Genomic DNA, 172,889 nt, shown 5'->3' with positions numbered 1-172,889 from the left:
TTGCGGACTAAAGTCCTCACTACAAACCTTAATCTGAGGTTCGTAGTCAGGACTTCAGTCCTTCTTCTTGCGGACTAAAGTCCTCACTACAAACCTTAATCTGAGGTTCGTAGTCAGGACTTCAGTCCTTCTTTTTGCGGACTAAAGTCCTCACTACAAACCTCACTTCCTGGTTTGTAGTCAGGACTTCAGTCCTTCTTTTTGCGGACTAAAGTCCTCACTACAAACCTTAATCTGAGGTTCGTAGTCAGGACTTCAGTCCTTCTTTTTGTGGACTAAAGTCCTCACTACAAACCTTAATCTGAGGTTCGTAGTCAGGACTTCAGTCCTTCTTTTTGCGGACTAAAGTCCTCACTACAAACCTTAATCTGAGGTTCGTAGTCAGGACTTCAGTCCTTCTTTTTGCGGACTAAAGTCCTCACTACAAACCTCACTGTTGATAGCTTATTTCTTCGTCCCCAAATTGTCAGCCGCCGCCACTAAATAATGAGCAACCTGCATCAAACCGTCGGAACTTTCTTGCAATCCACTGCACACTTTCGCCATCGAAGTATCTGCTTCTTCAAAAAACTTGTGCTGCGATGAAGTAGTTATTTCCAAATATCCAACTAATTGATTGTTGCCCAACTCCAGCGCGCGATCGAACTGATTAGTCATGTTTTGATAGGCACTCTCAACCCGCCGCACTTGTTCTTGTTCCGCTTCCAAAGCTGCATTTAATTGATTCACCAAATTTGTATAGGTAGTTTGCAATCTTTCTCCTTCTGTATTGAACTGATTTGCCATTTTTTCATAAACGCTTTCTACCCGCAGCACTTCTTGTCCGGTTATCTTTGCTAATTCCTGCAACTGTGCCAAACGCTGGCTGGAATTCAAGCCTACAGAATTAGCAAACTGACTTACTTCTGCGGCTGTTGTCAAAATTTGGCTCATGCTTTGGTCAACTTGCTGCGACATCAATTTGCGTTTCTCTGATTCTTCTTGAAAAACTTTCTGCAAGCCGAGTACAACCTGTGCTAAACCTTTTTGCTGTTTGCCTAATGTTCCTTCTAATAAATTGTTTTGTTGGGTAAAAAATTGCTGGAGTGAGGCTTGATACGTTACCCGGAAGTTGTCTAATTCTTCCTGGACTGTGACGCGGGTGTTTTGCAGCATTGAGTCAACATTCTGCAAGCTACCTACCAGATTTTCTCGGGCTTTATCCATCAATCCAGAAGCTTCATCGCCTACTACTTTGAGAGTGTCAGACTGAGTTTGAAAGGCGGAGTGGGTGGCATTTAAAATATTTGTCATCCGGGTTTCGACACCTTGCAGCATTTCTCTTTCTTGTTCGGCTTGAGTGTGGAGAGATGCTTGCAAGTTATCTTGGATTCCTCTAAAGGTGTTGGCGGCTTCTTGGGCGCTTTCTTGAAAGGCTGTTCTTTGCGCTTTCATCCCTTCAATGCTTTCTCCAACTCCCGATCGTATTTCGGTGGCCATTTCTTGCAAAACGCTGTGGGTGTCGGTTTGAAACTGTCCTAAAATTTGCTGCAAGTTGTTGGCAAATTCTTGCAACTGTACTAATGTATCTTGCTGGAAAGTTTGAATTGTCAGGATTGATTGTGCTAAACTAGAAGATATTCCACCTAATTCGTTCTTCAGTTCTCTGACAGCTTCGGATGCTTCTTGAGTTGACTTGGCACTTTCATCCAACCGCCCGACTACGGGTTCAATTACTTCGGTGCGGAGGCCTGAAAGTAGGTTGTTTAATATCTGTTCGCCTTGGTCTGCTTTAATCTGTTGGAGTACGGATAATTCTTGACGAATATCTTGGAAAACTGGGGTCATTGCTAAACCGATTTGCTGTCCGATCGCCTGGGAGTTCACATTGCTTTGCGCCTCGACGATTTGAGCAAATCCGGTTTTCATTGTCTCGATCGCAAGGGCGATCGCACTTTCAGCATCGCCACCGCTGGAATTGGCACGGGAAAACAGTTGTTCGGGGGTTTGTAATTTCGCGATTTTATCTAATTTGGCGCGCAAATTGGATTGATTCGCAACGCGCGCGCGATCGCCCCAAGCTAACACGATCGTAAATACGCTAGATGAACCCAAACCCATCAGAGAAGTGGAAAACGCTGTTTTCATCCCCTCCAGCAAGGTGCTAATCGAGGGTAGCAATTGTTTGGTATCTTCCAGCGAACCCAAGTTAACATCTTGCAATCCGGTTTGAATGCCGTAAAATGTACCTAAAACCCCCAGGGCTACTAAGACGCTGGGCACAAACCGCCACTGACTCCGAGGTGCCGATCGCACTAAAATGGCCGGATACTGAAATAATAGAAAGCGGCCGGATTTTACCTGAGCCCTGTAAGCCTCACCATCGGCGGTTATTTCCCCCGTCAAGTGTTCGCTAAACCAGTCTAGGAGAAGTTTCCAAGAGTCTGTTGCTGTTTCCGGTTGCTGTAGATCGATCGCCCCTGAGGTACCCTTTTCTAACTTCGAGCTCAAATAATTGACAGCCTCAAAAGTCGATCGGCTTTTGGCGCCCACATAACGCTGGTACTGCTTCACAGAAGTGTACTCGCCCCAAACAGCCGCGCACAGCAAAATTAGCGCCGCCCAGTGAAAAATGCTATTCTGCCAAATCACCCCAAAAACAGCAGTCAAATAATTAATCAATTGCATATTGACAACCCGTTCTGTTTGTGTATTTTACTCTAATCTTAATTCGCCGAAAAAACCAACCTTAACGTTTTAATATAACAGCTATCGCCCTCAAAAGTTGACAGTTGACAGTTGACAGTTGACAGTTTGATAGCGACCTCTACCTAGAAGGAACAGAATTAGATTAATGAATAGTCTGCTTTTAATTTCTCCCTCAAAGCAAGAGGCTTTCAACCAATTATTTCTGGCAAAAAAAACCTCGTTTAACCTTCTGATAATCGAGTTCATATGGCGCTTATAAAATGAGCTTAGTCAAGCGCGACCAATTCCCGATTACCAGACAGACCTCATCTAAATTAGTGAAGCTATATAGCGGTTCTCAAAAAAGTGAGGTATCCCCAATGCCCAATGCCCAATGCCCAATGCCCAATGCCCAATTCCCAATGCCCAATGCCCAATTCCCAATTCCCATGAGTACCTCATCTTTCTGAGAAAGGTTATATCTCGCTTTATTTTATCAATTATGTCATCATAAATAAAGAATCAAGAGGTACGCAATGTCAGCAGAATCGCCAACCCGAAAAATAGTCGTAGTCGGCGCCGGATGGGCCGGTTTAGGCGCCACCTATCACCTAGCCCAACAAGGCTATGACGTAACTTTGTTAGAAGCAGGGCCTCAGCCAGGAGGCTTAGTTGCGGGGTGGAAAACCGCAGGCGGGCGTTCCGTAGAAGCAGGCATTCACGGCTTCTGGTATCCTTACAAAAATATCTTTTCATTAGTCAAGGAATTAGGACTCGATCCCTTCACGCCTTGGACTCGTTCTTGTCAGTATTCCCCCGCCGGATTGGAAGTTGAATCTCCCATTTTCCAGGACGAACCCAGACTTCCCACACCGTTAGGAACATTCCTGTACACGCGATTTAAAAGACTGCCATTAGTCGATCGGCTTTCAGCCTTACCATTACTCTACGCCGTCCTAGATTTCGACAACTCCGACGAAGCTTGGCAGCGGTACGATCGCGTTACAGCCCGCGAATTGTTCAAACAGTTTGGCGTATCTGCAAGGCTGTACCGCGATGCTTTTGAGCCGATGTTATTAGTAGGTTTATTTGCGCCCGGAGAACAATGTTCTGCTGCCGCAGCTTTGGGAATGTTGTATTATTTCATTTTAGCACACCAAGCAGATTTTGACGTAGTTTGGTGTCGCGGCACTGTCGGAGAAAAAATCTTTCGTCCGTGGGTAGAACGCCTAGAAAAAATCGGCGCCAAAGTATTGACAAAACGGCGAGTTACTGATGTCATAGTTGACAGCAACAATCAAGCCAAGGCAGTTGTATGCGGCGACGAAACCTTCGATGCAGATGCAGTTATTTTTGCAGTTGGCGTCACGGGAATGCAAAAAATTATCAGCAGTAGCCCCGCTTTGCAAAGCCGCCAAGAGTTTCGGGACGTGATGAATTTGGGCGCTGTTGACGTGTTAGCTGTCCGCCTGTGGTTTGACAGAAAAATTGATATTCCGCTGCCTTCAAATGCCTGTTTTGGATTTAGTTCGACTACGGGATGGACGTTTTTTGATTTGAATGCTTTGCACGACGAATTCCGCTCCGAACCGGGAACAGTTGTGGAAGCTGATTTTTATCATGCCAATCAATTAATTCCCCTGAAAGATGAGGAAATTGTTGCTCTTGTTCGGCGGGATTTGGCGACTTGTATTCCGGCTTTTCGGGAGGCTAAAGTAATCGACAGCAGCGCGATTCGTTTATCGCGGGCGGTGACGCATTTTGCACCGGGAAGTTATCAGTATTTGTTGCCTGCCGTCACAAGTTATGATAATGTATTTATGAGCGGCGATTGGGTTGTGACCCGTCACGGTTCTTGGTCGCAGGAAAAGGCTTATGTTACTGGTTTGGAGGCTGCAAATTTGGTAGTTTCGCGTTTCGGAATCGGCAAGAAAGCGACAATTATTCCGGTGGAGGCTGACGAACCACACATTCAAATCGGCAGACAGATTAATCAGTTTGCTCGCAGTTTGACTAAAGCTGTTATTCCCGATTTTTGGCTGCCATAATTAGAAGGAAGTTCGGCAACGGATGCAAGTAACGGATGTAACGGATGTAACGGATGTAACGGATGTAACGGATGGAAGTCACATCGAAGTCGGAAGAGGGAAGAAGGAAGAAGAAGGGAGAATCTCAGTTTTGCATTTACAGTAACTAATCGTCGGGTGCGTCAGGGCAAAAATTATTAATTTATACTCAAGACATTCAACCCTGACGCACCCTACAATCACAAATGTACAACTCAACCCAAAAAATACGCATCCTACAATAACCAATGCCCAATGCCCAATGCCCAATGACAACTGTCAACTGTCAACTGACTATCGCCAATAAGGCCGGCCCTTCCAAAAAACTCCCACGGTAATGCCTATTAGCGCAGCTTCCGATAAACTTGCTAAAAAAGCAGGTATGGGCAGGAATGACTTTAATACCAAACCCAAGATTACGCACAAAACTAAAACCCACAAATTAGTCCGGTTGAGCAAAAATTGCTGCTGCCAATACTCCAAAAAGTACACTGCTAAAGCTCCCATTCCCACGGCTGTAACAAAAGGTATCAATATTCCGAGGGAGGAGCCGTAGAGAAGTGTCAGGATGTTGCGGATTACCCGCGATTGCGTGAAACCCCAGGCTAAAAATAGTTCCAGTCCAATCACGATGGAGTTGACGAGGGCGGCAATTTGCAGCATTTCTCGCCAGGGGAAAAGTTTTAAGCGGCGCAGAAAATTGCTCATAATCGGCAAATTTGGTAGGTTGCTTTGATTTTATAACAGTTTTGCGCTGGCGATCGACATTTGAGGCGAGTTTGTCAAGTAAAATGAACATAGAAGGCAGTCTCTTGACAAATTCACCCAGAGCGTCTGCCTGCTAGTTGTTGGAACCCTGAAAGGAAAAGAGTTATGGTGGAGAACACTGTCGATTGTGCTGTAGCTTGCGTCAACGGCTGCGTTTTGGGCGACAAGTGTCCGAAGCGGGAATACGCAGAAGCAACTTCAAGCTTTATTGAAAATACTTCTCTCGACAAAATGCTAGAAATGGCAGAGGAAGCGGTGAGAAGGAAACGGACGGAACCTCCCAAATGGGTAATCCCTGATTTTCCTGAATAGAATTACTGCTCCTTACAAAAAACATCGCCCTTTAAAAAGGGCGATGTTTTTCGTATTCCTAATGAAAGAGCAGATCGAAATTAATATATTTCCTGGGATAGAAGCTCAAAGCTTAAATAGGAGTTATTATGCCACTTAATTACAGCCATTGGCAATCGATAACCAGAATCGAAGTAAAGCCAATAGTTAAATTACGAAGTATTTAATTGAATTGAGTGAAAAAGACTCAGGAGCAAGTATCGTGGCACAACCAAAGCAACCATCTAAGAAAACAAGAGAAGAACGCAATAATTCGGGCGATTTGCCTCAAGAAATTACCGAATCTTACGGCACCGGCGTTATCACTGAGCCGGGATTGAGCGAAGACGGAATCACAACTCTGGACGATAGCAGTTCTGAATATACTTCAACCAATTCTCAGATTCGTGGTGGGGATGGTGATATTGCTGCTGCGGAACAAGAAAGCGCCACTGGTGAGAAATTGGTAGGCGGAAGCGCTCCAACTCCCGACCAAGATATGGTTGATGAACTCGGCGCCGCTGCGGGAATAGAAATGCCCGATGGAGCTATTTTGCACACCGCAGATATGCTCGACAACCGAGATGAAAGTCGCTGGGAATTAGACCCGAATTCTGCGGAAGATTATGAGGAACGACCGGATTTATAGGTTTATTTCTTAGTCTCTTAGAGAGGGACTTTGCTTGTGTAGTAGCGGTTTCAACCGCCGCCTCCTGTTTTGGAACCTGAGAGCGCCATTTCTCGCACTTTTTGTCTGATTGGAAGCTCGATCGCAAATTCGGTTCCTTGGCCTGGTGTCGAACAACACCGCAAACTGCCACCGTGCTTTTCTGTGACAATGTGCCAGCTAATTGACAGGCCAATTCCCGTACCTTTTCCCACAGGCTTTGTTGTAAAAAACGGGTCAAAAATACGATCGCACAAATCCTCGCTGATTCCCGGCCCGCTGTCAGCAATTTTAATAATTGCCGTGTTCGGGTTGTGGACTTTCGTACAAATCCGAATCTGGTAGGGATTTATTTTAATTTCTTCCATTGTTTTTTCAGCGCATGATTCTTCTATCGCATCGATGGCATTAGCTAAAATATTCATAAATACCTGATTGATCTCCCCGCCGCAGCACTCTACATTTTTTAAATTGGGATCGTACTCCTTAATCACCTGAATCGCGGGACGGTTCGCCTTAAATTTCAGCCGATTTTGCAAAATCATCAGCGTGCTGTCAATACCTTGATGAATATCAATCAGCTCCATTTCTCGCCCTTCTTGCCGCGAAAAATACCGCAGAGATAGAATTATATCCCGAATGCGATCGCCACCTAGCCGCATCGAGTCTAGCATTTTCAGCAAATCATCCTTGATGAATTCAATCTCTACCGCTTCTGCTGTTGATGTTATTTCCGCTGCGGGCTCGGGATAGTGCTGCTGGTAAAGATTGAGTACCTTGAGCAAATCTTCAGTATAATCGCGAACGTAATTGAGATTGCCGCAGATAAAATTTACCGGATTGTTAATTTCGTGAGCAATTCCCGCCACCATTTGCCCCAAAGCCGACATTTTTTCGCTCTGAATTAACAACGACTGGGCGTGCTGGAGCTTGTGCAGGGACTGCTGTAAATTCTCCTGTGTTTGCTGTCTCTGGTTCACCTCTTCCTGTAGCCGCTCGTTGGCTACAGAAAGTTCCACAGTGCGCGACTCTACCCGTTTTTCCAACTCGGCAGCCAGTTGTTCCAGGTTAATTTGAGCTTGTTTGCGATCGACAATTTCACGCTGCATCTGGGCATTTTGCTCCTGAAGTTTTTGAGTCAGCTTGCGGATGCTCAAATGCGCTTTAGCCCGAGCTAAAACTTCTTGATTTTGAATCGGCTTAGTAACGTAATCAACAGCCCCCAAACTAAATCCTTTTACCTTATCTTCCGTCTCATCCAGCGCTGTCATGAAAATCACCGGAATCTCCTTTGTCAAATCGCCAGCCTTCAAAAGCCGGCAAGTTTCAAACCCATCAATTCCCGGCATTAATACGTCCAGCAATATCAAATCTGGCAGCGAGTATTCAGCTTTTTTGATGGCGCTCTCTCCCGTCCTTGCCACCAACACTTTAAACCCCGATTCCGTCAAAAAATCAAACAGCACTGCCAAATTATTTTGGTTATCATCGACGATCAAGATAACGCTCTCTTCCCAAGGTAAGATGCTCATGCTTTCAATGCTTCCTATATTGTTCTACGAATTCTAAAATCTTTGCTTCTTCAAAATTTTTAGCTAATTGATTCAGATGGCTGGCAAAAGAGACATATCTTGCATCCGTTTTGGCCAATTTTTCTGCTTGTTTTTGAATTCCTCCTAAGTCACCCATCATTGCTAATTCAAAAAGTACAGCTATTTCCTCTGCCGGAGGAGGGATAATTTTTTCATCTGGAATTTTAGATTGGTTGTCGGAATCTTCAGATTCATAATTTTCGTCTTCCAAATTCTCATAAATCCATTCTAACCCTAAATGAACTTGCAAACAATTTAAAAGTTCGTCAGCCCGGATCGGCTTGGGGAGAAAAGCATTGCATCCTGCTGCTAAACTTCCCTGCTTTTCCACTTCCATAATGCTAGCAGAAGTGCCGATCGCAACCACATTTTTAAAGAGCGGCAACTTGCGAATTTGCCGCATCGCTTCAAATCCGTCCATCACCGGCATTACCAAATCAATCAAGATACAATCCGGTTGAAATTCCAGGGCTTTATTCAAACAATCTTGACCGTCTGTAGCCTCAATTATTTCAAAACCCAACGGTTCTAGCAGGTGAATTAAAACCGAGCGATTTTCCCACTGATCGTCAACCACCAGAAGTTTTTTGTTAGTACCATTGAAACCTTTGATAAGTTTTTGGGAATACTTTTTATTGATTTCTGGGCTATCAACTGCTAGCAAATCTAACTCAAACCAGAAAATGCTACCTCTGCCTAAAGTGCTTTCTACTTGTAATTCGCTGCCCATAATCTCGACTAATTCCCGGCTGATTGCTAATCCCAATCCGGTTCCTTCGGTATGGCGGCGGGTATTGCCTACCTGTTCAAAAGGTGTAAATATCTTTGGCAATTCATCAGCAGCAATCCCAATTCCCGTATCTTCAACCTGAAACCGAATCCTCACCTTCGTAGTGAGGACTTCAGTCCTATTTTCATCGGTTGCACAATTCACTACTGAAACCTTAAATGTTACCCCACCCCTTTCAGTAAACTTAACAGCATTACCAATTAAATTAATCAATATTTGGCGCAACTTCTTTTCATCTGCCGAGATTGCACTGGGGAGATACGAAAGATATTCGCAATTAAAAGCTATGTTTTTTTGACTTGCCCGAATGCTACAAATAGCGTTAATGCCTTGAATGAAATCGGGAAAATCAAACTCTGTTGGCACGAGTTCCATTCTCCTTGCCTCGATTTTAGAAAGGTCTAAAATATCCTCTATCAAAGCGAGCAAGTGTTCGCCACAGCGGTGAATAACGCCAATTCCATTCTGTTGTTGCGAGGTCAAATGTTTGTCGCGCTTAAAGATTTGGGTGTAACCTAAAATGCCGTTGAGGGGTGTTCGCAATTCGTGGCTCATGTTAGCTAAAAATTCGCTTTTGGCGTGGCTGGCATCTCGGGCGACGGCTTCGGCTTTTTGGCGTTCTTTAATTTCTTGGGAAAGTAGCGAGTTTTTTTGGTGTAATTCTTGGGTGCGTTCTTTTACTTTTGCTTCTAGGGTAAAGTTGTATTCTGCGAGTTGTTTGTTGGCAGTTTCTAAGTTTGTGTAAAGGCGGGCATTTTCGAGGGCGATCGCAGCTTGGGAAGAAAGCAGCTTCAATACTTCCAAGCGATCGCCTGTAAAAGCCCCGGTTGTCAAGTTATTTTCCAAATACAGGATAGCGGTTAATTTGCCTTGATAGACGATCGCCGCGCATAACACCGATTTTGGCTGGCGATCGACGATGTAGGGGTCATTGTGGAAAATAGCGTCGCTGGTGGCGTCATTTAAGACGATATCTTGCTGGGTGCGATCGACAAAATTGATTAGCGATCGAGGATACGCACAATCCAAGCCGGCGCCTGAGAGTACCTGCACATCGCCGCCAACCTCTCCCGCAGCTTCAACGACAAATTCACCATTTTTGGGTGCAATCAGACACCCAGTTTGGGCCCCCGCATTTTCCAACAAAATCCGCATCAATTTGTCCAGCAAAGCATCGAGGACAATTTCGCCGGAGATAGCCAGAGATGCTTTCATCACAGTAGCGAAATCCAAAGCTTTGTGAGTCTCAGTAACCGTTGCAGAAGTTGCAGTCACAGTCGGGCGATCGCTAATTGTGAGACTATCACTTTCCGGCATCCGTACAATCAACTGCGGATAGCGTTCCTCCAAATCTGCAACTTTCGCATTCGCGCCCCAACGGATGTAACCGTAGTAAGCATCCGTCATGTAAACCTTAGCCACCTTCTGGCGCCCCGCAAACAGGTAAAACTCAGCAGCTAATTCATTCGCCAAAGCCTCTTCCTGAATGTATCCCTGTTCGCGGGAATGTTGGATTGCGCGATCGTAAAATGCGATCGCCCGGTCTTTTTCTCCCAACACCCGCGCTTTCTCAGCCTCAACCAACTCATATTTGTGCAGGTAATTCATCGGTGCGTGGAAAGCCCAATGCTGCATTTTTTTCTGATTTGCTTCCACCTGTTCCAAATATTCTGCTTGTTGTTCAGTATCCGCAGTTGGATATACAGCTAATAAAGCCAGCGAATAGTAAAAATTGTGAGCAGCAATAGGCATCCACCCGCCCACCGATTGCAGGTATTTTGCACCCAAAGCAGCGCTATTAATAGCACTATTAAAGTCTTTAAATAAATATAAAATCATCGATTTAGCCAAATAGACATTAAACACCAACCAACCATTTTTAACCACCAGCCACTGCGGGAGCATCATCTCTTCATCAAAGCTTGCCCCAACCAAGCGATACTTATCTGCCGATAAACCCCGTAAATTTAAATTCATCTGTCTCCATATACTGAAATTGGAGGTAATATATTCGCTTTTAAATTGAGTGAATAAATTAATATAGTGCCCTTGTTTCTGTTCTAAACCATCGAGTTCTTCTCCTATAAAAATCAAAGAAGTGCAATAATTCAAAGCGCAATATCCAGCATAAATCAAATCTCCAACTTCCAGGCCACTTTGAAACCCTTCCTGCAAACTAGCCAGAGTTTCTCTCAGATGCTTTTTCCAAGGCTTAACAAAAGCATTAAACATATTAAAAACTTGGCATTTAATTGAATTGACACCATACTTTTTGAAGAGTTCTACAGACAGTTCCCCAGCATGATATCCTTTTTTGATCTCTGCCATGCCCCCACACAAAACCATACCGTACCAAGTATATGAAGAAGCAGAAAGTGGTGAATAACCTTGTGTCATGCAGAGATTGATTTGAGTCAAGATAATCGGCAATAAAATTTCTGGCTTATTAATCAATGCCGCAGAAGTAATAGACACTAGAAATCGCATAGCAGCCAGTTGTTCCGGGTCTGTCATTTGTGGCAAAGTATCTACTTCTTCCAGTTGTGGCAGTTGTACTTCCAGACGCCCACATTCCAAAATATGCGAGCGAGAAATTCCCATCATTTCCAAAGCTTGCAACCCAGCGTCTATAGCTTTTAGTCCTTGGGTTTTAGCTATATACATCTGGATTTTTAAATCGTATGCTTTTACTCTATCTAGTATATTTATAGCTTGTTCCAAGATGGCATCAATCAGGGTTTCTGCACCCTCAAAATTAGTATTGAGATACTCTGCTTCTGCCGCCTCTGTATGCAGATTGAGTGTCAGTTGGTACTGGCTCTGCCAGCTATTTTCTCCCAGCAGCCCCAAACCGATATTCAAATACTTTACTGCCGACTCATAAGCCATTGCAGCTTTAGCTTTTTGACCGGCAATCAGATTGAGTTCCGCTAACTCGCATCTTTCCGGTTCCGAAGTCAGTAAATCGATTCCGAAATTCAGTTGATTTACCAGTGCAAAAATATTGTCTTTCCGTGCTTCTGGAACGGTATTTTGTAGCAGCAATTGACCTATTTTTAAGTGAGTCTCTTGTTTCTCGTTATCGGGAATCAAAGAATAAGCTGCTTGCTGCACTCTGTCGTGCAAAAACTTATAATCAACCTTCACATCTTGCAGCCCAGCCAGCCCTGTTTCTAATCCTTCAAAAACCAGCGGAATTTTGTAATCGTTGCTCAGCGGCAAAATCAAACCTGCCTGAAGCGCATCCCAGATGTTTAATGCTGTTTCCTTCTGAGATTTTTCGCTGACAATTGCCAGCACTTCTAAATTAAACTGGTTGCCAATACAAGCAGCTAATTTTAATGCTGACTGCGCCGAGACAGGCAACTTCCGAATATTGCGAGCGATTAACTCTACGACATTGCAGTCAGTAATCCCAATGGCTTGGATGTGTCCGAGATCCCACTGCCACGTACTGGATGGAAAATCGTAAGCTAACAGATTTTCTTGATAAAGAGTTCTGAGTAACTGAGTTAGAAAGAAGGGATTGCCTTGGGTTTTGTTGAAAAGTAGCTCGGCGAAAAGTTGAATGTTTTCCGAAATTCCGCTTTTCAAAGTTTCGGATATTAAGAGTTGAACATGACTAAACTCTAAACGAGCGAGAACAATATTGCTAACTCTTTCGGGTATTCCTGCCCCTGCTTTTTGGATATTTTCGATGGTTTGAATCAACGGATGAGTAGGGCTGACTTCGTTATCTCTATAGGCTCCAATTAGCAACAAATATTTGCTGTCTGAATCTGTCACCAGCAGTTCAATTAATTTCAGCGATGCCGAATCAGCCCACTGCAAATCGTCGAGAAAAACTACTAGCGGGTGTTCTTTTGCAGTAAACACGCTAATGAATTGTTTAAACACTCGATTAAATCGGTTTTGTGATTCTGTCGGCCCCAATTCCGGGACTTCCGGCTGTTTCCCGATAATTAGTTCGACTTCGGGAATCACGTCTGCAACAACTTGCCCGTTAACTCCCATAGCGGCTAGCAGTTTTTGTTTCCAAGTCTGGATAGATGCGTCACTTTCTGTTAGCAACTGCCGAATCAATGATTGGAATGCTTGAATCACGGAAGCGTAGGGAATGTTGCGCTTAAACTGGTCAAATTTGCCGCCAATAAAATAGCCGCGCTGCCGAACTATGGGTTTTTGAACTTCGTTTACTAAGCAGGATTTGCCGATACCTGAGTAACCAGAAACCAGGATTAATTCGACCCCCCCGGCCCCCCTTGCTAAGGGGGGTGAAGAAAGCCCAGAAAGCTCCGAAAGCCCCCCCTTACCAAGGGGGGGTTGGGGGGGTTCTCCGGTGCTTTGGGAAAGTTCCAAAAGCCCTCCATTACCAAGGGGAATTCTCTCCGAAAGCCCCCCCTTACCAAGGGGAATTCGCTCCGAAAGCCCCCCCTTGGTAAGGGGGGGTTGGGGGGGTTCTACACCGCTAACTCGCTCAAAAGCGGCTAGCAAAGCGGCGACTTCGGCTTCTCTACCGTATAGTTTTTGGGGGATGAGGAGTTGACCTGCCCGATCGGCATTTCCGGCAGTAAAATCAGATATATTGCCGCTAGCTTGGAGTTGTGCGAGACAAGTTTCGAGGTCAAACCTCAGCCCGTCGGCACTTTGATACCTGTCTTCCGCCGTCTTCTCCAACAACTTCATCACAATTCCAGAAATTGCCTCGGGAATTTCCGGCTTCAAACTGCGGGGCGTGGGGGCGATTCTAGCGATGTGACAGTGAACTAATTCCAAAGGGTCGATCGCACTAAACGGCAATTCACCAGTCAGCATCTCGTAAAAAGTGACACCTAACGAGTAAAAATCGCTGCGATAGTCGATCGCCCGATTCATTCTACCAGTTTGTTCCGGCGAAATATAAGCTAACGTACCTTCGAGCAAATTGGGATAGCTGGGACTTGCGTTTTCTCTAACCAAGCGCGAGGAGATGCTGAAGTCAGTAATTTTGACCTGATAGGTTTCGGGATGGATAATGATATTGTGCGGTTTAATATCTTTGTGAATTATTTGATTTTGATGAATTTCACCCAAACTTTGAGCTAGCTGCACGGCTATTTCGAGAAAATGTTTTAATTTAATTTTTTGAGTAGTTAGAAGTTTTGACAAAGCCAAGCCACCAAAGTCTTCTAATGTGAGTGCTACACTATTTTGATTCGTTTCTAGGCGGTATGAATTAACAATAGTTTCTATATTTCTTAGATTTTTTCGGATTTTATATTCGTGTCTCAAGCGAGTAATCTCTTCGAGAGTTGGATACTCGCTTTTCAGGGTTTTGACTATGACTGGTAGGTTTTCTTGTTCCCAGATTCCCCGATAGATCGCAGTATTGATACCAGAATAAATTTGTTCCGTGATTTGATAGCCTGTTAGTAAAATCATAGTTTAATCAATTTGAATTTAAAGGGTTGACTGCAAATTTGCACGAGTTGTGCTGTGGGCGGAAGTCGATCGCCCGTGTTAGAGGGGTGATGGCACAGGTTGCGTGAAACAGTTGACAGTTGACAGTTGACAGTTGACAGCGAAGTGATAAGAACCGAGATTTAAACTCCGTTCTTATCACAATCTGCCTGAAGGCAGGGGCTTCAAACCGCTGCTATTCGGTGAAACAAATTCCGAGGCATAATCAACGTTAGTGCAGAGGTCACAGCTTTGGCATTGGCTATTTGGCTTAATCTTTAAGGCGATCGCACTTACGTATTCTTACTGATTAATACGTATTGTTACTGATTAAATTGTGTTTTATATAACATTTTCCGCGCCAAGGGTTTTAACAGCCTTCTTAACGCTCTTTCGTCACTCTCGTCATATAAAAACCTGGAACTTTTACACCGAGAGACTTTCCCCTTTTGAGCTTGAGGTATGGGTTCCTATCAGTTTGCGATCGCCAGATTGCCCATTGAGTATAAGTTTCATCAGTTGGCTGCAATTTTTATTTTTCTGGAGTGACAAAAGAGCGTTAATCTCCTTCTCTCTTTTTTCTGTCAAATGTCAAAGAAGAGGGCGGGCACGCACCATCCACCGCCCCTACAAATGTCAACTGTCAAATGTCAACTGTCAACTGTCAACTGTCAACGTCAACTAATCATTGCGAGTCAAACCCTGAAGGCTAACTTGCAAAACCGACAAACCCAAAATCAGCAAAAACAAAACTAGGGCGATGGTACAAGCATAACCAATTTCCAAATCCTTAAAAGCCCGTTCGTAAAGATAATAAACAACAGTCTTAGAACTATTGCGAGGGCCGCCCTGAGTCATAATATAAACTTCTTCAAAAACCTTAGTAGCAGAAATCGCCGAAATCACCGCCACCAAAACCAAATAAGGCTTCATCAGCGGCACAGTAATATCCCAGTGTTTCCGCAAACCTTCCGAACCATCAATTGCCGCCGCTTCATAAAGTTCTCCCGGGATTGATTGCAGTCCAGCCAAATAAATTACCATGTAATAACCTAAGCCTTTCCAGACAGTAACTGCCATCACGCTAAAAATTGCCACCTTCGGATTTGCCAGCCAAGAAACCGGAGGCAAACCCAATACTTCCCCCAACTGATTTAGCAATCCCGTCTCAGCAAACAGCCACTTCCAAGCAATCCCCGCCACAACCATCGAAATCACCGCCGGCGTGTAATATGCGGCGCGGAACCAGTTCATCCCCCGCAGCTTTTGATTGCACAAAATCGCCATTCCCAACGGTAGAACAACCAATACAGGCACAACACAGATGAGATACAGCAGCGTATTGGTCAAAGTTTGCCAAAAAGTGCGATCGCCCCACAACCGCTCAAAATTCTTCAAACCCACCCACTGCGGCATTTGAGTTAAATCGTATTCGTAACTCGTAAAACTCAAATAAAAAGCTTGTAAAGCAGGCCACAAAACAGTCAAAGTCAAAACAAACAAAGCCGGAAACAAAAACAAATAAGGCGTTGAATAGCGGCGGAAAAAATTCAAAGGCATAAATTAGTTATTGGTTATTAGTTATTAGTTATTATTTTACTCATCATCCCAAATCCAGTGGCAGCGGAACGATTAAACCGCGAAGACGCGAAGAGCGCGAAGCAAGAACTGCATCTTCTTCCTCTTCCTTCGTGTACTTTGCGTCTTCGCGGTTCGTTTAATCTTATTCCATAAGAGTTATTTAACCCCAGAAAACAAAGCCTGCCACTCTCCGGGAGAACTGCCATTTTCCCCCTCTTTCACCTCAAAAGTAACCTTACAAGCCTGCGGTTGTTCCAAAGCTTGCACGCACAATTCCGCAATATCTTCCCGGCTAACTTTGCCCCGAATATTATCTCCTTGCTCGAAGATCAAAGCTTTGCCCCCAGGTTCTTCAGTCAAAGCGCAAGGTCTAACAACAGTATAAGGTATGCCGCTCGATCGCACGCAATCCTCCCCTTTCAACTTCCAAGTCAAAATTCCCCCCAGCATATCATTCATTCTGACAGCCGGCGGTTCATCTTCCAAAATAAGTCCCGGGCGGCCCGGGCGAGTAACTCCCGCCGAACTCACCATCACAAATCGCGGCAAAGTCTGGCCGCCATCAGCTTTAATAGATTCTAATTCCAGTTGAAAAACACCCGGTGTAAATTTCGGATTCAGCGCACCGTCGTATTCAAACTTGCTCAGCATTAACTGAAAAGAATAAATACTGGTTGGGTCGAATTTCGCGCCCTCCTTAACCGTCTTGGCGCGGAATACTGGAATCAACTTATCGAAGGGAACTACGATCGTAATCCAGGTATTGTACACAGTATCGAACGAATAGCAATAGCCGATACCATCCCATTTAGCCTCGCTACGCACGATCAACTTGTAGCGCTTACCATCCCCTTTGACCCGGAGCAGGAGACCGCTAAACCCTGCGAGATTGACCGGAGGATCGAAGTTGCGGGTGCGGACAGAAGCAAAGCCGCCCGAGTTGGCAGTGGAAACATTGCCCGTGAATATAGCTGTACTGTCTGTAAGTACGATCGAACTTTCGCTAGTCCCGCCCATCACAACATCGTCGAGGGCGCCCCAAGTTTCCTTTAAATCTTGGGTAGGTTTTGTGAAATCAAAAATGACTTTTTCGCCTGATTTAATTAGCTGGCTGCGAACAGCTTGCACTAAATTATTCAGGCCTTTGTATTCGACTATTTCGGGAACATCCACAACTTCCGGCATATAAAACTTGATGCCTTGATAGTATTTTTCCCTAGTTGGCGTGTCTCCTTCTACAGGTTGAACTTTGGTGCCCGTGCAGCAGATGACTGCTTCTACGCCCTCAGTGACGCGCGGTGTCAGCGTCTCGGCGATAGTGATATCTCCCTCGACTAATTCGACATTTTTGCCAAGAATTTCGGTTGCTCTTTTGGTATCTCTCACGAGACAGCGGACTTGATATCCTCGCTGTTGCAGCCGCTTGACAACTCGCTTCCCGACGCCGCCTGTGGCACCGGCTACCAGTACGAGTTTGGGCTTGTCTTTTTTACTGTTGCTGCTGCTTCCGAACAATTGTTGCAGCCAGCTAATGCTGCCAATGAAGGGAATCACCCCGAAATAAGCCAAGGTTTTGACAAATCTCCCAGCATCCCATTGGGCGGTATTTTTTTCAGTCACAGTCGCTTCCTCAGAGTTGGCTCAAATCTACTTATAGCAGTTGACAGTTGACAGTTGACAGTTGACAGTTATGGTATCCGAATCTAACCGTTTATAAAGCAAGGATTTTAGACTCTATTGATGAGTTCTTGAATATCCTAACCGATGTGGCGGTTGCTATAGCTGCTTTTGTATTTTAATCGAATTTTAGATTTGTGCATTTTGTCGATAAGCGCACTTTTTTTCACTTCACCGAATAGCAGGGGTTTGAAGTCCCAGCAGGTCGGCAGATTATGATAAGAACGGAGTTTAAATCTCCGTTCTTATCACTTCGCTGTCAACTGTCAACTGTCAACTGTCAACTGTTTAAAATCGGTTTGGGATGAGTTTGGCTCAAGGGAATCTCAATAATCAACTCGGTTCCCTCTCCGGGGGCTGAAATACAGCTCAATTTGCCGCCGTGTTGTTCCACCACAATTTCGCGGCCAATCGCCAAACCTATCCCCGCACCTTTCCCTACCGGTTTTGTGGTAAAAAACGGCTCAAATATTTTCTGTCTAACTGTTTCTTCCATACCCCAAGCATTGTCCTTAATCCGAACTGCTACGGCTGTTTCTCCCGGACAAACTTCAGTCACGATCCGAATTTGTCCGCTCTTGGCTGTCTCTGCTTCGTGCCAAGAGTGCGGCGATAAATTTTTGTTAACAAAGGCATCTTCTAAAGCATCAAGCGCATTTGTCAGCACATTCATAAATACTTGGTTGATTTGAACTGGGTAACACTCAACCAACGGTAGAGAGCCATATTCTTTGTTGAGATGAATTGCAGGGCGATGGTACTGCGTACCTGCTACGCTAACGGGCTTCGGTTTGAATCGGTTGCTCAAAATCAGCAAAGCACTGTCCAATCCGTCGTGAATGTCAACTTCTTTAATCTCTGCTTCGTCAATTCTAGAGAAATTTCGCAGCGACTGAACAATCTCGCGGATGCGGTTAGCTCCTACTTTCATTGAACCCAGCAACCTCGGCAAGTCTTCAACTATAAACTCTAATTCTGCTCCTTCTATTTCTGCTTGAATTTCTGGCGAAGGCGACGGATAGTGCTGCTCGTAAAGCTGCAATAAATCGATCATTTTTTGACTGTATTCGTCGGCATAGTTAAGATTTCCGTATATGAAGTTAATCGGGTTAGTCACTTCATAGGCTACCGCCGCCACCAACTGTCCCAAACTTGACATTTTTTCGCTTTGCACCAATTGAGTTTGCGTCCGCTGAAGCTCGTACATCGCTGCTTTTAAATGCTCGCTTTTTTCGCGTTCTCTGGCGATTGAGGCTTCTAGTGCTCTATTTAATTTTTCGAGTTTTTTGGTTTGGCGCAGCACTATATTGATTATTGCTTTTTTTAGTTCCAATGCAGCGTCTATTTCGCATTGCTTCCACGGCAAAGATTTGCACCTCACATTTTCTTTCCACAGCTCGAAGGATTTCCTAGGAGACAGTCTGTGGCTGCCATCTTCATCTATTAGAACTGCTTTGTTGGGGTTTCCGGCCCAATTTACGGTCTTAATTACTTCCGGGCGAAACCACAAGACGTATATTTTCTGACTCGGCGATATTGCTATTGCCAAACACCCGCTAGCCGTGTTTTTAAATTCCTCAGCTTCTGGATAGCATTTAGTCAGCGAGTCTGTATAAAAAATTTCTTTTCTTAGGCTGTTTTGCACCCACTGAGTTAAGGATTTAAGCGCTTCTCCGTGAGGTGTTTCCCCGACTCGATAGCAATTTTCTCCAAATACTATTGATGCTCCCTGGGCGTTGACTGCTTCCAGCAAATTATGCTGGCATTTAACTAACACTTCTGACAAGTTTTCGGAGGTAGATATGTCTTCAAAAATCTGGGTTTGAATAGATTTTAAGTGTAGTTTGTAGTCGTAGTCTTCGTTGGCTTCTTTTGACTGCAATTCTAAGGACATTACTTGCCCGATAAACTCGCAAGCGGCTCGCACTTCATGGTTGAGGTATTTTGGTGTATAGTTATGGCCAACAATCAATCCCCACAGTTGTCTATCTTTGATTAAAGAGATTGATAAAGTAGCGGCAACGCCCATATTTTGCAGGTATTCTATGTGAATGGGAGACACGCTTCTCAACACGCTGAGACTGAGGTCTAGGGACTGCTTCGTAACAGAATTTTTTTCGGGAATGATGCGAACTGGTTGATAATTAATATCTGGTATTAACCTCAACCAATTTAACAAATACAGTTTTTTGGCTTGTTTGGGAATATCTGACTTGGGGTAGTTTAAGCCCAGGAATGAACTCAGGTTTTCTAGTTTGTCTTCAGCCACTATAGCACCGTTACCTTCTGCGTCAAATTGATAGGTCATAACTCTATCAAATCCCGAAATTTTCCGGATTTCTCCCACAGTCTGCTGACATAATTCTTTGAGATTTTTGGCGCTTTGAATTTGGCTGACAATGGATCTGACTGAATGATAAAAGCTAAAAACGGAAAGATTTTCTGTGGTGATTGCTAATTCTAGCTCAATTATCAAAATTCCTTGTTGTCGGTGGAGGATGCAGTCAAATTCTAAAAACTTGTCTGCTTTGTTGACAGAGATTTTAATGGGATTGACGGTTTTTAAGTTTTCGTTCTGCAAACAGGCATTGAGTTTTTCTAACTGAACTTTATCGAAGAATAAGCTCAAATCTTGACCGATCGCACTTTTGGCATCGACTCCCAATAAATATTGCGTATTTTCACTGACTTGCAGTATTTCTAGTTGAGGTTCTCGTACAACCACGAGAATCCCGTGAGGCTGAATGTGCCCCGATATGTGAATGGGTTCTGTGTCGCAGTTTGTCAAGTCAACTTCTGCGAGTGCTGGGATTGTGCTTTGTCGATCCATTGTCTCTATTTTCCGCTGTAAAATTTCGAGAGGGTTCTATCGATTTTAGATTTGATCTCAAATTTGCTTTTCAATAATCTCATATTGTTCGATCGCATAATGGCCCGATCCCTTGACCGACACTAACAAGGCATTATCCGAAAATCAGCGAATCGAAAATGATGGAGTCGAAAATTAGCCTACCGTTGTGTTGCTGCTAGACTGGCGCGAGCATTCTGGTTTTTTTTTACGAACTGAGCTATTCTATTCGAGCGATCCCCGATATTAATTATCGCAGCAATTGTTCCCTTTCTTCAAGTCGTTTTAATGTTTTTCCACAATTTTAATATTTGTGGTAATATTTTACCATCATAAAAAAGGGGAGATAAATGTGTCTTCAGACCGGCCGACTGACGAAAAGATTAAGTTAAGGTAAGGGTGACAAGATTTGAAAGTCAAGTCGCGTTAAGCTCTTTAAGTATATCCAACAGGCCCGACAATTATACTGATGCTCGACTTCAATACAGTTACTGAGTTTTCTCATACCCACTGCATAGCTATCTGTGCCTTTTTAGTTCCGGCAAACTTGCTGACTACTTTGCAGACAGGGATTTTGACAGGACTAAACCGACCTCGAATGCAAGTTTGGGCGTCTGCGGCTGTGGCCAGCCTTTGGGCTACAGCAATGATATTTCACGTTTTTACCTGGTTCGCGATCGGGGTAGTAATGCCTCCGACATATATCTTGTTAGCTATGGCGATCGCTTGTCTGGCTATCAATATCTGGGCCGTGGGACATCCGGCGAGCATGATGCAATTAATTAGAGTTGCGGTATCAGCTTTTAGGGAAGTTTTAGAAGCAGGAAAAAGGAAGAATTCAAGCGTGAAGTCGGAAGTTCGGCAACGGATTTTGTAACGGGTGTAACGAATAAAATTTTAGCGATCTAGGAAATAAGGAAGCAGAAAGAAATTGGCATCTGGCAGTCTGAAAGATGTCTGGGAGAATATTAGTTTTTACTAATCTGTTCCCTCGTTCCACCTATTAGTTCTGAGTCGTGATTTTATAACCCTTATTCCGGTTCGCGATCGCGACAATCTTCATCTTCCGGGCCGCTGGGATGGATCGTGCAGTTGAGCAGGTGGCCGCCGTCACTTCTGCCGTAATAGTAGCGACATCCCGTGCAAATTGCCGGAGGTTCGATCGCGCTTTGGTAAACCGGATAATCCATAGCCAGCAGTGAGAAGTCGCGCTGCGTCTGAACAGTCCCGATAATAGCGCCTGAAAGTTCGACAGCTTGGCGGATGTTTTCGAGCCTGGTGTAAGGTGGCAGGTAAATGTCAATATAAAGGCGTATGCCGTCGTCTTCGTACTCGTGGCGGGTAATATTGCCTCCGAGCAAACCGACGCGCGACGTAATGGCGGAGGAAAATTCCCCAGCCAAGGTGCAGTAACCGCAGAAAAGGTGAATGTGTTCGTCGGTTACTGCTCTCACAGTCAGGCGAGTAGGAATCAGCACTCTCAGGCAAGCGTCGAGTTCGTCAAAAATCGGTTCGGCGAGGGACAGCATCTGGTTTGCGTCTTCGTTGTTGAGCCCAAAACCCTTAGAAACCTTGCAGACGAGGGCTACTAAAATATCAAAAACTTTAGCTAGCAGCGATTGCAGCCTGCTATCAATGGCGATCGGACATTCTCTGAGCAGTTTTAAATAATCTTCCAAACGATGGGCTACGCGCTGAATGCTGCTAAATCCCAGCATAGCTGCTCCCCCTTTAATCGAGTGCGAGGCTCGGATAAGCTGGTGGATCCTTTGGGGAGCTTGCACGGTGTTTTGCAGGCCCTGCAAGCCTTGTTCCATGATTTGAAGGTGTTCTGCGGCTTCTTCTAGAAAGTAGCCGATAATCCGCTGTAGTTGTTCTGGTAGCATAGTTTTATTCTCCGAAAAGCACCCTAATTGCAGAAAGCAGAAAGCAGAAAGTAAAAATGCTGATATTTTTTAATCTTGAGTCAATATTTAACTGACGGGTGATATAAAACCGGCGTTGCACAGGACACAACACCGCAGTGCGAGCGAAAAGCGCTAGACTCGGAAAGTTAGGATGCCGATGCAAGTGGAAACCAGATTATTTGTCCTTGATATCTATCCTGCCTCACGATCGCGGCGGTGGCAAATATCTAACCAAAGAGGCTTCTGATTGCCCACATTTTTTAACGTGCTAATTTTCTCAACAAGCAAATTCCGCAACCCCTATTCTATCGTTGTTGATGGTTGCTGTCAATAATCTTTACTAATGACAATAGGTTGACGATTTAATACGAATGGCACTGAAATGGTAATGGCAAGCCACAGAGGAATGGGAAGGAAGGCTTGAAGCTGATGCTTGGAGTCTTTAAAATCAGTAGAATCAACAGGAGTCACACAGGAACGCTATATAGCAATCCTTGCAGGAGTCGTAAAATTTTAACCTCACCCCAGCCCTCCCCAAGACATCGAGAAGGGAGTAAGAAATTCACAAATGATTTAGGATTGCTATATATCATTTAACTGGGTAAAGGTGATTCTTTGAGAAGTTTAACTTTTAATTTAATAGACATCTTCAATAACTATTATTGTAGGGTAGGGATGGAGTCTGCCCGAGAGTTTCTTTTTTGGATAAGTCTATGACAATCGCTTGCGAGTTTGAACAAGCGATCGCCCTTTTTGGTACGATATATATATATATATAGTTTGACTGCGTAAGTCCCGATCGCATTAGGAGCGCGAATTAAATAATTTACACAAGGAAAGTGGGATGGGTTCTGGGCCCATCCCACAAGAAGGATAAAAATTGTAAGTTATTTAATTCTCATTCCTTAGTATGCTGAGAGCGCAAGCGATATGGCAACAACGGCTATATCGCTCGTCGGATTTTCCTATTTAGCGACTGTTGCACCGACTTTGGCTGCGATCGCGCCTAAAGCGTTGCGGTTGGCTTGTAGGAGCGTGTTATTTTTCTGCACCATGCTGCCACTCAATTCTGGGGGAGCGGGCAGTTTCACACCTAATTTTTCAGCGATCGCGCGGACAATTTGTCTGTTACCCAACAATAATTTGTGGTTTTCTGCCGCTAAGTCACCGCTCCCTGGGCCTGCAACGCTGGGTACAGTTGCGCCTACTTTGGTAGCGATACTGGTAAAAATAGCTCTGTTTTGCAAGATTAGCTGTTGGTTAACTTGCAAAGGATTGCTACCCGACGGTGCTGCCTCGTTGCTAGCTGCTGCGCCTACTTTAGCAGCAATATTCTTAGCTGTTTGACCATTTTTTAATAGCAAATCGCGATTTTGCTGTATGAGTGTTTGTTCGTTGGCTTGGGCAATAATTGCATTATTAGTAGTAGGTGGTTGAACTAATTGACCAGAGCTTCCCAATAATCCAGATGCCAATAAACTAGCAGTGAAACCAACAATTAATTTAGACATTTTTTCTTTCCTCGATATGTTTTTTTGACAAGCAGTTTTTTTACTGCGTCATCTACCAAAAGAAACATATCAAGACTTTTTTGAGCAGTTTGTCACGAATGTTACATTTCGTAACAAACTTATGCAAAAAGTGCAACTTCTAATTGCAATTTTTACAATTACAGACAGAAAGTAGGTTTTTATAGCAGTTGACAGTTGACAGTTGACGGTTGACGGTTGACAGTTGATAAGCGAAGATATTTGCTATCTTTTTTGCTTTTAACTTATTTACTAAGATTTTTGGGTTCCGAAAGTGGCGGCGGCTACACCGAAGAGGAGTACCGCAGCACCTGCGAGTACGGCCGGTGCGGGCATTTCCCCAAACAGCAAATAACCCAAACTACTCGCCCCAACGGGTTCAAACAAGATGGCAAGAGTTACCAGAGTTGGGGAAATTTGCGCTACAGCCCAGTTTAAAATGGTGTGACCTACTAATTGAGGGAAGGCGGCGGTTAACAAAATGTACAGATATACAATGTTTGGATAACCGGTATAACTGGTACCGAAGGCGAGGGGTAGAGGTAGCAGGACGATCGCAGCAACAGTATAGGCGATCGCGATATAACCGCCAATTTCCAATCCCCGCCGTTGAGCTTCCCGGCCGAGCAACAGATACAAGCTGACAGCCCAGGAACCAGTCAGAGCAAGGAAATCGCCGAATAATTGAGTGTTGCCGGTATTGGCTGCGCCGCCGCTTCCGAGGGCGATCGCCATGGAGCCAGCAAGCGCTATACTAATGCCTGCGATCGACATTTTGCTGAGTTTTTCACCAAACCAGAAGCGGGATAACAGCGCTACCCAGACGGGATTTGTGGTGACAAGGGCTGTGGAAGCTGCGATCGAAGTATAAGACAGTGAGGTGATCCAGAGAGCAAAGTGCAGGGCGAGACACAAACCCGCCGCCGCAGCATATCGCCGAGCTCCGGGCTGTAGGGCTTTCCACTGAATTTTCGGCCAAGCCGGAAGCAGAATTAAGGCGGATAAAGTCAAGCGAGAAGCGGCGAGCACCAGACTGAAACCGAGGCCGCCCGCGCCTGCTTTCTGGTTGGCTAGCCGGATCAAGATTGAGGCGGTTGAGACTGCTAACACGCCAATAGTTAAGACGAGGGCGATCGACCAATTCGACGGTTTTTGCGGAATATTCATTTTTTAGGCATTAGCCAAGCAAGTCATTGATAATTGGCCAAACAAATCATTGATAATTGGTCAAATTTTCGCACAAATTCTCAACACTTTTTATTTTCGTCCTTTCTCATCTCTTCCTTCGCGTCTTCGCGGTTCGTTAAAAAAGTCCGATCGCCATGCTTAAAAAATTGGCCTACTCCAAAAATATTAATCTAGAGCGCGCCTAAAATTAGATTACCTCTGTTATAGTTTCAATTACCGCAGCAAACCATTTTCCTACTGACAATTTATAACAATCTATGGCTCCTACAGTTTTGATTACAGGCGCTTCTCAGGGAAGTGGCAAGGCAACGGCACTGTTATTTGCCCGTCAAGGTTACGATGTGGTGATGGTGGCTCGGGAGCCGGAGAGATTGGCAGCAGCAGCGGCTCAGGTGCAGCGTGAAGGCACTTCGGCTGTGGCGATTGCGGGGGATGTTGGTGACATTCAACAAGTGCGGGCGATCGTCCAAAAAGCCCTGGATACCTGCGGAAACATTGATGTTTTGGTGAATAATGCTGGAATTTGTCTCGCAGGGGCGATCGAGCAAACCACCTCCGAAGATTGGCAGCAATTAATGAATACCAATTTTTGGGGCTGCGTTAACACAATTCAAGAACTTTTGCCACATTTTCTCGATCGCAAAACGGGTACAATCGTCAATGTTGGTTCCATTGGTGGCAAAATGCCCTTACCTCAAATGACTGCCTATTGCGCCAGTAAGTATGCAGTAACGGGTTTGACAGAAACTTTGCGATTGGAATTGGCGCCCCAAGGAATTCATGTTTGCGCGGTACACCCGGGTTTGATTAACAGCGATTTCTTGGAAAGAGCTCAATTTCGCGATCGAGACGAGCCCGCAGTCGAATTGCGCCGCCAACAAATGAGTGAAATGCTAAAATCTGACTGGGCAAATCAGCCGGAAGATATTGCTAAAGCTATCTGGGATGCTGTGAAAAATCAGCGTGCAGAAGTCACAGTCGGCCCTGCCTTCTTGGCATCGGAAGCCTATCGCTTATTCCCCGGTTTGATGCAGTGGGCAATGGAAAAGGGCAAGTTATAATTAGTCAGCAGTCATTATTAGTATGGCAGGGTAAATTTATTGTCGTCAGACAAATTAGGTACGTTGTTGCGCTTCAGCGCTCTTTGCTTATCTTATAAAGAGCGAAAAATTAGGTATGTAGTTGCGCTTCAGCGCTCTTTGCTTATCTTATAAAGAGCGAAAAATTAGGTATGTAGTTGCGCTTCAGCGCTCTTTGCTTATATATATAAAGAGCGCTGAAGCGCAACTACGTACCTTGGCCCAATCTTTGTCGAGCAAACAAACTCAACCTCAAATATTGTACCAAGAATTTTTCTGAAATTGGGATTATTAGTAGACGAGCAATTGCATTCATTCCCAGCAATCTGAAAATCATCTGCGTTAATCTGTGTTTATCTGCCTTACATCTGCGGTTTCTGTATCAAAGTCAGATTTATTTAAGTCTAGTCTAATAAGGTGCGTAGTTCGCACCCTACACCTACAAATTAAAGCAGAGAACTAGCATTAATCAAACGACCGGTTAAATCTGCCGGAGTCACATTCAACACAGTCCCTAACAAAGCATTAGTAAAACCGAATCTAATATTAGTAGCTTCCACACGCCCATTACGATCTGGATCGAGACTTTGCTGCGAGATGCCGCCCTTGGCTAACAAACTCGTTCCCCCCGATAAAGTTCCTGGATCGAGTAACAGTAGTCTCGGATCGTTTAAACTATAACTCACTTGTTCAAAAGTGATATTGCTGCTGGTGAATGCCGTACTAATTCCGATGGAATCGCTAGACTTATCAAAATCGACAATTACGGCGTCAGGAACTTCATTCCCAACTAATCTAAGTCCAGCTTGATCGACTCTCAAAACAAAGACATCGTTGCCCGCACCTCCTTTGTAAACATCCACATCTCTGTCGCCAATTAAAGTATCGTTGCCGTCACCACCGACTAACAAATCAACACCTTGCCCCCCGCGCAGCAAATCATTTCCCGCACCGCCATCAACGAAATCACTATTTTTATCTCCCGTCAAGAAATCGTTTCCAGCTTCTCCCAAAACATCGTCATCAGCTTTGCCGCCGTAAATAGAATCATCGCCGGCACCGCCAAACAGACTGTCTTTACCATCGTTGCCGAAAATCCTTTCTGCATCTGACGCGCCCCTCACAGTATCATTGCCGCCCAGCATCCAAAGTCCCCCAGGAAAACTGGCAAGTTGTCCCGGTGCAAGTGTAATATTTTCAGCAGTATTGTCTCCTACCAAGCGAGGGATGCCTGAATTATCTGGCGTGAGTACCATAGTTGTAAATTTTGTGCTATGTGATAATGGATATCTTGTAATATTCTACAGCTTGGCACAACCCGATCGCGCGATCGCACATTAAAATAAAAGTTAAAACTACAGCCAATGCCAATTATCTTAGTTAAAGACTTAAGCAAAGTTTATCCCGTAGCCATTAAGGAACCGGGACTGAAAGGAACCATGCAGCACTTTTTCAAGCGCACTTACCGCAATATCAAAGCAGTTGAGGGTGTTTCTTTCAGTATTGAACCTGGTGAAGTGGTGGGGTTTCTGGGGGCTAACGGTGCGGGCAAAACTACGACGCTGAAAATGCTGACTGGCTTGATTTACCCGTCTGGTGGTACTGTCACTGTGTGCGATCGTACTCCTTTCCGCCGCGAAGCAGCTTTTCTGCAAAGAATCACCTTAGTCATGGGGCAGAAACAGCAGTTAATTTGGGATTTACCCGTACTCGACTCTCTGCGAATCAATGCCGCAGTCTACGGCATTCCCGATAAAGAATACCGGCAGCGAATTGGAGAATTGACAGAAATGCTGTCACTAGAAGGCAAATTAAATCAGGCGGTACGCAAGCTGTCTTTAGGCGAACGAATGAAAGCGGAATTGATGGCCGCACTGCTGCACCAACCGGAGGTATTATTTTTAGATGAACCGACTTTAGGTTTGGATATCAACGCACAGTTTAGTGTCAGGCAATTTCTGCGAGAATATAACGAGCGCTATCAAGCAACAGTGCTGTTGACAAGTCACTATATGGCTGACATTACGGCTTTATGCAAGCGTGTTTTGTTAATCCATGAAGGGCAATTAGTTTATGATGGCAGTTTGGACGGATTGCTCGACAGGTTTGCACCTTACCGAGAAGTCCAGGTAAAATTAGCCGAACCGCTAGCAAAAGATAGTGCTTTTGCTTACGGCGAGGTAGAATCTATTGAAGGTAATTCAGTCCGGTTTTTGGTCAAAAGGGAGGAGCTGACGGCGAGCGTGTCGAAGATTTTGGCCCAGTTGGAAGTGATAGATTTGACTGTCACAGATCCGCCAATTGAAGAGGTAATCGGTCGAGTTTTTCGCACCGGAAAAGTGTAGAGTTCCCCCCAGATTCCCTAAAAAACAAGGTGTTTTACTCTCAAGAAAAAGATAGGTACGTTGTTGGGCTTCAGCCCTCTTTCGGCGTATATAGAAAGAGGGCTGAAGCCCAACAACGTACCTTTACCTATAATTTTTTTAGTGAGATTGATATGAAAAAAATAATCAGAATTGCTAAAACCTTGCTCCTGACTTACTACGCTTATATGCTCGAATACCGGGCAGAATTATTTTTGTGGGCCCTGTCGGGAGCTTTGCCGTTTATCTTGATGGGCGTGTGGATGCAAGCATCAGAAAGCGGTCAGTTTGGACTAAAGGCGATCGACTTTGCCCGTTACTTTTTGGCAGCTTTCATTGTCCGACAAACTAATGTAGTTTGGGTGATTTGGGAGTTTGAAAAAGAAGTAGTGCAAGGCAAGTTATCTAATAGATTGTTGCAGCCTCTAGATCCAGTATGGCATCACTTCGCATCCCATGTTTCCGAAAGGTTTGCGAGGCTACCGTTTGTATTCGGATTAGTGCTGCTATTTTTTGCACTTTACCCACAGTCTTTTTGGCTACCGAGTTTGGGCAGGTTTTTGCTGTTTTCCTTGGTTGTCGTCTTGGCTTTTTGCTTGCGGTTCCTGATCCAGTATACCTTTGCGCTGTTTGCTTTTTGGATAGAGCGCGCAAGTGCGATCGAGCAATTCTGGTTTTTGATTTACCTATTTTTATCGGGACTTGTCGCACCGCTAGAAGTATTTCCTCCAGCAGTGCGCGAAGTGGTTTTGTGGACTCCGTTTCCTTATTTAATTCATTTTCCTGCTTCAATTTTGATCGGATTACCTGTTGATGTTGGCCGCGGTTTGTTGGTGATGCTGGGTTGGGGTGTGGTGTTTTTTGTGTGGAATCGCTGGCTGTGGCGGCAGGGTTTAAAACAATATTCCAGCATGGGAGCGTAACAGTTGACAGTTGACAGTTGACAGTTGATAGTTGGGAATTCTCTCAATCTTGCAATCTCCCAATCTCCCGATCGTACAATCTAAAATCTAAAATCTCCTGACTGATGACTACTGTCTGCTGTTAAATTCTAAGGCCACCATCGCGCGACATCTTGAATGGCGGTAACAATTTCCATAATTGCATCTTTGCCACCTAATTTATAAATTACTGATGTTAGAACAGCTATAGTATTCTGAAAATCTTTGCGCTTGAGTTTAGATAAAGTGGTTGTCCTTATTTCTAACCACATTTTGTATACCTCATTTTTGGGTTTGGATGATGATTGTTTTTTAAATAAAAGACTTAGAGGATCAGCGCGATACTTTTCATCCTGAATTTGAAGTGCTGTTTCTAATGCCTCGGAGTACAAATTTTTGGGTAGCTTTTCTGCTAAAGATGAGATGATTTGAGCGCGATACTTTTCATCTTGAATTTGACGTGATATTTCTAATGCTTCGGAGTACAAATTTTCGGATAACTTTTCCACTAAAAAAGATGATAGAACTTGAGCGCGATACTCTTCAGACTGAATTTGACGTGCTGTTTCTAATGCTTCGGAGTACAAATTTTGCGACTTTAATTTTTCTGCTAAAGATGATATAACTTGAGCGCGATACTTTTTATCCTGAATTTGACGTGCTATTTCTAATGCTTCGGAATACAAATTTTCTGGCAACTTTTTTATCAAAGATAATAAAAGGTTAGCGCGACTAGATTCGTCCTGAATTTGACGTGCTATTTCTAATGCTTCGGAGTACAAATTTTCTGGTAACTTTTCTATCAAAGATAATAGAAGGTTAGCGCGAGTAGATTTGTCCTGAATTTGACGTGCTATTTCTAATGCTTCGGAGTACAAAGTTTCCGACTGTAACTTTTCCGCTAAAGATGATAGAACTTGAGCGCGAGAATACTCGTTCTGAATTTGATGTGCTATTTCTAATGCTTCGGAATACAAAGTTTCCGACTGTAACTTTTCCGCTAAAGATGATAGAACTTGAGCGCGATACTTTTTATCCTGAATTTGACGTGCTATTTCTAATGCTTCAGAATACAAAGTTTCCGACTGTAACTTTTCCGCTAAAGATGAGAGAACTTGAGTGCGAGCAGATTCGTCCTGAATTTGACGTGCTATTTCTAATGTTTCGGAATACAAAGTTTCCGACTGTAACTTTTCCGCTAAAGATGATAGAACTTGAGCGCGAGAATACTCGTTCTGAATTTGACGTGCTATTTCTAATGCTTCGGAGTACAAATTTTCCGACTGTAATTTTTCCGCTAAAGATGATAGAACTTGAGCGCGATACTTTTTATCCTGAATTTGACGTGCTATTTCTAATGCTTCGGAATACAAATTTTCCGACTGTAACTTTTCCACTAAAGATGATAGAACTTGAGCGCGAGAATACTCGTTCTGAATTTGACGTGCTATTTCTAATGCTTCGGAGTACAAAGTTTCCGACTGTAACTGTTTTGATAAAGATGAGAGAACGTTAGTGCGAGAATACTCGTCCTGAATTAGACGTGCTGTTTCCAATGCTTCGGAGTACAAATTTTCGGGTAACTTTTTTGCTAAAGATGAGAGACTTTGAGCGCGATACTCTTCCTGCTGAATTTGACGTACTATTTCTAATGCTTTGGAGTACAAATTTTCCGGTAACTTTTTCGGTAAAGAGGAGATAATTGCAGCGCACTCATAGCCCAACTTAATTTGACGTGCTGTTTCTAATGCTTCGGAGTACAAATTTTCCGACTGTAGCTTTCCTGCTAAAGATGATAGAACTTGAGCGCGGTTAGGGGCATTCTGAATTTGACGTGCTGTTTCTAATGCTTCGGAATACAAAGTTTCCGACTGTAACTTTTCGGCTAAAGATGATAGAACTTGAGTGCGAGCAAATTCGTCCTGAATTTGACGTGCTATTTCTAATGTTTCGGAATACAAATTTTCCGACTGTAACTTTTCCGCTAAAGATGATAGAACTTGAGCGCGAGAATACTCGTTCTGAATTTGACGTGCTGTTTCTAATGCTTCGGAATACAAATTTTCCGACTGTAACTTTTCCGCTAAAGATAATAGAACTTGAGCACGATACTTTTTATCCTGAATTTGACGTGCTATTTCTAATGCTTCGGAATACAAATTTTCCGACTGTAACTTTTCCGCTAAAGATAATAGAACTTGAGTGCGAGCAGATTCGTCCTGAACTTGACGTGCTATTTCTAATGTTTCGGAATACAAATTTTCCGATTGTAACTTTTCCGCTAAAGATGAGATAACTTGAGCGCGGTTAGGGGCATTCTGAATTTGACGTGCTGTTTTTAATGCTTCGGAGTACAAATTTTCCGACTGTAATTTTTCCGCTAAAGATGAGAGAACTTGAGCGCGAGAATACTCGTTCTGAATTTGACGTGCTGTTTCTAATGCTTCGGAGTACAAATTTTCCGACTGTAATTTTTCCGCTAAAGATGAGAGAACTTGAGCGCGAGAATATTCATTCTGAATTTGACGTGCTGTTTCTAATGCTTCGGAGTACAAATTTTGTGACTGTAATTTTTCCGCTAAAGATGAGAGAACTTGAGCGCGAGCAGATGCGTCATAAATTTGACGTGCTGTTTCTAATGCTGTTGATAATGCTTGCTTTTTTAATTTTTTTTGTAAATAATGTGATATTACAATTAATGAATTTACTCGATCTTGAAAATCTTGTTTTTGCAAAGCATAAGCCAACCCTTTTTCGGGTTTCCAAAATTTATTTTTTATCATCACTAGCAACAACTCTTTTGGTATATTTGCTGACAAGCTATTCAAAGAAGACACGATTAAGCCATAGCGGCACTGTAAACCGATCGACTGCGGTGGATTTTTGTCAAAATCAGTTTCTGTTAATTCCCCAGCACGCGAAACATCCTTTAAAAAACCTGCTACTTGACCTAATTTTTCGCGCACTTCATACCAGCCATTATGACCACTCGCTGACTCTTCCCGCAATAACTGGTGAATTTCTGCTATTTTACCCGCTTTTTCTAAATGCCAAACTAAATATTGATGAATATAACCGTCATCTGGTAAAGTATGCCAATAATTATCTGCGGTTTGCTGTTGATATTTATCTAGTAGTTGAACGTGAGCATCTTTCCAGTTTATCCCCAACCCTAGCAAATCACCTTGACGTTTCGGTTTTGGGGATGCAGTTAACAAATTCCGCGCTAAATCGTGGAATAAATCGTGCAATCTATAAGTTATTGTCCCATCAGCCAGAGTCACGCCAGGTAGTAACAACGCTTGACTGCGGAAATACTGCAAAATATCGCTTGCATCTCGTTCGTCTATATCCCAAAGTGTCGCTGTCATTTGGCGAGTAATGTTTGCATCTTCCGGCAACACCCCGAACCAAGCAAAACACTCTCTATCATATTCTTCTAATCGCTTAATGCTCAGATTTAATGATGCTTGCAAACTGAGTTTTTTAAACTTCTCATCATCACCAATATTCCTAATTCCGGGGTCTTGCAACGATTTTAACCGAGCAATTTCTTGCTGGATATCTGCAATCAAAACTTGCCAAATTGTACCATTAGCAACTTGTACGGCAGCTAATTCTAATGCTAATGGTAAATAACCAACAGCTTTAGCTAAAGCTTTTGCTGACTTAATTTCACCTGTTTCTAGTTGCTTCCCTAATGTTTTGAGTTTCAGCGTCAATAACTCTAATGCTTGCGTTTTCGTCATCACATCTAGGGAATAAGTGATAGCACCAAGCTCATTCCCGATCGAAGTATCGCGAGTTGTGACTAGCATACAACAGCGAGAACCGCCAACATTAAATGCTTTTACATATTCCCACCCGTTATTTTTATCTATCCAAGCATCATCAACTACCAACAGCATTGCTTTATCCATCAGTAGAGTACGCAAATGCAGTGACGTACTCTGCATATCCGTAACGGGATAATTATAATCCCCCAAACCATGCACCCAATCAGTTAATCTTTGGAGAATGTTAGGTTCTTGACCTAAAGTTGCCCAAAGTATACCGTCGCTAAAATGATTTTGGATATCTCCGTCATGGGCTAAAGCTGCGGCTGAAGTTGATTTACCAACCGAACCCAAACCGTGAATCGCGCTGACAACTAAAGTTTGATTATTAGCTAGCAAGCGCTGTTTTAAATCCTTGCTAATTTCTGGGCGGTCTACATAGTAATCTGGTAAAGGTGGTGCTTGAAATATTTTTAGCCTCTCTAACTTAACACCATCAGTTAAAGAGGCTGATAAGGGTCTTTGCTTTTCTCCGCAATAATTTGCGGTTGTACAACTGAAGTATCGCCAGGAGGAAGAGATTTCTGGCGCGGTAAACTATCCTCAATAAAATTCTTTACACCCAAATAGACTTTTTTATCTCCCGGTTGCGGTTTAGCAATGGTATCGTGATTTGCTTCTACCGCTATAGGCTTTACATCTTTAATACCGGGATTGGCGCTGCTCGCATTAACAATCAAGATACCGCTAGTCGGTCGGGTTTCATAATAAACTTTTGTGGTAATCTCAAACTCATCAACGTGTTGGCGATACCATTCATCAAGTTCGCGTAACTGCGGTGCGTGAGCTTTTAGTTCTTCAACATTAACCGTAGTTAAAAAGCCTGTTAAAGATTTTACCCATTGAGCAACGTCGGAACCAAGATGGGGAGTAGATAAAAATACAATGCCCTTGCTAGATTCAATTACCGCTTTTTTGCGTTTGTCTCGCGAAAAATTTTCTGCGGTACTCAACATTTTTTTTACCAGCAACCCGCCCATACTGTGAGTCACAAAAATTATCGGGCGATCGCCAATGTTAAAATTTTCTAAATCGTCTAAAAAGTTACTAGCCTGGTCGAACAGTGGCATAGCAGAACCGCTAGCCCTTAATCGTGCTGCATCATAACCAAAACTCCAAATCCCGACATCTTTTAAATCATTTCCCAGCCACTTCAACCAAAAATTATCTTTTTCGTAATCTCGATTGCTAGGATTTTGCCAGTGCCAAGTATTCCAAGCATGACCGGCCAAACCGTGGACAAAAACTACATCCCCTCGCCGGTTGGTGTTGTCGCAACCCGATATTTTAATCAAACCCGTCATGTTGCTGTCTTCATTTGGCTGCGAATCTGTAGTTCTTTTACCAAACATTCTAGATTTCCTTTCCCGCAACAACCTCTGACAAAATTATAACTGATGAAGGTATTATTGACAAGCATATATAGCGGTTATCAAAAAGATGAGGTATCACTGACAGCTTATATAACCACTTAAACGTATAGGGCTGAAGCCCAACAACGTACCTGATCTTTCTGAGAAAGGCTATATCTATAGTCTTGGCTTTTTGCTTGCGGTTCCTGATTCAGTATACCTTTGCGCTGTTTGCTTTTTGGATAGAGCGCGCAAGTGCGATCGAGCAATTTTGGTTTTTGATTTATCTGTTTTTATCGGGACTTGTCGCGCCGCTAGAAGTGTTTCCTCCAGCAGTGCGCGCAGTGGTTTTGTGGACTCGGTTTCCTTATTTGATTCATTTTCCAGCTTCAATTTTGATCGGATTGCCCGTTGATGTTGGCCGCGGTTTGTTGGTGATGCTTGGTTGGGGTGTGGTGTTTTTTGTGTGGAATCGCTGGCTGTGGCGGCAGGGTTTGAAACAGTATTCAGGGATGGGAGCTTAAAGAATTATTAAAATCCCGAAAACTGTGGGCTATATCACAGTATGATGTGGCTTGTTTTGTTAAACAAAGTTGCGTAACGCACTCTACTTAAATCGATCGCGCGCAGGAGACAAAATTGCCTGCATTCACTTTCATATCTGGCAATTATCTGCGTTAATTTGTGTCTGCCTGCCTTGGATCTGCGATCGTTCTGTCAATCAAAGATTTATGCAACAAGTCTATGATGCAAAAATGCAATCGCCACCATCCGACAATTGCATAAAAAATATTTTTTTGTATCCCAAAATACAAAAATTTACAAAAAAGTCTTATATTAATAAAGCCAACGACGGATAAACGAGATAAAAGAGATTCTAATGACAGCCAAAAAAAACCTGATTGTAATCGGCAATGGCATGGTAGGTCACAAGTTCCTAGAGTTAATGGTGAGTTCAGATGCTGCCAAACGCTGGAATTTAATTACTTTCTGTGAAGAGCAGCGGGTTGCTTACGATCGCGTAAACCTCAGCGGATTTTTCTCTGGGAAAACGGCGGGAGATTTATCTCTAGTTGCACCGGGATTTTATCAAGAAAATGGTATTCAAATTCACATCGGCGACAAAGTATTCGCCATCAATCGCGAACAAAAAACGGTCTCTTCAGCCAACGGTTTAGAAGTTCACTACGACAAAATTGTTCTCGCCACCGGTTCCTATCCATTCGTACCGCCAATCAAAGGCAAAGACGCGGCAGGCACTTTTGTTTACCGGACAATTGACGACTTGGAGGCGATGTCAGATTATGCTAAAAATTGCAAAATAGGTGTAGTAATTGGCGGCGGTTTGTTGGGCTTGGAATGCGCCAATGCTCTCCAAAATATGGGTTTGAAAACTCATGTGGTTGAGTTTGCATCGCGGCTGATGCCCGTGCAAGTTGACGAGGTTGGTGGTGCGATTCTCCGCAACAAAATTGAGGAGTTGGGGGTTTCGGTTCACACTAGCAAATCTACTACCGAAATTGTCAGCGAAGATGGCAAAGTTACTAAAATGCTGTTTGCTGATGGTTCGGAATTGGCAACGGATATGATTGTGTTTTCTGCTGGTATTCGCCCCCGGGATGAAATTGCCCGAGGTTGCGGGATTGAAGTGGGAGAAAGGGGCGGTATTACGATTAACGATCGCTGCCAAACTTCGGATTCTGATATTTATGCGATCGGCGAATGCGCGCTTTATCAAAATCGCATCTACGGCTTAGTTGCTCCTGGGTATACAATGGCGGGGGTAGCAGCGGATATTTTGAGCAGCGCTGCGGATGACAGCACTAGCACTTTCACCGGTGCGGATATGTCCACAAAACTCAAACTTTTGGGAGTGGATGTGGCGAGTTTTGGTGATGCTTTTGCACATTCTGCCGGTGCTAAAGAGATTGTTGTTGCTGACAATTTCCAAGGCACTTACAAGAAATTAGTTTTAAATCAAGATGGTAGCCGAATTTTAGGCGGGATTCTCGTCGGAGATGCTTCTGCTTACGGCACTTTGCTGCAATTCATGCAAAATGATATTGCTTTGCCGCCGCATCCTGAAGATTTGTTGATGCCACCGCGCGAAGGCGGAGCACCTGCTGGTTTTGGTGTGGAGAGTCTGCCGGATTCTGCTCAAATTTGTTCTTGCAATAATGTTAGTAAAGGGCAGATTTGTGAGGCGATTCGCGATCGCAATTTAACTGATGTCGGCAGTGTCAAGAAATGCACTCAAGCTGGTACTGGCTGCGGCGGCTGTGTGCCTTTGGTGACGGACATCTTTAAGTCGGAGATGAAGAAAGCCGGGTTTGCAGTCAAAAATAACCTCTGCGAACATTTTGAGTATTCCCGTCAAGAATTGTACCATTTGGTGCGTTCTCAAGAGCTGAAAAGCTTTGACGAGACGATCGCCAAACACGGCAAAGGGCGCGGCTGCGAAATTTGCAAGCCTGCTGTGGCTTCGATGCTAGCTTCTACTTGGAACGACCACATTCTAGAGAAGTCTCACGTTGGTTTGCAAGATACCAACGATTACTATTTGGCAAACATTCAGCGCGACGGAACTTATTCGGTGATACCGCGCATCCCGGGTGGAGAAATTACGCCGGAGAAGTTGATTGCTTTGGGAGAAGTTGCCAGGGATTTTGGACTTTATACTAAGATTACTGGGGGACAGCGGATCGATTTGCTCGGTGCTCGGGTGGATCAGTTGCCGCATATTTGGCACCGCTTGATTGATGCGGGATTTGAGTCTGGCCACGCTTACGGTAAGGCTTTGCGGACTGTCAAATCTTGTGTTGGTAGCACTTGGTGCCGCTTTGGGGTGCAGGATTCGACGAGTTTGGCGATCGAGGTTGAGTTGCGCTATCGCGGTTTGCGAGCTCCTCACAAATTTAAGTCTGCTGTGTCGGGCTGCACTCGCGAATGCGCGGAAGCTCAAAGCAAGGATTTTGGGATAATTGCTACTGAGAATGGTTGGAATTTGTACGTGTGCGGTAACGGCGGGATGAAGCCGCAGCACGCGGTTTTGCTGGCGGCGGATATCGATAAGGAAACTTTGATTAAGTATATCGATCGCTTTTTGGTCTTGTACATTCGCACGGCGGATCGTTTGGAACGTACTGCTACTTGGTTGAACAAACTTGAGGGCGGAATTGAATACTTGAAGCAGGTGATTATTGAGGATTCTCTGGGCATTTGTGCTGAGTTGGAGGCGCAGATGGAGCATTTGGTGAATACTTATCAATGCGAGTGGAAAACGACGATTGAAGACCCGCAAAAGGTGCAGCGATTCCAGCATTTTGTGAATTCCGATTTGCCAGATCCGAGTATTGTTCGTGTCGAGGAACGGGGACAAACTCGCCCTGCTTACGAGCATGAAAAGGCCATAGCTGGAGTTTCGGATAAATAACAGCGATCGGGTTTGTAGTGAGGACTTTAGTCCGCAGGAGTTTTAAGAGGACTGAAGTCCTCACTACAAACCAATTTAGCGTGATAACGTTTGTAGTGTGGACTTTAGTCCGCAGGAGTTTTAAGAGGACTGAAGTCCTCACTACAAACCAATTTAGCGCGATCGGGTTTGAGGACTTTAGTCCGCAGGAGTTTTAAGAGGACTGAAGTCCTCACTACAAACCAATTTAGCGCGATCGGGTTTGAGGACTTTAGTCCGCAGGAGTGTTAGGAGGACTGAAGTCCTCACTACAAACCAATTTAGCGCGATCGGGTTTGTAGTGAGGACTTTAGTCCGCAGAAGTGTTAGGAGGACTGAAGTCATCACTACAAACCAATTCACCGTGATAACGTTTGTAATGAGGACTTTAGTCCGCAGGAGCTTTAAGAGGACTGAAGTCCTCACTACAAACCAATTTAGCGGTTTTTAACCGGAAATTGGGAAGGAAATTGTATTAAATTAACAGGAAAAAAATGGTTCAATCATTACAGGTTTCCGATACAGTAACAACTTGGGTAGATGTGTGCTCCCTGGATGCGATCGCCCCAAATACAGGAGTTTGTGCTTTGGTGGCTGGGGAACAAGTGGCTGTTTTCCGAGTGGGAAACGGGGATGAACTGTATGCTTTGAGCAATTACGACCCGTTTAGCAAGGCTTTTGTGTTGTCCCGAGGACTTGTGGGCGATCGCAGCGGCACTCTCAAAGTTGCTTCTCCGATTTACAAGCAGAATTTTAGCTTGGCTACTGGCCAGTGTTTGGACGATGAAACGGTAACAATTCCGACTTTTCGGGTTCGGGTTGCAGGCGATCGCGTCCAAGTAGCAGCTAGCTAGATTCAACCCCCCAATTGTTCGAGATTTATCCGCCAACACCCAACATTCCGATTGGGTGATGGCGGATTTTGCATTGGGGCGCGATCGACCCAGTAGTTTTGATATAAAATAGAGTCGATCCGCTGCATACTACAATCTGGATCGGACAGCGGTAGAAATCGCATCTACAGTCAAACTTTCGTCCGCCTGCACGGTGTAAAGAAGATAGAGTAATTTCAACCACTCGGTTTTCTATCCGCTATACAAGCGGGTTTTGTATCTCTAGAAGCCTTTTCAACCGCGAGCGTCTTATTTCAGATTTTCAATGCAAACAAACTTTAGGGGGTAGGATATCAGTATGTTGTTAAAAAAACTTGTTGCCGAAAATCATCCCCAGACAGTGGCAGAGTTAATTGACGTACAACTCAAAACAGGTCAACTGACTGGGGCCCAAGTCCAAACACAGGTTTTCGGTCAGCACTGGCGAGACGAATCTTTGCACGAATTTCTCCAAGAAATTGCAGCCAAGCTCGACAAAGAAACAGCGAGCGAAGTTATAGAATATTTGATAACTCAAAATGGTCAACAAGAAAAATTTATTAATTTATTGTTAGCAGCAGAATGCCTATCAAGAGTTAAAAATGGCATCAATGAAACAACCGAAAAAAAACTGTTAAACGCTTTAAAAAAGTTATCGCAATACGGTACGGTTTTTCTGATTCTTTATCAAAGCGCTGAAGAATTGCAGGAAACTTATCAAATTCGCTATCGATCGATCGCCGCGATCGCCCAAACTTGGAAAAACGACCCGCAAACCCTGCCTTGGCTCAAAATACTAGCACACTCCAGCGACAGCGGCGAAGTCCGCGCCACAGCAGTCAAAGCCATAGCCTGCGGTTGGCCTGACGATCCAGAAATTTATCTGATGCTCAAAAACCTCGCTAAATCCGATCGAAGCTGGGCAGTGCGATCGGCTGCAATCAAAGAAATGGCTTCTGGTTGGCCCTCTAACAGCGATACCTTGCCGCTGCTAGCGGTTCTGGCTCAGTCCGATCGCAGTCCCGCCGTCCGCACCTGCGCCCTGGAACAGTTGGCCTCTCATTGGCCCGATCGCACAGATACCTTGCTGCTGCTGAGAACTGCCGCCGAATCCGACGAAAATTTGGGAGTGCGAGTCGTAGCGTGGCAAGAAATAGCCAGAGGTTGGCACAGCGTTTTAGGCACGGTATCCCAGCTCAAAAACCTTGCCCAGACAGGAAGTTCTACCCTGCGAACAGTAGCGGTGCGGGAATTGGCAGCGGGTTGGCCCGCCGATGACGAGGTTTGCTTGCTGCTGAAAACCCTAGCCACCTCCGACAGCAACGAAGAAGTGCGAACAGCGGCGATCGAAGAATTGGCCTCGCGCTGGCCGGGCGAACCAGATATTTACCCGTTGCTCAAAAGTCTCGCCCAGTCCGACGCGAGTTCCACCGTCCGGCAGGCAGCAGTCCAAGGAATTGCCTCTGGCTGGGCATCTAAGCCCGAAACTCTGGCTTTTTTGCAAAATATAGCTACGAGCGATCTCGACGCCGAACTGCGCGAAATAGCCTTGCAACAAATTGCTTCCAGTTGGCCCGACAGCCCAGAGACACTGCCCCTGCTGCAAAAAATTGCGAACTCAGATGATTATTGGACTGTGCGGCAAGTGGTAGTTGCAGCCGCAGCCACCTTGCCGTCAGCCAGTCTCGAAGTCTTTGAATGGTTGAAAATTCTGGCCCAATCAGACAGACACATCAACGTCCGAGAAACTGCGGTGGAACAGATAGCAAGAGGCTGGGGACACCGGGGCGAGACGCTGCCTTTTCTCAAACAACTAGCGGAGTCGGAGCCCAATTCTCACTTGCTGAGCGTGCTGGTGCGAGAAATAGCGCGGGGATGGCCACAAGATCCGGAAACCTTGTCTTGGTTGAAAATACAGCTTGAGGCTGGGGATGAGGAGGTGCGTGAGGTGGCGGTGCAGGAACTCGCTCGCAATTGGCCCGATGGTGCTGAGACTTTGCGGATGTTGGAGGCTAAAGCAGAGGGCGATGAGAGTTCGGCTGTCAGGAAAATTGCTTTGCAAAAGTTAGCCCGGGGGCGGACAAATGAGTCTCAAACTTTTGAGTGGCTGAAAATTAGGGCCGAGCAGGATGATGATTCGCAAGTGCGGGCGATCGCTCTGGTAGAGTTAATTCGGGGATGGAAGGACGAATCGGGAATGTTTGAGTTTTTGCGCCACAGAGCTCTTACCGATGCCTACGATAGAACAGGTTCTTTTGCTTACAATCCCCGGTTTACAGCACTCGAAGCAATTATCGAACATTATCCCGAAAATGAGGAAACTTTGCGATTGGTGCGATCGCTCGCAGTTTCCGATGCAGACGAGCAAGTGCGGGCTTTAGCGGGCCGCCGGTTGGCGAGTCAAGATTGGTAATTAGTCATGGGGCATCGGGCATCGGGCATCGGGCATCGGGCATCGGGCTATTTATAACGGTGCTCAGAAAGATGAGGTATGTTGTTGGGAAGAGAGCCCTTCTTAGTTTAGTGGTTATATAAGCTGTCAGTCATACCTCATCTTTTTAAGAAAGGCTATATATATTGATTTTGCCGCACGATTGATGTTGATTCTTGCACCGAATTGATGTTGATTTTTCCACGCGAGCGATGGGTATTTTTCCACGCGAGCGATGGGTATTTTTCCACGCGAGCGTCCCCGCTCGCACTGTGGGATTTCCGACAATCTTTGTTGATTTTTGCCCGCGAGTGGGCTATTCTTTCCCGCGAGCGGGGACGCTCGCACTGTGGGATTTCCGGCAACTTTTGCCAATTTTGACCCGCGAGCGATGGGTATTTTTCCACGCGAGCGGGGACGCTCGCACTGTGGAATTTCCGGCGATTTTTGCCAATTTTGATCCGCGAGCGATGGGTATTTTTCCACGCGAGCGATGGGTATTTTTCCACGCGAGCGATGGGTATTTTTCCACGCGAGCGGGGACGCTCGCACTGTAGGATTTCCGGCGATTTTTGCCAATTTTGATCCGCGAGCGGGGGCTATTCTTTCCCGCGAGCGGGGACGCTCGCACTGTGGGATTTCCGGCAATTTTTGCCAATTTTGACCTGCGAGCGGGGGTTATTTTCCACGCGAGCGGGGACGCTCGCACTGTGGGATTTCCGGCGATTTTTGCCAATTTTTCCACGCCGTCCCTCGCACTCAATCCAATTTGCAATTAAATGAGGTAAATCAATGTCATTCAAACAAGATTTTATTCAATTACCACTTCCCAAAAACATCCATTTCATAACCTTCGTTACCTGGGAAAGACTAGAACTAACTCCACCAGCTCGACAAGTTGTTCTAGATTCTACCTTGCACTTTCACAACCAAAGATATCAACTATTCGCTGCCGTTATTATGCCAGACCACGTACATCTTTTGCTTCAGCCTTTACCGAAGTCTGATTCTCAATACTGGTCAATTGGAAGCCTGCTGCACAGTCTTAAAGGCTTTAGTTCTACAGAAATCCCTAAAGTAATGAAGCATATCGGTAAACTTTGGCAAGATGGGCGACACGCCGAAATTATTAACAGCCACCAACAGTTTATCAATACCTGGGAATATATCAAACAAAATCCTGTCAAAGCTAACTTGTCAGATACACCTGAAAAATATCCTTTTTTCTGGGAAAACAGCTAATCTGACGACAAAAAGTGGGAGCATCTCACTTTTGTAAAAAAGCAATTTCTTTACAGTGCGAGCGTCCCCGCTCGCGATCAATTCATTCCCACAACACCTATATTCATTCCCACAAAAGGGCGATCGCAAATCGCACCGCTTCCCCCATCATCGAACAGCGAATACTCGCCGACGCCGTTTTCTCCCACCTCAACAACTGTTCCCGAAAACCCGCGTCTTGCTTGGCCCGCTCCACGATCGCCTGACTGATGACTTTCTTCTGAATCTGCTCTGTCGGAACACCTTCCTGCTTCAAATAATCCAACAACCGCTGTACGCTTTCAGAGAATTTATCCGGCGTCTGAGACATCAAAATAAACGAAATTTGGCGCACCATTCGCTCGTAGATTTCCTGTCTTCTGAGCAACACCTCTTTTGGGAGCGGCCTCGGTGGCTGCGGTGTTGCTGACTCCTGCTGCGAACCGTTATCCGCAACAGCCAATCCCAGCAAAATCAAAATTTCAGCGCCCTTAGCTAAAACCTTTTCCAACATATCTGGATAAAGCGCCAATATGCGATCGCCCAAAATCTTACCATTCACCAAACGGTTCGCGCTCAGCCGCAGTAAATTTTGCTCTCGGGCAGACTCAAAAAATTGAATGTTCAACTGAAGTTCGCAACTCTCTAACTCCACCCGACGCACCGTAAACACCAAAGCCTCCCAATTAGGAAACTCACCAAAACACACCTCCACAATCGAACTTTCTTCGTGATACTGCTGTCCCAATTCCCCAGACTCAAAATCGCGATCGACCGGAAAGCGATTTGCCACAACTTTTGCAGTATAATCAAAGTCAGTAAAAACATAACGACAGTTAACTTTCGACAGATCGACCTCTTGAACCTGCCAATTTTGAATGCAGCACCCCGTAAGCTGCGCCCCCTCCAAATCCGTCCGAATTAAATGGCACTCAATCAAACAAGCTTCTCTTAAATCCGCTTCAGCCAACATCGAATCCACCAAATAAGCGCCGCTTAAATCAGCTTTCCGCAAATCAGCACTGCGTAAATTAGCCTCGCTCAAATCCGCCCGCAGCAAATACACTTCTTGCAAGTTAGCTCGCAGCAAAAGCGCCTGCTTAAAACTCGCTTTCAATAAATAAGCACCCGCCAGATTCGCTCGACTCAAATCAGCCCGATCCAGCACCGCCTCAGTCAAATCCGCCCCCGCCAGCACAGCTCGGTGCAAGTCAGCGCCCGTCAGATTTGCCGATCGCAAAATCGCACCATTCAAATCAGCTTCAATCAAATTTGCACCGCTCAAAATTGCCGATCGCAAATTCGCTTCCACCAAATGTGCTTCCCGCAAATTAGCACCCGTCAAATTAGCACCAACCAGACTCGCACGGTTGAGATTCGCCTCCATCAATTCCGCCGCCATCAACTGCGCGCCGTCGAGTTTAGCTTTTTCCAAATTAATTTGGTCAGATTTAACATTTTGAAGATTAGCACCACCCAAATCCGCCTCAGGAAGGGCTGCCCAATTCAGATCTGCACCTTCCAAACAACCGAGCCGCAAGTCTGCTTTCGCCAGATTAGCCCCAGTCAAATTTGCCCCACTCAAATTTACCCCAGCCATCCCCGCACTGCGGAGATCCGCGCGGCGCAAACAAGCCCCAATTAACTTAGCATTGCTCAAAAAAGACCAGCTCAAATTAGCACCCGTCAAGTTAGCACCAGTTAAGTCTATTTCTCGAAGGTTGACACCGCTTAAACTAGCACCGCTGAGGTCAATATGAGCAAAGTTGCGCTCTCCCTCTTGGTAGCGCTGTAAAAATTCCTGTATTTGCATTCGCAGGGGAAGGGGAAGGGGAAGGAAAAAAACTATTTCTAGTCTGGTAAAATAACCATTCTCTCGTTTGTAGTGAGGACTTTAGTCCTCGGATTTTATGCGGACTGAAGTCCTCACTACAAACCAATTTAATACGTTTGTAGTGAGGACTTTAGTCCTCGGATTTTATGCGGACTGAAGTCCTCACTACAAACCAATTTAATACGTTTGTAGTGAGGACTTTAGTCCTCGGATTTTATGCGGACTAAAGTCCTCACTACAAACCAATTTAATACGAAAAATCATCTGATTCAGCAATTGCCCTGATTGAATAATCTTAGAGAAAGCGCTGCAATTCCTGCTGCAAATACTTTGCCCATTTAGTCGCTAGAGGAATTTCTGTAAAAGGAACCTGCACCGCAGCAGCATCTTTCAACAAAAATTCTAGGGCAATCGCCTTTCCAGAATTCGGCGGCGATTCTAAATCTACCACGGCACCGTTAACTAAGAGCCGCAGCGACTGCACATTTTTCAAAGAAAAACTTTGCAAATTCACAGGGCCGCTGCGAGTAGGTTTCCCCCAAGTCAAACAGTCTTCTTGCTGACCGAGTACAGCATAAATATCGTACTTTGCCTTGGCGAATTGTTCCGCCCAGACCCGATACGCTTCTAACTTTTGATACTCGTTCCATCCAGCCCAAGCCAGAGCAATAAAAAGTGCCAGCAGCGGCAGCCACATTAAACCTCTTTCCATGCAATATCCTTGTTGAAAATACTCCCGGTTTTGTTTGCCATCTACTTTAATGATACAATTGATTGAACCCCTAAAACTTGCTCGGAAATTTAAACTAGAAACTCCAGCAATTTTCCCTCGATCGACAGCCACGGCCGACAAATACCAAACGCCTGTGCGCGAGTCATCCAGCAGCCGCCACCCGTAAAACTGGCGATCGCGCTGAAAATTGGGTTATTGTTGTGAACAAGCCTTCCCTAAACGGACGATCGGCCATGAAAAAGTTTTTCCTTTTGTGCTTATTTTTAATCGGGCTCGGCTGGGCGATTTCAAATTTCCCAGGACTGGCTACTCAAGGCACTTACGACTCGATTGTGCTGGATTTCCGCGAAGATATCGGTAATCCTAATGTTGCAAAACGAGTAGAAGAACTCGCCCAACAGTACCAAATCGCACCGCAACTCAACAGCGAATTCTCAGCATCAGATAATGTGTATGTTGTCAAGGGCGATCGCACTTTGCTAAACGCCCTGAGAAAATCAAATTTGGCTAAAGATACCGAATACATTGAACCGAACTACGTATACAGCGCTTTCGAGATTCCCAACGACCCCATGTATACCAAGCAGTGGAATCTTCGCAGCATCAACGTAGAATCTGCCTGGAACGAAACCAAAGGCAGCGGTACGACAGTAGCGATAATTGACACGGGCATTACCCCCGTTGCCGACTTAAAAGAAACCAAGTTTGTACCGGGCTACGACTTTGTAAACGATCGCCCCGAAGCCTACGATGACAACGGCCACGGCACTCACGTCGCAGGTACCGTCGCCCAATCAACTAACAACAACTACGGCGTCGCAGGCATCGCCTACGAAGCATCTTTAATGCCTCTGAAAGTATTAAGCGGCAGCGGTGGCGGTACAGTTTCCGACATTGCCGAAGCAATTAAATTTGCAGCAGACAATGGCGCAGATGTCATCAACATGAGTTTAGGCGGCGGCGGCGAAAGTCAGTTAATGGCAGAGGCGATCGACTACGCCCACTCTAAAGGCGTTGTCATCATCGCAGCCGCAGGCAACTCCGGCGAAAGTTCCGCCTCCTATCCCGCCCGCTATCCCCACGTCATCGGCGTTTCCGCCCTCGGCCCCAACGAAGAAAAAGCCGATTATTCCAATTTCGGCGCCGGGGTTGACATTTCTGCCCCCGGTGGTTCTGAACTGGGCAAAATTCTGCAAAGTACGATCGACCCAGAAACAGGAAACGAAGTCTTTGAAGCCTACCAAGGCACCAGCATGGCTTCTCCCCACGTCGCCGGCGTAGCAGCCCTAATCAAAGCCTCGGGCATCACAGAACCAGACCAAATTCGCAGCATACTCTTGCAATCCTCGCGAAATGTCACAGAAGACCCCTTAAACCATTTTGGTTCGGGACATCTAGACGCAGGCGCAGCAGTTCAGCTAGCCCAGCGCGGACAAATCAACTTCCGCGACTTCTTCCGCTGGCTGCGCGACAACGGCTATCTCAGCCCCCGCTTCTGGATTGACGGCGGTGCAGTCGCCCTGTTGCCAAAAATTGCCATGGTGCTCGGTTCTTACCTGCTGGCTTTCATTTTGCGGAATTATTTCCCCTTCGCCTGGACTTGGGGCTTTTCCGGCGGCTTGATTGCTGGAAGTTCTGGCTTCTGTTTCCTCCGCAACTTGTTTGTATTTGACTTGCCGCAGTGGCCGATGAGAATCATGGGTAGTTCTATCCCCGAACTCGGCGGTGCAATTAACGGCAGCAGTATGCTCAATCCCTTATTTGCTAGCGTTTTAATTCCCGGGATTTTGATTGTTTTGCTGTTGGGACACAGAGAGTGGAAGTGGATCGCGATCGCAACTTCGATCGGCTTTGCTAGCTGTTTAGCAGTGAATGCTGTTCTCTCTCCCGCAGTTTGGGGATTGGGAACTGGTTTAGTAGCACAAACATTCTTGATTGTCAATGCTTTGTTGTGTTTTGGATTGGCACGTTTGGCGATTAAAACAGAGGCGCAGTCAGCATGAGTATTACAGTCAAAGGCGAAATTGAACGCAAAGGATTAGGCCCGGGCACTTGGGCTTTAGTCGGCGAAGATGGGGAAACTTACGAACTTAAGGATGCTCCTTCTGAGTTGAAAAAAGCTGGTCTTAAAGTCAGTGTCACAGGTGAAATCCGCAAGGATGTAATGACTTTTGCGATGATCGGCCCGGTGCTTGAGGTGCAGTCTTTCGATCTGTTGTAGGTCGATCGACTCCCTCCAACTTTCGCTCAAAAAAAACCCCGGCCAAAATTGGCTGGGGTTTATTAATCAGGGTGCATCTACATAATTTAAACTCCGCTCCGACAGCACCACATTCAGGAAAATTTAGAAAATTTATTTGAACAACTTAGTTTCTTTCAACATTTCTGCTAACCCAAGAGCAAAACTCCTAGAAACCGGGTTGCTGAGCTTATACTTCAGCCCTCAAACTATCGCTACCTCTCGTTATATCTAATTTTTGCCAAAAAAAACCCGGCCAAAATTGGTCGGGAGTTAATTAATCAGGGTGCATCTACCAATTAAGCTTCCTCAGAATTCCAGCGCAATCCGGAAAATCACCTCAATTTTTTTTCAGCATCAGCCTTAACACAAAAAAAACCCGGCCAAAATTGGTCGGGAGTTAATTAATCAGGGTGCATCTACTAATTTAGTCTCCGGCGCAACAGTACCTCGTTCCGGACAGTTTGGGAAATTTGCGACAATTGATGGCTTGAGGTGCGATCGCTCAAAAAAAACCCAGGGTGGTTTTATTGTCAGGATAGGAAATCTCAAACTACCAAAATTATCGCTCAAAGGTCGGCTCGCGTCTGGGACACAACTGTCATAATTAATAAAGGTACGTAGTTGGGCTTCAGCCCTCTTTATCTATATGTCTAAAGAGGGCTGAAGCCCAACTACGTACCTATTTCTATGATGACTATAAAACCACTGCGATCGCTCAAAAAAAAACTCCCGGGCCAAAATTGGTTGGGAGTTAATTAATCAGGGTGCATCTACTAATCTAATCTCCGGTAGCACCGCACCTCTTTCGGGATAGTTTCGGAAATTGTCAAAATTGATGGCTTGATATCGTTTCTGGTTGGATCGGAATTATTTAACCGCAGAGAGCGCAGAGGGCACAGAGAGAGAAGATGGACATGAATACAGGGCTATGCAATCGGATTTGCTCTGAGGTGCGATCGCTCAAAAAAAAACTCCCAGGCCAAAATTGGTTGGGAGTTAATTAATCAGGGTGCATCTACTAATCTAATCTCCGGTAGCACCGCACCTCTTTCGGGATAGTTTCGGAAATTGTCAAAATTGATGGCTTGATATCGTTTCTGGTTGGATCGGAATTATTTAACCGCAGAGAGCGCAGAGGGCACAGAGAGAGAAGATGGACATGAATACAGGGCTATGCAATCGGATTTGCTCTGAGGTGCGATCGCTCAAAAAAAAACTCCCAGGCCAAAATTGGTTGGGAGTTAATTAATCAGGGTGCATCTACTAATTTAGTCTCCGGTAGCACCGTACCTCTTTCGGGATAGTTTCGGAAATTAGTCAAAATTGATGGCTTGATATCGTTTCCGGTTGGATCGGAATTATTTAACCGCAGAGAGCGCAGAGGGCACAGAGAGAGAAGATGGACATGAATACAGGGCTATGCAATCGGATTTGCTCTGAGGTGCGATCGCTCAAAAAAAACTCCCAGGCCAAAATTGGTTGGGAGTTAATTATCAGGGTGCATCTACTAATCTAGTCTCCGGTAACACTACACCTTTTTCCGGAGAATTTGGAAAATTAGCGAGAATTTATGGCTGTACGTGCGATCGACAAAAAAACCCGGCCAAAATTGGTCGGGAGTTAATTAATCAGGGTGCATCTACTAATCCTGTTTCCTGGGAATTCATTAGCAATCCGGAGAGTTGCATCAAATTTTTCAACAGGGCGATCGCTTCAGGATACGCAAAATCTGAATTTCGCCGTCGGGAGGGGCAATCGTATTTCGGATGGAGCGATCGAGGCAACGTCAGCGCCACAATAGAGTTTGGGGCTGGGTATTACCAAGAAGAATAGGTTTAAAGCCTCCTCCTTCGAGGGGGAAATAAAACAAAATTATTCACTGTTTCAATCCTCGGACTTAAAAGTAGAGGTCGCTCTCAAACTGTCAACTGTCAACTGTCAACTGTCAACTGTTTAACGCCGTTTGTTTTGATTTGTCGGCGGTTTGACAGGCTCTTGTCTGTTTAAGTAGTATAAAAGTGCGATCGATCCCCCTATCAAAATACCTACTACTACCAAACCAACAGCTATAACTTTGGCTCCTCCAGAAAAAAACACGTAAATAAACCCCAGATAAGGAACCCCTAACAAAATAGCAGTAGCTATCGTTTTTAAAGAAGTTAATTTAATCTCTATGTCCAGATGCTTGTAAGGTTTTCCTTGAAATTTGTAGTGGGTTCTAGATGAACCTAAACGCTGTGGACGAGTTATCAATGGTTTTGGACTGGGCATATTATACTATTGGGGATATGTTCGTTGATAGATATTTGTTCAGAAGTTTCCTATTTAATCCGGATTGAATCAGGGAAGGATGTAGATTAGAAGTTTGTGGTATATAATACAAGACTAATTGCACTGCCACATCTCGCATAACGCATCTATTCTCTTCCCAGAACCACATCTATTTTCCTGAAATCCTTACCAAAATTATGTATTAATTAATTATCTGTAGTTGCAATACATTTGATTTTGATTGGAAGAGAATTATGAGTGAGTTCGATATTACAAGTTTCGATTTTGCAGACTTTGGCTGTTCTAACGGTAGCTCAATTCAATTTGGAATCAACATACTCAAAGGGCGTAAGGGATTTGGCATCGATCTCGATCCCAAGAAGGTAGCATCAGCCAAAGCTGCTGGATATGATGCCATCAAAGGAGATTTTTGCAATCTCGATCTCCCTGATGGTTGCGTAGATTTTACAATTCTCAACCATACTTTGGAGCATTTACCTAAATTAGATTATGCCAAAGAAGCCATAAAAAATGCTATCCGAATTTCGAGAAAATTCGTTTTTATTAAAGGGCCTTTTTTTGATGCAGATGACTACTTAAAATCTTTAGGACTAAAATTTTATTGGTCTGACTGGACAGGTCATACTTTACATCTGAAAGCCCAACAGGTAAAGAATATTCTTGAAGAACTCAATGTTCCCAACTATGAAATTTATGGGAGAGTCTTGGTTAACTCTTCTCAAGATACAACTATTCACCCGTTATCGTCACTCAAAAACCAACAGCATTGGGAACAAGAGAAACATGAACCAAAACCAATAGTGGAATTCAATCAACCAGTTTATCGAGAAGTTGTTGGCATTATTTGGTTGTCTAATAATGTCAGTGTGTCCGATGTTCGCAATCTTCCATACAAACATTTGATTTATCAAAAAGGTCTCACTTTTTCTTGAGCGACTGAGTAAAGGTACGTTGTTGCGCTTCAGCGCTCTTAGCTAATATCAGGAAAGAGCGCTGAAGCGCAACTACGTACCTAATTTGTCAAATGCTGTAAACTATCAACAGTCAACAGTCAACAGTCAACTGTCAACTGTCAACTGTCAACAGATATAATTCAGACTTTTGACAAGATCCACATTCCATGACAATTTCCATCAGCGCCAGGGATACTGTTACGAATATCTGTTTTAGCTAGCTGAGTTAAATGTGGCAATAAAGCCCGGATTTCTTCATCAGACAAAAGTTCAAGTTTTTGGCGCAGTTTAATACCAGCATCGTTCCAGTAACACCCACGTAAAATTGTAATATCTGGGAAAATTTCCTTGATACTATCAGCATTGTAGCCGACGCGATAATGCTGGTGATTTTTCCAGACACTTTCTCTCATTTTTTGATTGAGGTTAGTTTCATGACTGGCAAATGGAACAAGTGCAAATACATACTTCCGTGATGCTGCACGCATATTAATCGCTGCTGTTTTGTCAGCCTCGATATGTTCTAGGACTTCAATCGAGGCTACTAGATCGTAGGATTCTGATGAGGGAGTCAAAGTATCATAAGTGTCAAATTTGACATTTTCAATAACCCATTCGGTGGCCATCCGAACCCCTAATCGCTTTTGAATATTGGCTTTAGTATCAATATCCGTGAGGTAAAACTCAATTGCAGGAAATTCTAGAGCGAGAGCTACCTCCGTTAATCCAGCCCCACAGCCAACGCTGAGAAAGGATTTAATTTCTCCTGCCGTTTTTAAGGCTTCGATTAATCCTTCGCGCATCTGAAGATAGCGTAGGTAAGCCCATCGTTTTCGGGTCATTAGTTGGAGCTGAACTTTATTGAGATATCGCCTTTGAAGAACAGGGTCTAACATAATACTTACTTAAAACTCCTAAAAACATCTATGAAGCAATTTGAAGTAGTTCATTGCAGAAAAGATTGTAAATGCTAAAAGCAGCACGTTTTGGTGAATATCTTGCCGCTGTTTCAATAGCATTTAACTTGAGTTGCAATAAGACATTGCGATCGGCTTGAATGAGCTTACCAATACCCTTGACACAATCCTCAATCGATGTGGTGTCAACGACTACGGAGTTAAAATCAGGGATTGCAAATTCATCTGTTCCTCCTTTATCGGGGACAACTGGAATGCAGCCAGAAGCCATTGCTTCTATAGCTGTACGGCCAAAAGCCTGGAAATCAGAAAGATCTAGAAATATATCTGAGTTTCGCAGCAGGGCCGCTACTTCGGAGCGACTCAGATGAGGGAAAATCGTAGTGTTTTCTGGAATCGGTATTCCAGCAGATTCAATCAGACTCCGGTCAGAGCCAAAGATAGTAAAATGTACTTGATTTGGAAACAACTCTGATAAAATTTTAGCCACAGCTAATGTACGACGGGGAGCTCGTCTGGCCGTGGTGAATCTTACCATCATAGAAATCTCTATACGAGAGTTTTCACTTTTGAGATCGGGGGAGTAAACTTGATGGTCGATGCTGGCTTCTACTTTGTGGACTTTAACAGCATGATTGCGATTGACAATCTCGCACAACCATTGAGTTTTAGCAAATTGGACGGCATGGGGAATCAGTCCATAGGATTGTCGCGCTTCTTCCCACTCGGGAGTATCTATGTAAGAAAATAATGGTTCGTAATCTTGTATGTAGTAAGCTGGCAATATCTGGGGATTTTCTTTAACTAAGGCTTCCAGGATTTTTACTGAACTGTAGGTAGTAGCACAGACTACTGAGAAATTTTGAGCTAATTTTTTGAACTCAGTTAAAGTTTGATAAGAAGCTGCAATTTCACCAATTTCAGGAATTTCTTTGTAACCTTTTAAAAAGTCAGTAAAGTTAGACTGATTGACGGCTATTTTGATAGGGATACCAGAGCGATAAAGTGCTAAGGATTCTTGCACTACTGAATGAGCGCCTCCTCCACCGCCTTTGACGGGGAGAATAAACAAAATTTTGGGAAATTCACGATCGAAATTTAACTTGATAGCACCTCGCTGGTAGGAAACTGTTTTGGCTTGTGGATCGGGCTGACCGTTTTGGGCTAAGGCTTGCTTTAATTTGTAATAGGCTGGCGAAAAGTTTGGGTCAAGCTCGAATGCTTGACTGTAACAGCTAATTGCCTCTTCCCACTGCTGTTTTTGGCCCAGAAGTTCTCCTAAATTGTAGTAAAATTTAGCAGAAGAATCGGGTTTTAGTTCAATAGCTTTACGGTAGCTGGCGATCGCCTCATCGATCTGTCCCAGTTGTTGCAAAGCTTCGCCCAAACGATAGCAAGCAGTGGGGAGGTTGGGTTTGAGTTCGATCGCCTGACGGTAAGAGGCGATCGCTTCTGACCATTGCTTCATTTGACCCAGAGCATTTCCTAGGTTGTGGTAAGCTTTAGAAAACTTCGGTTGCAGCTTTATAGCTTGACGGTAACAAGGGATAGCCTCGGAATGTCTCCCTTGTTGCTGCAAAAGCTCTCCTAGGCTGAATTGCAACTCAGGAATATTTGGGTTAAGTTCGATCGCCTGACGGTAAGAGGCGATCGCTTCAGTCCACTGCTTGAGTTGACCCAGAGCATTTCCTAAGTTGTGATAAGCTTTAAAAAACTTTGGTTGCAGCTCTATAGCTTGACGGTAACAGGCGATCGCTTCCTGATATTTCCCTTGTTGCCGCCAAAATTCCCCTAAACTGTGGTGAAAGTCAGGGTTATTTGGGTTGAGTTCAATCGCTTGACGGTAAGCGACAATCGCTTCTTCCATTTCTCCAAGTTGTTGCAAAGCTTCCCCTAAACGGTAGTAAGCTGTGGGGAGGTTGGGTTTGAGTTCGATCGCCTGACGGTAAGAGGCGATCGCCGACTCCCATTGCTTCTGTTGGCTTAGGGCATTTCCTAGGTTGTGGTAAGCTTTAGAAAACTTCGGTTGCAACTCAATTGCTTGACGGTAACTGGCGATCGCTTCTGAATGTCGCCCCAATCGTTGCAAAACCTCTCCTAAACTGCGGTGAAACTCAGAGTTATTTGGGTTGGCTTGAATCGCTTGAGCGTAAATAGCGATCGCTGCTTCTAATTTCCCTTCCCGTTCAAGTTTTTGACCAGTTTGGAAATGATTTTCTGCATTTTCTAGCTCGACTTTTTCTGACATATAAAACCCTGTTGACAGTTGACAGTTGACAGTTGACAGTTGACAATTTTCTAGTAACCTGTAGCGAAAATCATTTGCTTTGAGTCGGATTTGATATGATACTAAATCCTGGTTAGCTACCTCCTTTGCGATCTCATATCAAATTCTCTCTTCATCTCAATCATTCATCTCTCTATTCTCTTCCTCTGTGCTCTCTGTGTTCTCTGCGGTTAAATAATTCCGATACAGCCGGAAACAATATCAAAGACCTAGGATGCGTCGCTACCAATAATTCTCGCCATCAACCAGGCTGTCGGTGAGCGACGCACCCTACAATTTATAACGGGGATGAACCCGGATTTAATATGATATGTTCGCGGAGCTTGAGGCGCAAACGATCGAGAGTTTGATTGTTTTTGATTTCCTCAGTCAAAGCTTTGACATTAATATCGGGATGCTTCTGTTTAAACGCTGTAGAACCTTGTTTAGAAAGCTCTTGACGGCGTTCGTGTCCAAAACTCTTAGACTTAGAGTGATAGACATAGGCATGGTCAGCGATCGCTAGTTTAAACCCAGCTTTCCTAGCTCGAATTGAAAAATCATTTTCTTCCCCATAACCGTAGGGAAAACTCTCTTCATCCAGCCACCCAATTGCCTCAAGCACTGCTCTCTTAATCATGTAGCAAAAGCCATTAACAAAATTCACACTTGGAAATGCCTTTTCCGAAACATTCTCTACCAATTGACTAAAAGTTTCCAGTGAAAATCCATCAGGAACGCTGTTAATCATCCAGCCCCCCTTATTGTCAAATATTTCGGGAATCGATTGCCAAGATGCACAATTTGACAGAGGCCCGACTATGCCAATATCTTTTCGTGAATTAGCACAGTCAACTAATTTTTCTATCCAGCCAGGTGTGACAATTGTGTCGCTATTCAACAAAATTATATAGTCACCCGTACTGGCTCGCATACCGATATTAGCTGCTTTGGTATAACCGCGGGCTGTCTCATTTCTCAAAACAATTGCTGGCGAAACATCTTTAACCCACGCCTGAATAAAATCTCTAGTTTCTGGTTGAGAACCATCATCTACGATGAGCAAGCGATAGTCAACCTTGGTGTGTCGGACAATAGAGGTTAAACACTCTTTCACATCCTCTAAAGCATTATGAACGCAGACAACAATATCAACTTGATATCGTGTAGATTTTGCGATCGGCGAGAATTGAACTGGTAACAGCATTTTTGAGGAGTTGACATAATTTGCCCTCTGCTTGCTATAAAAATCGATCGTCTCGGCTTGCGACTCTATTGCCAGATCCTCAAATCCATCCTTGATATTTATCAAGGCTTTCGATAACTGCAAAGAAAGTTCAAAGTCACCAGGCTTGAACTGTAACCCCATCTGATAAAATACGATCGCTCCATCTCTATTGTTCTGTTTTGCGAGAGCATTACCCAAACCTAAATAGAGTTGCGGATCTTTTGGATTAACTTCCAAAGCCTTGTGATAGACTTTGATATTATCTGGATTTTCCTCAATAGCTTGACTGTAACAACTAATAGCTTCTTTGACTGACAGCGGACTGTGATTTTTCAGCGCATCGGCTAACTTTTCTTGCACGCAAGGCAAATCCGATTTTAACTCAATGGCACTACGATAAGTCGCGATCGCCTCCTCCCACCTCTCCAACTGCACTAAAGCATCCGCTAAGTTATAGTGAGACCAATGGAAGCCTGGATTTAGGGCGATCGCACTTTTATACCCCTCAACCGCCTCCTCCCATTTCTCCTGCTTAATCAGCACATCCCCTAAATTATTGTGCGACCAAGAAAAATCGGGGTTAAAGGCGATCGCCCGACGATACGCAGCAACAGCCTCATTCAATCTTCCTTGTCCTTGCAAAACATCCCCCAAATTGTGGTGGACTTCCCACAGAGAAGGCTGAATTTCGATCGCTTTTTGATAAATTATGACAGCTTCATCTAACTCGCTCTTTTTAACAAGAGCGTCTCCCAAACTCTGGTAAATTTCCGCTGAATCAGATGTCAAATCTAAGGCTTGACGGTAGGACGAAATAGCCTTATCCCACTCTCCTTTTTTGGCAAAAACTTTTCCTAAACTGTAGTGAGGTTTAGCATGGCTAAAGCTAGCATTGACTATGCTATAGGAATCGCGCACTTTCTTCCTATCTTGTTCGTCACCTTCTAAGTAGATTCTTTTTAAAGCCAAAGATTGCGGATTCAACAAATTGTCAATTGGTTGGCGCGCGAGGAATGACTCGGAATTGTTATTAAGAGGGAATTCTATGATATTATTGGTTTCGCTGTTCATATCCTATACCTGCTAAAAATTGATACAGTCAAATCCTTGTGATTTATTATTCTATTTCCTGAATCAGTATCCGGAAAATATAGAACTAATTATTTGCCAGTTCTATGGCGCGGTTGTAAGCGTGGATCGCTCCATCAATTTCGCCTTTTTCTTGCAAAGCATCACCTAACTTTTGGTGAAGTTCCCAGATATCAGGTTTCAATTCAATGGTTTTTTCATAACACCCGATCGCCTCATCCAACTGACCGCGACTATCTAAAACTTCCCCCAAACTTTGATATGCTTGAGCAAAGTGGGGATTTAATTGGATCGCCGTCCGATAACAGGCGATCGCGTCTTCCCGCCGATCGAGACTAGCCCAAACTTTCCCCAAACTGTAATGAGACCCCTCATAATATGGGTTCAGTTCGATCGCTTGCTGGTAAACTGCGATCGCATCTTCCCACTCACCCCGAACGCTCAAGATTTCTCCTAAATTGTGATAAGCATCCGCATAACTCGGCTGCAACTGAATTGCCCGTCGGTAACAGGAAATTGCCTTCTCCAACTGACCGAACTGTAGCAAAGTATTGCCCAGAGTAAAGTGTTCCTCAGCAGTTGCCCAATTGATATCTAAAGTGAGAGCTTCATACCAGTATTCTGCCCCTACTTGTGGAAATCCAGACTGCACAAAAACTTGAGCTAAATTCCGGTAAGCCACTACGAGATCTGGTTTAATTTCAATTGCTTTTTTATAACAAACAATTGACTTTTGCCACAGTTTTTGACGAGCGTAGATGCTGCCTAAATTTGCATGAATTTCAGCAAAGTTGGGTTCAATCTCCAAGGCTTCAGTGTACCAATACCTAGCAGCATCAACTTTTCCCATTGCTTGAGTAGCATTCCCCGCAATCTTGTAAGCAATTGCCGCCTCGGGTGTGATTTCAATGGCTCGCTTGCACTCATTTATCGCCTCATCAAATTTACCCTGGGCGTAATAAGATTCTGCCTGTTTGATGTATGCTTCTGTACTGAGAGAATTGGCAACTGTCACAGGTTTGCCAGAGTCGATCGCCTTTGCAGACAATTTGAGAGTTTCCCCAGACTTTGCAGGATTATTTATTTCTACCGAAGAAACAATTGTATCCCCAGTTTCCGCCGCAGTTTGGCGACTGTTTTGATGGGCGCTTACCCCTGTCGTGGCGGGAACAGAATCTACTGCTTTACTAGATACTGAATAGTTGCCGTTAAGTGCCACCGCTTTTTGCAAGCAGACAGCAGCTTCATCCAACTTGCCTTCTTTTGTCAGCGCTTTCGCCAGATTTTGGTAAACACCATCCAAGTTCGGGTTTAACTCGATCGCGCGCTGGTAACAGGCGATCGCCTGAGTAATTTTACCTTGCCGAAACAAAATATTTCCCAGTTTAAAGTGGTGATTGGGCGATACCTTTTCCGGTTCCAACGAAAACGCTTCGTACCAGCACTCATTCGCCTCTTCTAGCTTGCCATCCTGCGTCCACACCCGAGCCAAATTCCGGTAAGCTGCTGCTAAATTCGGCTGGAGGGCGATCGCCTTTTGGTAGCAAGCGATCGCCTGCTGTCGCTGTTGTTTCATGGCATACAAACTGCCGAGATTTACGTGCGCTTGCACGTCATTAGAGTTAATTTTGATAGTTGTTTGATAGCACTCGATCGCCTCTTCTAAATTCCCCAGCCCTTGCAAAAGACTGCCCCACAGTTTGTAAGCAGCCACCGCATCGGGTTGAATCTCAATGGCTCGCTTGCACTCAGCAATAGCCAGATCGAATTGTTTTTGAGCGCAATAGGATTCTGCCCGCTGAATGCAGTTATCAGCGGTATCCTGCCTCCGAAAATCTGTCGCAAAACCGCTGTCAACAACAGTCACCTGGGGCGAAACATCAGCCGAGTGGGGAACAGCGGGTGCAGAATTTGCCGGATTGGCGATCGTATTTAACAGTTGCGGTACAGCAGGAATTGTTTGCTGTTGCTGCAACTGTACGCGAGGTTGTTCAGCAGAAGTTGTCGAATCTAGTTGCAAAAAATTAGCTGGAATATTTGCCTGCAAAGTAGATGTTTGGGGATTCTGAGGTAACTCAGCTTTTGGATTGGCACCCACCACTACTGTATTCAACAAATCCCCAGAAAGATTAGCCTCATTGTCACTATTTTTTCGATAGTTGGCAACTTCTTCCTGCAACTTTCTTTGAGCTTTGAGAGCATTGCCTAACTGTTGGTAAGCCTGGTTAAAATTCGGGTTTAGCTCGATCGCGTGGCAGTAACAGCGTATCGCCTGCGTTACCTGATTCTGCCTCAAAAAGTTATCGCCCAATTGGATGTGTTCTTCAGGCGTGGCTTTGGCAGGTTCCAGAGAATACGCTTTAAACCAGCACCCGTCAGCCTCCGATAGCTGCCCCATTTGCGCCCACACCCGAGCTAAATTTCGGTAAGTTGATGCTAAATTCGGCTGAAGGGCGATCGCCTTTTGGTAAAATGCGATCGCCGATTGCCACTGCTGTTCCTGAGCATAAATCGTCCCCAAATTAGTATAAGCTTCAGCAAAATCAGGATCGAGTTCAATAGCCTTAGCGTAGCAGTTTTTCGCTTCCTCTACCTTACCTTGAGCTTGCCTAGCATTACCCCAAATTTTATAAACCCTCGCATCAGGTTTAACTTGGATAACTCGCTGGCAAGCTGTCGCAGCCTGCTCAAATTTCCTGAGAGCATAAAACGATTCTGCACCTTGAATGTAGACTTCAATATCGTCAGGATTGAAACCTAAAATGCCTGGGATATCATTCTGATTTACTGGCGTATTTTTCATCGGTATCGAGGTTGACTTTTGGTGACAATTTAAAGCCATTTCCCAATTTTTTTCTGCGGCATACAGAGCGGCAAGGTCAGAATAAACTTCCGCAAAATCGGGCTGAAATTCCAGAGCTTTTGTGTACCAATGCTTTGCCTTAGCTGAATTTCCTTGTGCTTCACTAATTTTGCCCAAAGTCTTGTAAGCTGGCGCAAAATTAGGTTGGTGTTTCAGGGCTTGCTCGCAAGCAGCTAGAGCATCAGCTAACTTGCCTTGTGTTAAATAAAACTCTGCCCGCTTTTGGAAATAATCGCCTGATTCTTGGTTCATGATTTTGATGGTTCTTTTAGGGTTTTCTCGCGATATTAAATTTAGTGGTTTTTTTGAGGGAATGACATTAACATTGCCCAGCATTATTTTGAGATCCTTCAAATTCACCAAAATATCTTCAGTTAATGGATTTTGATACATTAACTGTCGGATTGGATAGCACTCAAAGTTCTCTCCTGTTACGTAATAATGTTCGAGATTTAGCTGCTGACCGATCGCCCAATAGTAATGCCTGATATAATTCGGAGAGGTCAGCTCAATTACTTTTGTTCCGGGAGAACAGAAGATAATATTTGTTAAACCGCTGCCGTGCGGCGCGATAATTACTTTGGCACCAGCAAATAAAGCTATCTGCTCGTTCAAAGTCATAGATTCTAGTAGCACTGGAACAAAGCCAAATCCGCTTAAAAAATCGATGACTTGTTCTTCATTGATAACTCGTCGGTAGCTACATTTGTTGCGGCTGATATAAATGCGTTCTGGGTGAGTATTTTTGCTCTCCCAAGCAGAACTTTCTGGGAGTTTAGAAGATTGTTCTCTTGAAAAAACTCGCCTCAAAAACTCCAGCCCCTGGGTTGACAGCCAGCCCAAATATCCTGAAAAAGAGGGAACAATTAAATGTTGGGCTTGAATGTAAGGATGGCGATCGCTCTCAATAATCTTATATTCAGGAATTCCCAATGCTTTCAGGGTTTCTCGCTGAAAAGGCTGCTGGCAGCTATTCACCAAAAACCAATCTATCTCCTCCAGATTTACACCCCAACGATGCAGAATTTCGATGCGGGGCAAGATATCTACCATCCAGTGAAAATAGACATTTCCCGAAAGTCCGGCCAATACCACCACCGTACCGTCTATCTTTTCTAAAGGCGGCAATTCTTCGGGTTTTAACTTCAAAAACCTGTGCTGAGTAGAATGTTGATTTTCGCATCCGGGTAACTCGCCCGGATATTCGCGGGAAAGTTCGGGTAACAGCCGATCGCCTGAATCGACAATTGCAATAGCATTGCAAATCATCCAAGAATTTTTCTGCGGTACAATCCAAGCCCGCCCGTTGGGGAGCGAAGTTACAAAGGTTTCCGGAGACTCAAAAGCTGTTTTTGTCTGGCCGTCGCAAGAATATACGCCATCACCTAAATGCACGGGTTCAAACTGTTTGAAAATCCGCCTGAGACACCGCTGACAATCTAAACCATGACATTCGGATTTCTGTTCATTCTCATTGACGGTGGAGGGATATTTTATGATTTCAAAGTTAGAGTTATACCTATTATCTAAAATTGTGCAACACTCTTTGACCCCCCCTAGCCCCCCCTTGCTAAGGGGGGGGACAAGAATACTGTTATTTCGTGAAACATTGGTATTAGAGTTAAGCTCAGATTCAGGTTCAGATTCAGATTCCGACAGGGGTTGAAACCCCTGTCTCATAGCTGAAGTCCTCGGTCGAGGACTAAAACATGACTCTTTAGTCCACTTTAGTGGACTTTCGCTATTAGCCTGGGGTTTGAACCCCAGGCGGGCTGAGGGAGAATGAATTAAGTTTTGCTGTTGTTTCAATACAGCCTGCAACGCCTCGCAAATATCCGATCGATCGCCCGCAATTGCCAGCACTAGACGGTAAATTACAATCGCAGCCGAAAATCGTTGCTGACGGCTCAAGCAATCAGCCAGCCGCAAGTAAATATCAGCATTTTTAGGTTGAATTTGTAAAGCTTTTTGGTAATATTGTTCTGCTTGTTCGTGCCCGCCGTACTCAGCCAAGGCATTTCCCAGATGAAAGTAAGTATCTGCTAAATTGAGGAGCAATGATGAAAAATTCAGCGGATTTTGAGCAAGACTAGAAATTGCAGAGTTAGAGCCGTTTTTTTCTTGAAGTTGCCTGAGAAATCGGACACAGGCTATTTGAGATCGATCGAGTTCATTGAGCTCTGCGACAGAAGTCAACCGCATTTCTACGTGGTGACAAAAACCCTCAACAAACTCGCTTTGGAGGGCGATCGCATTTTGAAAACATACCATTGCCTCAGCTAATTTGCCTTGTGCGATCAGGGAAATCGCCCGATCGCCCCAAGCCGCCACTCGATCGGGATTTTGGCTGATTACTCGATCGAAACATTCTCCGGCAAAAGTATGCAACCCCAACTGTTGGAAAGCTTTCCCCAAATTGTAACGGGCGATAGCTAACTCTGGCTGCAACTCGATCGCGCGGCGGTAACGGGCGATCGCTTCCTGAGGCTTCCGCATTTCCAACAGCACAATACCTAAATTATGGTACAGAGCAGCATCATCGGGCGCAACAGCTATTCCCGCTTGAAAAACTGCCATTGCTTCATCAAATTTGCCTTCCTGCGCCAGAATGCAGCCCCAATTGCTGTAGGCTTTGACGGCCCATGGCAAAACTGCTCGATCGCAGTTTTGTTTCCAGCAGGATATCGCTTGCCGGTAACTATCAATCGCTGCTTCTATTTTTCCTTGCTGTTGGAAAGCAGTGCCAGTCTTGTAGAGAGTTTTGACATCTAAATTGGCATTTTCTGCGATCGCTTCGGTGGCGATCGCAGTTAAATTACTTATTTTATCTAAATTTTGGTCGCTAGTCATAACTGACATCACACTGATTAGGACTTACGCACGGCTCGTCTTACTATTTTCGATTTTGAATTTTCGATTGGGGAGCGTTAATTGATATGGGTTTGGATACTCCCTAACCTAGGGTTGGATGATTTTGAGACAATGGTATTTGAAACCAGGTATTTTCACTCAACTACTTCGTTGCCTACCTCGAATCAGTAAAGTATTCAGTTTTTTGGGCAGCAGTACGTAAGTTCTGACGGATCTGAGTAACAGTAGCAAGGCTTGTTGTTAATCAGAATTTACGCTCTGTTTTTCAGGCAATACACCGCACCTTCTCTATATATAATCCACATAAAAAGGATTGGCAAGAGTTAGTGCTATATATAATGAATTTTCTTATTTGTTATCAACTCAAAAACATTTCATAGCAAAAAATAAATACTTGCTTTCCCACAGGAGCGTCAGAGTTGAATCAAAAAAATAGACTCTTGTTCTCCCACTAGATTTATATCTTCAAGTATTTTAAAATTCAATAAAATTCAAAGTTATTGTAGGGTGCGTCAGGGCGATTATTTTTGAGAACAGACGAAGAATATTCTACCTGACGCACCCTACGGCTACGGCTCAAGTCTAATAAAATCTAAACTCTCAAATCTATAGTTATTGTAGGGTGCGTCAGGGCGATTATTTTTGAGAACAGACGAAGAATATTCTACCTGACGCACCCTACGGCTACGGCTCAAGTCTAATAAAATCTAAACTCTCAAATCTAATTAATTATCAGAAAGAAGTATTGACCAATCAATCCCTCAATCTCAAATCTCAAATCTATAGTCGTTCTCAAAAAAGTGAGGTATGCCCAATGCCCAATTCCCAATGCCCAATTCCCTATGCCCTATCCGCATGAGTATCTAATCTTTGTGATAAAAGCTATATGTGAATGGTAGATATACCCTACATGGGGTTGAAACTTAGATAATTTCAAAGTTGTTTGACCCAAGATTCAGGTTAGAACCGACTTGGGCAACAATCGAAACTTGTCCGTTTTGATTGCGGTAGTACAGCAAACCGTCAGCCGGGTTGTAGATGACATTAGCCGCGCCCGGTGTCCCAGGAGTGTTGGGATTGAAATTGGGGTCTGTAATAAATTGGTTGCCAACTAGATTGCCCGGTATCAAAGCATTAAATACAGATCGATCGAGTTGAATTTTATCTTCTGTAGGATTAAAATCTGTCAGCGTATCCATATTATCGGCACCGACAAACTCGAAGCGGAATGTATCTGCTCCTGCACCACCTGTGAGGGTGTCATTTCCTGCGTTCCCAGAAATAATATCGTTTCCTTGGCCGCCTTCTACAATATCATTGCCTTTACCACCGAACACAATATCGTTTCCTTTGCCACCTGTTACGGTGTCATTTCCTAAGTTGCCGTTGATCCAGTCATCTCCACGGCCGCCCTGGACTATATCGTCGCCTTTACCGCCGAACAAAATATCGTTTCCTTCGCCGCCAAAGACAATATCGTTGCCCTCACCGCCGTTCACTGTGTCGTTGCCCTCACCGCCGACAAGGTAGTCATTGCCGTCACCGCCGAAAAGGTTGTCGTTGCCGAGGTCACCAAACAGGAAGTCATCGCCACCGCCACCGTCTATGAAATCATCACCTTTACCTCCAAAAACAGTATCATTGCCTTCTCCGCTGCGGATGGTATCGGCTCCTTGATTGCCAAAAAGAACGTCTTCGCCAGCACCGCCCTCGATTAAATCATCGCCTTTGCCGGCGAAGACAGTATCATTGCCGTCGCCACCTCTCAAAGTGTCATTGCCATCAAGAGCAAATATGATGTCATTGCCACCTAGACCTGCTACTTCATCGTTACCAGAACCTACAATGATTTGATCCGAACCGCTACTGCCGTTAATCCTGTTTGGTATATCGGGCGAGCCTTGAATAATTAAACCGCCAATAGCGTTCGGTTGAACGCTTAGGGGTTGAGTTGGATTTGTTATTTGGGACATAGCCAGTGATCTCGCATAGGGGGGGATATCTATCGGGAGTCTTCATATCTCTTGTGAATTTTACTGGCTAAAATCCTAATTTCCGGAATAGTTTTATCTGCAATTAATCAAAAAAAAATCATTGATTTTTTTGATTTTTTTGTAGGTAGAACTACTGATAAATAACCTGGAACCATTTAACTCTTCATACGTCTTATAGCGGTTCTCAGAAAGATTCGCGGACGTTGTTGGGCTTGGGCCCTCTTAGTTTAACGGTTATACAAGCTGTCAGTCATACCTCATCTTTTTGAGAAAGGCTATATTATATATTTAATTATATTAAAAAGTCTCAATATTTTGGGGATTTCTATCTATGTGAAAATACTGATGGATGCGGAAAATATTTAACTATTCATACGTCTTTTATTCAGACATCAAAACTATTTTCTGTGAACGAGAGTTGCACTAGCTTGGTCTGTCGGAACTAGCAAGACTTCGCTAATATTGACGTGGGGCGATCGCGTCGCGCAGAAATATACGACATCCGCTACATCCTCAGCAGTCAAGGGTGTCAGTCCTTGATAGACATTTTTTGCCTTGTCTGAATCGCCGTGAAAGCGGACATTGCTAAATTCTGTTTCCACCAAACCAGGCTCTACTTCCGTCACCCGCACTGGTGTTCCCAAAAGGTCTTGTTTCAATCCTTCAGAAATCGCTCTCACCGCTGCTTTGGAAGCGCAATAAACATTACCTTTGGGGTAAGCTTGACGGCCTGCTATTGAGCCGATGTTGACTACGTGGCCGCGGCCTCGGCTAACCATTCCCGGCACGATGTAGCGAGTCACGTACAGCAAGCCTTTCACATTGGTATCAATCATTTCTTCCCAATCTTGAAAGTTGCCTTCGTGCAGTTTGTCTAAACCGCGGCTCAATCCCGCATTGTTAATCAGAATATCGATGTTTTTCCAGCCGTCGGGGAGTGCTGCGATCGCCGATTCGACTTGCGGGCGATCGCGCACGTCCAATTCTAGCAAGTGAATCTCGTTCGCTGAGGCGACTAATTTTGTGTCTGCAAGTTCGTTGGCAAGGCGATCGAGCTTTTCCCGGCGGCGGGCTGCTAAAATTAGTTTGGCTCCACCTGTAGCGAATATCTTGGCACAGGCTGCTCCGATACCGCTACTGGCACCGGTAATGAAAACAATTTGATTTTGGATAGAAATCATTTTTTTATCAGTTGACAGTTGACTGTTAGCAGTTGACAGTTGTCAGTTGTCAGTTGACAACTATCAGTTGACAGTTGTTATATCATGTCCGCTCAATTACCATAACAATGAAGGTTCGTAGTGCGGACTTTAGTCCGCATTATGCGGACTGAAGTCCGCACTACGAACCCATTTTATTGCGGTCAATCGGCCGGACATAATATTATTGGTTATTTGCGATCGATAAGCTTCGAGGTTCTGATTCCAATGCCCGATGCCCGATGCCCGATGCCCGATGCCCGATGCCCGATGCCCGATGCCCAATTCCCAATTCCCCATAACACCTAATTTTATTATTTAACAACCCGCAATCGCACGCTAACCATGGCAATTCCGCCTTGTCGCATCAAAACTGCTGAAATCCAGCGATTTTCAGGAGTAGCCGGAGCTTTACCTACTTTAAAAATCCCGCCAGAATTCAGCAAATCCAGATCGACTTCTGCGGATTTGAAAAAAGTTTTTTCGTTAACGGGTTCCTCCAAAATAGTTCCGATTAAAATGTCATTGCCGATCGGCTCTAGAACAATGGCATCAAAATTGTACTCTTCGCCCACCTTGACTTGCTCCGGCACATTCACTTGAATTTTGGGAGGATTTTTACCAGAACTTATCTGATTTTGTTCTGCTAAAATTTCTTGCTTAACTATTTTTTCACCCTCAAAGCGCTGCTGAGAACGGATGGTAGCTTTGAGGTTTAATTCTCTGCCATCCTGTTTCTGGGTGCCGGCAATTGTAGTTACGGTATCAGCGATAATTGCGTTACCTTCGGTTTTCCAAGACTTGAGTTCGGTGCGATAATTTAAATTCGGATATCGCTGCCAGAGTTGGGTGAGGGCTTTTTCCATGCTTTGGCTGTTTAAGCCGTCAGAATGAGTGAAATTCTGGCTGTAAAATGCCATGACTGCTTTGATATCGCGCCGGTTGGCGGCTGCGTCTATTTCTGTTAGCAGTTTGGTGAGTGGGGCTGGGGCATTGGCAGGGGTTTGGGCGATCGCCCCGGGAGTCGCCGCCATCGTCGTCGCTCTTGCGACAATCGGATGCAGCACGCCACCACTGACAACTGCTAAACATAATAAAAGCCGAGCGATCGACTGGCCGCCGTTAAAGCCAAACACGATCGCGCGTTGGCGCAGCCCTCGAAGAGGATCGGCTGTTTCGTCCCGACGGCTGGCAAAATACTGAGATACACTTGGCACTAAATTCAAAAAATTACGCATTAGATGATACTTTGGTTATTTGTCAGGGGTCGCGGCGCGGGCAACTGTTCGCCTGCAACGAAAAACTGACAACGGAAGGAGGGATACGGCACAATCTCATTTTAGATTGCTGATTGAAAATTAGCTGAAACTGCCGGAATAATAAGCATAATAATCTAAAACCTCTAATCTAAAATCGATCGACCTGTGGAACTTGTAAAAGAAACAAATACCTTAACAAAACCCCCCCTGCGGTTGTTGGTTGCAGCTAGCGGCACGGGAGGACATCTATTTCCGGCGATCGCCACCGCCGCGGAATTGCACGACTGTCAGATCGAATGGCTGGGAGTGCCAGACCGCATGGAGACGCAATTAGTTCCCTCCCTTTACCCCCTCCATACGATCGCAGTTGAAGGCTTTCAGCAGCGATTTGGACTCGGTACAATGCGAATTTTGGGCGGACTCCTCGGCTCGATCCTTCAGGTACGGAAGTTGCTCAAAGCGGGAAATTTTCAGGGAGTATTTACTACTGGCGGTTACATCGCAGCACCGGCTATTTTGGCGGCTCGCTCTTTGGGTTTGCCGGTGATTCTCCACGAATCCAATGCAATTCCTGGGAAGGTGACGCGGTGGTTTAGTCCTTTTTGCACTGCTGTGGCGATCGGATTTGAAGCAGCGGCAAAGCATTTACCCCGTGCGAAAACGGTGGTTGCGGGTACGCCAGTGCGATCGCAATTCTTGACTCGCGAACCTCTAAAGTTACCAATTCCTGACAGCGTACCTGTAATTTTAGTAATGGGTGGCTCCCAAGGTGCTGTCGCCGTCAATAAATTAGTGCGCGAATGTGCTCCGGCTTGGTTTGAGGCGGGTGCGTGGGTAGTGCACCTTACCGGAAATAATGACCCGGATGCTGAAAGCTTGAAGCACGAACAGTATCTGTCAATGCCATTTTCTGATAATGTAGCGGGTTTGTTGCAGCGAGCAAATATAGCAATTAGTCGATCGGGCGCCAGCGCTCTAACAGAATTAGCAGTAACAGGAATACCTTCTATTTTAATTCCTTTCCCCCACGCCGCCGACGACCACCAAAGATTTAATGCCGAAGTATTTGCCGCAGCCGGCGCCGCCTTCGTATTCCGTCAAAGCGAACTGACAGCAGAGGTATTGCAAAGCAAAGTCTTATATTTGTTAAAAGATTCCGAATATTTGGCAAAAATGTCTCAAGCTGCTCTTCAATTAGCGGTGAGTGACAGTACAGAACGTTTGGCAAATTTGGTACGGGAATTGTTGGTGCGGTAGGGAGTGTTAGCGATCGGTTATTATATATATAATAATGCAAAATTTTGTAGGGGCGGGTTCACCAGTATTCTCGACCTCAAAGCCAACAAATTCATAAACCCGCCCCCGCCCATACCAGCACGAATTGACCGGACACGATATAAATAGCCGATCGAGAATTTGTAACCAGGAGAAAGTCAAATGTCATACAGTGACTTTAATTTAGACAAAGTATTGAAAACCTTTGACTTAGCTTATACTGAAATAGTTGAAATCTTCACTCCTGCACCGGAATTAGAGTACAGCAGATTACTCACAGAAACTTTGCAAGAAAATCTGCCAGTAGCTCTCGGTAGCAATACAGAAAAATCGCGTTCGGAATTGATTATTGCGCCGATTTTAATGGAAGTGAGAAAACTTTTGCACCATCGCGTGAGCTTATTTTCTGGCATTGATTTTACTGTAGATGCTGAAAGAGGGCTGAATGGGAATTGTGATTTTCTGATAAGTCGATCGCCAGAATTGTTAATTGTCAAAGCTCCAGTCATTGCTATTGTAGAGGCTAAAAAGGAAAACATTAATTCTGGATTGGGACAGTGCATAGCTGAAATGCTAGCAGCTAAAATCTTCAACGAGCGCGAAGGTAATGAGATTACAACAATTTATGGGGCTGTCACTACAGGAGATAGGTGGAAATTCTTAAAACTCGAAGGACAAGCGGTTTTTGTTGAGACAACCGAAACTTGGCTTACCAATTTGGGTAAAATTTTGGGGATTTTAGCATTGGGAATGGACGGCACTTAATCCCTAATTCTCACCAATATTCAGCTTCACAAAATCAACCACCGACGCTAAGCCATCCTGAGTTTTCAAATTAGTAAACACAAAAGGTTTGTCCCCGCGCATCTTTTTAGCATCCCGTTCCATCACGCCCAAATCTGCTCCCACAAAAGGCGCGAGATCTGTTTTATTAATTACCAATAAATCCGACTTAGTAATTCCCGGGCCGCCCTTGCGCGGAATTTTGTCCCCCGCAGCCACATCAATCACGTAAATTGTCAAATCCACCAACTCCGGGCTAAAAGTTGCCGCCAAATTGTCGCCACCGCTTTCGACAAACACTAAATCTAAATTAGTAAATTTGTATTCTAACTCTTCTATAGCTACCAAATTGATCGAAGCATCTTCGCGGATAGCAGTGTGGGGACAGCCTCCAGTTTCTACTCCCAAAATGCGATCGCTCTCCAAAGCTTGACTCCGAACCAAAAACTGTGCATCCTCCTGCGTATAGATATCATTAGTCACCACAGCAATCTGGTACTGTTGGCGCAGCGCTTTGCACAAAGCATCAAGCAAAGCAGTTTTTCCCGAACCAACCGGGCCAGCAATTCCTACACGAAAAGCACTCATAGCAATTTTAGATTTTAGATTTTAGCAATTTTGAACGGCTTTTTAGGTACGTTGTTGCGCTTGAGCGCTCTTTCATCGTATATAAGAGAAGAGCGCTCAAGCGCAACTACATACCTTGTTGCGATGAAAGCACTCTTTCATATATAAAAGAGAAGAGCGCTGAAGCGCAACTACGTACCTTGTTGGCATGAAATTGCTCTTTCATCATATATAAGAGAAGAGCGCTCAAGCGCAACTACGTACCTTGTTGCCATGAAATTGCTCTTTCATCGTATATAAGAGAAGAGCGCTCAAGCGCAACTACGTACCTTGTTGCCATGAAATTGCTCTTTCATCGTATATAAGAGAAGAGCGCTCAAGCGCAACTACGTACCTTGTTGCCATGAAATTGCTCTTTCATCGTATATAAGAGAAGAGCGCTCAAGCGCAACTACGTACCTTGTTGCCATGAAATTGCTCTTTCATCGTATATAAGAGAAGAGCGCTCAAGCGCAACTACGTACCTTTCAAAGAAATTTCAACTGCGAAACAAGCGAGTGTATTGAGTTTCGTGCGCCATACTAGCCAGTCCCAATCCCCAACTGCAACTACCAAGGTCATCATCTTCTAATTGTAAAACTTCTCGTGCCGTCAAACTAATTTGAGACTGTAAATCTAACAGTAACTGTTGGCCGGCTGTTTGACCGAGAGGAATCAGTTTCACGCCCGCACTCGCCAAATTTGCAGCCCAACTGTACAAATATCCTACCACGGCTGCTTCCTCTTCAATCTGCCAGCAAGCCGCCGCTATCCCAAAGCCGATCGCAAAATTGCACTGATTGCCGCCAACTTCCACCAAATCTTTTACAATTGTTGTCAATCCAGAAGGTACGGGCGATCGCAAATCCAGCAACAACCGCGTCAAAGTCCGCCCCATCTGCCAACTTTGCAAGCGCAACTCTTCAGTTTCCTTAGCAGCAGTCGCCCAAGCATTCCAATAACTCAAAGCTCTCGAATCCCCAATCTTCGCCGCCCTCAAAGCCCGTACCGCCACAGCAGCTTCTACTCGCACCGCCCCAAATTGCAGCGAATTTTCCAACCAATTCCTCAAACTCATCTCGCTGTCGATCGCACCAGCTTCTACCAAACTCTCGATTCCCTCAGAATAACTATAAGCTCCCACAGGTGCAAAAGCTAACTGCAATAAACATAATAGAGAATTACTGCGATCGTCCATCCGTTAAATCCCGTACACTGCTAATTGCCGAACTTCCGACTTCCCTCTTCCTTCTTCCTTCTTCCCTCTTCCTTCTTCCTTCTTCGTCAGTGACTGTGCGCGTAAGCGCCGATTTCCGGCTGAAACGGCACAATTTCCTCTATTACTTCCAAACCCATTTTTTCCAGCATTCCCTGCAAAACAGAATCAGGAGAAAGCCTTAAATAATTATCAGCAACTTCTAAAGCTACGTGGCGGTTTCCCAAATGATAAGCCGCCCGCATCAGCAGCAGCCCAGTCGAGGCCCGCACTGTCAGTACCGGTTCGGGTTTTGCACTTACCAGTACCAAACAGCTACCGTCTTCCGACTGCAATAAATCTCGATCGCGCAACACCGTACCTCTAGGCAAAGCCAAGTGTAGCACTTCTCCAGCCTCCGTCTCGAATCGGTGGCGGCTGCGAGTGCGATCGTCCGCTGTCATCGGCAAACTAAAGCTGACAACAGCATCGGGATTTGCAGGCAAATGTTTTGTGAAAGTTAGCATTTCTCTATTCTATTCCTCAAAGGAATTGACTTCACATCTAGTTTTTGAGGAATATTGTTTTTCTTTTTAATTGCGATCGCAAGTAGTCGCACGAAATCTCTCTTTCTAAACCGCTCCCGTTCTTGCATACCAAATATTGGTTATTTTGTCAAGCACTTCTTTACAGGCGATCGCCATTTTCTCAAAAATGATTGCATACCGTGCAGTAACTCCAACTATAGAACGGGAGAGGAAGAAAGACTAAAACCATCTATTTTATTGATTTCCCGCTTGTTGCAACCGCAGCAATTCAGCTTGAATTCGTTGTTTGACTGCCGGATCGCGTTGCTGGAGCAAAGTGAGCTGATTGAAGCGACTAACTGTCAAACCATTGCTTTCGACAACTTTTTTAGCTTGTTGGCAGTAATTTACCGCAATGCCACGAACATTTCCCGACAGCCTGTTCACTTCTTGAGTTTCGTTGCAGACTATTCTGGGAACCGAGCCACCAGCCATTCCTTTAATTTCCTTCATAGCTTCCTCCCGTCTGGGTTCGATTCCCAAGACAGAGCGAGCGTAGCTAGTAATTTCGGCGTTGCTAATTTCTTGAGCTTGGGCGGCCGCTCCGAAAACAAGGCTTGGAGATTGTGCGTACAAGTCAGGGGCCCATCCGCTAGCCAAAGCTGCTGCGGAAATGATGCCTGCGAACAGCGATTGCCGCAGCATCCGGTTTAGGCGAAATTTAGAGGTGTTGAGTGAGGTGTTCATGGTCGTCGGTGATTGCTTGCGTGTAGATAAAAATGACACAGCGCACATAGGCTCATTCTTTGAGAATAATGTAGTGGCTAAAAAGTTCCTGCCCTTGAGTGACAATTTTTAATTCCAGCACTCTTGATTTGCTAGTTGCTAGGGCGATTGATGCTCGGGATAGCTACGCTTCACGACTTTTTAGCAATTTCCATCCTTTGACCCATTGTAACATCTTTAATAAGTTAACCGAACACAAAATTTAGACGGTAATTTTAATTACAGAGCGTTCTTAATTGCCTGTACCAAATAATGCTCGCCACTCAAATCTTAAATAATTCTAAAAGTCCTTGACAAACTCCTCACATTAATTACTCAAATTCAGGTGCGATCGCCTGCAAGTCATACAATTTTAGATTTTCCATTTTTCGATTTGAGATTGGGGAATTGGGAATGACATGTCAAATAAGGGTTTTGGTTGAAACTGGTATCAAATTTAGGAGCAATCGCACTCATCAATTTCCTCAAACATGGGACTAACGCCAAGAAACTAAAGAAACCGGGTTTTTTCGCTATCTTAAGGATTTGAACCAAATATTTGGGTTGAAAACGCGGTTTCTGGCCAAGCGAGTGCGATCGCCAACTCAATCAATTATGTAATGTTAGGCAGAGGCGAATTTGTCGATCGAGAAAATCCCCTCCTGGTTTGACGCAGTCAGTGAACCCGAACCCGAACCAACGTCGATTTTACTACCCCAAGACAGAGGCAGCATTCGGGAACTAGACATTAAAATCGTTCTATCAAAACACCCGCTATCTGTTTTCGGCAATCACCCGGAGACCTTCGATTAGATCCCCGCTTCCTCCAGTTTCGGCCGGGGAAAACTTGTCTCGGACTTACCAGAAAGAATTGGTTGAAAGCCTCTGGGTTTGGCGTAGAAATTAAAATCAGACGATTCATTACTCCCATCCTCCGACTTCATGGTAGAGGTCGCCCTCTTCCGGTCAACTGTCAACTGAACGAGAAACCTGGTTGTTATCCAAAATCTCCTTACAGCCGCCGGCCAGACTAGAAAAACCCCGAAGTCCTAAACTTTTATCCATCTGTTTTCTTGTAATCTCGATCGCCTATCGCGGATTTTTGCAAGGGTTTTCGCAGCAAGTTAACAATTATTAATTACCAATTGCCCATGAAAGCTCAAAAAGAACTTTGGCGAGTCATCCTCGCAGTAGCTATCAGTATTGTAGGCGTTCTGCACTTTGCAGTACCCGCACCCTTTATCAGAATCGTGCCGCCCCAGCTTCCTTACCCGGAAGCATTGGTTTATATGAGCGGTTTTTTCGAGATTTTGGGCGGGATTGGGCTGTTAGTTCCCACCGTCAGCAGAGCGGCGGCGTGGGGATTAATTGCCTTATTTATTGCCGTGTTTCCGGCTAATATCAATCAAGCCGTCAACAATATTCCGATAGAAGGTATTCCACACAACCAATTAATCTATTGGTTCAGGTTGCCTTTTCAAGCTGTCCTGATTGCTTGGGCCTGGGTTTATACCCAACCAGACGAAGGTAAACCGCAGGCTTCTATCGTTCCAGATAGAACAGAAAACGCTCAATGAAGCAGTTCGACTACTCTTTGGATTTTAAGAACCTTGACTTTCGACAGCACCCGGAACTTTATCGGGTGGGGAAAGGAGAACAGGGAGTGCTGTTGGTGGAACCCTACAAATCAGAAATTCTGCCTTTCTGGAGATTTAAGACTCCTGAAATTGCCCGGGAGTCTAGCAGCAAAATTTACTCGTTGTTTTTAGAGTATCTCGATGCCGGTGATTTTGTGGGAGCGGACATGGCGCGCAAGTTCTTGCAGATGGGGTATACTCGATCGCGCCGCTACGCCAATCATAAAAGCGGCCGCAAATACAAGCAGAACCCTCAGAAGCTGGAGTCTGTTGCAGAGCAAACCGCAGCTCGAAAAGATATTTTACCACTAGCAGCCGATCCGGTGAAAGCAGAATCGGCAGCCATTTTTCAAGAGAAATGGATGCTGGCCAAAACCAACGAGAAATATCTCCAGCTTTTGGCGAGACACCGGCAGATGTACGAATCTTCTGGAAGCAAGTCCGAGGATTGACATAGGCTTACAAAAACTCTGAACTCGCAATTTAGAGCGTGTCCGGTGATTACCATCACAAAAACCGATTGCGCGTGCAGTTAATCAATCGGACACGGTTCTCACCCAAGCATATTGACCATATCCAGTCAATCATCCCCAATCTAAAATCTCAAATTTAAAATTTAAAATGGTATTAGCCCCCAGAGCAGCAGTGGAGTTGTGCTTGCCTATCTGGGGGCCATACCGATGTGCGCGGTGCTACTATTTACTCTTCATCTTCTTCTGTTTGCCACTGCCGCAAAAGTTCAAAAGCATTAAAGCCCCTGTATTGCAGGTAGTTCAAGACTTTGCCCTTGGTTTTCGGATCTACTTTACTCCAAGCATCGATCTTGTATTTCCGCATGACTTTGGCTTTTAATTCGGCGAGTTTTGCGGCTTCCGAGTCCAGATTTTCGGCAATTTCTTCTTCCCAGACTTGCTCGAACAAATCGCTAGTAATTCCTTTTTGCAGGCACTTGCGCTTGACGGCTGATTTTCCGTATTTGCCCGCAGCAGAGGCGATCGAGTTTGCCACCAAGCGAGTGTCAGACTGATAGCCCCGGTCTTGAATTTGCGCGATCGCCTCCAATATTTCCTCATTGCCAAAACCTTTCTCTTGCCCCTTTTTGCGAAGTTCAGAGGCACTGTAGTCTTTGCGGGACAAGAGAAAATAGAAATAGTCAAGACAGCTCATCAGTTAAATCGAAGGTTGGCGCGCAAATACTTCTGTAGCGAATATCAAATCCAGTCGCCTTGCTATCGGCAGACTGCATCGCGATCGCCTCTATTCTTCTGTATCCTCCTCTTCTTCCACTTCCACATCCGCTCTGTCCACATCGATCTGAATCAAGCGAATGTGCTTGTATCCGAGTTTAATTTCAAACTCGTCACCTGGCTTTAATCCCATTTCTTGGGTATAATTTGCCCCGATCACGATCGAGCCATTCTTGTGAACGCTAGCGCGATAACTCGCTTCTCGTCCGCGTCCGTCTGCTTTCGACTTCTCTAGCTCAATTCCCTTAGCAGCTAATACTGCATCGTAAAACTCAGCCAAGTTAATCCGGGTTTCTCCACTTTTGCTGACGGTGAAGTAGCCGCAAAGCTTTGCAAGTTCTCTGCGCGGCAAATCGCTGCCTTTGATTTTTTGAAGCAGACCTTTTCCTGTTAAGGGTGCTGTAGCTGTTTCTGCCATTGACCGTACCTCGCTTATTGGACTTTACTTATATCAATTACAACACATTAGATTAACTTTGTTTCACTGTCAATACTAAGAATTCGGAATATAAGATTCTGGATAAATTTTTGCGGCCTCAAAACCGGGGGTGCAAGTAAGGATGCTCGAAGGCCGATCTATTTGCCTTCGAGCAGGTGATGCTTGCCTAAACCTCAAGGGCGCGATCGCGGGAGGAATTATTGTCGCAAATTAAATGCTTTACTTTTTTACAGTAAAGTCTGTTCCCAACATTCACCAATCCCCGATCCAGTCTGCGGTTAAGGTAAAAAGCAAAGCAGCGATGAATGAAAATACCTAGGCGCGACACAGGCAAATCTGCCGCCAGCAATTACCGGCGCAGGGTTAAATTTTACCTCAACAAGGCGAGGCAGCACTTGTTCTCGATGCCACTGCCACCTACTTGTAAACCCTGTTTTTCGGGCGGTCAATCGCCTCAAAACCCCAAATACCGAAGAGCAATCTTCTATTAAGGTGTTCGGCATATATAGCGCCTCCACCCTGACGGTTAGGACGCTCTTAATGGCCCTTTACCCATGGAGTCGATTGCTTCTGACTTCTGAGTTCTGACTTCTTTTTACCCGAAGAGCGCAGCCTTTATAGCCTTCTTCCTTCTTCCTTCTTCCTTCTTCCTTCTTTCTTCTTCCTTCTTCCTTCTTCCTTCTTCCTTCCTTCAACATCTGCTATAACTTGCACAGAACGCAGTCCGGGGAAGGCAATCCGGTAAAAAAATCAAGGAAATTTCACCTGTTCGTTGAAAGGGTTTTCGCTAAAACCCGACTTAATGGGCGTGGTGGCATAAACATCGTGGAGCCAGCACCAGAGGAATTAGCTGCTGCACCAAAAACATTAGATCTCTTGCAAAAATACAAAGCACCACACCCCAGCCCTCCCCGCGAGTTCGGGGAGGGGGTAAGATTATTCTTGTTTCCCCCCGAAGTTCGAGGGGACTTGCGGGGGGTAAATTTGACTTTTGCAAGAGTTCTATTGTCTGTGATGTTTGAGGGGGAGAAGCGGATGGGGGGGACAAGAACAAGGAATAGGGAATTAAAATATACAATTTATAATGTTGTAGAGGGATTTGTTTCATCGCGCGATCGGGCTGCGCCACTCTTCAACCTTCGCTACTTTCTCAGTAGACTCCGAGGGGGCGATCGGGAAAATCGCCCTCAAAGGGCCCCAAGCCAGAGAATTTGACGTTATTTCCACAGGGGAATTGAAAAAGACCGACTTAAATGCAGTACAGCTCAAATATTTGCTCCAACACAAATTAGCAGGCGTTGTCGGCTTTGAGTTTCGGTGGAAATGTGCTGATTTCCATTTGTTGCCGGACAACTGCCCGACTGGGAAAATTTATGCGCCATCTTGACTGGGTACGCCAACTGACAGCCAGTTCCACAATTACTTATTTTGAAATATAGCAAGCGCCCATTAGGGTAAGTCCCAGATGCGATCGAGCAGCAGCCGATCGCGAATTGCCAAGGACAACCGCAGTTAATTTCGCTCCCGAGCAAGCTAGCCCAAACTCAGGATCGCGATCGGTTGTTGCTTCTGAGTAAATTCACTTAAATGAAACGTAAAATACAGCTTGCACTCAAGCTGGCTGTGTTGCTCTTCATCCTTCCTTTTAGACTAAGCGAACTCTTTGATGCCTTCTTCCTTCTTCATTTTGCTTGGTGGCCTTCTTGCAAGTAATTTTGCGACAGGGGAGTCCGTACCGCCGGCAGTAACTCTTCTGGTTTCGTGCCTCGTTGCTGTGAGTGCCGCCACCCAAACAAGCTAGCACTCACAGCAACGGGCAACAAGCAAAGCATCACTACCAGACATTTTTGCAATCCCGATTGTTTTAACGATTTCGGAGTCGGTGTAGTTACCCGAGTTGCTTGGATCGCCGCCGGCTCAGAATTAGGAATAGAGTTCGGTGAATTAGCAGCAGAAGATCGATCGCTCTGGTGAACCCAATCCCTGCGATCTTTTAATTGGTCGGGAAAATATTCCCAGACTTCGCCGTCATCTGTGTCTGACTCCTGCGGTTGATTGGCTGCGATTGGCGGGTATGGGGCGATCGTCGAGAGTGCAGGTGGCGCCTTCCATTCTGTACCCCCTGCCACCGGCGGCGTCGGGGGTAGGATTAAATTTGGCACCGGAGAACCGGATGGCCCGCCTTGGCCTGGGGCGCCCGTCAGATAGCCGTCAAAGTCCGGGTGCTGGTAGAGAATCGGCAAAGCCCAGTATAACTGGTGAGAACCGTAGGTAGAAATTAGTCCCGCCCTGGCCCGACTCAGGCTGAGATCGACTGGATGGCCTTGATTTAGGTTGCGGTAAAACAGGCGCGTCAGAGTTAGAGCTACATCGTCGGGAATGCTTTCTGCCATTGCTAGCACTGCCGGAATGCCCCGCTTGATTAAGGCTGCGGTTAAATTGCGTTCCGAACTGTCCTCGCCGATGTCTGAGGGGTCGCCGTAGGCCCCGCGGCAGGAATTGAACACGGCCATCTGAATGCCGTTGTTAACCAGCAATCCGGCTAAGTCGTCGCCGCTCAAGGTTTCGGTTAACCCGGTGCGGCTGCTGACTAGGTAGAGTTCGCCACCTCTGGAACCTAAGTTGCTGTGGCCTGCGTAGTGCAAGACTTGGTAGTGTCCTTGTTCTAGGGCTTGAGTAAGCTGTTCTCGATCGGGCTGTTCGAGCACAGTCAGTTGAATTTCCGAGTGTGGGCCGTTTTTGAGGGGATTAGCGCTCCGGTTTTGCAGTTCTTGTTGCAAGTGGAGCACTTCTCGCTTGAGCTGCAAGCTGTCTCGATCGCTCGGAGAAGCGATCGCCACTAAAATTTTTAGCGGGCCGCTGCTGGGTACCATCCGGGTTTGTTTGAACAAACTTGTACCTGGTTGATAGCGGGAAAACACGACATCGGTGCCGGTTGCGATCGGGCGATCGCCCGCGTGCAGAACTTCCCACGGGAGCCGCGGCAAGTGCCTGCCTTTGAGTCCCAGGCGCAGTTGCAGCACTTCTCGGCGGTGCTGGGCGATGCCTTGAGCGCAAGTCCAGCTATCGCGCAAGTTTCCTTGAAACAGTCCGCTGTATAATTGTTGCCCCAGGGCTACTAAATTCGGCGCTGAGTTTTTTGTCGATCGCCCTGTGCGACCGGCAGCACCGGTTCCTTGGAACACGCCCACCATCGGGTCATTCATCAGTTGAGCAGACAGTGCCAGCCATTGGTCGATCGGCCAGCGGACTTGTTGCTCTGCTAAGGGTACACCGGGTGCAACCTTTTCTGTCCGCACTAGATATTCGTCGTCCCCAACTGGGGTGACTGAGAGTTTAAATTCTTGGCTCACCGATTTAGCGCCCCCCCGCCTCAAGTCTGAATATGCCTGCGTTTTTGCAGCTAGCAATCGCGATCGGCAAACTAATTTTTACTCTTTCAATCAAAGTTTTTGATTGCGCTTCCCCCGATCGGGCGATCGCTGGGATCAAATATATTTGTTCAAACACTTTGAAGCTATAAAACTTGTACTTTAATAACAGTTTATTAGTTTTGATTGCCCTATGCCTGGATGAAAGCCCTATTTTCTCCAATCTTGCTATTTTGAACATTTTGCACCTCTACCGCAGACCCCTTTACATTCGTCGGAAACTTGAGTTTGTCATTGCTCAGTAAAGTTAAATAGGAGGCACTTTACCAGGCGGATCTCTAGTTCTTATTAAGATTACTTCAGCTATCGCCCACCTGTTTCAGGGCAATATCGGAAGCAATTTTGAGTAAATTTTTTGCGGTAGCGATCGATCGCTGTGTCCTCAGGCCTGAAAATTGGATCTGAAGCCTCCCCCTAAACGGGGGAAATCAAACAAAATGATTCATTGCTTCAACCCTCTTCGATCGACGGAAGAGATAGCTGTCAACTGTCAACTGTCAACTGTCAACTGTCAACTGTCAACTGATGAACGCTTATCCTTTACCATCAACCCCCCATCTCAAATCTTGATTTTGTGTCAATTAATGAATTGGTCAGCCGGCGAGTCCTCATCCGTAAGCCCTGAACCCTCATCCATAAGCCATGAGCGGCGATCGCTAATCGATAGAGCGACCCTCGAAAATTCCTCATCGATTATTGCTAATTTACCGCTTCTATGTTAATGTTATTTTTTTGTTTAACTGTCTTAATCTAGCTAAAGTGAAGCAGGAAAAATAAAGTCAAGTGTCCGAGAAGTTTTCAGAATACAACTGCTATCCAATATTCCAGCCCTTTCCAGCAACCAGGATTTTTCTCATCTAGAGGACTGAGCCTCATCCAGCCTCTTTTTCGGTGAAATATGGGGGAAAGGCAACCATAAACTTACAAATAAACCGGGTTTATCGTGTCCGCCACGGGTCATTTGCGCTCAAAATGCCGATCGAGCTTGCAATTTTAACCAAAAACAATGCCACTTTTCAGTTAACAGTTGACAGTTGACCGCTTGAGGGCTACCTCTCCATAAAAGGAAGAGGATTTAAACAGTGAATAATTTTGTTTTATTTTCCCCCTATAACGAGGAGGTTTTAAACCCATTATTCTTGGCAAAAATTAATGCAATTGTAGGCAAGCTTCAAGACAATACAAAATCTGTCATTACTAATCTCAAATTTAAAATATCAAACCTAAAATCGTATAAATTATGTGTTTATTGCTATGTGTTGGAGGATTTTACAAGAAAGAATTGGTCGAAAGCCCGCCCGCCGGAGCGGGAGAAATTAAAATCAGGCTATTCATTACTCGAATACTCGGACTTTTCGGTAGGTGTCGCTCTCAAACTGTCAACTGTCAAGCGGTCAACTGTCAACTGTTGAAAATCTGTCTTGAGAGAGATATTATTGGCAGAGTAGCTAGGATTTTTTCTAAAATACAATATTTTGTCAGTTCGCGAGGCTCGCTCGAATCGAGATAAACTTATACGACAGAAAATTAAAACAAATATTTGCCGGGGCGATCCATCTATTTTTTTTATTAATCATCGGGAACCAAAATTAGGAGCGTACAGTCACTGGCAAAAGAGATGCAAATCCTAAGTCAGGGAAGGATTTGTCAGAGCTGGGAGTGTTACAAAAAGTTAAAGCAACCAGGCTCGATCGCAGGAAAAGCAAGGTAAATTTGGGGAATAAAGGTTTTGGGTAGTTATGTGGGAGTTGTGAGTTGCGAGTTTACATTCTGCTAATTCACTGTAGAAATTACGTAGAAAATCTACAATTCGGCGCATTTAGGTGCAGCTTACTGTAGAAATTACGGATAACATCAAAAGCGAGTTGCGCTGCGGCGCAGCACTGGCGGTGTATGCGGCGTCTCAATTATTTGGGGCGCGCAATTGCAGAAGATACAACTCGCAACCGATGGAAATAACCCCTTGCAGTTTAAATAGCATCTATAAACAGAAAGGTAGGATATCAGCCGCTCTAGCAGGCGAAAGTATGAATTTGTAAAATTATGCTTTCGCTAGATCCTCCTTGCTGATAAACTGACTCGAAGAAACTCAGCCCTTTTTTGGAAATATCAAAGATGGAAGAAGAAATGTTGTTAGAAAATGTATCGGGAACACTTTTTCCCGATCGAGATGAAACAGAAATTTCTGACCTGAAAAAAACCAGTTTGTTTTCACCGATCGCCCTGGACGAGCAGCAGCCAAAACTCGTGTTTTCCGCCAGCGAACTCGATCGACTCGCCGATTTTCGGGATGCTAGTGCTATCAATTCCGATAGCGGGTTAGGCAAGTTAGTTGACAATGCGATCGCACAAAACAGCGGCATCACTAACGGCAAAGTTCCGAATCCTCCTAAAGACGCATCCCCCAAAGTTGCTGATGATAGCAGCAAAATGGCTGAATTGAGCGGCGTACCCGAAGAAGGTACAGGCAACAAAAATGACAAAAAAGATAACAGCGGCAGCGATCCCCAGACGATCGAAGGTACTGATGGCGATGACATAATTGTTGCCACGGGCGCTAACCAGTCGCTCTACGGCAAAAGAGGCAAAGACAAACTCAAAGGAAAGAGTGGCAAAAATAAACTCTATGGAGGCAAAGACGGCGACGATTGCGAGGGCGGCGATGGCGATGACGAAATAAGAGGCGATCGCGGCGACGACAAGTGCGACGGCGGCGAAGGCAACGATACCGTCTACGGTGGCAAAGACAACGACACTCTTTCTGGTGGCACCGGCAACGATACCTGCAAAGGCGATGACGGCGATGACTGGGTGCACGGCAACGACGGCAAGGATGACGTTGACGGCGGCAGCGGCAATGATACCGTCTACGGCGGCAAAGGCGACGACACCTGCAATGGTGGCGAAGGCAACGATACTGTCAGGGGCGATCGGGGTAACGACAACGTTAACGGCGGCGAAGGCAATGACACCGTTAACGGTGGCAAAGATAACGATACCGTCACCGGCGGTGCTGGCAATGACGGTTGCAGCGGCGACGACGGCGACGACACCGTAATGGGCGGCAGCGGCGACGACACCACAACAGGCGGTGCCGGCAACGACAACGTTAGCGGCGACGAAGGCGACGACAGCGTTGTCGGCGGCGACGGCAAAGATACCTTGATCGGTGGCGAAGGCAACGACGCTTGCAGTGGCGACGAAGGCGACGACAGCGTTGTCGGTGGCGCTGGTGACGACACCGTGATGGGCGGTACTGGCAACGATACCCTCGTTACTGGCGACGGCAATGACATGGCAGAGGGCGGTGATGGCGACGACAGCGTTGCCGGCGGCGGATCTGGCAACGATACGCTGATGGGTAATGCTGGCAACGATACGATCGTTGGCGGTACTGGCAACCATACCTGTAGCGGCGGTGCTGGAAATGACGTTTTTGTCATGGATATGGGTAACAATACCACTCCCGGAAGTTCCGTCATCACTGACTACGAAGATGGCTTAGACAAGTTTCTGCTGTCTGGCAGCTTGAACTTTAGCAGCTTGTTGTTTGTACAAGTCGGCCTCAATACCGAAATTCGACTCAGCAGCAATCAGTTGGTGCTGGCACTATTGTTGAATGTTAGCGCTACTATTCTCAATGCTGGCGACTTTTTGGGAGTTAATGGTAGCTCTCCAAGCCCAAGCCCAACTCCAACTCCAACTCCAACCCCAAGTCGAATAGTTAGTACCCCTCCGCGATCGCAAGCCAACAAAACACTCACTGTCGGTTCCGACGGCTTGCCACAAACTATTACTGGTGACTTGTTGAAGTTTGTCGATAACGAGCAAAGTGCTAGCGAAACAGTCTTTAAGTTAACGGAGCTCCCTGATGCTAAAACCGGGAAACTATTCTTTAAGGGAGTAGAGGTAACACAAGTCGGTTTGAGCTTCACTCAAGTAGACATTAGCCTCAATTTATTAACTTTCCAAGCTGTAAAAGGTTTTGTCGGTGCGGCTAGTTTTGGTTTTGAAGTAAGCGACGGCAGAAATATTGTCACCAGCCAACGTTTTAGCTTCAATGTCGAGCAAAATATCTTTAATTTTGCTGGCAATACCAATCCTCAAGTGATTGTCGGTTCGCTCACGCTAGATAATGACATCGAAGGCGGCGAGGGCGACGATGACATTAAAGGCGGTAACAAGACTAACAAAATTAAAGGCAACAAAGGCAAGGACAAAATTAAAGGCGGCGATGGCGGCGATAACGATATCGACGGCGGCGATGGCGATGACGAGATCGAAGGTGGTAAAGGCAAAAACAAAATTAAAGGAGGTAAAGGCAAAAACAAAATTAAAGGCGGTGATGGTGAGAATGATATCGAAGGTGGCGATGACGATGACGAGATCGAAGGTGGTAAAGGCAAAAACAAAATCAAAGGAGGTAAAGGCAAAAACAAAATCAAAGGCGGTGATGGTGAGAATGATATCGAAGGTGGCGATGACGATGACGATATCATCGGTGGTAAAGGCAAAAACAAAATCAAAGGAGGTAAAGGCAAAAACAAAATCAAAGGCGGTGATGGCGATAATGATATCGAAGGTGGCGATGACGATGACGATATCGAAGGTGGTAAAGGCAAAAACAAACTCATCGGCGGTATTGGCAATGACAAAATTAAAGGCGGCGATGGCGAGAATGAGATCGACGGTGGCGAAGGAACCAATACTCTAATTGGAGGCGCTGGTAAGAATCGCTTTATTTACAAAGTTTCTCGCGAAAAGATTAAAACAGTTCTAGATGCTGACTTAATTACTGACTTTAAGGCTGATGAAGATCTCTTAGAGTTGTCGGCCGCAGCTTTTGGCAATCTCAGCCTTACCAGCTTGACTCGACTGGCGATTACGGCTACTTCTACTGTTGGATCGATCGGCAGTTCTAACTTACTCGACTTCAGCGCCGATATCAGCGTTACCAGCATCGCCACTTTGCAAGCGCGGTTTGCAGCTTTGGGAGGCAACAGTGACGCACCTACTTTCTGTCAGTTTACAGATGCCGAGACTAACCGTTCCGTGCTGGTATTTGCTGTTGGGGCGCGCTTTGAAATTGTCACCAGTTTCTCGCTGAAATTTAGCCTGCAAATCAGGAACTTTGTCTTCAGCGGCCCGCCACTAAATGTTCCTGTCGGTACTTCCGGCCCTGACAATTTAAACTTCGGCACTAATCCGGCCGCAGTTAATTTCAAGGCTTTGGCTGGCGATGACAACATTGTCGGCAGCAACTTTAACGATACCATCGACGGCGGTGACGGCAACGATACCATCACCGGCGGCCTCGGTGCCGATGTCCTCAGCGGTGGTAGTGGTGCAGATCTCTTTGTTTACAGGACAACTAAAGAAGGTGGCGATCGAATTTCTGACTTCAAATCTGGAACAGATAAATTCCAGTTTGTATCGAGCGAATTCGGCAATGTGACTACTACTAACTTTGACGGTGTTAGCGGTTCAACTCCTGACATTACCGGCAAAGAGTTAGTCATTTTCACTGGCGGAACCTATGCCAGTCTCGAAGCGGCTCAAGCTAAGGCTTTGGGCAGTTCAACAACTCCTGGTTTCTTCGCATATAACAATGCTGCGAACGAAACGGTGTTGGTGTTTGACTCTAACGGTACAGCACCAGGCGGTTCGACAATTGTTGCGAATCTGGGTACTGCGGCGGGAACTTTGGGCACAGCAGACTTTGTGTTTACTGGTGCAAGTGCAACTTCTCCGACTGGTACTTCTACAAATTCCGGCAGCATTGTTGATTTAAATGCTGCTGGGAATACCTATCCGAGTGCGAGCAATAATTTCGGTTCAGGTGCTGGCGGTTACAACTTCAGCACTCCCGTCTTATTTACCGGAGATGCGAAGGCTAACAATGTCACTGGTACTCAATTTGCTGACATCTTCAGCGGTGGTAGCGGTGCAGATATTCTGACTGGTGGCAGTGGTGCAGATATCTTTGTTTACAATTCTCCCGGTGAAGGCGGTGATACGATTACTGACTTTGCCTTTGGGGTTGACAAATTCAAGTTTGCCAGTGGTGCTTTCGGGAATTTGACTACTACTAACTTTGACGGTGTGACGGGTTCAACTCCTGACATTACTGGCAAAGAGTTAGTGATTTTTACCGGCGGGAATTATTCGACTGTGGAAGCGGCGCAAGCTAAGGCTTTGGGCAGTTCTACAACTCCTGGTTTCTTCGTATATACGAATACGAATAGCGAGACGGTGTTGGTGTTTGACTCGAACGGTACAGCGGCAGGCGGTTTCACAACTGTTGCTAATTTGGGTACGGCTGCGGGCACTTTGGGCACAGCAGACTTCTTGTTTACTGGTGCGACTGGTTCTGCTCCGACTGGTACTTCTACAAATTCCAGCAGCATTGTTGATTTAGTTGCTAATCCGGGTACTTTCCCGACAACTGGAGTTTACAATTTCGGTTCTGGTGCGGGCGGTTACAACTTTACCACTCCTGTCTTGTTTACCGGCAATTCAACTGTGGCGAATAACGTCACTGGTACTGAGTTTGCTGACATCTTCAACGGTGGTGGCGGTGCAGATATCCTCAACGGTGGCGGCGGTGCAGATACTATCACCGGTGGTGCCGGTGTAGATATTCTGACTGGCGGTTCTGGTGCAGATATCTTTGCTTACAAGGCTCCTGGCGACGGCCCGGATACGATTACTGACTTTACTTTCGGAACTGACAAATTGCAGTTTGTTGCGAACGCTTTCGGCAATTTGACTTCTACGAATTTTGTCAGTGTGAGCGGTTCAAATCCTGACATTACTGGCAAACAATTGGTGATTTTCACCGGTGCCAATTATTCGACTGTGGAGGCGGCTCAAGCTAAGGCTGTGGGTGGTTCTACAACTCCTGGTTTCTTCGTATATACGAATACGAACAGCGAGACGGTGTTGGTGTTTGACTCGAATGGTACAGCGGCAGGTGGTTTCACAACTGTTGCTAATTTGGGTACGGCTGCGGGGACTTTGGGCACAGCAGACTTCTTGTTTACAGGGACAATCGTTGCTTCTCCAACTACCCCTGCTCCGACTTCTGGTAGCATTGTCAATTTAGTGACTAATCCGGGTACTTTCCCGACAACTGGAGTTTACAACTTTGGTTCTGGTGCGGGCGGTTACAACTTTACCACTCCTGTCTTGTTTACTGGCAATTCAACTGTGGCGAATAATGTCACTGGTACTGAGTTCTCCGATATTTTGAACGGCGGTTCCGGTGCTGATATTTTCAACGGTGGGGCTGGTAATGACAGCATCTCCGGTGGCGCTGGTAATGACAGCATCTCCGGTGGTGCTGGTAATGACACTTTAATCGGCGGTTTGGGAACAAATGCTCTCAGCGGTGGATTGGGTTCTGATGTGTTTGTGTTCACGGGAACTACTGCTGGTGGCGGGGATATCATTACGGATTACAGCATTGTTGATGATGTAATGAACATTGACAAGATTGCTTTTGCCGGGTTGGGATCGGGGCCTTTGGGTTCGAGTTTCTACCGGTACAGCAGCACTGTTGCTACTGTAAGCGCGATCGAGTCATCCTTGACTTCGCCGTCGATTATTGCTCTCTTCGATGGTGCAGCTACTAAGTTGTATTACGATAGCAACGGTTCGACGGTTGGTGGCAACAGTTTGTTTGCTACTGTCAATGTCAATTTGGGAGTTTCGGGTAATTCTGAATTGTTCTTGTTCTAAACGGCAAGAATTCTAATCTGAATATCAAGGGTATGCACGGGGATACAGCATTGCTGTATCCCAACAAGATAAGGACACGGCAATGCTGTGTCCTTATTTTGTTGTTGATTTTCAAACAATTTAGCGGCTTTGTTTTGGCTAGGGAAATGGCACTACCCTGTCTTTTTTTGCGGTGTTGTTGATGGTGGATACGATCGCGCGATCGCCTTTTTGGGGATTTGTGCGATCGACTATTAGAAAATTAACTCTTCAACCCACGGAGGTGGGTTTCGTCTGTGTAGACGCGGTTTCAACCGCCGTTTCCGTTACAATATATTTTTGGGGTTTCTTGACAAGAATTCTGGAACGGTGTCGGTGCGTCGCTATGAGATTGTCTGTGTGGATTCAGAGTTTTTTGAGGGCGACACACCCTACGGAAGACTTCAACTGCCGTCTCCATTACCTCGTTTCCAACCGCTGCCGCCATTTGCTGCTAATTACATCGATCGCAGTCACGACAACTAACAGCACTAACATCATGGTAGTGGCTTTGTTGTATTCAAAAGCTCGAATATAATTGACTAATTCAAAACCAATTCCGCCGGCGCCCACAACACCCAACACCGAAGCCGCCCGGATGTTGTATTCAAACATCCACAGCGTGTAGCCCAGGGCTAGCGGCAACACTTGCGGGAAAATGCCGTATTGGGCAACTTGCAGCCAAGATGCGCCTCCTACTTGCAACGATTCGATCGATCGCGCTTCCACAGACTCGATCGCCTCCTGATAAAATTTAGCAAGATAACCTATTGTATAAATTCCCAAAGCCAAAGTACCAGCCGGCGCGCCCAAACCAGTCGCGGATACAAACAGCAATCCCAGGACAATTGAAGGAACGGATCGCACCGCATTTTGCAATAAATTAGCTAGCCACTGCAACCACTTTGGTGCTATATTGTGGGCGCTACAAATCGCAATCGGTACGGAAAGAATCGCGCCGATTGTGGTTCCCCACAGCGACATTTGAACTGTTTCGATTAAGGCGTTAATTGCTACGTCGATAATTTCGAGATTTGGCGGCCACAAGCGGGACATAAAATCTGTCATGTATGGCCAACTGCTAGCCAATGTTGTGGCATCTATTTCTAATCCCTGCAAGGCCCAACCGTAAATTACAATTAAGATTGTTGTAATACCTGGGGTTTTAATCAAGCTATAATTTTTTGAGAAGTTAGTTGATTTTTTTTCGATCATTTCAGTTGGTTTTGAGATTTATGTACGGCTATTTTTTTGTTTGATGAAGGGGCTTTTTTGTGAACCGCAGAGGGCGCAGAGAACACAGAGGAAGAGGGGAGAAGAGGGGAGTTCACACTGCTAGTTTGGGATGTGTTGATTTGCTAAATTTTTCTGACAGGTTTTGACATTTGCCATCATAGACTATCTGACCGGCATCTAGGACGATCGCTCTTTCTGGATATCTGCTTGCCATTCCTAAGTCGTGCAATACTACAACTACGGTCATGCCTTGTTCTCGGTGCAGCTTCGCCAGAATTTCCATTACTTGTTGGGCTGCGATTACGTCTAATCCGGTGGTGGGCTCGTCTGCGAGTAAAATCTGCGGTGATTGGATTAAGGCGCGGGCGATGGCGACTTTTTGCTGTTGTCCGCCGCTTAGCAGTCCGGTTTTTTGGTATGCTAGGTCTATGAGTCCGAAGTCTGCGAGTAGGTCAAAAGCTCGATCGCGCTTTTGCTTTGGAAAACCCCACAGAGTCTCCCAAGTATTCAATCCTCCCAAGCAACCACACAGCACATTGTCGATCGCAGGTAGCTGTTTAATCAATCCGCCACCTTGAAAAATCAAGCCAATATCGCGCCGAATTCGCCTCAAGGTGTGCGAAGTGATCGCATTATCGTTAATCCGAATTTCTCCGCTTTTGACGGGAACTAATCCGACAAAAGAACGTAAAAGAGTAGATTTTCCGGCACCGTTTAAACCAAGAAGTGCTACAAATTCGCCCTGCTTAATTTTGCAATCAATTCCGTTCAAAATCGGGCGTTTGAGCGAGGTTGAATAAGCTGTTTCTAACTTGCTACATTCGATAGTCATAGGAATTATTTGTTAACAAATTTGGCTCAAACAATGTCATAGCGACCACCTACAATAAAATAGGTTCGTAGTGAGGACTTTAGTCCTGCTTTTTTCTGCGGACGAACTTCCTGACTACCAACAATAAAATAGGTTTGTAGTGAGGACTTTAGTCCTTCTTTTTTCTGCGGACTAAAGTCCTCACTACGAACCTTTGTTTTACGATGTGAGGATTTTTGTCCTTCTTTTTTCTGCGGACTAAAGTCCTCACTACGAACCTTTGTTTTACGATGTGAGGATTTTTGTCCTTCTTTTTTCTGCGGACTGAAGTCCTCACTACGAACCTTTGTTTTACGGTGTGAGGATTTTTGTCCGGCTTTTCTGCGGACTAAAGTCCTCACTACGAACCTTTGTTTTACGATGTGAGGATTTTTGTCCTTCTTTTTTCTGCGGACTAAAGTCCTCACTACGAACCTTTGTTTTACGGTGTGAGGATTTTTGTCCGGCTTTTCTGCGGACTAAAGTCCTCACTACGAACCTTTGTTTTACGATGTGAGGATTTTTGTCCTTCTTTTTTCTGCGGACTAAAGTCCTCACTACGAACCTTTGTTTTACGATGTGAGGATTTTTGTCCGGCTTTTCTGCGGACTAAAGTCCTCACTACGAACCTTGATTTTACGTGATAAATTTAGTCGTCTGATATTTATGCGGACTGAAGTCCTCACTACGAACCTTGATTTTACGGTTCGAGTTTAGCACGCACCAAAGCTTGGCGCAAGCTTGCTAAATGGCTAGCATGATCGACTTTTACCAATTTTTGGGAATTGTACAAGCTGCGGAACAATTGATTGTTTGCAGGTTCGTTCATTTTCATGAAAGCATTGATGAGTTTTTCTCGCATTGGTGCCGGAATGCTATCGTCAATTACAATTCCGTGGGCTGGAACTCCTGGTATCTGCTGCAAAACTCGCAATTTCTTGCCTTCTTCTGCTGTAATCCAAGGCGGTAGTAAAGCGTATTCCGAGACGGCTGCGACTTCTGCTTGACCTCTTAAAACTGATTGCAAAGCGCTCCCGTAACCGTCGCCGTAGGTAACATTTCCAAAGAAATTTTCCAGTCTATCCGGGCCTGAGACTAATCCTTGACCTACTAATTCTGAGACTGGGAAAATAAATCCTGAACCGGAAGTTCGAGATGTGAAAGCCATTTTTTTACCCTTCAATTGTTCGAGGGTTTGCTTTGCTGAACCTTTCGGGCGCAGCGGACTATCTTGCCGCACTACAAACACAGAATCGTAGGTATTTCCGCCGGAATAATCACTGCGAACTTCTGCTAAATACATCCGCGCTTTGGCTAATTGTTCTGCTTTTAATGCCGCGCGCCCTGCTACAAATGCGACATCTGCCCTATTCGCCCTCAATGCTTCTACAGCGGCGGTTTCGTCGCCGATGACTGCTTCCACGGGCATTCCGATTTCTTTTGAGAGTATTGCAGCTACTTGATTGGCTTTGTTTTGCAAGTCTGTAGCATCTCTGCGGTTGGCAAATACGATCCTAATGCGACTTATAGCTGCTTGTGCTGTTAAATCTAGATCGCCCTTTGGGGTTGTTTGCGCGATCGCCTTCTGCCCAATTCCCATTGCATTCGCTGTCAAACCCGCTAGCAGCAACAATCCTGCGCTAGCGCTTGCTAGCACTTTAAACTTTGCATTCATTAATTCCTCTCCTGCACAACCGCAACTTTTTGATAATCTATTGCAATAACCTTGATGTTATCCTACAACGCTTTTGGTAATTAGTTGCAATAGTCAATAGATAATAATTTCCGATATGTCATATCATCAAAATTGATTAAGCTTTGACGCTATATATGATATAATCCCGCCCAAGCACCCCAGGCAGAAACAATATGACAGCCAACTTTACCGATAAAAATGCTTTGCAAGTCTGTTTTGCTGATGTGGAGGCGGCGGCAAAGCGCTTGCAGGGCAAAGCTTTCAAGACACCGGTGCTGACTTCGACAACTTTCAACAAACGGACAAATTCTCAGGTATTTTTCAAGTGCGAGAACTTTCAGCGGACGGGCTCGTTTAAATTTCGGGGTGCTTGCAATGCTTTGATGCAGCTATCGGAAGCCCAAAAACACAACGGAGTAGTGACTTTTTCTTCGGGAAATCACGCGCAGGCGATCGCCCTTGCCGCACAGTTGCTGTCAATTCGCGCTACTGTGGTAATGCCGGCAGATGCGCCCAAAGTCAAGCAGGAAGCGACTCGCGGCTATGGTGCCGAAATTGTTTTGTACGATCGCACTCAAGTTTCCCGCGAAGAGCTCACCGCCCAAATTGCCAGGGAACGACACTTGACAATTATTCCTCCTTATGATGACGCGCGAGTGATCGCGGGACAAGGTACGGCGGCGCTGGAATTGATCGCAGAAGTTGGGGAGTTGGATTTGCTGCTGGTTTGCTGCGGCGGTGGAGGTTTATTGTCGGGATGTGCGATCGCAGCTAAAACTTTGTCTCCGAAGTGTACAGTCATAGGGGTGGAACCCGAGCAAGCAGATGATGCCGTGCGATCGTTCCGCACCAAAACGCTGCAAACTGTTAGCAACCCGGATACTATTGCTGACGGTGCGCGCACCCCGTCTTTGGGGAAATTGACTTTTCCTTTGGTACTGCATTATGTGGACGATATGGCAACAGTTTCGGAAGCGCAAATTCGCAATACAATGTTTTTTATGTGGGAGCGGATGAAGATTGTTGTTGAACCGACGGGAGTGTTAGCTGCGGCGGCTTTGCTGTCAGGAGTTGTGAAAGCTGAAAATAAGAGAGTTGGCGTGATTGTCAGCGGTGGAAATGTGGATATTAGAGAGGTCGATCGCTTTTTTGCTTAGATGGGGATAGTTCTCTGGTAAGATGCTCCCACAACAAACTTTGATATCACAGCACAATGTCTTCAGAAACAAACTCAGCCGCTCAATCTACAACTGGTGCAGATGCGATCGATGTGGCGATCGCCTCAGGAATCGATTTTGACGGCACTGCGATTCCGAAAGCAAAATTAGACCTGTACGAGAAAGTAATGGGATTAGAAGCCGGGAGACAGCGCAGCGGCGTGTCGAACACCATGCGATCGCGCATTGTCCGCATTGGAGTCAAACACTTGTCTCAAGCAGAACTCGATCCAATGTTAATTGCTGCTGACTTCGCACCGCTAAAAGACAAAGAAGTTGCCTTTTATTACGGCGGTAAGTAACAATTAGGTAACGCAGAAACGCGAAATATAAGATACCAAAGAAACCGGGTTGTTCCATGATATTGTGTCCGATAGATTAACCGCAATAAGATTAGTTCGTATTAGTTCGTAGTGCGGACTTCAGTCCGCAAAAAGCTGCGGACTGAAGTCCGCACTACAAACCATTTTTGTTATGGTAATCGACCGGATATGATATGATTAAGTGTTTTGATGCAATATTTATCGCAAAAACCCGGTTTCCCCCTCAATGAAAAATTGACAAAGGGGATGTATTTCAACTAAGACGCAAGTATAACTGAAACTATGGCTAGCACAAGAGCAATAATTTGCGGGATTGTAATTGGTTCTTTCAGAAAGAAATATGATAGAAATACAGTAATTAGTGGGTAAAGGGATGTAATGCTGATGACGCTGATAACTGGCCCGCTTTCAATGGATCTCAGAAAAATCACAGATGCCACAGTTCCGCAAACACCGATTAATAAAGCAGATAGGATTCCTGCAATATTTCCCTCAAGGCTCAAGTTTTTACTGTTGGCAAGAATGAATACTGTAGTTAAAATAGCGCCGATTGTTTCATAAACAAAAACTGTTTTGTAGTCAATATATTTAGTCGCTAACTTCCCAAAAAATCCCCAAATACCGTATAATAGCGAACAAATGAGTGCATAGATTAACCAATTGGGTATTTTAACCATTGTTTCAAGAAGGCAAGTGCATTATTTGGTGCTAGTTGTACTAGACTCTAGATTGCGATCGCATTTGATAAATTTTCGCTAATCGCCACCTGTACGGTTCTTAATTCTCCGGTTTCAAAGCACGTTCCATCAGTGATAAAACAGCTTGTTCGGGAGTAATTTCACCATTTAGCAAACGGTAAACTTGACTGGATACAGGGACTTCAATCTCGCGCCTATCCGCCAAATCAATCAATACATTAGTAGTATTAACTCCCTCAGCAGTGCTCTGCAATTCCTGCACAACTTCCTCCAAAGACTTGCCTTTCGCCAATCCGAAACCAACCCGATAATTGCGCGACAAAGAACTATTGCAAGTAGCGAGTAAATCTCCCAAACCAGACAAACCGTAAAACGTTTCGGCGCGAGCTCCCAACCGAACTCCCACCCGAATCATTTCCGGCAAAGCGCGAGTTAACAAAGCAGATTTAGCATTAGTTCCTAATTGTAAACCATCGCAAACACCAGCGGCGATCGCAAAAACATTCTTCAAAGTGCCGCCCAACTCAGTCCCCAGGGGATCTTGATTGACATAAACCCGAAAAATATCCGAACTATAAATAGTCTGCACTTGTTTGGCCGCCGCTAAATCTAAACTCGCCGCTACCGTCGCAGCGGGTAATCCTTGCTGAATTTCTTCGGAAAGATTGGGGCCCGAAAGTACGACAATTGGATTGTCAGGAAAGGCATTTTGCCAAATTTGAGACGGAGTGCGCGTCGTGGCGGGGTCTAAACCTTTGGTGACAGTAACTATAATTGTACTGGGATTTGGATTTAAGGCAAGCAGGCGATCGACTGTTTCGCCAACTCCTTTCATCGCAACCGCCGAAACCACAACATCGGCGCCAGTTATAACTGATTCTAGACTAAAAGAACTGCGGCGCGACCACAAATTTACCCGATCGCCCTTTTTACCTCCCAGATTTGCCAGGGCACAACCCCATGCACCTCCGCCTAATATTGTCAGAATTTTCATTGGTAATGGGTAATTGGTAATTGCTTGAACCGAAAACCATTTGGCATTCTTTATGTCATCTCCGGCCGATTAACCGGGAAATAAGTAAGGTTCGTAGTGCGGACTTCAGTCCGCTTTCTGCTGCGGACTGAAGTCCGCACTACAAACCTTTTTTGTAACAAGTAACAACTGTCAACTGTCAACTGTCAAACGCGGCCGCAATCCATAATGACGGTAACGCCAATAATCGCGTAAAATACTCCTGTGATCGAAACACAACTCACTAGGAATCTGCCAAGATTCAAAAATTTGTAAATTTTTAGCATCATCCGCAGCTTGAGGTTCGCCCGTTGCCGCAGCCAAGAATACAATACTGATTGTATGTTGCCGCGCGTCGCGATTGGGATCGGAATAAACGTAAAATTGCTCGATTAATTCTACATTCAAACTTGTTTCTTCTAAAGCTTCGCGCTTAGCCGCCGTTTCTACCGATTCCCCGTAATCGACAAAGCCCCCAGGAATCGCCCAGCCGTAGGGAATATGCAGGCGTTCTATGAGGACGATCGGTCGCTGCGGGCGATCGACCAATTCAATGATAATATCAACTGTAGGTGCAGGATTCCTATAATTCACGGATTTGATAATTGGTAATTGGGCATCGGGCATTGGGCATTGGGCAAACAGGGCATCGGGCATCGGGCATCGGGCATTGGGCATCGGGCATTGGGCATTGGGCATTGGGCATTGGGCATCGGGCAAACAGGGCATCGGGCATCGGGCATTAATGATTTTATATGTAACAAGTAACAAGTAACAAGTAACAAGTAACAAGTAACAAATAACAAATAACAAATAACAAGTAACAAATAACAAATAACAAATAACAAATAACAAATAACAAGTAACATTATGCCTAAGTGGCTGGGAAAAGTTTTAGGTATTGGTGCGGGTACAATCCTCCTGCTAGGTGCGACGGGATACTGGTACGTGTTTATTGCCGGAGCACCTCAATTAGACCCTCCGAAAATCATAGCCGATGCCGACTTAAAATTTGAACTCAAAACATATAAAAGTGCAGCTATGAATTCAGAGCGCACCTACGGCTTAATTCTACCTCCCGGGTATGCAAAAAATCCTAAACAGCGCTATCCAGTGATTTTTTTGCTACACGGCGGGCACGGAGATGCGCGCGCCTATCAAGACAAAGCTGCTGTTACTTCCGTGCTCCACGATTTATATAAAAGCAAAAGATTGCCACCGTCAATTATCATTACCCCTGACGGAAATGACAAGCGCGGGACGAGTCCTTTGTGGGACCCGCAGTATTTTGACGGGCCTAACGGTAAGGTAGGAACTGCGATCGGCTCCGAGTTGGTTCAAATTGTAAAATCGCGCTACAGAACGCTGGAAGACCCCAAATTCTGGGCAATGGGAGGACAATCTTCGGGGGGGTGGGGAGCTTTTAATATCGGTTTGCGATATTTAAATAATTTTAATATTCTGTTCAGCCACAGCGGTTATTTTACCGATCAAAGTGGCAAAGCTAACAGTCCTAAATATTTAGTGCCGAAACTTTCTACCAAAGACAGACAGAGACTGCGGGCTTATTTAGATGCGGGGGAAGGAGACGAAAAATTTCTGACTTCTACGCAACAATTTCACGAACAATTAAATAGTTTGGGCATCTCTAACGAGTTTAACAAATTTCCTGGCGGGCACGGAATTGTCGGCCCGGATGTGGGTTGGAATTATTGGCACAAGCATTTAGCGGATTCTTTGAGTTATGTTGGAGGTCAGTTTAAGATAGCGGGTGATGTCCGATAGCCTGATTCTTTTATCTGGGTTCGTATAATTCTTAGATGTTATTGTTTGGTGTGCGTCGAAATCGAAATAACCCTCTGCGATTACTTTCATAAAAGATTCCTATCACAAATTGCTAAAATTTACAAAGGTGAACTGTGTTATCCCAAAAAACTAGGATTGGACTCTGGACTGCATCATTTTTAACTGGATTGGTTGGAGTTATTAACCTGCTGTCTGCTGTAACTCCCAGTTTACCCGATCGCCGAAATTGGCTGGAACCATTTTTTCCTTTTCCCGTGCGGGCGGGCGGGCATTTTTTTGCAGCCGTTATCGGATTTATGCTGCTAACTCTGGCAACTAATTTGTTGCGTCGCAAGCGGGTTGCTTGGTTGCTGACGGTGGGATTGTTAATTGCTTCTATTTTAACTCATCTAGTCAAGGGATTGGATGTTGAAGAAAGTTTGCTTTCTGGGGTGCTGCTGTTTCAGTTGTTGGTGATGCGGAAGACGTTTACTGCTAAATCCGATCGCCCTTCAATTGCTCAAGGAATCCGAGTTTTGCTGGGCGCTTTGCTGTTTACGCTAGCTTACGGTACGGCTGGTTTTTACATTTTAGACGGGCGTTTTGAAGTTAACGAAAAAGCAATTAATTTCGATTGGGACGATGCTATATTCCAAACTTTCGCCATGTTTTTTACGGCGGATAATGCGGGTTTGGTTCCGAAAACTAGGTTTGCTAGCTTTTTTGCGGATTCGATTTATGCTGTAGGTGCGGTAACGATTGGTTATGCACTTTTGATGCTGCTGCGCCCGGTGCTGCTGCGAAATTCGGCGAGTTTTTCGGAACGGAATGAAGCTAGAGAAATTGTAGAAAAATACGGGCGGACAACACTGGCAAAATTGGCGTTGCTTGAGGATAAATCTTATTATTTTAGTCCTTCGGGTAAAAGTACGATCGCCTATGTGCCCAAAGGTAGAGGTGCGATCGCCCTTGGAGACCCCATCGGCCTCCCAGAAGACCGCAAAGAGGCTATTCTGGGGTTTCAAGAGTTTTGCGATCGCAATGACTGGTATCCTGCATTCTATCAAACTTTGCCCGACGATCTAGAAATGTATTCTAATCTCGGTTTTCGAGTGGTGCAAATTGGTGAAGAAGCAATTGTTGATCTCAAAACTTTTACTCTCAAAGGCAAGGCAAATCAAAACTTGAGAACTGCAATCAACCGACTCACAAAAGCCGGCCATCAAGTCAAATTTCACGAGCCTCCTTTAAGTTTGGAGTTGATGCGAAAGATGAAATTCGTCAGTGACGAGTGGCTGCAAATGGTTCAGGGTGCCGAAAAACAGTTTTCTGTCGGTTGGTTTGATGAGGCATATTTGCAGAAAACTCGGGTCGCAGCCATCCACACTCCCGACGGTAAAATTAGTGCTTTTGCTAATATGATATCGGTGGGCGATAGAGTGGTTGGAGTTGATTTAATGCGGCGCCGTACTGAGGTAGAAAACGGCACGATGGAGTGTTTGTTTGCTTCGATGTTGCAGCACTGTCAAGAGTTGGGCTATGTAGAATTCGATTTGGGTTTGTCGGCGTTGGCGGGAGTCGGAGAACCTGGGAAATCCGGGCGTTTGGAAAAGGTTTTAATTTATCTTTCGGATCACTTGAGCAAGTTTTATAATTTTAAGGGACTGCACAGTTTTAAAGATAAGTTTGGGCCGCGCTGGGAACCGCGTTATTTTGTTTATCCGAGTTGGGGAAGTTTGCCGGATGTTGTGGTTGCTTTGATTCGGGCCGATTCGGGCGATAGACTTTTTGACTATTTGCGCCCGGGAAGTTAGAGAAAATTGGTTTGTAGTGCGGACTTTAGTCCGCAGCCAAAGAGCGGACTAAAGTCCGCACTACGAACCATACGACACTCATTCCTTCTTCCTTCTTCCAAAGAGCGGACTAAAGTCCGCACTACGAACCATACGGCAATCTTTCCTTCTTCCTTCTTCCTTCTTCCTTCTCTATGCCAAGCCCCGCAGCGGCACCCGCTGCTTCTGCAAAACCTCTGAATACAGCTTTTCCAACTCAGTAATATTCTGACTGAGAGTGTAACGCTCGATCGCCCGTTGGCGTGCTTTTTGACCCAGCAGCATTCCGAACTCAGGATGATCGCAAAACAGCGGCAGCAAAGTTAGTAACTGACTCCGCACCCGCTGAGTGTTCAAAACTATCCCCGCGCCTTCCTCCAAGGCTTCTCCGTCAGCACCGGCATCCGTTGCCAAACAAGCTAAACCGCAGGCCATCGCTTCCAGCAGCGACAGCGACAGTCCCTCCACCAAAGAAGGCAAAATAAATACATCTGCACCGCGCAGAATTTCGATCCGGCGTTCCTCCTCGGCGACAAATCCGAGCCATACAATGCCGTCCTCTTCGCCGTAGGACAGTTGCAGGGAGGCGGCGAGGGGCCCGTCGCCTACGATCGCCAATACGTTACCAGGCCCAAAATTACATTGTTTCCAGGCCTTCAGCAAAGCCTCAACATTTTTCTCGGGGGCAATGCGGCCTTGATATACAAAAAGTCGATCGGCTTTTAATTCCGACTTCAAGTTTGAAGGCCCGGGCGAATACTTCGCCGCGTCTACGCCGTTGGGAATCACAGCTACCCGTTCTTCCGGCACTCCCAACTTCACCAAAATATCCCGCTGAATGTAAGAAAAGACGATCGTCGAGTCGTAGTTAGCCAAAAACGGAGCGTACAGTTGATACATCAGGTGTTGGGTTCCCGATGTCAAATTCCGCAATTTGCGATCGAACGGCGGGTGAAAAGTCGCCACCAAAGGCAAATTCAATTCTTGACAAATTTCCGGTAGCAGAAAGTCTAGGGGCGAAAGCGTCAGGGAAGCGTGAACAACATCCGGTTTCAGCCGCCGCAAAGACTTCATCAACACTGTGCGGGATTTGAGAGTTGGAATCGTATAAATTTGCGATTTGTAGTGACAGGGTAAAGAAACTTCGTTGCAACTCGCGGGCGAAAGCGAATTGGTATATGAAGTTGGAGTAATTCCACTTCCCCATTTTCCATTTGCTACGCTCCACGCGGCATTATTCCTGTCAATTTGGCCCGCTTCTTGGGCAAAGTGCAGGAAACTGACCTGGTATTCGCGGTCTAATAGTGCGTTAGTGACTTCCCTGGAGTAAGTTACATTACCGCAAAAAGGTGATTTTTTTCCTAGCCAAGCGATGTGCATTCGAGTAAATCAGAGTTTGTTATTTTTTAAATTCGATCGACTTTGCTATTAGTGCTACGGGAAATATACCAGGTTAAGACGCCACCTGCGATCGCCAATCCTGCTAAAGCCAAAAATACCGTCGGCAAACCCAGAAATGTTTCGGCTACTCCCGCTAAAGCTAATGGTAAACTCAAAGCGATATTAGTCGCATTGTTTTGCAGCCCAAAGACTTTTCCCCGCATTTCTTCTGGGGTTTCTGCTTGAATTGTCGTCTGCATCGGCACTCCCACCAACGAGGCAAACAAACCCAACAGGGTAATGAACAGCACCGAGATCCACAAATGGTGCGTAAATGCAGAAATACCGATCAGAGCAACTGCCATACCCACAGATCCGATTAAACTCAGTTGGGAGTGAGAAAATTTGTGGCCGAGATAGCCGACTGTCGTCGCCCCAGCAGCCATCCCGACGCCCACCGCAGCCAGCAAAAAGCCAAATTGCGACGCTTTCATACCGGGCAGGATTTCTGCCAGCCGCACCGCTAGAACTGCTAAGGCTGCAAAAATGGAAAATAGAATAATTAGTTGAATTAAAGCATTGCGGACTTTCGGTTGATCGTTGATGTAACGCAGCCCGTCTTTTAAATCTGCTAGGGGATGCGGCGGTTCGTGTTCGACTTCGTTTTTTTCGCCTGTTTTCATCGACAGCAACAGCACTCCGGCGAAGGCGTAACTTCCCCCGACTACTAATTCTTTGCCGATTCCGAGTCCGCCACCGAGATTGGTAAATAGGGTGTCGGCTAAGGCTAGTAAGGGTTCTCCGACTGCAAAGCCGATAATCACCGAACCCATCATGGTTGTGGTGTAGAGCGAGTTTGCCGATAGCAGGTGGCGGCGTTCCACAATTAAGGGAATTACTGACTGTTCTGCTGGGGCGAAAAATTGAGTTAGGGTCGAAACTAGGAATGTTACTAGCAGCAGCAGGCAGAATCCGAGCGGTAGTTGACCGAGTTCCCACCCGTCAGACAGCCACAGCAGCAGGGGTAATGTTAAGACGAAGCCTCCCCGCAGCAGGTTTGTGGCTACGAGCACAGCTTTTTTCGACCAACGATCGACATATACGCCCGCAGCAGCCCCAAATAATACCGCCGGTATGGTAAAGGCGATCATGATTGCCGATACCCACCTGCTGATGGTTTGATCTGGCGCTTGAAATCTGCTGGCTACCAGGGCGATCGTCAGTACGAGATAAACTTTATCTGCTAGTTGCGAGAAAACTTGACCGCTCCACAAGGCTAGAAAATTTCGGTTTTTCAACACCGGCAGAAATCCGGTTTGTTGCTCGGGAGTTTCGCCTGCTGCTTCCGCGAGCTCTGCTGCGGTTGCTGCGGTTGACAGCGGGGGGATGGCTTCTGGTTCCTGGCTGTTGTTCCAGTCTATTTCTGGATTTGTGGGATATTTGTCCATTTCTGGGTCTTGGGCGTTACTCCATTGTCGATCGGCAAAGACGGGCGATGAGTCAAAATCTGGAAAATTTTCTCGTTCTTCCATCTTGTGGTGGGTCACAGCTAAAATAGATCTTCTCAAATCAGTATCGGACAGTCGCATCATAGGATTTGGGGTGGATCGCCTGGGATGGTTGAGCTTGGGGGGATGGGAATTCAAATTGAGGCGTTAACCTCTAAATTTAATAACTCGTAACTTTTCTTATTATCTAGTTTTGCAAGAATTTTGAGCATTTACCTGAAATTGCTTACAGGTTCGGATATCCCGCAAGCTGAGTTAAACAGTTGACAGTTGACAGTTGACAGTTGACAGCGAAGTGATGAGAATGGAGATTTAAACTTCGTTCTTATCACAATCTGCCTTCATGCTGGGGCTTCAAACCCCTGCTATTCCGTGAGATTTTTACTCCACGAGATTCAAAATTTAAAACTCAAAACTCTCCAAGTAGGTGTCGATCGAGCTTCCCGATCGAATCGTGCAACCTAAATGATACTGGGCATATTGCCGCAAAATATTTTCTACTGATATCCAAGTCGCGCGATCGGCAATCCCCTCTCCTAGTTCTGCACTACCCAACTGTTGCAGTGCAGCTAATTCTTTAGCATTAATATGGAAATTTATCAAGTGTTTGCTGTCGCTCGTTTGCCGGGAACGGGAGCTGGATCTGTACAGGCTGCCGGTTTGTGAGGAAAGTTCTGCCTCTAGGTTAGCTAGCTCCAGCAAGCTGAAGGTTCCCCCAGAGGGTATACTAAACCCGGTTTCCCAGTTCGGATCTGTGAAATTTGGGATGAGTGGCTCTCTGGTAGCACAGCAGACTTGGACTTGGGGCGCGAGGCCTGCTAGGGCTAGCAAGTGAAAAATACCCTGGGCTAGATGGGCGACTAGCAGGGCGGCGGATTCAATTTCTGTGCGATCGGACAAACGCTCCAAACGGCTCAAGTGTTCCCCCAGCAAAAAGAACAGTGATTCTTGCGGCTCGTCGGATAGGGCGCTGGCGATCGCCAATTCGGCCAGATATTGTGCGGCTGATAGTTTTCCGAGGTTGCGGCTCAAACCCGGATAGGATTCGACGGTGGAGGCTTGGGTAATCTTGTCGAGCGATCGGCCTTTGGCGATCAGCAATTCGTTGACAACAAATAACTCGCTTCTCCCGCCAATGCTCGATCGCTGTTTGCGAACACCGGGCGCTACAGCTTTAATTAAGCCGAATTCCCGTGTCAAAACTGTCAGCAGGCGATCGGATTCGCCGATCGGCGCACTCTTAAGATTGATTCCAATTGCTTTGTAAGTTCGAGTCACTAGATTTTAGATTTTAGATTTACAACGGCATTCTTATAGGAATTAATTTTGAGGTACGTAGTTGCGCTTGAGCGCTCTTTCATAGATTAAAGAGCGCCCAAGCGCAACAACGTACCTTCCAATGACTAATGAGTCTGATTTAAATTATCTCGCTGGCGGATTAATTCCGGGCCGCGAGAAGTCCCCAAACGAGTCGCACCAGCCACGATCAAATCGATAGCTTGTTCGTGAGTGCGAATTCCTCCGGCCGCTTTAATACCAACCCTTCCCTTAGTAAATTCCTTCAACAACCGTACATCTTCAACTGTCGCCCCACCAAAAAAGCCCGTGTTAGTTTTGATATAAACGGCGCCCGCCTCCATGCAAAGCTCAGCCGCTAATTGTTTTTCCTCATCAGAAAGCATCGAGCATTCGATAATTGCCTTGATAGTTAGTCCGGTTTCTTCGCAAATTTCGGCCAATTCCCGGTGAAATTCGTCGCTTTTTCCGGCTTTCAACAATCCTAAATTGACCGAGACATCTAACTCAACGGCTCCGCTGTCTGCCGCTTCTAGAGCTTCGTAGAGTTTGACTGCTGATGTGGTTGCTCCCGTGGGAAAACCTATGACTGTCGAAACTTTTGGCTTTGTGCCGTGCAGAAGACTTACCGCTTGTCGCACGTAGGCGGGATACACGCAAACTGTGGCAAACCCAAATCTTTCTGCTTGTTGGCAGCAGTGTTCTACTTGCTCGGGAGTGGCGCCCGGATCGATGAGGGCGTGGTCGATATAGGGGGCAATATCGATATCTGGCCCTTGTGCAGCCATTGCTGTTTTTTCTCCGAAGCAACTACATCTTTATTATGTATCGAATTTACCAATTCTTAACTTGCCTCAGGCTCTGAGTTGCTGCTCAGACCAACTATTGTGGGAATTGGTTCATCCATTTATGACAAAAAAAATAAATTTTAGTATCTGCCTTTAGATACATTTTTAATCTTTCTTTAGGTATACTTTGTTAAAAGGAGTTGTGGTAGAGCCTGCGTCAGCTAGTCTAGAGCAGAGCCTGGTAGCAGTCACTGTTTTTACTCCGATTAGTGCTTTAAAAACATAACAGCCCGTGCCAAGCATGAATCATTTAGAACTCGAACAAGAAATTGGAAAGATGGCTAGAGCGATGATGACTCGCAATAGCTTAATTGGTAAAGATTTGATTGCAGATCTCAGAGGGCGGCTGTCAACAGACAGCGTAGCTGCTTTGATGATTGTCAGTATTGAGCGCTTGATTTGGTCTGACTGTGAGTCGGTGATCTGGAGTTTGAGTTATTTGATTCCTGCTGACGTGATGGAAGAAATTCGTCGCATTACGGCGCTGGTTGTTTGCAAGCGCTTGATGGGCAAGGGTTTTGTGCTGGGGAAGGATTTTAGTATTGATGCTTCAGGCAGGTTGTTGCTGAGCGAGACTGCTCAAACAGTGGTTGTGGTTGCTTGAATTTGCTAAGCAGAAGTTGGAGCTATTGGAACTACGAGATTTGCACTCTTAGTGTAATTGCAAACCTAATTTTGGATGCGTTTAACAGTTGACAGTTGACAGTTGACAGTTGACAGTTTGATAGCGACCTCTACTTAGAAGTGCGAGGATTGGGGTAATAAATAGTCCGATCGTAATTTCTCCCTCAAAGGGTTACGACTTTCAACCAATTCTTTCTGGTAATAGTTGCGTGACTCGCGCCAGCCTGAGATTTGCAGCACCTCCAACCAGCGATGAGTGTGGTTAGCTGAAAAAGCATTTAATCGGAGGAAATTACTCTGTTTCAGCCGCCAATTGTTGAGGTTGTCGCTAGCAGTTTGTACGGGCGATCGCCCTGTATCAAAATTTTCTAATTTTTAGTGAAATTACAGATGAAGCTCGGGCATTTTTTGTGTAGAATCATCCCTAAGATAGATGCAAAAATATTATGAACTTAATTCAAAACTTGGAAGCAGCTTGGTATTATCATCTGGGTTCGCGCCACCTCGAAGCTAACGATCATGATAGTGCTCTGGCGAATTTTGACAGAGCTGTGAACTTGCAATCGGATCATTATAAGGCTTGGTTCGGGCGAGGTATGGCTTTGGGCAACTTAGAACGACATTTAGAGGCGCTTTCGAGTTTTGATGAAGCCTTGGCGGTGCAGCCGGATGCGAGCTTTGGCTGGCACAACCGGGCTATTGCTTTAGGAAAGTTGGGCCGCCCTTTGGAGGCTCTTAACAGTTTTGACAGGGCTCTGGAGTTCAACCCATATGCGGCGAGTATTTGGCACAACCGGGGACTGACGCTGATCGATATGCGGCTTTACCATAAGGCGGTTCTGAGTTTCGATCGCTCTTTGAGTTTGCACCCAGAGGCGCCTTGGGCGTGGTACAACCGAGGAAATGCTCTGTTGGAACTAAAGCTTTACTATCAGGCGCTCAACAGTTTCGATCGCGCGATCGAGTTTAACCCAGATGATGCGAAGGCTTGGTACAATCGCGGTCTAGCTGCCAACTCCATGGGACTTTACAAGCAAGCAGTGGCTAGTTTTAGTCGATCGATCGCTCTGAAACCGGGCAGAGCCGAAGCTGTAGGCGAGCGACGAATTGCTTTGCAAAAATTAGTCGGTTTAAATCAAAAAAATGCCAAGTTCACTCCCACATCAGAATGTATCTTTGAAGATTATTTGATTTGGTACAATCGAGGTGTGGAATTGGCGCAGCAAGGTAGCTATTCGGAGGCGATCGCTTGCTATGAAACTACCTTAGAAATCAATCCTGATTTTGCTAACGCTTTTTACAATCAAGCTTGCTGTTATGCACTGCTGGGCTTTGCTGATTTGGCCCTTGACAATTTGCAGCGGGCTGTGGAGTTTATGCCTAATTTATACCGAGAATTAGCTGTAGCTGACTCCGATTTAAGCTGCATTTGGAAACAAGAACGTTTTGCAGCGCTGATTCAAGGTTGAGAATTCAGTTGACAGTTGTCATAGGTACGTTGTTGCGCTTAAGCGCTCTTTATAATATTAGGAAAGAGTGCAAAGATCGCAACTACGTACATAGGTCAAACTGCCAGCCCACCTTTGAGCGATACTTTTGGTAGTTTGATATTTCCTATAGTGACAATAAAACCGCCCTAGGTTGCCCCGATAGATAGGCAGGGTGGTGTTATAGTCATCAGACAAATTAGGTACGTAGTTGCGCTTAAGCGCTCTTTATAATATTAGGAAAGAGCGCTTAAGCGCAACAACGTACCTTGGCCCAACTGCCAGGGTAAGCGCATCTAATTTGGTAGTTTAATATTTCCTATCCTGACAATAAAACCACCATAGGTTGCCTCGATAGATAGGGGGGTAGGCACGCACCATCCACTACCCGTACAAATCTTGATGAATCATATGATGTCCGGTTGATTACCATCACAAAAACTGTTTGTAGTGCGTCGGGAGTGTCCGCAGCATAAAGCGGACTGAAGTCCGCACTACAAACGGACATGATATCATTCTTTAGCGGTTGATTTTAGGCAAAAAAAAGATCGCGTTTCGGGCGAGCTTTTGTGGTTGGGCGAGGGAAATTTCGATCGCCCTCAAGAATGTTTTTTCTATCTATCTCGATCTATCGCACCGCAACTCTGATCGAGGATTTAACTGGCCTGTTGGCAACTATCAGCACCTTGTAGGTGCCAGACTCGGGGAGTTGAGCAAAAGTTTGACCTTCGCCTTGATCTAGGAGTTGTCCCGATGGAGATTCGATCGCCACATCGAGATTTTTGTTGCTAGCATTCACCGTGATTGTCTGTCCCTGTTTTCCGGGAACTGTCAGGGGCTGGATTTGGTAGCCGGACATTTTGAGCCTAACTGTGGCTTCTGTTTCCCCGTATGCTATGGGAAGTGCGCGATCGGGCCTATAAGTCCACTTGGCGTTAAAGTCGCGTTCGAGTACGAAGGCGCTAGTCTCACCTTTGGGAGTAACTCGCACGCGGTAAATGCCGGACTCTGGCAACTGACCTATCCACTGATTGTCACTTTTGTCAACAACTCCCAGATTTTGACCGTTGGGGCTGTACAGTTGGGCTGTCAGTTTTCCCGCCCACAGCGAGAGTGTGAGTTCTCGCCCTTTGACGCCTTCAAAAATATAGGTGGTTGGTTGGCTGATGGTGGCTCGAATTTCCGAGGTTGACATTCGCTCGATCGGCTCTAGCTTAGCAACCGGGGCTGGGGTAACTGACGTTGGCTCGATCGGTTCTTGCTTAGCAACTAGGGTCGAAGTAACGGGTGTATTAACAGTTTGTGTAATTTCCGCAGCGGCCATCCGCTCGCTCGGTTCAAATTTGGGGGCTACAGGGCTGGCAAATACGGATTTTGCCGTCATCATGAGTAGCATTCCAGTCAGTAAAATTAGTTTTTTCATGTCGCACTTGGCAGGGGTAAGGAGTTGTATATGGTTACTTGTGTTTGCCTGTTTGCACCGGATTAAGTAAGCGCGATCGCACACTTGGCTACAGCAGCATCTAGGATACAGGTAAATATCCCGTACTTGCACAAAACTGTTGGTAGCAGATTGGTAGTGCGGGAGCTAAGTAGTAGCCTCAATTTGTCGGGACATTTCTCGGGACATTTTAATGATACTGCCTACGCATAGTATCGTTGAGAATTTCAGCAATTGGGTTAAGGAAAATTAAAGTTTTTTCCAAGGATATGGGTAAAAAAATGCCTGCACCCAAAAAACTCGGTGTCTGGGCTTCCGGATTGGTATTGCTACCACCAAAATGCCCTTGACACCCCTGACTGCGGTCTCTACTGTTACCTTGTGCGAGGGCGATCGGCTTTTAGGGTGCAGGGCGATCGCACATTCCCGCTATTAATTTGCCCAGAATCGCGCAGTCCACAACGACAAGCTCGTATGCTTTGTACATACCAGGGGCAGGTTTAGTCATGATTTTTGTGCAAAACTAGCCCTGCCACGCCAGGTTTATTTGTACTACGAACCTGAGAGAATTTTTAGGTAAGCTTTTACCGTATTGGACAAGCCCATTTCTAGCGCTTCCGCAATTAAAGCGTGACCGATCGAGACTTCTAGTATATTAGGAATAGAGCAAAACTTAGCTAAATTTTCCAAATTTAGATCGTGTCCGGCATTCACTCCCAAACCTACAGATTGAGCCGCTTTAGCTGCTAAAACATACTCTTGAAAAACAGATTCTACATTCCCTTCACGAAAAGCAGTTGCATAGGGTTCCGTGTACAGCTCTACTCGGTCTGCTCCAACTTCTTTGGCTAGGGGCATGAGAGCAGCATCTGCGTCCATAAACAAGCTGACTCTGATGCCGTTGTCTTTTAATTTTTCAATAATTGGTAACAGGCGATCGCGATTTTCCGGAATATTCCAACCGCTATCCGAGGTGAGCACATCGGGAGCATCCGGCACTAAGGTACACTGAGCAGGTTTGACATCGCAAACTATATCCATAAAAGGAGGTTGAAACGGATTTCCTTCGATGTTGAACTCGACGGTTAGCATTTTAGCTAAGTCGTAAACATCGGCAGCTTTGATGTGTCTTTCGTCGGGGCGGGGATGGACTGTGACGCCGTGAGCTCCGGCGGCGATTACTGTTTTTGCAGCTTCGGTAACGCTGGGAATGCCGATATTTCTAGAGTTTCTGAGCAGGGCGATTCTGTTGATGTTGACGCTGAGTTTTGTCATGGGATGTTAATATTTAAGGTTGCTACTGCTATATTAATCGCTTTAGGGACGAAATCTTTAGCACTTTAGGTTATAGCGGTTCTCAAAAAGATGAGGTACGTTGTTGGGCTTCAGCCCTCTAGGTTTAATAGGATATTCTTGCACAAGATTGACAGTATATTGCTACAATCCTAAATTTGATGCCAATTGTTAAAACTTCCATATTACCTAGATAAACTGGTCTTGCCCTGTTCGCGATCTGCGTGGCAAATTGCAGAGCTTTATTGGCTATCACTGGGCAGGACACGGTAGTGCTGTTTACCTACTTTTTAGAATTGGCATTAGAATATAATAAACTTATTATTGCAAAAATCGGAAAACACCCTAAAATTATCTGCGTTTATCTGTGTTTATCTGTCTGACATCTGCGGTTGAAGGATCGAAGATATTGTAGGGTGCGTCAGCGATTAGCCTAATTTTCAGATGGGAGCCAGAAGTGGCTGACGCACCCTACTACTAATTTTGAGAATTGGTATTAGAGTATAATTTAGCTTCTACCTGCGGTAATGTATCTGCAAATAAAGCCTCGGCTGTTTGCTGTTTTGCTCTCAAATCTTCCAGATTGGCAATGCAGAAAAGCGGTGCAACGCGATCGACTATGGCGGGGGGAAAATCTCGGGTGAAATATTTGAGTTTAAAGTCGTATCTGTGGGGACGGTAGATCGTGCCCAAGAGTTCGACCAAGGGTAAAAGCGTCTAGTTGTGATAATTGCCGATCGCATCTACTAAATGACCGCGATATATCTCTTTTTTGACCAGAGGTTGCAGCAAATCAAAAAGAATTGTGATTTCGTTGAATCTGGCTTGCATTTGGGCAAGATGCTTGTTTGTATCCAAATGAGGCGGTACAATTAGATTGGCTTTGTCAAAGGCGATGGGGACTTGTCCGTGTCTCTCGATTTCTAGAAAATCGTTGCGGCTGCTGCGCCGGAAAACGGCAAAATCAATTAGCAAGAACGGCGGAGTTTCTTTGAGCCGCCAAAAGCACTGGGATTGACCGTGCCAAGCAGGTTCTTGAACTCGATATTTGAGTTCGATTTCACCAATTTCGGCGATAGTTTTTTCCACAATCTCAAACGTTTGTTCGACGCAGTTATCTGCAACCAGCACTGCAATATCGAGGTATGATCATTCGTCTGTGTAGCCGTGGGCTGCTGAACCTCCTTGCCACAAAGCGAGAACAAAATCTAAAGGTTGTAGGGTAGAAACAATCTTTTCGAGAATGATTTGTCTCATCGCATCAAGCTATAGTTTGAGTTTTCCTTGGCTTAGACAAGTTTAACAAACATCGCGGGTTGAGATTGCTGGGGAACTGTTATGCTCAGAATTGCTAATGTGTCCGGTTGGGTGCTGCTGCGGAAATTTGGATGGGAAGCGGCGAGGGATAGCGGTATTTTTGGGGAAAGTGCGATCGCCCGCCAAGTAGGCAGAGGCATAATTTAGTTAGGTAAGCGCGATCGCCCGCAATTGAAAATCAGTCTTAAATTCTTACTCATCAGAAACTTGCCCGATGTCAGGTAACATGAGAAAGGATTAATTTTTAACAGCGCGGCATGGCTACTATTTGGGAACTCGACTTTTACAGCCGTCCAATCCTAGACGAGCGAGACAAAAAAAAATGGGAAGTGTTGATTTGCGAAAGCCCGCTGAATGTAGGCGACAAGGCAGAATCTCTGTTTCGCTATTCGCAATTCTGCCCCAGTACAACCGTGAATTCCCTGTGGCTGGCTGGTGCAATTAAAGATGCGATCGCCTCTGCACCGAAACCACCCGAAAAAATCCGCTTTTTTCGCCGCCAAATGGCGAACATGATTACCAAAGCCTGCGAGGAATTGGATATTCCCTCAGCCTCCAGCCGCCGCACCCTCGCCCTCAGCCTGTGGCTGGAAGAACGGATGCAAGACGTTTATCCCGCCGAACCGGGTTATCAGCCGGTTGTGAACCCCACCGTTCAATTTGTACCCGAAACGCCCATAGCGCTGCCGGATGCCTTAATCGGCGAAAAATGGACGTTTGTGAGTTTGCCGATCGCAGCTTTTGACGAGATGTCCGAGTGGGATATTGGATTTGGCGAAGCTTTCGGACTCCCGATGACACGCCTCGCCCCGGAAACACAAATTCCAGGATTAATTATCTACTCATCGAGAGCAACGGCTTTAGCAGGTTGGATGTCGGGTTTGGAATTAGCTTTTCTCAGATATGATAGCGCCCCTATCCCTAGGCTGGTATTAGATACGGGAGCTAACGATCGCTGGATTATAGCTAATCTCAGAGACTCAGCAACTGAGAAAGAAGCGGCATCATTTGAAGCGGCGAAAAAGCAAGCAAAACAAGTACATTTTTTAGCAATTCAGTCGAATTCACAATCGGAATCTTTTGCAGGATTTTGGCTGCTGCACGAACTAACTAACTAACTAACTAACTAACTAACTAACTAACTAACTAATTAGTCGATTGCTTGGCAATAACCGATCTGGCATCGGTGGCAAAAATTTGGTAATCGCTAATTGGTAATTGGTAATTGGTAATCGGTAATCGCTAATTGGTAATTGGTAATTGGCAATCGGTAATTGCTTCCAATGACAAATGACAACAGTCAACTGCCAACTGCCAACTGCCAACTGTCAACTGTCAACTGTCAACTGTCAACTGTCAACTACAACAATGACCAATCACCAATCAGCAGAACAACTGCTAGAATTAGCCACCAAAGCAGGTGCCGAAGCTGCTGAGGTATTGGAATCGCAATCGCTCTCGCGGCCGGTATTTTTTGAAGCAAACCGCCTCAAACAGCTAGAAACTGCCCAAGCAGAAGGCATTGCGCTGCGGCTGTGGCGGGACGGGCGGCCGGGTTTGGCGGTAGCCTACGGGCCCGTGGAAGCCCAGATTTTGGTCGATCGCGCGATCGCACTTTCGCAACTCAACGAACCGGAAACCATCGAACTCGGCACCGGTGACAAAGTTGTGTATCCCGATCGCGGAGTGTCAGTCCCAGCCGAACAGTTGGTAAACTGGGGAAAAGAGGCGATCGCGATCGTCCGCGAAGCCTATCCAGAAAGCCTCTGCACCGCCGAGCTCGACTGCGAAATTGAAAGTACCCGCTTGCTGAACACCAGAGGCTTGGATTCTAGCCACACCGACACCACCCTCAGCGGTTATTTGTCAGCAGAATTAGTCCGCGGCGAAGATTTCCTCAACATTTGGGATGGCGAAACCGAACGCGGCAAGCTCGACTTAACCACCAGCGCCAAGCGGGTTTTGCAGCGTTTGGAATGGGCGAAAGAAAATGTAGCCCCCGCCACGGGCCGCGTGCCGGTACTGTTTACAGCCAAAGCTGCCGATTTGCTGTGGGGGACTGTCTGTGCGGCGTTGAATGGCAAACAGGTACTCGAAGGCGCTTCTCCTTGGAACGATCGATTGGGCCAACAAGTAACATCGCCCCTTGTCACTCTCTCGCAGCAGCCGGATATCGGGCCCTATAGCTGTCCTTTTGATGACGAAGGTACTCCCACTCGGGCGATCGTCTTTATCAACAGCGGAGTATTGCAGCTATTTTATACCGATCGCACCACCGGTCGAGCCTTGGGAAGCGGCACCACCGGCAACGGATTTCGCCCGGGTTTGGGCAGCTATCCAACGCCGAGTTTGTTTAATGTTTTAATTAAGCCAGGAGAGCGATCGTTAATTGACTTAATCGCTCAATTAGACGACGGCATTGTCATCGATCAAATGCTTGGCGGCAGTGCCGGAATTTCCGGCGATTTTTCAATAAACGTCGATCTCGGCTACAGAGTCAAAAAAGGTCAAATAATCGGCAGAATCAAAGACACCATGGTAGCCGGCAACGTCTACAGTGTCCTCAAACAATTGGTAGAATTAGGAGGAGACTCCGAGTGGAACGGTTCTTGCCACACACCATCTGTAATTGTAGAGGGATTGTCCGTTACGGGCAAAAACTAAATTCATGGGGATTGGGCATAGGGCATAGGGCATAGGGCATAGGGCATAGGGGATTGGGCATAGGGCATAGGGCATAGGGCATTGGTAATCGATAATTGGTAATCGGTCATAGTTAATAGTTAGTGGTTAGTGGTTAAGCTGAAGTGCATTTAAATTGTGCAGTCAAGTTTGATAAAATGCTTGTGGGGTGGCTCCCAGAGCCAGCCCCAAAAATACAATTAAGATGCCCAACAGCTTAGTAGTTAGTGGTTAGTGGTTAGTGATTAGTCGTTAGTTGTGAGGAGTTTTTCTAATAAAAAATAAAAAATAACTAATTCCCAATTCCCAATTCCCAATTCCCAATTCCCAATTCCCAATTCCCAATTCCCAATTCCCAATTCCCATTCCCCATTCCCCATTCCCCATTCCCCATTCCCGGACATAATATGCGTATTTGTTTTATCGGCGACTCTTTTGTCAATGGTACGGGCGACCCCAAATATCTTGGTTGGACAGGACGTGTTTGCGCGGCAGCCAGCGGGCAAAGACAGGATATTACCTACTACAATTTAGGAGTGCGGGGAGAAACCAGTACGGATATAGAAACTCGGTGGTTCAGCGAAGTTTCTTGTCGCTTGCCTCACTACTGCGACGGCAGAATAGTATTTTCCTTTGGCGTCAACGACACTTATTTTGAAAACGGAAAAACTCGCGTCGAACTTGAAAAGTCAATTGAAAATCTCCGCTATATTCTCAACTCTGCGAAAGAAAGAGTGCCAGTCTTAATGATAGGGCCGCCGCCAGTTATTGATGTCGAGCGCACAATCAGAATAGCCAGTTTATCCGAGCAGTTTTCCCAAGTTTGTAGCGAGTTAAATGTGCCTTATTTAGATATTTGTACCCCGCTGGAAAAATCAGAGATTTGGATCGAAGAACTTACCAACAATGACGGTTCCCATCCTAGGGCTGCTGGTTACAAGGAAGTGGCTAAAATAATTCACAATTGGGAGGCTTGGAAAGATTGGTTTAAAAATATAAACATATCAGATAAAGAGACGGTAACTCTGTTTAGAGCAGTCGGAAAAAAAGAAATGGAATTAATTAAAGAAAGCGATTTTCTGGAATTTCCGCCGCGACTGTCTTTCCAGCCTATTTTTTATCCCGTACTTCACAAAGCATATGCCATACAAATTGCACGAGATTGGAATACCAAAGATGCAGCATCGGGATATTTTGGTTATGCAACCAGGTTTCGAGTTGTGGCTGAATTCTTGAAAAAGTATCCCGTCCAAACTGTCGGGAGTTCGATTCATCAAGAGTATTGGATTCCAGCGGAAGAGTTGGCAGACTTTAATCGCAATATTGTCGGCAAAATTGAAATTTTTGCTGAATACCAACCGTAAAATAGAATCAACAGGACTTACGGATTGCTGCTCAGAAACCGGGTTTTTTCCTAAAAAACTGGTCGATCGCCTTTAATCCTTGTAATAAATCGGTTTCTATAGGTTGGACTGGCTCAGTCTCGATAAAATAGGAGGAATGACAGATGTTAGATTTTAATCAATTTGAAGTTGTGAGTTTTGACTGCTACGGCACTCTCATAGATTGGGAAAGTGGGATATTACCAGTCTTGAAACAGTTGCTGTCCAACCGCGAAATCGATTTTAGCGATGACGGAACTTTAGAAATGTTTGCTGAGTTTGAATCGGAACTGGAAAAAGACAGGGGTGAGTATATCAAATATCGGGAAATTCTGCAAGAAATAGTCAGAAAGATTGGTAAAAGATTTAGTTTTGAACCGACAGAAACAGAGTCGGCAACAGAAATTAATTGTTTGGTTGAATCGATCAAAAATTGGCAGCCCTTCCCGGATACAGTTGCAGCTTTGAGAGCGCTCAAGCAAAAATATAAATTGGCGGTAATTTCCAACATTGATGACGATTTGTTTGCTGGTACTGCCAAACATTTAAAAGTTGAATTCGATTGGGTGATTACTGCCGAACAAGTACGATCGTACAAACCGTCAACTCGCAACTTTGAAATGGCGATCGAGAAAATGGGCATACCAACGTCAAAACTCCTGCACGTCGCTCAAAGCCTGTATCACGACATTGTACCAGCCTCATATATGGGAATATCGACAGTTTGGGTAAATAGGAGATACGATCGAACAGGATTTGGGGCGACACTGCCTGCCAGCGCCCAGCCGGATTTAGAAGTGCCGGATTTGAAAACGCTGGTGGAGGCGATCGCCTAAATAACCGCAGATGTCAAAATAGTTGCTTGAAATTACCAAAAGGTGGAGATTAGGATGAATTTTAAAATCTTGACTGGAGTGTTGACAGGATTAGTTGTTTCAACAACCACAGGTTTAGTAAATTGTCAACCGAGTTATGCCGAAAATAAAAGCTTTTCATTGAGAATTCCGATCGACCAAAGTTTCAGATTGTTGGCTTCAACGAAGGTGGATGTGGGCGCACAGGTAGCCAGTGAGGCTTTGACACAAAACCAAACAGCGGAAGAATTTTACAATCAGGCTGTAGAAAAGTACAAAGCAGGAGATTATCCGGGTGCTATAGAGTCTTACACTCAAGCGATTAAACTCAACCCCAATTATGCCGAGGCCTATAACGATCGCGGTGTAGTCCGATCGAACTTAGGAGACAAGAAGGGTGCGATCGCAGATTTTGACCAAGCCATAAAAATTAAGCCCAATGATGCTAATGCCTACATCAATCGAGGCAATCTCCGCGATGAGTCAGGAGACAGACAGGGTGCGATCGCAGATTATGACCAAGCCATCAAAAATAACCCCAACAATGCCACCGCCTATGTCAATCGGGGCAATGTCCGGGATGACTCAGGAGACAGTCAAGGTGCGATCGCCGATTACGAACAAGCCCTGAAACTCAACCCCAACTATGCTTTAGCCTACTACAATCGGGGGATTACTCGATCGAGGTTAAAAGACAAGCAGGGTGCGATCGCAGATCTTCAGAAATCCACAGAATTATTTCAGAAACAAGGCAATAAAGTTCTTTACGAAAAGGCAATAAATATAATTAATAGACTTCAAGAATCACCATAAACCAATACGGTGGACTTAACGCTTTTTGACGAATGTCATCTCAAGATTTTCTAGGCAATACAGGCATCTCTTGAAAGTCAGATTGTTCTTAAGTCAACCGTATTGTACTATAACCGAGGTGTCACCCGATCGAGCTTAGCAGACAACCAGGGTGCGATCGCCGATTTCGACCAGGATATAAAAATCAACCCAGACTATGCTGAAGCCTACGCCAATCTTGGTATTGCGCGATCGATATTAGGAGATAAGCAGGGTGCGATACAAGATTTACAAAAAGCCGCCGACTTATTTCAGAAACAAGCAAGAAAAGATGATTATGAAAAGGCACTAAACCTAATTAAAAGAATTCAAGAAAAATCATAAATTTTTCAACACCTTGTAATCTCAATTAATGTTGCAGCTAATTCATCTTCTTTAATGTGTTGCCACTCTAATTAAATTGGGTTCATTTTGGAACAATATAAAGATATATAAACCCTGCTCTTCCCACTTTGACCATAACTGTTTAACCTCCTGACATCGGTGTATTAGACCGTTGTCTTGTACAATGATTATTTACCAGAACTGCTATAGTATAGGAATCAAAATTATGGCATCGAAAAAATAGTAAATTAGCAATTAAAATTCGCTGTATTTTCCCAGATATAACGCAATACGGTTGACTTAAGACAGATCCCCCCTAACCCCCCGAACCAAGGGGGGGACAAGAAGCTCTTAAAGTCCCCGCAACGATGCGGGGGATGCGAGGGGGATCTCCGGGCATAAATAGTGTTAAGTAAACCGTATTGAGATATAACGAATATTTGCTAAAGTCTAATCGAGCATACAATTCGCAGGTTATCTACCTATTTATGCCGTACATTCATATCCCTAAGCAACTTAGGGAACCTTCCAGGGTGATCGAATCTCAGCTTTTTTTACGCCCCAAACGCCTCGCTATTTTTGAAGCTTGCCTGATCGGTTTAATTTCAGGATTGGCTGGCGTCTTGCTCAAATTAGGAGTCGGATGGCTCGGCAGTTGGCGAGTTGCTACCTCAACGCTAATTCCAGCTTTAATTTTGCTTCCGGCTGTCGGTTTATTAGGCGGGTTTCTAACAGGTTTTTTAGTTGAACGTTTCGCTCCAGAAACTGCTGGTAGTGGCATTCCTCACGTCAAAGCTGCCCTCGCTGGTGTCAATCTTTCTTTGAATTTACGAGTAGCTGTCGTTAAACTTCTGACCACTATTTTAGCAGTTGGTTCCGGTTTAACCCTGGGAAGACAAGGCCCAACCGTCCAAATTGGAGCGTCTTTGGCAGGCTGGATAGGTAACTTGATGCCGACTTCCCCAGACTACCGCCGCCAATTGATTGCTTGCGGTGCAGCGGCGGGACTGGCTGCTGGTTTTAATGCTCCGATTGCAGGGGTTTTGTTTGTAGTTGAAGAACTGCTGCACGATGTTTCTGGCTTGACTTTAGGTACGGCAATTATTGCTTCTTTCATCGGTGCGGTTGTTTCGCAGCTTTTGGGCGGAGATAGTTTAAATCTCAATTTGCGAGAGTATAAAATTAGTTTTTTTCCTCAGGAAATTCCGTTCTATATACTGTTAGGAGTTTTAGCGGGATTGCTGGGAGCTTTGTTCAGCAAAGGGATTATTGCTGGTTTGCACTTCAATCGAAAAACGCTGAAATTAGCCTTGCCTTGGCGAATTGCTTGTGCGGGGTTTATCTGTGGTATAGTCATCGCTGCTTTGCCAGAAAATTTTCGCAATAATACTGGTTTGCGCGAGTTTTTGCTAACCGGAGAAGCTAGCGGAACCACCAGTTTAATTGCTTTTATCGCTCACTTTTGTTTGACAATTCTTTCCGCAGCTTCGGGAGCTCCGGGAGGATTGTTTGCACCTTCTTTAGTTCTCGGTTCGGCACTCGGCCATATTGTCGGTATTGTACAGGCACATTGGCTGGGTGTTGGTTTGCCGGTAACTTACGCTTTGGCGGGAATGGGAGCGTTTTTTTGTGCGGTTTCTAGGGCGCCGATTACGGCGGTAGTTATTGTGTTTGAAATTACGGCAGATTTCAAATTAGTGCTACCTTTGATGATCTGTTCTGTAGTTGCTTATTTAGTCGCCGAAAAGGTGGACAGCGGCTCTTTGTACGATCGCCTTTTGGAGTTTAGCGGCATTCATCTCACCAAAGATAAACCTGCGGTTGATGGTTTGAGCGACTTGTACGCAGCCAACGTGATGCAGCGCCGAGTTGAAACTCTTTCGAGTCAACTGACTTTCGATGAAGTGATGCAGGCTTTTTCGCGATCGCACCACCGCGGCTTTCCGGTAGTTGAAAATGGTAAACTGGTCGGCATTATCAGTCAAACCGACTTAGCAAAAGCCAGCGAGCAGAATTTGTCCGGCAAGACACTGCTCAAAGAATTTATGACTGCACAGCCGATCGCAGTCAAAGCCAAGGATACCCTAAGCGAGGTACTGTACCGACTCAATCACTACAATATCAGCCGCTTGCCCGTCATAGAAGGACGGCATCTAGTTGGAATTATTACCCGCAGCGACATAATCCGAGTAGAATCCGATCGCCTCAGCGGAGAAACAACCCAAGGCCCGCATCCAGAACCATCCTATGTAGTGTATCAAACCAGAGCGCCACAAGTCGGAAACGGCCGCTTATTAGTGCCGCTGTCCAACCCACAAACAGCACCCGCCTTGCTGCGACTGGCGGCCGCCATTGCGCGCGATCGCAATTACGAATTAGAATGCCTGCAAATCATCACAGTACCGCGCAACAGTTCCCCCTCAGAAAGCGCAGTGCGAACCACAAAAAGCCGCCGCCTGCTGCAACAAGCCGAGCGCATTATCCGCAATTGGAACTTGCCAGTACACACTCAAATCCGGGTAGCTCACGACGTGCCTCACGCGATTTTAGAGACAATTAGGGAGCGTCACATTGACTTAATTTTGATGGGATGGCAAGGCGAATTATCCACAACAGGACGCATTTTTGGCGATGTCGTCGATACCGTAATTCGGCAAGCAGGCTGCGAAGTAGTTTTAGTTAAATGGAGCGAAAAACTATTAGCAACACGCCAGAAAAATGAGTTTTTAACAGCTAGTAGCGCGCGGGAATATGCGTCTACAGAATGGCAGTTAAATGCCGCAGGAATTGATGACGCAGAAAATTCTCAATTTGTGACATCAAGTTCATCAGCGACACCAGAGACTGAATTTTCCTCGCCCAATTCCGACATTCGGGCGCCAGAATTGGGATTGCACACACTGATGGGTTTGCACCGCTGGTTAGTACCAATTCGCGGCAGTTACAAGCAAGCTGCGGCATTGCGGCTGCTACCTGCTTTCGTGGCTGCGAGTGCCTTATCGGAGATTAAATTGTGTCAGGTGCACCAGCCTTCTGTTGCGGAGCCCTCGCGCGCCGAATTAAAGCAAGCTGCGAAGTTTATTCAGGGGCGGGTTAGTTGTGAAGTAATAGTGACTGCGGTTTGCGCTAAGTCGGTGTCGGATGCTTTAATTGATTTGGCTCAAAACGATCAATGTGATGCGATCGTCCTGGGAGCGAGTCGCGAAGGGCTGCTGAAACAGGTAATTCAGGGGAACATCCCGGAAGCTGTGGCGCGCGGATGCGACTGTACAGTCATATTAGTGCGATCGGCATCCTAGCAAAATCATACCATGGGCGATTTGAGATTTGAGTCGTAGGGTGCGGATCCATCAACAATCCCTAAATCATAACGGTGTTCAAAAAGATGAGGTACGTTGTTGGGCTTCAGCCCCTCTTAGTGTTTATTATATAAGCCGTCAGCCATACCTCATCTTTTTGAGAAAGGCTATATATGCAAAATCATCAAGCGACGCACCTTACACTTTAGCAAAATCCTAAGCTGTACCGCATTTAAATCGTATATTTTGAGATGTGAGTCGTAGGGTGCGTCGCACTCGAACATCCCTAAATTATATCAACAATCTCATGAATCCGCATCTTTCACGTGGAGGCTTGTACAAATGTTTTTATGAATAATTTATACCAATTTTCAACGAAATAACAGTATTCTTGTTCCCCCCCTTAGCAAGGGGGGGCTAGGGGGGGTCGAAGAGTGTTGCACAATTTTAGAGAAATGGTATTAATTAATCAACCCTCAATAAACCCCAAGGTGCGCCAGGGCAAAAATCCTGAATTTGTATTGAAAACCTTCTCACCTCAATAAACCCAAGGTGCGTCAGGGCAAAAATCCTGAGTTTGTATTGAAAACCTACTCGCCTGACGCACCCTACAATCAATAACAAATAACCAATAACCAATAACCAATAACTAATTATGGTTCACTTTAACGTCGGCTTTCAAAATTTTAATTCCTTCGCCGACATTACCCTATCGCTGGCGAAAACCTTAGACAAAATGGGGATTCCTATTTCAGTCGAACCCTCAGAAATCGCATCTCACCTCACACGCTATTCCACAGCCGAAGAAAACCACCTCCTAGCCAAGTGGATGAACACCGCACCATCAGATTTATTTCAGCTAAAATGGTCTCATTACTGGAAACCTTTCTTTTTAAAAGAACTCAGCGGACACCTCAAATTAGAATTTTTTGCCATCAATTACGAATTCGCCAGAAATGATGATGAATATGATTACTGGATTTACGATGCTGTCAACAATTCATCCCACATCATAGCCGTCAGCGAATATTCTAAAAACGTTTTAATCCAAGCTGGATGTCCGGCAAAAAAAGTCTCCGTCATACCTCTAGGTTTCAATCCTTTAATTTCGCAACTCTATTCTGACAGACCTAAAAAAAACCAGAAAGATGTAAAATCTATTCTGCACATGACCAATTCTTTTGACTTGTATAGATTTGGCACGGATCTCGCCATCCAAGCATTTTATCAAGAGTTTCAAGATGATGCCAACGTAGAGTTGATCGTCAAAGATGGTGGCAAAAATCCTGATGCCATAACCGAACATATCATAAATATGGAAAGACAATTCGGCAAATTAAAGCCGAAAATAGAGATAAAGCCTAAATTTTTTACTAAAACAGAACTAGCGGATTTATACTTATCAGCAGATGCTTTTTTGGCTCCGTTTCGTGGCGAGGGTTTTGCGATTAAAATTTTGGATGCCTTTGCTGCGGGTTTACCAGTCGCTATGACTGTGTACGGTGGCCCGACAGAGTACGCAAATAGTGCTAACTGTTATCCCATTGCTCACGATCTAATTCCCGTCGGAGAATGTTACGATACTCAGTATCTTAAAATTAGAAATTCTCCTCATTGGGCCGAACCAAATGTTCAGTCTGTTCGCGAACAGTTGCGAAAAATTGTGGAGGATCCCATGCGTTTTCAGGTAGCCCAAAAAGCTCGGGAGACGGCGGATTTATTTAATTGGGAAGCGACAGGCAAAAAATTGTTAAGATTAATGCGAGAGTTGTTTTAGGAGCAGAAATTATGGGACTCGAACGCAAAATGTTTAGGGGAATGTTTTCGCCTAGCGAAGTGGTAAGATTGAAGCAGCCTTGTTTTACTCCTGGGCGATTGTTTGAAGCAGGAAATTATAACGCTGCCGATTTGCCGGATGTGGCTTTTGATATGGGTTTAGTAGATTATTTGCCGCCAGTCAAAGGCAAGAGTGCAGAAAATTTCAACGCCCCGAACCCCCAACCTCAAAACCTTGAGGACTAAACTCCCGCTAGCAGCAAGGACTTGAGTCCTAAACATTCCCTTTTGTAGTAAGGACTTCAGTCCTGAAAATTTAAATCATCAAAGACTCAAGTCCTGACTGCAAAAAATATCAAGTTAATTTAATTCAACCCTTTTGCTCAATCTGGGCAATTAACTCTTTCAAAACTTTACTAGCTTTATCATTTTCAATCTGACAAGTTCCCGCATTCCGGTGGCCGCCCCCACCATATTTTAACATTAACTCCCCAATATTAGTTTGAGAAGTTTTGTTGAAGATTGATTTGCCAACGGCGAAAACAGTGTTTTGTTGCTTCAGTCCCCACAGTGCGTGAATCGAAATATTGCACTCGGGGTACAAAGCGTAAATTGCAAAACGATTTCCGGCATAAATCACATCTTCGTTACGCAAATCCAAAACGACTAAATGATCGTAAACTTTGGCGCAACGCTGTATTTGGTCTTCAAATTTTTCAGATTGATCGAAGTAAAGGTCTACTCTTTCTTTCACATCAGGAAGCTGCAAGATTTCATCGATGGTATGATTTTTGCAGTAATCGATTAACTCCATCATTAACTGATAATTGGAAACCGTAAATTCTTTAAACCTGCCCAAGCCGGTGCGGGCGTCCATCAAGAAGTTTAACAGCACCCATTCTTCCGGTTGCAAAACCTCTTCTTTGGCAAATTGAGCGGAGTCTGCTTTGTCAACTGCTAGCATCATCGCTTCGGAAATATCAGGAAACTTTGCTTTGCCTCCATAATATTTGTACAGCACTCTGGCTGCGGAAGCTGCATAGGGGTCAATGATGTGGTTGATTTTGATTTTTTCATGTCTGAGAGTTTCGCTAAAATGGTGGTCGAAAGCTAGATGAACTCCCTCAACATATGGTAAATTGGTGGTAATATCGTTATTTGTTATTTCGATTTTTCCATCCTGCATATCTTTAGGATGCACGAATTTAATCTCGTCTATCATATCGAGTTCTTTGAGTAAAACGGCACAGACAAGACCGTCAAAATCACTGCGGGTGACTAATCTGTATTTTTTAGTGAGTGGCATATGCTTCTCTGATAGGCAGGGACTGATTATAAGACAATATAACTTATTACTCGATCGCTGGACAATATGAATGCAGACCCTTATGCTTGGCTAGAGAAGTCCCTGGACACTGTTCGCCGGGCCGATTGGTATCGATCGCCACAATTGATCGAAAGCTGTCCGGGGCCTGTGGTAAAATTAGCAAGCCGTTGGCTGATTAACTTTGCCAGCAACGATTATCTGGGACTTGCCGGCGATGACAGGTTGATTCAAGCGGCGATGGCTGCAACTAAGGAATTTGGTACGGGTGCAACGGGTTCGAGGTTAGTGGGCGGACACCGCGATTTGCACCGACAGCTAGAACTGGCTATTGCTAATTTAAAACAAACTGAAGACGCTTTAGTATTCAGTTCTGGGTATTTAGCGAATTTAGGGGCGATCGCATCAGTTGTCGGCCAGCGCGATTTGATATTATCTGACAAGTACAATCATTCGAGTCTCAAAAATGGAGCCATACTCAGCCGTGCAACAGCGCTAGAGTACAATCACTGCAATCTTGAAGATTTAAAAGCCAAGCTAGAGGAAAATCGCGTTAAATTCCGCAAGTGTTTAATTATTACCGATAGCGTCTTTAGCATGGATGGGGACTTGTGTCCGCTGCCGGAGTTGTTAGCTTTGGGCGAGCAATTTAACTGTATGGTATTAGTAGATGAAGCTCACGCTACAGGAGTTTTCGGTGCTAGCGGTGCCGGTTGTGCAGAACATTTCGGCTGTAAGGGATTGCCACTAATTCAAGTTGGCACGCTTAGCAAAGCTTTGGGAAGTTTGGGCGGCTACGTTGCGGGCTCTGCTGCTTTAATTGATTTTCTCCGCAATCGAGCCGCGAGTTGGATTTATACTACAGCATTGACGCCGGCTGACACGGCGGCTGCTTTGGAAGCTGTGAGAATTGTACAGCAAGAACCAGAGCGCCGAGTTCGGTTGCAACAAAATATTGAAACTTTCAAATATGGGGCGATTACCAATCGCCAATTACCAATTAGCAATTCCCTCTCCCCAATTTTCAGTCTGCTGTTAAAAGATGCAGCCACAGCTTTAGCAGTTAGCAGCCAACTCAAGGAAATGGGTATTTTGGCTGTGGCGATTCGCCCTCCGACTGTCAGTGTCAGCCGCATTCGGATTTCGCTGATGGCAACTCACGAGCTCGCACACCTTCACCATTTGCTAGAGGCGCTGGGGCAAGTTTTCAGTTTTGACTGAGGTATGTTGTTGCGCTTAAGCGCTTTTATCTATGTCAAAGAGCGCTTTCATCGCGGCTGCGTACCTAAGAGCAAAGAGCGCTTTCATCGCGGCTGCGTACCTAAGAGCAAAGAGCGCTTTCATCGCGGCTGCGTACCTCGGAGCGCTGAAGCGCAACAACGTACCTAAGAGCGCTGAAGCGCAACTACGTACCTAAGAGCGCTGAAGCGCAACTACGTACCTAAGAGCGCTGAAGCGCAACTACGTACCTAAGAGCGCTGAAGCGCAACTACGTACCTCGGAGCGCTGAAGCGCAACTACGTACCTAAGAGCGCTGAAGCGCAACTACGTACCTAAGAGCGCTGAAGCGCAACTACGTACCTAAGAGCGCTGAAGCGCGGCTGCGTACCCTGGATTTGGAAAGCGAGAAGCTTACCTAACTCTACTATTTAAATTATCGGAAATGTCAAGATATCGCTATTGACTTATGCCAAGGAGTATACACTATTGTGGTCGATCGGTCAATAACTGTAAACTTTTTGTAAATTTAGATACTTTTTGAAATTTTGCGCTATATTAAAGAAGTAGGAGTTACACCAAATTTAATATAAGGAACGTTCACCATGAACACAAATCGCCAAAACGTAAAAAAAATTGCTGAAACCCACCGCGCTAACATTCAAAAGCAACTGATGCACCGCATTGAAGTCGCTAGAGCCAGTGGCAATCAAGATTTGGTTCGGGTGCTGGAAGATGAGATGAGACAGCTTTAAGTCGCTGCGACTAAAATTAGCCCGTAGTTTGGTTGAGAGGGTTGCGTGAGAAATGCAGAATTCCCGCAACCTCTACCCGATAATTTTTCACTCCTCTCTTAGTTGGTAGAAAAAAACCCGGTTTCTTCAAGAAACCGGGTTTTTTATTGAACTGTTGGGTGCGCCGACGGGGATAAAAACTGTTGAGTAAAAAACTCAAAATTCAAAACTCAACAGTTTTTATATAGCGGTTCTAAAAAAAGTGAGGTATGCCCTATGCCCTATGCCCTATGCCCAATGCCCTATGCCCTATGCCCTATGCCCTATCCCCATGAGTACCTCATATCAAAGCTCGAAAAGCTATATTATCTGCCTCCGACTACAACATTTTTGATCCGTAAATGGGGGCCGCCGACGCTGACAGCTAAACCGCTTTGGCCACCTTTTCCACAGCCGCCGTAGGCATAAACTGAGTCGTTGCCGATCGACTCAATATCCTTTAATGTCTGAAATACGTTGCCGCTTAACGTGACATCACTCACCGGTTCGGCCAATTTGCCGTTGCGAATCATGAAGCCTTCGGCTGCTGCAAAGGTAAACATTTCGCCGTTGGTTTGTCCTCCCAACATCCGTACTGCATAGACTCCTTCTTCAATGTCGCCCACCATTTCGTCAAAAGAATGTTCGCCAGATTCGATCGCAGTATTAGTCATCCGCACCAATGGCATAAAAGTAGCGCTCAAGGCCCGGGCATTTCCCGTCGGAGCTTCGCCCATTTTGCCCGCAGTCTCGCGATTGTGCATCCGAGCTGCTAAAACTCCATTTTTAATTAAATGCTTGCACTGAGCAGGCACTCCTTCGTCGTCGTATTTGAGAGTTCCCGGCAATCCCGGCAATGTTGCATCGTCAATTACGTTCAATTGTTCGATCGCCACAGGCTTGCCCAAAGTCAACAATTCCTGCATTTTCGGGTTTTCGTAAATGCCGTCAGCTTCCGACAAATGGCCGAAAGCTTCGTGAATAAATACCCCCGACAAATAAGGGTCTAAAATCACTGGATACTGGCCGCCTTTTACCGGTTTTGCTTCTAATTGGCTCACCGCTCGAACGGCCGCACTCTTAACACGATCTTCAATATTTGTCAAGACATCGTAATCCGATCGCGAATGAATCGATTCAAACCCTTGGCGAACGACACCACCTTCTCCACGGGCGATCGCCCCAAACCGCCCCGTCACGTCCAAACGCTCTTGAGCGATGCAAGTTCCTTGAGAATTTACAAAATAAGTAATCCCGAATCGATCGCTGTAACCGGCCATTGTGGTTTGAATTCGCGGGTCGATATCTAACAGCAATTGGTTGTAAGATTCGAGCAACTTGCGCTTTTCGGCTAAAGTAATCGATCGCGGATCGCGACCAAATTCCACCGCGACATAATCTTGAATCGGAGTTACATCTGCTAGTACAGTTTTTTCGCTACCTACCAAACGAGACTGCACGACAGCTTCTTCAATCCGGGCTTTTAATTCAGCTAAACCGTTAAATGTTACAAAACTCCAGCCGCCTTTGTGGCAGGCGCGGATGCCGCCGGCTAGACTGAAACTGCGGTTGACTGCATCTAACTGAGGGCCGCGAAAACTAATGGCTGTTGACTCGCTTTGTTCGAGGCGAACTTCTAGATAATCTACTCGATCGCGGTAAGGTGCGATCGCTTCCATCAACTGTTCCTGCATCAAATTGCCCCTATGTAATGATTAGCGCCCAGCACTGACAAAAATTATTGCTAACCTTATTTTAGCCAACAAATCCCGTGTTTCGGGTGCGCGAGTCTGGAGTTGGGGAGATGGGGAGAGTGGGAGAGTGGGAGAGTGGGAGAGGGGGAGAAGGAATTGGTGTCAACAAACACGTCAAACGTAATTCCAGTCTTCTGTCTGGTGATTAATGCCAGATCCCCCCTAACCCTTAGGTCGGGGGGGACAAGAAGCACTCAAAGTCCCCCTTCTTAAGGGGGATTTAGGGGGATCTGGCTTCGGCTGCGAACGAAAAATACAAAAGTTTTTGACCTTAAGTTGACACCAATGGGGAGAATGTGCGAGGGAATTGAAATAAACAATTTTAGAGGTACAACAGCTTAGAACACACAAAACTCGTGCAGGCTTGTGAAAAGCCCCGTCTGCCGGAAATCTTGCATCTGCCTAGAAAAATGAAACTAAAATAAATATATCTAAAGACTTAAAAATATAGTTGAACTGCCGACAGATGGAATACTTTAAGCTGAAAAAATTCCAAATTTCACCGTATTTAGCAGCATTTTCGGCATTAGTAGCAATTTTGGTCGGAGTTGGCATTTTAGACCGATCGGAACAAGAGCGATTTTTGCAACACAACCGCGCTAGTACGATCGATCGGCTCAGCACAGTCCGCTCAAAGTTGGAAGGTTCTTTGAATTCCCGGCTATTTTTGATCCGGGGATTGGTAGCTGACATTTCCCACAACCCAGACATCACCGCAGCCGAGTTTGCAGCTACTGCGAGAATTTTGCTGGCACAACAAACCGGCATTCGCAACATCACTTTAGTTAAAGGGACGACGATCGCAGATATTTATCCGAAGGATGGAAATGAAAAGGCGATCGGGGTTGACTTGATGGCGCTACCCAAACAGCGGCAAATGGTCGAAGATGCGATCCGCACCAGAAAAACTTTGCTTGCTGGGCCCGTGCAATTATTGGAGGGAGGCGTGGGCTTCGTCAGCCGATCGCCAATTTTTCTGACCCCCCCCGACGCCGAGCCCGAAACAGGAGTTTACTGGGGGTTGATCGGTGTGATCCTCGAAAAAAATGTCCTGCTTGAGGAGGCGGGACTCAACGATCCCTCAGCCAAGGTGCAATACGCTGTGCGGGGGAAAGACGCGAAGGGAGTGTCAGGCGAGGTGTTTTTCGGCGACGAGTCGATTTTTCAGAACAATCCGGTGGTGTTGGAAGTGATTTTGCCCAACGGTTCCTGGCAGTTGGCAGCAATTCCCGCGGGAGGATGGCCCGAGAATTCGCCGCTGCGGGGGTGGTTGCTCTCAGGAGGCGGCTTGCTGGCAGTTTTGAGCGGGGTGGCGGTTTTTACGGGGATGTACGGCCTATCGATGCTGCGATCGAGCGAAGCTAAGTACCGGCAACTGGTTGAGAACGCTAACAGCATGATTGTGCAGTTAGACAATGAAGGCAAGATTACTTTTTTTAATGAGTTTGCGGAAAATTTTTTCGGCTATTCACAAGCAGAAATTCTTGGCAAAAGTGCGATCGGCACAATTGTAGATCCGGCCACATTGTCGGAAAATCAGTTAGCCATAATGATTCGAGACTGTTTGGCACAGCCGGACAAATACTTCAAACACGAAAATGAAAACATCCGCCGCAATGGGGAAAAAGTCTGGATAGCCTGGAGAAACAAACCTGTGGTCGATTCCAAAGGGCGATCGATCGGGCTGCTGTTCGTCGGTACAGACATTAGCGATCGCATCCTAGCAGAAGCCGCGCTGCAAGCGAGCGAATCTCGCTATCGGGCAATTATTGAAGACCAAACCGAACTTATTTGCCGTTTCTTGCCCAGCGGAGTTGTGACTTTTGTCAACGATGCCTACTGCCGCTATTTCAATAAATCGCGATCGGAGCTGATCGGCAATTGTTTTATGCCTTTGATTTGGGAAGAAGATAGAAACTTGTGCAGCGATATTTTCAATTCTTTAAGCCTACAAAATCCCGCTATTACCTGGGAACACCGCGTAATTCTCGACACGGGCGAAATTCGCTGGATACAGTGGACTGACAGGGCAACTTTTGACGATCGAGGTGCGGCGATCGAATACCAAGGAGTGGGGCGCGACATTAGCGATCGCAAACAAGCTGAACTCGCCCTGCAAGCTTCAGAAGCAGAATTGCGGGCATTGTTGGCTGCCATGAACGACGTAATTTTTGTGTTCGATATTGAGGGACGCTACCTGAAAATTGCCCCCACCAATCCCGAACCTTTGTACAAGCCGCCGGCGGAAGTTATAGGTAAAAAAATTCACGATCTATTCGATCCAGAAACAGCAGAATTATTTTTGGACAAAATTACGACCGCTGTCTCTACTAATCAAACTTTGAGTTGTGAATATCACCTGGAAATTGGCAGCGAAAAAAAGTGGTTTGCTGCTACCATTTCGCCAATGAAAGACAACACGGCTTTGTGGATTGCCCGGGACATTACCCAGCGCAAGCAAGCTGAAAATTGGTTGAACGGTCAAAAACAAATTTTAGAAATGATTGCTCAGGACGCAAGTCTTTGCGATACTTTAATTACTTTAATTAAAATTATCGAACAGCCATCTAAAAATGTCATGGGTTCGATTTTGATTCTAGCTCCAGACGGCAAACATTTGCTGCACGGAGCCGCGCCCAGTTTGCCAGAAAGTTATAATGCTGCTATTAATGGAGTAGCCATCGGCCCGAATGTCGGTTCTTGCGGCACTGCTGCCTATCGCTGCGAACAGGTGATCGTTACAGATATTGCCAGCGATCCTTTGTGGCAAGACTTTCGAGATTTAGCCTTGAGTTTTGGACTGAGAGCTTGCTGGTCTACTCCTATTGTCTCATCTGGGGGTCAAGTTTTGGGAACTTTTGCCATGTATTACGCCCAACCGCGCACTCCCCAAAAATTTGAGCTGCAATTGATAGAATCTGTCAGGCATTTAGCAGGAATTGCGATCGAGCGGAAACAGGCAGAAGAAAGTCTCAAACAGCTCAATGAAGAACTAGAAAATAGAGTCGAACAAAGAACTGCTCAATTGATGCAAACTGAAGAACGCTGGCAGTTAGCGCTCAAAGGTAACAATGACGGCATTTGGGATTGGAACTTGCAAACAAGAGAAATATTTCTGTCCGATCGATTTAAGGAAATCACCGGATACGAACAAATCGGAATGCTCGATTACTTTGACGAATGGAACAGAAACACGCATCCCGATGATTTAGCTTTAGTAATGCAAGCTTTCCAAGACCATTTAGACAAAAAAACGCCGCATTACATCACCGAATACCGCTTGTGGTGCTACAAAAGCACCTACAAATGGATACTCAGTCGCGGACAAGCTTTGTGGGACGCATCTGGAAAAGCAGTCCGCATCGTTGGTTCAATTACTGACATCACGGAGCGCAAACAAGCAGAGGAAGCACTGCGGAAAAGTGAAGCAAGATTCCAAAAGCTGTCGGCTAATTTGCCGGGAATGATTTATCAATGTTTGTTGCGTGCAGATGGCTTTGTCAGTTTCCCTTACATCAGTCCTGCTTCCCGAGAAATGTTTGAGTTAGAACCAGAAGCTGTGCAGAAAAATTCCGCTTTGCTAATAGATTTGGTTCATCCAGACGACCGCCAACACTATCACGAATCTGTGGCTGTTTCCGCCCAACAATTGCAACCTTGGCAGTGGGAAGGACGGCTGGTGCTTCCTTCCGGCAAGATGCGCTGGTTTCAGGTAATTTCGCGTCCTGAAGCTCAAGCAAACGGTGATATTCTTTGGGACGGCATCACTACTGATATTACCGATCGCAAACAAGCTGAATTAGCTTTACAAGAGAGCCAGCAGTTTATTCAAAAAATTGCCGATGCTACTCCCGGTATTTTGTATCTCTACGACTTGGAAGAACAGCGAAATGTCTATGCTAATTCTTCTGTTGGCACGCTTCTTGGCTATACATTTGATGAAATTAAAGCGATGGGTTCATCACTGATGGCTCAGTTGATCCACCCCGAAGATTTGCCAAAAGTTTTGGAATATCACGCGAGCTTTGCAGAAATTAAAGATGGCGAAATTAGGGAAATTGAGTACCGGATGCTGGCCGCAAACGGTGAATGGTTTTGGCTGCAAAGTCGGGATACTATTTTTACCAGAAATTCTCAGGGTAAGTCAAAGGTAATAATTGGATTTGCCCAGGATATTACGACTCGCAAACAAGCTGAGGAAGCTCTGCGACAAAGCGAGGCGCGAGAAAGAGAAAGAGCTACAGAGCTAGAGTCAGCGCTGCGGTCATTGCGCTCTGCTCAATCTCAACTCATTCAAACTGAAAAAATGTCTTCTTTGGGGCAATTAGTTGCAGGCATAGCCCACGAAGTTAATAATCCGGTTAACTTTATTCACGCTAACATTGCTTATCTACACCAGTATACTACACAGTTGCTGGATCTGCTGAATCTTTACGAACATGAGTATCCCGAACCTAATGCAAAAATTGTCGATCGCATTGCAGAGATTGATTTGGATTTCATGACTGAGGATCTAAGAAAACTTGTAGGTTCGATGCAGGTGGGAACCGATCGCATCCGGCAAATTGTGCTGTCGCTGAGAAATTTCTCGCGGCTGGACGAATCGGCAATGAAGCCTGTCGATATTCACGCGGGAATTAATAGCACTTTGTTGATTTTGCAGCATCGCTTAAAGAGTCACGACAGGCGCCCGGAAATTGAGGTAATTAAGGAGTTCGGGAATCTGCCGCCGGTGGAGTGCTATGCGAGCCAACTCAATCAAGTGTTTATGAATATTATTGCTAATGGAATTGATGCTATTGAAGAACAATATCACAAGTTGTCAGTTCAAGAAGCAGTGACTAAGAGCGGCCGGATTGTGATTTGCACTGGTGTCACGGCCCAGAGCACTGTGAGGGTGGAAATTTCGGACAATGGTACGGGGATTCCGCAGGCGGTGATCGATCGCATTTTTAACCCGTTTTTTACGACAAAAGCTGTGGGGAAAGGTACTGGCTTGGGAATGTCGATCGCGCACTCGATTGTGGTAGAAAAGCACAAGGGCAAGATTGACTGTTTCTCGGAAGTCGGAGGGGGAACGACTTTTGCGATCGAAATTCCGATCGGCAAAAGTTATCAATAGTTAAGTTGCTTAGGTACGTTGTTGCGCTTGGGCGCTCTTCGAGGATCTATGAAAGAGCGCTTAAGCGCAACAACGTACCTTGATGAGAGTTGTAGATATTGTAGGGTGCGTCAGCGATTAGCCTAATTTTGAGGTGGGGAGCCAGAAGTGCCGAGCTGACGCACCCTACCAATCAGACTAAAGAGGGCGGGCACGGGGGCACCGCCCCTACAACTGTCAACTCTTCCTTCTGTTATACCGACTAAGATAGATTCAAGCTGCTGAGAAAGCGGTGCTGCTTGAAACCTTTAATTGTATAAAAACTGACATGATGGGATTAATCCTGGAAGCGATCGCAGCAATGGGACAGAATGTCCGCTGGATGTCTTGGAATTTGTTTTTAGGTTTAGTACCGCTGGCGTTGAGTTTTTGGCTCTTCCGCAAACCTCGATCGCGCTGGCTGCTGTGGGGTACGTGGGTTCTCCTAGGCGCTACTTTTTTGCCTAGCACGCGCCATGTTGTGTCCTATCTCAAGCACATTGTACAAGATGTGGGCACAACTTACGTTTTGGGGGCGATCGCGATTACGCTAGCACTAATGGCTTTAGACATCTGGGTGCTGAGAGAGCGCGGAGTTCGCTCTCTCCGCTGGTGGGGCGGTTTTTTCTGGTTTATCGCGTTTTTGCCCAATGCACCCTACGTTTTAACTGATATCATTCACCTGATCGACCAGATTAAAGAAGGGACTTCGGTGTGGACTGTGACTCTGGCTTTGATTCCGCAGTATCTGGTGTTTATGCTGGCGGGATTTGAGGCATATGTACTGTCGGTGATGGGTTTGGGTTACTATCTGAAACAACAGGGTTGGGGTAGATTTATTCTGGCAACGGAGATAACTATACACGCACTTTCGGCGATCGGCATTTATTTAGGGCGATTTATCCGGTTCAACACTTGGGACATTCTGGCGAATCCCGATGCCTTAGTTAACACCGTCATGAATGATTTGATTGGTAAGCGTCCGGTTGTAGTAATGGTTGCAACATTTGTCGTCATTGCTGTTTTGTATTGGGTGTTCAAGCAAGTTAGTTTGGGGATTAGCCACCGATTTTATTACAATCTATCCTCCTCGGAGTCGATCGGCGAAACCGCGGCTTCTGCCGATCCCATAGATTTGAGATTTTAGATTCACCCCACAACTAACCTACAAACTGTTTGCGTCTCCACAACTTAAATCGGAAAACCAGTCTTCCTCTTTAAGTAAGTTCAACAGTTGACAGTTGACAGTTGACAGTTGACAGTTTAATAGCGATCTCTACCCTTAAGTACGAGGATTGGAATAATCAATAGTCTGATTTTAATTTCTCCCGATCGGGCGGGCTTTCAACCAATTCTTTCTGGTAAGATCGTGTCCCCTAAAATAACCGTTATCAGGTAGGTTCGAGCGTTTGGACTTCAGTCTTCATGAAAATTTGAGGACTGAAGTCCGAGCGCTCGAACCAATTTAATTGTAGTCGTGACAGCGCACCTCATATAGCAGTCCTAAATCATTTGTGAGTTTCTTACTCCCTCCCCGCGACTTCGGGGAGGGTTGGGGTGGGGTAAAAAGATTTACGACTCCTGCAAGGATTGCTATAGGAGACCAATCTCTTCCCTAAACTCCCAAATAAATTACTGCGACAATGGGGAATCAAACTTGATATGTTAGAACAGTTGAAGTAGTTTTGCAAACAGTAAAGATGAATCGATTTGACCGTCAGTTGTGGGAAAAATTTATTGCAATCGCTCAGCCTTACTTTTATCCTTTAGAGCCTGGAGGAGGCAGGGTTTTTCTGGGATTAGTAGCGCTGTTGTTGATATTTCTCTTCGCTGCTATGTTTGTACTCGTTAGTGTTGTATGTTTGGGTGCTGCCGCTCTTTTTCCGGATTTTGTCAATAATATTGCTGCTGGGTTAGTTAGTTTGTTGCAACAGATTATTTATTCTCCGGAAATTATCATTGTTGCCTTGATGCTAATTATTCCTTTCAGCGCATTTTTATTTTTTAAAGGCAGGTTGATAGCGCATTGGCAGTCGTGGTTTTTTTTGGCTTTATTGCTGTTATTGTCCCTGTCTGTCAGCGGCTTGAATGTAATCATTAGTTACGTCAGTAACTTTTTTAATACAGCACTGGCAAAAAAAGACCAGCTCAATTATTGGAAGTATCTTTTTGTATATGCAGGGGTTTTTGCAGCCGGCACTCCCATTGTGGTAATTTACGGCTACATCCAAGATAAATTGAGTCTCTACTGGCGACAGTGGATGACAAATAAGTTCCTAGACAAGTATTTTAATAATCGGGCTTATTACGAAATAAATTCACACAAGGAAATCGACAATCCCGACCAAAGAATTTCTGAAGATGTCAAATCGTTTACTCGTACAAGTTTGACATTTATGCTGGCGCTCCTGAGTTCAATAGTTAATATTATATCTTTCACGGGTATCCTGTGGTCAATCTCGAAACAACTTTCAATTTTCCTGGTTGTCTATGCTATGTTGGGGACGACCGCCAGTCTGATTTTTGGTCAAAAATTAGTGCCTCTAAATTTCGAGCAACTTAAAGAAGAAGCTAATTTCCGCTACGGACTGGTTCACATTCGCGACAATGCTGAATCCATTGCCTTTTATGGGGGGGAAGAGCGAGAATCGATGCAAATAAAGCAGCGGTTCGTGGAAGTGTTCCGCAATTTTAATTTGCTAATTGGCTGGCAGCGAAATTTGGATTATTTTACAACTGGATATGGGTATGCTGTGGTGATTATTCCGGCTTTGTTTCTCGCTCCTGCTTATTTTGCCGACAAAACCGATACGATCCAGTTTGGAGACATCACTCAGGCGGGTTTTGCTTTCCGTCAGGTTTTAGCCGCTTTTTCACTGATTGTCAGTCGCATTGAACCCCTTAGTGCTTTTGCAGCTAGCATCAATCGTTTAACTGTATTTACAGATACTTTGGAAGCAAAAAAGGCGGTATCTCGTGCCGGAGGAACTACTATAGATGTCGTAGTAGATTCTCAGTTGACGCTGAAACAGGTTACTTTAGATACTCCGAAGCATCAAAAGACTTTGATTAAGGATTTGTCGGTGGCGGTGTCGCCGGGAGAAGGACTGTTAATTGTCGGTGAAAGCGGTTCTGGGAAGAGTTCTTTGCTGCGGGCTATTGCGGGTTTGTGGGACTCGGGAACGGGTCGTCTGGCGCGGCCGGAATTAGGAGAAATGCTGTTTTTGCCGCAGCGTCCTTATCTGATTTTGGGCAATTTGCGATCGCAACTTCTCTATCCCAACACCAGCAGCGAGGTTGATGAGGAACAATTGCGCCGCGTTTTGGCATTAGTCAACTTAGCAGATTTGCCGGACAGATTGGGCGGTTTTGATGAGGCTTTAGATTGGGTAGAGATTTTGTCCCTGGGAGAACAGCAGCGTTTAGCTTTTGCCAGATTGTTATTGACAAAACCGCGATATGCTATTTTGGATGAGGCGACAAGTGCTTTGGATTTGAAGAACGAGCAACTTTTATATGAACAGTTGCAAGCAACTCAAACTACATTTGTGAGTGTGGGCCACCGATTGAGTTTGTTGAAATATCACCAGCAGGTTTTGGAACTTTTGGGTGATGGGAGTTGGCGACTGCTTTCGACCGAAAAATACCGCGATAGTACGAAGGTTTTTGGCTGATACAGCGCTGGTTTCAAAAATTGTGAATTTACTCTGTTTTTAGTTTTTGGTTCGCGGTGGGTGGCGGTACGGTTGGAGATTTATCGCGCAGGTGCTACAGATTAATCGCTCATCGCCTTGCCTCCACCCTACAAGAGTTCTACTAGGGTTGCATTCTTTTTTTGAAGTGGTATCAAAATGGATAATTTGGGTATTGTAAAACTTCATTCAGTTTGTAAGCATAAGTAATCAAGCATGGTATTATGTGGTCAGGAGGTTGAGAATGCAGCTAACAGAACGTCACATCATTAAATCGAAAGAACGCCGTTTCGTCCAAATTGACGAACTAGCTTTTAAATCGAAGAATCTCTACAATGCTGCCAATTATGTCCTTCGTCAAAGTTTCATTTATGGATGGGGCTATGTCAATTACAACGAAATGAATCGCTTGATGAAATCTCACGCAGCTTACAAGGCAATGCCTGCCAAGGTTAGCCAGCAAATCTTGATGTTGTTAGACAAAAACTGGAAATCGTTTTTTGAAGCTCTCAAAGCTTACAAAAAAGATGCCTCTAAATTTACGGGTCGTCCAAAAATACCTAAGTACAAAGATAAAGTCAAAGGTCGAAATATCCTGGTTTATACGATTCAAGCAATAAGCAGCAGGCAGTTGAAAAATGGAATTATTAAACTGTCAGGTACTGAGATTTTAATCAAAACCAAAGTAAATCCCGAACGAATTTGTCAAGTTAGATTGGTTCCCAAATGCGATGCTTATGTAATTGAGGTAATTTACGATGAACCGGAGTCCACCGCTATCCGTAACAACTTCGTAGCTAGTATTGATTTGGGACTGGACAATTTAGCGGCGCTAACTTCAAATCAACCGGGATTTATCCCTCTTTTGATTAACGGGCGACCACTCAAATCGATTAACCAGTTCTACAACAAACGTTCTTCGCAGTTGCAATCCCAACTAAAAGGGGAGCGCAAAACCTCACCCCGGCTTCAACGCTTAACCCGCTGTCGCAACCAAAAAGTCGATAATTACTTGCATCACACAAGTCGATTAATAGTCGAACTTCTGACGGCAAATCAAATTGGGACGCTAGTAATTGGCAAAAATGCACAGTGGAAAACTGAAATTAACCTGGGAAAACGAACTAATCAAAACTTTGTCAGCATTCCTCACGCTCGATTAATTGAGATGTTGGAATACAAGGCTCGATTGGTGGGAATTAAGGTGATAGTTCAAGAAGAATCTTACACGTCTAAGTCGAGCTTCTTGAATCTAGATCCAATTCCTGTGTACGGGCATACTAGCGCTTTGGATGTCGTATTTAGTGGCAGGCGAATCAAAAGAGGATTATACAGAACATCAGTCGGTCAATTAATTAACTCCGATGTTAACGGTTCTTACAACATCCTCAGAAAAGCAATCCCAAATGCCTTTGGCAATGGGATAGAGAGCTGCGTAGTTCAGCTTTAGAAGGGTCAATCCGCTCGAAGTGAAAGCGAAAGGGGAGGGACTGGAAGCCTCCCATGTCATGTAATAGATGACTATACTTTTACCAGCTATAAATATCTCAAACGGCCCTCCAAGACCGACAAGCAAGCTGAAGATTGACTTATTCAATTGTTTGCCCGCGAGAACTCAGAGAATATAATAGAAGATAGATTTTTAGTACAGGCGAGATTCCTACCTTGACTACTCCGATTCCTCAAAACTTTGTGCAAACGATCGCTAAAGAGCGCGGTGTCACAGATGCCGAGTTAGAGACTGTGTTTATGGCTCTCGACGGTCAATCTACGGCTACCATCGCAACCAAGCTTGGCATTAGCGATATCGCCGTTCGCAAAAGACTAGGCGAAGTTTACAAAAAGTTTCAGATCGCGGGGAATGGCCCTGGAAAGCTCTCGGAATTGAGGCATCAGTTGCTGTTTTCCTACCACACCGAGCAGGGTTCGATCGATTTTAGTCAAGGTAAAGGCTCTCTATTCAATATGCCAATCCTCTCCGTTGGCGCAGCCCCCGTAGGGGCGGGCTTCGCTAACGGGCGCCGACAGGAAGATTGGGGCCAAGCACCGGATGTTGCGGTTTTTTACGGGCGGACTGAAGAATTAACTACTTTAAAGCAGTGGATTGTATCGGATAATTGTCGCGTAGTAGCGCTGCTGGGTTTGGCCGGTAGTGGGAAAACAACTCTGTCGGTGCAGTTGGCAAAACAGGTACAGCATGAGTTTGATTTTGTGATTTGGCGATCGCTGCGATCGACACCAACAGCATCCGACTTCCTCACTAGCTTAATTCAACTTTTTGCTAACCCACAAAAGTCCGATCTGCCTATCGACTTTAACAGCAAAATTTCGCGCCTAGTCGAGTATCTGCGCCAGCAGCGATGTCTGATAATTTTAGACGATTTTGAAGCAGTGCTCAAACCAGAAGAACTAGCGGGACATTACCGCGAAGGCTGTGAAGGATATCGAGATTTAATTGTGCGGCTCTGTGAAGTCAATCACCAGAGCTGTGTTGTCCTAGTTAGTGCCGAAGAGCCTACGGAAATGGCTTTGCTAGCTGGAGAAAAAGTGCGCTTTTTAAAGCCTGCTATTTCCGAGGAAATAGCCCGAGATATTTTCAAAGAAAAAGGTTTGTCCGCCCAAGATAGAGAATGGGAAATCTTGTTAGCCCGGTACGGAGGCAATCTGTTAGCAATCAAGATTGTGGCGACAACGATTCATGAGTTTTTCGAGGGAAATGTTGTCAAGTTTTTGGAAGCGACGGCATTATTTATTGAAGAACACATCAGCAATTTGCTCGCGCAGCAGTTCGATCGAATGTCAAATTCAGAACAAGAGATTGCTTACTGGTTGGCTATTGCTCAAAGTCCGATTTCCCTAGCGAGTTTGCGAGAGCAGATGTTAGTCAATTCTTCCCTTTCCGATTTGCTAAAAAATCTCGATTCTCTCGGCCGTCGCTTTCTCATCGAAAAAATAAGTGAGAGCGGGCAAACTGTTTTTAGGCTTCAGCCTTTAATCGTGCAATATGTAAGTGAAAGATTAGTCGAGCAGATTCAAGCGGAGGTTTTGGAGACAGTCAAAACGCAAGGAATAGAAAGAATGTGGCTGTTAAAAACTCACAATCTTAGTAGGAGTGTTGCTCAACAAAAAGAAAGCAAAGAGGATCGCAGTCGCTCAATTGTAGAATTAGTTACAAATCGGTTGCAAGTATTGTTTCTGAAAACTGTAGGTTCGGAAGAACCGCTAAATATCCTGACGAAAGTTGCCTCGGGGCTGGAAGATAAATCGATGCTTGAGGTGGGATATGCTAGGGAAAATTTAGCTCAGATTATTTTAGGAATTCGGCGCTAGTATCAGATTCGGGAAATACACCTATTATGAAAAATACTGAATAGTATTTGTAGGGTATGGCTCAATCAAAAATCTGTAAATTCAATCGACTTTTCGAGCGATGACACACCTGATACGATAGTTGATACAACTAGCCCAAAAATTGTTTGGTCGGAATACTTTTTGTCAATGGTATAATAAACTTCGTTCGTTCGTTTGTAGTGCGGACTTAAGTCCGCAGCCGGAGAGCGGACTTAAGTCCGCACTACGAGCCGTTTTTGTTATGGCTATAGACCCGAAATAATACGATCGATCCACCGCAAATGTCAATCAAATAAATACAGCTCGACGCAGATTCATTTCAAATAAAAATAGTTTTTGAATGAGCGCAAGAAGTCTAAGGTGCGTCTCATTTTTGAAAAAAGCATTTTTTATTATAGTGCGATCGCGCTTGATGCTCCCGATGCGCGGTGCGGATCTATGAGATTGTCGATTTTTCTCGATAAATTTTCGAGGGCGACGCACCCTACGATTCTGTCAACTGTCAAGTAAGAGGGCGGGCACGGGGGCACCGCCCCTACAACTATTAACTCCTTTATGCGACAAAAAAACGATCGCCCTTTAACAAAAGCGATCGCTCTATTTTTAGCAACAACAGAATTGGATAAAATTATTTGACAATACCGAAAACCGATGCAGATTCAGATCCGGTAATTTTGCCCAAAGCAGGTACTGTTGGAGCCTGTGCAATTTTGGGTGCCAAAAATCCCTTCGCATAAATCTGAGGATTTTGTTGAACGATGAGGGTGTAAGATTGGCGGACTTCGGCATTAACAGCCACAGTCTTCGCGTCGTAAGCCTGCATCGCCATGTTTGGATAAAAACCAATGCCGACAATCGGGATCAAGAAACAAAATGCGATCGCCACTTCGCGAGGTTGAGCATCGATAAACTTTGCATCACCAGGCAAAACGCAACTATTACCGAAACAAACCGCTTCATCCATATTCTCTCGCTGATTCCGCAAATCTAGATCTTCTAGATCGCAAGCTGCCAATGTTCCACAGTTGTAAAATAACTGTCGCAGCATCGAGAGCAAATAAATCGGTGTCAAAATCAGTCCCACTGCCGCCAGGAATATGATCACAGCGCGGAAAGAAGTACCGTAAATATCGCTAGTTGCGACGCCAACAAACACGGAGAGTTCGCTAGCAAAACCGCTCATACCGGGGAGTGCCAAAGAAGCCATCGCGCCCGCCGTAAACAAGGCAAACACTTTCGGCATTACTTTCCCAATCTCGCCCATCTCGTCCATGATCATGGTATGGGTGCGATCGTAAGTCACGCCAGCCAGGAAAAACAATACTGAGGCGATCAAACCGTGGGAAATCATTTGGAGCAGCGCCCCGTTGATTCCCAAATCGGTGAAAGAAGCAATACCCAACAACACGAATCCCATGTGAGAAATCGACGAATTCGCCAAGCGGCGCTTCATGTTGGTTTGGCCGAAGGAGTTAAGCGCGCCGTAGATAATGTTAACTACGCCGAGCACCGCCATAATTGGCGCAAAGTAAACGTGTGCTTTCGGAAGCAGTTCCAAATTCAAACGAATCAGTCCGTAGCCGCCCATTTTCAGAAGCACGCCGGCCAGAATCATCGACACAGGAGAAGATGCTTCACCGTGGGCATCAGGCAGCCATGTGTGAAAAGGGAAAATCGCGAGTTTGACGCCGAAGGCAATCAACAATCCCGCATAAAGTAGGATTTCTAAACCTAGCGGATAGTCCTTCAAGCCCAGTTCTACCATGTCGAAGGTAACGTTTCCTCCGCCGTAGAATCCCATTGCTAGGGCAGCGACGAGAATAAAGATAGAAGCGCCGGCGGTGTAAATCAAGAATTTGGTAGCTGCGTAGCGACGGTTTTGTCCGCCCCAAATCGAGATTAGCAAGTACACCGGAATTAGTTCTAATTCCCAAACAATGAACAGCAACATGATGTCTTGGGCGACAAATACTCCGATTTGTGCCGAGTACATCACCAGCATTAGGAAGTAGAACAATCGTGGTTTGCGATCGACTTCCCATGCAGCAAAAATCGATAGCGTCGTCACCAATCCCGCCAATAACACTAGCGGAACTGACAATCCGTCAACCGAAATAGACCAGTTGAGACCTAAAGAAGGTATCCAGGGATACTGTTCAACGATTTGGAAACTAGAAATGCTCGGATCGTAGTGCGTCCAAAACACCCAACACATCAACACAAAATCTGCAATGCCTACGCCCAGGGCATACCAACGCACAGTTTTGCCGTCTGTATCGGGCAGAAAAGGGATGGCGAGGGCAGCTACGAGGGGTAGCATGACTATTGCGGTCAGCCAAGGAAATTGATCCGCTATCATGATATTGAGAATAAATACTTAGTTGAAAGTTACCACTATTGTAATACGTAATTTTAATAAAAACTTAAGATTTGCAAATATTTGTTTTATATTAATGATAAAAAAAGTTACTGCATAGATTGCCCAGAATGTCAAGATACTGAGGAGGTATTTATTTAGCTTGTTTAAAATCATGGAACAATCTCTGTAGGGCGCGCCGCCATTCTTTAACGGCTTGCACGGCGATTTGAGGGCGACGCACCTGTTCCGCGTACTAGCGGTAATAATTAATTATTCTGTAGCACGAGTTTTTAGGGCTGGCACTGTGACTCACGGTTTGGGACAAGTCTTATTTGGGAAGTCACAGCTATAAATATAGGGTTTCTGCCAACTCAGAGGAATTTCTAATAAATCCCTGGTTCCCGTCATTCCCTGTCCCAAAAAGAGCAATACAGCGATCGAGTTCAAGATGACATGGACTGTGCGCCAGCGATTCGATCGATCTTTGTAGATGTCTTGAACTATCGCCAGGGAGAAAACCATCAGCAACGCAGCCGTGATGCCAATGTAGTAGTGAGACCAATACCATTCATCGCTGCGCCGAAAAACGCCATCTTGAGCGCCAAGAATCACCAAGCCAGCACCCGTCAATGTCGCAAATGTGCCGCGCCAGATAGCAGGTGTCGATCGATATAACATGACCAAAGAGGCAATGGTAGCAACAAACATCAGAATAATGAAAATTACCTGAAACGAGTTTTTGCTCCAAACATCCTTGCTCAAAATATGCTCAAAAATTGGGTAGCCCAGACCCAACAGAGTTACTCCTACCACAGATCCCGACAGAATTTTACCTGCTTTGACGTGTTCGCCGCCGACTACAGGGGGAATTTTGCTCTTATCCCCAGAGGCAACTTGCTGGCGGCGCTGCCTAGTTTGCCAAGCCATATTCAGCACAATACCAAGCATCGGAAAAACGATCGCTACAGCCAAAACAGGATGCAGCAAACTCAGAAAATCTTTAATTTCCATAAAGCACCTTTTTGTTTTTAAACTGGATCAAACTAAACTTTTGAGATTTTGACGAAATCGATCGCCCGATCGCGATCGAACAAAACCCGAGGCTTCAACAAAATCGCACATCACAACCAGAGAGATTTTAACTTACCAGGAGCGCAAGAGCATTTCCATTAATTCGGACATACAAAAACTTGGTTTCTAGTCACCCGTGCGTAAGTCCTACAGTCAACAGTTGTTCGGCGAAAGATGCAATTAGACTGAAATCGGTCAATTGCGAGATCCATTTTTGTGGTATGGCAGATTCGCCGTAAAAAGCTCCCGCCAACTGTCCGTAAACTGCACCAGTTGTATCCGCATCGTCGCCCAAATTCACAGCCAACAAACACCCTTCGGCAAAAGAAGAACTGTTATAAAACGCCCAAAGAGCCGCCTCCAAAGACTTAACCACGTAACCAGTACCCTTAATTTCAGGAGGTTGTCTCCGTTTAAAAGAACCCGCCGCAATTTCATCAATTTCTGCCACCAGCGGGTGCGCGGCCCAATATTCGGCGATCGGACAATATCTTTCCGAAAGCAAAACTTCTTTACTAACTTTATTCACAGCCCCCGCAATTAAAGCACCGAAATAGCGGCAAGCATCGACGCAAGTAGCAGCACCGTGAGTAGTTCGAGAACTTGCTCCAGATTTTTCTATGACTTCTAAAGGATTCTTAGCATAAAACAAAGGTACGGGAGCCAAACGCATAATCGAACCATTTCCAGCAGTCCAAGATTCGGTAGAACCGCAGTAAGGCTTTTTTGTATCTTCAAAATGCCAAAGTGCTTGTTGAACCGTATTGCCAATATCAAAACACTCGCCCGTACTGCTCAAATGTCCATGTAGCCGCCACTTCAGATAAGTTTCTAATTGATGGACTGGATCGAAATCTTTTTTTTCAATCAAACTTTCAGCTAAACAAAGTGCCATCGAAGTATCATCCGTCCACTGTCCCGGTTGCAGGCGAAACGGGCCGCCACCAACCATATCTTTAATGGGTTCAAAGGTTCCGGGGCGACAAAACTCTAAAGTTGTTCCCAAAGCATCGCCAACTGCCAAACCGATTAGACTGCCGCGATAACGTTCTATTTGCTGCATAGTAATTTTCAGTTGATAGTTGACAGTTGACAGTTGACAGTTGATGGCACTTGACAAAAGATATTGTAGGGTGCGTCAGCGAGGGGCCTAATTTTCAGGTGGGGAGCCAGAAGTGGCTGACGCACCCTACTACCAATGTGACTACTACCAATGTGACTGTCAAAATAAATGTTTTTTGCATTCATTGAGATGCTCCCGTGTAGACCTACTTTATTCTCTTAATTCTCTTTCTCTGCGTACTCTGCGCCCTCTGCGGTGAATCAAAAAAATCTTGTTCAAAAATGAAAGAAAATTGCCCTACCTGCGGTTAAAAATAAAAAAACCCGACTTTTCGCCCCAAAGGCTGAGGCCAAAGACGACTCAAGCTAATATTGATGTTAACCTTTCGCTACCCGAGATCGAACCGTCCCATGACACCCGATGCCTCCACAGCCGCTGCTGCTACCCCTCAATCAACACCCGAAGTTAGCTTAGATTTGCAAGTCCGACTCAAGACTGAAGACGGACAGCTATTGTTGCTACTTCCCCCAGAAACGAACAACGAACCCGCAACTGGTACGGCATCGACTTGGACTGAACTTTGCCAGCAGCTAAAAGTCAGGCTGAATGCTGGAGAACGCTTTTGGCAGCCGAATGCCGAAGTACAATTGATGGGCAGCGATCGACTTTTAGATATCCGCCAATTGCAAGAAATCGCCGATGCCCTCTTGGAAGCGGAACTGCAACTCAAACGAGTCCACACCAGCCGCCGCCAAACGGCCGTTGCCGCAGCTACGGCAGGCTATTCTGTAGAACAGCAGCCTCCGGTTTCTACCCTGAGTAAATCCGCCGACAAACCGCAATCGCTGGCGGAACCTTTATATTTGCAGATGACTGTGCGATCGGGCGTAGAAATTCGTCACCCAGGGACGATCGTACTTTTGGGAGACGTAAATCCCGGTGGCTCAGTCGTCGCCGGAGGCGATATCCTGGTTTGGGGCCGTTTGCGGGGCGTCGTGCACGCGGGTGCTGGCGGCAACACCAACAGCGTGATTATGACCTTGCAGATGGAACCGATGGTGATTAGGATTGCTAAATACGTTGCCAGAGGCCCAGAAGCCTCACCCGCTCAGTTTTTCCCGGAAGTCGCCTATGTGACGCCTCAGGGGATTCGGATCGGTAGAGCCTCTGATTTTGACAAATCGCAGTTAATGGGCGGTAATGGGTAATTGGTTATTAGTCATTAGTCATTAGTCATTAGTCATTAGTCATACTATTTCTATTTAAGTCGGCACTTAATAATTTGGTTTTAGCTAAATCAGTGAATCCAGAAAAAATGAAAAATTGAGTGCATATTTAGAGAGAATTCCTGGAAAAAATGAGAGTTGTAAGTTTTGAGTGTTAAGTTGATTCAACGAATAACAGATTGCCGATCAATTATCACAAAACAATTGCCAACGAATGACAAAAAACCAGAAGATTAATTGCTTATGACTAATAACGAATAACCAATGCCCCATGCCCAATGCCCCATGCCCAATGCCCCATGACCAATGCCCAATGCCCAATGCCCAATGCCCAATGACTAATTCCAAATAAATCTAAAATCGCTTATGGCTCGCATTATTGTTGTTACATCAGGGAAAGGCGGAGTGGGAAAAACCACCTCCACAGCCAATCTCGGCATGGCTTTAGCCAAGCGGGGGCGTACAGTTGCGGTAATTGATGCCGATTTCGGCCTCAGAAATTTAGACTTGCTGCTGGGCTTAGAAAACCGCATTGTTTACACGGCATTAGAAGTTCTCGCCGGAGAGTGTCGCTTAGAGCAAGCTTTGGTGAAAGATAAGCGGCAGCCGCGCTTGGTGCTGTTGCCGGCGGCTCAAACTCGCATGAAGGATGCCATCAGCGCCGACCAAATGAAGCAGCTTGTGGGGATGTTGGGAGCAAAATATGACTATATTTTGATCGATTCTCCGGCTGGAATTGAGCAGGGTTTCCAAAATGCGATCGCCCCGGCGCAAGAAGGCATCATTGTCACGACTCCAGAAATCGCTGCTGTCCGCGATGCCGATCGAGTCATCGGCCTGCTGGAAGCCAACAATGTCAAGAAAATCAGGCTAATCGTCAACCGGATCAGGCCTGCAATGGTGCTGGCAAATGATATGATGTCGGTGCAAGACGTGCGAGAAATCCTTGCCATTCCGCTGTTAGGCGTCGTTCCCGACGACGAGCGGGTCATCGTTTCTACCAATCGAGGCGAACCATTAGTATTGTCGGAAACGACCTCTTTAGCTGGAACTGCCTTCGACAATATTGCCCGCCGTTTAGAAGGCGAAAAAGTTGATTTTTTAGATCTCACTCCTCGTCGGGAAACGTTTTTCACTCGCCTCCGCAAGTTTTTCAATACTAAAATTATGTGATGTGCTGCCCTATTGGCGATCGACCTTTAATAGCAGCCACTGCATCGCAAAAACTAGCCGAAAAATTCCCGGAGTAAAACCATTTCGCAAAAAGCATCAAACTGCTGCCCCCGACTCCAAACCAGACGGGAATAAGTCATTCTCCAATCTAAAATCTAAAATCTAAAATCGACTGACTTTTTCTATGCCCAACCATTGACAAACCCGCCGTAACCATGATATACACACTTCTCGAACGACTTTTCCCGCGCATCCCTGACAACAGCCGCGACGATGTAAAACGCCGCCTCAAACTGGTTCTAGCCCACGACCGGTCAGAACTCAGCCCCGAAATGGTTGAGTCTATGCGCCGAGAAATTCTAGAGGTGGTGTCTCGCTACGTCGAAATTGATACCACTGAGTCAGAGTTCGGTCTAGAAAGCGACCAGCGGGCCACATCTCTGATCGCAAATCTGCCGATCCGGCGAGTTAGACTGGAAAATCCACCGGAAAATTTGCCCTATAAATTACCTGAGAAATCCCCGGAGAAATTGCCAGAGAATCTACCTGAAAAGGTGGCTGAGTATGTACCGGAGTATGTCGTCGAAACTCTCCCCGAAACTGAGTGAGTGATAGGATTTGGGATTTTCTGTTCACTAAATTAGTGCGATCGGCTCGCCATTGAAATTAAACTATAGAAAACATATCGAGAACCCCGTCCTTTCAAGGCCCGGATGAAGGCTAGCCACAGCTTTTAAGCTGCCAGTCACCCAGCAAGATTTTGTTGTTGTCACGATATCTACAAAATGGTACAATATTTTGTAGAGTTGGTCAATAACCATGCTAAATCTCAGTTACGAGTACAAACTAAAGCCGACAAAAGAACAGATTTCTCAAATCGAACGAATTCTAGTGATTTGTCGTAAGGTCTGGAACTACGCATTGAGAGAACGGAAGGACTGGATTAACTCTCGTAAATGCTCGATTAATGCTTGCTCGATTGTGAACGAGTACATTATTCGTGCTGATGCTCCCTACCCAAATTATTATGTTCAGGCTGCCTTGCTCACTAAGGCTAAAGAGTTGTTTCCCGAACTAAAAACGGTTAACGCAAAAAGATGCTTCAACAGGTGTTAAGAAAGCTGGAGACAGCCTTCCTAGACATGAAGCGTAAGGGTATGGGGTTTCCGAGATTTAAAAGCAAATACCGAATGCGGTCATTTGTATTTCCTCAAATGCTCAAAAACTGCATCCAAGGAAATAGCATTAAGCTGCCACAATTAGGTGTTGTTGAGTTCATAAAATCTAGGGAGATTCCTAATGGGTTTGCAGTCAAACAAGCTCGAATCGTTCGTAAGGCTAGCGGATATTTCGTCATAATTTCACTAGAATGTGATGTTAATGTGCCTGAGCCTGTTGCAACTGGATATCCGATTGGCATAGATTTAGGCTTAGACCAATTTTTAGCAACCTCTGAGGGTAAATTAATTAAACGTCCTAAGTTTCTAGCAGTCGAACACCGCAAGCTGAAATTGCTGCAACGTCGGCTCAAGAACAAGAAGAAGGGATCTAACAACCGCCATAAGTTAAATCGAAAAATTGCTAGACTACATCAGCGTGTAACCGACACTAGAAAAGACTGGCATTTTAAATTGGCTCACGAAGTAGTAAAAGATGCGGGAATGATATTTGTTGAAGATATCGATTTTCGAGTTTGGGCTAAAGGTATGTTTTGCAAACACACTTTAGATGCTGGCTTTGGTCAATTTGTTGCGATTCTTGCTTGGGTGTGCTGGAAGCGTGGGGTTTACTTTGAAAAAGTAAATAAGGATTTTACCTCTCAGGTATGCCCTAATTGTGATACGCATACTGGCAAGAAAGAGCTTAATAATCGAGTTCACACCTGTCCAGAATGCGGGTATACAACGCATCGAGATGTAGCAGCATCTCAAGTTATTCGTAATCGCGGATTATCCGCCGAGGGACGCTCGGTAGATATAAAAGAAATTGCCTGTGGAGATGGTCTGGCGGGGACTGGTAACAGTCTAGTTAAGAATCCGAGAAGCAGGAAAAAGAAGGCATGAAGGCGTGGCTAAAGCCCGCTTTCATGCAACCTTTGAGAATCCTCGCGCATTCATGCCGAGGAGTACGTCAACTCTCTACAATTAAAATCTTGTGGGGTGGGCTAAGATTGTCCGCCCCAAATATGTTATTTAAATAGGAAAAAGCTTGCCCTCTCGTTTGCGTTTGCATCAGAATCATGATTTTACCAGTGCGAGCTTAAGAGCTCGCAAGTTATCTCCTCTGGCGAGCGGGGACGATCGCACTTTCGACAATTCTGCTGTCACCGGATTTAATAGGATACATAAAAAGTCATCCACTCAATCTTAATAACTAATCGGTCTTTCTAAAGCATCTTGTAACTGAAGTTCTAAAGGTCTATCAGAGCGAATTTCTAAACCAGGTAAATCGTGTTTTACTAACAGTTTTTCGCCTGTTTCCGTCGCAGTGGAACTCGGCCAGAGTACCCAACGACTACCGGGCGTAAGAGTGTTTAAACTTGCAGAGTTTTGAGTCAGCCAAATTATCGATAGTTGCGATCGACTATCGATCGCATCTTCCCCAGCATTAACCGCCGCCAAAGTTTCCAAAACTACCCGGTTCCCCGATACAAGTCCGGTTCCTGCCGTCCAAAGTTTGACGTTTAACAGGCGCTTGCTAGCATAGAAGTAAAGAGACGCTGCTACTGTCACCGCTCGTTCAAATTCCTCTGGTTGCCACAATGCAGCGCTGTCGAGAGCAATAATAATTTCTTGACCGCCTGCTGCAACTTCTAACTCTCTCACCCGCAGTTCTCCGTAGCGGGCGCTGGTACGCCAGTGAATCAGGCGGGTGGGGTCTCCGTGACGGTAAGGTCTCAGGTTGCGGGTGAGGCCTTCGGTAGCGGTTTGCGATCGACTACGATCGTACAATTGCGGACTGTCTTCTTGACCGATGCGATCGATCAAAGGGCAAGTGCTCAACGGCAAAACCTGCGGGTAAACCACCGCCACCGCTTTTACCGGGCGGCTGCGACGGCACCAAAACAACCCTAAAGGCGCGGCAGTCCTCAAGTGCACCTCTTGCCAGCGATAGACGCCCCGCTGCCGGACTTCCAAGTAGTATGTATCCCTGTATATACTTTTAGGCTCTACGATCTCGATCGGGCGGACAAGCTCTTTTCCTAATACAAACGGTAAGATGTCTACCACTTGCAACAAGGTTTTAGGTTGGCGGGCGCTATTTTCGATTTCTAGTTCCACGGTGATTTTATCGCCAGCACTCACCGGTTCGATCGGGTGGCGGCGCACTTCCAAGGAACGCAGCGATTTTGCAGGCAAAACCGCAGCTACTACCAGCAGCGCCAAACTGCCACCGCTGAGCGCGTACAGCCACCCAGCCATTGTATTAGTAGCAGATCCAAAAAAGAACACCGTCATCCCTGAGAGCAGCCAACCCGCGTAGGCAGGAGTAACAGCCCGATTTTCGAGCCAATCGGCAATTTTGTGACGGATGTTCATAGAAGTTAAAACTGTTAATTACTCGATCGCCCATCAAGCCTAATTGTAAAATATTCTCAGCATTTGGCACCGAATTAGCAAGCGAGCGATTAGATTATAAATCGGGAATTTTTTCACTCATACCTTGACCCCGCCCAATAACGGATACAAGATCCCGACACTGAATCGCGCACGGTCAATCCCCAAATTTTAGACCATAGTTGAAACTCCCAGATTCAAACCTGCGAGTTAATCTAAAATCTAAAATCTAAAATCTAAAATCGACTGACTGGAGACTAAAAAATGAACCCATTAAACAATCCTACACCAGTTAAACCCGACCCTCAAGCCCGCCGCACCCCCCCGCCACCGCCACCCTTGGCTGCAACTCCTGCGCCACCACCACCACCCCCGGCGCCTGCTGCACACCCGCCGGCGCAGCAACAGCAGCAGCAACAGCAGCAGCATCATCATCAGCGGGCTGTTGAGACTCCCATAAGTACGATCGAACAAATGGTCAGAGATGCCCATAGCGCCTCGGCTTCCGATATTCACATTCGAGTCGGCCAAGTACCTCGATTTCGGATTCGGGGCGTGATGCAAGTAGCAACCACCCACCCCAAAGTCACGCCAGAAATTTTTGAACAATACTTAGCCGAAATTCTCACCCCCGAACAGCGAAAACAGTTTGCAACTACCAAGGAATTAGATTCAGCAATTTTTTACCCAGGCTTCGTGCGGTGTCGGCTAAACTGTTTTGATTCCCTCAGCGGCGGCGCCCTAGTATTGCGGTTAATCAGTTTAGAAATACCCACTATCGACTCCTTGAGGTTGCCCGACGTTCTCAAAAAGATCATTTTGCGATCGCAAGGATTAATTTTGATTACAGGGCCTACGGGTTCAGGGAAATCGACAACAGTAGCTGCGATGATCGACCACCTCAATCAGACGGAACAGAAGCACGTAGTTACAATTGAAGACCCGATCGAATTCATTCACCCTTCTAAAAAATGCTTGGTCAGCCAGCGGGAAGTCGGCTTGCACACCCACGAGTTCCAGCAGGCTTTGCGGGCAGTTTTGCGGGAAGACCCCGATGTCATCCTGATCGGGGAAATGCGCGATCGCGTTACCATCAATACAGCCTTGCAAGCAGCTCAAACTGGTCACTTAGTATTGGGAACCCTCCACACTCGCAGCGCCATCAACGCTCTTAACCGCTTGTTAAACCTCTACCCGCCCGAGGAACAGCAGGCAATGCGGATTCAAATTTGCGATTCTTTAGTAGCAGTAATTGCCCAACTTTTGCTGCCAACAGTTGACAACCGCCGCGTCGCAGTTCACGATATTTTGGTGAACACGCCAGCCATGCACGATTACTTGATGAAAGGTGATGATGATGAAGCTTTCCGGTTGATGCAAAATGACACCTACGAAGGCATGAAGATTATCAACCAGGATCTTTACAAACTCGTACTTGAAGGTAGAGTGACAATCGAAGAAGCCACAAAAACTTCTCCCGAAGCCAGCGATTTAGACCGCCGCTTGCGGACAGGAGGCTACGAAGTTGGGTCGGCTCGAGACTTTGAAGGTAGCAAAAAAGAAAGGAGCGTTCGCGCCTAGCCTAATAGCAACATACATACAGGGGTAGGCACAGCAAGCCTACCCCACAAATTAATACCATTTAACGCACTTGCCATCTAGGTTGTAGGACTGCTACTTTGAGAGAGTTCAGGGAGCGCTGCGACTAATACCTTCACCATATAGTCATCGCTCATAAAAATCAATACCGGATGCGGGAAACAAGCGTGACTTTAGTCCTTCCTAGGGAAGCGGCTCGGGGGACTTCAGTCAAGAGTGTTCTTTCTTTGCTATTTCTATTAAAATATTGGGCGTTGCTTAATCATGGTATGAAAAAAATAAGTTTAAAATCCAAAACCTTTGTGGATACTGGTTTCTATGACAGACCTATTTAGCCTTTCATACCGTAAATCAGCAACGCCCCCAGTTATCGAAGGCGGCTTCCATCTGTTTGGGGTGGAGACGTTCAATCACCCGCCGAAAGCTATCTGGGCTGGGGATGCCATTGGGGAGTGCTAAGAAGGTGGAGAGCCAAGCTTGTTTGCTACTGCCATAGAGTTCCACCATGGCTTAAGAGCTTTGTCCGCCTGCAATGGTGGAGAGAATCGCCACGATCAGAATATCGGATAAAGGATGCCATTGTCCCCGTTCGACTCGCTCGATCTTCGACGGATTTAAAACAGTCTACTAATCCTTGGCTTAAGGCTGATATTTCTAAGGGAACCGCACGAGGTGTGGGCAGCTCAACAGCGGGCAGCGGGCGCAAATCCTTGAGACATAACGGTAACCAAGAGGTGGGAATACCCTCCAGTGTTACCTTGTGTCAGCCTCGAAGCGAGGAAATCTAACAAACCTTTAGCATTGCACCTTTAACCTCAGTATCTGGCTTATTAATCTGTATCCTGAGCTACTATTTAACGTGCGCTTACCCTGCCTACAGTTAGCTACTATTTCGCTGATTTCTGTGCCTTTTTTTCCGATTCTACAGATTGCAAAGCTTCGTCCAGAATTGCCCGAGCTTCCTCAGCTTTGCCCCTAGCTTCTCGATAGCGGACATTAGCTTGAGCGAAGTTTTTGAGAACCTTAAAACCGTCTTTCAAACGACCAATTTCCTCCGCACTCACAGGCTCATCTGTAAACAAAATATCGATCGCCTCCCGGATTTTTAGGGCTTCTTCCCGCGATTCCATCACCTTCAATTTGAGACTTGCCAAATTGCTCAAAATCTGCACTGCTTCAGTAATTGCGTCCTCACCGTCAGACACAGCAGCATCTTCGATAACTTCAACAAACTGCTTGGGCCCAAATCCTTCTGCGAGCTCTGTAGGTAGCTTACCTTCATCCATCAGCAGCATCAGCTTATCCATTGCTTCTTCGCGGGCTTTCGCTGAATCTTTCCCTTTGACGGTTAAAATAATTTCGGGGCTTTGAGGAAGTGTATAACGAACCATATTTTGACCACAAGTATGCGAAAACAATTGAATGATATTTTATTTTATCTTGATTCGATCGCCTGTTGCAGCTATCCATCGGCTCCCTTGCCAACCTCTTGTCAAAAGTTGACACACATACACTCAAAAAGGAATCCTCGACCATGAAAGATAAAATTCTTAACTTCCTCAACTTGATTTTAGTCGCTGATGTGTTTTTCGTCTTGGCGATTTTTGCGTGGTTTGCGATCGCCGTTGCAGGGCGATCGACTGGCGTAAATCTCGGTTTCGATTTATGGTACAGTCTTTGGCAGCCCGTATTTAATCCTGCCCTCGGTATTCTCATGGGCGGTGCAATTCTCAGCGGTATCGTTAACCAAGTTTCTAAACGCCTCAATCCCAAGTAAAATTTATGTTGTATTTGAGACGGTGATTTGGGACGCTACGAAAGTTGGCTATCAAGCTTGTACGGTGGATCGCAGATGAGCTGCTCAATTAGGTGAAGCTTGAAAATACATAAGTATGTCATTGCCAGTGAAACAAAGTGCAACGAAGCAATTACAAAGGTTATTATAGCTTTACATTCTGTTACAGAGTAAAGTTTATTTCTAACTACTTACCAAAGAAATGGGTCTAAAGCCCCGTCCTTATAGGACGGCTTTAATCTTCTTGATTCTATCAGCGAATCATAGTAGTATAATAGAGTAAATAGATAGCCAATAAAAATGAAAGCAAGGTATCAATTCCGTTTCTATCCAACCAACCAACAGCAACAGAGTTTATCTCGGTTATTTGGTTGTGTGCGTGTAGTTTGGAATGATGCTTTAGCCCTTTGCAAACAATCTGAAAAAAAGCCGAAATCGGCTCTTCTTCAAAAAATAGTAATCACTGGGGCAAAACAAACTGAAGAAAGAGCATGGCTGAGTGAGGTTTCAGCAATTCCCTTGCAGCAGTCTGTAGCAGACTTGGAAACAGCTTTTAAGAATTTCTTTGAATCCTGTAAGGGAAAAAGAAAAGGACGAAAAGTAGGCTATCCAAGGTTCAAAAAACGCACAAACAGCCAATCAGCAAGGCTAACTCGCAACGGCTTTTCAATTAAGGGAGATGGGGTTTATCTAGCTAAAATTGGCGTTGTCAAACCAATTTGGTCGAGACAGTTGCCCTCAGATCCTAGTTCTGCAACCATAATCAAAGATTGCGCTAACCGCTATTTCCTTAGTTTTGTTGTAGAAATTAATCCCGATATTGTCGAAGCCAAAAACCACAGCATCGGCATCGATCTCGGTATTAAAACCTTTGCAGTGATGAGTGACGGAACATCAGCCCAAAGTCCAAGCTACAAACAGCTAGACCAAAAAAATCGTAAGCTACAGCGCAAGCTAGCAAGACAGCCCAAGGACTCAAAACGCAGAAATAAAACTCGGATTCAAATAGCCAAACTGCACAACCAAATTGCCGACACTCGCAAAGACTTCCTGCACAAACTGTCAACCAAAATAGTTAACGATAACCAAGTAATTGTTTTGGAAGATTTAAATGTGTTTGGCATGGTCAAAAATCGAAAGCTGTCAAGAGCGATTAGCCAGCAAGGGTGGTATCAATTTAGAGCTTTGTGCGAGGCGAAATCTGAAAAAATTGGCAGAGAGTTTAGGGTAATTAGTCGGTGGGAACCGACAAGTCAAATTTGCTCGGATTGCGGTTTCAGATGGGGAAAATTGGATTTGAAAATCCGATCTGTTCAATGCTTGAATTGCGGCACTGAACACGACAGAGATGAGAATGCAGCAAAGAATATAAACAAAGTCGGGATAGGGCATTTCCACGACTATAAACGGACACAGAGAGAAGATAAGACCACTTGTGGCACATCTCGGTGAAGTGTCAAGAATCCCACGGTACGGCCGGGGAGTATGTCAAGTCGAAAATCAGGATTGAACGAATCGGAATCTAAACATATCAATCATGTACTGAGGAACAAAAGTCTGGCTTAATTATGGGAGAACAAAAACGTATCGGCATTCTCACCAGCGGGGGTGACTGTGCAGGCTTAAACGCCGTGATTAGAGCCGTTGTTTACCGCGCGACGGGAACATACAATTGGCAAGTGATGGGCATTCGTCAAGCCACCAAAGGGTTGATGAGTCGCCCTCCTGAAGCTACACCCTTGAATATTGAGAAAGTAGATTCCTGGCTGACTATTGGCGGTACGATGCTAGGCACTACAAATGAGGGCAATCCTTTTGCTTTCCCGATGCCGGATGGCAGTTTGCGCGATCGCTCTGATGATATTATTGAAGGCTACCATCAACTAGGTTTGGATGCCTTAATTGGGATAGGTGGCGATGGTAGTCTCGCCATTCTCAGAAAGATTGCTAAAGAAGGCAATTTGAATTTAGTTGCTATTCCTAAAACTATTGATAATGATGTCGGAATTACCGAGCGTTCGATCGGTTTTGATACTGCTGTCAATATTGCCACAGAAGCACTCGATCGCTTACATTTTACAGCGGCCAGTCACAGCCGCGTCATGATTGTTGAAGTCATGGGACGCGATGCCGGACATATTGCGATTAGTGCCGGAATTGCTGGCGGTGCTGATATAATTCTGATTCCCGAAATTCCTTACAAAATTTCCGAAATCTGCGCCAAAGTTCAAGAACGCCAACAACGCGGAAAAAACTACTGTTTAATTATAGTAGCGGAGGCTGTGCGGACAGAAGCAGGCGATTTAGTAATGCACACAAATCGCTTAGGCCAAAGTCGATTAGGTGGCATAGGTCAGTATTTAGCTGATACAATTTCTGATTGTAGCGGTGCAGAAACTCGCGTCACAGTTTTGGGACACATTCAACGCGGAGGAACGCCTTCTCCGCTAGAAAGATTAATTGCTTCGGCTTTTGGTGTCGCAGCAGTTGATTTAGTTGCCGAAAAGAAATTTGACCGCATGGTATCTTGGCAACAGCGGGAAGTTGTGAGTGTTCCGCTGGAAGATGCGATCGCCAAATACAGACCTGTAGACTTCGATGGTACTTTGGTTAAAACGGCCCGCGGTTTGGGAATTTGTCTGGGAGATTAGTCAATTATCTGTCCGATTTCTCAAAGATTAACGAAGTTCAAGAAACCGGGGTTTTTCGCGATAGAAGGTTTTTGGCTAGTATTTAGTTAAAAAACCCGGTTTCTGACACCATATTTTTCATTTTCCCATCAGGAAATCATCTGCGTTTGTCTGTGTTTATCTCCTTGGCATCTGCGGTTACTCTATTAAGTTGATTTTGCACTGGTGAAAAAAGTTTAGGGTGCAATCCGCCCGATCGCCCGATCGGCAGTTTGGATGTCGCAGAGGTACGATGGAATATAGGGAGGGAGACCAAGCCCGGTAAGGTTAAGCTTGGCGATAATACCCACAGGAAGGGAAAAATGACACTTAACTTGCGGCGACCAATTTTGATAGGCGGAATAGGACTTTCAGCAGCGCTGTGGCTGTTGGAAACTCTACAGCATTCGGGTTCAGAAATGGGAGAAACGGCACTCATCGGCTTGACGGCTGCCGGTGCGGGGTATTGGTGGTGGAAACAACAATCTCCCACACTCGAACTCGAACTCCCGCAGCCCCTGGCCAAGCGGGAAGCAGCCGAAAAAGCGATCGCGACTGCCGAAGCAGCAATTAAATTGCTCGCCTCAGAAGCTCAAAACTCGGTAAATCCGGCTCATCTAACCGCAAAGCTCGATCGACTCAAAGCCGAATTAGACAGACAAGATTTGCGGATTACCGTAACTGGTGGCAAATCAGTCGGTAAAACTGCCTTAATTCAAGTTTTAAACTCTCAGTGGGCATCCCAACAGCCACAACAGCAGATTTTGTCAGAAACAGTACCGCTGTTTGCCAATACCACAAATTCCGATGCCAAAATCGGCGGTGATTTAGTGCTGTTTGTCACGGCGGGCGATATCACGGATTCCGAGTTTCAAACATTATCTCAACTAGCGTCCGCAGGTCAGCGCGTGCTGCTAGTTTTGAACAAACTAGACCAATATTTGCCAGCGCAGCAGTCACAAATTTTGCAGCAGTTGCACCAAAGAATGCAAGGAATATTGGGGACAGAAGATATAATTGCGATCGCAGCTTCCCCCAATTCGATTAAAGTGCGGCAGCACCAAGCGGACGGCACTGTTCAAGAACGGATTGAAACTCAAGTCTCTCAACTCGAACCGCTGACAGCAAGATTGACTCAAATCGTAACTGAAGAACGGCAACAGTTGGTCTGGGCGAGTGCAGTGCGCGAGGCTGCAACGGTTAAATTAGAAGCAAAAACCTTATTAAATGGCGTCAGGCGCGATCGGGCAATGCCCATCATCGAACAATATCAGTATATCGCCGCCGCCGCCGTTTTTGCTAACCCGGTTCCAGCCTTAGACTTGCTAGCCACAACCGCCATCAGCACCCAACTGGTAATCGACCTCGGCGCTATCTACAAGCAACAGTTTTCCTTAGACCAAGCTAAGACAGTCGCGGCAACTTTGGCAACCCAAATGTTCAAACTGGGATTGGTAGAAGTGTCTACCCAAACTATTACTGGACTGCTCAAAAGCAATGCCGTTACCTATGCAGCCGGAGGCGCAGTGCAGGGAATTAGTGCAGCCTATTTTACCAGAATAGCTGGACTAAGTTTGATTGAATATTTCCAAAATCAAGAACTGGAAAATGCGGCCAAAGGCATTTTCAGTCTCAATCAGTTGACTAAGACTTTGCAAGCAGTATTTCAGCAAAATCAACAAGTTTCCTTCTTGCAATCTTTCGTCAACCAAATTGCAAGTCGTCTGTCGCCTCAGACATCTGGGGTTTAGTAGGTACGTAGTTGCGCTTCAGCGCTCTTCTCTTATTATGATGAAAGAGCGCTCAAGCGCAACAACGTACCTTGTTTGTGCGAGCTTTGCGCTCTTGTATATGTGAAAGAGCGCTCAAGCGCAACTACATACCTTGTTTGTGCGAGCTTTGCGCTCTTATTATATATGTGAAAGAGCGCCCAAGCGCAACTACGTACCTTGTTTGTGCGAGCTTTGCGCTCTTATTATGTATGTCAAAGAGCGCTAAAGCGCAACTACGTACCTCAGATTTAGCGCTCTTCTCTTATTATGATGAAAGAGCGCTCAAGCGCAACTACGTACCTTGATTTCGTGGGACAGTTGGGTAAGTCATAAAATTTATCAAAAATTGTATTAAAATAAGAAATAGGATGTTATATTTCCACGCTCAATTACATAGCTTAAAAAAGCCGATCGCCAATGGCTGACAATTCCCTTCAAGAAAATCGCCTATCCCTAGCCCGCGCCAGTTTGCGCCAAGCCCTCGCGCGCTACTCCTACCTGCGCCAAGGCAAAAAAAACTCGAACAACACAGAATTAGAAGCCGCGCTGCAAACTCAGTTAGATATTTTAACTTCCACTTCCGAAAAACTCGACCATAATGTCATTCGCATTGCTACTTTCGGCCTAGTCAGTCGCGGCAAATCAGCCGTATTAAACGCACTTTTAGGTCAAAAAATCCTGCAAACAGGCCCCCTCAACGGCGTGACTCAGTGGCCGCGTTCGGTACGTTGGAGTGTGCCTTTACCCCTCCTTGACAGCGTAGAACCCCCCCAACCCCCCCTTGCTAAGGGGGGGCTTCTGGAACCCCCCCTTGCTAAGGGGGGGCAGCGGGGGGTTCAAGTAGAATTAATTGATACTCCCGGACTTGATGAAGTTGGCGGGGAAGTGCGCGGCGACATGGCGAAACAAGTAACTCGCCAAGCTGACTTAATTCTATTTGTTGTGGCTGGCGATATCACTCGTACTGAATATCAAGCTTTGTGCGAATTACAAACTGCTCAAAAGCCGCTAATTTTAGTTTTTAATAAAATTGACCTGTATCCAGAATTAGACCGAAAAGCTATTTACGAAAGTTTGCAAGCGCTGGGAAATTCCGAACAGCTAGCAGCCGATGCGGTAACAGATAAGGAAGATTTGGACGATTTGGACGATCGCCAAAATAAGATCCCTGCTCCTAAATCTACAGCAAAACCACCCGCTAAAATTGCCAAATCCTTAGAAATAGTCATGGTAGCCGCCGAACCCGCACCGGTGCAAGTGCGGGTAGAATGGTCAGATGGAAGTGTCACTCACGAATGGGAGTCCCCGCCTCCCCAAATAGACGAACTCAAGCACACAATTTTGACAATTCTTAACAGAGAAGGGCGATCGCTCCTCGCACTTAATGCTTTAGTAGAAGCTAGAGATGCCGAAACAAATCTTGCCCATCAAGTGCTCAAATTGCGACAAACAGAAGCCGAGGATTTAATCTGGCAATTTGCCAAATATAAAGCTTTGGCGGTAGGCTTAAATCCCGTTGCTTTCCTAGACATAATGGGCGCAACAGTCGCAGATTTAGCCTTAATTCGCTCTTTATCCAGACTTTACTGTTTACCGATGACTGGTTACGAAGCCGGCAAACTTTGGCAAACTATTTTCTCCAGCGCTGGCGGCGTACTTTTGGGAGAATTAGGTAGCAGTTTCCTCTTGGGATTTGGGAAAAGTGCGGCCGCTGTCGCCCCACAAATCGGCTTTTCGACTTTCGCCGGAGTCGCTGTCACTCAAGCTAGTTTAGCAGCCTACGGAACCTACGCTGTCGGTCGCGCCGCCCAAGTTTATTTAGAAAGAGGCTGCACCTGGGGCCCTCTGGGACAGGATACTGTCATTCAAGAGATTCTAGCTACCATCGAGCGCAATACAATTATCGATCGCTTGCAGCAAGAATTCAAAATTGGTAATTAAAAAAAGGCGATCGATATCTAGCAGCTATTGTCAATAATACTACATCCGATTGAGCTATCATCAACTTGGTTCGATCGTTCGGAATGTGAGTCCTAGTCATGAGAGATGCGGACTGAAGTCCTCACTACAAACCTAATGCGGACTGAAGTCCTCACTACAAACTTTTAAGGACTGAAGTCCTCACTACAAACCTAATGCGGATTATATTCTTATCGTCCGGCGATTCTCACACCTTCCCTAAAATGAACAATCGTCGCAATTACCGCAATACAAAAGTAAAATATTCTAATCAGCCAAAAACAAACCCGCATTGACCAAGAAACAATCGTCGGAGCAACACCAGTTAACTGCACAAATCTCGAATTAACCTTTTTTTCAAAGCTGTCGAGGTCTTTCATCTCAGATTGTTTTGTGGGAATCACCGGAAACTGACCGGTATATACATAATAACCGAGAAAACGCTCCACTCCTACCTTTCGCTTCAAAAATGAGTTAGTTAATGTTGCAGTTTCCGTCGGCGATAAGTTATCCGATTCCGCTACTTTGTCCAGCCAAGAATTATATCTGATGGCTGGCGTACTCATGAAAACTATGGGAACTATAGGTATCAACAAAGCCGCACTAATTTGGCGACTGTATTTAGGATGTAGCAGTTTTGTCGCGATGCCAAATCCCATGCCGATAAAAGCAAATACCAATATATTTAACAGTTCAATAATTTCGATGCCCCTCAACAAATCACCGATAATCAGAATTGTATATAATAATTTATCTGCCAGCAGCAGAGCTGCGAACTTGATGAGAATTGACACGCCTACAATAATAGCTGCAATCGCCAGATAACCTATGCCACCTAGGACGTACAAGAAAATTGAACCGACTTGTTTTAATGGCTGCATGGAATTATTCACTCTTGTGAAAGTTTAGGAGTCTGATTGACAAAACAATTTAAAATTTTAGATAAATCTGGCTCTCCACATTTGAGTCTTAAAATTGATTAGTTTGACATTTTGCAGTCAATCTAAAATCTAAAATCTAAAATCACTTGACAAGTTCCTGGGCGGCCGCTTTTGCGACTTGTGCGATCCGTTCCTTCACAACACCCTCTTCGTTAGCGCAGCCCTCGAAGAGGATCGCACTTTGGTCTGGTTCCTGTTCGCGATCGATCCCCAACCATAAAAGATACTCGATATTACCGGCCGGGCCAAGTAAAGGCGACCACGTTAAGCCTCTTTCCTGCCATCCTAAAGCTGTAGCTGCCTTCCACACTTGAAAAATCGCATCGGCTTGAGTTGCCGAGTCTCTGACTACGCCTTTTTTCCCGACGCGATCGCGCCCCACCTCAAATTGCGGCTTTACCAACAATACCGCTTCTCGCGGTGGTGCCAACAATTCCCACAGCGCCGGTAAAACCTTATCCAGCGAAATAAACGACACATCTACTACCGCCAAATCTGCTCGCGGTGAGTCTCCGTAAAGCTCCGTAGCAGTCATGTAGCGCAAATTGGTGCGTTCTTTCAAAATTACCCTCGGATCGTTGCGTAAGCGCCAATCAGCTTGACCGTAGCCAACATCGATCCCGTATACCAGGGCCGCGCCGGCTTGCAGCAAACAGTCGGTAAAACCGCCTGTGGAAATACCCCCATCCAGACAAATTCTGTCCGTGACGGGAATTGCAAAGATTTCTAAAGCTTTGGCTAATTTGTCGCCGCCTCTGGAAACGTAGCGCGATCGCTGTTTAATCAAAATATTGGCTGCAATGTCAACCTCAGTGCCCGGTTTGTCAATTACCTGTTGGTCGATCGAGACTTGGCCAGTCCGAATCAAGGCTTGAGCTTGTTGTCGGGAGGTACATAAATCCAGGTCTACCAATAAAGTGTCTATTCGTTGTTTAGCCAAGGTGTTTAATCTGTACGGATAGGGTTAAGGACAGTATCAGATTAGCACTTACGCAAAAACCCGACTGCGGATTTTTTATAATTATTTGGGTTTTCCGAGGGCGATGCCCTCACATCAGCATTTTTATAGTATTTTGAAGCTCGATGGGCGATCGCTCCCACCCCACATGATGTGACTTAGATCGCTATGAGCCTGTAGTTTTATCACACATCGACATTCGTAGAATCACATAAAAAATGTCGCAAATCAAAGATTATGTAAATACAGGGGAATGCGCTACAAACACAATCAGGGCGATGGACATGAAAAAAACGAACTTTCCGATCAGAAATTCTGACATTTGTCAAGAAAATCCTCTGGCCTTCGTCAGTGGCAACATAATCCACATTCTTTACCCCAACGGCGAAGTAGAAGCAATCAGCACCGACCAAATCAACCGCCACCACACGAAAAATCCCCTCGACAAATGCCTCGTCTGGGGATATGTCGGCGATTTTTAATACCAATTTCCAACAAGAATACAAATGAAGAGCCAACTCCAAACCCTTAGGCAGTAAGTCATTGTCTATTCTTTAAGCCCCAATCGAAAATGGTATAATCCATAAAAAAGATCGCTTTTCTGCTGTGATCCCAAAAAAGCGATCGAGAGCCTGCTACGTGCAAGCCACAAAAGCAATTTGCTGCTAAAAAAACCAGCTTGCTTGACTTAAATATCTTGTTCGCTCAATTCGCGAATCATATAATCAAAAGGCTGTTCTAGAAAAGGCCCGACAGACAAGCCGGCAGATTCAACCTGAGCCTTAACCATCTCCTTCATAATGCTAATCCCCATCACCGTCGGGCCGATGGGAACGCTCAGAGAATTGTAAGTTTCCCGCAAACCTTGGAGCACGCGCTCGTCCAGCACATCGGTACTTCCAGCCACCAAGGCGTAGGTAGCGTAGCGCAAGTAGTAGTCCATATCTCGCAGACAAGCCGCGTAGCGACGAGTTGTGTAGGCATTACCACCGGGACGAATCAGTTCGGGCTGTTCTGCAAATAGCTGAATACCAGCTTGCTTGACAATAGCCGCAGCATTGCTGTTAATCGCTGCTGCTGCTTGTACCCGTGCTGTGCCAGTTGCAAAATAAGATTTCAACCGATCGATACCATCTCGGTCTAAATACCTACCAGCAACATCATAATTTTCAATCAGACTCGTCACGGCATCGCGCATAAGTTTCTCTCCCAAAAATCTTTATCAATACTTTGCTATCTGAGATAGACCGCCTATTGTAGACTACTACAAATCGGCCTTTGATTAAGATTTGAGATAGGATTTGCACACAGGGTAGTCCCTCCCCGGCAAATGACCGCCAAGTTCAGCCGTTTGCCTGATATCAACAGCCGAAACACAGACAAGGCAATCATCACAAATTGTCCTGATCCACTGGGCCCACTTTAATATTTTGTATCTATTGTTACAAAACTGTGGGTACTCAAGGCATACGATCGCGCAAACAGTCTGAAATTTGCCGTTAGCGAAGCCCGCCCCTACGGGGGCTACGCCAACGAAGAGGATCGCCCGCAACAAAACCAATATCAGGAGTAAGTCATGTTCCAGACACCCCAAGAAGCCCTAAACTACATAAAAGAAAATAAGATCCAGATCGTCGATCTGAAATTCATCGATATGCCGGGGATCTGGCAACACCTTTCCCTGTACCACGACCAAATCGACGAAACCGCCTTCACCGACGGCGTACCCTTCGACGGTTCCAGCATTCGGGGCTGGAAAGCCATCAACGAATCAGACATGACAATGGTCATCGATCCTACCACCGCGTGGATGGATCCGTTCATGGCAGAACCCACCATCAGCTTCATTTGCAGCATCAAGGAACCCCGCACCGGCCAACCGTACAGCCGCTGTCCCCGCACCATTGCCCAAAAAGCGATAGACTACCTGCTGACCACCGGTCTCGGCGATACAGCATTCTTCGGCCCAGAAGCAGAATTCTTCATTTTTGACGACGTTCGCTTCGACCAAACGCAAAATTCCGGGTATTATTACGTAGATTCCGTCGAAGGTCGCTGGAATTCCGGCAAAGAAGAAGCAGGCGGCAACCTCGGCTACAAACCGCGTTACAAAGAAGGTTATTTCCCAGTAGCACCAACCGATACCTCTCAAGACATGAGAACGGAAATGCTGCTGACAATGGCAAAATGCGGCGTACCAATCGAAAAGCACCACCACGAAGTAGCCACCGGCGGGCAGTGCGAACTCGGTTTCCGCTTTGCGACATTAGTCCAAGCCGCTGACTATCTACTGACATACAAATACGTCATCAAAAACGTCGGCAAAAAATACGGCAAAACCATCACCTTCATGCCCAAACCGCTGTTTAACGACAACGGTTCCGGGATGCACGTTCACCAGTCGATTTGGAAAGATGGCCAACCGCTATTTGCAGGCGATCAATATGCAGGTTTCAGTCAAATGGGACTGCATTACATCGGCGGCATTCTGAAGCACGCCCCGGCACTTTTGGCAATCACCAACCCGACGACCAACTCCTACAAGCGGTTGGTTCCCGGTTTTGAAGCGCCTGTAAACTTAGCTTATTCTCAAGGAAATCGATCGGCATCAGTGCGAATTCCCCTTTCCGGGAACAACCCGAAAGCCAAGCGCTTAGAATTCCGCTGCCCCGATGCCACATCCAACCCCTATTTAGCCTTTGCAGCCATGCTGTGTGCAGGCTTAGACGGCATCAAAAATCAAATCGATCCGGGCGAACCTTTGGACGTAGATATCTACGATTTGTCTCCCGAAGAATTAGCCAAAGTTCCTTCTACTCCGGGTTCCTTGGAAGGCGCGTTAGAAGCTTTAGAAAAAGACCACGCTTTCTTAACAGAAACAGGCGTCTTTACCGAAGACTTCATCCAAACCTGGATTTCTTACAAACTCGACAACGAAGTCAACCCGATGCGGTTGCGCCCTCACCCTTACGAGTTTGCTTTGTACTACGATTGTTAAAAACTTAAGAATCAAAAATGGAAATTATGCCATTTTTAATGCTTAGTTAAAAAGAACGCCGCCCTACAAAGCGGCGTTTTTTTATAGTTTAGAACTTCTGGATCGGCGCCCAGACTTTGCCTTTTTGTTAGCGTGCATCTGGTATGAATGAAAATATACTCGTAGGGGCGAAGCATTTCGGCAGTAAATCTGTAATTTCCACTGATAAATTATGTGCCGAAATGCTTCGCCCTTGCCTTGCGCCAGATGCACCCTTTTGTTAACATAAAAATTATAGCCTTTGTCAAAAAGATTAGGTATAACTGACAGCTTACATAACCAATGAAGCCAAGAGGGCCCAAGCCCAACAACGTCCGCGAATCTTTATGAGAACCGCTATAGATGTGTTCAACAATCAACAATTAACAGTCAACAGTCAACATCACCAGACGCTGCAACCGGAATTGTATTAGATGCAAACTAGATCGAGTACGTACTGAATCGGGACTTTGGGAGGCGTAAAGTATAGAAGTTGCCGAACAGGCGCACCGCGAGGTCGATCGACGGCTAGCAATTTGTTACCCTAAAAGTAGAATCATCCCTCCCTCAAACTGCATCCCATGAACAACGCCTCTCCCCTGATTCAAACTGTGACTCCAGAACGCTGGGCCGGGTTTAGCATGGACTTCATAGGGGCGGGTTGCACAGGTTTGTTGGTCAAAAACGGCCGCGCCGTGCGTACCCTGAAATCCGGGCGCCATTTCAGCTTCGCCCTTCCCCTGCTGGAACAGTGTCAAATTGTCCTCGTAGATACCAAACTTCGCAACTTGGACGTGCAGTCCCACGGAGATTTTTTGTCTAAGGATAGATTTTTAATTGATGCGACTTTGACGGTTATTTATCAAGTTATAGATCCGAAACGGGTAGCTTTGGAATTGTCCGATCCGATCGCAGCTTTGGCAAGTGCAGTTAAGGATTGTATGGGATTGGCGATCGGGCAATTTTCTTTACAACAGCTTATCACCCAAGGCCGGCTGTTGCTGCGCCAAAATTTGCTCGATCGCGTCCAAGACTTTTATCCCCTAGGTTTTAATTTAGAAGACGTGCGAATTGGCGATGTCAGCTTTCCCGAAACCAACGGAGTGATCCGCCAAGTTGAGGGAATGAGTGCGCGACAGGAAGCAGAAAATTCGGCCGCCCTGCAAATGAGAATTGCTGAAGCTGGCCGCCCGATCGTTCCTCAAGCTCCCGTCCAGCAGTTAAACTTAATTTCGGGTCATTCTCCTGCGAGTCTTCCAGCTTCTGAAACAGCAGCAGGATTCGATCGCGATTTGCAACAACTCAGCGAACAACTCGCTCAAAATAGTCTCCCACCCGCGAGAAATTCACCTTCACTTGCACCGACTGTACTCGCCAGCAGCGATCGCAAAAATACTGCATATTTAATCTACAAGTTTTCTGGACAGGCGATCGGTTTAACGGCCAATCCTTTTACAATTGGACGCGAACCGACTAACAGTTTAGTGTTGCAAGATCCGCAAAGTTCCCGCTACCACGCCCAAATCCGCCGCGCCACTGACGAAGTTGGCAAACAGCGATATCAACTTGTCGATAGCGGCAGTTCCAACGGCACTTTTGTCGGAGGGCAGAGGCTGGCTGCTAACGAACCTTTTTGGTTGGCAAATGGTTGCGAAATTGCGATCGGCGACCAAAAATGGGTGTTTCAAGACGGATGAAAACTACCCTTTTTTCGATCGAACTTAACGCCCTGTCCAAACTCGGACTACGGGTATTTTGTGATACTAATTTTATTTATTTGTACTTATGCTGAATGTAGGGCGATGGGTGAGAATAGTAGCTGTCAAAATCGGATTGTCAAACTTATACTGAGATTAGTGTCAGTGTGAAACCCAGTGAATGCAAGGATTGTAGAAAATAGGTAACAGAATGAATGTGTATTTTGACTGATTTTTAACCCGAAAAAAGTCAGTAATTCGGGCGATCGACCGCATCCTAACTATCAAAAAAACTAGGTGTCAACTTATACCAAAAAACTGTTCCTTAATGAACAGTTTTGTTTGTTGAAATAGGGCTGCCCTAGCCCAAGATATTTTGAATTGCGACGATCGAAATATTAGCAATCAACCCCAATACAGTTGACTTAAGAAAAATCTGACTTGCCCAAAATGGCTATATTGCCAGAAAATCGTCAGATGAAATTCATCAAAAGCATTAAGTAAACCGTATTGAAATATAATCCACTCCATCAAGAGAAGACTTTTGAACCGTATTGGGGCGCTAAGAGCGCAGAGGGAAGAGTATTGCGAGGGTTTTGGAAAAAAACCTTTTATCCCTCCCCTCTCTGTGTTCTCTGTGTTCTCTGCGGTAAAATCTTCTTAATATCTACTTCACCTCTTTATAATCCAAAAATCGTCAGATGAAATTCATCAAAAGCGTTAAGTAAACCGTATTGCAATCAACCCGATCGCCCAGATCCCAAAACAAAAATAGCAGGTGTTGTTTTATACCCAAAAAAGGTTCTTGTACGAACATTTTGATTGTTAAAAATATGAGGAGGAAATCAGACTAATTTAAGATTGAGGGAGGCCAATAAATTGAACTGATAAATTGTGTGCAAGTCACGATCGCGTAAAAGTACAAAATTTAGGCAAAATCTGTAGTTGTCTATATTTTAGCCGTAGATTGCATCGCCCGGGCGATCGAGCTGAACAAATCCAAATACCTGAGCTTAGAGCGAACCGAGCCGGACTTAAAGTCTTTGGACAAAAACAAGCACTTGCAAAAGTTAGTAGGAAAAAGGTTTTGAATCCGAGTTTAAATCACCGAAAATATTGGGTCTGAAACCTCCCCGTTTAGGGGGAAATCAAATAAAATGATTCATTGCTCCAATCCTCTTCTATCGACGGCTATGGGTAGCTGTCAACAGTCAACTAAGAGGGCAGGCCCGCACCATCCACTGCCCCTACAACTGATGAACCCACATCCCCCGTACCCAATTCCAAATGTCTCTGAGTAGAATTCTCTTCCCAACCCTAGGGGGGATATCTCCACAAGCATTTCGAGCGAGAATTTGTCAAGATTGAAAATATAACGAGAGGACAACCCCATGAGCTTTTCTATACAATCTGTTTACAACTGGTACCGCGAGACGCTCCGCAACCCCAAGTACCGCTGGTGGATTATTCTGGGAACACTGGCATATCTGGTAAGCCCGATCGACATTGCGCCGGATTTCCTCCCCGTAGTCGGACAAATTGACGATGTGGCGATCGCAGTATTGCTGATTTCGGAAGTGTCCCAAATGGCGATCGACTATTTTAAATCCCGCCAAACACAGACAGCCTCAGCATCAGAACCAACCGACACCTATGCAGAAGGGACACCCCGCACCGTAGATGTAGAAGCATCCTCTGTACAATAGTTGCCGAAAATAACTGAATACTTTACACCTTTTCGAGAGTGAGTGGGAGCAGAAAACATCGGCTCCCTTTTGCATGGGCGCTGGTAAACTCATGGGTGGGCGATCGAACAGGTTCGTAATGAGGACTTCAGTCCTTTCCAGGTTCGTTTCCAGGTTCGTAATGAGGACTTCAGTCCTTTCCAGGTTCGTTTCCAGGTTCGTAGTGAGGACTTCAGTCCTTTCCAGGTTCTTCGTTTCCAGGTTCGTAGTGAGGACTTCAGTCCTTTCCAGGTTCTTCGTTTCCAGGTTCGTAGTGAGGACTTCAGTCCTTTCCAGGTTATTCGTTTCCANGTTCGTAGTGAGGACTTCAGTCCTTTCCAGGTTCTTCGTTTCCAGGTTCGTAGTGAGGACTTCAGTCCTTTCCAGGTTATTCGTTTCCAGGTTCGTAGTGAGGACTTCAGTCCTTTCCAGGTTATTCGTTTCCAGGTTCGTAGTGAGGACTTCAGTCCTTTCCAGGTTATTCGTTTCCAGGTTCGTAGTGAGGACTTCAGTCCTTTCCAGGTTCTTCGTGAGAACTTCAGTCCTCATAATTTTAAAGAATAAAAACCGAGGACTAAAGTCCTGACTACAAACAATCGAACATGATATGATTTTGAGCTTGAGGAATCGGTGTTAACAGCAAATTTTCATTTATGCAGTTTAGCGACTTAGTAGAAAAACTGAATTTAGCCAACAGCCACAGCCTAAAAGCCTCCAGCGCTGCCGATCGAGAAATTACAGGCACCGCCCCAGTCGATGAAGCCACCGAGGGTACGATCAGTTACATAGAAGGAGCTAAATTTGCCGCTCATGCAGCCACTACAAACGCTTCAGCCTTAATTTTACCCTTAGATGAAGGCTTGCAAGCTCAATGCAGCGATCGCAACATTGCTTGGATTGCCGCAGCCGATCCCCGATTGCTATTTGCTCAAACCATCGGCATTTTTTACCAACCATTTCGCCCAGCATCCGAAATACATCCCTCCGCTACAATTCACCCCGAAGCCGAAATCGGTGAAAATGTCAGTATCGGCCCCCACACAGTTATTCAAGCAAAAGTCAAAATCGGCAATAACGTTTGCATTCATCCAAATGTCGTAATTTATCCAGATGCAGTAATTGGCGAAAATACAGTTTTACACGCTAACTGTGTGATTCACGAACGTGCTCGCATCGGGGCAAATTGCGTCATTCACAGCGGCGCCGCGATCGGGAGCGAAGGTTTTGGGTTTGTGCCGACAGCCTCGGGATGGGTGAAAATGGAGCAGTCTGGCTGCACGGTATTGGAAGAGGGCGTTGAGGTGGGCTGCAACAGCACGATCGACAGGCCCGCCGTCGGAGAAACCCGCATCGGCCAGAATACGAAAATCGACAATTTAGTACACGTAGGTCACGGCTGTCAAATCGGGAAAAATTGCGCTTTTGCCGCCCACGTCGGCTTAGCGGGCGGAGTAATAATTGGCAATAATGTAATTTTGGCAGGTCAAGTAGGAATAGCCAATCAAGCTAAAATTGGAGATGGCGCGATCGCCACAGCCAAAGCCGGAATTCACAGCGACGTGCCCGCAGGTGCGATCGTGACTGGGGTTCCAGCAATTCCCCACAAACTCTTTCTCAAAGCCGCTGCTGTGTACAACCGCTTACCCGAAATGTACCAGTCCCTGAGACAAATTCAGCGCCGGATCGATCGCCTTTGAAGCCACTAAGGAACTCCGGTAACGAATACAGGATTTGATATTATATCATTTGCAGTCAATTCCTCAGCCTAAAAACAGTTTGTAGTGAGGACTTTAGTCCGCAGTTTGTAGTGAGGACTTTAGTCCGCAGTTTGTAGTGAGGACTTTAGTCCGCAGTTTGTAGTGAGGACTTTAGTCCGCATCCATAATTACGACTAGAGTCTTGAGTGCGAACCAATTTTATTGTGTGGTTTTAGCGAACATAATTTTAGTAGTAAATATCCCATCGCCAAACCAAGCATATTCGGCAGAAACCTGGTTTAACAGCGTAATTCCTATTACCCCTAAATCGCTGCACACTCTTCTATTTGTGAGAAAATCGCTTAAATGTGGAACAGCCTGAATAACCTGCGACTGATGTCGCCGTCAATACCGGCAATTGTCAAAGTAATTGTTTTTTTCTCAACTTGGGCTTGTTTGTGGCTACCTATAGCAATTATATTGGCGATCGCCCTAAAATGGCATCCGCCCCAACCTTTAGGCAACAAAAAACTGCCTTTACTCGCTTCCCTCTACTTAATTGTACCCTTAATTTTGTGGGCGACAACTTGGATCGAAGGCGCATCTTTGGCTGACTGGGGTTGGGATTGGCAACCCGCAACTTTCATATCCTCGCTGGTGGGATTAACATTAGCAGTAGTCAGCTTAGCAGTTTTGTTCGGCGTGCAATTAACCGCTGGTTGGCTGGAACTACAAAACACCAAAGTTCAAACCGAAACAGGCGAAACAATCATTAATTTTCCGGCTTCAATTCTGAAGCCTTCAACTCTGGTGACTCTGTTATTAGCCCTGTGGATTAGCGCGACAGAAGAGTTAATCTTTCGCGGCTGTTTGCAAAATCTACTCCAGCAAGATTACTCAATATTAACCGCAGGTGCGATCGCCAGCTTAATTTTTGCGATCGCCCACCTAATTTGGGCGCCAAAAGAAACTATACCACAACTACCTGGATTGTGGCTGATGGGTCTGGTTTTAATTTTAGCCCGCATCGCCGACAATGGTAGCTTAGGATTGGCGATCGGACTCCACGCCGGATGGATTTGGGGTATAACTACCGTAGATACAGAAGGACTAATCAATCAAACCAACAAAGTACCGGAATGGATTACAGGAATAGCAGCAAAACCCCTCGCAGGTGCGGTTGGAATCCTGTTATTGCTAGCAACATCAGCCGTAATTTTGTTAATTTAAATAAGACTTATTGCTAGAGGTATGTTGTTGGGCTTTAGCCCTAAGAGAGTTAAGGTATGTTGTTGGGCTTTAGCCCTCAGACTAGAGGTATGTTGTTGGGCTTTAGCCCTCAGACTAGAGGTATGTTGTTGGGCTTTAGCCCTCAGATAGTTGAGGTATGTTGTTGGGCTTTAGCCCTCAGATAGCTGAGGTATGTTGTTGGGCTTTAGCCTCCTGAGAGTGATTATATAGTAAGCGAAATCGTATCAAAAACTTTATTTACAGTCATACCTCATCTTTCGCTCGAAATGCTATAAATCAATACGGTTGACTTTAAGAATAATCTGACTTGCAAAAAATGCCTGTATTGCCTAGCAAATCGTCTGATAAAATTCCTAAAAAAGCGTTAAGTAAACCGTATTGTGCTATAAATTACTTAATTCAACCTCAAACAGGCCCAGACTTAAGAAACCCGGTATCTCAAAGAAACCGGGTTTGGGATGTTCTATTTTTAATCCACTAAAATCAACAAAGCCATCACTAAACTATTGTTCAATTACGCTGCATCGCGGACAGGAACAGGTTCAGGTTTTTTTTGGGTGAAATGTGCGGGAAGTACAGATTGTCTGACACATCTCGATATCGATCGCAAATATACCACTTCTGCTTGAATAGAATCCAGCGTAGAAAGACTGTCAACTAACTGCTCAAATTCATCAGCAGTAATTCCGGCACCCTTCAAGACTTCTTCGTTGAGCCGCCCGTACATTCCTTGCAGCAGGAGTTCGATAATCTCCGTGTAGTCAGCAATTTCTGTTCCGTAACCTTGCAATTTCTTGGGATTGACACCCCACTGCAAAATCTTTAACAACTCTTGGGGTGAACTCCATGCAAAAGACGAAGCAATCACTTCTTTTTCTGCTGCGACTAGAGCGTGCTTGATTTCCACTTCCGGTAAATCTGGAGTGTTGATTAAGTTTTCCAGGTTCGACACTTGTCCATCTAACACGCGCAAAGAAAAAGGAGCTAATTCTACAGTTACCATGTCGCCAGCATCATCAATCATTCTAAAAGGATCTTCCAGAACATTAATTAGCAGATGGATGTCTGTAGGCTTGCTCCAGTCAAACTGTCCGAGGAAAAACGGTTCTTCGTATCCCGGTAAAAGTCCTTGAAAATAAATTGGCAGATTTTTGCCTGATTCAAGAATTTTATAAAGAGCGACTTCCAAGGTTTCTGTCGGCCACCCGAGATTGCTGACGGCGACCAATTTCAGTTTTCCGGGAACGGACACTACCAGAGCGTTCAGCAATAAATGTACGGCTTCGACAAGATTTTGAGCAGTGACGTAGCGGTGGGGAGCGTGAACGTTGACAGTTTTACTTTGCTCTACTTTTTTGGACATTTGCTCGCAGAACAAGCTATTTTCCAACATATGAGTAAAGCGAACCATCCCGTAAGTGACGTTTCCCGCTTGAGCTGCTTTGGCAAATTGCCATTCGGCAAACTTTTTGGAGGCTGCGTAAACTTCGGTTGTAAAGTATCGAGATGTTTTGCCTGTTGAAGAGAATACGCAGTCTGCTACACCGTATTCTTCGCATAGCTGGATGACGTGTTTGCATCCTAACAGGCTGGTTGTAACTGTTTCTCTGATTTTGATTTCAGCTAGTCCGGGTTGGCGTTGGGCTGCTAGGTGAAAAACAATCTGTGGTTTTTCTACCTCAAATATATGTTTCAGTGCCTCCAAGTTGCGAATGTCAACCGCATAGAAAGTTACTGCACCTTCTTTGTTAAAATGCGGGAGAGTTTCTTCAGGGTTTTGACATCGGGCTTTGTCTGCGGAAATGATTTTGGTTGCGCCTAATTCGAGGAGTTTTTCGATTAAGAAAGCGCCGACGCATCCTTCTCCCCCGGTTACGAGAATGGTTTTTCCTTTGATTTTGCTGTTGACTGCGGATGCGTGCAGGTGAATTGTACGATCGCGCACGTCGGTAAAAGGATCGCTTTCTAGTTGTCCGTCGGCTTGATAGGCGGTGATTAGCTGTGCGGTGAGAGTTTGTAGGGCTGCTAGGATTTCAGGATCTTGGGGTTCCGGGGAACCTGGGGGAACTAACCGTTGGATGCGATCGATTATTTCGGCTTTGCTAGCACCTTCAAACACTTCTGAGGGGTTAATTACACTTTTCACTGTTGGCTCCTTGAGATTCTAGAAATACGGTTGCTGATAAGCGAGTTGTTAAACTGATTTTCGAGGGACAGAATCTTTTAAAGTCTGCTTGATTTTAAGATTTTTTGGACTGAAAGCGACTTGATGGGAAAGACACCCTATGGTAAAGACACCCTATCGGCTCTCATACTAATTACTTGTCTTCAGCCTACTTGTAGTTTTATTAAGCATTTTTTTACCTATTTATTTTGGCGATCGACCAAGTTGGAACACGATCTATCAAACATTTGTCTCTACAACTATAAACTTAAGTTGCTGGCTGTTGGCAATACTCAAAACATATCTTTACTATTTCTTTGCAATCACCTACGAGTTTTGACGCAATTTTAAAGTTCATATAAAGTAGCGCAAGCGTTAAAACTCTTAACATTATATTTGACAGCGATTCCACAGCCTTTTACTACTCAAGCTATCTGTATGGCAGGTTACCAAATATAGCTAATGTTTCAGTAAATTAGGACTTACGCATTGACAAAATAACCAAATAGTGCATTGATAAAGAGGGAACATCTACGTGCCAGGTATCGGACAATCAGAAAAATAACTAAAACCTCGACAGCGCGATGCAATAAGGAGCTATACACCTTATTTTTACTCTCAGAACTCAAGTTTGGGGGGTGCAGTAGGCACTTCAGAGATATTGGGAGACGTTTCCGATGATAGTATTAATCGCTTTTTGGTGAGAGAGATATGAACCGTCAGATTTATTTTCGATAATAGAAAAGTTTATCAACTTAGAAGGAGGTATATTAAGTGTTGACGATACAGTCATATAAAAGCTGTATAGTGAACCAAAACATACAGAATTAATTAGCTATTTTTGGTCAGGTAAATACCATAAGCCGATCAGAGGATTAAACTCGATCGCGCTATATTATAGTGACATCTATGGTAATTCAGTGCCAATCAATTACAGAATTTACGATAAAAGAGAGGGAAAAACCAAAAACGATTATTTTAGATAAATGGTGAGGGAAATCACAGAATGGGGAGTACAACCAAGAATAGTAACGGGAGATATAGCCTTTCTCAAAAAGATGAGGTATAACTGACAGCTTATATAACCGCTTAAACCAAGAGGGCCCAAGCCCAACAACGTCCGCGAATCTTTGTGAGAACCGCTATAGTTGGTATTCAGGAGTAGAAAACTTAAAGTTTCTAAGAAACCAGAAACTGTTTTTTTATTCGGAATTTAAAAAAACAGAACCGTCTCTAATGAGCCGCACAAGTATTGCCAGGTAAGTAATTTAGAGATAGCAGATGAAGGATTAATAACTCATTTGAAAGAATTTGGATTTATAAAATTGTTTAGGAAAGACTTTAAAAAAGAAGACTCTAGACATTATATTTTATATCTGCCAGAACTGTCCAAGCTGCAAGAAACAAGTCGAAGTGAATTTATCACAATTCACGATATACATTGGGGCATTGAAACTTTTCATAGAGGACTCAAACAAGTATGTGGAATTTGTCGGTTCATGGTGAGAGACACCTCTGCGATCAAAACTCACATATAGCGGTTATCAGAAAGATGAGGTATGTTGTTGGGATGCGAGCCCTATACGTCTAAGCGGTTATACCAGCTCTCAGACGTACCTCATCTTTTTGAGAAAGGCTATATTTTGCTCACTTCACGCATTTATCAAATTGGAGTTGATGCGCTCTAAAAAGATAATTAGCAATTGGTATGAAGTCCAAAGGAATCTGTTCACTTTAGTTGTCCGTGAGCATATTTTGGCGAACCTTAGCAGTGATGGCATTATCTAGAATACATAGGGCTTGCTGAATAAGCCTAAAACCCTTAGCTCAAAAGACTTTGACTCGCGATCGGCGCTGAAAATGTGTAATACCATTTTTTTAAAGTTATGCTAGAGTTACCTTCCAAGTAAAGGAGAACATTAAAATGTCTGGGCGTCCTCATATAAAGATTACCGAATCTATAGAAGTATTGCTAGAGATTCGGAAAAAACAAAAAAGAATTTTAGCATATAATAAAGTTCAAATGCTTTATTTGTTTCAGTCAAGACAAGTAGAAACAGTCCGAGAAGTATCGTCATTTTTGGGTAAAAGTGAAACCACAATTCATCGCTGGCTCTTTCAATATAAAGAGGGTGGCATAGAAAACTTGTTAAAAAATCGGCAGATTTTTGGTAGACCCAAAAAAAAATCGGTTGAAGTAGCTGCTGCATTACAACAAGAATTGAGAGACCCCGAAGGATTTTCCAGTTAGTTATAAAGAATTTCATCTCTGGCTATGGTCGATCAAAGAGATACCTAGTAGTTATCAAGCTGTATACTCCTTGGTTAAAGGGGAGTTGAAAAGTAAATTAAAAATCCCAAGGCCCCGGAGTAGTGAACAAAATTTAACTGCAATCAATGAATTCAAGAATAGCCTGTCTCAAAAAATCAAAGCCTTGCTGAATAAAGCTCCTGGCCAAGTAAAGAAATACAAAAGATTTCTGTTTTGGTGTAGTGACGAAACTCGATTAGGACTACATACAATTCAGAGACGAAGAATAACAATACGGGGTGTAAAACCCGTAGGAAAACATCAATGGAAAAGAGAATGTTTCTGGCTTTACGGAGCAGTATCCCCATCTACTGGACGAAGTTTTTTTTGGGAGTTTTCCCATTTAGATAAAGTTTGTTTTCAAGCATATTTGGAACAATTGTCGCTTGAATATCCCGATGAATTGCATATAGCCTTTCTCAAAAAGATGAGGTATGGCTGACAGCTTACATAACCGCTGAAATCAAGAGGGCTCTCTTCCCAACAACGTCCGCGAATCTTTGTGAAAACCGCTATATCATTCAAGTCGATAATGCTCCGGGTCATCTTTTAAGCACATTTGAATTGCCAGACAATATTATTTTAC

General features: G+C 45.3%; 121 protein-coding genes and 7 pseudogenes. 69 read left to right on the top strand and 59 right to left on the bottom strand.

From position 1 onward, the window contains the following. Positions 1-444: 444 nt before the first annotated feature. A complete protein-coding gene (locus QZW82_RS02190; protein WP_293143848.1) occupies positions 445-2,667 on the bottom strand; it encodes a hypothetical protein in 2,223 nt (740 codons plus the stop codon). A 536-nt stretch (positions 2,668-3,203) separates the two neighbouring features. Here QZW82_RS02190 and QZW82_RS02185 point away from each other — a divergent pair. Beyond that, positions 3,204-4,715 carry an FAD-dependent oxidoreductase gene (locus QZW82_RS02185; RefSeq protein WP_293143845.1) on the top strand — a complete coding sequence of 504 codons (1,512 nt, stop codon included), beginning with the start codon at positions 3,204-3,206 and terminating at the stop codon, positions 4,713-4,715. A gap of 22 nt (positions 4,716-4,737) precedes the next feature. Further along, entirely contained in the window at positions 4,738-4,860 is a 123-nt protein-coding gene (locus QZW82_RS02180; protein WP_293143842.1) for a hypothetical protein, read from the top strand. Positions 4,861-5,027: 167 nt separating this feature from the next. Here QZW82_RS02180 and QZW82_RS02175 read toward each other — a convergent pair whose 3' ends face one another. Next, a complete protein-coding gene (locus QZW82_RS02175; protein ID WP_293143839.1) occupies positions 5,028-5,441 on the bottom strand; it encodes a peptide chain release factor 1 in 414 nt (137 codons plus the stop codon). Positions 5,442-5,606: 165 nt separating this feature from the next. Between QZW82_RS02175 and QZW82_RS02170 the strand changes: the two genes are divergently transcribed. After that, the gene (locus QZW82_RS02170) at positions 5,607-5,813 is read left to right on the top strand and encodes a hypothetical protein (RefSeq protein WP_293143836.1); all 207 of its coding nucleotides are present in this window, start codon (positions 5,607-5,609) and stop codon (positions 5,811-5,813) included. 241 nt (positions 5,814-6,054) lie between these two features. Continuing rightward, positions 6,055-6,480 carry a DUF6335 family protein gene (locus QZW82_RS02165; RefSeq protein WP_293143831.1) on the top strand — a complete coding sequence of 142 codons (426 nt, stop codon included), beginning with the start codon at positions 6,055-6,057 and terminating at the stop codon, positions 6,478-6,480. A 50-nt stretch (positions 6,481-6,530) separates the two neighbouring features. On the opposite strand, the gene QZW82_RS02160 is transcribed toward QZW82_RS02165, so the two are convergent. The 5 genes from QZW82_RS02160 to QZW82_RS02140 all read right to left on the bottom strand — a co-directional run bounded on the left by QZW82_RS02160 (position 6,531) and on the right by QZW82_RS02140 (position 20,407). After that, complete coding sequence (locus QZW82_RS02160; RefSeq protein WP_293143828.1) at positions 6,531-8,030, bottom strand: response regulator; 1,500 nt, start codon at positions 8,028-8,030, stop codon at positions 6,531-6,533. A gap of 4 nt (positions 8,031-8,034) precedes the next feature. Beyond that, positions 8,035-14,301, bottom strand: a complete 6,267-nt coding sequence (locus tag QZW82_RS02155; protein WP_293143825.1) for a hybrid sensor histidine kinase/response regulator — start codon at positions 14,299-14,301, stop codon at positions 8,035-8,037. A gap of 699 nt (positions 14,302-15,000) precedes the next feature. Then, a complete protein-coding gene (locus QZW82_RS02150) occupies positions 15,001-15,879 on the bottom strand; it encodes a sugar ABC transporter permease (protein ID WP_293143822.1) in 879 nt (292 codons plus the stop codon). 177 nt (positions 15,880-16,056) lie between these two features. Continuing rightward, positions 16,057-17,520, bottom strand: a complete 1,464-nt coding sequence (locus tag QZW82_RS02145) for a CIA30 family protein (protein ID WP_293143819.1) — start codon at positions 17,518-17,520, stop codon at positions 16,057-16,059. A 337-nt stretch (positions 17,521-17,857) separates the two neighbouring features. Continuing rightward, the gene (locus tag QZW82_RS02140) at positions 17,858-20,407 is read right to left on the bottom strand and encodes an ATP-binding protein (RefSeq protein WP_293143816.1); all 2,550 of its coding nucleotides are present in this window, start codon (positions 20,405-20,407) and stop codon (positions 17,858-17,860) included. A gap of 487 nt (positions 20,408-20,894) precedes the next feature. Here QZW82_RS02140 and QZW82_RS02135 point away from each other — a divergent pair, with 487 nt between their 5' ends. Then, positions 20,895-21,302 (top strand): hypothetical protein, encoded by a 408-nt coding sequence (locus tag QZW82_RS02135; RefSeq protein WP_293143813.1) that lies wholly within the window; start codon positions 20,895-20,897, stop codon positions 21,300-21,302. Positions 21,303-21,456: 154 nt separating this feature from the next. Here the strand turns inward: QZW82_RS02135 and QZW82_RS02130 are convergent, their stop codons facing one another. From QZW82_RS02130 to QZW82_RS02120, 3 genes are all read right to left on the bottom strand, one after another. Further along, complete coding sequence (locus tag QZW82_RS02130) at positions 21,457-22,311, bottom strand: Hpt domain-containing protein (RefSeq protein ID WP_293143810.1); 855 nt, start codon at positions 22,309-22,311, stop codon at positions 21,457-21,459. 986 nt (positions 22,312-23,297) lie between these two features. Continuing rightward, entirely contained in the window at positions 23,298-23,843 is a 546-nt protein-coding gene (locus QZW82_RS02125) for a hypothetical protein (protein WP_293143807.1), read from the bottom strand. 270 nt (positions 23,844-24,113) lie between these two features. Further along, complete coding sequence (locus QZW82_RS02120; protein ID WP_293143804.1) at positions 24,114-25,028, bottom strand: DMT family transporter; 915 nt, start codon at positions 25,026-25,028, stop codon at positions 24,114-24,116. Between the two features lie 278 nt (positions 25,029-25,306). On the opposite strand from QZW82_RS02120, the gene QZW82_RS02115 reads away from it, so the two are divergent. Continuing rightward, complete coding sequence (locus tag QZW82_RS02115; protein WP_293143801.1) at positions 25,307-26,110, top strand: SDR family oxidoreductase; 804 nt, start codon at positions 25,307-25,309, stop codon at positions 26,108-26,110. A gap of 464 nt (positions 26,111-26,574) precedes the next feature. Here QZW82_RS02115 and QZW82_RS02110 read toward each other — a convergent pair whose 3' ends face one another. After that, positions 26,575-27,384 carry a calcium-binding protein gene (locus QZW82_RS02110; RefSeq protein WP_293143798.1) on the bottom strand — a complete coding sequence of 270 codons (810 nt, stop codon included), beginning with the start codon at positions 27,382-27,384 and terminating at the stop codon, positions 26,575-26,577. A 108-nt stretch (positions 27,385-27,492) separates the two neighbouring features. Here QZW82_RS02110 and QZW82_RS02105 point away from each other — a divergent pair, with 108 nt between their 5' ends. Further along, a complete protein-coding gene (locus QZW82_RS02105; RefSeq protein WP_293143795.1) occupies positions 27,493-28,473 on the top strand; it encodes an ATP-binding cassette domain-containing protein in 981 nt (326 codons plus the stop codon). A 152-nt stretch (positions 28,474-28,625) separates the two neighbouring features. Then, positions 28,626-29,414 (top strand): ABC-2 family transporter protein, encoded by a 789-nt coding sequence (locus QZW82_RS02100; RefSeq protein WP_293143792.1) that lies wholly within the window; start codon positions 28,626-28,628, stop codon positions 29,412-29,414. Between the two features lie 128 nt (positions 29,415-29,542). On the opposite strand, the gene QZW82_RS02095 is transcribed toward QZW82_RS02100, so the two are convergent. Together QZW82_RS02095 and QZW82_RS02090 are read right to left on the bottom strand one after the other, a co-directional pair. Continuing rightward, on the bottom strand, positions 29,543-33,631 hold the full coding sequence (locus tag QZW82_RS02095) for an NB-ARC domain-containing protein (RefSeq protein ID WP_293144017.1): 4,089 nt from the start codon (positions 33,629-33,631) through the stop codon (positions 29,543-29,545). 77 nt (positions 33,632-33,708) lie between these two features. Continuing rightward, positions 33,709-34,620, bottom strand: coding sequence for an alpha/beta fold hydrolase (locus QZW82_RS02090; RefSeq protein WP_293143789.1), 912 nt, complete (start codon positions 34,618-34,620; stop codon positions 33,709-33,711). A gap of 137 nt (positions 34,621-34,757) precedes the next feature. Between QZW82_RS02090 and QZW82_RS02085 the strand changes: the two are divergent. The 5 genes and pseudogenes from QZW82_RS02085 to QZW82_RS02065 form a co-directional block, all read left to right on the top strand. Next, a pseudogene (locus tag QZW82_RS02085) lies at positions 34,758-35,144 on the top strand (ABC-2 family transporter protein); the annotation flags it as partial. A gap of 356 nt (positions 35,145-35,500) precedes the next feature. Further along, a complete protein-coding gene (nirB, locus tag QZW82_RS02080) occupies positions 35,501-38,053 on the top strand; it encodes a nitrite reductase large subunit NirB (protein WP_293143786.1) in 2,553 nt (850 codons plus the stop codon). A gap of 512 nt (positions 38,054-38,565) precedes the next feature. After that, positions 38,566-38,925: a nitrite reductase small subunit NirD gene (nirD, locus tag QZW82_RS02075; RefSeq protein ID WP_293143783.1), complete on the top strand. Its 360-nt coding sequence runs from the start codon at positions 38,566-38,568 to the stop codon at positions 38,923-38,925. A 337-nt stretch (positions 38,926-39,262) separates the two neighbouring features. Continuing rightward, positions 39,263-41,356 (top strand): HEAT repeat domain-containing protein, encoded by a 2,094-nt coding sequence (locus QZW82_RS02070; RefSeq protein ID WP_293143772.1) that lies wholly within the window; start codon positions 39,263-39,265, stop codon positions 41,354-41,356. Positions 41,357-42,166: 810 nt separating this feature from the next. After that, positions 42,167-42,616 carry a transposase gene (locus QZW82_RS02065; protein ID WP_293143769.1) on the top strand — a complete coding sequence of 150 codons (450 nt, stop codon included), beginning with the start codon at positions 42,167-42,169 and terminating at the stop codon, positions 42,614-42,616. Positions 42,617-42,719: 103 nt separating this feature from the next. On the opposite strand, the gene QZW82_RS02060 is transcribed toward QZW82_RS02065, so the two are convergent. Beyond that, complete coding sequence (locus tag QZW82_RS02060; protein ID WP_293143766.1) at positions 42,720-44,447, bottom strand: pentapeptide repeat-containing protein; 1,728 nt, start codon at positions 44,445-44,447, stop codon at positions 42,720-42,722. A 316-nt stretch (positions 44,448-44,763) separates the two neighbouring features. Further along, on the bottom strand, positions 44,764-45,180 hold the full coding sequence (locus QZW82_RS02055) for a hypothetical protein (RefSeq protein WP_293143763.1): 417 nt from the start codon (positions 45,178-45,180) through the stop codon (positions 44,764-44,766). A 49-nt stretch (positions 45,181-45,229) separates the two neighbouring features. Between QZW82_RS02055 and QZW82_RS02050 the strand changes: the two genes are divergently transcribed. The 4 genes from QZW82_RS02050 (at position 45,230) to QZW82_RS02035 (ending at position 49,276) form a co-directional block, all read left to right on the top strand. After that, complete coding sequence (locus QZW82_RS02050; protein WP_293143760.1) at positions 45,230-45,367, top strand: hypothetical protein; 138 nt, start codon at positions 45,230-45,232, stop codon at positions 45,365-45,367. 67 nt (positions 45,368-45,434) lie between these two features. Continuing rightward, positions 45,435-47,204: a S8 family peptidase gene (locus tag QZW82_RS02045; RefSeq protein ID WP_293143757.1), complete on the top strand. Its 1,770-nt coding sequence runs from the start codon at positions 45,435-45,437 to the stop codon at positions 47,202-47,204. Then, positions 47,201-47,422 (top strand): hypothetical protein, encoded by a 222-nt coding sequence (locus tag QZW82_RS02040; protein WP_293143754.1) that lies wholly within the window; start codon positions 47,201-47,203, stop codon positions 47,420-47,422. The genes QZW82_RS02045 and QZW82_RS02040 overlap by 4 nt, the downstream gene beginning before the upstream one ends. 1,500 nt (positions 47,423-48,922) lie before the next feature. Then, a complete protein-coding gene (locus tag QZW82_RS02035; RefSeq protein ID WP_293143751.1) occupies positions 48,923-49,276 on the top strand; it encodes a hypothetical protein in 354 nt (117 codons plus the stop codon). 120 nt (positions 49,277-49,396) lie between these two features. On the opposite strand, the gene QZW82_RS02030 is transcribed toward QZW82_RS02035, so the two are convergent. Then, on the bottom strand, positions 49,397-49,714 hold the full coding sequence (locus tag QZW82_RS02030; RefSeq protein ID WP_293143748.1) for a hypothetical protein: 318 nt from the start codon (positions 49,712-49,714) through the stop codon (positions 49,397-49,399). A gap of 254 nt (positions 49,715-49,968) precedes the next feature. On the opposite strand from QZW82_RS02030, the gene QZW82_RS02025 reads away from it, so the two are divergent. Further along, positions 49,969-50,667 carry a methyltransferase domain-containing protein gene (locus tag QZW82_RS02025; protein WP_293143745.1) on the top strand — a complete coding sequence of 233 codons (699 nt, stop codon included), beginning with the start codon at positions 49,969-49,971 and terminating at the stop codon, positions 50,665-50,667. A gap of 161 nt (positions 50,668-50,828) precedes the next feature. Here QZW82_RS02025 and QZW82_RS02020 read toward each other — a convergent pair whose 3' ends face one another. The 6 genes from QZW82_RS02020 to QZW82_RS01995 form a co-directional block, all read right to left on the bottom strand. Then, positions 50,829-51,584, bottom strand: coding sequence for a methyltransferase (locus QZW82_RS02020; RefSeq protein WP_293143742.1), 756 nt, complete (start codon positions 51,582-51,584; stop codon positions 50,829-50,831). 28 nt (positions 51,585-51,612) lie between these two features. Next, entirely contained in the window at positions 51,613-53,853 is a 2,241-nt protein-coding gene (locus tag QZW82_RS02015) for a tetratricopeptide repeat protein (RefSeq protein ID WP_293143739.1), read from the bottom strand. Between the two features lie 316 nt (positions 53,854-54,169). After that, entirely contained in the window at positions 54,170-56,170 is a 2,001-nt protein-coding gene (locus tag QZW82_RS02010; protein WP_293143736.1) for a tetratricopeptide repeat protein, read from the bottom strand. Between the two features lie 85 nt (positions 56,171-56,255). Continuing rightward, positions 56,256-61,901, bottom strand: a complete 5,646-nt coding sequence (locus QZW82_RS02005; RefSeq protein WP_293143733.1) for a tetratricopeptide repeat protein — start codon at positions 61,899-61,901, stop codon at positions 56,256-56,258. A 944-nt stretch (positions 61,902-62,845) separates the two neighbouring features. Beyond that, positions 62,846-63,895 carry a calcium-binding protein gene (locus QZW82_RS02000; protein WP_293143730.1) on the bottom strand — a complete coding sequence of 350 codons (1,050 nt, stop codon included), beginning with the start codon at positions 63,893-63,895 and terminating at the stop codon, positions 62,846-62,848. A gap of 419 nt (positions 63,896-64,314) precedes the next feature. Beyond that, on the bottom strand, positions 64,315-65,097 hold the full coding sequence (locus tag QZW82_RS01995) for an SDR family oxidoreductase (protein WP_293143728.1): 783 nt from the start codon (positions 65,095-65,097) through the stop codon (positions 64,315-64,317). A gap of 120 nt (positions 65,098-65,217) precedes the next feature. Here QZW82_RS01995 and QZW82_RS01990 point away from each other — a divergent pair, with 120 nt between their 5' ends. Then, positions 65,218-65,424, top strand: a complete 207-nt coding sequence (locus tag QZW82_RS01990) for a hypothetical protein (protein WP_293143726.1) — start codon at positions 65,218-65,220, stop codon at positions 65,422-65,424. Between the two features lie 5 nt (positions 65,425-65,429). Here the strand turns inward: QZW82_RS01990 and QZW82_RS01985 are convergent, their stop codons facing one another. Then, positions 65,430-66,353, bottom strand: coding sequence for a nuclear transport factor 2 family protein (locus tag QZW82_RS01985; RefSeq protein ID WP_293143723.1), 924 nt, complete (start codon positions 66,351-66,353; stop codon positions 65,430-65,432). Between the two features lie 186 nt (positions 66,354-66,539). On the opposite strand from QZW82_RS01985, the gene murG reads away from it, so the two are divergent. Together murG and QZW82_RS01975 are read left to right on the top strand one after the other, a co-directional pair. Then, positions 66,540-67,631 carry an undecaprenyldiphospho-muramoylpentapeptide beta-N-acetylglucosaminyltransferase gene (gene murG, locus QZW82_RS01980; RefSeq protein WP_293143720.1) on the top strand — a complete coding sequence of 364 codons (1,092 nt, stop codon included), beginning with the start codon at positions 66,540-66,542 and terminating at the stop codon, positions 67,629-67,631. A 180-nt stretch (positions 67,632-67,811) separates the two neighbouring features. Beyond that, complete coding sequence (locus tag QZW82_RS01975; protein ID WP_293143717.1) at positions 67,812-68,414, top strand: hypothetical protein; 603 nt, start codon at positions 67,812-67,814, stop codon at positions 68,412-68,414. A gap of 3 nt (positions 68,415-68,417) precedes the next feature. Here the strand turns inward: QZW82_RS01975 and ureG are convergent, their stop codons facing one another. The 4 genes from ureG to QZW82_RS01955 form a co-directional block, all read right to left on the bottom strand. Next, positions 68,418-69,020: an urease accessory protein UreG gene (gene ureG, locus QZW82_RS01970; protein WP_293143715.1), complete on the bottom strand. Its 603-nt coding sequence runs from the start codon at positions 69,018-69,020 to the stop codon at positions 68,418-68,420. A gap of 517 nt (positions 69,021-69,537) precedes the next feature. Next, positions 69,538-70,236, bottom strand: a complete 699-nt coding sequence (locus QZW82_RS01965; RefSeq protein ID WP_293143713.1) for an urease accessory protein UreF — start codon at positions 70,234-70,236, stop codon at positions 69,538-69,540. Between the two features lie 86 nt (positions 70,237-70,322). After that, entirely contained in the window at positions 70,323-70,760 is a 438-nt protein-coding gene (gene ureE / locus QZW82_RS01960; protein WP_293143710.1) for an urease accessory protein UreE, read from the bottom strand. Positions 70,761-71,015: 255 nt separating this feature from the next. Beyond that, positions 71,016-71,507, bottom strand: a complete 492-nt coding sequence (locus QZW82_RS01955) for a DUF4168 domain-containing protein (RefSeq protein WP_293143707.1) — start codon at positions 71,505-71,507, stop codon at positions 71,016-71,018. A 1,169-nt stretch (positions 71,508-72,676) separates the two neighbouring features. On the opposite strand from QZW82_RS01955, the gene QZW82_RS01950 reads away from it, so the two are divergent. Continuing rightward, a complete protein-coding gene (locus QZW82_RS01950) occupies positions 72,677-73,102 on the top strand; it encodes a DoxX family protein (RefSeq protein ID WP_293143704.1) in 426 nt (141 codons plus the stop codon). Continuing rightward, complete coding sequence (locus QZW82_RS01945; protein ID WP_293143701.1) at positions 73,099-73,614, top strand: DUF4385 domain-containing protein; 516 nt, start codon at positions 73,099-73,101, stop codon at positions 73,612-73,614. The genes QZW82_RS01950 and QZW82_RS01945 overlap by 4 nt, the downstream gene beginning before the upstream one ends. Before the next feature lie 247 nt (positions 73,615-73,861). Here the strand turns inward: QZW82_RS01945 and QZW82_RS01940 are convergent, their stop codons facing one another. Beyond that, a complete protein-coding gene (locus QZW82_RS01940; protein WP_293143698.1) occupies positions 73,862-74,329 on the bottom strand; it encodes a regulatory protein RecX in 468 nt (155 codons plus the stop codon). A gap of 90 nt (positions 74,330-74,419) precedes the next feature. Next, positions 74,420-74,827 carry an AbrB family transcriptional regulator gene (locus QZW82_RS01935; RefSeq protein ID WP_293143695.1) on the bottom strand — a complete coding sequence of 136 codons (408 nt, stop codon included), beginning with the start codon at positions 74,825-74,827 and terminating at the stop codon, positions 74,420-74,422. Between the two features lie 1,120 nt (positions 74,828-75,947). Between QZW82_RS01935 and QZW82_RS01930 the strand changes: the two genes are divergently transcribed. Next, the gene (locus QZW82_RS01930; protein ID WP_293143690.1) at positions 75,948-76,235 is read left to right on the top strand and encodes a hypothetical protein; all 288 of its coding nucleotides are present in this window, start codon (positions 75,948-75,950) and stop codon (positions 76,233-76,235) included. A gap of 295 nt (positions 76,236-76,530) precedes the next feature. On the opposite strand, the gene QZW82_RS01925 is transcribed toward QZW82_RS01930, so the two are convergent. Next, on the bottom strand, positions 76,531-78,201 hold the full coding sequence (locus QZW82_RS01925) for a CHAT domain-containing protein (protein ID WP_293143687.1): 1,671 nt from the start codon (positions 78,199-78,201) through the stop codon (positions 76,531-76,533). A gap of 32 nt (positions 78,202-78,233) precedes the next feature. Between QZW82_RS01925 and QZW82_RS01920 the strand changes: the two genes are divergently transcribed. The 3 genes from QZW82_RS01920 to QZW82_RS01910 all read left to right on the top strand — a co-directional run bounded on the left by QZW82_RS01920 (position 78,234) and on the right by QZW82_RS01910 (position 86,019). Next, on the top strand, positions 78,234-78,371 hold the full coding sequence (locus QZW82_RS01920; RefSeq protein WP_293143684.1) for a hypothetical protein: 138 nt from the start codon (positions 78,234-78,236) through the stop codon (positions 78,369-78,371). Between the two features lie 345 nt (positions 78,372-78,716). Then, on the top strand, positions 78,717-79,001 hold the full coding sequence (locus QZW82_RS01915; protein WP_293143681.1) for a hypothetical protein: 285 nt from the start codon (positions 78,717-78,719) through the stop codon (positions 78,999-79,001). A 1,393-nt stretch (positions 79,002-80,394) separates the two neighbouring features. Continuing rightward, the gene (locus tag QZW82_RS01910; RefSeq protein WP_293143678.1) at positions 80,395-86,019 is read left to right on the top strand and encodes a cadherin-like domain-containing protein; all 5,625 of its coding nucleotides are present in this window, start codon (positions 80,395-80,397) and stop codon (positions 86,017-86,019) included. Between the two features lie 438 nt (positions 86,020-86,457). Here QZW82_RS01910 and phnE read toward each other — a convergent pair whose 3' ends face one another. The 4 genes from phnE to phnD form a co-directional block, all read right to left on the bottom strand. Then, positions 86,458-87,210: a phosphonate ABC transporter, permease protein PhnE gene (phnE, locus tag QZW82_RS01905; protein WP_293143675.1), complete on the bottom strand. Its 753-nt coding sequence runs from the start codon at positions 87,208-87,210 to the stop codon at positions 86,458-86,460. A 154-nt stretch (positions 87,211-87,364) separates the two neighbouring features. Beyond that, positions 87,365-88,105 carry a phosphonate ABC transporter ATP-binding protein gene (locus QZW82_RS01900; protein WP_293143672.1) on the bottom strand — a complete coding sequence of 247 codons (741 nt, stop codon included), beginning with the start codon at positions 88,103-88,105 and terminating at the stop codon, positions 87,365-87,367. 26 nt (positions 88,106-88,131) lie between these two features. Continuing rightward, positions 88,132-88,485: a hypothetical protein gene (locus QZW82_RS01895; protein WP_293143669.1), complete on the bottom strand. Its 354-nt coding sequence runs from the start codon at positions 88,483-88,485 to the stop codon at positions 88,132-88,134. 338 nt (positions 88,486-88,823) lie between these two features. Further along, on the bottom strand, positions 88,824-89,798 hold the full coding sequence (gene phnD, locus QZW82_RS01890; protein WP_293143666.1) for a phosphate/phosphite/phosphonate ABC transporter substrate-binding protein: 975 nt from the start codon (positions 89,796-89,798) through the stop codon (positions 88,824-88,826). Positions 89,799-89,992: 194 nt separating this feature from the next. On the opposite strand from phnD, the gene QZW82_RS01885 reads away from it, so the two are divergent. After that, positions 89,993-90,976: a threo-3-hydroxy-L-aspartate ammonia-lyase gene (locus tag QZW82_RS01885; protein WP_293143663.1), complete on the top strand. Its 984-nt coding sequence runs from the start codon at positions 89,993-89,995 to the stop codon at positions 90,974-90,976. A 56-nt stretch (positions 90,977-91,032) separates the two neighbouring features. Further along, complete coding sequence (locus QZW82_RS01880) at positions 91,033-91,338, top strand: DUF4090 family protein (RefSeq protein WP_293143660.1); 306 nt, start codon at positions 91,033-91,035, stop codon at positions 91,336-91,338. 278 nt (positions 91,339-91,616) lie between these two features. Here QZW82_RS01880 and QZW82_RS01875 read toward each other — a convergent pair whose 3' ends face one another. From QZW82_RS01875 to QZW82_RS01865, 3 genes are all read right to left on the bottom strand, one after another. Next, positions 91,617-92,036: an EamA family transporter gene (locus QZW82_RS01875; protein WP_293143657.1), complete on the bottom strand. Its 420-nt coding sequence runs from the start codon at positions 92,034-92,036 to the stop codon at positions 91,617-91,619. Positions 92,037-92,136: 100 nt separating this feature from the next. Continuing rightward, positions 92,137-93,051 (bottom strand): NAD(P)H-dependent glycerol-3-phosphate dehydrogenase, encoded by a 915-nt coding sequence (locus QZW82_RS01870; protein ID WP_293143654.1) that lies wholly within the window; start codon positions 93,049-93,051, stop codon positions 92,137-92,139. A 171-nt stretch (positions 93,052-93,222) separates the two neighbouring features. Next, a complete protein-coding gene (locus QZW82_RS01865; protein ID WP_293144015.1) occupies positions 93,223-93,663 on the bottom strand; it encodes an NUDIX hydrolase in 441 nt (146 codons plus the stop codon). A gap of 276 nt (positions 93,664-93,939) precedes the next feature. Here QZW82_RS01865 and QZW82_RS01860 point away from each other — a divergent pair, with 276 nt between their 5' ends. Together QZW82_RS01860 and QZW82_RS01855 are read left to right on the top strand one after the other, a co-directional pair. Continuing rightward, positions 93,940-94,854 carry an alpha/beta hydrolase-fold protein gene (locus QZW82_RS01860; protein WP_293143651.1) on the top strand — a complete coding sequence of 305 codons (915 nt, stop codon included), beginning with the start codon at positions 93,940-93,942 and terminating at the stop codon, positions 94,852-94,854. Between the two features lie 134 nt (positions 94,855-94,988). Continuing rightward, entirely contained in the window at positions 94,989-96,668 is a 1,680-nt protein-coding gene (locus QZW82_RS01855) for a phosphatidylglycerol lysyltransferase domain-containing protein (protein ID WP_293143648.1), read from the top strand. 171 nt (positions 96,669-96,839) lie between these two features. Here QZW82_RS01855 and QZW82_RS01850 read toward each other — a convergent pair whose 3' ends face one another. The 4 genes from QZW82_RS01850 to deoC form a co-directional block, all read right to left on the bottom strand. Then, entirely contained in the window at positions 96,840-98,066 is a 1,227-nt protein-coding gene (locus QZW82_RS01850) for a glycosyltransferase family 4 protein (RefSeq protein WP_293143645.1), read from the bottom strand. 26 nt (positions 98,067-98,092) lie between these two features. Beyond that, positions 98,093-99,658, bottom strand: a complete 1,566-nt coding sequence (locus QZW82_RS01845; RefSeq protein WP_293143642.1) for an MFS transporter — start codon at positions 99,656-99,658, stop codon at positions 98,093-98,095. Positions 99,659-99,976: 318 nt separating this feature from the next. Next, complete coding sequence (recO, locus tag QZW82_RS01840) at positions 99,977-100,852, bottom strand: DNA repair protein RecO (protein WP_293143639.1); 876 nt, start codon at positions 100,850-100,852, stop codon at positions 99,977-99,979. Positions 100,853-100,977: 125 nt separating this feature from the next. Next, a complete protein-coding gene (gene deoC / locus QZW82_RS01835) occupies positions 100,978-101,658 on the bottom strand; it encodes a deoxyribose-phosphate aldolase (RefSeq protein WP_293143636.1) in 681 nt (226 codons plus the stop codon). A gap of 301 nt (positions 101,659-101,959) precedes the next feature. On the opposite strand from deoC, the gene QZW82_RS01830 reads away from it, so the two are divergent. Together QZW82_RS01830 and QZW82_RS01825 are read left to right on the top strand one after the other, a co-directional pair. After that, complete coding sequence (locus tag QZW82_RS01830) at positions 101,960-102,322, top strand: hypothetical protein (protein ID WP_293143633.1); 363 nt, start codon at positions 101,960-101,962, stop codon at positions 102,320-102,322. Between the two features lie 466 nt (positions 102,323-102,788). Further along, entirely contained in the window at positions 102,789-103,811 is a 1,023-nt protein-coding gene (locus QZW82_RS01825) for a tetratricopeptide repeat protein (protein ID WP_293143630.1), read from the top strand. A gap of 646 nt (positions 103,812-104,457) precedes the next feature. Here the strand turns inward: QZW82_RS01825 and QZW82_RS01820 are convergent. From QZW82_RS01820 to QZW82_RS01805, 4 genes are all read right to left on the bottom strand, one after another. Further along, a complete protein-coding gene (locus tag QZW82_RS01820) occupies positions 104,458-105,252 on the bottom strand; it encodes a hypothetical protein (RefSeq protein ID WP_293143627.1) in 795 nt (264 codons plus the stop codon). A gap of 570 nt (positions 105,253-105,822) precedes the next feature. Continuing rightward, complete coding sequence (locus QZW82_RS01815) at positions 105,823-106,545, bottom strand: pyridoxine 5'-phosphate synthase (protein WP_293143624.1); 723 nt, start codon at positions 106,543-106,545, stop codon at positions 105,823-105,825. A gap of 495 nt (positions 106,546-107,040) precedes the next feature. Then, on the bottom strand, positions 107,041-107,268 hold the full coding sequence (locus QZW82_RS01810) for a hypothetical protein (protein ID WP_293143621.1): 228 nt from the start codon (positions 107,266-107,268) through the stop codon (positions 107,041-107,043). A 12-nt stretch (positions 107,269-107,280) separates the two neighbouring features. Then, positions 107,281-107,694, bottom strand: a complete 414-nt coding sequence (locus QZW82_RS01805) for a hypothetical protein (protein WP_293143618.1) — start codon at positions 107,692-107,694, stop codon at positions 107,281-107,283. Between the two features lie 207 nt (positions 107,695-107,901). Between QZW82_RS01805 and QZW82_RS01800 the strand changes: the two genes are divergently transcribed. From QZW82_RS01800 to QZW82_RS01790, 3 genes are all read left to right on the top strand, one after another. Further along, positions 107,902-108,027 (top strand): hypothetical protein, encoded by a 126-nt coding sequence (locus QZW82_RS01800; RefSeq protein WP_293143615.1) that lies wholly within the window; start codon positions 107,902-107,904, stop codon positions 108,025-108,027. A gap of 110 nt (positions 108,028-108,137) precedes the next feature. Next, positions 108,138-108,998: a Tab2/Atab2 family RNA-binding protein gene (locus QZW82_RS01795; RefSeq protein WP_293143612.1), complete on the top strand. Its 861-nt coding sequence runs from the start codon at positions 108,138-108,140 to the stop codon at positions 108,996-108,998. A 250-nt stretch (positions 108,999-109,248) separates the two neighbouring features. Further along, positions 109,249-110,544 (top strand): TldD/PmbA family protein, encoded by a 1,296-nt coding sequence (locus QZW82_RS01790; RefSeq protein WP_293144013.1) that lies wholly within the window; start codon positions 109,249-109,251, stop codon positions 110,542-110,544. A gap of 263 nt (positions 110,545-110,807) precedes the next feature. Here QZW82_RS01790 and QZW82_RS01785 read toward each other — a convergent pair whose 3' ends face one another. Next, positions 110,808-110,942 carry a hypothetical protein gene (locus QZW82_RS01785; RefSeq protein WP_293143609.1) on the bottom strand — a complete coding sequence of 45 codons (135 nt, stop codon included), beginning with the start codon at positions 110,940-110,942 and terminating at the stop codon, positions 110,808-110,810. Between the two features lie 27 nt (positions 110,943-110,969). Here QZW82_RS01785 and QZW82_RS01780 point away from each other — a divergent pair, with 27 nt between their 5' ends. From QZW82_RS01780 to QZW82_RS01765, 4 genes are all read left to right on the top strand, one after another. After that, positions 110,970-111,926 (top strand): GDSL-type esterase/lipase family protein, encoded by a 957-nt coding sequence (locus QZW82_RS01780; RefSeq protein WP_293143606.1) that lies wholly within the window; start codon positions 110,970-110,972, stop codon positions 111,924-111,926. A gap of 143 nt (positions 111,927-112,069) precedes the next feature. Further along, complete coding sequence (locus QZW82_RS01775) at positions 112,070-112,780, top strand: haloacid dehalogenase type II (protein ID WP_293143603.1); 711 nt, start codon at positions 112,070-112,072, stop codon at positions 112,778-112,780. A 54-nt stretch (positions 112,781-112,834) separates the two neighbouring features. Next, entirely contained in the window at positions 112,835-113,611 is a 777-nt protein-coding gene (locus QZW82_RS01770) for a tetratricopeptide repeat protein (RefSeq protein ID WP_293143600.1), read from the top strand. A 102-nt stretch (positions 113,612-113,713) separates the two neighbouring features. Continuing rightward, the gene (locus tag QZW82_RS01765) at positions 113,714-113,974 is read left to right on the top strand and encodes a tetratricopeptide repeat protein (RefSeq protein ID WP_293143597.1); all 261 of its coding nucleotides are present in this window, start codon (positions 113,714-113,716) and stop codon (positions 113,972-113,974) included. 71 nt (positions 113,975-114,045) lie between these two features. On the opposite strand, the pseudogene QZW82_RS01760 reads toward QZW82_RS01765, so the two are convergent. Next, positions 114,046-114,166 (bottom strand): annotated as a pseudogene (locus QZW82_RS01760) (IS630 family transposase); the annotation flags it as partial. A gap of 296 nt (positions 114,167-114,462) precedes the next feature. Between QZW82_RS01760 and QZW82_RS01755 the strand changes: the two are divergent. The 3 genes from QZW82_RS01755 (at position 114,463) to QZW82_RS01745 (ending at position 119,295) form a co-directional block, all read left to right on the top strand. After that, a complete protein-coding gene (locus tag QZW82_RS01755; protein WP_293143594.1) occupies positions 114,463-117,273 on the top strand; it encodes a chloride channel protein in 2,811 nt (936 codons plus the stop codon). 655 nt (positions 117,274-117,928) lie between these two features. Then, positions 117,929-119,050 carry a glycosyltransferase family 4 protein gene (locus QZW82_RS01750; protein ID WP_293143591.1) on the top strand — a complete coding sequence of 374 codons (1,122 nt, stop codon included), beginning with the start codon at positions 117,929-117,931 and terminating at the stop codon, positions 119,048-119,050. An 11-nt stretch (positions 119,051-119,061) separates the two neighbouring features. Then, entirely contained in the window at positions 119,062-119,295 is a 234-nt protein-coding gene (locus QZW82_RS01745; RefSeq protein WP_293143588.1) for a hypothetical protein, read from the top strand. Between the two features lie 124 nt (positions 119,296-119,419). On the opposite strand, the gene QZW82_RS01740 is transcribed toward QZW82_RS01745, so the two are convergent. Further along, on the bottom strand, positions 119,420-120,355 hold the full coding sequence (locus QZW82_RS01740) for an exopolyphosphatase (RefSeq protein WP_293143581.1): 936 nt from the start codon (positions 120,353-120,355) through the stop codon (positions 119,420-119,422). Between the two features lie 66 nt (positions 120,356-120,421). Here QZW82_RS01740 and bioF point away from each other — a divergent pair, with 66 nt between their 5' ends. Next, positions 120,422-121,594: an 8-amino-7-oxononanoate synthase gene (bioF, locus tag QZW82_RS01735; protein ID WP_293143578.1), complete on the top strand. Its 1,173-nt coding sequence runs from the start codon at positions 120,422-120,424 to the stop codon at positions 121,592-121,594. A 602-nt stretch (positions 121,595-122,196) separates the two neighbouring features. Next, entirely contained in the window at positions 122,197-122,346 is a 150-nt protein-coding gene (locus QZW82_RS01730) for a hypothetical protein (RefSeq protein WP_293143575.1), read from the top strand. A gap of 344 nt (positions 122,347-122,690) precedes the next feature. Here the strand turns inward: QZW82_RS01730 and QZW82_RS01725 are convergent, their stop codons facing one another. Beyond that, positions 122,691-124,058 (bottom strand): TldD/PmbA family protein, encoded by a 1,368-nt coding sequence (locus QZW82_RS01725; RefSeq protein WP_293143573.1) that lies wholly within the window; start codon positions 124,056-124,058, stop codon positions 122,691-122,693. A 526-nt stretch (positions 124,059-124,584) separates the two neighbouring features. On the opposite strand from QZW82_RS01725, the gene QZW82_RS01720 reads away from it, so the two are divergent. The 5 genes and pseudogenes from QZW82_RS01720 to QZW82_RS01700 all read left to right on the top strand — a co-directional run bounded on the left by QZW82_RS01720 (position 124,585) and on the right by QZW82_RS01700 (position 136,280). Beyond that, the gene (locus QZW82_RS01720; protein ID WP_293143570.1) at positions 124,585-129,240 is read left to right on the top strand and encodes a PAS domain S-box protein; all 4,656 of its coding nucleotides are present in this window, start codon (positions 124,585-124,587) and stop codon (positions 129,238-129,240) included. Between the two features lie 307 nt (positions 129,241-129,547). Continuing rightward, a complete protein-coding gene (locus tag QZW82_RS01715; RefSeq protein WP_293143567.1) occupies positions 129,548-130,405 on the top strand; it encodes a DUF1361 domain-containing protein in 858 nt (285 codons plus the stop codon). Between the two features lie 553 nt (positions 130,406-130,958). Continuing rightward, positions 130,959-132,932, top strand: coding sequence for an ABC transporter ATP-binding protein/permease (locus tag QZW82_RS01710; RefSeq protein ID WP_293143565.1), 1,974 nt, complete (start codon positions 130,959-130,961; stop codon positions 132,930-132,932). A 262-nt stretch (positions 132,933-133,194) separates the two neighbouring features. Beyond that, a pseudogene (locus tag QZW82_RS01705) lies at positions 133,195-134,464 on the top strand (transposase). Between the two features lie 151 nt (positions 134,465-134,615). Further along, positions 134,616-136,280: an NB-ARC domain-containing protein gene (locus QZW82_RS01700; RefSeq protein ID WP_293143559.1), complete on the top strand. Its 1,665-nt coding sequence runs from the start codon at positions 134,616-134,618 to the stop codon at positions 136,278-136,280. A gap of 649 nt (positions 136,281-136,929) precedes the next feature. Here QZW82_RS01700 and QZW82_RS01695 read toward each other — a convergent pair. The 3 genes from QZW82_RS01695 to QZW82_RS01685 form a co-directional block, all read right to left on the bottom strand. After that, on the bottom strand, positions 136,930-138,660 hold the full coding sequence (locus QZW82_RS01695; RefSeq protein ID WP_293143556.1) for an NAD(P)H-quinone oxidoreductase subunit 4: 1,731 nt from the start codon (positions 138,658-138,660) through the stop codon (positions 136,930-136,932). 309 nt (positions 138,661-138,969) lie between these two features. Beyond that, entirely contained in the window at positions 138,970-139,671 is a 702-nt protein-coding gene (locus QZW82_RS01690) for a DUF4079 domain-containing protein (protein ID WP_293143553.1), read from the bottom strand. Between the two features lie 190 nt (positions 139,672-139,861). After that, a complete protein-coding gene (locus QZW82_RS01685) occupies positions 139,862-140,851 on the bottom strand; it encodes an ADP-ribosylglycohydrolase family protein (protein WP_366664963.1) in 990 nt (329 codons plus the stop codon). Positions 140,852-141,204: 353 nt separating this feature from the next. Between QZW82_RS01685 and minC the strand changes: the two genes are divergently transcribed. The 4 genes and pseudogenes from minC to QZW82_RS01665 all read left to right on the top strand — a co-directional run bounded on the left by minC (position 141,205) and on the right by QZW82_RS01665 (position 145,256). Then, entirely contained in the window at positions 141,205-142,002 is a 798-nt protein-coding gene (gene minC / locus QZW82_RS01680; RefSeq protein WP_293143550.1) for a septum site-determining protein MinC, read from the top strand. Positions 142,003-142,386: 384 nt separating this feature from the next. Next, positions 142,387-143,193 (top strand): septum site-determining protein MinD, encoded by an 807-nt coding sequence (minD, locus tag QZW82_RS01675; RefSeq protein WP_293143547.1) that lies wholly within the window; start codon positions 142,387-142,389, stop codon positions 143,191-143,193. A 215-nt stretch (positions 143,194-143,408) separates the two neighbouring features. Beyond that, a pseudogene (minE, locus tag QZW82_RS01670) lies at positions 143,409-143,666 on the top strand (cell division topological specificity factor MinE); the annotation flags it as partial. A 346-nt stretch (positions 143,667-144,012) separates the two neighbouring features. Then, positions 144,013-145,256, top strand: a pseudogene (locus tag QZW82_RS01665) (transposase). A gap of 303 nt (positions 145,257-145,559) precedes the next feature. On the opposite strand, the gene QZW82_RS01660 reads toward QZW82_RS01665, so the two are convergent. After that, positions 145,560-146,732, bottom strand: coding sequence for a DUF58 domain-containing protein (locus QZW82_RS01660; protein ID WP_293143541.1), 1,173 nt, complete (start codon positions 146,730-146,732; stop codon positions 145,560-145,562). 282 nt (positions 146,733-147,014) lie between these two features. Between QZW82_RS01660 and QZW82_RS01655 the strand changes: the two genes are divergently transcribed. Beyond that, positions 147,015-148,331, top strand: a complete 1,317-nt coding sequence (locus QZW82_RS01655; protein WP_293143538.1) for a PilT/PilU family type 4a pilus ATPase — start codon at positions 147,015-147,017, stop codon at positions 148,329-148,331. Between the two features lie 369 nt (positions 148,332-148,700). Here QZW82_RS01655 and QZW82_RS01650 read toward each other — a convergent pair whose 3' ends face one another. Together QZW82_RS01650 and QZW82_RS01645 are read right to left on the bottom strand one after the other, a co-directional pair. Beyond that, positions 148,701-148,856, bottom strand: a complete 156-nt coding sequence (locus QZW82_RS01650; protein WP_293143535.1) for a transposase family protein — start codon at positions 148,854-148,856, stop codon at positions 148,701-148,703. A gap of 380 nt (positions 148,857-149,236) precedes the next feature. After that, entirely contained in the window at positions 149,237-149,740 is a 504-nt protein-coding gene (locus QZW82_RS01645) for a hypothetical protein (RefSeq protein WP_293143532.1), read from the bottom strand. A 143-nt stretch (positions 149,741-149,883) separates the two neighbouring features. Here QZW82_RS01645 and QZW82_RS01640 point away from each other — a divergent pair, with 143 nt between their 5' ends. The 5 genes from QZW82_RS01640 to QZW82_RS01620 all read left to right on the top strand — a co-directional run bounded on the left by QZW82_RS01640 (position 149,884) and on the right by QZW82_RS01620 (position 156,526). Beyond that, complete coding sequence (locus QZW82_RS01640) at positions 149,884-150,126, top strand: hypothetical protein (protein ID WP_293143525.1); 243 nt, start codon at positions 149,884-149,886, stop codon at positions 150,124-150,126. 318 nt (positions 150,127-150,444) lie between these two features. Further along, positions 150,445-151,596 (top strand): transposase, encoded by a 1,152-nt coding sequence (locus QZW82_RS01635; RefSeq protein ID WP_293143522.1) that lies wholly within the window; start codon positions 150,445-150,447, stop codon positions 151,594-151,596. Positions 151,597-151,712: 116 nt separating this feature from the next. Continuing rightward, complete coding sequence (locus QZW82_RS01630; RefSeq protein ID WP_293143518.1) at positions 151,713-152,795, top strand: ATP-dependent 6-phosphofructokinase; 1,083 nt, start codon at positions 151,713-151,715, stop codon at positions 152,793-152,795. 341 nt (positions 152,796-153,136) lie between these two features. Beyond that, complete coding sequence (locus tag QZW82_RS01625; RefSeq protein ID WP_293143515.1) at positions 153,137-154,564, top strand: DUF697 domain-containing protein; 1,428 nt, start codon at positions 153,137-153,139, stop codon at positions 154,562-154,564. Between the two features lie 438 nt (positions 154,565-155,002). Beyond that, on the top strand, positions 155,003-156,526 hold the full coding sequence (locus QZW82_RS01620; protein ID WP_293143512.1) for a DUF697 domain-containing protein: 1,524 nt from the start codon (positions 155,003-155,005) through the stop codon (positions 156,524-156,526). A 209-nt stretch (positions 156,527-156,735) separates the two neighbouring features. Here QZW82_RS01620 and QZW82_RS01615 read toward each other — a convergent pair whose 3' ends face one another. Continuing rightward, entirely contained in the window at positions 156,736-157,425 is a 690-nt protein-coding gene (locus tag QZW82_RS01615; protein ID WP_293143509.1) for a hypothetical protein, read from the bottom strand. Between the two features lie 142 nt (positions 157,426-157,567). Further along, a complete protein-coding gene (locus QZW82_RS01610) occupies positions 157,568-158,425 on the bottom strand; it encodes a TlyA family RNA methyltransferase (RefSeq protein ID WP_293143506.1) in 858 nt (285 codons plus the stop codon). 236 nt (positions 158,426-158,661) lie between these two features. Here QZW82_RS01610 and QZW82_RS01605 point away from each other — a divergent pair, with 236 nt between their 5' ends. Next, positions 158,662-158,925, top strand: a complete 264-nt coding sequence (locus tag QZW82_RS01605; RefSeq protein ID WP_293143503.1) for a hypothetical protein — start codon at positions 158,662-158,664, stop codon at positions 158,923-158,925. A gap of 206 nt (positions 158,926-159,131) precedes the next feature. On the opposite strand, the gene apcB is transcribed toward QZW82_RS01605, so the two are convergent. Beyond that, entirely contained in the window at positions 159,132-159,641 is a 510-nt protein-coding gene (apcB, locus tag QZW82_RS01600; protein ID WP_293143500.1) for an allophycocyanin subunit beta, read from the bottom strand. Positions 159,642-160,019: 378 nt separating this feature from the next. Between apcB and glnA the strand changes: the two genes are divergently transcribed. The 5 genes from glnA to QZW82_RS01575 all read left to right on the top strand — a co-directional run bounded on the left by glnA (position 160,020) and on the right by QZW82_RS01575 (position 167,807). Then, positions 160,020-161,441 (top strand): type I glutamate--ammonia ligase, encoded by a 1,422-nt coding sequence (gene glnA / locus QZW82_RS01595; protein ID WP_293143493.1) that lies wholly within the window; start codon positions 160,020-160,022, stop codon positions 161,439-161,441. Between the two features lie 599 nt (positions 161,442-162,040). Further along, positions 162,041-163,156, top strand: coding sequence for an SPFH domain-containing protein (locus tag QZW82_RS01590; protein WP_293143491.1), 1,116 nt, complete (start codon positions 162,041-162,043; stop codon positions 163,154-163,156). A 1,391-nt stretch (positions 163,157-164,547) separates the two neighbouring features. Continuing rightward, on the top strand, positions 164,548-164,862 hold the full coding sequence (locus QZW82_RS01585) for a YkvA family protein (RefSeq protein WP_293143488.1): 315 nt from the start codon (positions 164,548-164,550) through the stop codon (positions 164,860-164,862). A 671-nt stretch (positions 164,863-165,533) separates the two neighbouring features. After that, positions 165,534-166,577, top strand: coding sequence for a UDP-3-O-(3-hydroxymyristoyl)glucosamine N-acyltransferase (gene lpxD, locus QZW82_RS01580; protein ID WP_293143485.1), 1,044 nt, complete (start codon positions 165,534-165,536; stop codon positions 166,575-166,577). 366 nt (positions 166,578-166,943) lie between these two features. After that, on the top strand, positions 166,944-167,807 hold the full coding sequence (locus QZW82_RS01575) for a type II CAAX endopeptidase family protein (protein ID WP_293143482.1): 864 nt from the start codon (positions 166,944-166,946) through the stop codon (positions 167,805-167,807). Positions 167,808-168,342: 535 nt separating this feature from the next. Here the strand turns inward: QZW82_RS01575 and QZW82_RS01570 are convergent. After that, positions 168,343-169,974 (bottom strand): polysaccharide biosynthesis protein, encoded by a 1,632-nt coding sequence (locus QZW82_RS01570; RefSeq protein WP_293143480.1) that lies wholly within the window; start codon positions 169,972-169,974, stop codon positions 168,343-168,345. A gap of 579 nt (positions 169,975-170,553) precedes the next feature. On the opposite strand from QZW82_RS01570, the pseudogene QZW82_RS01565 reads away from it, so the two are divergent. The 3 genes and pseudogenes from QZW82_RS01565 to QZW82_RS01555 all read left to right on the top strand — a co-directional run. Then, positions 170,554-171,062, top strand: a pseudogene (locus tag QZW82_RS01565) (IS701 family transposase); the annotation flags it as partial. Between the two features lie 76 nt (positions 171,063-171,138). Continuing rightward, a pseudogene (locus tag QZW82_RS01560) lies at positions 171,139-171,527 on the top strand (transposase); the annotation flags it as partial. A 389-nt stretch (positions 171,528-171,916) separates the two neighbouring features. After that, positions 171,917-172,243 carry a helix-turn-helix domain-containing protein gene (locus QZW82_RS01555; RefSeq protein ID WP_293143477.1) on the top strand — a complete coding sequence of 109 codons (327 nt, stop codon included), beginning with the start codon at positions 171,917-171,919 and terminating at the stop codon, positions 172,241-172,243. Positions 172,244-172,889 lie beyond the last annotated feature (646 nt).

This window comes from Microcoleus sp. bin48.metabat.b7b8b9.023 (genome assembly GCF_013299185.1).
Lineage (GTDB): Bacteria > Cyanobacteriota > Cyanobacteriia > Cyanobacteriales > Microcoleaceae > Microcoleus.
Note: the sequence above shows the minus strand (reverse complement) of the source record. Positions and strands in the feature narration are given on the sequence as shown.

What these genes read in the sequence shown, in the direction of transcription:
- QZW82_RS02190 (WP_293143848.1), bottom strand. Translation starts at nt 2,667, where the DNA reads ATGCAATTGATTAATTATTTGACTGCTGTTTTTGGGGTGATTTGGCAG.
- QZW82_RS02185 (WP_293143845.1), top strand. Translation starts at nt 3,204, where the DNA reads ATGTCAGCAGAATCGCCAACCCGAAAAATAGTCGTAGTCGGCGCCGGA.
- QZW82_RS02180 (WP_293143842.1), top strand. Translation starts at nt 4,738, where the DNA reads ATGCAAGTAACGGATGTAACGGATGTAACGGATGTAACGGATGTAACG.
- QZW82_RS02175 (WP_293143839.1), bottom strand. Translation starts at nt 5,441, where the DNA reads ATGAGCAATTTTCTGCGCCGCTTAAAACTTTTCCCCTGGCGAGAAATG.
- QZW82_RS02170 (WP_293143836.1), top strand. Translation starts at nt 5,607, where the DNA reads ATGGTGGAGAACACTGTCGATTGTGCTGTAGCTTGCGTCAACGGCTGC.
- QZW82_RS02160 (WP_293143828.1), bottom strand. Translation starts at nt 8,030, where the DNA reads ATGAGCATCTTACCTTGGGAAGAGAGCGTTATCTTGATCGTCGATGAT.
- QZW82_RS02155 (WP_293143825.1), bottom strand. Translation starts at nt 14,301, where the DNA reads ATGATTTTACTAACAGGCTATCAAATCACGGAACAAATTTATTCTGGT.
- QZW82_RS02150 (WP_293143822.1), bottom strand. Translation starts at nt 15,879, where the DNA reads ATGCCTTTGAATTTTTTCCGCCGCTATTCAACGCCTTATTTGTTTTTG.
- QZW82_RS02140 (WP_293143816.1), bottom strand. Translation starts at nt 20,407, where the DNA reads ATGGATCGACAAAGCACAATCCCAGCACTCGCAGAAGTTGACTTGACA.
- QZW82_RS02135 (WP_293143813.1), top strand. Translation starts at nt 20,895, where the DNA reads ATGCTCGACTTCAATACAGTTACTGAGTTTTCTCATACCCACTGCATA.
- QZW82_RS02130 (WP_293143810.1), bottom strand. Translation starts at nt 22,311, where the DNA reads ATGCTACCAGAACAACTACAGCGGATTATCGGCTACTTTCTAGAAGAA.
- QZW82_RS02125 (WP_293143807.1), bottom strand. Translation starts at nt 23,843, where the DNA reads ATGTCTAAATTAATTGTTGGTTTCACTGCTAGTTTATTGGCATCTGGA.
- QZW82_RS02120 (WP_293143804.1), bottom strand. Translation starts at nt 25,028, where the DNA reads ATGAATATTCCGCAAAAACCGTCGAATTGGTCGATCGCCCTCGTCTTA.
- QZW82_RS02115 (WP_293143801.1), top strand. Translation starts at nt 25,307, where the DNA reads ATGGCTCCTACAGTTTTGATTACAGGCGCTTCTCAGGGAAGTGGCAAG.
- QZW82_RS02110 (WP_293143798.1), bottom strand. Translation starts at nt 27,384, where the DNA reads ATGGTACTCACGCCAGATAATTCAGGCATCCCTCGCTTGGTAGGAGAC.
- QZW82_RS02105 (WP_293143795.1), top strand. Translation starts at nt 27,493, where the DNA reads ATGCCAATTATCTTAGTTAAAGACTTAAGCAAAGTTTATCCCGTAGCC.
- QZW82_RS02100 (WP_293143792.1), top strand. Translation starts at nt 28,626, where the DNA reads ATGAAAAAAATAATCAGAATTGCTAAAACCTTGCTCCTGACTTACTAC.
- QZW82_RS02090 (WP_293143789.1), bottom strand. Translation starts at nt 34,620, where the DNA reads ATGTTTGGTAAAAGAACTACAGATTCGCAGCCAAATGAAGACAGCAAC.
- nirB (WP_293143786.1), top strand. Translation starts at nt 35,501, where the DNA reads ATGACAGCCAAAAAAAACCTGATTGTAATCGGCAATGGCATGGTAGGT.
- nirD (WP_293143783.1), top strand. Translation starts at nt 38,566, where the DNA reads ATGGTTCAATCATTACAGGTTTCCGATACAGTAACAACTTGGGTAGAT.
- QZW82_RS02070 (WP_293143772.1), top strand. Translation starts at nt 39,263, where the DNA reads ATGTTGTTAAAAAAACTTGTTGCCGAAAATCATCCCCAGACAGTGGCA.
- QZW82_RS02065 (WP_293143769.1), top strand. Translation starts at nt 42,167, where the DNA reads ATGTCATTCAAACAAGATTTTATTCAATTACCACTTCCCAAAAACATC.
- QZW82_RS02060 (WP_293143766.1), bottom strand. Translation starts at nt 44,447, where the DNA reads ATGCAAATACAGGAATTTTTACAGCGCTACCAAGAGGGAGAGCGCAAC.
- QZW82_RS02055 (WP_293143763.1), bottom strand. Translation starts at nt 45,180, where the DNA reads ATGGAAAGAGGTTTAATGTGGCTGCCGCTGCTGGCACTTTTTATTGCT.
- QZW82_RS02050 (WP_293143760.1), top strand. Translation starts at nt 45,230, where the DNA reads ATGATACAATTGATTGAACCCCTAAAACTTGCTCGGAAATTTAAACTA.
- QZW82_RS02045 (WP_293143757.1), top strand. Translation starts at nt 45,435, where the DNA reads ATGAAAAAGTTTTTCCTTTTGTGCTTATTTTTAATCGGGCTCGGCTGG.
- QZW82_RS02040 (WP_293143754.1), top strand. Translation starts at nt 47,201, where the DNA reads ATGAGTATTACAGTCAAAGGCGAAATTGAACGCAAAGGATTAGGCCCG.
- QZW82_RS02030 (WP_293143748.1), bottom strand. Translation starts at nt 49,714, where the DNA reads ATGCCCAGTCCAAAACCATTGATAACTCGTCCACAGCGTTTAGGTTCA.
- QZW82_RS02025 (WP_293143745.1), top strand. Translation starts at nt 49,969, where the DNA reads ATGAGTGAGTTCGATATTACAAGTTTCGATTTTGCAGACTTTGGCTGT.
- QZW82_RS02020 (WP_293143742.1), bottom strand. Translation starts at nt 51,584, where the DNA reads ATGTTAGACCCTGTTCTTCAAAGGCGATATCTCAATAAAGTTCAGCTC.
- QZW82_RS02015 (WP_293143739.1), bottom strand. Translation starts at nt 53,853, where the DNA reads ATGTCAGAAAAAGTCGAGCTAGAAAATGCAGAAAATCATTTCCAAACT.
- QZW82_RS02010 (WP_293143736.1), bottom strand. Translation starts at nt 56,170, where the DNA reads ATGAACAGCGAAACCAATAATATCATAGAATTCCCTCTTAATAACAAT.
- QZW82_RS02005 (WP_293143733.1), bottom strand. Translation starts at nt 61,901, where the DNA reads ATGACTAGCGACCAAAATTTAGATAAAATAAGTAATTTAACTGCGATC.
- QZW82_RS02000 (WP_293143730.1), bottom strand. Translation starts at nt 63,895, where the DNA reads ATGTCCCAAATAACAAATCCAACTCAACCCCTAAGCGTTCAACCGAAC.
- QZW82_RS01995 (WP_293143728.1), bottom strand. Translation starts at nt 65,097, where the DNA reads ATGATTTCTATCCAAAATCAAATTGTTTTCATTACCGGTGCCAGTAGC.
- QZW82_RS01985 (WP_293143723.1), bottom strand. Translation starts at nt 66,353, where the DNA reads ATGCGTAATTTTTTGAATTTAGTGCCAAGTGTATCTCAGTATTTTGCC.
- QZW82_RS01975 (WP_293143717.1), top strand. Translation starts at nt 67,812, where the DNA reads ATGTCATACAGTGACTTTAATTTAGACAAAGTATTGAAAACCTTTGAC.
- ureG (WP_293143715.1), bottom strand. Translation starts at nt 69,020, where the DNA reads ATGAGTGCTTTTCGTGTAGGAATTGCTGGCCCGGTTGGTTCGGGAAAA.
- QZW82_RS01965 (WP_293143713.1), bottom strand. Translation starts at nt 70,236, where the DNA reads ATGGACGATCGCAGTAATTCTCTATTATGTTTATTGCAGTTAGCTTTT.
- ureE (WP_293143710.1), bottom strand. Translation starts at nt 70,760, where the DNA reads ATGCTAACTTTCACAAAACATTTGCCTGCAAATCCCGATGCTGTTGTC.
- QZW82_RS01955 (WP_293143707.1), bottom strand. Translation starts at nt 71,507, where the DNA reads ATGAACACCTCACTCAACACCTCTAAATTTCGCCTAAACCGGATGCTG.
- QZW82_RS01950 (WP_293143704.1), top strand. Translation starts at nt 72,677, where the DNA reads ATGAAAGCTCAAAAAGAACTTTGGCGAGTCATCCTCGCAGTAGCTATC.
- QZW82_RS01945 (WP_293143701.1), top strand. Translation starts at nt 73,099, where the DNA reads ATGAAGCAGTTCGACTACTCTTTGGATTTTAAGAACCTTGACTTTCGA.
- QZW82_RS01940 (WP_293143698.1), bottom strand. Translation starts at nt 74,329, where the DNA reads ATGAGCTGTCTTGACTATTTCTATTTTCTCTTGTCCCGCAAAGACTAC.
- QZW82_RS01935 (WP_293143695.1), bottom strand. Translation starts at nt 74,827, where the DNA reads ATGGCAGAAACAGCTACAGCACCCTTAACAGGAAAAGGTCTGCTTCAA.
- QZW82_RS01920 (WP_293143684.1), top strand. Translation starts at nt 78,234, where the DNA reads ATGCCTGCGTTTTTGCAGCTAGCAATCGCGATCGGCAAACTAATTTTT.
- QZW82_RS01915 (WP_293143681.1), top strand. Translation starts at nt 78,717, where the DNA reads ATGATTCATTGCTTCAACCCTCTTCGATCGACGGAAGAGATAGCTGTC.
- QZW82_RS01910 (WP_293143678.1), top strand. Translation starts at nt 80,395, where the DNA reads ATGGAAGAAGAAATGTTGTTAGAAAATGTATCGGGAACACTTTTTCCC.
- QZW82_RS01900 (WP_293143672.1), bottom strand. Translation starts at nt 88,105, where the DNA reads ATGACTATCGAATGTAGCAAGTTAGAAACAGCTTATTCAACCTCGCTC.
- phnD (WP_293143666.1), bottom strand. Translation starts at nt 89,798, where the DNA reads ATGAATGCAAAGTTTAAAGTGCTAGCAAGCGCTAGCGCAGGATTGTTG.
- QZW82_RS01885 (WP_293143663.1), top strand. Translation starts at nt 89,993, where the DNA reads ATGACAGCCAACTTTACCGATAAAAATGCTTTGCAAGTCTGTTTTGCT.
- QZW82_RS01880 (WP_293143660.1), top strand. Translation starts at nt 91,033, where the DNA reads ATGTCTTCAGAAACAAACTCAGCCGCTCAATCTACAACTGGTGCAGAT.
- QZW82_RS01875 (WP_293143657.1), bottom strand. Translation starts at nt 92,036, where the DNA reads ATGGTTAAAATACCCAATTGGTTAATCTATGCACTCATTTGTTCGCTA.
- QZW82_RS01870 (WP_293143654.1), bottom strand. Translation starts at nt 93,051, where the DNA reads ATGAAAATTCTGACAATATTAGGCGGAGGTGCATGGGGTTGTGCCCTG.
- QZW82_RS01860 (WP_293143651.1), top strand. Translation starts at nt 93,940, where the DNA reads ATGCCTAAGTGGCTGGGAAAAGTTTTAGGTATTGGTGCGGGTACAATC.
- QZW82_RS01850 (WP_293143645.1), bottom strand. Translation starts at nt 98,066, where the DNA reads ATGCACATCGCTTGGCTAGGAAAAAAATCACCTTTTTGCGGTAATGTA.
- QZW82_RS01845 (WP_293143642.1), bottom strand. Translation starts at nt 99,658, where the DNA reads ATGATGCGACTGTCCGATACTGATTTGAGAAGATCTATTTTAGCTGTG.
- deoC (WP_293143636.1), bottom strand. Translation starts at nt 101,658, where the DNA reads ATGGCTGCACAAGGGCCAGATATCGATATTGCCCCCTATATCGACCAC.
- QZW82_RS01830 (WP_293143633.1), top strand. Translation starts at nt 101,960, where the DNA reads ATGAATCATTTAGAACTCGAACAAGAAATTGGAAAGATGGCTAGAGCG.
- QZW82_RS01825 (WP_293143630.1), top strand. Translation starts at nt 102,789, where the DNA reads ATGAACTTAATTCAAAACTTGGAAGCAGCTTGGTATTATCATCTGGGT.
- QZW82_RS01820 (WP_293143627.1), bottom strand. Translation starts at nt 105,252, where the DNA reads ATGAAAAAACTAATTTTACTGACTGGAATGCTACTCATGATGACGGCA.
- QZW82_RS01815 (WP_293143624.1), bottom strand. Translation starts at nt 106,545, where the DNA reads ATGACAAAACTCAGCGTCAACATCAACAGAATCGCCCTGCTCAGAAAC.
- QZW82_RS01800 (WP_293143615.1), top strand. Translation starts at nt 107,902, where the DNA reads ATGCTCAGAATTGCTAATGTGTCCGGTTGGGTGCTGCTGCGGAAATTT.
- QZW82_RS01795 (WP_293143612.1), top strand. Translation starts at nt 108,138, where the DNA reads ATGGCTACTATTTGGGAACTCGACTTTTACAGCCGTCCAATCCTAGAC.
- QZW82_RS01790 (WP_293144013.1), top strand. Translation starts at nt 109,249, where the DNA reads ATGACCAATCACCAATCAGCAGAACAACTGCTAGAATTAGCCACCAAA.
- QZW82_RS01785 (WP_293143609.1), bottom strand. Translation starts at nt 110,942, where the DNA reads ATGGGGAATGGGGAATGGGAATTGGGAATTGGGAATTGGGAATTGGGA.
- QZW82_RS01780 (WP_293143606.1), top strand. Translation starts at nt 110,970, where the DNA reads ATGCGTATTTGTTTTATCGGCGACTCTTTTGTCAATGGTACGGGCGAC.
- QZW82_RS01775 (WP_293143603.1), top strand. Translation starts at nt 112,070, where the DNA reads ATGTTAGATTTTAATCAATTTGAAGTTGTGAGTTTTGACTGCTACGGC.
- QZW82_RS01770 (WP_293143600.1), top strand. Translation starts at nt 112,835, where the DNA reads ATGAATTTTAAAATCTTGACTGGAGTGTTGACAGGATTAGTTGTTTCA.
- QZW82_RS01755 (WP_293143594.1), top strand. Translation starts at nt 114,463, where the DNA reads ATGCCGTACATTCATATCCCTAAGCAACTTAGGGAACCTTCCAGGGTG.
- QZW82_RS01750 (WP_293143591.1), top strand. Translation starts at nt 117,929, where the DNA reads ATGGTTCACTTTAACGTCGGCTTTCAAAATTTTAATTCCTTCGCCGAC.
- QZW82_RS01745 (WP_293143588.1), top strand. Translation starts at nt 119,062, where the DNA reads ATGGGACTCGAACGCAAAATGTTTAGGGGAATGTTTTCGCCTAGCGAA.
- QZW82_RS01740 (WP_293143581.1), bottom strand. Translation starts at nt 120,355, where the DNA reads ATGCCACTCACTAAAAAATACAGATTAGTCACCCGCAGTGATTTTGAC.
- bioF (WP_293143578.1), top strand. Translation starts at nt 120,422, where the DNA reads ATGAATGCAGACCCTTATGCTTGGCTAGAGAAGTCCCTGGACACTGTT.
- QZW82_RS01730 (WP_293143575.1), top strand. Translation starts at nt 122,197, where the DNA reads ATGAACACAAATCGCCAAAACGTAAAAAAAATTGCTGAAACCCACCGC.
- QZW82_RS01725 (WP_293143573.1), bottom strand. Translation starts at nt 124,058, where the DNA reads ATGCAGGAACAGTTGATGGAAGCGATCGCACCTTACCGCGATCGAGTA.
- QZW82_RS01720 (WP_293143570.1), top strand. Translation starts at nt 124,585, where the DNA reads ATGGAATACTTTAAGCTGAAAAAATTCCAAATTTCACCGTATTTAGCA.
- QZW82_RS01715 (WP_293143567.1), top strand. Translation starts at nt 129,548, where the DNA reads ATGATGGGATTAATCCTGGAAGCGATCGCAGCAATGGGACAGAATGTC.
- QZW82_RS01710 (WP_293143565.1), top strand. Translation starts at nt 130,959, where the DNA reads ATGAATCGATTTGACCGTCAGTTGTGGGAAAAATTTATTGCAATCGCT.
- QZW82_RS01695 (WP_293143556.1), bottom strand. Translation starts at nt 138,660, where the DNA reads ATGATAGCGGATCAATTTCCTTGGCTGACCGCAATAGTCATGCTACCC.
- QZW82_RS01690 (WP_293143553.1), bottom strand. Translation starts at nt 139,671, where the DNA reads ATGGAAATTAAAGATTTTCTGAGTTTGCTGCATCCTGTTTTGGCTGTA.
- minC (WP_293143550.1), top strand. Translation starts at nt 141,205, where the DNA reads ATGACACCCGATGCCTCCACAGCCGCTGCTGCTACCCCTCAATCAACA.
- minD (WP_293143547.1), top strand. Translation starts at nt 142,387, where the DNA reads ATGGCTCGCATTATTGTTGTTACATCAGGGAAAGGCGGAGTGGGAAAA.
- QZW82_RS01660 (WP_293143541.1), bottom strand. Translation starts at nt 146,732, where the DNA reads ATGAACATCCGTCACAAAATTGCCGATTGGCTCGAAAATCGGGCTGTT.
- QZW82_RS01655 (WP_293143538.1), top strand. Translation starts at nt 147,015, where the DNA reads ATGAACCCATTAAACAATCCTACACCAGTTAAACCCGACCCTCAAGCC.
- QZW82_RS01650 (WP_293143535.1), bottom strand. Translation starts at nt 148,856, where the DNA reads ATGGTGGAACTCTATGGCAGTAGCAAACAAGCTTGGCTCTCCACCTTC.
- QZW82_RS01645 (WP_293143532.1), bottom strand. Translation starts at nt 149,740, where the DNA reads ATGGTTCGTTATACACTTCCTCAAAGCCCCGAAATTATTTTAACCGTC.
- QZW82_RS01640 (WP_293143525.1), top strand. Translation starts at nt 149,884, where the DNA reads ATGAAAGATAAAATTCTTAACTTCCTCAACTTGATTTTAGTCGCTGAT.
- QZW82_RS01635 (WP_293143522.1), top strand. Translation starts at nt 150,445, where the DNA reads ATGAAAGCAAGGTATCAATTCCGTTTCTATCCAACCAACCAACAGCAA.
- QZW82_RS01630 (WP_293143518.1), top strand. Translation starts at nt 151,713, where the DNA reads ATGGGAGAACAAAAACGTATCGGCATTCTCACCAGCGGGGGTGACTGT.
- QZW82_RS01625 (WP_293143515.1), top strand. Translation starts at nt 153,137, where the DNA reads ATGACACTTAACTTGCGGCGACCAATTTTGATAGGCGGAATAGGACTT.
- QZW82_RS01620 (WP_293143512.1), top strand. Translation starts at nt 155,003, where the DNA reads ATGGCTGACAATTCCCTTCAAGAAAATCGCCTATCCCTAGCCCGCGCC.
- QZW82_RS01615 (WP_293143509.1), bottom strand. Translation starts at nt 157,425, where the DNA reads ATGCAGCCATTAAAACAAGTCGGTTCAATTTTCTTGTACGTCCTAGGT.
- QZW82_RS01605 (WP_293143503.1), top strand. Translation starts at nt 158,662, where the DNA reads ATGTCGCAAATCAAAGATTATGTAAATACAGGGGAATGCGCTACAAAC.
- apcB (WP_293143500.1), bottom strand. Translation starts at nt 159,641, where the DNA reads ATGCGCGATGCCGTGACGAGTCTGATTGAAAATTATGATGTTGCTGGT.
- glnA (WP_293143493.1), top strand. Translation starts at nt 160,020, where the DNA reads ATGTTCCAGACACCCCAAGAAGCCCTAAACTACATAAAAGAAAATAAG.
- QZW82_RS01590 (WP_293143491.1), top strand. Translation starts at nt 162,041, where the DNA reads ATGAACAACGCCTCTCCCCTGATTCAAACTGTGACTCCAGAACGCTGG.
- QZW82_RS01585 (WP_293143488.1), top strand. Translation starts at nt 164,548, where the DNA reads ATGAGCTTTTCTATACAATCTGTTTACAACTGGTACCGCGAGACGCTC.
- lpxD (WP_293143485.1), top strand. Translation starts at nt 165,534, where the DNA reads ATGCAGTTTAGCGACTTAGTAGAAAAACTGAATTTAGCCAACAGCCAC.
- QZW82_RS01575 (WP_293143482.1), top strand. Translation starts at nt 166,944, where the DNA reads ATGTGGAACAGCCTGAATAACCTGCGACTGATGTCGCCGTCAATACCG.
- QZW82_RS01555 (WP_293143477.1), top strand. Translation starts at nt 171,917, where the DNA reads ATGTCTGGGCGTCCTCATATAAAGATTACCGAATCTATAGAAGTATTG.